Source organism: Ruegeria sp. THAF33 (assembly GCF_009363615.1).
Classification (GTDB): domain Bacteria; phylum Pseudomonadota; class Alphaproteobacteria; order Rhodobacterales; family Rhodobacteraceae; genus Ruegeria.
In genome coordinates, this window is the sequence record NZ_CP045384.1 from 1948765 (window position 1) to 2176158 (window position 227394).

Sequence of the window (227394 nt, forward strand, 5' to 3'; positions counted from 1 at the left end):
GATAGAATGAAAAGACTTTTACCGATCGCAGTCGCCGCATGGCTTGCACAAACCGCTGCGGCAGAAACGGTTACCTATCATTGCAAGATGACCAAACAGGACGCCCATGGCTGGATTGCGCCAGAGTATGCGTTCCGGATCGACCCCGCCGCATCTTCGGCGATGGCCGCAACGTCGTACCAGGATTGGGCCAAGGCAAAATTCAAAGACCGCGGCGCCAAAGGATATCGTATTATCTGGAATCTTGATCAAAAAATGGTTGCCGGCGGCAATGTCCGCGTTCGATATCAGGCGAACCTGAAAACAACCGACAATACAATCGCCGTTCGCATGGCGTTCGTTCAGGGAAATTTCGCCAACAAACCTTTCGGAGTCGGGACCTGTTCGACAGTCAAGTAAGAAAAAGCCCCGGATGAACCGGGGCTTTTTTGTTCAGTAGATCCCGACTTCACTGCCGGGCTGTGCTGCCACCTTGAGCAGTTTGAACACGTAATCCGCAGCGGAACGGAAGCAGACCACGCGGAAGGTCTGTTCATCATCCATCCAGAAAGCACCGGCCACCTGCGCCAGACGCGTGCGGCGGATCTGGCCGGGCAGGAATGCATCCGCCGACAGATCGACAGGTGCGACCTTGCCCAGTACCTCTCTTGCGCTGGCACCAGAGACGCTGAAGACGGCGCGGGCATCCGAGACATTGACCGCCAAAGCATGGGTGCCACTCAGGGCACCGACCATGTTGGCCAGTTTGGCTTCGACCTCGGCATAAGGCACCAGAACCAGCAACTCGTCTGTCGACATCCAAGCCACGCCGGTATCGCCAGTCACAAGCACCTGGCGCTGACCCGGCACTTTCTGACCGGTTGCATCCTTGACGGCCTTGGCCAGCACCTTGTCGGACAGGTCGCCGCGCAGGGTTATCATGCCTTGCAGGCCGCATTCCTGGACCTTGGCGATGCCGTCATAGCTGGCGTGGTTCAATGCGCTGATGGGTTCAGACATTCTGCTTCTCCCCGTCCTTGTCATAAAAGATCGGGTCCACGATCTTGGCTTTGTAGGTTTTGCCGTCCGTGCCCGGGAACTCGACGATCTCGCCCATGCGGTCGGGGCCGTGCTTGATCAGCCCCATGGCGATGCCTTTGCCCAGATTGGCCGAGTAATATGTCGACGTCACACGGCCGATCATGTTGCGCTGACCGTTGGCATTGACGCCCTCGCCCACCGCGTAAGCACCATCCGGCAGAACCGATCCGTCCACAGTCTCGAGACCGACCAGCTTCCAGCGCTCGGGATCCGCCATGTGGCTGCGGGAATGAGCACGTTTGCCCAGATAATCCTCTTTCTTCTTGGACAGCGCCCAGTGCAGCCCCAGATCCTGCGGGATCACGGTGCCGTCGGTCTCGTCCCCGATCATGATAAAGCCCTTCTCGGCCCGCAGGATGTGCAGACATTCGGTTCCATACGGCATCACGCCGAACTCTTTGCCTGCCTCCATCAAGGCATCCCAGAACGCCTGACCCTGGCTGGCGGGAACAGCGATTTCATAAGACAGCTCGCCCGAGAACGAAATGCGGTAGGCCCGGCAATCGAAGCCTCCGATCTTGCCATCGCGCCATTCCATGAAGGGCAGCGCCTCTTTGCTGACATCCATGCCGCCCAGCTTTTCAAGCAACTTGCGGGCGTTTGGGCCGACCACGGCGACCTGCGCGTATTGCTCGGTCACGTTGGCAACATAGACTTTCCAGTCCCACCATTCGGTCTGAAGCCATTCTTCCATGTGACCATGGATACGCTCGGCCCCGCCGGTGGTGGTGTGGCACAGCCATGTGTCCTCGTCGATGCGGGCGACGACGCCGTCGTCGATCAGGAAGCCGTTTTCCGAACACATCAGGCCATAGCGGCATTTGCCGACCTTCAGCGTGGACATCATGTTGGTGTACATCATGTCGAGGAACTTGCCTGCGTCCGGGCCTTTGACGATCAGCTTACCCAGCGTCGACGCGTCCAGCAGGCCGAGGTTTTCGCGGGTGTTTTTCACTTCGCGATTGACCGCGTCATGCACGGATTCGCCGGGGCGGACATAGGCATAGGCCCGGCGCCAGTGACCGACCGGCTCCCAGTCGGCGCCGTTCCTGTCGTGCCAGTTGTGCATCGGTGTCCGACGGATCGGCTGAAAGACCTCACCCCGGGCCTCACCGCCAATCGCACCCATCGAGATGGGCGTATAAGGCGGGCGGAAGGTGGTTGTGCCAACCTTGGGAATCTCGGATTCCAGCGCATCAGCAAGGATCGCCAATCCGTTGATGTTACTCAACTTACCCTGATCGGTCGCCATGCCCAGCGTGGTATAGCGCTTGGTGTGTTCGACGCTTTCATACCCTTCGCGCGCGGCCAGTTGGACGTCAGAAACCTTGACGTCGTTCTGGAAATCCAGCCAGGATTTCATGCGCAATTGGACTTCTGCATTTGCCGGCATCAGCCAGACTGCTTCCATCGGCGCTTCAGCGGTTGTTTCCCCTGCGGGCGCCTTGGTGTTCTTGGGCTTGAAGCCAGCCGCCTTGGCGGCCGCCTTACCGGCCGCATGGGCGTCTGTCAGAACATCTTGCAACGCCAGAGGACCGTTGGACGCGCCAGCAGCAACAACGAACCCTTTGCCGTCGGCCCCCAGCGGCGGACGCTGAGGATCCGGCCGGAAATGCGCGTTCGCCTCATCCCAGATCAGCTTGCCCCCGCAATGGGACCACATGTGCACGACCGGAGACCAGCCGCCGGACATGGCGACTGCATCCGCCTCAACCTCTTCACGCGCGCCACCAACGCCTTCCTGGTTGCAGATGGCGACTTTCTTGACGCGCTTGCCGCCCTTGACCTTGGCAATGGCCTTGCCCGGATCAACGCGGATACCCAACTGGCGAGCTTCCTCTGCCAAAGGTCCGGCCGTTGCGCGTGCGTCAACAATGCGCAAAACATCCACACCTGCCTGTTTCAGTATAATCGCGGTGCGGTAAGCGTCATCATTGTTGGTGGCGACGATGACCCGATCGCCCGGAGTAACCCCCCAGTTCACAACATAGTCGCGCATGGCCGATGCCAGCATCACACCTGGAACATCGTTGCCAGCAAAGGACAATGGTCTTTCAATTGCACCCGTTGCAGTTACAATTTGCTTGGCGCGAATACGCCACAAACGGTGGCGCGGGCCCTGCACGCCCGGCGTGTGGTCCGTCAGGCGCTCGTATCCCAACACATAACCATGGTCGTAAACACCCGCTCCCATGCAGCGCGTGCGCATGATGACGTTGTCCATTGTTTCGAGTTCGGAAACCAATTGTTCCACGAACTTATCCACAGGCTCACCATCCACAGCGCCGCCGTCAACCGGAGCGCGACCGCCCCAATGCGCAGTCTGCTCGATCAGCAGGACCTTGCCACCGGATTGTGCCGCCGCCTTGGCCGCCTGCAAACCAGCCACACCGCCGCCGATCACCAGAACATCGGTAAAGGCGTAGAAATGTTCATAGGTGTCGGCATCCCGGTTGTCTTTGTCGGGCGCCTTGCCCAATCCCGCCGACTGCCGGATGAACGGTTCGTAGACGTGTTTCCAGAAAGGTTTGGGGTGGATGAACGTCTTGTAGTAGAAGCCGGCCGGCAGAAACCGGGCAAAGGCCGTGTTCACCGCACCGATGTCATATTCAAGACTTGGCCAATGGTTCTGTGAAATCGCGGTCAAGCCGTTGAACACCTCGGTCGTCGTGGCACGCTGGTTCGGCTCGAACCGGTTGCCCTGCCCCAGGCCGACAAGCGCGTTTGGCTCTTCCGCGCCGCTGGCGACAACGCCGCGGGGACGGTGGTATTTGAACGACCGGCCAACCATCATCTGGTCATTGGCCAGCAGAGCCGAGGCAAGCGTATCCCCCTCATATGCCTGCATCGAGGTTCCGTTGAAGGTGAATGTGACCTTTTTCGACCGGTCAATCAGCCGGCCTTGTTTTGCGAGACGGGTGCTCATTGTGCGGGCCTTTCGCATGTGGAGGCGTCAAAGCCTCCGGCGGGAGTATTATTGAAAAGATGAAGCATCAGGAGAACTCTCTCCACGTCCAGCCGGGCCGTTTGGCAGTGATGGCATCCTTGATGTCTTGCGGCGGCTCGGTGACCTGCGCGGAATAGGTGCCGAACACTTCGAGTGTCTGCGTGCAGCGCGCGGCGTGGAACCATTTGCCGCAGCCATTGGCGTGCCGCCAGCGCTCGAAATGAACACCTTTCGGGTTTTCACGCATGAACAGATAGTCGTGGAATTCGTCATCGGACGAGCCCGGACCGAAACGCTTCAGATGCGCTTCGCCGCCGGCGGCCAGTTCGGTTTCTTCGGCGTCTACGCCGCAATAGGGGCAATTCAGGATTAGCATCTTGTCATCCTTTTGGCGGTCGGTCGGCGCGGGGGCCGACCTGAATTCTGTTTTCTGGCACCTTCGGGAATCCCCCTAGTGCGCCACCCCGGCGGCGACGCTTTCGTCGATGAAGCGGCCTTCCTTGAAGCGGTCCATCGAGAAGGCTTCGGTCAGCGGTGAATGACCCGTCGCCATCAACTGTGCCATCCCCCAGCCGGAACCCGGAATCGCCTTGAAACCACCTGTGCCCCAGCCGCCATTGATAAAGCAGCCCTGCAACGGTGTTTTCGACAAGATGGGCGAGCGGTCACCTGTCATGTCCACGATCCCGCCCCACTGGCGCAGCATCTTCAGGCGCGAAATCATCGGGAAGGTTTCGACCAGCGCCCGCACTGTTTCCTCGATATGATGGAAAGACCCGCGCTGAGTGAAGTTGTTGAACCCGTCGGTGCCCCCGCCGATCACCATTTCGCCCTTGTCGGATTGCGACATGTAGCCGTGCACGGTGTTGGCCATCACGACAACATCCATGCAGGGTTTGATGGGTTCGGACACCAGCGCCTGCAAAGCAACGGCTTCCAGCGGCAGGCGGAAGCCCGCCATCTCGGCCAACTGACCCGAATGGCCCGCGACGACGATGCCCAGCTTGTCACAATCGATGGCACCCTTGGTGGTATCGACCCCGACAACGCGACCGTTTTCCGAGCGCACACCGGTGACTTCGCATTGCTGGATGATATCCATCCCCATCGCCGAACAGGCACGCGCATAGCCCCAAGCCACCGCATCATGGCGCGCAGTGCCCCCGCGTTCCTGCCAAAGGCCGCCCAGAACCGGATACCGGGGGCCGTCCAGATTGATGATTGGCACCAGTTGCTTGACGCGCTCGGGGCCGATCCATTCCGTCTTGACACCTTGCAGCGCGTTGGCATGGGCCGTGCGCTGGTAGCCGCGGATCTCGTGCTGGGTCTGCGCCAGCATGATGACGCCGCGCGGGCTGAACATGATGTTGTAGTTCAGTTCCTGGCTCAGGTCCTCGTAAAGGCTGCGCGCTTTCTCGTAGATCGCCGCCGACGGGTCTTGCAGATAGTTCGAACGGATGATCGTCGTGTTGCGACCGGTATTGCCTCCGCCCAGCCAGCCTTTTTCGATAACCGCGACATTCTGGATGCCATAGTTCTTGCCAAGGTAATACGCGGTCGCCAGACCATGACCGCCAGCACCAACGATGATGACGTCATAGCGCTTCTTGGGTTCGGGTGAGCGCCAGGCGCGCTCCCATCCGGTGTGATAGCGCAGAGCTTCCCGCGCCACAGCAAAGGCTGAATAGTGTTTCATGTGCGAATCCATCCGGTTCGGTGATTGGGCGCAGATATGCCGTGTGACGGCATTTTAACCCTGCCGTGCAACGCCGCAATATCGCACTATTGCGACATGTCGCTCATTCGCGGCCATTTGTCCCTTTTGTCGGACGCCTCACAGGTCTAAGTCAGGGCAGCATCCTCGGAGGGACCATGACGTTCTGGGTTCTGATTTTTCTTGTCGCGCTGCTGATCGCAGCTTTTCTCAGCTTTACCCTGCTGCGCAAACGCCGTGGGGATGAACCCGCGGCGGCATACGATCTGCGGGTTTATCGCGAACAGTTGGCCGGTGTGGACCGGGATCTGGCGCGCGGGGTCATTGGCGAGGCCGACGCTGAACGGGTGCGCACGGAAATTTCCCGTCGCATTCTGGCCGCAGATGATCAAATGAAGAAAGAGGGTGCCGGCGCCGGGCCATCTCGTGCGGTCTCGGTGTTGTCGATCCTGGCAATTTCGTTGCTTCTGATCGGCGGAGCATTGGCGATGTATCATCGCACCGGGGCCGTGGGTTTGCCTGACATGCCGCTGACCGCACGGCTTGAACTGGCCAAGGAAGTGCGCGCCAATCGGCCATCCCAAAGCGCTGCGGAAGAACTGGCGACCCCGCCTCGACCTGCGCAGCTGGAAGAAAGCTATGCCTCGCTGCTGAAGCAGTTGCGGGAAACCGTTGCGAGCCGGCCGGATGATTTGCAGGGTCAGATGTTGCTGGCGCAGCACGAGACGAATGCGGGCAACTTCAAGGATGGGTACACCGCGCAGCAAAAGGTGATCGAGCTGTCCGGCGACAGCGCCACGGCTGATACCTATGCGGATCTGGCTGAAATGATGATTCTGGCCGCAGGGGGGTATGTCTCACCCGAAGCGGAACAGGCGCTGATCGAAGCGCTGAACCGTGACCCCCGTCACGGCCCGGCGCGCTATTATTGGGGGCAGATGCTGGCCCAGATCGGGCGGCCGGACCTTGCCTATCGCATGTGGGTCGAAACGTTGCAGGATTCCCCCGCGGGTGCGCCTTGGGCCGAAGCAATTCGGGCTCAGATCGACGAACTGGCCTTTCGGGCCGGCGTTTTCAATGCACCGGATCTGAGCACAGCACCCGGCCCCAGCCAGGAAGACATGGCCGCCGCCGCAGAGCTGAGCCCCGAAGAACGGCAGCAGATGATTCAGGGTATGGTGGACCAGCTGTCTGATCGGCTGGCGACAGAAGGCGGATCCCCCGAGGAATGGGCCCGCCTGATCGCGGCCTTGGGCGTTCTTGGCCAGGGCCAGCGCGCCATCGATATCCGCGATGAGGCCATGGAAGTCTTTGCCGGCAATTCAGAGGCGTTGCAGATCATCGATGCGGCGGCCCTTCAAGCCGGGATCGCTCAATGATCCATGACGCTTTCGAAGAATTTGCAGCCGCGCTGCAACCGATGAGTGCCCTGATGGGACTGGATCTTGGGGAAAAGACAATCGGCGTCGCCGTGTCCGACCGCATGCGCGGTGTCGCCAGCCCGCTGGAAACGGTACGGCGCAAGAAATTCACACTCGATTCCGCGCGCCTGATCGAAATTGTGACCGATCGCGAGATCGGGGGCATCTTGCTGGGCCTGCCCAAGAACATGGATGGCAGCGAAGGGCCAAGATGCCAGTCAACGCGGGCATTTGCGCGCAATTTGTCCCGCCTGACCGAATTGCCCATCGGATTTTGGGACGAGCGGCTCAGCACGGTTGCGGCAGAAAAAGCACTACTTGAGGCGGATACGACACGAAAACGTCGCGGACAGGTTATTGATCACGTTGCGGCCAGTTATATCTTGCAAGGGGCGTTGGACAGGCTGCGCTTTTTGTAACGGGTCGGAGACCAGTGATGACGAATATGGTTTGGAAAAGGAATGAGGTCGAAAGCCCTTGTGTCCAGATCTGTGTCGTTCACCCGACTGAACGCATCTGTACCGGCTGCTATCGCACGATTGACGAAATCACCCGTTGGTCCAAGATGGACAGCAGCGAACGCGCCGAAATCATGGAAGATCTACCAACCAGAAAGCCGCGCCTCAGCAAACGTCGTGGCGGGCGTGCAGCGCGCATAAACGGTTCCTGAAGTCAGCCAGCCTGCTTTGGGGACGTATCCCTGTGGTCATTGGATTCGTCGCGGACCGACCCGTTTGTGTGTTGTCCGCGCAGCTCTGACTCGAACAGTGCCGCGATTTCGGATCTGCTTGTTTTTGCAGTCCCGTATTTTTTCGCTGCACGTTGGACATGCTTCGTGCTGGTCTTGTCCGCCTTGAAAACTGGCGTCTTGCGTGCCGCAAATCTTTCCATCAATAACCTAAGTGTCATCGCAAACTTCCCGCTTCCAATAACTGTGCCGCCGCGGGCCGAGTTCGAGCTCCTAAAAGGGGCCAGCTCATGAACGCATCTGTTCAACGTGAGTGGAGGCCCGCAGCGACACGGCGTAGGTAAGGGCATTTCCGGTCAAATTTAGGGGGAAAACACACGGTTTTTGGTCCGTGTTGACCTTAAGGTCAGAAATTCCACGGAAAAACCCACCAGTTCCCTTACGTCACAATTCTGGACCGGTACGGCATCAAGACCGGTTTCAAGACATGTGGTGCGTGTCGTTCCGCGAAAAAAGCCAATCAGATTTGGTCAATTCGCGCTCAAAGGTGCTTTGTTCTGACCAGAGAACAAAGCACGCAAGCCGCCTGTTGGCTGCAATATCACAGGATGCAGGTTGAGGCGCAGAGCAGGGCCTTATCCCGCGGCCAGCCAGGTTTTAGCGTTTTCGATTTCCTCGGACGGAAAGAACTGAGTCCGTGTGCCCAATACATGACTGGCGACACGTTGTGCCATGTGCTGCCAGCTTTTGTCCCCGACGATGGCCGCGCGATCCAGTTGTCCGATGTGGCGACTGGCCAGACGAAAATGCGCTGCAAGAGCGGACAACCCCTGCCAGCCGTCAAATTCCCGCAGGTCGATCAGCAACCGAAACCCGGAGCGGTCATGCAACAAAGCGTCCAGGTCGCGCTCGGCCTGCTTGTACTCCTCGGGGTCCAGTTTTCCCAAAAGGCTGATCTGCACACATGGGCCCTCAAGATCGGTCACGTGAATGGATCCCAGCGACTCGCGCATCCAGCGCCGGGCGGCTTCAAGCTCGGCCAGTTCAAAGACCTGAACGGGGCATGGCAGGATCGGGGCGGCCAATCGGATGCTGGTTTGCACCCAGCCCTGATCGGCAACAACCGCGATCCGGTCAAACCCCCGCCAGTGGCTGAGCCCCAGCTTGGTGTCGGACCAGGCCGCGCCCAAATCATACCCCTTGAACTCTGGCTGCACGATGGTCAAAAGCCGAACGGAATCGTGTTCTGTCAGCGCTGCTTCGATTGCAGGAACCAGGACATCGGCATAGTCGGCGCTGGTGACTTGCCCCGACAACTCTACTTTTATCAATGCACCATCAGAATTCGTATGGACCGTAATCATCGGTCAAATCCTCCAAAGCCAAACAATGACAGGAGGTTAAGTGGATTCGATCCATTCCGCCACACCCCCGGCGCATTCCGGACGGAAATAGGCGATCATCCGTCCATCCGGCCCTGCGCTTGCCGTTTCCGCCCAGGGGGCAACCCCGTGCAGGCAGTGGCGGTGCAGCACGTAAGCCTCGCCCGGCTTGGCCGGCAGTTCGATTCGCGGGCAGGTTTCGAAAACCTCGCGACGGGCGGATTGGTAGATATCCGTAATATCGACTTCATGCAGACGCTCTGGTGGCGTCCCCGCAAGTGCGCGCCTGAACGCCGCACCCAGGATATGATGACTGCGTTCCCACAACACCATGGGCGATGCATCCGGGCTGGCCTCGGTCAGCGGTATGCCAAAAATCCAGGCGTGCGGCTCATTCACCCGGCGGCGACGATCCGGCCCCATCGGGCGCAAACCGTCCACATGGGCCGCATCCCGATTTCTGCGATACCGCGCGGCGGCTTCGTTTTCCCCCCGGCGCGGGCGTGGATATCCCGGATGCGTGACCGAGACTTGGCCTTTGTGAAGCGGCAACTGCCCGTAACGCCCTGCAATGAATGACATGGCGGTTCCGGCCAAAGGCCCCGATTGACCGACCCTGCCCTGCGCGTCATTGGGCAAGGCGTCAACACCGATGAACCACGTCCCGTCACAATCCAGCCAGTCAGCATGGGCCGGGTCCGTTACCGCGGCCCGTGCGGCAGGCAGCGCATGGCCTACCCAGGTCGCAAGCACTGGATCATACGGGAATTTCACCCAGCCCCTGGCGCCAAAATCCTTCACAAACCCACCGCTTTGCGCAGCATATTGAGCGCCACCAGCGTAAGGAAAACGGCGAAAACGCGCTTCAAAGGTTTCGGATCCATCGCATGGGCCAGCTTCACCCCCCAGGGCGCGGTGATCATCGTCATAGCCACGACGATACAGAAGGCCACCAGATTGACCGCCCCAATGGTCAGCGGAGGCCGGTGTTCCGGTGCGATATCCAGAAACAAAAACCCGATGACCGAGGGCACGGCGATGATCACACCAAACCCGGCGGCGGTTGCGACGGCGCGGTGGATCGGCGTGTTGTACAGGCTCATCAGCGGTACACCAAAACTGCCGCCGCCGATTCCCATCAGAACAGAAAGAAACCCGACCGCGGGGGATAGGATGGCCCGCTTTACCCCACCGGGCATAACATCACCCAGCCGCCATTCCGAACGACCCAGCCCCAGATAGGCCCCGATCACCATTCCCAATATGCCGAACAGCGCCTGCAAAGCTTCGGTCCGCAGGGCCGAGGCAACCAGAACTCCGATGATCGCACCGACGACTATTCCCGGCCCCCAGCCGCGCAGGATATCCCAATCCACCGCACCCTTTTTATTGTGCGCAAGAACGGATCGGACCGATGTCACGATGATCGTGGCCAGCGACGTGGCCAGACACAGTTGCATCAACTGCGGGCCGCCATAGCCAAGAGTTTGAAACGCATAGAAAAAGGCAGGCACCAAGACGATTCCACCGCCGACCCCCAGCAATCCGGCAAGCACGCCGGCCAGCGCTCCGATCGCAAGCAAAAGGCCCAGCATCTGGGCCAGCAACATCGTCTCGGGCATCGTTCCCCCTGCCGCTTAAACTTCTGCCATGGGCGCCACATGATCCAGCGCCCGCAGCATCACCTCGGGTCCGGCCCCATCCCGCACAGCCCCTTCAGACAAGGCGCGCCGCCATGCGCGGGCTCCGGGACGACCTGCGAAAAGGCCCAACATATGACGCGTGATCTGGTGCAAACGCCCGCCATTGGCAAGGTGTCGTTCCACATAAGGCACCATATGTTGAACGATCGCGAACGGATCACGCGTCGTTCCGGTACCAAAGATGCGTCGGTCAGCATCCGACAGGACATCGCCCGGCTGATGGTACGCAGCCCGGCCGATCATCACCCCATCCAGACCGGCTTCCAGATGTGCGGCTGCCTCGTCCAGCGTGTTGATGCCGCCATTGATCGATATGTGAAGATCCGAAAACTCATCCTTCATCCGATGCACAAGGTCATAGTCCAAAGGCGGGATATCCCGGTTTTCCTTGGGGCTCAGCCCTTGCAGCCACGCCTTGCGGGCATGGATTGTCACCCTTTGGCAACCTGCCGCGCTGATGTGCTCAAGAAACGCGGGCAATACATCTTCGGGCTCCTGGTCATCGACTCCTATGCGGCATTTCACGGTGACATCCACATTCACCGCTTCGCGCATGGCAGTCACGCAGTCGGCAACGCGGGCCGGGTCTTTCATCAAGACCGCGCCGAAAGTGCCGGATTGCACCCGATCCGACGGGCAGCCGCAGTTCAGATTGATCTCATCATACCCGGCCTCAGCCCCCAGTCTCGCGGCCTGCGCCAATTCTTCCGGGTCAGAGCCGCCGAGTTGCAACGCAACCGGGTGTTCCTCGGGAGAGTAGTCCAACAGATGCAACGCCCCGCCCCGCACGAGCGCCGGCGCCGTCACCATTTCGGTATACAGCAATGTTTCCGCGCTGAGCAGCCGATGGAAATAGCGGCAGTGTCGGTCTGTCCAGTCCATCATGGGCGCCACGCTTAAACGCGCTGCTTTTTGTGCGTTATTTTTCAGAGCGTTAACTCCATTCATCTCTAAACTTCGCGAAGCACGATTTCCCCTGATTTCACCGTATTTCCGGGGATTTTCGCAGGTTCTCGATTCGAGCGTGCTACGGTGTAGCACATCCAAAGCATACAAACAGCGGCCCAAATGCAGCTGATTTCTGGCCCGGGCGCCGCCGGTTCCATCTTCTGTGTTTCCCTCGGAATTCGGCTATCAAACCTCGGAATCTTTTTCGTGTGACCGAACCGAATTCCCTATCATCGAAAGCAAGATGGGACGAATTCCATGACCACTATCAACAAAAGCACGACGGATGTGCTCGCAGCGATTACTGCCCAGAACCTCTTCCACCGCTCCCCTTCTCAAGCAACCGCTGTGACTGCTGCCGGGGTTGCAGAAAGCACCATACCGATCTCGTCGGCCGAGCAGAAAGAAAAGAAACCTCGCAAGGAGATCCTAGGGAAAAAATTCGAGGAGCAGAACATTACCCGATTTGAGGACAAGAATGGATAGTTCTCCTACCGGGTACAAATCCGAAAGCGTGTGGATGGCAAACAGCACAGCCTCACGAAAACTTTCAGACACCTGCCAAACGCAAAAAAGTGGCGAAACAACCAACTCCGAGAAATCGAAGCAAACGGGTTTCCAATTCAAATCGTAACGGAGACAACAATCTCAGATGTCATCGACGACCGTTTGAAGCGAGGGAAAGCCTTCGGCCGATCGGCTCTCCAAGTTCTGACCTTTATCAAAGCCGACGAGTTCGGAAAGACAAAGGTCTCAACGCTGACGCAGCAACAGTTATATGACTATGCAGACCTGTTGCCGGCTGGTGAAAGAATGCCACAGACAGTCGCAAGCTACATGACTCACCTGGCGAGAACGCTCTCCTGGTCCAAGGACCGGGGTGCTTTGATCCCCATCGAAGTGGTCAACCTCGCCATGCGAACTCTTTGGGAGGATGAAGTCCCGGCTCGATCGGAAGAGCGAGATCGCCGTCCGGAACTCTGTGAGCTAAACAATATTCTGACTGCAATCTCGGAAAAAACCCGGCAGAAGATCCCGGTCGCAATCCTGGTCGTCTTTGCGATTTATTCCGCGCGTCGTCTGAGTGAAATCTGCAATCTGAGGTGGGATGATCTGCGCGAAAATAGTGGCAGAATCCTCGTGCGCAATATGAAACACCCCAGGCAAAAGAAGGGAAACAACGTTTGGTGTACGCTACCGTGCCAAGCGTTGGAGATCATTTTGGCGATGCCCAAGACGTCAGAGTTCATCTTCCCTTACAATCCGCGCTCGGTTGGGACAGCGTACCGTCGCCACCGGGACAAGGTCGGAGTCGTCGACCTGCGCTTCCATGACCTTCGGCACGAAGCAATCAGTCGGCTTTTCGAGATGGGTAAGTCTGCCTCGTTCGTCAGAAAGATCTCAGATCACAAGAATGGTGGATGCCTTTACCGCTACGAACACGTCGAAGAAGAAGGTGACAAATTCGCTAACTGGGACTGGCATCAGCTGATCCTGGAGAAATGCAAGGCACTTCACTGAGTGCCCCGATGGCCGGGCTAAATGCATCGGCCATCAAACTCCCATCAAACCAGTTTTCCGCCTTTTGAAGCCGAAACGCATTTCCTCTCCACAAGCAAGGGAGGCCAAGATGAAAACCATCGACATGCTGCTCGCCCACTTCGGTGGAAACGTACGAAATCTTCTGAAACACTGCGGGCGGTACCGCTTGAATGATCCTGAACTCGTGAAACAGTTCAGGGACACCGCGCCGTATCATCGATTGGAAGATTTGTATGCAAGCAAGAAGTGAGCACCCACATTGTAGTTCGCAAAAAACTCTTCGCGTCCATCAGTGACTTCTGGGTTTGTACGCGATTTGGCTGATGTATGAAATATTGCAAAACAAACAATGCGCTAAGGCGCGTACACGTGCCTCAGCTTTAATGGCTACGGCAGTTTCGCGAAGCAGCCTACCTTGTGCAACGAATTGATCTGCTCCGGCTTCAATGATTGTCAGAAAAAAATTCGCGTCATGCTCAGATACTGGTTTGTGCAAGGTCTGATGCCCGAGCTTGAAGCCTGTCTCGGTGAGGACTTCTGGCAACTGACGCATGACCCAAAGGTTCGTTACATTACTTGTCAAAATCCGGAGAATGAGCTGGTCCAAAAGGTCGTGGTCAGGGATTGGCGCACTCATGTTGTCGAACTCGCCATCACAAATTGCCAGGACGCCTCCCGGTTTCAGAAGACGATGTGCTTCACGAACTACATTCTGAAAATCATGCACGTGACACAAAACAGAGTGCAGCAGGATCAAGTCGTAGGACTGACTCTCTAAACCGGTTTTTCTGGCATCTCCGACTTCGAAGCTGAGGTGGGGATTGGGCGAAAAAGCCTCTGTCGCCTTCGCCACTAAAAGCGGAGAAGCCTCAATACCATGCGCACGTGTTGCTCCTGCGGTTTCAATCAGATCCAAGGTAACGTGACCGGTGCCGGATCCAAGTTCCAGCGCTGTTGCGTGCGGTGGGAGGTTCAGGTCTTTCAAGAAGGCTTTGCGCATCTCTTTGTGCGCCGGGTCTTGACCGCGCGCAGTCAGGATGTCTCCGACTCTTTCTTGAAGAGCAATGTCAAGGGACGCCACGTCTGCGTAAGGATCAATCATTTTTGCCCCCCTTAAGCACCCGAGATTCGTCTGCCGCAAGCAGACCCAGAAATCCCAAAAGCCCTAACCACGACCCATCGTCACCGTTAGCTCGAAAAAGCAGGCATTGACGGAGCCTTGCGCGCAGCAGCTCGTTTCAACACAGTTAACTTCCGGATGAACCAATTCCCGGTATAGATATTCAAAGACGGCTGCATGCCAAAGACACAACGGCGTTTGGCTTGTTTCGCCTCGAACGATTGGGTTGTCGGTAATTTTGAACGTCCACGAGTCCTGCAACTGGAACTTACCAGAGCCTGCGAAAGTCCAAGCGTGATGCGCGATGGCCTTTGACAGTAGCCGGGCAGACATAAAGGCTGGCAGCGCTTTGAGAATTCGCTGAATGGGTTTCGGAATACGATGTTGCAGAATATACCGGGCGGTCCCCTTCCCGGCCGCAGCGGCCATGGCGCCGCTGCGCTCCGGTTCCTCCCGTCGTAGCATTTGATGCAGGCGCACGGCGTGGATTTCCGGGATCATATCTCGACCGTCTGGTGTTCGCGTCAGCCCCGCTTCGGCAAGCATGTGCGAGAGACGCGAAGCACCACAGATTTTTTCAATCTGCGGCAGAAGCTGAAGGACTGCATTCGGTCCTATCAGCGCCTCGACTGTTGCCGCACGCTCAGACATCTTCCATCTGCTGATCGCCACCGCCGCAGGCGCGCGCATCGACACCATTTGTCATTTTGAGAGCCTCGGATCGGTGGGTCGCTCGTTCCTTCATCTGGGCTTTCACGGCTTCGCGCCGCTCGGCTGCTCGGGCGGCTCTGTCCGCGGCGGCCTCCCAGTCTTCAAGCTGAGCTTCGGCCAGTTGACGAGTTTCGTCGAAATGGAAATCCACCTTGGACTTGGTTTGCGGGCCCCAATAGCCGGCTTTGCCCAAATCATAAAACGTTCGCTGGAAACCGGCTTTCAGAAAGGCATAGAGGCAGCCCAAGAGATAGCGTCGCCGAAAGCCTGTGCCTCGCCATGGATAGTGGAACAGAGCCTTCTTCATGTAGAAGCGACGGTAGTTATTCATCACGCCGTCCAGTAGTTCACCGCGCTCCATGGCGGCGGGTTTCATGATTGGGGTGACGAAGTTGTATTTCGAAAAATCGAAGACCTGCACCTGATCCTTTAGATCCTGAAACAGCGGGGTGAACGGCCATGGTGTATACATCGACCAGTTTGCCAGATCAGGCTGCCAGTCCCACGCCATCCGATAGGTCTCTTCCAGCGTTTCAGGGGTTTCATTGTCCAAGCCCACGATAAACTGAGCCTCGACCAGAATATCGGCCTCGCGCAAGAGACGGATGGCCGTCTTGTTTTCCTCGACCTTCGTTTCCTTGTTGAATTGGTCCAGTTTCATCTGCGCGGCGGCTTCGGTGCCCAATGACACGTGAACAAGGCCAGCCTTGCGATAGAATTTCAGGTTCTCCTTGTCCCGATAGATATCGGTGACGCGCGTGTTGATCCCCCATTTCACCCGGCGCGGCAGATCCCGGTCGATGAGTTCTTGGCAGAAGGCCAGGAATTTCTTTTTGTTGATGGTCGGTTCTTCGTCGGCAAGGATGAAAAAACCGACCCCGTGATTTTCAACGAGGTCTTCGATTTCGTCCACCACATCCTTTGGATCGCGCACCCGGTAGTCGCGCCAGAACTTCCACTGACTGCAGAAGGAACAGGTAAAAGGACAACCGCGCGCAAGATTGGGGATCGCAACACGGGTTCCGAGCGGGATGTAGATGTATTTCTCCCAATCCAAAACGGTCCAATCCGGTTTGATGGCAGATAGGTCTTTGACCGTCGGTGCCGCCGGGGTCGCTACGATCTCATCGTCGTCACAAAACGCCAGTCCTTTGATCTTGCGCCGGTCGTGCGGCCATCGGCCATCGCGGATGGCCTGCATCAATTCGGTGCAAATCTCTTCACCTTCTCCACGCACGATGACGTCAACCCAGGGCGCTTCGGACAAGACTTGCTTGTACATAAAGGTGGCATGCACTCCGCCCAACACACGGATCGCGTTCGGCGCGACGTCTCGGGCTATCCGCAACACGTCTTCGGCACGGTAAATCGATGGCGTAATTGCAGTGACACCCACCACATCCGGCCTGAGAGCGGCGATTCGAATTGACAAGTCCTCGTCCGACACATCGTCGGTCATCGCATCAATAAAGTGAATGTCTTCGAACCCGGATTGACGCAGATGCCCAGTAAGATACGCCACCCATGCCGGAGGCCAAGTGCCAGCGATCTCAGCTCCGCCAGACCGGTAATTTGGGTGAACAAACACAATTCTCATGGCAGCCTCCCAGTGTAACTTTTTATAGACACTTATGATGTCATTTTCAATTGACATAAATCAAAATGGGAATGTGATCACAGTTGAAAGGCAAGGTCTGCCCACAAAACGAGCCTCAAAAGTGTCTAATTGACCTGACAGTTTTTACTGTCATATAATACTGACACTCCGGTTTCTCTAAATGCGCTCCATATCGGCTGTGCGCACTCGACCGGAGAACTTGCCGTGCAGGATCCGTTCTGCGCGTTTTTGGCACGTTTTTTCAACAGCCGGTCAACGGGAGGCAATCATGTCTGACGACCCAGAAAAAGTATGGCCAACCGGTCTCAACCTACGTGAGGCTGAAGAGGTCCACAGCTACCTTATCGACGGGACTCGCGTGTTCGGCGTCATCGCCCTGCTTGCGCACATCCTTGTTGCGGTCGCAACACCTTGGCTCGGATGAAAGGAGCGATCAGATGAACAATTCAAAAATCTGGCTCGTCGTTAAACCCACCGTTGGTATTCCGCTGTTCCTGTCGGCGGTCGCGGTCGGATCCTTTGCGGTTCATGTTGCGGTTCTTAGCAACACGACATGGGTGTCAGACTTCCTGTCTGGCAAGCCTTTGGGTAGCGGTGCTGAAACCGCGATGTTGCCGCAGGAAGATAGCGAAGCGACCGCAAAAGCATCGTTTGTTTCGGCCAATACTGCGTCCAGCGGCGATCGGATCCTGGTAGAGATGCCGGACGGTACTCTGGCAGTGGCGACGGTAGAGGCACCAGCTGTTCTGGCATCTGCATCCGAGGCGGTTCCGCCTCCGGAGCACTGAGGCCAGCAAAAACAACGGAACGGGTCCGGTGCTAAGCAGCACCGGACAGACCAGTCGCCTGAAGATATCGGCTGGCAAGAGACGATTTGGGACAAGTACTGAGCAATGCTCGACTATCGATCATTTGCACTGAATAAGCTTTCGCGGCTTAGCACGCGGTATCTGCCTTTCGCAGATGTGGCGAGCGATGATGTTCCGATGACAAGGCTTCTTCGACTGTCTTTATTTCAAGTCACTGTTGGCATGGCCTTGGTCCTGCTCGTCGGCACATTGAATCGGGTGATGATTGTCGAGCTGGGTGTTTCCGCCGCATTGGTTTCGGTGATGATTGCTTTGCCCATATTGTTCGCACCTCTGCGCGCCCTAATCGGGTTCAAATCTGACACGCACAGCTCGGCTCTTGGCCTACGACGATTCCCTTACATCTACCGCGGCACGCTGCTGCAATTCGGTGGGTTTGCAATCATGCCTTTCGCCTTGCTGGTACTGTCGGGATATGGCGAGGCAATCAACGCTCCGCGTTGGATTGGCCTGTCTTCGGCAGCGTTGTCTTTCCTGCTGGTCGGTGCAGGAGTTCATATGGTTCAGACCGTTGGACTTGCGCTTGCAACCGACCTTGTTCCGCAAGAGGACCAGCCCAAGGTCGTTGGCTTGATGTATGTCATGCTGCTGGTTGGGATGATCGGATCAGCCTTCATCTTTGGCGCGCTACTTGAAAACTATAGCCCCGGGCGCCTGATCCAGGTCATCCAGGGCGCTGCTGTTCTCACGGTCCTTCTCAATGCATTTTCGGTTTGGAAACAGGAGGTCCGGGGTCGGCATGTTCAGGCCGTCGCTGCACCTCCGTTTTCCGTAGCCTGGGAAAGATTTGCCAATCGGGCCGGGGCTAAGCGTTTGTTGGCGGTGATCGCTTTGGGAACGTTCGCATTTGGGATCGCCGATGTGATCATCGAACCATACGGAGGCCAGGTTCTGCAAATGTCGGTCGCGGCGACAACCAAGCTGACCGCGACGCTGGCACTTGGCACCTTGTTTGGTTTGGCCGTCGCCTCGCGCGTGTTGGGCCGTGGGGGCTCGCCCACCCGTATGTGCTTGATGGGGGCGCTGGCCGGCATCCCGGGATACATTGCGATCATTCTGGCCTCGCCGCTGGATTGGTTGGCCTTGTTTGTTGTCGGAACCTTTGCGACTGGTGTTGGCGCCGGCCTGTTCGGCCATGGTACGCTGACCGCAACCATGCGATCCGCCCCTGAGTCCCAAACCGGGCTTGCGCTTGGCGCGTGGGGGGCTGTTCAAGCGACGGCCGCTGGTGCTGGTGTCGCATTGGGCGGCGTCATCCGCGATTTGATGCTTCAATTGCAGGGTGATCATCAGTTTGCACCCAGCATGGCCTATTTGCCCGTCTTTTCAATGCAGATCCTTTTCCTGGCTTTTGCGCTGATTACGGTACTGCCGCTGCTGCGGTTGTCTCCTACCCAGACCGACAATTCGGCCTACTTTCGGTAAAACAGCTATGAAGTGGACTGACTCAACGCACCGCCAACTGACCTCGAACTGAAGAACAGGAGCGATCATGACGACTGTAATTTCAAGAGTATACGCAGCAGAAGCCACAGCCCAAGGCGTGATGACAGCGCTGCGCGAGGCAGGACACCCCGAGGCGAATTTCGATATGTTCGAAGGGGGTGGGCGCGGCCTGACAGCAAAGATCGTCGCCGCCCGGGTCAGTGAAGAAAATGCAAAAACCTATGTCAAAATGCTCAAGGAGGACGGGTCGCGGCTGATCGTCATGCGTGCGCCGTTCACCCCTTTCGGAGCTGCCCGGAACGCCCTTTCAATCATGGACAGCGTCGAAAGCGTCCAGGCAAAGGTGGAAACCGAAACTCAGTACATTCGCGAAGAACCGGATATGGATCTGTTCATTCGCCAGAAGATCCTGATGGATCACCCACGTTTTCTGACCCCTGATATGAACCCCCGAGCCAATGCAGACAGAGGGTTGGTGTCTGCAGCGATGCATTGGAAAATACTTACCAAGCATCGCACAAAACGATCGGCCATGTCGGGAACACGCTTTATGTCCCAGCGCATACTGCCGTTCAAATTACTGTCGGACAAGCCGCGGAAAAACTCGGTGATTTCAGGCGGTCGGCGGATGCTTTACAATCCCTCAGCCGACTAAGTGCAAGCCGCTTAAACCATAAGGTCAGCCGCAAGCGCTGGCCCCAGGATACGGTGCGCGTGGTCGCGCATATAGATCCTCAACCAAGGCGTGAATAGTTCAGGCGAATGGTCGATTTCCTTGGTCAAATCGGCCAGGTGAACCCAACGCGTATCTGATACCTCGTCTGGGTTCGGGTGAAGCTTCATGTTCACGGTCGCTTCGGCGCGGAAAACATCAACCAATTCATGCTCAATCAGCCCCTGCCCCACATCCGCACGATATTCGAGAACGGTTGAAAAACGCGGAGATAGGCCGGTGATCCCCAACTCTTCGCGCAAGCGTCGGGTGGCACAATCCACCGGAGCCTCATTCCAATCTGGATGCGTACAACAGGTATTCGCCCAAAGGCCCGGCGTGTGGTATTTGCACGCGGCTCGCTTCTGCAATAACAGATTTGGGCCACTCAGCACAAAGGCCGAAACCGCTTTGTGCCGAAGACCCAGCTGATGCACTTTTAGTTTTTCGACAGGCTTCAACTCGCCATCGACCCAGGCTGGTATCATCATGTTCATACGAATTCTGCCCGGACGAGCCCTGTCAAATGCGCCAGGTTCTTCAGTCCGATGCGCACATGCGCCATCGGGCGCGCCTTGACCAGTTTCTTGTTCATATAGGCCTCGAACGTCAGGCGCTGCACATCGATGTCATGACATAGCGACACGAACCGCTCGCGTCGGTCGTCTGAGCGGTAATAGGCGTTTTGCATCGAAGCCAACACGCGGAAAACCGTCTTATGCTCTTTCAGGAACAGTCGCCGCGCCAGTTTGAGGTCGGAAACCTTGCCCGAGGCAAGGCAGGCTTGCGCAGCGGTTGCCGCAACCGTGCCACCTACCATCGCGTAGTAGATCCCCTCGCCCGAGCTTGGAGCCACCACGCCCGCAGCATCCCCAGCCAGAATGACGTCACGCCCGTTGTCCCAGCGATCCAATGGTTTCAGTGGAATTGGTGCGCCCTCGTGACGGATCGTGCGACACCCCTCCAAACCGGATGCGCTCCGCAGCTCCTTCGTCGCTTTCTTGAGGTCGAACCCGTTGATGCCGGTCCCCATACCTACGCTGGCGGTCTGGCCGTGAGGGAACACCCAGCCGTAGAAATCCGGAGAAATCGACCCGTCATAAACCACGTCACATCGGGTCGGATCATAGGCCTGCACCGCTTCCGGAGCTTCGATAATCTCATGATAAGCAATGACATAGGGGATCTTGTCACCACCGGGAACCTCGGCCCGCGCAACGTTTGACCGCGCTCCATCCGCACCGATGATCAGCCGCGTGGGCAGTTTCAACTCTTCCTTGCTCTGTTTTTCCCGATAGACAACCGACGGGCCGCACTCGTTGCGTTCAATTCGCAGGAATGTACCCGTACGGCGCTGCGCGCCAGCGGATTGTGCTCGCCGACGCAGGAACTCATCGAAATGCTCTCTGTCGACCATCCCGACAAATCCGTTTTCGATGGCAATATCCACCTGCCGCCCGGTCGGAGAGATCATGCGCGCCGTGTTGATCTTGGCCACCAGCTGTTCGTCAGGGATGTTGTAATCCTCGATCAAACGAGGCGGTATCGCCCCACCGCAAGGCTTGATCCGCCCGTCCCGGTCCAGCATGCAAACCTTATGCCCGGCGTTTGCAAGATCTTCGGCGGCTGTGGCTCCGGCTGGGCCGCCACCGACTACAACGACATCATACATGGCTATTCTCCCGCAACGACATGCGTATTACGCCGTGTTTCGTTAATGACTTGAGCGGCAAGGATTGCTGCCGCGACAAACAGGGCAGCTTCGGCGAGGAAGACCGCTCCGAACGCGTTTGCATCCGACATCGCAGACCGAAATACATCCGCCGCCGCTGCGCCCAGCAAACCTCCGACACCAGCGGCAATTGCTTGTGCTGCACCCCAAAGCCCCATGCGCGTGCCTTCTTGTCCACTGGCATGCTCACCGGCCAATTCCATCATGGCGCCGATCGCAGCCACAGCGAACATGCCATTGAAGAAGCCAAGCGCCACAACAGCCCATATCAGTGGGGCACCCGGCCCCATCTGGCCCATCGCGAAGATCACCCCCAGACTGACCGCCGAACCCAGGCAGCCTGCAACCACCCAACCACGCAGCGATCCGATCCTCAGCCCGGTTACAGCGATCCCGACTGAGAGCATCCCGAGGAATACCCCGCCGTTTTGTGCCCCAGACAGGGATGTGGATTCGCCCGGCGTATAGCCGAATACCAGTCCCGCATAGGGTTCTAAAATCAATTCCTGCATGAAGAAGGCGGTCATCGACAGGAAGACAAACACAGTGAACCTGCGTGCCGCATCATCCGCCCAGACGTCGCGCAGAGCGTCGCGGAATCGCAGCTTAGCTTTCGATGGCCGTGTCACGGCCTCTACGCCCGCCTCGATGCGCCATGTGGCCACAGACGTCAGAGCTACAGCGCCCAACCCGACACACGCGACGATGACAAGCAGTCTGGACGGGCTATACGGATCGAGCATCGCACCAACAGATGCGGCGGTAATCGCGATCCCGGCAATCATCATAAGCCATGTGATCGTTGCAGCAGCCGCGCGGCGGCGAGGCGCCGTGGCAGTAGCGAGTAAAGCCAGCAATGACGTGCCTGACGCGCCGACCCCCACGCCGATCGCTGTGTACGAGAGGACCGACAGGAACAGCGCTAACCAGAAGCTTTCGCCAAAGAGCGGAATGCAGAACGCCGCACCCAAAGCCCCAAAGGCAAGGATCGCCATGCCCCCGATAACCCATGGGGTCCTCCGCCCCGTCGCGTCCGACAGAAAGCCCCAATGGGGGCGAGAAATCTGAATACCGTAATGCAGGCCCACCAGCAGGCCCGGTAGGATCGCAGGCAGCGCCAGTTCGACCACCATCAGCCGGTTCAGGGTTGATGTGGTGAGAACTACGATGCTCCCCAAACACATCTGAACCAGACCCAGCCGGACAATTCCGATCCATGAGAGATATCCGGAGTTGCTCATACCAAAGCCTCCAATCCGCGCAGACCAAAGGCCGCGATCATCATGCCACTGACGTAAAGGGAAACACCAGTGCCGTTGTACCAAGGTGCCTTTGCTTTGGGGTCTTTCAGCAAGACGCGCATTGCCATCAGCTGACCGATCACTGCAGCCAGGATAGCCAAAGCAAAGATCGGTTGGCCCCAAAGCGTCAACAGAGCAATGACGGCCGTTTGCGGCACAATCATCATCCAACATGCCAAACGAGCAGCGCGCTCAGGTCCGAGTGTCACCGGAAGGGAGTTGATCCCCAATTGCCGATCACCCTCTAACGCCTTGAAATCATTTAGCGTCATGATCCCATGCGCGCCAAGCGCATAAAGCGCCGCGATGATCACGACTTGCAAGGAAGGTGCCCCAGCCGACAGAACCGCCGCGCCGGTGAACCAGGGCAGGCCTTCGTAACACAGGGCCACAAGGCCCGGACCCCACCAGCCTGAACGCTTCAGCCGTACGGGTTCAGCTGAATAGGCCCAGGCCGCAAGCACTCCAAACACGGTTGCGCCAAAGCCCCAGGGCCCCAACTGCCAACCGACCGCCAAGGCCAGAACGCTCATCGCGATGGCGATCCAAGCCCCCCACATACCGGGGATGCGACCCGACGGAATGGGGCGGTGGGGCTCGTTGATCTTGTCGACATGACGGTCGCACCAGTCATTCGCGGCCTGACTCATTCCGCAGACAATCGGACCGGCAAGGACGAGGCCCAATAGGATCAATCCGATCTGTCCAGATAACGCGCCGCCCGAGGAGACCACCCCGCACAAAAACGCCCACATCGGCGGGAACCAGGTGATGGGCTTGATCAACTCCAACGCCGCCAGTGGCTGCGGCCAGGAGGATGAGTGTAAATCTGTATTTGCGCTCATGTGTCAATCTTGATTGACAACTTGAGTCGATGCAAGAAAAACGCGCGCTACTCGCCGTCTTGTTTTTCCTGAATTCCCAGCTTGTGCAATTTGACGTATAGACTTTGGCGCGACAGGCCCAACATTTCGGCTGCGGCAGCCCGGTTATTGCCGGTTAACTCAATCGCCGTCTCAATGCACATGCGCTCGATCACATCCGTGGTCTGGGACACGATTTCCTTGAGATGTGCCGAACCTACCAGATCCACCACGTCCCCACCCGCCAGATTCTGACGATTGTTGACCGGCGCCCGCATCGCCTCGGACCGCGTTGCGTCCCGGATCACAAATGCGACGGATGGATTAGAGCGGCTGTTCAGATAGGAAACCGAGACCTCAGCAGCTGTCCAAACACCCACGTCGTTGCAAAACTTGGTCGCATATACGGACATGCGACCTGATTTCATTGCATTATCAAGCAGTACATTCAGGTCAATCTGACCGCGCGCCATGTATTCAGCTAGACTGGTTCCCCGCACATCTACGTGATGGGCAAAATCGACGAGCCTGAGAAATGCTTCATTTGCCGACTGAATGACACCCTTGCTATCCGTAAAAACAATCGCCTCAGCCCCCGTCCGGAACAGCCGAGCCAGATTGTCCGACAGCTGATCGCTGGCGTGTTCTTCAGTTGTACCAGATTCCAGACGACAGATCAGCATACGCTCCCCGCCGGCCCGGAAACTAATCGGCGTTATCGTTATGTCACTGCGCGTACGCTTGGCCTGAATGGTTACCTCAGCGTCGACCTCTGAAAGAGCCAGAGCCAAAATGTTCTGAACAAACTCGGAACGTCCGCGATCCTTGAATTCATTTGCAAAGGGCTGGCCCTGAAGCTGGTCTTTAGCGGCCCCTAACAGATGCGCGGCCGCGTCGTTCAAATCGCGAATACGCCCATCTGTGACCGACACCAACGCAAAAGCGTCACGCGTGACCGACATCAGCATGCGGTAGCGCGCGTCAAACTCACGCCGCTCCTCGTAGCCTTGCTCCAACGCCAGTTGAGCCTGAACCAATTGCTGCTGAGTTTCAGCGACTTGTCGCAAATCACGCCCAAGCATCAGGATGGCAGGCTCGCTATGTCCGACCGGATGTATCGAATATCGAACCGGATATTGCCAAGCCATTTTGTCCCGATGGTTCAATTCGACCTGCTGAATACTGGCGCTTTCGGCAGACTGCTTGAGTATGCGGTCCAGCTTGGGAAGGCACTCCTCGGTCAAATAGTCTGTCAGATTGTTGCCAACCCAATGATCCAGATCGCCGTAAGGGGCTCCGTTCTCGCTGACCAACGCGGCCATGACCACGCCCTCAGCATCTATGATCAATGCGATATCTGACGCTTCAGAAAGAACGCCCGCTAAGAACTCTGGTTCGATCATTGGCAGTGCGGCGATCTGCCAAGGGTTCGGCTTGCCCGACGTCATGTCATTGAGCCGCGAGAGGACCCGCACGATCCTTGGCGTTCGCCAGTCCGGCAAGCGCAACTTCGAAATTGGATGTGGTAATATCCGCGCCTGTTCCTGTTGAAGTCAACTTCACCTGCTTCTCTATTGCCCCGCCAATAACCAACCTTGGCGGCCGGTTTATTTCTGACCGAATACGTGTGATCAAACGTACCGCATTGTCAAGAGCCTGGGTTCCAGCACAGGAGATCAGCGCAGCATCAAACCGCCCCCGCCGAATGCATGATACCACTTCCTTTTGTTTGGCTCCGGCGATCAACTGAACGGAACATCCCATGCGGCGCAACTGCGACGTCATCACGACTGATCCGATCATGTGCTGCTCACCAGGTGCTATAGCGACAAGGATCGTGGGCTGCCCAGTATGACGCGGGCGCATGTCCCAGTTATCTGACAAGGCCTTGCACAGTGCATAGAGACGCGAAGACGCAAATGTCACCGTCGCGAAACTCGCTTCATCATCCACCCACATCTGACCAGCGCGACGAGCGGCTTCAGGGATGCATACGTCAATAATTTCGGACGATGACACACCAGTTTCCCTCAAGAAATCAATTGCCGTTTCTTGAGAAAAGCCTCCGTCGTACATCACCTCGGCAAACAGCCAATCTGTCACCTCATTGAGATCCAGCAACGACGGGTTCCGTGATTTCGAGTCAAGGGAACTCAAGACCTGCTTCGCAAACGCTTCAAGCTGGTTTTGATCCAGTGGTCGATTGCCTTGAAATGGATCGACAGGTGGCATCGGAGTATCCAATCCTTGCTAAAGGGCTGCGACTGGAATCGTTATTGGGGTGGTTAACTGACCTCGGATCAGTCTGGTTCAAGTGGACGGATTTGTCAAACTTAGTAGACATATTGTGGATATCTCCATCCGGAATGAATGCGGAATTTCATATTATCTCTTAATTTCAATGATATAATTCAGTATCCGAGTTGCAAATCCAGAAAGTCGTAGATTCTCTTCAACTTTTCCAGAGTGTAAGTTTTAATTGACACTTTCCAATCCAACCCTCTACGCTGGTGTAGAAGTTCAGGAGGGAGGCCACCATGGCGCGACCAGCCATGAGTACGCCTGGAACGCACCAGCTTTACACACCGGATCAACTGGCGCGTCGGGACAGCACATATTGGACGACCGTTCAGGGCATTCTGGCACCGCTGCAATTTGCGGTGTTTGTTGTCTCGCTTGGGTTGGTGCTGCGCTACCTTGCGACCGGTGAGGGATACGCGATCGCCACCGTTTCGATTGTCCTGAAAACGCTCGTTCTCTACCTCATTATGGTGACCGGCGCGATCTGGGAAAAAGTCGTGTTCGGACAGTATTTGCTGGCCCCTGCCTTCTTCTGGGAAGACGTTTTCAGCTTTCTGGTCATCGCCCTGCACACGACGTATTTAATTGCCCTTTCAACAGGTTGGCTAACACCGACGCAATTGATGCTGCTGACCTTGGCCGCGTATCTGGCCTATGTGATCAACGCCGGGCAGTTCCTGTGGAAGCTCCGCCGCGCGCGACTGCAGATGCAGGCCAGCGCATGAATACAGCAGCACCCATATCTTCGGGTTGCACCCAGACGCCAGTCCTGCGCGAACGCGGACAGCACGAGGTTTTCTGCGGCCTGACATCGATCATCTGGCTGCACCGGATGATGCCGGATTCCTTCTTTCTTGTGGTCGGCTCGCGCACCTGCGCGCATCTGCTGCAAAGCGCCGCTGGCGTCATGATCTTCGCCGAGCCGCGCTTTGGCACAGCGATTCTTGAAGAGACCGATCTGGCCGGCATGGCCGACGCGCAGCAAGAGATCGACCGCGAAGTTGACCGTTTACTGTCAAGACGGGCTGACATTCGCCGATTGTTCCTTGTCGGATCCTGCCCCTCCGAGGTGATTAAGCTGGATCTTGCCAAAGCGGCGGAACGCTTGAACGCGCGGTATGCGCCGAAGATCCGGGTACTGAATTTCTCCGGGTCGGGGATCGAGACCACTTTCACGCAGGGCGAAGACAGTTGCCTGGCCGCGATGGTTGCAGCGATGCCAAACAGCGACACCACGCAACTGGTTATCGCCGGTGGGTTGCCCGACGTTGTTCAGGATCAAATGCTGGACCTGCTGTCGAAGATCGGTGTGCCTCGTGTTCGGCTTCTCCCCAATCGATCCAGCGACCAAGAGTTTGGGATCGGTCCAAATACTCAGGTCGCTTTTGTGCAACCATTCCTGGGTGAGACCCATGACGTTCTGGTGCGCCGGGGCGCCCACCAAATCCGCGCGCCTTTCCCGTTGGGTGAGCAGGGTACAACTGCATGGCTGCATGCCGTTGCCGCCCGTTTCGGTATTTCGGCAGATCATGTGGACGCGGTTACTCAGTCCGCGCGCCTGCGAGCACAAAAAGCGATTGCGCAAGCCTCGGAACCGCTCAATGGGAAGCGCGTTTTTCTGATGCCTGACAGCCAGTTAGAGGTTCCGCTGGCACGTTTCCTTACGCGTGAATGCGGCATGGAACTGGTTGAGGTCGGCACGCCTTACCTGCACCGCGATCTGGTCGGCGAGGACCTTGCTGAAATCCAAAGCGACCCAACCCTGTCCGAAGGCCAAGATGTCGAAAAACAACTGGACCGGGTGCGCGCTGCGCAGCCCGATCTGACGGTTTGCGGATTAGGACTTGCCAACCCGCTCGAGGCCGAAGGGCTGGCGACCAAATGGGCCATCGAGTTGGTCTTCTCGCCCATCCATTTCTACGAACAAGCCGGTGATCTGGCTGGTCTGTTTGCCCGCCCGCTGCGTCGGCGCGGCCTTTTGGGGGTGGCTGCAGAATGAAGCTTTCGGTGTGGACATATGAAGGCCCGCCCCATGTGGGGGCTATGCGCGTCGCGACCGCGATGACCGGGCTACACTATGTTCTGCACGCGCCGCAAGGTGATACTTACGCTGATCTGCTGTTCACTATGATCGAACGTCGCAATCACCGCCCGCCGGTGACCTATACGACGTTCCAGGCGCGTGATTTGGGGTCTGACACTGCCAAGTTGTTCCGCGACGCCTGTCAGGCTGCGTATGACAGATTCCAACCACAGGCCATGATCGTTGGCGCCTCCTGCACCGCCGAGTTGATCCAGGACGATCCAGGTGGGCTGGGCGAAGCCTTGGGACTGCCCGTTCCGGTGATCCCGCTTGAACTGCCCAGCTATCAGCGGAAAGAGAATTTCGGTGCGGATGAGACCTTTCTGCAAATCGTGCGCTGCCTCGCCAAACCGACCGAGCGCACGAAACGCGTGTCATGCAACCTGATCGGTGCCACCGCGCTGGGGTTCCGACATCGCGATGACATCACCGAAATCACAGCCCTACTGAACGAAATGGGCGTCGAAGTTAATGTTACTGCCCCTTTTGGCGCGACACCGTCCGACATTACGCGCTTGGGGGCCGCACATTTCAACGTGCTGATGTATCCCGAAACCGGTGAAAGCGCCTGTCGCTGGATGGAACGGAACCTCGGCCAACCCTATACACGCATTATTCCCATCGGCGTCGGTGCGACGAGGGAGTTCGTCAATGAAGTGGCCGCGCTCGCCGGATGCGCACCGCGTCTGGATACCGACCGGCTGCGCCTGCCGTGGTACTCGGCCAGCGTCGACAGCACCTATCTGACCGGCAAACGCGTTTTTCTTTTTGGCGATGGAACCCATGTCGCTGCCGCCACCCGCATCGCTCGCGAGGAAATGGGATTCGAGGTCGTTGGCATCGGCTGTTTCAACCGCGAAATGGCCCGCCCGATCCGCGCGCTGGCCAAGGAGATCGGTGTCGAAGCGCTGATCACCGATGATTACCTTGAGGTCGAGGCGCAGATTTCGGACCTCGCGCCTGAACTGATCCTCGGCACGCAGATGGAACGCCACATCGGCAAGCGTCTGGGCATTCCCTGTGCCGTCATCTCAGCTCCGGTTCATGTACAGGACTTCCCCGCCCGCTATTCGCCGCAAATGGGTATCGAAGGCGCCAACGTGATCTTTGACACTTGGGTACATCCGCTGGTCATGGGGCTGGAGGAACACCTGCTGCACATGTTCCGCGAAGACCCCGAATTCAACGACGCCGCCGGCCCCTCGCATCATGCCCATGGGGCCAAGCAGGTTGCAGAAATAGCTGAATCCACCGGCGCCCAGATCATCTGGCTGGATGACGCCGAGCGTGAGCTGCGCAAAGTCCCCTTCTTCGTGCGCGGCAAGGCGCGGCGCAATACGGAAGCGTTTGCCGAGGCGCGGGGCGAGTCCGAAATCTCCGTTGAAACTCTTTACGAAGCCAAGGCCCACTATGCGCGATGACAGCCAGACATATCGGCCCTATCGCATCGCGATCGTGACGCTGGACAGCCACGCCGCCGGTCCGTGTGATCGGGTTCTGGCGCGACTGCAATCCGATTTTCCCGGCTTGGAACTTGAAGTGTTTGCCGCTGCGGAATGGGGCGAAGACCCGACTGCGCTTGAAGCCGCCCGACAAGGTGTCGCCAAGGCCGATCTCGTCATCGCCAATCTTCTGTTCCTTGAAGAACATATCAACGCAATCCTGCCCGCGCTTCAGGCCCGGCGCGACGATTGCGACGCGATGATCGGCATCATCGCAGACGCGCAGATCGTCAAGCTGACCCGCATGGGTGCACTGGATATGGCCGCGCCAACCTCAGGCGCTCTGAAACTGCTGCGTAGGCTGCGGGGCTCGTCCAAGCCATCCTCCGATACCGGCCAGCGCAAGATGAAAATCCTGCGCCGTTTGCCGCAGATCCTGAAGTTCATCCCCGGCAAGGCTCAGGACTTGCGCGCTTGGTTCATCACCATGCAGTACTGGCTTGGCAGTTCTGACGACAATATGGAGGCGATGGTCCGCTTTCTGATCAGCCGCTATGCTGATCGATCGGAATGGAAGAATGCTGAGGCTCCGGAACCACGCGAGTATCCCGATGCGGGGCTATACCACCCAGACCTGTCGCACCGAATCACCACCAACGTGCAAGACTTGCCAGGTCCCCGCAGACCGCGTGCGACCGTGGGCGTTCTTATGATGCGGTCATATGTGCTCAGTTCTGACACGGCGCACTATGACGCGGTGATCCGCGCGCTTGAGGCAAAAGGCTTGCGGGTGATCCCGGCTTTTGCAGGCGGGTTGGATGCGCGGCCCGCCGTAGACCAGTTCTTTCAAAAGGATGGTGCGCGCAAGATCGATGCCCTGTTGTCGCTGACCGGATTCTCGCTTGTGGGCGGCCCGGCTTACAATGATAATGAGAACGCGATCAAGGTTCTTGAAAACCTTGATATACCTTACGTTTCCGCACACCCGCTCGAGTTCCAAACGCTCGATCAATGGGCCGCCTCGCCGCAAGGGCTTGGGCCGATTGAAACCACTATGCTGATCGCCCTGCCCGAGTTGGATGGCGCAACCGTGCCGACCGTCTTTGCCGGGCGTCATGGGCCAAAGGGCTGCACCGGTTGTTCTCGGGCCTGCAAACCCATCGTCAGCAAAGCCATGGCCCCCTGCCCCGAGCGGATTGAGGTTTTGGCCGCCCGTATGGCTCGGTTAGCTGCTCTGCGCAAATCCCGCGCAGCCGAGCGCAAACTGGCGATTGTTCTCTTCGGCTTCCCACCCAATGCCGGGGCCGCTGGAACCGCCGCCCATCTGGATGTCTTCACGTCCCTGCTGAACACGATGCGGGCGTTGAGGGCGGATGGCTATGATCTCGACCCACCCGAAACGGTCGAAGATCTACGAGACGCCGTACTGGGTGGTAGCGCCGAAATTTACGGGCAGGAGGCCAACGTCGCTGCCAAGATCAGCGCCGATGACATCGTGCGCGATACGCCATGGCTGGATGAGATCGAGGCAAGTTGGGGACCCGCCCCCGGTCGGGTTCAGACGGATGGGCGCGACGTTTTTGTTCTGGGCCGTCAGTTCGGCAATATCTTCGTCGGTCTGCAACCGGGCTTCGGATACGAGGGCGACCCAATGCGCCTGCTGTTCGAACACGGCTTTGCCCCGACCCACGCCTTTGCTCAGTTCTACCTATGGCTCCGCAACAGCTTCGGCGCGGATGCCGTACTGCACTTTGGTATGCACGGCGCGTTGGAATTCATGCCGGGCAAACAAACTGGCCTCAGCGGGTCGGACTGGCCGGATCGCCTGATCGGAGACCTGCCGAACATCTACCTATACGCAGCGAACAACCCGTCCGAGGCCACTCTGGCCAAGCGCCGGTCGGGCGCGGTGACTGTCAGCCACTTGACGCCAGCGCTTTCCAGCGCGGGGCTGTACAAAGGGTTGGCCGAACTGAAAGACAGCCTGAGCCGCTGGCGTGCCCTGCCCCCCAACGCAACCGACCGCGCCGATCTTGAAACGTTGATTGTGGATCAAGCCGAGGCCGTGGATCTGGACGGAAAAGACCCAGCGGCCTTGTGGCACACGCTGCTGGATACAGAAGGTGCGCTGATCCCCGAAGGTCTGCATGTGGTCGGCCAACCGATGGCTGAGCACCAGCGCTCAGAATATCTGGACCTGCTCGATCTGGACACGACAGGTCGCGCCGAAATGGACACCGCTCTGGCCCGCGAAACCGAACTCCCCGCCCTGCTGCGCGCGCTGGAGGGTCGGTTCACATCGCCCGTCCCCGGCGGCGATCTGCTGCGCAACCCCGAAATTCTGCCCACAGGCCGCAACATCCATGCCTTCGATCCGTTCCGCATGCCCACAGCCTATGCCTGTCAGGACGGAGCGAAACAGGCGGAACTGCTGCTGAAAACCCATGATACCCTGCCGCGCAGCGTGGCCCTCGTGCTTTGGGGCAGCGACAACATCAAATCCGATGGCGGCCCCATTGGACAGGCTCTGGCCCTGATGGGTGCGCAACCCCGGTTCGACAGCTTTGGCCGTCTCTCCGGGGCGGACTTGATCCCTCTATCGGAGCTGGGCCGTCCACGGATCGACGTGGTGATGACCCTTTCGGGTATTTTCCGCGACCTGCTGCCCCTTCAAACCCGTCTGCTGGCCGAAGCCGCGCTGAAGGCCGCGCAAGCTGATGAACCGCTGGATCAGAACTTCATCCGCGCGCATTCGCTTGCCTATGCCGAGCGCATGAATGTGCCGTTGGAAGAGGCTGCCCTGCGCGTCTTCTCGAATGCCGAAGGAGCCTATGGTTCGAACGTCAATCAACTGGTCGACAGTCTGGCCTTCGTGGACGAGGACGAATTGGCCGACGCCTACGAGGCCCGCAAGGGTTTCGCCTATGACACCAACGGCAAAGCGAAAAAGAACACCAATCTGCTGCAACAAACGATGAAAGATGTCGAGGTCGCCTATCAGAACCTCGAATCAGTCGAGTTGGGTGTCACTACTGTTGACCACTATTTCGATACTCTGGGCGGTATCTCTCGCGCGGTGCGCCGGGCGCGGGGCTCGGACGTTGCGGTCTATATCAGTGACCAGACACGTGGCGACGGCAAGGTGCGCACGCTGGCCGATCAGGTGGCGCTGGAGACACGGTCCCGCTCGCTGAACCCGAAATTCTACGAAGGATTATTGAAGCACGGCGCCGAGGGCGTTCGCCAGATCGAGGCGCATGTGACCAACACACTGGGCTGGTCGGCCACCACCGGTCAGGTGGAACCTTGGGTGTATCAGCGCATCTCGGAAACATTCGTGCTGGATGAAGACATGCGCAACCGGCTGGCCGACCTGAACCCGGTCGCCTCCAGCCGCATGGCCAACCGCCTGCTCGAGGCCAGCGATCGCGCTTATTGGCAACCCGATGCGGAAACCCTCGACGCGCTGCAACGTGCGGCAGACGCGTTGGAAGACCGGATGGAAGGGATTGCCGCGGAATGAGGAACACATCATGAGCCCATTGGACAAAAACCCTCCGAACCTGACTGGCCTTGATGGTGAAGGCTCAGTTCAGGTGCACCAGGACCCCACAGCGCGGATCGAAGGGGCCAAGGTGTTCTCGGTCTACGGCAAGGGCGGAATCGGGAAATCCACTACAAGTTCCAACCTGTCAGCCGCGTTCTCGACCTTGGGCAAACGAGTGCTGCAGATCGGGTGCGACCCGAAACATGACAGCACCTTTACCCTGACCGGGTCCCTGGTGCCGACCGTGATCGACATTTTGAAAGAGGTTGATTTCCACCCCGAAGAGTTGCGCCCCGAGGATTTCGTGTTCGAAGGCTGGGGCGGCGTGCAATGTGTCGAGGCCGGTGGCCCTCCGGCAGGCACAGGTTGCGGTGGGTACGTGGTTGGGCAGACCGTGAAGCTGCTGAAACAGCATCACATGCTGGACGAGACCGATGTCGTGATCTTTGACGTTTTGGGCGATGTAGTCTGCGGTGGGTTCGCAGCACCTCTGCAACATGCCGACCGGGCGGTAATTGTCACTGCGAACGACTTTGATTCGATCTATGCGATGAACCGGATCATCGCTGCTGTTCAGGCGAAATCCGCCAATTACAAAGTCCGTCTGGCCGGGTGCGTCGCCAATCGCAGCCGCGACACGGATGAGGTAGACCGCTTCTGCGATCAGGTCGGCTTCAAGCGCATCGCGCATATGCCCGATGTCGACGCCATCCGCCGTTCGCGCCTGAAGAAGAAAACCCTGTTCGAGATGGATGATGACGAGGACATCGTCCGCTGCCGTGCTGAATATGTCCGGCTGGCTGAGACGCTTTGGAACGGGACTGAGGCATTGGCGCCTGAACCTCTGCCAGACCGGGAAATCTTTGAGCTGTTGGGGTTTGACTGATGACCTATGAAGCCACACGCGCTCGGGTCGAAACCTATTTCGACCGTACCGCCACCCGCACGTGGGAGCGGCTGACCAGCGATGCGCCTGTTTCAAAGATCCGCCAGACTGTGCGCGAAGGCCGCGATCAGATGCGCAACCGCCTGTTGGAGGGGTTGCCCGCAGATCTGACGGGACGTCGTGTTCTGGATGCGGGCTGTGGTACTGGCCAATTGACCGAAATCCTTGCTGCACGTGGGGCCGAGGTGGTGGCCATCGACATTTCCCCTGCCCTGATCGACATCGCCCGCGCGCGCTTGCCCGCGGCGCTGCAGGACCAAGTCGATTTCCACGCGGGCGACATGCTGCATGAGCCCAACGGCCCGTTTGATCAAGTCTTCGCCATGGACAGCCTGATCTACTATGACGCCGACCATATCCGTGACGCGGTGGATCGCTTCGCAGGTCACGGCGCAAACGTCCGGTTTACCGTGGCTCCGCGCACGCCTCTGCTGGCCGCCATGTGGTACGCAGGCAAGGTTTTTCCGAAAAGCGACCGCTCTCCAACTATGGTGCCCCACAATACCAAGGTGCTGACCCGTAGGCTCGATGATGCCGGAACGGTCCGCGATCTGGGTCGCGTTAATTGTGGCTTTTACATCTCTCACGCGCTGGAGGTTGCTTTATGAGCCAGCGCCCCTCGCCCTTCACCCGGATACCGGCCGAGTTCCTGCCCTTCGCAGATGCCGCCAGTGCGGACCTGCCGATGGGCCAGTTGCTGCGGCTGTCGCTATTCCAAGTGTCGGTCGGGATGGCCTCGGTCATGTTGCTGGGCACGCTGAACCGCGTGATGATTGTCGAGTTGGGCGTGGCCGCCACGGTCGTTGCCATCATGATCGCCTTGCCGGTCCTGATTGCGCCCTTCCGCGCTCTTCTGGGCTTCCGCAGTGACACCCATCGCAGCGCGATTGGTTGGAAGCGCATCCCGTACCTGTGGTTCGGCTCGATCTGGCAGATGGGCGGGCTGGCTGTGATGCCGTTCGCACTGCTGGTCTTGGGCGGCCATTCCACGCTGCATGTCCCTTACGCCGGTGAGGCGCTGGCGGCGATTTCTTTCCTAATGGCCGGCCTCGGGATCCATATGACGCAAACCGCCGGTCTGGCGTTGGCCTGTGACCGGGCCACGCCCGAAACGCGGCCCAAGGTCGTCGCCCTGCTTTACGTGATGTTCCTGATTGGCATGGGGGCTTCGGCCCTGATCGTCGGCTGGCTGCTGCGCGATTTCTCAGACCTGCGCCTGATCCGCGTGGTTCAGGGCGCGGCAGTGGTTGGCATGGTATTGAACCTGATCGCCCTCTGGCGGCAGGAAAAAGTCCGCCCCATGAGCGCCGAAGAACGTGCAGCGCCTCGACCCCGGTTCAGCGATGCCTGGTCCGATCTGCTAAGCGGAGGTCAAGCTGGGCGCCTGCTGGCGGTCGTCTTCCTGGGCACCATGGCTTTCAACATGCAGGACGTGCTGCTTGAGCCTTATGGCGGTGAAATTCTTGGCCTTTCGGTCTCGTCCACGACCGTTCTGACGGCCATGTGGGCCACCGGAGCACTCGCAGGGTATGGGCTGTCCGCGCGCCTCCTCGGGCTGGGTCGCGATCCGATCCGCCTCTCCTGCGGTGGCATCCTGGTCGGGATCGCCGCGTTCAGCGCTGTGATCTTCTCGGCCCCGATGCAGGCCCCGCTGTTGTTCTTCACCGGCGCCGGACTGATCGGCTTTGGCGGGGGTATCTTCGCCGTTTGCACTCTGATCTCAACCATGTCCCTGCCAGAACAGGGCTTTGCCGGGCGTGGCTTGGCCTTGGGGGCATGGGGTGCTGCGCAAGCAACCGCCTCGGGGCTTGCTATCGCCCTTGGCGGCGCACTGCGTGACATCGTCAACATACAAGCGCTGCAGGGCAACCTCGGCACCGCACTGAATTCGAACGCGACGGGTTATTCCGTCGTCTACCACACTGAAATCGCTTTGCTTTTCATCACACTCATCGTGCTTGGGCCGCTGGCGACGCGCAAACGTCGGGCGACTGGCCCAACCGGTCTGCCGGAGTTCCCGACATGATGCGCAAAACACTGAATGAAAGGATCACGGCATGACCCAGACCTTTTTCGGAGAATTCGACCTCGCCAGCCTGTCGATCTGGCTTTTCTGGGTCTTTTTCGCCCTTCTGATCTTCTACATCCAGCGGGAAAACATGCGCGAGGGCTTTCCTCTGGTCGATGACGACGGTGAGGAAGCGCCCAATCAGGGTCTGTTCCCGGTCCCGGATGACAAGACCTTCAAACTGCCCCACGGGCGCGGAGAGTTGACTGTTCCCAGCGGCCAACGCGGTGATCGCGATAATCTGGCACTGGAACGCACAAACGCCGCTGGAGGGTATCCGTTCGAGCCCACCGGCAACCCGATGGTCGACGGTGTGGGGCCCGCCGCCTGGGCTCCGCGACGCGATATTCCGGAGCTGGACGGCCATGGACACCTCAAACTGCAGCCAATGCGCAAACTTGAGGCATTCTCGCACGCCGCAGGCCGAGACCCGCGCGGCAAACCCGTTGTGACCGGCGACAATCAGGCCGTCGGCACCGTCACCGACATGTGGGTCGACGTACCTGAGCAACTGGTCCGCTATCTCGAATACGAACTGGACGCGGAACATGGCGGCGGCACCCGGTTGGTGCCTTTGACCATGGCGCGCATCTGGTCGAACCGGGTCAAGGTCCGCTCGATCTTTGCCGAGCATGTCAAGGACGTGCCGCAGATCGCGGACCCCGATCAGGTCACCCTGCTCGAGGAAGAGAAAATCAGCGCCTACTACGCCGGCGGCACGCTTTACGCCAGCGAAGCCCGGCAAGAGCCGCAGATCTAAGGACAGGAGCCACCCGCATGTCACATGACGATTTCGCAGTCGAACCGGTGCCGGGCCTACCGGAACGCCCGCCCGAGGGTGAGGTGATCCTTTGGCAGGGTCGCCCGCACTGGTGGGCGCTTGCGAAATCCTCTGTCAGTGTCTTGTGGGTTGCGGGCTATTTTGCGGTCCTGACGCTCTGGCGCTTTGTCTCGGTGGTGGACCTGATGCCACTGGATCTGGCCATTGCTGCGTCGCTGCCCTTCGTGATCCTTGGGGCCGTAACCTGCGCGCTTCTCGTCCTGTTTTCGGTCATTCAGGCCCGGTGCACGATGTACACGCTAACCAACCGTCGCGTAGCCATGCGGATCGGCGCCGCGCTGACCATCACGCTGAACCTGCCATACTCGAAAATCGCCAGCGCAGATCTGGACCTGCGCAAGGATGGCACCGGCACGATTGCCCTTACGCTGCAAGGCCCGACACGATTCAGCTATCTGCTCTGCTGGCCACATGTCCGGCCGTGGCGCTTCAACACCCAGCCTGCACTGCGCTGCATCCCTGATGCCGAAAACGTTGCGCGCATCTTCGCAGATGCCGCCGAGGCGCAGGTCAGCATCCCGCGCGTCGAGCGCACCATGAACCCAATCGCGGCGGAATAGGAGAACGGCATGACCGATACCCAAACCCATAGCCAAGACCGCGAGTTGATCCCGCGCGCGCTGCTTCGGGCAATGGGGCTGTTGGTTTGTGCTGTTCTGGCCATTGTCACCTATGCGCGTATCGCCGATGTGCCACTTTCGGCGACGCCTCCGGCGGCGGAAATCACGCATGAGCGCGCGATGATCCTGATCAGCGATGGCGTCAGCGGTGCCGTCAGCGTGATGTCGCCCGAAGGCGTGGTCATCGCCCGGCTGGACGCCACCCAGGGCGGCTTTGTTGCGGGTGTCGCCCGGGTCATCGACCGCAACCGCGCGCAGGCCAATCTGCCTGCGCACACCCCCGTCATCGTAACGCGCCGCGCCAATGGCCGTCTCGATATCACCGATCCCGTAACGGGATGGAGCGCCGACCTCATGGGGTTTGGTGCCGATAATGCCAGTCGTTTCGCCAGACTTCTGGATCAACCTTGAAAGGAAGCCAACATGGGACTTTTGACGAAAGACTTTGAACGCGCGCCCTGCACAATCGAGGTGAGCCACAAATTCGAGAGCCTGCACGCCCATGTCAGGTTCGACAACGGTGCCGTGATCTATCCCGGCGACGAGGTGCAGGTGAAGGGTCCTGAAATCATGGCCCCGTTCGGTGAGATCGTCATTGAACAGCGCGAAGCAACAATCATCCGCGCCAGCCTGCTCGAACGTCTCTGGACCCGCCTTACGGGCGATTTCGAAGTGATGGAGCTGTGCGAATTCTCCTTCTCTGAGGAGGTCACGCTATGAATATGCAATCCAAACACACCGCCGACGCCACCACGGTCGAAGAGGGCCTGGCCATCGCTGCCGAACAGGACGCAATCTACGACGACGAGATGGCGACCGAGACGGCGATGCAGAACACTCTGCTGACGCCGCGCTTTTACACCACCGACTTTGATGAGCTGGATGCCATTGATGTCTCCTCGGTGCGCGAGGACTGGGACGGGCTGATCGCTCAGATGCTCTCAGACCCGAACAAGGGACACTTCAAGAAGAACGAAGATTGGGACCAGATCGACTGGGACGGCATGGATCCGCAGCTCAAGAAGGAATTCATCGACTTCCTGATCTCGTCCTGCACCGCCGAATTCTCGGGCTGTGTGCTGTACAAAGAAATGAAGCGGCGTGGGAACAACAAGGACATCACCCAGCTGTTCCAACTGATGGCTCGGGATGAGGCGCGCCATGCGGGTTTCATCAACGATGCGCTGCGCGAGGCCGGGTTACGGGTGAATCTGGGCTTCCTGACCCAGAAGAAGAAATACACCTATTTCCGGCCCAAGTTCATCTACTACGCCACCTACCTGTCGGAAAAAATCGGCTACGCCCGCTACATAACTATCTTCCGCCACCTTCAGGCTAACCCCGAACATCGGTTCCACCCGATCTTCAAGTGGTTCGAAGAGTGGTGCAATGACGAGTTCAGCCATGGCGAGGCGTTTGCTTTGCTGATGAAGACCGACCCAAAGCTGACCTCGGGCGTCAATGTGCTGTGGATCAAGTTCTTCCTGACCGCCGTCTACGCGACCATGTTCGTGCGCGACCATCAGCGGCCAGCCTTCCACGAGGCATTGGGCGTCGATCCGGATTGGTATGCCCACGCGGTGTTCGAGAAGACCAGCGAGCTCAGCAAGCAGATCTTCCCGATCACGCTGGATATCGACGATCCACGCTGGCTCAAGAACTGCCGTGCGCTGTATCGGGCCAACGCAGACATTGCCAAGGCGAAGGAGCGCGGTGGCATCGCGGGTAAAATCGCTCAGCTTTGGGGTTCGCTCCGCGCCGGACGCGCCTTTGTCGCGCTGTATTTCATCCCGGCGAAAAAGCATCAGGTTCCGACCAAAACAAGATTGGAGCCCTGCTACTGATGACCCTCGCCCCCTGGATCGCCGCGCCCATTGCGCTTTTCCTCTGGTGGTTCTCCACCGGGGCGATCCTGTGGGTGGTCCGCCGCAGCGTGGGAGGGCGCAGCCGCGCGGCGCTGTGGTCCCTGCCCGTGCTCATCGCCGGGCTGGCCGGGTTCTGGCTGTCGCTGGGCGATGACAGCACCGGCTCGATCTATCTGGGTTTCACAAGCGCTTTGGCAATTTGGGGCTGGATCGAACTGGCCTTCCTCTGCGGTATGATCACCGGACCCAACGCCTATCCCTGCCCCGCCGACGCGCCGTTTTGGGAGCGTTTTATCCGCGCCTGGGGCACCATTGCTTATCACGAGATGCTATTGGTCCTGATCACTATCGTGCTGGCGCTGATCAGTTGGAGCCAGCCCAACACCGCCGGCGCTTGGTGCTTCGGCATCCTCTTCGCCGCACGCATCTCAGCCAAGCTGAACCTGTTTTTTGGCGTGCCGAAATTCAATGCCGAGTTTCTGCCAGATCACCTGTCTCATCTGCCCAGCCACTTCCGCATCGCACGGATGAATTGGTTTTTCCCGATTTCCGTATCGCTGCTTTCCGTCGCCGTCGCCCTGTTCATGGCGCGCGCCGGACATGCTGCGACCGACCCTATCAAGACAACGCAAATCTTGTTGGCCAGCCTCACCGGTTTGGCCTTGCTGGAACATTGGTTGCTGGTTCTGCCGTTGCCCGACGCCAAGCTTTGGCGCTGGATGCTGCCGGACCCGAAACCGCTCACCATGAATACCGAAAGGGAGGGACGTCATGGAATTTGACAAGATGTTCAACACACAGCTGGATCAGCTGAAAGAGGAAGGCAATTACCGGATCTTTGCCGAGCTTGAACGGCTCTGCGGTGCGTTCCCGACCGCGAAATCTCATGTCGAAGACAGCCCCGACAAGGTCACTGTCTGGTGTTCGAACGACTATCTGGGCATGGGTCAGAACCCGAAAGTGCGCAAGGTGATGAAAGATGTCATCGACTCTTGCGGTGTGGGTGCCGGGGGCACCCGCAATATCTCTGGCACGAACCACCATCACGTCCGGCTCGAGGCCGAGCTAGCCGATCTGCATGGTAAAGAGGCCGCGCTGGTCTTTACCTCGGGCTACGTGTCGAACTGGGCGTCGCTGTCGACCCTTGGCAGTCGTCTGCCCGACGCGGTGATCCTGAGCGATGAGCTGAACCACGCCTCGATGATCGAGGGCATTCGCCATTCGCGGGCCAAAAAGGTCATCTGGAAGCACAATGATCCCGAAGACCTCGATCGCAAGCTGGCGGCCCTCCCTGTCAACAGCACCAAGATCGTGGCGTTCGAGTCGGTCTATTCGATGGATGGCGACATCTGTCCGATGAAAGAGATCGTCGAAGTGGCCGAAAAGCACGGCGCTCTGACCTATCTGGATGAGGTTCACGCCGTTGGCCTCTACGGTCCGCGCGGCGGAGGCATTAGCGAACAGGAAGGTCTGGCAGATCGCATCACCCTGATCGAAGGCACCTTGGGCAAGGCTTACGGCTGCGTCGGTGGCTATGTCACCGGGTCCGAGGCGCTGTGCGATTTCCTGCGCAGCTTTTCAAGCGGGTTTATCTTCACAACCGCCCTGCCTCCGGCGGTTGCAGCAGCAGCGACCACCAGCATCCGGCACCTGAAGACCAGCAATACCGAACGCATGGCCCAACGGCGTCAGGTAAAACGTCTGCGTGACAAGCTGGACGCCTATGGCATCCCGCATATGGACAACCCCAGCCACATTATCCCGGTGTTGATCAAGGACCCGGTCAAATGCCGGATGCTGTCCGATATCCTGATGCGCGACTACGGCATCTACGTGCAACCGATCAACTATCCGACTGTCCCGAAAGGAACTGAGCGGTTGCGATTTACACCGTCGCCCTTGCACAGCGATGACGATATCGACCGCCTGGTCGAGGCGTTGATGGTGCTTTGGAAGCAGTGTGCTTTGGCGCACGCGGTTGCCTGATCTCATTGTGCGCAAAATTGACTTTGAGACTGATGCTCTAACTTAAGAGAACTTCGGAGGAGGAAATACAGATGAAAAGAATCCTGTCTGCCGGCGCAGCACTGGCAGCTTTCGCGGGTCCCGTTTTTGCCGAGGGGGACGCTGAGAAAGGCGCAAAGAATTTCAATAAATGCAAAGCCTGCCATGTCATTGTCGATGACGCTGGCGAAGAAATTGTAAAAGGCGGCAAGACCGGGCCCAACCTGTATGGTGTCGTGGGCCGGACTGCCGGGACATATGAAGGCTTCAACTACTCGGACTCGATGGTCGCGGCAGGAGAAGCCGGTCTGGTCTGGGAAGAGGCAGACTTTACCGCTTATGTGGCTGATCCGTCCAAATTCCTGAAGGAATACCTCGACGACACCAGCGCGCGTGGAAAAATGACATTTAAACTGCGCAAAGAAGATGAGGCCGCCAACATCTGGGCTTATCTGAACTCGGTCGGCCCTCAGACCTAACGGGCAGCAGGGAAAGAGATGACCTTTGTCTCGCGAGCGTAAAGCCCGCGGACAACATCTGCGATATCCCGCGCGGTCATTCCCGCATCTTCATACATCTCACTCGGCGCGGCCTGCTCGATAAACCTGTCGGGCAGCGTGACCGTACGCATCTTCAGGCCACGATCCAAAGCGCCCGAATTCGCCAGATGTGACAGGACATGAGCGCTGAACCCGCCCTGCGCGCCCTGTTCCACTGTGACGATTGCGCTGTGGCGGGCAGCCAGTTCCGCCAGCAACTCTGTATCGATTGGCTTGGCGAATCTTGCATCTGCAATCGTTGGTTGGTGCCCCTGATCAGCCAGCATACCTGCCGCCGCCATACACTCGGCAAGATGTGCGCCCAGTGAGAGGATGGCCACGTCTTCGCCCTCGCGAACGATCCGCCCTTTGCCAATGGGAAGGATCTCTCCGCGTTCGGGAAGCTCTACGCCCACCCCTGCCCCACGCGGGAAGCGAACAGCCGACGGCCCTTCATCACGGGATAGCGAGGTTGCAATCATGTGGCGCAGCTCAGCTTCATCCGATGGGGCCATCACAACAAATCCGGGCAGGCTGCACAGATAGGTCAGATCGAAAGCCCCCGCATGGGTTGCCCCATCGGCCCCAACAAGGCCCGCGCGGTCAATCGCAAAGCGGACTGGCAACCCCTGTAAAGCAACGTCATGTACGACTTGGTCATACCCGCGCTGCAGGAAGGTCGAATAAATGGCGCAGACGGGCTTTAGACCACTGGCCGCCATCCCGGCCGCAAAAGTGACGGCGTGTTGTTCGGCGATGCCAACATCGAACACACGACCAGGGAACCGGTCAGCCATCGTTTTGACCCCGGTCCCGGCCGGCATTGCAGCGGTCACCGCAACGATAGACGGATCTCGGCTGGCTTCGTCTGTCAGGGTGTCGCCGAACACCGAGGTATAACTGGGCGCGTTGGCCTTAGCTTTATTCATTGCCCCTGTTGAGACGTCGAACTTGGACACGCCATGATACTTATCTGCGCTATTCTCGGCGGGGGCATAGCCTTTGCCTTTGACAGTCACGCAGTGGATAAGGACCGGCCCGGTCGCGCGCGCCCTCGCGGCGCGCAACACGGGCAAGAGCTGTTCCATGTCATGCCCATCGATGGGACCGATATAGTCGAAACCCAATTCCTCGAACAGCGTACCTGCGCCCGGCAGCCCCGACACCAGCTGTCGCGCCCGGCGCATTCCGGCACGCACCGGTGGAGGCATGGCGGCCTCGAACCCTTCGGACAGGGATTGCATCCGTGCCAGAGGTTCCGAGGCATAGAGCCGCGACAGATAGGTCGACATTGCACCGACTGGCGGAGCGATGCTCATCTCGTTGTCATTCAGGATTACGAATAACCTCCGCCCTTCACAACCCGCGTTGTTCAGCGCTTCATAAGCCATACCCGCGCTAATCGAGCCATCACCTATCACCGCAATCGCATCCCCTGTTGGCATGCCCATATCGCGACCAATCGTGAACCCTAACGCTGCGCTGATCGAAGTAGAACTATGCGCTGCTCCGAATGGATCGAACACGGACTCTGAGCGTTTGGTAAAACCGCTTAGCCCGTTTTTTTGGCGCAAGGTCCGCATCCGGTCCCGCCGCCCAGTCAGCACCTTATGCGGATAACACTGGTGACCTACATCCCAGATCAGCTTGTCCATTGGCGTATTAAACACAGCATGCAATGCAACAGTCAGCTCAACCACGCCCAGCGAAGACCCCAGATGCCCGCCGGTTTCCGAGACAATGTCGATCACCTCATCTCTTAATTCTCCGGCAATCCCCGCCAATTCCGCATCGCTCAGCATCCGCAGATCAGCAGGGCCGGCAACGCGATCCAAAAGGGGTGTGTCTGGGTGTGTCATGGCCTTACTCCGGTCAGTCGACCGGCGATCTGCGCAGGATGGAACGCACGCCCGTGCAGATCACCGGCCAAGGTTCTGTCGCCACAGAACAGTTGCGAGGCACTTTACGCCCCTTGCGCGGACCGAGGAAGCCACGGGGTCCGTGCTGCGTCAGGGCCTTGCCGGTCATGGGGAGACGGCTGGCCCTATTCGTATTCTGGCGCCTCTGACGTTGTCAGTTCCGGCCAGTCCGCGATCATATTCATGCCTTGTAGCGGCTGCTGATAGCCCTTGTGACAGGTCCGGCACGCCGCTTTGGGCGCGTCCTGATGGATCGGCCCCAGTCGCTCTTCCGGGTAAAGCTCGCCCAGCGGCACCAGGTAATCATTGTTCAACTCCTGCACCATTGCGATGCCAAGGCTGGCGGTAGCCCATTGCGGGGTGACCTCGGCCGTGTCGTAGAAGGCGCGGCTGTTGTGGCAAAACACGCAATTCACGCCCAAGGAGTTGTCGATATAGTTCATCAGGGAATAGGTGCGTTCGGTATCCTGAATGGACCGGAAGCCTTCGTCTGCGGGCGATCCTGCAACGCGGGATTCCAAGTCATGTACACCAATGATCCCGTAATCCAGAAGGTAGGTTTCCAGCGCATCTGACGGCAGCGATGTTGACTGGCTTTGCACCGTGGCACGGTTCTGTACCGCACCCCATCCCGTCATCGCATCGACGACTGGAGTGATGCGGAACCAGATGTCGCTGGGCACGTTCTGACCTCGGTGGCAGGTATAGCAGTTCACGCCGACTTCTTTGTTGGCGTTGACATGCCCGTCCCAGTTTTCATTGATGTTCTGGGTCATCTGGATCATGCGTCGGGAAACCAGTTTGGTGTAGAGATTATCCTCGCCATAGGTTTCCAGATCCCCATCGCCATGACAGTAAGCGCAGCCTTGCTCAGGCGAGACCCAGAAGGTCATCGCCGTCATCAGGCGATTAAAGTTGTCTTCAGTCAGATCACCGAGCACCTGCACGTTTTCGTAGACATCCCGGGCCAGAACGTCTCCAGGCTGCGGGGGATAGGGTTCTTCGGTCAGGTATTCCTCGATTGTTGGATCGGGACGTTCGGCATCCCTGATGAATTCTGTCACCGACATACCGGTCCCACGCGGGCCGGTCTGGATGCTTTTGGTAGCAAAGGGCTGGCCGAAGGCCACCAGCATCGCAGCGATGAAGATCGCGCCGCCCAGCGCGCCGACAAGAATGGCAGGGCCAAAGACGTCCGTTGGGTTGTTTTTGTTCCACTCATCGAACCACTTAGGAAACATCTCAGTTCTCCTGCCCTAGGAAGCCTTCGTACGTGCCAAAGGCTTCGTATCCGTATGATCCGTCATAAGCGGGGGCGAAGTTGTGTTCCTGAGCCCAGATGAACCAGTTGTCGACCACCGTGCCGGTCAGCAGGATGCCAATTCCACCGGTGATCGGGGTAAGCACCGCAAACCACCAGGCCCAGCGGTGGATACCCTCCATCGTGGCATTGAATCCCATCGTCCAGCGCCAAAACAGCGCCGCACGTTCCGAGGCGGTACCGCGATCCACGATCTGCTCCAACTCGCGGTCGCCGCCAAAGCGTGTAACCGCCAAGATCGTCGCCCCGTGCATGGCAAACAGCAGGGCCGAGCCATAAAGGAACACGATCGAGAGGCAGTGGAACGGGTTGTAATACAGGTTGCCGTATCGGATCGAGAACGCGGTGGTCCAATCCAGATGCGGGAAGATGCCATAGGGTACCGCTTCGGACCAAGACCCCATCAGGATTGGACGGAACAGCCCCAGCACCAGGAACAGCCAGATGGCTGACGCAAAGGCCCAGGCCACGTGCTTACCCATCTTGTGTTCCGCCGCCAGCGCATAGGTGCGCAACCACCAGGACAAGACCGAGACCAGTAGGAAAAAACTGGCGATGATATACCAGCCGCCGTCACTCAACGGCGGGATTGTAAGACCATACTCCGGGCTGGGCGGCTCAAGCGCCAACCAGAAGCCTTGGCGCAGAAACTCTGAAATAGACCAGTTGACCTGCGCCAGCATATTCAGACCGATGATATTGAGCCACAGGATGCCCGTCGCAATGCTGACAACACCGAAGGTGCCCAGGTAAATCGGCCCAAGTTGCGCGTTGCCAAGCCAGCCCACGAGTTTCGAGAAGAACGGTTTGCCGATACGCTCACGGCCCATCCGGCGGTTGTCATCCATGCCCCATTCGGGCTCGCCCTGGACCTGCACTTGGGTAAAAATGTTCTGATACTCAATCATGGATCACATCCCCGCCTGCGAGGGCCAGATCGGCAGTTCAAGCCACCAGTTCCACCATTCGGGCCAGCCCTTCGTCCATACGGGCCCCGAGATGATGATGCACACGGCCGAGAAGAAAACCGCGTTGATGGCCAACAGAAATCCGAGACGGTGAATGCCCAGCGTCCCGATCGAGTACCCGATGAAATCGCGAAAGAACGTGTCTTCATGATCGGGCGTTTTCATCTCTTCACCCTTTTCCGGATTGGCCGCCGACAAGATCAGCGCGCCGTGTAGGGCAAGGGCAAAGGTGGTGGTAAAAAACAGCGTCACGGCCAGCATATGGGCCGGGTTGTAGTGAAAATGCAGATAGGCGTAGCCGGTGTTCGAAACCCAATCGAGATGGCTAAAGATGCCGTAGGGGAACCCATGCCCCCACGCGCCCATCAGCAGCGGGCGGAACACAACCAACGTGACATAAGCCAGAATGGCAAAGCTGAAAGCGAAAGGCACATGATAACCCATCCCCAGTTTGCGACTGATTTCGACCTCGCGCAGAGCCCAACTGACGAACGCGCCCACCGCGCAGAAGGTTATGATCTGCCACAACCCGCCTTCCATTAACGGGGCCATACCAAGCCCATAGCTCAGGTCAGGTGGGGCGATGTTGATGAGCCAAGGGTTGAACGTGCCCTGCATCGCTGCGCCCCAGAAGATCAGGATCGTGCCGAGTGCAGAAAAGAAAACGGTCGTAACGCCGAAGAAGCCCACGTAGAACGGGCCGAACCAGAAATCAAACAAATCTCCGCCGATCAACGTCCCACCCCGGACACGGTATTTCTTTTCAAAACTCAGCATCGCCATTGTCTTGCTCCGACATTTTCGGTCCGTGCCGGGTGCCAGTGTCCCGGTCTGCGCCGCGGGCGAGTCATGCCGCCCGCGGCAGTCTCTCAGTCCATCACGCGATGCCGCCGATCGGGTTCAGAACCCGGCGGTTGATGCCGCGTTCTCAAACCAGTTGAGACCGCTGCTAAGCACTACGAGATGGATCATGACGGCGAGCAGGAAGAGGAATACGCCTTGCGCCACAAAGACGCGACGCGGATCGAAGATCAGCCAAATCTTGTAAAATTTTGCCATTGTCGATCCCTCCTCAGAACCACGGAGCCCAGATGTAGGTTGCGATATGTGCAACCAGCGCAACGATCGCGAACAGCCATAGGCCGCTCATGTAGACCGAATGCAGCTCCTGAGCTTGCTCGTCGGTAAGACCTGTGAAGGACAGGTCGTCATTATCAGCCATAAAGAACCTCCGGATCATTATGCTGACGCCGCTTACCCAGCGGCTGGGCCCCGTCCCGCGTGGTGCGGGCCGGATCTCGGGTCGCCGTCATCTGGAAAAGATGATTGGCGTGATCCTGTCGGCCTCGGACCAGGCCCGCGCCAAAGGTCCACGCAGGTTCAGCGTGCGGCGGCGCAGGGACAGCCTGATCCATTCGATCATCGCGAAGGGGATCGAAATCAGGAACAGGATCGTGAAGTAGAAAATGAACTCGGGCGGGCGCTGTGTCCGCTTTTTGTCCGTGTCACTGTGTGAATTCAGGGTTGCTGCTGGCACAGGTCTCCTCCTTCGGTTGGATCAGTTTTGGAACGCGCGGGGTCCAACGCCTGAACGGTGCTGGCAAAGACGCGCGCGTCCCCGTTGGATAGGGCCGCCTTCTCTGCGGCGTCGCGCAGGGATTTCGCGGCGGAAATGCGGGTGAGAACGGGGTGAGTTTCCAGAATGCGTTCCAGCGCTGCGCTGGCACCCTCGTCCCACGGCAATTCGGTGCGTTGCGTGGCCGGTGTAGCTGGCCCCGCATCCATTTCGGTGCCAAGCGGCAGGATGTGGAACAGGGCGTCGAACAGCCCGTTGCAGACCTCTTGCAGAACATAGGTCGCGCCCGCGTAGCCCATGAAGGGTGTACCGGTCGCCCGACGGATCGCGGCACCCGGAAAACTGGCTGGGATGAAGGCCGGGGATGGCCCGAACCCGCCCTTTTGTTCCGCGAGGTAGATCTTTTCGTTGATGCTGCCGAACACGACCAGAGGCTTCTTCTGCGCCACCAGCGCCCGCACCTGATCATTGTCGGTCTTGGTCCCGGCGCAGCGCGCGACCGAGAAACCGCAAGGCAGGCCCAGATCCTCTTCCAAGAACAGCCTCAGGCCGCGCGCGTAAGTTTCATTGGCGACAACTCCGAACGAAGCCGTGGCAAAGAAATCCTGCGTGACCGAACGCCACAGATCCCAGACCGGTTTGATGGTGGAATGCTTTTCGCGCGTTATGAACGGTTCCGGATCCAATCCAGTAAGCTCACCCAATTTGCGCAGGAATTTGGTGGTCGAGTCCACGCCGATCGGGGCTTGCAGATAGGGTTTGCCCAACAGCTCGGCCAGGCCCCGACCGAATTCGCGGTACATGACGACATTGACGTCGGCATTCACCAGATTGCGCATCTCGGCCAGATGCGCGCCCAAAGGCATGACCATATTGACCTCGGCCCCGATGCCTTCGACCAGACGCCGGATCTCGGCCAGATCGCTGGGCATATTGAACGTGCCGTACATGGGCCCAAGAATGTTGACACGCGGCTTTGCGCCCTCGTCCCGTTTCTTCTCGGGCGGCATGCGGCCCTTGGTCATTGCGAATTCTGTGAAAATCCACGTCATCGCACGGTCGGCGGCTTCCCATTGATCCTCGTCAATCGTGCGCGGCAGGAAGCGCTGGATGTTAGTGCCCTGAGGAGTCACGCCGCCGCCGATCATCTCGGCAATCGACCCGGTGACAACCACCGCTGGCAGCGCGGGATCAAGCGTTCCCCAAGCGCGTTTCATCGCCTCTTCGGTCCCGTCGCGGCCCAGTTCCTCTTCGCCCAAACCAGTCACAACGATGGGCAATTCATGCGGCGGCAGAGCGTCGGTGTAGTGCAGGACGGACGTAACAGGCAGGTTTTCACAACCAACCGGCCCGTCGATTACCACTTGCAGGCCCTTCACGGCGCAGAAAGCGTAGACAGCCCCCCAATAGCCCCCGGCGCGGTCATGATCTTGGATCAGCATCAGATCATCTCCTGCGCTTTGGCGGCCTTGGCCTGCCGTTCCAGTTTTTTCTGATTTATGGCGCGGAAATCGGGGCGCAGATTTGGGTCGCCTTCCCAGATCCCGGCGGTATCCTCAGTGCCGACCTCTTCGAAGAAGTCGCGCATGCGGTCCATCCTGTCCTTATTGGCGATCGCCGCGTTGATCACCTGCGCCAATGATCCCGCGCCCGCAGGTCCCATCAGTGGGCGGGCTGATATCAGGTTGGTGAAATAAAGCGCCGGGATGCCCAATTGCTTGGCCTTTTGCACCACCGGAGTTGTGCCGATGGCCAGATCGGGTTTGACTCCTTCCATCGCCGCGCAATCCTGCTCCAACGATGCGCGGAACTGCACCTTTGCACCATGCGCTTCCAACCACACTGCGTCCTGCGCGGACCATTGGCTTTTGGCGCAGGCGGTGCCGACATATGGCACGTTCGCGCCGCTTTCGATCAGCAGCCGCGCCACGAGCAATTCGCTGCCCTCATAGCCAGAGACAGTCACTGTTCCTGAAATCGGGGCGGCGGCCAATGCGCCCTTGATTGCGGGCAAGAACGCGTTCTGCGCTGTGCCTACCTTCTCCGCAGGAAGACCGAATGCGTCACCGATGGACGACAGCCAAGCAGCGGTGCCCTCCACCCCGACGGGCCCACTTCCCAGAACCGGACGGCCCGCGGCTTCAAATTCCCGAATGGCCGAGGTGTAGAACGGATGGATCGCCGCCACCGCACCACAATCCAGCGCGGCGTAGAGCTCGCGCCATTCGCGGCAGGGAACAACTGGCCCAGCGGCCAGACCCAGCGGCGCCAACATCTGGCCAATCATAACCGGATCGGCGGGGAACATTTCGCCCAACAAACTGACAGTAGGCCGGTCCTGCCGCGCACCATCCGGGGCGGAGACCGGCCCTGCCTCGGCTTCGGAGCGGGCATAGGCCAGCATGGCACCGGCCAGAACATCCTTTGCCTCAGCATGGGTTGGAATACCAAACCCGGGCACATCAATTCCGACGATCCTCACCCCATTGATTTCATTAGGCAAAAGGCGCAGCGGAACGCCGCTGGCGGTTGGCACGCAGAGGTTGGTGACGACGACGGCATCGTATTTCTCAGGGTCCGCCAGATCATAAACTGCCGCACGGATGTCTTCGAACAGCTTGCCGGTGACCAGCGTTTCCGAGTTGAACGGCACATAGCCGACCGACCGTCGTGCACCGTAGAAATGGCTGACAAAGGTCAGGCCATAGACGCAGCAGGCCGAGCCACTCAGCACCGTGGCCACCCGCTTCATCCGCAGCCCGACACGCAGCGAGCCAAAAGCGGGACACATGCTTTGCGGCTTGTCATGGGGGCCCTGCGGGTAATCGCGCGCATATTGGTCCAGCAACTCGGACTGGCCTGCGATGCGCGCGGCGTCTTCCATCTCGGACCCAGAATGACAGCCCAAGGCAGGCGGCTCACCGGCGGTTTCCACGCGGGGTTCGCCCTTGATCACCTGCGCCTCGGCGGACGCGTCATATGTGACTTCTTTGTTCATGCGTCGTCGTAAATCACTTCCAGGGATTTCTTGGGCGCTGCATTCTTGCCGCGCATGTCTTCGTCGGTGGCTGGAACCAGTTCGATCCCTGCACCGGTTTCCTTGCCGTCAAACAGCGCCAGCAGACCGTCCTGATCCAAAGGCGCGGGCCGGACCGGCGGCGCGTCGGCCACGTTCAAACCAAGGGCCGCAAAGAGAGGCCCCCACAGACCGGATTCCGTACCAACAATCTGATAATTCGCGGATTTCTTGCGCAGGTCGTCATCCTGCGGGATCGACGCGAGAACCGGGATGTTGACCGCCTCGGCAAAAGCATGCGCCTCGCCCGTTCCGTCATCCTTGTTGACGACCAAACCGGCGACGCCAACGTTACCGCCAAGCTTGCGGAAGTACTCCACCGCCGAGCAGACATTGTTCGCAACATACAGCGATTGCAGGTCATTCGAGCCAACCAGAATGACTTTTTGTGCCATGTCACGTGCAATCGGCAGTCCAAAGCCGCCGCAGACCACGTCGCCCAGGAAATCCAGCAGAACGAAGTCGAAATCCCAATCGTGGAAGCCCAGCTTCTCGAGCAGCTCGAACCCATGGATAATCCCGCGACCACCGCAGCCGCGCCCGACCTCGGGGCCGCCCAGCTCCATCGCGTAGACACCGCCACGCTTGAAACAAACATCGCCGATTTTAACCTCTTCGCCCGCCAGTTTCTTCTGGGTCGAAGTCTCGATGATCGTGGGACAAGCCTTGCCGCCAAACAGCAGCGAGGTGGTGTCAGATTTAGGATCACAGCCGATCAGCAGCACGCGTTTGCCTTGCTCGGCCATCATGTGGCTGAGATTGGCCAGCGTGAAGCTTTTGCCGATCCCGCCTTTGCCATAGATCGCGATGATCTGGGTTTTCTTGACCGCCTCGGTCGGCAACACGTCGGCCAAATCCTCATGGGCCTCGGCCTTGAGCCGGGCGTCGAACTCTTTCAGGTTGGGGGCGTCGTCTTTCATGTGGTCTCCCAATCAAGAACAAGTTTCAGGCAGTCGGGATCTTCGAAAGCTGTGGCATAGGCCGTTGCGGCATCCGACGCGGGCGCGATATGGCTGATCAGATTGTCCAGCGACAAAGCCCCGCTTTCGACCAGCGAGCGGGTCGCGCGCATATCCTCGGGCGTCCATTCCGCCGCGATGCGCATCCGGGCTTCTTTCATGAAGGCCGGCGGGAAAGCAAAGCTGAGCGGTTGGGTGTAGAACCCGGTCAGAACGATCTCGCCCGTGCGTTTCAGGCGCGAGACCAGAATGTTCAGGATCGCGCTATCGCCCGAGGCATCGTAGATGCAGCCATAGTCGCGGCGCGGGTCTTCCTCTGGGGCGATGACTTGATAACCTTCGGCCCCGTCACGGCGGGCTGGATTGGTCTCCCACACCAGCGGCGCGGGTGCTCCAGCAGCGATGGTGAGACGTGCGAGCAGGCGGCCAACCACACCGTGGCCGACGATCAGTTCAGGCACTTGATGGCCCAAACCGGCCATCGAATGACGCGCTGTGGCGGCCAGCGCCAACAGTGTCATCTCACGTTGACAGCCCGAGTCGAGTGGCGTGACACGATCCGCATCCGTCACGATCAGGCGCGAGGACCCGCCGAACAACCCATGTGCATCCTCGTAGCAAGTGGCACCGGGTACAAACACCGCATCGCCCACACCGTACCGCGTATCGGATCCGACCTCGACCACTTCGCCTACGGCCTCATAGCCGGGAACCAGTGGGTAACCCATGCCGGGAAAGGGCGGCATCTCCCCGGACCAAAACAGTTTTTCTGTCCCAGTCGAGACCCCGGAATGACGGATTTCAACCACCAGATCCGATGCGGATGGCGGGGATAATGTCACAGACTCAACAGACAGATGCCCGGGTCCATGCAGTACTACGGCTGAAGATCTCACGGTCTTCCCTCCCCTCGCCGACTTGGGACACCCGATGGGTGAGTCCCTGGCGAGCTATTATGTCAGTTTAACTTTACGTATTTATCTGTCAATTAAAATTGACACTTTGAGAGATTTCCCGCTACTGCGGCTTCACAGCTGTGATAACCCCTGTGATGTAACTTCGAAGCGGCTTTGGATGACTGACATCCACAAACCCTGCCTCAGCCAGCAATTCAGTTATATGTGCTGCCGAACGGGTTTTCCCGGTGCCCATCGCAAGAGTGTATATTGCAAAATAGACATCTGTGATCCGGTCCGGTTTTTCTCCGCCGGACATCGGTTCGGAAATGACCAGACGCCCGCCGGGCGGCAGTGCCTTGAACACCTTATTCAAAAGATTACAAACCGTCGCATCGTCGTGGTCATAAAGCACTCGGATCAGGCTGATTGCATCCGCTCCGGTTGGCAATGGGTCCGATCGAAAGCTGCCTGCAATGCAGTTGATGCGATCCGTCAGCGCGACGGACGCAAGATAAGCATTTGCGGCTGCGCGTGTTTCCGGCAGATCAAACAGTGTCAACTGCATCTGCGAGTAGCGCCGCGCGACTTCGGCGAGAAAGGCACCGCTGCCGCCTCCGATGTCCATAAGATGGTCTGCACCGTGAAGTCGAACTTTGCGCAGGGTATCCTCGGCCACCAACCGCTGGCTGCGCGCCATCAAATGGGAATAGCGGTCTGCCTCTTCCCGGCCAACTTTGGATGCGTCGTGAACATAGGGCCAAAACTCGGCAAGCTCGGTGCTCGTGCTGTCGCGCAGGAATGCGCTTGGATCTTCAAGGTCGCGATACAAAGCGCGGTGATGCAGGATCATATCGGCAAGGCCGGGAACACCACGCAATGCCGCGCCCTTGCGAGCAAGGCCAAACTGACCCTTTCGCTGGCGTAGAAAACCCAAAGCCGCGCCAGCCTGCAAAAAGACTTGCAGACGTTCCGCGGTCACTCCGATTTCATGGGCCAGTTGCCGTACCGATTTTGGACCATCCGCCAAGCGGTCGAAAAGCTCAAACTCAACCAGTGCCATAAGCACCTGGCTTGAAACAAAGCCTTGAATAACCTCGAATATCTCGACCCCGTCCCGCTTGGCATACCGGCGTGCAATCGGAATGCGCATCGCAAAGGATTGCACATCACTCCGTCCCAAAAGACGTTCAAGCTTAGTGCTGATCGAAAAAGGGCGCGCAACATGAGGCGACCGTTCCATTGTCAGGCCTTCGCAACTGCCGGCGTAACTGGTGTCAACGCTTCTGCCTGTTTGCGCACCAGTTGGGCCAAGATGGCTTCGCCCGGACAGGACGGAATCGAGGCGATTGCGCCGCTTAAGATATCATTCAACCGCTGTATTGCGCCCTTTATGCCAAACTGCTCGACCGCACTTGGACGACCGTGAAGATCATCCTGCCCGGCAGGCTTGCCAAGTGTCTTTTCATCGTAAAGCGCATCCCGAAGATCATCTGCGACCTGATAGGCTTCGCCAATCCGTGCACCCAATTCATACCAAGGTTCAGCATCGTGCCCGGCGGCAACGGCTCCCATTTGAGTCGCTGCAACAAACAACGCACCGGTCTTTGACCGGTGATACGCGCCCAGATCAATGTTTTGCTCGCTCTCCCATCCTTGCCCGGCACAGATGCCATTCGGCATTCCCGTCTGCTGCGCTAACAAGGACAGTAGCCCCAGTGCGCGTTGCGGTTCATGCGTGGCGGCGCGTGTCAGAATGTCAAAGGCCAAGATGATCAAGCTGTCACCGGTCAAAACCGCCAAAGGTTCTGAGAACGAACGGTGAACAGATGGCTTGCCGCGACGGATGTCCGCGTTGTCGAAACAGGGCAAATCATCGTGAACAAGACTCGCACAATGGATAATCTCGAGCGCAGCCGCGGCAGCTTCTGCTACGGCGGGTCTATCGTCACCACAGGCCAGCGCGACAGACATCAAGATCGTCGGACGCACCCGCGCGCCGCCAGGAAAGCAAGCATAGTCCAAGGCCCTTGCAAGCTGATCCGGTGCTGGGGCAACCCTTGCGCGAGCAATGTTCTGCTGTATCGCACTATCGATCCTTGCCTTCAGTTCCATGCGCATCCCTTTGCTCTGACAACCCAGTGTGAAAGTTTAAATTGACACAATGGTGTAAATTACACTGGACAGTTATCCGTTCGGAGTCAACAATTCCTTATGAGCGCGAAACAAACGCATATGCGCCACGCGGTGGTCATCGGCGCGGGCATTGGCGGCCTGTGCAGCGCCGCGCGGATGTGTGCGTCCGGGTTCAGTGTGACTGTTCTCGAACGACAGGCCGATCCGGGCGGAAAGGTCAGGACTCTTCCCTCTGAAAGTGGCGCTGTTGATGCGGGCCCGACTGTTTTGACCCTCAGGCATATATTCGACGACGTTTTCGAAAGTTTGGGTGAGCGGCTGGATGATCATCTGGGGTTGGAAAAGCTGCCAACTATCGCTCGGCATTTCTGGCCCGATGGAACCCAGCTTGATCTGCACGACCGACTGGATGCGAACCGCAAAGCGATTGAAGAATTTGCCGGACCCAGGGCAGAGGCGGAATTCATGCACTTTAACGCTGAAACCAAAGCCCTATTCGTTGCCCTGAACCCGGCCATGATGGAGAAACCGCAGCCCTCGCCCGTAGAACTTGCGGCTACGTTTATTCGACACCCCGCTTTGCTTGCGGCAATGGCACCAACACAAAGCCTTCGCGGGAAGCTGGCGCACAGGTTCAGTGACCCGCGTCTTGCTCAATTGTTCAACCGGTATGCAACCTATGTTGGTGGTCTGCCGCACCAGTCTCCGGCATTGCTAAGCCTTATTTGGCAAGCCGAAGCAGCAGGCGTTTGGTCGGTTAAGAGCGGTATGCAGTCCCTGCCAAAGGCGCTGGAGGCGTTGTGCAAGAGGCACGGTACACGTTTTCAGTATGACACCGAGGTGACTTCGGTGTCTTGCGAAGACGGCCACGTTAAAGGTGTCGAATACAACGGCGGGGCTACAATCGAGACAGATCTCGTGATCTTCAACGGGGATCCCCGCGCGCTGGCTAAAGGGGCGCTGGGGCCGGATGTGACTGGTGTCGCTCAGCAGACACTGAACACCCCGCGCAGCCTGTCAGCGGTGGTGTGGAGTTTCGATGCAGTCCCGCGTGGTCTGGATCTGGAGCATCACAACGTTTTCTTCACCGATCCGAGCAGTCCGGAGTTTGAAGAATTGCAAGCCGGTCTCTTTCCCCGCCAGCAGTCGATTTATGTTTGCGCGCAAGACCGCGGACCGGTCATGCAAAAGTCCCCCGGGGTGCGCGAACGGTTCGAGATCATTCTGAACGCCCCGCCCCTTGGCACCGGCCCTGCACCCGATATGGAGTTCCAGATATGCCAAACGCGTACTTTCGACGTGCTTCGCCGCTTCGGCCTGACCTTCGATCCGCTACCGGGGCAAGCCAACCTGACTCGACCGGCGGATTTCGAGGCTCTGTTCCCCGAGAGCAGCGGATCACTCTACGGTCAGAGCCCGCATGGGCTGACGGCAGCGCTAAAGCGCCCGCGGGCGCGGACATCGATCAAGGGCCTGTATCTGGTGGGCGGCGGCACACATCCGGGTGCCGGTCTGCCGATGGCTGCGCTCTCCGCCCGGCACGCGGTCGAGACGATCATGCAAGACCAAACTTCGCCCTCAATGTCCCGTCCAACGGCTACGCCTGGTGGTATGTCGACGGGATCAGCGACGATCAGAGCCGGGCAATCTCGATCATAGCATTCATCGGTTCGGTTTTTTCGCCGTGGTACCGTTGGTCGGGTCGCAAAGACCCGGAAAACCATGTCTGTATCAACGTGGCCACTTACGGGCCGGGCGGGCGGTTTACCATGACGGACCGCGGCAGGTCGGCCTTGCGATTGACGCGCGACAGCATGACCGTTGGCCCCTCTTCGCTCAGGTGGGACGGTGACAAGCTGATCATCGACATCAATGAGATGGGGGCTCCACCAATAATCTCGCCTGTTCGGGGACAGGTGGTTCTGGAACCGACAGCCCTGACCGATGTGGAACTGCCGCTGACCCCTGATAATACCCATATCTGGCGACCGTTTGCCCCAACCGCACGGATCGATGTCGATCTGACAGCCACAGGCTGGCAGTGGACTGGGCATGGGTATTTCGACGCAAATTTCGGTACCCGCGCGCTGGAGGATGATTTCGCGTACTGGACATGGGGCCGCTTCCCGGCAGCCGACGGAAGCACCTGTTTTTATGATGCCCAACGGCTGGATGGCTCAACCTTGAGCCAGGCCATTACTTTCCATTCCGATGGCTCCGCTAAAAAGGCTCCGTTGCCACCCAAGGCGCAGTTGAACCGCAGCCTTTGGGCCGTCCGACGAGAAACGCGGGCAGACAAAGGATATCGCCCACAACAGGTGATGAACATGCTGGATGCACCATTCTACTCGCGTGCTATGGTCAGAACTCAACTGGGCGGAGTGGAAACAACCGGCGTGTATGAAGCGCTGGACTTACGCAGATTTCGGTCTCCGTTGTTGAAACCAATGTTGGCCTTGCGAGTCCCACGCCGCGCAAGCTGGACCTTTTAGGTTTCGATCGGAGGCGGGCTATTGGCAACTTCGGGGTTTAGTTGGAGCACCGACCAATTCAACGCTGCCGCGACACTGACCCAAGCCAGATAGGGAACGAAGAGTACACCTGCCCAAGTATCGACGGACCAAAGCGCAAGCATGGTCGCCGCCACCGCAACCCAAAGCGCGGACAGCACCACCATTCCAGCCCGCAAACGCCGCAAGCCAAAGAAGACCGGCGTCCAAAGCGTGTTGATCGCGATCTGCAACCCCCAAAGTGCCAGCGCGAGGCTTGCATCACCAGCCACCGCAGCACGGGCCCCTGCCCAGCTCATACAAACGTAAAGTGTCGTCCAGGCCACCGGGAATAACCAGTTCGGCGGTGTCCACGATGGCTTTCGCAGGTCACGATACCACTGGCCCGGCGGAAACATACCGCCAGTCGCACCGGCTGCAGCACAAGCCGCAAAGAAGATCAGAAAATACAGAATAAACATTATCTTGCATGCGTCCGTACTGAGGCCATTGTGTGCTGTCGCCGGGCGTTTTCCGACGTCTGCAACTGCGCAAAGGCTGTGTACAACGTATCGCTCCAATCCGTTTGAGCGGGACGGTTATGCGCCGCAGCGTCCACCAGAAAAGCGGTTTCAGGCAAGGGCCGAGCGTATAGGCGAGGTGACCGAGGCGCAACCGCGCTCAACGCAGTGCGGCACAGGGACCACATCAGCCAGCCGAGTTTTTGCCCCTGCCCCGTCCGTGCACGCTGCGACACGCTGTCAAAACCGGACTTGCGAATTTGCCCGCCGATACCGGCATAAACAAAACGCGCGGCATAAATTCCCGGGCGACATTGCAATGGCAGTTCCGCAATTCCCGTCTCTGACCGCACATACAAATCTTGCGCGTGTTTCAATAACCGAGAGACACAGATGCGTATGCCCGGCTCGGCGCGTGGATCTGCCATGAAAGCATCCGCGTCGACGCCTTCGTGCTTAAGCCAATTCAACGGCAGGTAAAGACGGTTTTCACGCGCATCCTCACCAACATCGCGGGCGATGTTGGTTAATTGCATGGCGACACCGAGATCACAGGCCCGCGCCAGGGCGTCGGCGTTGCGCTCGCCCATAAGCACAGACATCATCACACCCACGGCGCTCGCGACCCGTGCGGAATACGCGATCAGATCTGAGATATCATCGTAACGCCGCTCCATCGCGTCCCAAGCGAGGCCTTCCAGCAAGGCTTCGGGCAAGGCGCGGGGCATCTCATACCCCTGCACCAGCGCCGCAAACGCCCGGTCTGGTGCCGCGTTACGCGGGCGCCCGGCATAGACCAGCTCCAATCGTTCTTTCAGCATCAGAACGGCGGCGGCCTTTTCGGTTTTCAGATCAACCTCGTCATCCGCCAGCCTACAGAAAGCATAGAGCGCCAGCGCCGGATCGCGCACTGACTGTGGCAGCAGCTTGGAGGCCGCATGGAAAGACAAGGACCCGTGCCGGATCGCATCCCGGCAAAACTGCATATCCTGCGGGTCGATCATCGTACTCTCACCGGATCAGGGACGAGTTTCGCCAACACCTCGGCACTGCTGACCACGCCCGGCAAGCCCGCGCCTGGATGTGTACCTGCACCAACCAGATACAGCCCTTTTGCTTCTTCGCTGATGTTGTGCGGCCGAAACCATGCGCTTTGAAGGATGCGGGGCTCAATTGAAAACCCGCAGCCCAAAGGTGACAAGTAGCGGTCGCGGAACGTGTCCGGCGTGAATACCTCGGACGCTGTCAGGTGCTGGCCCAACCCCGGTAAAAGCTGATCCTCCAGCACCGCTTGCACGCGCAGGCGGTAGGTCTCGGCATGCGTGACCCAATCAACAGAACTGTCATGCCCCAGATGCGGCACGGGGCTGAGGGCATAAAAGGTGTCATCCCCCTCCGGCGCTGCGGTCGGATCGGTCAGCGACGGGCGATGGATATAAAGGCTCATATCCTCAGCCAGATAGCCCTTTTGGAAGATATCGTTTATCAGCCCGCGATAGCGCGGCCCGTTCATGATCGTGTGGTGCCCAACATCGGGCCACAGATTGCGGGTGCGTTTGGTTCCAAAATACCAAACGAACAGACCCATGGACCAACGGGTGCGCTTTAGCCGGGCATCGGTCCAGCGTTTGCGCCCGGTTTTACGCAGAAGCTTGGTGTAGGTATGGCCCGGGTCGGCGTTGGAGACGACGATGTCTGCGTTGATCACCTCTCCAGAGGTTAGCTTCACACCTTGCGCCGCGCCACCAGAGATCAGAATCTCATCCACCTCAGCATTCTGGCGCACAAGCCCGCCCTGATCGCGAACGACACTGCGCATGGCTTCGGCAATAGCCGCGACACCGCCAATGGCGTAATGCACGCCAAACGCCTTTTCCAAATGGCTGACCAGAATATACATCGAGGTCACCTGCGTCGGGTCTCCGCCAATGAACAGAGGATGAAAGCTGAACGCCATCCTCAGGCGCGGGTCCTTGAACCGCCGCGCTGCGTGGGCATAGACCGAGCGATCCGCGCGCATCCGGGCGAAGGTCGGCAGGACCTTGATCAGGTCCCAAAGACGGTTCATCGGACGACGTCCGAGATCTTCGAAGCCAAAGAGATAGCGCGCTTCGCTGTCCTTTAGGAACTTGCGCAAGCCCTTCACATCGCCAGGCGACAGGCGTGCGACTTCGGCCTCCATTTCATCAGCGCCCTGCCGCGCTGCAAACTTCGAGCCATCCGGCCAGCGGATTTCGTAGAACGGGTCCAGCGCGACCAAGTTCACGTCCTCGTCAAAGTCGCGCGCGCAATCGGCCCAAAGGTCGCGAAATACCTCGGGCACAGTTACAATCGTAGGACCCAGATCAAACCGATGTCCCTCGCGCCAGATAGCAGAGCCGCGTCCACCGGGCATATCCAGCCGGTCCAGAACGCTGACACGGTAGCCTTTCGCCCCCAGCCGCATCGCAGCCGCCAATCCCCCCAATCCCGCACCGATCACCACGGCATGAGACCGATCATCCCCAACAGGGATCGCGTCTTGGGTCAGTTGCGCGTCAAGGCGAGTCATGCGTTAGCAGTCCAATCTGTTCACTTAAATTGACACACTCCATCAAAAGTCTTCCGGTTTTGACGTTAATATGTCAATCTAAATTGACACCATGGAGGTTCGATCATTCAAGTCGCAACCCTGAGCCTGTTTCGTTTCGACGGCGTTTTCAGCCGTCTCGGTGCCTTTGCTATGATGGGCTTGGCACGCTGGCCGTTGTCGCGACTCAACGGACTGGAATTCTGGAAACTCTGCGGCTCTGGCACCGGCGAAGGGTTTACGCCGCGCCCCAATACCGCCGTTTGGGCTGTCTTATGTGTCTGGTCAGATGAGAAAACGGCGCAGAGCCTCCTGAAATCCGCCAGCCCGTTCAGATGGTATCGAAACCATGCTTGCGAACATTGGACCGTGTTCCTGCGCCCGATCTCATCCCGCGGCGCTTGGTCGGGGCAGAACCCGTTCCATGTCGACAGCCCGACGCCCACCGGGTCGCTCACCGCAGCACTCACGCGCGCGACGCTGAAGCCGAAGATTCTGATGCGGTTCTGGCGCAGGGTGCCAGATATCAGCCAGATGATCGGCGCGAACTCGGATGTGCTGATGAAAGTTGGGTTGGGAGAGGTACCGTTCCTCCATCAAATCACGTTCTCGATCTGGCCAGATACCGGATCGATGGCCGCTTTCGCCCGTCACCCCGGCCCACACTCCGAGGCCGTCAAAGCGGTGCGCGAAGGCAATTGGTTCCGCGAAGAGCTTTACGCAAGGTTCGACGTCATAAACGAAGCCGGCCACTGGGAAGGGAAGCACCCAGTGGTCTTGAAGGAGGGTCAGGACAACACATGACGCACGCGTTTCCATTCTCCGCAATTGTTGGTCAGGATCAGATGAAGCTTGCCATGATCCTGACGGCGATTGATCCGAAACTGGGCGGGGTCCTTGTTTTTGGCGACAGGGGCACCGGCAAATCTACTGCCGTCCGCGCGTTGGCCGCTTTGCTGCCACCGATCTCGGCGGTTGAGGGCTGCCCGGTGCAATCCGCAACACGGTCCGCTTGCCCGGATTGGGTCGAGGTGGCTGAGGACGCGCAGTTGCTGGACTATCCCACCCCCGTCATCGATCTGCCTTTGGGCGCGACCGAAGATCGGGTGACGGGCGCTTTGGACATCGAGCGCGCTTTGGTGAATGGCGAGAAAGCCTTTCAACCGGGCCTACTGGCGCAAGCGAACCGCGGGTATCTGTACATTGATGAGGTCAACTTGTTGGAAGATCACCTTGTCGATCTGCTTCTGGATGTGGCCCAGACCGGAGAGAATGTGGTCGAGCGCGAGGGGCTATCGATCCGCCATCCGGCTCGGTTCGTTTTGGTGGGGTCGGGCAACCCCGAAGAAGGCGAGCTGCGTCCGCAATTGCTGGACCGGTTTGGCCTGTCGGTCGAAGTACGGTCACCTGATGATATCGAACAAAGGGTCGAAGTGGTACAACGCCGGGATGCGTTTGAGTTGCAGCCCGACAAGTTTCTGAAGAAGTGGCACCGCGAGGATACCCGTGTGCGCAAAGCCATCCTGACCGCGCGCGAAACCCAGCCAGACATCAAAATCCGCAAGCGCGAACTACGCGACTGCGCGGAACTGTGCATTGCGCTCGGCTCGGACGGGTTGCGTGGAGAACTGACCCTTGTTCGCGCCTGCCGTGCATTGGCGGCTTACGAAGGCGCGGCCTCGGTCACGCGTCGGCACATCCGTCGTATTGCGCCAATCGCGCTGGCCCACCGCCTGCGCCGCGACCCGATGGACGAGGCCGGTTCGGTCGCTCGTGTCCGCCGTGCCTTGGATGAGGTTTTGGGATGAAACCCTCGCCCTATCCTTGGGCGCATGTGCGGCGCAGCCTGCGCCTGTTCGCCGTCGACCCGGTTGGATTGGGCGGCATTGTTTTGCGTGCCCGCGCTGGACCCGCCCGCGATGTTTGTGTGGCGACACTGCCTGATCTGGGCTTACCACACCAGCGGCTACATCCTTCTCTGACGGATGCCGAACTATTTGCCTCGATGGATTTTGCGGCAACCCTTGCAAAAGGACAGCAAATCTATCGCCAAGGTCTTTTGCACCGACCCGCGGCTTATCACTTGTGCATGGCGGAACGCTGTCATTCTCAACTGGCCGCCAAACTCACGCGCAGTTTGGATGAAGGTCATTCCTGCCTGATTGCCTTCGATGAAGGCGCCGAGCCTGAGGAAACTCTGGCCCCAGCCTTGGCCGACCGCCTTGCCTTGCGCATTGATCTGACTGATCTGCGCGCGTGCGATCCACCTGCCATAGACACCGAAGATCTGAATTACGCGCGTGCTTTGCTACCAGCCGTTCAGACAAAGGCAACGGATATTTCCACCCTTGTGCATCTTTCTGCACGGCTGGGCATCCCCAGCCTGCGCGCGCCATCTTTTGCATTGAAAGCCGCTCGATGTAATGCAGCGCTGAGTGGGCGAATGCTTGTGGAAACCGAAGACCTCGAAATCGCGGCCACGTTGGTTCTGGCGCATCGTGCGACCTGCCTGCCCGCCCCGGAACCCGAGGCCGAAGCGCCCACCCCCGAACAGCCAGTGCCCTCCTCGGCATTAGATAGTAACCCCGATCAAGACGTGCTGGTTGAAGCCGTGCGGATGGTCTTACCCGAAGGGATTCTGCCACACGCATCCCCACGCCGCGCCGGAGCCACAGGAACTGGCGCCGGGGACGCGCGGATAGCCAAACAACGCGGACGGCCAATCGCATCGCGCCGCCGCAGACCGGACGGGCGCAGCCGGGTTGATCTGATCGCCACGCTGCGCATGGCCGCGCCCTGGCAGAAACTGCGACGTGCCGCCGAGGGCCATGTCAGCGTGCTGCCCAGCGATATCTGCCTGAAACGGTTTGAGACCCAGACCGAACGGTTGCTGATCTTCCTTGTCGATGCCTCAGGATCTGCTGCACGTGCCCGCTTGAACGAAGCCAAGGGCGCGGTCGAGCACCTGCTGGCCCGCGCCTATTCCCATCGAGATCACGTGGCCCTGATTGGGTTCCGCAATGACTCGGCTGATGTCCTTCTGCCCCCGAACCGGTCTTTGGTATTGGCAAAGAGACGACTGGCCGCCCTGCCAGGAGGTGGCGCGACGCCATTGGCCGACGGGCTGCAATGCGCAGGCATCATGGCGGGCAGCGCCCATAAGCGGGGCATGACCCCAACCGTGATCCTGCTAACAGATGGCCGTGCGAACGTGGCGCTGGATGGCCAGAGAAACCGACAAAAGGCCACCGAAGATGCAGAACACACCGCTGATTGGCTGCGCGCCTCAAAAATCCGCAGCGTTGTTCTGGATACCGCCATCCGCCCCCAGAAGGCGCTTCAAAGTCTGGCACATCGAATGGGCGCCGACCATGTCGCCCTGCCCCGCGCAACCACGGTGGGGCTGACGCAGGCGATTGAAACCGCCGTCCACACCTGAGCGATGGACTGGCAGCGCGACTTACCAACCTGGCCGCACAATGCATGGTCTCGACGCGTAGTCTGCGCACCACATCGCTGGCATGTACAAGAACATGGCAAAGGACCAACGCTGCTCTTCCTACATGGTGCTGGCGCTTCAACGCATAGCTGGAACGCAATGATGACAGAGCTTTCGCGGGACCATCATGTGGTTGCAATCGATCTGCCCGGACATGGTTTCACGACCTTGGGCGCTTCAAACCGCAGCGGGCTGAACCCGATGACCGAAGATGTCGCCGCCCTTTGCAAACAGGAAGGGTGGCGGCCACAGAAAATAATTGCCCATTCCGCCGGGGCTGCAATCGCTCTGCAACTCTGTGAACATCACCTGACGCCAGACACTCAGCCTCAATCCGTTTTGGCGATAAACCCGGCCTTCACCGACTTTGACGGTTTAGCGGGAGTGCTCTTCCCGCTCATAGCCAAGTCTTTGGCGGTGAACCCTCTGACACCGTGGCTCTTTACACTTGGTCCCGACGCCATGTCTCGAGCAAAACGATTGATCGCTTCAACTGGGTCAACGATCCCTGCCGAGCAACTGTCGCTGTATGCAAGACTGTTGAAGGACCGCAAACATGTTCAGGGGGCTTTGTTCATGATGGCGCAATGGTCGTTGAGGGGTTTCAGAACAACCCTGTCCCAATCGCAGACCCCAATGGAAATCGTAGTTGGACTGAACGATCAGGCGGTGCCGCCGGACCGTACTGCTGAGGTGCAAAAATCGCTACCAAACTCGACGCTGACCGAACTGCCCAATCTTGGGCATCTCGCGCATGAAGAAGCGCCAGCGCTGTTCGTTTCGCTTGTCCGCTCAGCGATTCAAGACTCCCGTCAATCGGACCCAAGACCGTAACGGTCCAACTTGCTGTAGAGACCTTGCCTGCTGAGGCCCAACACCTTGGCCGTCGCGGCTCGGTTATTGCCAGTCAGTTTCAGCGCAGCAAGTATCAGGTTTTTCTCCAGACCCGACGTTTCTTCCTGAACCAATTCGCGCAGCGGAGCCTTTCCGATCCGACTGAGCATCGCCTCAATCGACGCGTCAGCGACGGAATTTGCGCTATCGTCGGTCAACCGGGTTGAAAGGTTCCGAAATACGAACCCGATCCTGCGAGGATCAGAGTCAGGGATTACGGTCCCGGAAAGCTCGACTTCAAGGGTTTGACCGTTGGGCCGTCTAACGCTGGCAGGTAGGGACCGAATGCGAGGGTTGTCCTTTAGAATGTTCAGAACGGAAGCGAAATCCAAGTCCGCAGGATCAAAGAACTCACCCAGACCCCGCTCGGAAATCGAAGGGGCGAGATGGACCAGTTCCTCAAACGCCGTGTTGTGCCAAATGACTTTACCCGCGTCGTCAGTGACGACAATGGCTTCAACTGCCGCCCGAACCCATTCGACGAGAACGTCTTCGGTCACCTTCTGCCTACCCGCCGTCCCTGCCGGGCGCAACCGCACAACGGCCGTTTCGCTACCGCCGAAACTCGGCGAAACGTCCACAATAAGCGGCTGCCCGTTTGAAAAGCGCGCTTGCATCGATGCCGGAGCCTGCGTACGCGCGACGGCATCAAGGAGCGCTTTCAGCTCTTTGTGATCCGATTTTCGAAACAGGGAAACAACTGGCCGTTTCGATAGCGATTCCAGTTCCTCCCCCAGAGTTTTGGCAACCGCCGGATTGGCGTCAATAATCTGCCCGGAGGCCACGTTCACAATCAAAAACGGCTCTGACCCAATGCTGAACAGGGTTCTGTATTCAGCCTCGACCCGTTTCTGAGCATCGAGCTTTTCTCCCATCATCCGATGCAATTCGACGACACGGTTTTGCAATTCCGAAAACGCGCTGATGTCCCTACCCAGTACGATACCAGGGTGCGCCTCAACCATAGGCGCGATCGAGTAGGCGATCGTTTTCGTACGGTCGTCGCCCGTCTCGTGCTGAACCACACATTCCCGCCGAAGTTGGTCATTTGCAGCGTCTGACAGGAACTCCCGGAACTGGGCACAAGCGTCGCCGGGCAGTGCATCACTGATGAATTGTCCTCCCCAACTGGAGGCCCCAATGCTGTCGAGCAACTTTGAGTCACCGATGATATCGTTGATCAGGCCATCCTCGCTAACGAAAAGAAGGACATCCGCCGCGTGCGTCAGCAAAGACTTCAGTGTCCCAGCATCAAGTTCGGAAAATTGGGTCAACAAACCCGTGTCTTGACTACTCACAACGCCGTCTCACCTTTTCCAGTGTAGAAAAGCCATACCGCAGAACTACCAGATTTTCAAATCGCTCACCCAGTGTCTCATTGATTTTGCACCAGATTTTTTTCACGATAGACCTAAGTTATGAGCGCACGGTCGTTTCGAAATGATCCTGCCGAGCTTGTGGAGGTCTCGTTCATCGCCTTGGTCCGTAGACTTGCCAATTGCGCAGATCGGAGGAAAACTTTTGAAAGCTCTGTCAAAAATGGACGGCCAGTCCTTGCGGGCGGTATTGCGGAACGAAACGGACGTCTTGCACAACAAACTGCACGCGCAATTCAGTTTCGCAGCGCTGCTCGACGGTACGCTACAACGGTCTGAATATCGGGCGTTAATTCAACGCTTGTATGGGTTTTATGCGCCATTGGATGACGCAGTCTTGAAGGCGCTTACTGTTGATGACGTTTCGGCACCAACGTTCTGGTACGAGAAGAGATCGCGCCTGATCGCGCAGGATATCCGCGATCTGGAAGGTGATCACGACAACGTTTCGACCGGCCCGACCTGCAGAGAAATTGCCCAGGTTGTGACACCGAAAACGGTCGGTGGTGTGCTCTACGTCGTTGAGGGTGCAACAATGGGCGGGGCTCTCATCAACAAGGCCGCGGAAAAACTGCTGAGCACAGAAAATATACTTGGCAGAAGATATTGGGACTGGTGCCGCGTAGAAGGCCGAAACCGGTGGCGCATGACCCTGCAATATCTGGACCACCTGCAGTCTTCCGCCAGTTCGCTTGATGATGTTGTTTCTGGCGCAAAGGACACGTTTCGTTTGCTGGACGACTGGCTTGCGCCACTGGATCCGAGACCCAAACAGGGAGCGGTTTGATGTCTAATGGTGTCGATCTCAGCACGTGCGACCGCGAACCGATCCATCTGATCGGGGCTGTTCAGCCTCATGGCGCGCTCGTTGCCCTATCGGAAGAAACCCTCGTGATCGAGTATGCCAGCCAGAACACGAACGCGTTCGTCGGTGTTTCCGCTGAAGCCATTCTGGGCAGGCATATCTCCGAGCTGATCGGCGACGAAAACACACGGCGATTGCTTGAATTGCCATTGGAGCCGTCCAATCCGGAACTCCTCAAGCCCTGGTTCTTCAGCATCGTAAGCCAAACGGGCGATACGCTTCGCGTCGAGTGCTTTCCGCACAGATATCGCGGCCACGTAATTCTGGAGTTCGTCGAACCCGAACCAAGCCCCACTGCCGTTTGGGAAGACGAAATTCTGCGGCAGGGCATCATTTCCGAACTCGTCAAACCCGGCGTTCTGGTCGAGATTGCCGAAGCCAGTGCCAAGATGATCCGGGACGTGACCGGTTTTGACCGCGTCATGATCTACAAATTCGCCGAAGACAAACACGGTGAAGTCATCGCCGAAAGCACAAACCGACCGGACAGCTTTCTGGGTCTGCACTACCCTGCGTCTGACATACCCGATCCAGCGCGCCGCCATTTTACGTTGAATGTCATCCGCACCATCCCCGACATAAACGGGACACGCATCCCGATCGTCTCCCGGTCAGGCGAGGTGGCCAGCGAAACGTCCTCTCGTCCACTTGATTTGACGTACTCGAAACTGCGCGCGGTGGCTCAGGTTCATGTCGAGTACTTGAACAATATGGGTGTTGGTGCCAGCCTTTCGATCTCGCTGGTGACAAACAATGAACTTTGGGGGCTGGTCGCCTGCCATCATTACGGCAAACGCCTCGTGTCCTCCAGCAGGCTGCGATTTGCAGAGCTTCTGGCCAGCACGACCTCTGCCCTGCTTCAAAGCATCGAAAACACAAACCAACTGAAAAAATGCATTACCGCGGAAAAGACCGCATTCCAAATCGAACAGCGCGCGCGAAGCGGAGCTGCTTTGAGTAATCTGGTCAGAGATCACGCCGAAGCCTTGATGGAGATGATAGACGCCCAAGGCTTGGTTCTGGTTCTGGGTCGCACAGTCACCACAGTCGGTTCGGTACCATCGCATCCAATCGAATTTCAGCCTTTACGCGCACATTCCAATGACGGTGTCGCAACGTCCTCGCATCTGTCCTCAATGACGCAACTGAATGATGAGCAAATCGAACAGGCAGCCGGCGCAGCGTTTCTGGAACTTTCGGAAGATGGGAAAGACTATCTGGTTCTCCTGCGTTCGGAATACGTCCAGACGATCAGCTGGGCCGGGAAACCCGAGAAGATTGAAACGCAAACAGATAAAGGTGCAACCCGCCTTTCGCCACGCGGCTCATTCGCGCTTTGGAGCGAGGAGCGACGCGGACAGAGCAAACCTTTTGACGCCATGGACCGGGACGCCTTGCGCATCCTACGGCGTGCGCTTTTTGCATTGAACAGTCTGGAACATGAACAGGCCGCGTTAGAGGCGCAGAAGAAAGCAGAAGCTGAGAAAATCAAGCTGCGTCATGCTCTGCTTGATGCCGCCCGGGCAAGTTCGATGGGGGAATTGGCCTCGGCCATCGCACATGAACTCAATCAACCCCTTACGGCGGTATCGAACTATGTAAACGCGTGCCGTCAAGAGTTGGTTCGGTCCGGCGTCGAAATTCCAGAGCCCGCCCAAAACCATATCGATATGGCCGTCAACGAGACAGCACGCGCAGGCGAATTGGTTCAACGCATCAGAAATTTCATTTCCAGCGGTGATCTTAACACTGACCTCATTGACATCAACAAAGTGATACAACAGGGGCTGGATCTGGCTTTGGTCGCAAGCGAGCTTCCTGACCTGCAAGTGACCACCCATCTTGATCACGGGTTGCCCAAGGTCGTCGGGGACCCGGTTCAACTATCGCAAGTGGTCCTCAATCTGGTGCGCAACAGTCTTCAGGCCATGGAAAACCGTGAAGACCACCGGCTGACCATAGAAAGCAAGAGGCTGGGAAACCAAGTTCAGGTCGTGGTTCGGGATTCCGGGCCCGGGATTCCTGATGAGATACAGGACTTTCTTTTCGAGCCACTACGCGCAACGACAACAATGGGCATGGGTATTGGCTTATCTTTGTGCCGTTCTATCCTTGAAGCACATGGCGGAAAAATCTGGGTTGAACCCGCGCCCACCGGTGCGACTATGGTCTTCGGCCTACCGCTGAATGAGGAAGCAAATGTCTACCAAGCTCAATGACATGCTGATCTACGTTGTAGAAGACGATACGGCAGTCTTGAACTCACTCTGCGCTGTCCTCGGAGCCTATGGATATCAAACAGAGCCTTTGACATCAGCTGAAGCTTTTCTTGATCAGTTCGACAGGCATGCAAATTCCTGTCTCATTATGGATCTTCGACTGCCGGGCATGAGTGGGATGGAACTACTTAAGCATCTGAGCGAAACAGGTGCGCGCTGCCCAGTCATCGTAATCACAGCGCATGGCGACGTACCTGCCGCTGTTCAGGCCATGCGGCTGGGCGCCGTTGACTTCATTGAAAAGCCACCGCCCGTTGAACAAATTCTTGAGGCAATCAAGTCGGCTGAAATCAGTATGGCCAACAAGCCGATTGCAACTGTGCCAAAGAAAATCGTAGAAGAGCGCCTGTCGAAACTGACGGATCGCGAACATCAGGTTTTGCAGTTGCTTCTTGAAGGCAAGCTCAACAAAGAGATTGCCGGTGAACTCGGGCTTAGCCGTCGCACGGTTGAAGTTCACCGATCCCGCATCCGTGAAAAAATGCAGGCACGCGGAATCGCAGACCTCATCAGGATGACGGAATAGAGCCGCGGCTACACTTATACGTATTACTACGTAGTGGATCACCACAACTACCGGGCGACCCGAAACCTACCTACCCTAGTACTCACCGCAACTTAGGGGAAAGAACGTGCCAACTGACGCAAGTCAGCCTTTTGACGGCAGCACGCAGCATGGTCCTGCACCCAACGGAGCATCAGGTGCTGCGACTTACCTGATTGAATTGGATGCTGAGCTCGCCGCCGCGGCCGAAGGATGGCGAAAAGCAAACAGGATTAAATCAACGAATGAAGCTCTGTCCGAGCTCGTTCGCCTTGGCTTGCTCAGCGAAATTTCTCAATTGCACGATCTGGTCGCCTCAATCAGAAACTCGATAAAGAAATGACCTTTCTTCCAATGCTTGGAAGCAGTTCCCAAGTTATTGTCAGTGGTTGATAGTACGACGCCTTTGCAGTGCTTTTTGCCCACTCCCGGATTTCATTCTGAGTTGAACCTCATTTTGTAGATGTCGGAAAGTTGCTGTGAACCAGATCAACTTAGGTTTTCTCACTCGAGGCTGTTGTCCGATCGACCCAGAGCAGTAACGAAAAAGCACCACCCAATGCCAATACAGCCGCGGCCAAGCCAAAAATCAGAATGCCCGAAACCTGATCCATTTCCATGACGATCAGTTTTCTGACTACGGCTAAAATACCGATCATCAACACGATTCTGACCTGCTCATAGCCCTTGCTGCCCATTACCATAAGATGCACGGAATGCGCCAACTCCAGCGCAATGATAGCCCCGAGAAGTAGTGCAAAAAGCTGTTGTAATTCCTCATATGACACCCCCGCACCTGATGAGGTGACGACATTTGCTATCTCCTTCAGGAAACTGCCGGTCGCAAGCAGGATAACAACCATGGTGCCAAGTAGCAGGACAACGGCCACTGCTGACGAAAAAATTCCATACGCTTGGTTAACAATATTGCGCATACCGAAGAAGTAACTCGGAATGCTTAAAAGTCATCCAAAGTGATCAGTGAACGGGAAGTGGAATCTTACATTAACGCTGATTGGACGTTTCGGGGATTATTGAAACAGAGATGCGAACAGCGAGCTGGGCCTTCACACTGGTTGTTGTGAACGGGCACTCAAAAGCCGACCTTCCAACAAAATGTATCAATTGGCACAATGCGCTCGAACCAGACCTTTGCTGCGGCTGACGCAAATGGTCGCTGTGGGCCGCTTGCTAATTTGGGATGCCAAGGACCTTCGCTGCGCTCAGTGCCAATGACCGCATTGCGGACAAAGCCGCCGTTCATTCTCTCCCTTGGACTGCGCCAATGGACTGCGCCAATTTTCAGTCCAAGGGGATGATTTGCGCGTTTAAATTCGACAGAACGTTGTCTTTGAATTCAAGATCACTGGCTTTCGTCAGAGCTATTGATTGCCGGCACGACTGGTGAGTTCCTCCATAACGTTGTCGAGGTTGAAGCTGCCGGGTTTTTGCCTTGGCGGAAATTCCTCGAAGCTTTGAAGCCATTGCCCAACGTAGGCGGAGGCCGGAGCTATCGCGAACATATGCTCGAGGAACCAGCGCTGGTAACCCATAGCGTTCTCTTCCTCGGCTCTCTCGAACGGATCGCTGCGCAAGTTTGAAAGCATCGGAGCGCGCAACACCTCGAAAGGTGAGAGCCAAACATCAAGTCCATGTGCGTTCTGTTTTAGGAATGTCACCTTGTACTGTTCATAGCGCAAGGCGGCTACGCTGCCATCGTCAGTCCAATAAATGAATTCACTGCGTGGCCAATCATCAGTTTCACCTGAGAGCGACGGAAGTAGATTGTAGCCGTCCAGATGTGCCTTGTATTGGCGACCGATCGCTTCAACGCTACCATCAAGTAGCCGCTCTTTGATGTCTGGCTCGCCGACAGAAGCCATAATGGTTGGCAACATGTCCGCATGTGAAGCTACGCCATTGATCTTCGATCCCGGCTCGATGACGCCCGGCCACTTGATGACAGTCGGGACACGATAGCCACCTTCCCATTGCGTGTTTTTCTCGCCGCGGAAAGGGGTAGTACCACCGTCCGGCCACGTGAAGGTCTCGGCTCCGTTGTCTGTTGAATACATTACGACAGTGTTTTCGGCGATCCCAAGCTCCTCAAGTTTATCAAGTAGTACACCGACGTGCCCATCATGCTCGACCATGCCGTCAGGATAAACACCAAGTCCCGTCACTCCGTCGGAGTCTTCCTTAAGATGCGTAAAAATGTGCATGCGAGTGGAATTCCACCAAAGGAAGAAAGGCTTGTCCTGTTCAACAGCTCTATCCATGAAGTCCAACGCACTTGCCGTGACTTCTTCGTCAACGGTTTCCATGCGTTTTTTTGTAAGCGGCCCGGTATCCTCGATCGAGCCATCTGCGGTCGATTTGATCACCCCGCGCGGGCCGAAATTCTCCCTAAAGGATTCATCCTTGGGATAATCTGGATTTTCAGGCTCTTCTTCTGCGTTGAGGTGGTAGAGATTCCCGAAAAATTCATCGAAACCGTGATTGGTGGGGAGGTGCTCGTCACGGTCACCTAGATGGTTTTTGCCAAACTGGCCTGTCATATACCCGTGGTTTTTGAGTAGTCCAGCGATGGTGGGGTCTTCCACGGGCATGCCCTCAGGTGCGCCAGGAAGGCCGACCTTCGTCAAACCCGTACGAATGGGAGATTGTCCAGTTATGAAAGCCGCTCGTCCTGCAGTACAGGACTGCTCTCCGTACCAGTCAGTAAATAGCGCGCCTTCTTTGGCTATACGGTCGATGTTGGGTGTCTGATAACCCATCATGCCATGGTTGTAGGCACTAATATTCCAAAACCCAATGTCATCTCCCCAAATAATCAGGAAGTTCATAGGAGGTTCATCTTGTGCGTAAACGGCCGTAGCGGTTGCGGCAAATAATGCCGCTACTATGGTGGATTTTGTTTTGTACTTCATATTCGTCCTCCCAAAATTTCTTGTTATCACCGAATAACCTACCACAAGTTCGAAATTTTTTGTTGGGACCCTTGTGGTTTCCAGGATTTCAGGCGGAAATGCGCAAGTTAATTAAAAAAATCCTGTCGACTTAAATGGCTTTACTAAACGAACTGACCGATACCTTTTTCCAGCGCTTCAAACACGTAATTGGTCACGACTGAATTCGCCGCATTTCGGAACCACGCCAAAGCGTTTGCTGGACCACTTTTTCTTCTGCTTCGGAATCGATGCTGACATTCGACTGAATATCGCGAGCGATCGCTATGCGGACAATGCTGCCACTCGCAGTCGCATTATTAAATCGGAAACAGACCTTTGTAACATCCGATCACTTGTGAACAGTTTATATAAAACACTGTGATGCAAAGATCATTTCAAAGGACGAAGCTGTACGAACTGGAGCTTCATGTTTTTTGCGCGACAATATAACGACTCTGGAGCATCGAGGCTTGATCAGAAGTACAAAGAACTTCAAAGCCTGCGGACGCAATTTTCCTCTCAAGTGCCGATCCAGACACGAAGTTCACAAATGGGGCTTTCCCAAAAGCCTGCATGATTGGGATTGCGATCCGACTGATCATCGCAAACTGGAAACCACCGCTCTCAGGCGCGCAGACGGTTTTGGATATGAAAAGCCCACCCGGTTTTGTCAGCGCAGCAATGTGCTCGAGCGCTTGGTCCAAATCGGGCAGAAGATGAAGCAAGTTATGCGCCAAAACCGCATCGAAAAAGCCTTCATCAAGACTGTGCTCAAGAACGTCGGCCACCTTGAAAGTGACATTCTCCAGCCCTTCTTTATCAAGCTTCTCATCGGCAATCTCGATCATGCCCGGAGCGAGATCCGTGGCAGTGACATGGGCGACATTCGGTGCAAGCAGCAGCGCAGTTGAACCTGTCCCGCACCCGATTTCGAGTACGTTGTCCTCCGCTTTCAGGTACGACTTGGTACGTTCCAGTGTTTCCAGGTACCCTTCCATGTTGCGGATTGGGTCTGCCGCATACTTTCGCGAGATTTTGCTCCAGAACGCGGCATCCTTGGATAAAGCAGCCATTTCATTACTCTCTTACAAGGTTGTTGCCGTATCCTTTACTTCCAAACAATCATTTATGAAATTGCCACAATCCGCAGAAGTGTTATGCATAAATGCATGAACTGGAAAGCCATCAATTTCGACTGGAATCAGGTACGGTCCTTTCTCGCGACAGCCGAAGAGGGCTCGTTTTCCGCAGCGGCGCGCGTTCTTGAGCAAACTCAACCCACTGTCGGCCGGCAAGTTGCCGCGCTGGAAATGGCACTTGGCATCACCCTGTTCGAAAGAGTCGGCAAGTCGCTTAATTTGACGACTGCTGGCGCCGAGCTTTTGTTGCATGTCAGAGAAATGGCGGATGTGGCGAACAGGATTTCACTTACTGCGACAAGTCAGTCGCAAGCTGTTGAAGGTCAAGTCAGGATCACTGCGTCCGATGTGATGTCTGCCTATCAGCTACCGCCTATACTGAAAAAGATCCGACTTGCAGCACCGCGACTGGAGATAGACATCGTTGCTGCAAATGACATACGAGACATACAGCGACGTGAGGCTGATATCGCCATCCGACATGTACGTCCGACGCAGCCGGATCTGACGGCAAAGCTTGTCGCCGAGGCCACGGCACATTTCTACGCGGCACCTTCGTACCTTGATCAGGTTGGACGGCCAAAAAATGAAGGCGAACTCGCTAAGTTGGACTTTGTCGGATTTGGTGACATTGACACGATGATCGGTTTTCTTGATCCGGCGGGCATTAAGGTCACCCGAAAAAGCTTCCGGGTCAGCTCACAAAGCGGGATTGTATCCTGGGAGCTGGTGCGCCAAGGGTTTGGCATATGTGTAATGTCGGATGACGTGGCTGCCCTAACACCCGGCGTCGAGCGCGTGCTCCCCGATCATGAGCCGTTTAAGTTCCCGATTTGGCTGGCGACGCACTCCGAGCTACATACCGCACGAAGGATCAGGTTGGTGTTTGATCAACTGGCGGACCAACTTAGCGCAGGGACCATCAGGTAATCCGGGAGTTCGCTCTATGTTAAAGGCTATTCCAATGCTCCACTTGTTATGCGGCAAAATTGCTTCAGGAAAATCAACTCTGGCAGCGAGACTTGCGAAAAGTGACGGGGCCGTGCTCATTTCAGAAGATGAATGGCTTGGCGCGCTGTTTGGGGATCAAATGAAGTCCCTGCAGGATTATGTAGACTGCGCTTTGAAACTGCGACTGCTCATGGGTCCTCACGTGGCTGCTCTGCTGAAGGCTGGCGTTTCGGTCGTTCTCGATTTTCCAGCGAACACAATTGAAAACAGGGCCTGGATGCGCGACCTGCTGGAAGACACTGCTGCGCAGCACCACCTTCACTTTTTGGATGTGTCAGATGAGGTTTGTCTGCACCGGCTGCACAAGCGCAACAAAGAAGGCGCGCATGCATTTGCAGCGACGGAAGATCAATATCGGCGTATTGCGCGGTATTTCGTGCCACCATCACCCGAAGAGGGTTTTAGCATCATAACTCACCGTCAGTAGCACCAGACTTTCGAAATGTCGCGGCGGAGCTAAATGTTTTTCGGCCGCCCGCTCTGAGTCGACGATTGGCCAAATGTTTACAGTCAGCTTTCACTGGGCCTCAGGTACGGAGATTGCGTGACAACAAAAGATGTATCCCGGTGCGTCCTTCTTAAGTCATGGCAACGGCAACGCGGGCAGCGTCGTTCACGTCGATTATCGGTAGTGTACGTCGCTGGCGGGCATGGGCAACACATCGGCAAATGCCGGCTCCAACAACCATCTCCAGAATAGTTTTGCGCCGACAATACAGCACGGGTGATGGGAAAAGGCACTGATTATTCTTCACATACGTTGTCAAACCAGTCCCGGCTTGGTTTCACCTGATCCAATCATTCAGCGACTTCACGGATCTGGCGCATGGCCTCGTCCATACCCCCTGAAATAAGTCTGCAAAATGTGTTAGAAGACACTGTCATAAGATCGTTATGCAATACCGGCAACTATTCTCATTGCCAGCCAACTCGAAAGGTGACCCATGTCTTTTTCCAACCGCTCGTCAATTTCGCGTCGCCAATTTCTTGCAACAACAGCCGGTGCAGCGGCCATCACCTTGCATCCTTTTTCAGTTTTGGCATCCAACATTCAAGCGCATCTGCGCATCATGGAAACAACGGACATCCATGTTCATGTGTTCCCCTATGACTACTATGCCGACAAACCCCGTGACACAGTGGGCTTGTCCCGTACGGCCTCAATCATCAACGAAATTCGCGCTGAGGCGACAAATTCGATCTTGGTCGACAACGGTGACTTTCTTCAAGGGAACCCAATGGGCGACTACATCGCCTATGAGCGTGGCATGAAAGAAGGGGACGCGCACCCCATCATCAACGCTTTCAACACGGTTGGCTATGATGCTGCAACTCTGGGCAATCACGAATTCAACTACGGGCTGGATTTCCTGGAAAAATCACTCGCGGGCGCAGAGTTCCCGGTCGTTTTGGCCAATGTTGCAAAGGCACAAGGCGCAACTCCGCGCGACGACAAAACGCTGATTAAACCATATACAATTATCGACCGTGAAATCGAAATGGGTGATGGGACCAAGCACTCAATCAAAATCGGTGTCATAGGTTTTACGCCGCCGCAGATCATGAACTGGGACCGAAAGCATCTGGAAGGCAATGTTCAGGCCCGCGATATTGTTGAAACCGCGCGGGCATACGTGCCAGAGATGAAGGAACAAGGATGTGACCTAATCATCGCCCTTTCACATTCTGGGATCGGCGACGCCAATCATGTGGACGGTATGGAAAACGCCTCAGTCGTTTTGGCGGGTGTTGACGGAATCGACGCTCTGGTCACGGGGCACAATCACCTTGTCTTTCCCTCGCCGACATTTGCGGACCGACCCGGCATTGACGTCGAAAAGGGCACCCTGATGGGTAAACCTGCTGTTATGGGCGGCTTCTGGGGCTCACATCTTGGGTTGTTGGACCTGCTGCTGGAACGGGAAGGAAATGAGTGGCGCGTGGTTACTACCACGTCCGAGGCCCGCGCGATTTCCAAACGCAATGAAGACCGCTCAATCACCGCTTTGGTCGGAGACGATCAGAAGGTTCTCGACTCGGTTGCGAAGGATCACGACGAAACGCTCGCCTATGTCCGTCGAGCCGTTGGCAAAACATCTGCCCCGTTGCACAGCTATTTTGCATTGGTTGCTGATGATCCGTCTGTACAGATCGTTTCGATCGCACAGAAATGGTATGTCGAAGAAATGCTGAAAGGCACCGAGCACGAAGGATTGCCGATCCTGTCAGCGGCGGCGCCGTTCAAGGCGGGTGGTCGCGGGGGCCCGGACTATTACACCGACGTCCCGGTCGGGGATGTTGCTATCAAAAATGTGGCTGATCTGTATCTCTATCCCAACACAGTGCGCGCGGTGCGAGTGAACGGTGTTCAACTGCGTGGTTGGCTGGAGCGTTCGGCCGGTATGTTCAACCAGATCGAGCGAGGCTCAGAGGATGCGGTTCTTCTGAATCCAGAGTTTCCATCCTACAATTTCGATGTGATGGATGGCGTAACATACCAGATCGACCTGTCGCAGCCGTCGCGCTTTGGGCCAAAGGGGGAAGAGGTGAATCCCGATGCGGCCCGAATTGTGAACTTGTCCTTCCAAGGCGAACCGGTCACCGATGACATGGAGTTCATCATCGCCACAAACAATTATCGTGCATCGGGTGGCGGTTCATTCCCCGGCGCATTGGGTGATACAATCGTGTTCGAAGCCCCGGACACTAATCGCGACGTTATCGTGCGCTATATTGTCGAACAGGGAACGATCAACCCAAAAGCGGACGGCAACTGGTCATTTGCTCCTTTAGAGAACACGACCGTGCTATTCGAGACCGGCCCTAAGGCCCGAGACTACATCGCCGATGTCAAAGGCGTTTTAATCGAAGACGCCGGAGATGGTGCAGATGGCTTCGCGGCATTCCGCATCAAGCTCTAGTGCAATCGCATGTGCGTACTTTGAGGAAGTCGGAAGTCAACGAAAGCAGCTACCATCAGGCTTAAGCTGAACGCCCGCATGCGACTTTCAAAGGCTATCAGCAGTTAGAAATGAACGTTTGATCTGGGCTCGGAGCAGTCCTCGTTGCGCAGTGCATCAGTGAAGGATCTGCGGACAAAGCCGCTGTTTGTTTCCGCAGTAAACGAGACTAAGACGCGGCGAGGGATTTGGGTAGTTACACACCAATTCAACCAAGTACAGACGCTCTTCGCGGAAACAAAAACGAGGTTGACAGCAAGCATATGAGAATGGTCGCATGAGCTATAATCTGATTTGCAGGGAATATAGCCATGAAAGTTCCTTTCAGTGCGACCTTATTCTTTTGTCTCTGTTTGTCCTCGACCTCTGCTTGGGCACAGGAAACCGCCGAGGGTGGACAAGTTGGTGAAATGACCATCTCGGGGGCCGACATGCATGCCCCTGCATCAGATGCGTTTTCGCCTTATGCAGGACGCGACTTTCCAACTAGACCTCTTTGGGGCGACACCCACTTGCATACATCGCTCTCACTCGACGCGCGTGCGTTTGGTGTACTTCTTTCGCCTTCAGACGCGTTTCGGTTTGCGCGTGGAGAAGAAGTAACTACTTCTCACGGCCTGCGGGCGAAGCTGTCTCGCCCGCTGGATTGGCTCGTTGTTTCAGACCATTCAGACGCGATGGGCGCGATGAACGAGATCGTCGCGGGGAACGCAACTTTGATGGGCGACCCAACGTTACGTGACTGGAACGACAGGTTGAACCAAGGAGGGAATGTTGCCCTTGGAGCGACAATGGAGGTTATCGAGACTTTCGCTGGAATTACCGGTGAAGCTTTGCCGGAGGCGATTGCTGACCGTCGTTTCGTACAGTCAGTTTGGGATGACTTTACGGAAACTGCGGATGCTTATGATCAACCGGGATCGTTTACCGCGTTTATCGGCTACGAATGGACCTCGACGGAAGGTGGCAACAACTTGCACCGCAATGTCATCTATAGGGACGACAGGATTCGGGCGCGGCAAATGTTGCCGTTTACGACTGCCGAGACATTCAATCCGGAAGATCTGTGGGATTGGATGGAAAGATACGAAGAAACGACAGGCGGGCGCGTCCTTGCATTGGCGCACAACGGAAATGTTTCTAATGGTTTGATGTTTCCTGTCGAGACAAACCCCGATACCGGCGAACCGCTCACAGGAGATTACGCGGAAAGACGCGCCAAATGGGAGCCACTGTACGAGATCACGCAGATCAAAGGCGACGGCGAGGCCCACCCGTTTCTGAGCCCAAATGACGAGTTTGCAGATTACGAAACATGGGACGTCGCAAACCTTGGCCCTGTCCCAAAAGAAGACTGGATGTTGCAGTACGAGTATGCTCGCGAGGCTTTGAAAAATGGCCTGAAGCTTGAGGCGCAGCTTGGGACCAACCCTTACAAGTTCGGTGTCGTGGGATCTACAGACAGTCACACGGCTTTGGCGACAGCCCAGGAAGATAACTTTTTTGGTAAGCACTCGGGCGTGGAACCTGAGCCTGGGCGTTGGCAGCATGTTGTCGGCGAGTTTGAAGCGACCAAAATTCTGGGCTGGCAGATGGCTGCCTCTGGTTACGCGGCGGTTTGGGCCGAGGAAAATACACGAGCATCTATTTTCGACGCGATGGAACGTAAGGAAGTATATGGGACAACAGGTAGTCGGATCACGGTACGTTTCTTCGGGGGATGGGATTTCGAAGAAAACGACGCTCAATCGCGGCTTCCTGCGAAGATTGGTTATGACAAAGGCGTACCCATGGGGGCAGATCTACCGGAAGCGCCCGGTGATGCCTTAGCGCCAAATTTTCTCGTCGCTGCACTCAAGGATCCGTACTCGGGTAATCTGGATCGTATTCAGATAGTCAAGGGCTGGGTAACAGAAGACGGTGAGACACAAGAGAAGGTTTTTGATGTCGTCTGGTCCGGCGATCGGGATCTCAGTGCGGAAGGCAAGCTGCCGCCTGTCGGCAACACCGTGGACGTCGAAACCGGTACGTTCACGAACTCAATCGGATCGCCAGAATTGATAACCGTCTGGTCTGATCCCGAATTTGATCCGGAACAAAAGGCTTTTTACTACGCGCGCGTGCTGGAAATCCCCACGCCGCGATGGACGGTTTACGAAGCTATTAGGTTCGGCGACGAACTACCCGAAGAAGTACCGACATCCACACAAGAACGGGCTTATACTTCGCCCATTTGGTACACTCCGGAGGGATAGAACTTCACCAAAAACGCGCTCATGTTTCATGGCGAAAATGGGTTCGTTGTAGTCGTTCGCCCAAATTCATTGGACGTCTACTTTCTGGACTTTGCAGACACTAGGCTCTCTAGTGCCCATGCCCGCTGTTGGGCTAGAAGCAGTCTTATTCTCAAACCAAGACTGCATGCACCAATCCGGGTCTACTCCTCCATCAGCTCCAAGCTGGTTGGCGTGAAGAGTTCCTCGACTGTTAGTTCGCGGCTCGCCAAGCCTTGTTCGAATGAATAGCGGAAAAGAGCTTCAAGGGTCTTCCGGTTGGGTTCAATGCCATATGGGAAAAAGTTTTCCCCCATCACCTCTGTTGTACTCGCCAGTTCGGCTGAGAACCAAGGCAGCGTCTCGTAGTACCATTTCTGTTTCAGGGCTTCGTACTCTTTGGACTTGGCTTCTGAATAAGCTTTGAAAATCGCGGTCGGAAGCTCTGGCATTTTTTCGACAAAGTCGTTTCGAACAGCGACAGCATGCATTATCGGGAAAATTCCAGTCTTCTCGAAATACGCCTGTTCAACTGACCGGACATCCGAGAAGAGCCGAGCGACCTTCGGGTTGCCCTCGACAAATGCTCTGGGTTCAAGCGCGTGAAACAACGCGTCAACATCACCATCAACCAAGAGATCAGATTCATCTTTTCCTTCTGGGCCAGTGCGGATGTTTAATCCCTCTGGAAACACGTTCTCATTCTTAGACACCGTTCCCGAAAGAGCTGCTCCCGAGTCTTGGGCTGAAACGATCCACTCAATGTCTTCAGGCCTCACCCCATACTCGTCTTGCATGATCCCTCTTATCCAAACCAAAGAAGTCTGGGAGAACCCCGGCGTAGCAACCCGACGCCCTTTCAAATCTGATGGGTGTTCGATGCCTGCTTCCGTGTTGATGAAGATGCTCTTGTGACGGAAGGTTCGAAGCGGAAACACAGGGATAAGAGAGTAGTCTCGAAAGCCATCATTCGCGTAGGCAAGCATGAATGGACCTAAGCCCACCTCAGAAAACACTCTGGTTTGCGGGCCTTCAAATATGTGGTTGTTCAAGTCGCCGATCTTGTCGAGCTCAAAATCGAGAGAATGTCCGGCAACTTCAACATTCCCATCGATCAACGCTTTTACGTGGTTGTAAGGGTACCCTGCGGCCAATAACTCGGGAGCGGAGGCCGATGCGAGCGTAGGTGCCAGCCCTCCGGTTGCTGTTAGCGTCGCTGCTGATCCGGCAAGAAATGCACGGCGGTCTAGTCTGATCATACTGAAACATCCCTTGGTTCTGGCTTTGACAGCCTAGCGACGCAATCAACGAAACTGAAGGGACATTGATCTGATCGTGGTTCTTTGGCGGACCTAGCACCTTACGAAGACCTTGGAGGTGGGCAAGCGGACGTTCATGCACAGCGCAGCAACAGGCAGTTTGTGGCTCGTTGCAGCCGTTCGCTGCACTTGGGATGAACGCCCCCTATGTGGACAAATTAGACGCGTGAACTCAGCCGCGAGAAAACTCCGCACACAACTGGCAAACTGGCTCAATGCTGTGATCAGAACCTGACCCTGAACGCCAGCCCAACCAATGGCGCTGTTTCATAACTCTGACGACTAATTTCCAATCCATTCGCATCATCTAGCGTCAGGCGGCCGTCAAATTCTGCGCCAGCAAAGACACTTAATGAAACCCCAGGGTTCGGGTTGTATCCAACAGATAGAACTACAGGGATACTTTTATCCTCACCCACCCCATTCGGGGCAAGGCCATCCCCATCCAACCTGAATCGAATTTTTTCCGATCGCGCGGTCAACGAAATGTCCAAGGTGTCATTCAACGCGTAACTCAGTGTCAGTCCGGGACCTTGCGTCGCTCCTACACCAGAGCCAGTATTCAAGTTCCAGCGATCGTTTATGTCCCAGTCGATCAGCAGGGCTGGAAAAAAATCTGTGCCGCTTTCGTCAAATTGAGAAAACGCGCCAAAGGCCGGACCTATCGTCAAGCGCTCGCTCAGTTGCCAAGCAATTCCTGCAAAAATACCATGGGTTCTTCCTTCAGATGAGGAGGCCCCGCTTTGATAGTCCCATCTGATCTGTGGCGACACAAAAACTGTTGCTGTATCACTCACTCGAAGCCGCACAGGAACGGCGACGCGGAGGTCACGGATGTTTTCCCATGGCTGGTTGTTCGATTGGCTGAAGCGATAATCCAGCTTGCCAAAGCTGGTGGAAAGCCCAACTGAATTTCCTCCGTCCAAGTTGTAGAGTGCGGTCGCACGAAGAAATGTTCGACTTGCAGAGAATTCGCCACCGCCGCTCAAATCCGCATCCCCTTGAAAAGCGGCAAGCCCATCAACCTGATACGCCCAACCTAGCCGCGGCTGTGCAGTCAACGGAAACGCTGTGAAACATAGGGAAATAGTTCCAAAGCAACACGTTAGAATAAGGTTTTTCATATGACGTTTCCTAAGTGACGCTGGTTCCCTTTCGGGTTGCCACTCCTGAACCATCGGTTCAAGTGCTTTCAAGTCTGTTATGCGGACAAAGCTGCTGTTCGAAGAGCGTGCATAATCGTCAAAGGTTCGAAAAAGTTAGCGGCGAACGGCTGATATGATGACAGACGGGGCCGGGACAAGAAAACCGCCATTGTGCATGTTGCCTAAAGAGCGAGTGCGTTCCGCCAGATCAGAGCGAATTGAATCTCGTTTCATAGCAGGTTGCGATCTTAATAGTGACGCCGCGCGAACGGCACCCTGGTCAAATGCATCAAACAAGTCCTCAGGGTGTTGTACGTGCAATTCAGAAGGCACATCGAACAACTGAAACTCTGCAAATCCCGCTTGAGTGACCATAGGCTCAGCAGAAGAACGGTCGGCAAGCATATGGGCATCCGGTCCTAAAGGCAGTTCTACAGACGGATCGCCCAGTCGCCCAACCGCATCGAACAACCAACCGAAAGCACCATCTGATCCTTTCCCCTTCCAGATTGAAAACGCGATTCGCCCTCCTGGTCTCAAAACCCTTGCCGCCTCCGCCAAACCGCGTTCAGGATCGGGAAAGTGCGGGACACCAAAACCAATAGTGACGGCGTCAAAGCTGCTATCAGCAAAGTCCATTGACATCGCATCTCCTTGAATGAAGGAAGCGTCTGGCACAGCTGATTGAGCAAGAGATATCATAACTCCCGAGAAGTCGAGCCCCGTTACGGATGCCCCTCTTGCCGACAGTTCTGCAGCAACAACACCATGCCCGGTGCATAAATCAAGAACCGTTGACTTGGGTCCTGCGGAAACCGCATCCGAGAGCCTCTGCGCAACAAGGCGCGTGGCTTGGTGAAATCCATCTGCATAACCTTTGGCGATAGCTGGATTGGCCCAGCCTTCGCGCTCCATCTTTTCAAAATCACTTAGGCCGTTCATGCACCCTCCAAGCCGGGCCAGAGTAGCATCAACGTTTTTTTACACCAACAGAAGCGTTCTTTGCGCCAAATGGTAGCCTCGCTAAAGCGTCCGCACTGATCTCGATGGCTGCGTTCGCCATAGTTTTGCGAACGACCGAAATACGGACAGAGTTGCCGTCCGCCTGGACAGCCCGATTGTCCGGTGATGAATGCTGATGATCAAAATGCAACAAAGCACCCATGTTTCCATGGGCGCTTTGGTTAGTATGAAGGCTCTTACCGTGCCAGTTGGTAGCGCTTCATCGACATTGTAGTTGCATCGATCATGCTCATAAACTTCTCAGCAGCCGGAGCAGAGACAAAGCTGTCCATGGATGCTTGCGCTGCCTCCGCGCTTTCCCAATTGACGACAACCGCCCATTTGTCGTCTGCGAAGGCGGCTTGCCGGGAGATGAAGCCAGGCTGTTTACTGACGTACTCGTCCTCAATGGCCTTGTCGACCGGCTCGAACGCTTGAGCTGAAACACCCTCGGCAAGGTTCATTGTCACAATCTCGATTACACCAGTTTCTTGAGCCATAGCTGTGCCTCCTAGCATCATCGTGAGGGTGATCAGGAATGCTCTCATGTTTGCCCCCGATCAAAACTTGCCGTTGTCATGAGCCATTTCCGCAGGGATATCTGCGATCACGTCCCAATGCTCAACGATTTTGCCGTTTTCGACGCGGAACAGATCATAGAACGCTGTCGGCTTGTCGGCGAATGTGCCCTCGGAGGCGGTGAAGACAAAGTTGCCCTCGGCCACAACAATGTGAACATCCGAGTATATCATCTGGATGCCTCGCTCGGCCATGCCAGCGAGTGCCGCACCCAAACCGTCCAGGCCGTCAGCAATGTTGCTGTTGTGCTGGATGTAGGTCTCGGTGGACAAGAAGTCCGTGATCCGGTCAACCTCGCCATTATTCAGGATGGTGTTCACAAAGTCCGTGACCAAGGCTTTGCTCTCGGCCGTCTTGTCCAGATCGGTAATCTCAGTCGGACCATCGGTTTGGGTGTGACCCGAGGGGTTCGGCGGTGTAACTGGTGTCAGATTGTCCCAATGTTCGGCAACCTTGCCGTCTTCGACACGGAAGACATCGAACCCAACCAGAGTTTCAGCACCGAACGCCTGAGCGTTGTTGTAGGTGGTGTGCAGGACAACCATATCGCCTTCAGCGATCACCCGGTGGATGTCCACCTCGATCCCGCTTTCTTTCAGACCAGGAATGAAGCCAAGGATCGGCGCAGCCCCTGTGGGGACGGCTGGGTTGTGCTGGATATAATCCTTTGCCAGCAGCTGTTCGGCGGCAGTTGCGTCGAAGTTGACAAAAATGGCGGCTACGGCCTCCATTACGAGTTCTTTAGGTGTCATTGTTGTAGTCCTCTCTTGGTTTGATTTGACGACATTCACGCGGCGCAAGCCTGCACTGAGGTGATCGTGAATTCTGTGCCCCAGGGGTCGACCGTCTGGCCGGGCGTGAGACTTGCGGGGTCAGCCAACAGCTCAACACTCGCGAGACCTGTGGTTTCGACAGAGCGCGGGCCTGCCCCCTTTGATTGCCAAGCATTCGCCGCAAGATGGTGATGGTAGCCACCGGACCCGAACCAGCGGGCTGAGGGCAGCTCAAATGTTTGAACCATACTCAGCTCGTCGGTAACGAACTTGGCTGCCTTGCTGACATCACCGACACGTAAATGAACGTGTCCGATGACTGTGCCTTGCGGTGCGCCTTGCCACTGTGTGGCATCTTCCGTTAGTGATTTCAGGTCGAGCGGGTGCGTTGTCATGTGGATGGTATCGCCTTGGCGTTTCCACGCTTCGCGAGGCAGATCACGATAGATTTCGATGCCGTTTCCTTCGGGATCGTTCAGATACAGCGCCTCGCTGACACCGTGGTGGGATGCGCCATCCAGGCGAACACCGCGCTCATCCGCGTAGATCAGCCATGCGCCGAGGTCTTGTTTGGACGGCAACAGAAATGCGGTGTGAAACAGCCCCGCCTCTTTAGGAAAGGGTCTAGCGTTTCGGTCCTGGCGCAACTCGATCAGCGTTCCGGCCTCGGTGCCGAGGAATGCGCTTTCACCGTTGCGTTCGATCAGGCCGAGGCCAATCACCTCTTCATAGAAGGTGGCGGTCTTATCCAGATCGCGCACCGTCAGGGCGACCTGACCTATTGAGATGGGGGCGTCTGACGTTGCCATGTTCTTTTCTCCTGCGATTCAGCTTGAGAGGAACTTAGCGATGGTCTTTTCTCCATGAAATGGCGATAAGAGCGAGTGTGTATCGCGTAAATGGAGACAATGCTATGGACCGGATCGACGGGATGCAGAGCTTCGTGGCTGTTGTGGAATCCGGTTCTTTTACCGCCGCTGGACAACGGCTTGGCATTTCAAACAAGCTGGTCAGCAAACGTGTGGCCCAGCTTGAAAACATGGTTGGGCTGAATCTTCTTCATCGCACCACCAGGTCTATGTCGTTGACCCACGAGGGGGAGCGATATCTGGAAGGAGCGCGACGGGTGCTGGCTGAATTGGAGCAGTTGGAGACTGAGTTTGACGCTTCAGAGGGCTTGAAGGGCATCGTTCGTGTGGCTGCGCCCCTTACCTATGGCGACACGGCGGTGGCTAAAGCAGCAAGCCGTTTCGTAGAGCAACACCCGAACGTCACGGTCGAATTGGACTTGTCGGATCATTATGCCGATCTGGCCAAGGGCGGTTTCGATATCGCAATACGGATCGGCGCGCTCAGTGACTCCAGTTTGGTCGTTCGCAAGCTCGGTGAAACGCATATGAAAGTCGTCGCGACTCCTTCCTACCTTGAAGAACATGGCGCACCTTCACATCCTGCGGAACTGTCTGACCACATCTGCATCCGTGATGCCAACAACCCCGATCCAAACCGCTGGCCGTTCCAGATCGAAGGGCAAACCGTGCAGGTGCCTGTCTCTGGCCCATTTCTGGCAAATAGTCCTCCCGCCTGCCTCGTACCAACGCGCGCCGGGCGTGGGATCTTCATATGCCCAGATGTGTTTTTGGGGGACGACCTTGAAACCGGACGTCTTGTGCAACTCTTTCCGGAGTTCCACTCCCGCACTTTGCCGATCCAAAGCGTGCAGTTACCTTCGGCCTTTCGAAAGCCGCGTGTAAGGGCCTTTGTGGAGTTTATGCGTGAAGAGATTCGGGCGTAGGTCGGCTCGAAAGTGGCCATTCGTGCAGTGTGCAGCATTTGGTAGGTATGGGCTCACAGCAGTCGTTAGCGAAGGCTTATCAGAATGGCCGCTTTGGGCCGGAATTCCCCTGACCTATCCCCGTGCCATGAGAGACCGAAGTCAGGTGTAGTCACGAGGACGCTGGAAAACCCTTGTTCTCTTCTCGAATTCCGATTGAACGTTGAAGAAGTGAAATCAGGCGCGACTTGCGGTATCAGATTTTTTCTCCTGGACTTCTTCATGAACCCCGAAGAAACACTCGCCCCCGCAGTGAGGCGAAAGACACCGGCCTCCGGCTGTGCAGCCAGAGCGTTTCAACAAGGTACGTCATTCTCAGAGTTCCCACCAAAGAAGAGGCCCGGCGTTCTCCTCTACGTTCGCTTGCCGAAAAACCGAGAATGCTGCATCATCAAGCGAGTGAAGCACGGCTTCAACATCAGGTAGGGACTATTGCTACATATGTGCTGCGCGCCAAATTCACCCTCAAAAAATACATATAAAACAATACCCTACGCTCAGTCGCACAAATCCATCATGAGTGCCACGCTTAAACGCGCAGCTTGTGTTGCCTTGCCTGTCACAGCAACGCCTCCGTCCTGCTATGCTTCGAAGTCCGATGGCCTGTCAGTGGCTTTGACCATCCGAATCAAGTCGAAAAGCCCTAACACATTCCTCTGACGACGTCCCGACGGCGACCATTATCAGTGAGTTGCTTCCGATCAGACACCATATCGGCTCATCACCATCTGGACACTGCTTTCGATCGTTTCAGTCATCTCGGCTTCGCTGAGCACCCCACCCGTAAACAGCAGCGGCCAGAAGGCGCGCGCCTTGATCAGGCCAATGAATTCGCGCCCGGCCCGTTCCGGATCATCGATCCGAAGCTGCCCATCCTCGGCCGCATCTTTGAGCATGGCAATGAATGTCGCCGTCTTGTCCAGCTTGCCCTGCGCTTCCGCCGCAAGCGTCGGGTTGCGCAAGGTTTCGCTGATCACCATCCGGGCCATTGCGATAACATCGGGCCGCATCAGAATGCGCCCTTCGGCCCAGGCCAGTTCAGTCAGTTGCGTACGAATATCGCGACCTTTTTCATACCGAATTTCCAGCACTTCAGCAAAGCGACTTGACAATTCGACCACGATGGAGCGGAACAGGTTTTCTTTACTTTCAAAGTACTTGTACAACGTACGCTTGGACACTTCGGCCCTTGCTGAAATGCGATCCATACTGGCCGCGGCAAAGCCCTTTTCCTGGAACTCGGCCACGGCAGCTTCGATGATCTGTGCGCGCTTGGACGCATTCTGTGCGCTGCATTCGTTCATGTCAGAGCTATAGACCTATTGACGTGCCCCGGTCAAACACTAGGTAAACGCAGGAGTTTACAAGGGCGAAATTATATGCCATGAGTAAACCCGCGAGTTTACCAATTGCGGAAACCAGCACCAACAGGAGACCCCCTCATCATGGCTCTTAAATTGAACCTGAACGGCACGACCCACGAGGTTGATGCCGAACCCGGAACGCCTCTTCTCTGGGTGATCCGAGACGAACTTAAACTGACCGGCACAAAATTCGGCTGCGGCGTGGCATCCTGCGGGGCCTGCACCGTGCACGTAAATGGTGAGCCCGTCCGTTCCTGTCAGACATTCATTGAAGACGTCGAAGACGCCGAAGTCACGACCATCGAAGCTGTCGGTGACGACAAGATCGGTGCCGCCGTACAACAGGCCTGGGTCGAACTGGATGTCGTCCAGTGCGGCTATTGCCAGTCGGGTCAGGTGATGTCGGCTGTCGGGCTGTTGTCCGAGAACCCGAAACCGTCAGTCCAGGAGATTGACGAGTACATGTCCGGCAACGCCTGCCGCTGCGCCACCTATCAACGCATTCGCGCCGGCATCCAGCGCGCGTCTGAAATTCTGGAGGCCTGATCCATGACCATCAACACTTCTCGCCGTGGGTTTCTGAAAAGCGCCGCCGCTGCCGGTGCCGTCCTCCTGGTCGGCACCCGTCCGGACGGTGCGCTGGCCGCGGCCTCGTCCGAGACCGCGCAGTTCAATCCATTTGTGAAGATCGATGCCGATGGCACCGTGACCGCCATCGTCAAACATTTTGAAAAAGGTCAGGGCCCGGCGACCGGACTGCCGACGCTGATTGCCGAAGAAATCGGCCTGACCATGGACCAGATCGAATACGAGTTCGCCCCCTCGGATCCGAATGTCTACAACAACCTGCTGTTCGGCCCATTCCAGGGCACCGGCGGTTCGACCGCGATGGCGAATTCGTGGCTGCAATACCGTCAGGCCGGTGCTGCCGCGCGCGAAATGCTGATCAACGCCGCCGCGCAAAGCTGGGGCGTGGATGCATCCGGCATCACCATCGAAGACGGCATCGTGAAGGCAGGCGACAAGTCGGCTCCGATCGCTGAATTCGTGTCCGCTGCGTCGCAACTGGACGCTCCGGCAGAGCCACGCCTGAAGGACCCATCCGAATTCCGTCTGATCGGAAATGAAACGGTGCGCCGCAAGGATACGGCAATCAAAAGCAACGGCCAGGCGATGTTTGCCATGGACGTTCACCTACCCAACCAGATGATCGCCATGATCAAACGCCCCGAAGCGAAGGGCGGCATCGCGCTGGGCTTTGATGACAGCGCATCGAAAGAGGTCAAAGGCTATATCAGCGCCGCGGTTCTGCCCAATCAGGCAGGCGTCGCGGTGTATGCCGAGAACACCTGGGCCGCGATTCAGGCACGCGATGCGCTTGAGGTCGAATGGGACATGTCCGGCGCGGAAACCCGCAACTCGGACCAGATCAAGGCCGAGATCATGGCCGCGCTGGAGGCGGAGCCCACGTATAACGTCAACAAGGCGGATTTTGCCGCTGTGGCAGCCGCCATCGACGGCGCGGACAAGGTCGTTGAAAAAACGTTCTACTTCCCACTGCTGGCCCATGCCCCGATGGAACCGTTGAACTGCACCATCGAGCAGACCGCAGACGGAGACATCGTTCTGCATGACGGGGCACAAATGCCGACGGGTCCTCATATGGCCTACCAGCAGATCTTTGGCCTGCCGGCCGAGAAGATCCACATCAAAACCATGCTAGCAGGCGGGTCGTTCGGGCGCCGCGCCACCCCGGATGCGGATTATCAGGTCGAGGCCGCCCTGGCCTTTGTCGTCACTGACCGCTCGCGCCCGGTGAAACTGGTCTGGACGCGCGAAGACGACATTCGCAGCGGATATTACCGACCGGCCTTTGGCCACAAGGTTCGTGTGGGTCTGGACGCCGAAGGCAACATCGTCGGGTGGCAGCACCAGATTGCCGGCCAATCCGTGATCAAGGGCACCCCGTTCGAGGCTGTTCTGGTTCATGACGGCATCGACCACAGCTCGGTCGAAGGCGTTTCGGACAGCCCCTACAGCATCCCCGGCATGGCGGTAGGTCTTACCGACACGCCAAAGGCGACGACGGTTCTGTGGTGGCGCTCGGTCGGGCACACTCACACCGCCTATGCGATGGAAACCATGATGGATCTGGTGGCCGAGGCCGCCGGTCGTGATCCGGTGGAGTTCCGTCTGGCCCATCTGTCCGACAGCAGCAACCCGGACCAGCAACGCAAGGCAGCTGTTTTGAAGCTGGCGGCCGAAAAGGCAAACTGGGGCAATGCGCCAGAGGGCCGATCGCAGGGGATTGCCGTTCACAAGTCCTTTGGGTCTTACGCGGCTGAAGTGGTCGAAATCTCGGGCGATCCGGAAAGTGGCATCAGGATTGAAAAGGTCACCTGTGCCGTGGATTGCGGTATCGCCGTGAACCCCGATATCGTGCGGGCCCAGATGGAAGGCGGCATCGGCTATGGCATTGGCCATGTGATGCGTGACCAGATCACTCTGACAAGCGGGGCCGTTGATCAATACAACTTCCCGGATTACGAACCGCTGCGCATCGGGGATATTGCTGCAATCGACGTGCACATCGTGCCATCGGCCGAAGCGCCGACCGGCGTCGGAGAACCCGGCACGCCACCGTCGGCACCGGCTTTGGCCAATGCGATCAAGGCCCTGTCAGGTTTGCATGTGGCGCAATTGCCCATGGAAGAACATGGCGTAAGCTTTGCCTGAAAACAGCTCTCCGCGCCGGTCAATACCGGCGCGGGCGTTCCTTGAATACCCAAGTCAGAATTTGATCAAATTTGGTGACAAAGCACATCCATTGAAGTAAATCACTGGGGAGTTTCACCGACGGAGCCCCCAATGGATCTGAGAGCCCTGCACAATTTTCGCGTTGCCGCATGTGACCTGAACGGTCAGATGCGGGGCAAACGCGTGCCCCCCGGCTATGCCGACAAACTGGGAAAAGGCGCCGTGCGAATGCCGTTTTCGGCACTGAACGTAGACCTGTGGGGCGCTGATATCGAAGGAAGCCCGCTGGTCTTTGAAACCGGCGACGCTGATGGGGTGCTGCGCCCGACCGAACGCGGCCCGGTCCCCGTGCCCTGGCTGGATACGGAAACAGCGCTGGTGCCGATGTGTCTGTATGATGATGACGGCGTACCCTTTCCGGGCGACCCGCGGCATGCCCTGTCCGCCACACTCGACCGCTATGCGCAACGCGGCTGGTCCGTTGTTGCCGCGACGGAGTTGGAGTTCACGCTCGTTGACGCTTCTGGCGCGCAGCCGCAACCGCCGGTGAATCCGATCACAGGGCGGCGCCTTGCGGATGAGGCCGTTCTGTCGGTTGCCGAAATGGACGCGTTCGAGGCGTTCTTTACCTACCTGTACGATGGCTGCGCCGCAATGGGCATCCCCGCGCAGACGGCCATTTCCGAAAGCGGCATCGGCCAGTTCGAAATCAACCTGAACCATCAGGACGCCATGCGCTGTGCCGATGATACGTGGCTTTTCAAGGCATTGACGCGTGGTTTGGCGCGTAGGCACGGATTTGCGGCCACCTTCATGTCCAAGCCTTATGCCGATGACGCGGGCAACGGAATGCATGTGCATTTCTCGGTGTTGGACCAGAACGGACACAATGTGTTCGACAACAACGGGCCGGAAGGCACCGAGATATTGCGGTCTGCCGTAGCGGGCTGTGTCGCGGCCATGCCGGGCAGTACGCTGATATTTGCACCTCACGGCAACTCCTACACACGGCTCATACCGGGTGCACATGCGCCCACGGGCGCCTGCTGGGCCTATGAAAACCGAACGGCCGCCATTCGCATCCCGGGGGGGGCGCCCGCCGCACGGCGCATCGAACACCGCGTCGCCGGCGGGGACATAAACCCGTATCTGATGCTGACCGCGGTTCTGGGCGCGGCACTTGTCGGCATCGAGGACAGCTTGACCCCACCTGCCCCGATCACGGGGAACGCCTATGACATCGCGGACCTGCCTCAACTGATGCCGGATTGGTCGAGCGCGATTGACAGGTTCGCCACGGACCCCCTGGTGGCCCGGCTGTTCCCCGCTGACCTGATCCGCTATCTGACCATGACCAAACGACAAGAGATCACCCGATTTGCGAACATCCCGCCCGAGGATCACTGGCTGAGCTATCTCGAGACGGTTTGACCCCCTTGCCGCGTCAACCAGTCTCGGTTAGGATTAATTTGATCAAATTTGGTGACACATGAAAATCGGTATTCTACAAACCGGCCACACCCCCGAAGTGCTACAGGACGAATTCGGGGATTATGACGAACTTTTCCCCGCGTTGCTGCGTGACAACGGGTTCGAGTTCGTGACCTTCGCCGTCGTGGACAGCACTTTCCCTGATGGTGCGGATGATGCGGATGGATGGATCATTACCGGATCGCGCCACGGGGTTTACGAGGACCTTCCCTGGATCGCCCCGCTGGAAGCGTTGGTGCGCGAGATCCGGGAAAGTGGAAAACCCCTGATCGGCGTTTGCTTTGGCCACCAGATCATTGCTCAGGCACTGGGTGGCAAGGTCGAGAAATTCTCGAAAGGATGGGCCATAGGTCGTACGGAATACGAATATGACGGCAACAGATTATGGCTGAATGCCTGGCATCAGGATCAGGTTGTCGAATTGCCGAAGGAAGCGCGGGTTCTGGGCCGGAATGCCTTCTGCGAAAACGCGATGCTGGCTTATGGAGACACAATCTGGACGGTTCAGGCCCACCCGGAATTCAGCAACGGATTCGTGGCAGGCCTGATGCGGACACGGGGCAAGGGCGTGGTGCCCGAAGACCTGATGCGCGAAGCCGCAAATCGCGAGACGGCCCCGGACGACAACGCCAAAATCGCGTGCCACATGGCCGAGTTTCTAAAGAAAGAGAGAGCCTGATGGCTGATTGGACCGATAAACTGCCGGAAGCCGCAAAGGCATATTTCCACGGGCAACGACTGGACGAAGTTGAATGCATCATTTCGGACCTGCCGGGCATTGCGCGCGGCAAGGCGGTGCCTGCATCAAAATTCGCAAAGCAATCCTATTTCCACCTGCCCGACAGCATTTTTTACCAGACCATCACGGGGGGCTGGGGCGAAGCGGCCGGCGATGACGGGTTCATCGAAAAGGATATGATCCTGAAGCCCGATTTCTCGACCACTTCCGCTGCGCCGTGGACGGGGGATTGGACATTGCAAGTGATCCACGACGCCTACGACCGGGATGACAATCCGATCCCCTACAGCCCGCGTAACGTGCTCAAGCGTGTTGTGCAGCTTTATCATGACAAGGGATGGAAGCCGGTTGTTGCACCAGAGATGGAGTTCTTTCTGGTTGCCCCCAACGTGGACCCGGCGCAGGGCATCAAACCCATGATGGGGCGTTCCGGCCGCCCGGCCGCGGCGCGGCAGGCCTATTCCATGACGGCCGTGGACGAGTTTGGCCCGGTGATCGACGACATCTATGATTTCGCCGAGCATCAGGGGTTCGAGATCGACGGCATCACGCAGGAAGGCGGCGCCGGGCAGTTGGAAATCAACCTGCGTCACGGCAATCCGGTGAAGCTGGCCGATGAAGTCTTCTATTTCAAACGCCTGATCCGCGAGGCCGCGCTGCGCCACAATTGTTTTGCCACCTTCATGGCCAAACCGATCGAGGAAGAGCCGGGCTCGGCCATGCATATCCATCACTCGATCATCGATATGGAAACCGGTCAGAACATCTTTTCTGGTCCTCAAGGGGGTGAGACGGACGCGTTTTACCACTTCATCGCCGGTCTGCAGAACCACCTGCCCGCTGGTCTGGCGGTCATGGCACCTTATGTGAATTCCTACCGGCGCTATGTGAAGGATCACGCGGCACCGATCAATCTGGAATGGGCCCGTGACAACCGCACCACCGGTATTCGCGTGCCCCTGTCCGGCCCGGAATCGCGGCGCGTCGAGAACCGCATCGCCGGGATGGACTGCAACCCGTATCTGGGCATCGCGCTGTCGCTTGCCTGCGGCTATCTTGGCCTGGTCGAGCAGGAACGCCCACGTCGTCAGTTCTATGGCGACGCTTATGAAGGCGAGGGCGATATCCCGCAGGTCATGGGCGAAGCGCTGGACCTGTTCGACGAGGCCACTGCCCTGCACGAAGTTCTGGGCCCCGAATTCGCCCGCGTTTACGGCATCGTCAAACGGGCCGAGTACGAGGAGTTCCTACAGGTCATCTCTCCGTGGGAACGTGAACATCTGCTGATCAACGTCTGAGACCTTCCGTGAACCTGCTCTATTCCAATGACCGCAAGGGCCAGTACCCTGACAGCTGGTATGCCGCGACGGCACATCCGATGGATCGCTTTCCCGCGTTGTCAGAAGACACCAAGGCGGATGTATGCGTTGTCGGTGGCGGTTATACGGGGCTGTCCGCGGCCCTTCATCTGGCCGAAGCCGGATTCGACGTCGTGCTGCTTGAAGCGCACCGCGTCGGCTTTGGCGCGTCGGGCCGAAACGGCGGCCAGTTGGGCAGCGCGCAGCGGATGGACCAGGAAGACCTCGAGCGTCTTGTAGGCGATGCCGACGCCGCCAAGCTGTGGGAACTGGCTGAAGACGCCAAGGATCTGGTCAAATCCCTGATTGCAAAACACAAGATCGCCTGTGACCTGAAACCCGGTGTCGCCGTTCTGGGCCTGAGCAAATCCGAGCAAAAAGAACTGCATGACCACGCCCGCCATCTTTCCGAGCGGTACGGATACGACCAGATCGAGCTGTTGGACGAAAACGCGGGTCATTCGCTGTGCCCGTCGCCAGCTTATCACGGGGGGTATCTGGATATGGGTGCGGCGCATCTGCACCCTCTGAACTTTGCATTGGGATTGGCGCAAGCCGCGGCCAAAGCGGGCGTTCGCATCCATGAAAGCACCGAAGTGACCGGTATTGACGAGGGCCAGACGGCTGTGATCCGAACTGCTCACGGCAACGTTCGGGCCGAGCACGTCATTCTGGCCTGCAACGGGTATCTGGGCGACCTCAATCGTTCCGTCGCCGCCAGGGTCATGCCCATCAACAATTTCATTGCGGCCACCGAACCCCTTGGAGAGGACACCGCCCAGGTTTTGACCCGGGATGTGGCGGTTGCGGATACGAAATTCGTGGTGAACTATTTTCGCCTCAGCGCCGATGGCCGCCTCTTGTTCGGAGGCGGCGAAAGCTATGGCTATCGCTTTCCATCAGATGTCGCCGCCAAGGTCCGCAAACCGATGACCGAGATTTTCCCGCATTTGCGGGATGTGAAGATCGACTATGCCTGGGGCGGAACGCTGGCCATCACAATGCGGCGGATGCCGTATCTGGCCCGTGTCGCACCCAATATTCTTTCGGCTTCGGGATATTCCGGTCACGGTGTCGGCACTGCGACCCATGCCGGACAACTCATGGCGATGGCGATTCAGGGTCAGGCCGAAGGGTTTGACACGATGGCACGCGTGCCCGCGCTGTCTTTTCCAGGCGGCCCTGCCCTGCGCAGCCCGCTTCTGGTGCTGGCCATGACTTGGTTCGCACTGCGCGACCGGCTTGGGGTCTGATCCACGTAAATTGCGACAGATTGGTGAATTTTCGCCTGCCCGGCGATTGAGGGCTTGGATTACCTTCCGATTATCTTTATCTTTCCCAAAGATAGAATTCGGGAATTCCAAATATGACGCTGCCCCCCAACGTTCACGACGCCGAACCCATCCCTGCCGCCGCCAAGGACGCGATCGAGGCCCTGATGCAGTCAGGTGACCTGTTCCGCTATACCGCACCGCAGGATGCCCCGGTGGCCCTGCTGGAAGCCGAGTTCGCGGAACTGTTGGGCACGAAATACGCCTTGGCGGTGTCGTCCTGTTCGGCCGCGTTGTTTCTGTCGCTCAAAGCACTGGGCCTGCCCCGCGATGCGCGTGTTCTGATCCCCGGCTTCACCTTCGCGGCCGTGCCGTCGTCGGTCGTCCACGCCGACTGCATTCCGGTTCTGTGCGAAGTGGGTGAAAACTATCGCATCGACATGGCCGATTTCGAGGCCAAGCTGGACAACGTTCAGGCAGTCATCATCAGCCACATGCGCGGGCATACATCCGACATGGATGCGATCATGGCCTTGTGCGACACACGAAACATTCCGGTGATCGAGGATGCCGCGCATTCGCTGGGCACCACATGGCATGGCCGCAATATCGGTACGATCGGAAAGGTCGGATGTTTCTCGTTCCAATCCTACAAGATGATCAATGCCGGCGAAGGTGGCATCCTGATCACGAATGATGCAGATCTTGTAGCGCGGGCCGTCATCATGTCGGGCGCGTATGAGCACAATTGGAAGAAGCACAAAGGTCCTCAGGGTGACAATTCACCCGAACTGGAAGAGGCCTTTGCCCGCTGGCAGAACAAGCTGCCGCTGTACAATCTTCGCCTGAGCAACCTCAGCGCGGCGGTGATCCGTCCGCAACTTCCGGAACTGGCGCGCCGCGTCCGCGATGGCCTGGCGAACCACGATTACGTGGCCGGTCGCCTGAACACCTCGTCTCATATCGAGGTTCCCGCCCCGCTGCCCCCCGAGCAGCGTGCGCCGGATTCAATCCAGTTCAATCTTGTCGGAATGCAGGAACATGAGATCCGCGCCTTTGCCGCAGCGTCCGAGGCACGCGGCGTCAAGGTTCAGGTTTTTGGTCTGAGCGAAGACAACGCCCGCGCCTTCTGGAACTGGCAATTCCTTCCGGAAACTTTCGACCTGCCCAAGACGCGCGACATGCTGATGAAGGCCTGTGACGTGCGCCTGCCCGTCCGCCTGACCCGCGAAGAGCTGGACGTGATTGCAGACATCCTGCTGGCATCGGTTGGCGAAGTGACCGGCCCGATGCCGGTTTATGGCACGTAGGACGAAGGCATTTTGAACAAGAAAGGCCCGCACAATGCGGACCTGTTTCTTGGTTCGGAACGGATCAGTTCAGCTTGGACAGTTTTTGCTGCAACTCGGCCAGCTGTTTCTTGATGTCGTCCAGATCCTCTTTTGGTTCGGACTTGTCCTCTTCCTTTTCCGGGCTGGACCATCCGCTGGACAGCCCACTGGTCATCGCCTTCAGGAAAGCCTGTTGCTGCGCCTGCAACGCGTCAAAACCCGGCATCTGAGACATCGGATTCATCGCGCTCATGTTTTCCATCATCTTGTTTTGGCTTTCGCGCAGCATCTCGAACGAGCTTTGCAGAAACTGGGGCATCATCCCCCCGCCCGGCAGCATGTAACTGCGCACCAGATCATTCAGTACATTCACCGGCAGCACGTTTTCACCCCGGCTTTCATGTTCGGCAATGATTTGCAGAAGATACTGGCGCGTCAGGTCATCGCCGGTTTTCAGATCAATGATCTGTACTTCGCGCCCGTCACGGATGAACCCCGCGATGTCTTCGAGCGTCACGTAATCGCTGGTCTCGGTGTTATACAGCCGACGGCTGGCGTAGCGCTTGATCAGCAGCGGTTTTTCTTGGTCCGACACCGGGTTCCCTCCCCAAGGATGATGCGTTGCAGCACAGGTTATGCGAGTGCAGCACAAAAAGAAAGGGCAGGTCAATGGACCTGCCCAACGCGATTGCACCTAATGGGAGGGTTGGGTGCGCTTCGCGGACGTTTCTTACTTTGCAGCTGCAGCTTTCTTGGCTGCGGTGGTGACCTCGTTGGTCGCCTTTTTGACGGCAGCGGTTGCTTCTTCCGCGGCGTCTTTGCCGGCAGCCATCAGCAGCTCGACGGTTTCGGTCTGAACTTTTTTCGCGATTTCAGCGAAAGCGGCCAGGTTTTCAGCTGCAACTTCAGCCGACGCGCTTGCGAAGTCGGTTGCGGCTTTTGCGTAGTCAGCAGGCTCTGCCTTGGCTTTCGACATCTCGCTCAGCTTGGCCAGGGTGTCCTTGGTCCATTTGTTCGAGATCTCGGCCGATTTCTCAGCAGCGTCCAGGGCAACGCCCGACAGCTTCTCGTTCAGCGAAGCGGTCGATTTGAATGCGCCTTCCATTGCGGTGGTGTCCACCGGAAATGCACCCATCATGTCTTTCATGATCGCGGTAAAGTCTTGGGTCTTTGCCATTGTCCTAATCCTTTTAGCCTGTCCGGGCCCACCCCGGGTTTCATCAGCTTAAGGACAATATGATTGCTGCACCGCAGCATTGCAAGTTTTTTCTTGCTGCGACGCAGAATTTTTAAGTTTCAAAATGAAATCAGGCGTTTGGTTTCGCCACAACATAAGTCCCGGGTGCGGATGCAAGGCTCGGGTGCTTCGAATCACCCGGCTCACGGGCCGGAACCTGCTTGCCGGAGCGCTTCTTCAACCACGCGTCCCACATGGGCCACCAGGACCCCTCGTGAAAATCAGCTTCTTTCAGCCAGGTGCTGGCGTCCGACTTCATATCCGGGTTGGTGTAGTGGCCATATTTCTTCTTGCTGGGCGGGTTCACGATGCCCGCAATATGACCCGATTCTGAAACCACGAAGGTTTTGGACCGCGAGCCCATTTTCTGCACGCCGCGGTAACAGTCTTTCCATGCCGCGATGTGGTCGGTTTCGCAGGTTATGGCCATCAGCGGCACATCCACGTCTTCGAGTTTCAGCTTGTGCCCCATCAACTCGAAACCGTCGGTTGCGAACTCGTTGCGCTGGCAGAGGCCTCGCAGATATTCCACGGCCATTTTTGCTGGCAGGTTTGCACCATCGCCGTTCCAGTAGAGCAGATCAAAGGCCGGAGGCACTTCCCCCATCATGTAGCTGCGAATGGCCGGACCATAAATCAGGTCGCGTGATCGCAGGAACGACATGGTGCGCGCCATGATCCACGACCGCAGAACGCCCTCCTTTTTTACTTCCTCTTCGATTCCGTCGATAAAGTCGTTTTGCAGGAATGGCGTAAACTCACCCTGATCGGAAAAATCCGTCAGTGCCGTGAACAGCGTTGCGGATTTGACCGATTTGTCGCCACGCTGTTTCAGCAAGGACAAGGTCAGGCTCAGCGTCGTGCCCGCGATGCAATAACCCACAGCGTTGACTTGTTTGACCTTGCAGATCTTCTTGGCCGTTTCGATTGCGGTCAGGAAACCGTCCTGAATATAGTCTTCCATGCCGGTTTCGGCGTAGCTTTCATCCGGGTTCACCCAGCTTACGACAAACAGGGTATAGCCCTGTTCGGTGATCCATTTGATCATGCTGTTCTGGGCTTTCAGATCTAGAATATAGAACTTGTTGATCCAGGGCGGGAACAGAACGATGGGCGTCTCGTAAACCGTTTCAGTCACCGGCTTGTATTGGATCAGCTCCATCATCCGGTTGCGATATATGACCTCGCCCGGCGTTGTCGCCAGGTTTCCACCAACCTCGAACGCGCTTTCATCCGCCAGTTTGACGACCAACTCGCCATCATTGGCTTCGAGGTCTGAAACAAGGTTCTCCAACCCTTTTATCAGCGACTGACCTTCGGTCTCGACCGCCTTTTGCAGAGCATCCGGGTTAGTCGCCAGAAAATTCGTGGGCGCCATCATGTCGATGATCTGCTGCGAGAAATACTGTAGGCGTCGTTTGTCCTTGGCATCCAGATCATCGACCGACGAGACAGCCTGCGCAATCGCTTCCGCGTTCGTCAGGTATTGCTGCCGGATCAGTCGGAAATAAGGGTTTGTCTCCCAAAGGGGATTGGAAAACCGTTTGTCACCGGGCTTGGTTTCCTCGGTTTCCACCTCACCCGTTGTCAGCGCTTTCTGCGCTTCGGCAAAGTTGAGAACCGACTTGCCCCAGAATTCTATTTGTTGCTCCAACAGTTTGGCGGGATTTTGCCATGCATCGGCCCAATACGCTGTTGCTGCTCGTGCGAAAAGCTCTTGATTCGGGCCGTCCAGCGCTGGGGTGTGCGACTTTTTTGACGCCATAATTTCAATCAGGCGCTTCGAGAGCTGCTCGACCTTTTCCATATTTTCTTTAATGCGTTCAATATGTTCTTCGGACACGTCCGGCATTTGGTCTTCACTTGTTGTCATTTTAACAATTCCACCCTAACCTCGCTGCCATGCAGAATAACGTCGTGGGTGCTGGGGGGCAAAGCGACGAATGGTCCGAACTCTCAGGATGACACTCAGGAGGCCCCATTTATGCGCTATATGATGACCTACGACCTTATGGAGTCCATGCGTAACACCAACCAGTGGCTTGGTGCAACCGCAAGCGCGATGGCGTCCTACCCGCTGTTTTCCATGACACCCAACCCGGCGTTCAGTTGGATGGCTGCCTGGGGCGAAGTCACCGAACGAACCTTCCAGCGAATGATCGTCAAACCTGACTGGGGCATTCGTACCTTCACCTGCGAGGATGGAAAGGACCATCTGGTCGAGATCACGACCGTTCTGGAACGCCCCTTCGGCGATCTGGTTCACTTCCGTGTCAACGGCCGGGAAGAACAACCGCGCAAGGTCCTGCTGGTTGCGCCCATGTCCGGCCACTACGCCACGCTGCTGCGCTCGACCGTCAAAAGCCTGCTGGTTAATTGCGAAGTTTACATCACCGATTGGCATAATGCGCGCGATATTCCTGTGTCTGCCGGCAAGTTCGATGTCGAAGACTACACGCTCTACCTTGTAGATTTCATGAAGGAACTGGGGCCGGACACGCATGTCGTCGCGGTTTGTCAGCCCGCCCCGCTGACACTGGCGGCCACCGCCTATCTGGCCGAGGTCGAACCCAAGGCTCAACCCAGTACCCTGACACTGATTGGCGGGCCGGTGGACCCGGACGCGACCCCGACCGACGTCACCGACTTTGGACGCCGTGTGACGATGGGTCAGCTGGAAGAAACCATGATTCAACGAGTCGGGTTCAAGTACAAAGGTGTCGGGCGTATGGTTTACCCCGGCCTGCTGCAACTGGCGTCGTTCATGTCGATGAACGCCGATCGCCACTCCAAAGCGTTTTCCGATCAGATTCAGCGTGTTATCCGCAACGAAGCCTCGGACCTGGATGCCCATAACCGTTTCTATGACGAATATCTTGCGGTGATGGACATGACGGCCGAGTTCTATCTGTCGACGGTCGAACGCGTGTTCAAAAACCGCGAGATCGCACGCAACGAATTTGTTGTCGCCGGCCACAAGGTGGATATCGGCAAGATCACCGATGTTGCCGTGAAATCGGTCGAAGGTGCGAATGACGATATCTCGGCGCCCGGTCAATGTATTGCTGCCCTGGACCTGTGCACCGGCTTGCCAGACAGCAAAAAGGCCAGCCACGTAGAACCCGGAGCGGGCCACTATGGCATTTTCGCGGGCCGCAGCTGGCGCGACAACATTCGCCCGCTTGTGATTGATTTCATGAACGAAAACAGCCGCAAGAAACCTCGCCGCGCAGCGAACACCAACAAGGTCGCCTGATGAACATGGGCGGGCCGGCACATGGTGGCCTCGCCTTTTCGTGCAGTTGCGGCCAGTTGAAGGGTCAAATCTCGGACCGGGGCGTTCGGCTTGGAACCCATGTCGAGTGTTTTTGTCATGACTGCCGCGCGGCGCAGCTGTATTTCGGGCAGCCCGACCCGGCCCCAGGCCCGGTGGACATCTTCCAGATGGCACCGGATGAAATCGAAATCACCGCCGGAGGCCAATTCCTTTCGGCCATGAAACTCAGCCCAAATGGCATGCTGCGATGGTATGCCAGCTGCTGCAACGCCCCGCTGGCGACGACGCCACGGACTGCCCGTTTGCCCTTTGCAGGGTTTATCGTCGGCAGGATTACCGGTGACGTTTCTGCATTGGGGCCGGTCACGACCCGTGGGTTTGTCGCTCGACCCGATGGAAAACAAAAACACGAAAAGGTCAGGTTTGCGGCTTTTGGCCTTTTGCGCCGCGCCCTGCTATCGCGCCTGTCAGGACGGTGGAAGAAAACGCCGTTTTTCGACCCCGAGACCGGCGATCCTGCGGTCGTACCGAATGTCATTTCGAAAGACGAACGCGCGGCGCTTTGCCCCTAGACAAACCTTTGCGGGATATTCAGCCAGGTTTCCAAGGCTTTGTTCACGGCATCGGGCGCTTCAAGCGGCAGAAGATGTCCGGCATTTTCAACGATCTCCAACGCGGCCTCTGGTATCAGGTCAGACATGAAAGAATGCCGTCTGACCGGGGTAAGCGTGTCATGGGCACCGCACATGATCAAAGTGGGGACATTGATGCGGCGCAACGATCCCTGTTGGTCGGGTCGGCGCTGCAAGGCACGCATTTGGCGCACGAATGTCTCGGCGCCCAGATCATTCGCCATTGCCAAAAGATCATTCAGAATGGGGATTCGCCTGGGCCCCGGCGCCAAAGTATCGGTGCCGACCAGTTGGCGCATGACCTCTTCCAGCCGCCCACCCAGGGCCCCGATGATCAGATCCTCGCGACTGGCCGCGATCTGAGGTGTGTCCGCCTGTGCGTCCGTCGACATCAGGCACAGGCGCGTCACCCGTTCCGGTGCCCGCCGGATCAGTTCCAGCCCCACAACACCACCCATGCTCAGGCCCGCCAATGCAAACCGATGTGGCAGCTGATCCAACAGCCCCGAGGCGATCTCTTCAATTCGCTCGCCTCCGGAAACAGGTGCAACAGTGACAGGCCGTGACCGTGACAACACCTCGATCTGAGGTCGAAACAGCCGGGCATCACACATCAACCCAGGCAACAACACCAGCGGTTCGTTCACGCGGGGGCTCCATCTGCTCGGTTTTCCGAGTCCGTCCAGTTGTTGTCAGGATGAGAGTTTTGCCGCAGCCGGGCAAGGAAAACTTCACGGGTAGGCGATGGCCCGAAATGCCGGGAAATCGGCGTAACGGGATTGCCGGGCCGCAAGGTCTTCACCGGGTTCAGCGCCGGGCCTCAACAGACACCCACGCGGAGCAATATAGCTGTCGATCCGGCGATGCGGCCTGGGCCGCCAGACAAGGTTGAACGCGCAGAGCTTGGGGAAGAACCAGATTTCGGAATACTCCAGATGATCGTGCATCCACCACGCCAGATCTCGCCAGTCCCTGCCCTGCGCGTATTGATCCGCGAACCACGGGATAACGATGGATGCCCCGGCAATCCGCGCATCCCCTTCCCCGCGATCCCAGATGTGGCATTCCAGCGGGTGATCGTTTCGGGCGCAGTTCAGCTTGTTTTCATTGCCAAACCGGTTCAAGGACGATGAACGATAACCCGACCTGACCGCGACCCGGCCAAATGTCTCTTCCAAAGGGTCAAGAAGGGTTTCGCAAAAAGCGCGGCCTGTTTCGATCGCCAGATCCGGGTTGTCCGGAATATTCTGCTTTTGGTGGAAGTTGCCGATTTCCGAATACAGAAAATCGCGCATGAAGAAGTGCCGGGACAAGCGGACACGACCCAGGGTCTCAAGGCTCCACATGCTGCCCGGCTTACGCATCTTGCATCCTTTTATCCGATCAGGGTTTATTCCACCCCCAAGCCCTTCAGCCACTCCAGAATACCAGCAACGGCGGCATCGGTTTGACCCGGCGACATCAATCGCCCCGCGATAACATGTGAAGACGGATCGTCACCCGGCCCCATCGTCACCAGCCTGACCGTTGCCGGAGCGCCCCAGGCCTCGGCAACCTTGTGCGTCCGGTCCGGCCGCACAACCTGATCATCATCCGAAAACCAGAACAAGGCGGGTATCAGGGCCTCAGAGAAATCCAGCGCATAGACCGTATCCACCAGCACGGACATCGGCACGACGGCTTCCCACGGGTAGACCGACGTCCAGTACCTGTTCTTCTCTGGGTCCGGCCCTGACACATCGCGTTCTTGCCCCATCAAAACAGGCAACCAGCTTCTTGCCCATGGCAATGAAGGCACCCACGCCGCGACGGTATTCACACCAAAGTTCGGCGAGACAAAAACCATGCCGACCACATCCTGGCTGAGATCGGCATCCAACGCAGCGGCCGCCGCCAGCGTTCCTCCGGTCGAGGTGGAAATGACGATCACCTTTTCCCCGACCGCGCGCGCCGCTGCCAGCCCTTCTGCGGTATCCTGCATCCAGCCCGAGGCCGTACCCTCGGCCATTGCCGGCCCATCCCGACCGTGACCTTGCAGCCGGGTGTAGACCAGATTGGCGCCCAAAGCGTCAGCCACCAGATCAGGCACGGGGCGGATTTCCTCGGAACTTGCTGAAAAACCGTGGATGTACAGAACAGAATACGGCGTGCGCTGTTCCTTGTATCCGTCCTGCCAGATCACGCGCTTTTCGACACCCGGAACGATGTCATCATAGGCGGACTCGGTGCTTTCAAAATAAACCTGAACACCTTCACCAAATTTCCGAGCGTCAAAGGTCGGGTGCAGGTTCACTTCCTCGCGCGGGCCGAACCAGTAGACCAGGCCGCCAAGAACAACCAGCGCCAGAAGAGCGCGCCCCAGAAACCAACCAAAGCGCCGCATCAGGCTTCTCCCAACACGTCAAGTACCGCGGTCTCGATCAAACCCAGGCACTTCTCGTCCGAGAAGCGATGATCAGCCCCCTTGACCAACAGCAGCCGCATGTCAGGACCCGCAGCATGTTCCAGCAGCCGCACGGCTGTTTCGGTCGAAACCGCCGTGTCTGCGGTGCCTTGCAGAAACCGAACCGGGAACGGCAGATCCAGAGCGCCCCGCAGAACCAAATTCTGGCGTCCGTCTTCGATCATGCGCTTGGTGATGATATAGGGTTCCATATAGTCGGACGGCAGCTCGACATGGCCGACAGTGTCCAGCGCAGCCTTTTGTGCGTCGCTGAACGAAGCCCAATACCCGTCCTCGGTGAAATCCGGCGCGGCGGCGATTGTGACCATGCCTGCAATTCGCGCGGGCATGACCTTGGCCAGCAGCAATGCCTGCCATCCCCCCATTGATGAGCCAACCACGATCAAAGGTCCGTCCGTCAATGCCTTTACCGCAGCCAATGTGTCCTGATGCCAGTCACCGATACAGCCCTCGGTGAACGCGCCCGAGCTTTCGCCGTGGCCGGAATAATCGAACCGCAAGAACGATTGCCCCCGCGCCTGTGCCCAGGCTTCCAGATGCACGGCCTTGGTGCCTTCCATGTCCGATTTGAGCCCGCCCAGAAAAACGATGGTCGGTCCTGCCCCTTCGGTCTTGTGATAAGCCAGTCGCCGCCCCTGCGGCGTCTCCAGAAAATCCGTCGCTGCCATGAAACCCTCTTTCCTTTTCCTGCATCATGCACGCCCCACCCCCGAGTGCAATTCCGCCCACTTCATCTTTTTCCAAATACTCCGGGGAGCGCGAGGGGCTGGCCCCTCGCCCCCACTCTTGACACAGGCCCATCCACCTGCCACATGGGCCGAACACACATAACCCGCAACCGGGCGTTCAGTGGGCGCCAAACCGACGAGGAGAGCCGATATGGCCCTGGATTCTCAATCCGTCTCTCTCACCTTTCCCGATGGCAATGCACGCACCTACGCCGCAGGCGTCACGCCCGCGCAGGTGGCTGCCGACATCTCAACCTCGCTGGCCAAAAAGGCCATCTCGGCCACCGTTGACGGCCAGCACTGGGACCTGCAATGGCCCATCGAATCCGACGCGCAGATCGCCATCCACACCATGAAGGATGAGGCCCAGGCCAATGAGCTGATCCGCCACGATCTGGCCCATATCATGGCGCGCGCGGTTCAGGAAATCTGGCCCGCCACCAAGGTCACCATCGGACCCGTCATCGAAAACGGCTGGTATTATGACTTCGACCGCGAAGAGCCGTTCACGCCGGAAGATCTCGGCCTCATCGAGAAAAAGATGAAAGAGATCATCAACAAGCGTGATCCCGTCACCACCGAGGTCTGGGACCGCGAGCGCGCGATCGAGTTCTACAAGGCCAACAACGAGCCCTACAAGGTCGAGCTGATCGAGGCTATTCCCGGCGACGAGCCGCTGCGCATGTACTGGCACGGGCACTGGCAGGATCTGTGCCGAGGTCCGCACCTGCAACATACCGGGCAGGTTCCGGGGGATGCGTTCAAGCTGATGTCCATCGCCGGCGCCTATTGGCGTGGCGACAGCGACCGTGCGATGTTGCAGCGCATCTATGGTGTGGCCTTCACCGGAAAGGAGAAGCTGAAAGCGCACCTGCATATGCTGGAAGAGGCCGCCAAGCGCGACCACCGCAAGCTGGGCCGCGAGATGGACCTGTTCCACATGCAGGAAGAGGCCCCCGGCCAGATTTTCTGGCACCCCAACGGCTGGACGATCTACACCCAGTTGCAGGACTACATGCGCCGTCAGCAGCGCAACGGCGGCTATGTCGAGGTCAACACGCCGCAGGTTGTAGACCGCAAACTGTGGGAAGCATCGGGCCATTGGGACAAGTATCAGGAAAACATGTTCATCGTCGAAGTGGACGAGGAACATGCCCGCGAAAAGGCGATCAACGCGCTCAAGCCGATGAACTGCCCCTGCCATGTGCAGATTTTCAATCAGGGCCTGAAATCCTATCGCGACCTGCCGCTGCGCATGGCCGAATTCGGGTCTTGCAACCGCTATGAACCGTCAGGTGCGCTGCACGGTATCATGCGTGTGCGCGGCTTTACGCAGGATGATGGGCACATCTTCTGCACCGAAGACCAGATCGAGTCAGAAACCGCAGAGTTCATCCGGTTCCTGTCCCGGATCTACAAGGATCTGGGATTCGAGAACTTCTCGGTCAAATTCTCGGATCGCCCCGAGAAACGGTCGGGGTCGGATGAAGTCTGGGACAAGGCCGAAGCCGCGTTGCTCAGCGCGACACGTGCTGCCGGGATCGAGCCGGAGCTCAACCCCGGTGAAGGCGCCTTTTATGGTCCCAAGCTGGAATTTGTTCTGACGGATGCGATCGGTCGCGATTGGCAATGCGGCACGCACCAGGTTGACTTCGTGCTGCCCGAACGCCTTGAAGCCACCTATATCGGCGCTGACGGCGGCAAGCACCGCCCCGTCATGCTGCATCGCGCGACGCTGGGCTCGTTCGAGCGTTTCATCGGTATCCTGATCGAAGAACACGCCGGCAAGCTGCCCTTCTGGCTTGCGCCGCGTCAGGTCGTGGTTGCATCCATCACCTCAGATGCGGATGGCTATGTCGCCGAAGTGGTCGAAACGCTGCGCGCCGCCGGTGTGCGGGCCGAAGCCGACATTCGCAACGAAAAGATCAACTACAAGGTTCGTGAACACTCGGTCGGCAAAGTTCCGGTCATTCTGGCCGTCGGCCATCGCGAAGTTGAAGACCGTACCGTCAGTGTCCGGCGTCTGGGCGAAAAACAGACGCAGGTCCAACCGCTTGACGTTGTAACAAACGAGCTGTCGCAGGCAGCCACCCCGCCGGACTTGCTGTAACAATCGGCAGCATATTGCTGGGAATCTGGCCCCCGAATTGGGGCCAGATTGAAACAATTCACTCTTTCTTCATCAAAAACAATGCATTACGCTGCAAGAGGGCACGCCGCCCTTTGACGTGCTTGTGAGACACGGGCTCGTGAATTCAACTCTGTCTATCAAGCTACTACCTTTGTCATTGTCACAAGCAGACATACCCAGTCATCAAGAGGATTACCGAGATGTCGAACACAGCCAAGTCCCTGGTTATCGCAACCGCAGTCGCAGCCGCCGTATCGGGCGCCGCAACCACTGCATCCGCTCAGGCAAAGGAAAAATGCTATGGCGTATCGCTGGCCGGTCAGAATGACTGCGCCGCGGGCCCCGGTACCACCTGCGCGGGCACCTCGACCGTTGATTATCAGGGCAACGCATGGACCCTGGTTGACGCAGGCACCTGCGCGGATATCGAACTGCCCGCACAGGCAGACGGCACCCCGCGCAAAGGCTCGCTGGAAGCCCTGGATCGCGATCTGCCCGCATAAGAACGGCCTGACGAATTCAGGGGCGGGCACCATCGCCCGCCCCTTCCCTTTCGTGATCAAGGAACTGACCCATGCTGGATGATGCCCACCGGTCGAACCGTCTGCCCGCAGCGCCGGGCGTTGGTTACAAGCCGCAACACTTCGCTCAGATACTTGAACACGCACAGCCCGTCGCATGGTTGGAAATCCATGCCGAGAACTACATGGGCGACGGCGGGCGGCCTCTGGCGCAGCTGCGCCACCTTTCCGAACAATTCCCGATCTCGGTCCATGGCGTTGGCCTGTCCATCGGCGGCGAAGGCGCGCTGGACCCTGATCACCTGGCCCGGCTGAAATATCTGATGGGTTGGCTGAATCCCGCCAGCTTTTCCGAACACCTGGCCTGGTCCACCCATGACACCCATTTCTACAACGACCTGCTGCCCCTGCCCTATACCGACGCAACACTGACACGCGTTTGCGATCATATCGATCAGGTTCAGGACACCGTCGGACGGCAGATGCTGTTGGAAAACCCCTCAAGCTATTTGGCTTTTGAAGAAAGCACCTGGTCCGAGCCCGACTTCCTGCGCGAAATTGCGCGTCGCACCGGTTGTGGCTTGTTGCTGGATGTCAATAACGTCTTTGTCTCTGCCACCAATCTGGACTTTTCTCCTCAGGGTTACATCGATGCCTACCCACTTGAAAAAGTGGGGGAAATTCACCTTGGCGGCCATGACGAGGATGAAGACGATCACGGCCATCCGCTGCTGATCGACAGCCACGGGCGTGAAGTGGTCGACCCGGTTTGGGCGCTGTTGGATTACGTGCTGGAACGCACGGGACCGAAACCCGTCCTGATCGAGTGGGACACCGACGTACCGGACTGGTCCATTTTGCGGGAAGAGGCCGTTCGCGCGCAGACCGCCCTTGAACGGATCCCGGCATGAGCGTTTCGCAATCCGAATTTCGCGCGGCCATGATGGATGCGTCAGCCCCTGTCCCCGAAGGTTTGCTTGACGCCCAGGCGCAGCCAGCCGGTCGTCGGTTCAGCGTCTATCGCAACAATGTCGCCGTGTCCTTAACCGAGGCGATGCATCAGGCGTTTCCAGTCATCACCAAGTTGCTGGGGCCACAGAACATGGACGGGCTGGCCGGGATATTTCTGCGCCAGCACCCGCCATCATCACCGCTGATGATGTTCTACGGTGAAGCCTTTCCCGAATTTCTGGCCGGAATGCAGCAGCTTTCCCATCTTGGTTACCTACCGGATGTGGCGCGGCTGGAACTTGCGTTGCGCAAGTCGTACCACGCCGCCGACAGCCAACCCGCCCCGGCAGACGCGCTGGCCGCAGACCCCGAACAGGTCATGCGAACCCGGCTGCGTTTTGCCCCGGCCATGCGGGTGGTACGGTCGGACTGGCCCATTCACGCGATCTGGCGTTTCAACACCGAAACCGACGCGCCGAAACCCGATGCGCGCGCCGAGGATGTTTTGATCACGCGCCCGGAATTCGACCCGGTTGCCCAGTTGCTGCCCGTCGGCGGCGCCGATTGGATCGCCCATATGCAAGGCGGCGACATGATCGGCGAAGCGTTTGAAAAAACCGCTGCGGCGCAGCCGGAATTTGACCTTGGAACCACTCTGGCACTGCTTTTGCAGGGCGGTGCAATAACTTCTGTGACTATCGAAAGGCTGGAGACATGACTGCCCTGATCTCACTTCACAACAATGTTCTGGGAAAAGTGGACCTGGCGTCCAACTGGCTTACACCCACGCTGGCGCGACTGGTCTTTGTCGCGGTTCTTCTGGTCTATTACTGGAACTCGGCGATGCTGAAGATCGACGGCTCGATCTTTTCACCTTCGGCCGGTGCCTTCGGTCAGATTTTCCCCAAAGCCGCCGAAGCCGTCCTTTACGACGTATCCCAAATGACGTTCTTTCAACGGGTCGTCATTTTCTTTGGCACGGTTGCAGAATTCGTCCTTCCCGCGCTGCTGCTGGTCGGTCTGTTCACCCGCTTGGCGGCCTTGGGTATGATCGGTTTCATCTGGGTGCAGACCCTGGTCGACGTCACCGGCCATGGCGTGAAACTGGGCAGCCTGTTCGACGCGGCGCCATCCATTATGGATCAGCGCACGATGTGGACGTTCCTGATGCTGGTGATCGTGATCAACGGTGCAGGCCCCATCTCACTTGATCGGATCCTGCGTCTGAAATGACCTAGAAATGCGCTTTGGGCTGGTCCGGCTTACCTGCCGCCAGCCCAAGCACCCCCGCAACCCCGGCAAACGCGATCGGGAACATGGTGAACACACCAAATCCGAAGGCGTAGTACATCGCCGCCGCTGAAATCAGCAGCAGGATTCCTGCAACAAGGGCGCGCGCGGGCGCCATCGCGCCCCCGGCAATGGCCAACAAAGGTGCAATGATCGAAACAGCCTGAATCAGGTCAGGGTTGTCCACCTGCCTCAGAACGCCGTCTATCTCGCCGACGTGATCGATGACGACCACCTTCGCATACCCGAAAAACCCGACGATCATCCCGATCAGCCCGGCAATAACGCCCAAGATCATGGCGGCATTACGCATTTAACGTCCTCACTGTTGCTTGCAGGCACATAAGCATTCCTTAAGAAATACCAAGCTGCGTGCGTGTTTCCGCAGTCCAGCCGAGAAACAGCTCTCCGCCTTTCTCGATCAACGGGCGCTTCATCAGGGTGGGATGCTGTTTCAAAAGCTCCAAAGGTGCTTTCGCGCGCTGGTTGTCATCCAATCCGCGCCATGTCGCTGACCTGGTGTTGAGCAAAGCGTCGCCGAAGTCAGCAAGAGCCTGCGACAGCACAGCATCCGGCACGCCGTCGCTGCGGACATCCACGAACTCTGCGTCTGGCAATGTTTTCAATGCTTTGCGACAGGTGTCACAGGTTTTCAATCCATAAAGGCGCATGTTTTTACTGCTCCTGCATTTGATTGCATTTTAAGCAAACTTGCCAGTTTCCGGCGGTTATTCTTGATTTTTTACTTCACCGTGCAATGTTGAAAAAGGCGAAACACACGAAACGGACTGTTCAGAAAGTGCCAAACAGTCTTTTTTTGTGGTGACGCTGACCACAGCCCCCACCAATTTGTGGGACAATGCGCAAGTAGAAGGAGACACGGGACATGCCAACCGGCACCGTGAAATGGTTCAACACCACTAAAGGTTATGGTTTTATTGCCCCTGATGAAGGGGGCAAAGATGTGTTTGTACATATCTCGGCCGTAGAACGGTCCGGCCTCACCGGACTCGCAGACAATCAGAAAGTCTCGTACGAGTTGCAGGACGGACGCGACGGCCGACAAATGGCTGCGGAATTGAAGCCGTTGTAACGACATCCCCGCTGATCGCGGGACGGATCCATTAAGGATGGCGGCCAATTTCCGGCCGTCAACCACCCCCTACCGGGCCTGTTCCATTACCCGCGCGCGGATTGTTCATTTGTGCGGCGTCGATGGTGTATATCCGTTGCAGTGGTGTCGGATACCCCGGGTTCCTGCGAACAGATCCCAGCCCCGCCCGCAAACCGGATTTCCCAGGCTTCATTGTGTGCTCGGGGCGACGCTGGCACGTTGCGACGCCCTTCGTTCCGGTTTCAGGTCATCGTGCATGCGTCGCAAAAGCCCACACACTGCTTAGGCGATGGGCCGCTTGGCACGACAATCCAAAGAAATTAGCGCCCGGCAATTCGAATACTATTTGCGAATGATCTCTTCGAATTCGCGCCACTCCCGAGCCGTCATGCCCGAGCTTTCCTGCGTGACGTCCTCACCCGCCAGCATGCGGCGCAGGCTTTCAACCATCTGAGCCGACAGGTTGACGGCCCCAAGACGGTAGTCCTCGAATGCTTTATAGGCAAAGGGCACCCAGTCGGCGACGATCTTGCACATCGTATCAGCGTAGACGCGGATTTCATATTGAGCATGAGGGTCAGCGCGCAGTCGCAGAAAATGGAACAGGTTGTGCAGGTCGACCTTCCAATACCACTGCGTATAGATGTTTGCGGGCAGGTTCATCCGCGCCAATTCTCGTGCCAGCCCCTGCTGCCCGTCCTGGCTGATCATCGACTCGTAATTGTCATAGCACCGGGCGCTGTCGGCCTTGAGGATGTCCAGAACACGCGCGGCCTCTTCACCTTCCAGAGCAGAGCCACGGCCCTGATTGTTCACCTCTGATTGGGCGGCCACATGTTCGGGTGCGGGAATATAGAATTCACGATCCAGAATTGAATATCGCGCCGAATACTCATTTACATTGGCCGTACGGTGCCGAATCCACTGCCGCGCCACGAAGACCGGCAGCTTCACATGCAGTTTGACCTCGCACATTTCGAAAGGGGTCGAATGCCAGTGCCGCATAAGGTACCGGATCAGACCTTCGTCGTTTTGAACCGATTTGGTTCCCTTGCCATAAGACACACGCGCGGCCTGACAGATGGCCGCATCATCGCCCATATAATCAATCACGCGGACAAAGCCGTGATCCAGAACCTGATGCGCGGTGTAAAGGTGATCTTCCATTCCCGCTGAAACGACGCGACGAGTGGGATGCGATTGGGCACGTTGCGCTTCGATCTCGGCCTGTTGGTCAGCGGACAGCGGCATCAAGTTTTCCTTTCTGGCAATGAGTCGCCCCCTACTATATCTCGCCAGATGCAACATCGAAACCGCGATATATGCCGCAACCCACGCAAAATTCAGTTCGCCAGACCCAGCGGTCTCGACACCCTAGGTCGGCGCGCTAAGCTCTTTGCAAACTGAGTCGAAAAGGATGAGCAAAATGGCGCTGAAATATCTTCACACCATGGTCCGCGTGAAGGATCTGGAAAAATCCATGGCGTTTTACAAGCTTCTGGGCCTGAAGGAAACGCGCCGCTATGACAGCGAAGCCGGGCGGTTTTCGCTGATTTTCATGGCCCCTCCGGAGCAGGAGGATGCGCCCATCGAGCTGACCTACAACTGGGACGGTGATGATGGCCTTCCCAGCGACAGCCGCCATTTCGGTCACCTCGCATACGGCGTCGACAATATCTACGAGGTTTGCCAGCACCTTCAGGACAATGGCGTCACGATCAATCGCCCTCCGCGTGACGGTCGCATGGCCTTTGTACGCTCACCCGACAATATCTCGATCGAGCTTTTGCAGAACGGCGATGCTCTGGAGCCGAAGGAACCCTGGGCCAGCATGGAAAGCGTTGGCCACTGGTGATCCGGTGGGCCATAACACTTGGGTTGGCCGTGCTGGCCAGCCCGATCAAGGCCGAGACGTGTCGTCTGGCCCTTGCACTGGCCATGGACATTTCGGTTTCGGTCGATGAGGCCGAGGACGTGCTGCAACGGCAGGGTTTGGCCGCTGCGCTGATCGCACCCGAAGTGCAGGAGGCCTTTTTTTCCTCTCCTATGCCGGTTGCTTTGGCTGTTTACGAATGGAGCGGTCGGTCCACCCAGCACGTCATTTTGAATTGGTTGCTGATAGAAGATGTTGCCGACCTGCTTTTCGCCTCCGGTCAGATAAGTGCCTCTGTGAGATCAGATTCCGGATCAGCGACCGCCATGGGCTATGCCCTGGCTTACGGGTCTACCTTGATGAACCAGGCACCCGACTGCTTGTTTCAAACGATTGACCTGTCCGGAGATGGTTCAAACAACGATGGCTATGGGCCGCAAATAGCCTATCGTCACTTCGCGTTCCAGAATGTGGTGGTCAATGGCCTCGTGATCAACGCGGCGGATTTTGAAGGCGAACTTTTTCTGATCCCGTTTTTTGAAAACAACGTCCTGCATGGTCCCGGTGCCTTTTTGGAAGTCGCTCAGGGGTTCGAAGATTTCGAACGGGCCATGCGGAAAAAGCTGAAACGGGAATTGAGCGGTTTGCAGATTGGTGCGCTTGATGAAAACCCGCAATAAGTCCGCGCCTGAGCGCTGCATTTACGGGCCTGTTCTCTGGACCAGCATTTGAACAAGGCCGCCAGGCCTGTGCATCATTGCAGGACGGGTTTGGTTCTGCGCGACGCACAGCCGCGGTCAGTAGATGTATCGGATCTGGTCGGTCCAATATCGCTCCACGCGGCGCAGCGACGTGGTGATGTCTTCGATACCTTCCAACTCCAACACGCCTCTGCTTTGCAATCCTTCGGCGTGACGCGCAAACAGGTCGGACACGATATTGCGGATTTCACTGCCTCGTGGTGTCAGACGCACGCGGACAGAGCGGCGGTCAATCTCGCATCTCTGGTGGTGCATATACCCCATCTCAACCAGTTTCTTGAGGTTGTAGCTGACATTGCTGCCCTGATAGTAGCCGCGGCTTTTCAGCTCGCCCGCCGTCACTTCGTGATCGCCGATATTGAACAGCAGCAACGCCTGAACCGCGTTGATTTCCAGCACGCCGACGCGCTCGAATTCATCCTTGATGACATCCAGCAGCAACCGGTGCAGCCGCTCCACCAGGGCCAGCGCCTCAAGATAGCTGGTCATGAACCCCTTGGCTTCCAGCCCGGAGACCTGCATTTCCATACTCATCCGACCCTCCGATTCAGTCGTGCTGTTTGAGACACGATGACCTGAAAGTCCGAAAAATCGGTTAAGCCGGTTTTTTTCTTATTTCTGAAAGGTCTGCGCGATGTTTGAAATCAAACTGGCAAACTGCTCCGGCGGCTGCACCTGACCTGTGACCCATTGATAAAGGTCCTGATCGTTTTCGTGCAGCAGCGCGTCAAAGACATCCAGCCCGGCCGCATCCATATCTGCCAGGTTGCGATCGGCATAAGCGGACAGGATGATGTCCATCTCTTTGATCCCGCGCCGCATGGATCGCATTTTCATTCGCTTGATGCGTACGTCCCGGGGTTCACTCAATTCTTCTGCTCCAGCATCAGACGCATTTTCTTTTCCAGACGCGCCGCACGTTCAGCGCAAACCCGCATCTCTCCTCGGATGGCGCGCAGTTCAGCCACCGCGGTCGACAGTTCCATTCCACCTTCGCCCTCTTCCACCGGGGCATCCATCCCTTCGCCCTCACCGGTCAGCAGCCACATGATCGAGACATTGACCAGCCCCGCCATCATCGACAACCGGTTCGCACGCGGTTCGGACAGATCGTTTTCCCAATCGACAATCGTCGTCTTCTTGACGCCAAGGCGGCGCGCCAGCTCTGCCTGGGTCATTCCGGCCGCTTCGCGCGCGCCTGCCAGACGGTCCCCGAATGTCGCAGACTCAGGTCCATACCAGTCTTTTTCATCATTCATCGGGGTCTCCAATTCACATTGTCCATTCGGCTTGATCGTCATTCCGGCGCACCCTATGACAGTCGGGTTGAACATACAAACCGAGGCCATCCATGAGTTTCCTGTCTGCGACACTGTCACGCGTTAAACCATCGCCCACGATCGCCATGACAGCCAAGGCCGCCGAGTTGAAAGCCGCCGGGCGCGACGTGATCGGCCTGAGCGCGGGTGAGCCGGATTTCGACACCCCGCAAAACATCAAGGACGCCGCCGTTGCAGCGATTGCAGCCGGAAAAACCAAGTACACCGCACCGGACGGCATTCCGGAACTGAAGCAGGCGGTTTGCGCCAAGATGAAGCGCGATCACGGGCTGGACTACACGCCCGCGCAGATCTCGGTTGGAACGGGCGGAAAGCAGACGCTGTACAACGCCTTGATGGCAACAATGAATGACGGTGACGAGGTGATCATCCCCGCGCCATATTGGGTAAGCTACCCCGATATGGTTTTGCTGGCAGGTGGAACGCCGGTTGTTGTTGAAACGACGCTGGCCAACAGCTTCAAGCTGACGGCAGAACAACTGGAAGCCGCCATCACCCCAAGGACAAAGTGGTTCATCTTCAACTCGCCCTCGAACCCGACAGGCGCAGGGTACAGCCGGGATGAGCTCAGGGCCCTCACCGATGTTCTGATGCGCCATCCGCATGTCTGGATCCTGTCGGACGACATGTATGAACACCTGGCCTATGACGGGTTTGAATTCTGCACGCCTGCCGAGGTGGAGCCCGGCCTGTATGACAGGACGCTCACCTGCAACGGTGTTTCGAAAGCCTACGCCATGACCGGCTGGCGCATCGGTTATGCGGCCGGTCCGGTCGAACTCATCTCGGCGATGCGCAAGATCCAGTCGCAATCCACCTCGAACCCCTGCTCGATCAGCCAGTGGGCGGCGGTGGAAGCGCTGAACGGAACACAGGATTTTCTGGCTCCGAACAATGAAACGTTCAAACGCCGCCGTGATCTGGTGGTGCGCATGTTGGACGAGATTGACGGCATAACCTGCCCGACACCCGAGGGCGCGTTTTATGTCTACCCCTCGATCGCCGGGCTGATTGGCAAAACGACACCCGCCGGAACCGTCATCGAAAACGATGAAGCCTTTGCCACGGCCCTGCTGGAAGAGGCGGATGTCGCCGTCGTGTTCGGCGCGGCCTTCGGCCTGTCACCCAACTTCCGGGTCAGCTATGCGACGTCCGATGCAGCCCTGACCGAAGCCTGCGCTCGCATACAGCGCTTTTGTGCGTCTCTGAGGTAAACATGTCTGCCGACCTGCCCGAATATTATTTTCGCATCCGTGAAAACGGGGCCGCGGTGTTTCGGATCGATACGGAAAACCGCCAGCGCCGGATCGAGATGGACCAGATCGCCGTCATCAACATCCGCAACGGTGAGGTCAAGCCGCACGGCCAACGGGTTTTGTCCGAACGGGATCAGGCAGAGATCGCCCAATGGATGGACGAGCGCCGGGCCGTACTGGCCCAGCGCGACATCGACGACATTCACCGCGCTGTCGACTATCTGAATCTGACAACGCAATGGGCGCAGTCCAAGGCAAGCGACGAACAGCTTGAGGATGTAACCGACAGGTTGCTGATGGCGATGCACGATCTGCGCACGGTTCTGGTTCGGAAAAAGGCCTACCGGTTGAGCAAAGACTAGGCAGGTTCTGCCGGCGCCTGCATCTGCCGCACCGAATGCATCCAGAACCGGGCCATCAGCAGCACCGCCGCGAAAGCCAGGCCAAGCACCAGCCCCAGCCAGACACCGATGCCATCCATCTGACGGACGAAGCCGAAATAGTAGGACGCCGGAATTCCCACCACCCAATAGCTGAGCGCCGCCATAACCATCGGTATCTTGGCATCCTGCAAACCACGCAGCAGTCCCAGCGCAATCACCTGCGCCCCGTCGACCAGTTGGAACAGGGCAGCCATGGCCAGCAATCCTGTCCCGATTGCCAGAATTTGTCCGCGCTGCGGATCATCGGCCTCCATGAACAGGGAAATCAGCGGCTCGGCATATGTCAGGAACAGGATGACGGTCACGACGGACATGACCAGCGACATGCCCGTCACGGCAATCGCACCTTTTTCCAGATGCGCTTTGTCCCGGCGGCCCAACGCGTTGCCGGCCCGGATGGTGGCCGCATTTGACAGCCCCAGGTGCACCATGAATGTGGCCGACGCCAGATTCAGGGCGATCCCGTGCGCGGCCAGCGGGACCTGACCCAGCCAGCCCATCATCACGGCGGATGTTGCAAACAGCGACACCTCGGCCAGGGTGGTCAGGCCAATGGGCACGCCCAGTTTCCAAACGCTGATGAACATTTCCCAATCCGGACGCCAGAAGCGTTGGAAGAGGCTGTGTTCCGGCAAGGTCCGGACCACATAGACGACAACCGCGACCAGTGAAACGACCTGCGTCGCAATCGAAGCGATCGCAGCGCCCATCACGCCCAGTTCCGGCGCGCCCCAGTTGCCAAAAATCAGCGCATAGTTGGTAAGCCCGTTCACAACCGCCGCCGTAACCGTGATCCACAGCACGATCTGAGTTCGCTCCAGAGCCGCAAGGTAGGACTTCAACACCATCACGATGAGCGCCGGAAACAACCCCCAACCGGCAATGCGCAAATATTCCGACGCGGTTTCAGCGATATGCGGCTCTTGTTTCATGGCGATCAGGATCGGATAGGACCACCACAACAACGGCATGACCACCGCAGCGTATAGCAGTGACAACCACAGCCCCATGCGGGTCGAGCGGCGAATGCTGGTTTCGTCCCCTTCTGCCGCGGCGGTGGCAACCATCGGCATGACGGCCCAGCCAAACCCCGCACCAAACAAAAACAGAACGAAATAATAGCTGCTGGCCAGGGTAACCGCCGCCAGCGCCTCGACCCCGTACCAGCCCAGCATGATCGTGTCGGTCAGGCCGATGGCAAACTGCGCCAGATGGCCACCGATCAACGGCAGGCCAAGCACGGCAATTGCCCGAAAGTGGGCCGGATATGTCATCACTTTTGTCATTGCCCCAGCCATATGCGCGGGCTTGGCGCGAGACAAGAGATGATCGCTAAAATGTCAACATGATACTTCGGTGCTCGCTTGCGCAGTCCAGGCGGGCACCGGCGTGATTAACGAGCGTCCGGATGCAGTGCTGTACCCAGAATATGCTCGGAGCGGTGAATCACGTGATGCGCCTGCCCCACGATCAACGGATCGGGCTCACCCACAATGTCGTGATCCTTGCCCGGATAGTCCAGCGTCGACAGGAAATGGCGCATACAATTCAGCCGCGCGCGTTTCTTGTCATTCGACTTGATGATCGTCCACGGTGCGTCCGCGGTATCGGTGTAAAAGAACATGGCCTCTTTAGCTTCGGTATAATCGTCCCACTTGCTGAGGCTGGCCTTGTCAATCGGTGACAATTTCCACTGTTTCAGAGGATCCGTCTCGCGACTTTTGAAACGACGCTGCTGTTCTTCCTGCGTGACCGAGAACCAGTATTTGTAAAGCTGGATGCCCGAACGTACCAGCATCCGCTCCAACTCTGGCGTCTGCCGCATGAATTCCAGATATTCATTGGGAGAGCAGAAGCCCATCACCCGCTCGACACCGGCGCGGTTGTACCAGGACCGGTCGTAGAACACCATTTCGCCAACTGTTGGCAGTTCCTGAATATAGCGCTGGTAATACCACTGCCCCTTTTCTTCCCAAGTGGGTTTATTCAAGGCCACGACTCGGGCCTGACGCGGATTGAGGTGCTCCATGAAGCGCTTTATCGTACCGCCCTTGCCGGCAGCATCGCGCCCTTCGAACAGCAGAACGAAACGCTGCCCGGTTTCCTGCGCCCACAACTGAACCTTCAGCAACTCTGCCTGAAGCTTGGCCTTCTGTTCTTCGTACACCGACCGCGCCATCTTGCGGCCATAGGGGTACTTGCCGCTTTCAAACGCCTGCCGGATCTTTTCAGGGCTGGGCTCTGCGACGTCTGCAACCGGCGTCGGCCCGGTCTTGACCTGAGTTGAATTTGTTTCGACCCGAGCAATGGCTTCCATGAAATCTTTCCTTTTCTGTTGTCCCGGAAAGGAGCTAGCAGAAAGGCCAAGGATGCGCTTTGATTGGGGTCAAATTGATGCCTCAAAAACCCATGAATTCCGCACTGGATGCAAGGTTCCGATACAAACGCCGTTTTTCAAGCTGTGCCCGAGCGGCCATTGCCTGAATCCTCAATAGGATCGTCTAATCGACCTCGGCCAACATGGCCAAGGCTGGCGCCCGTTTGGCGCACCGGATCGCTGATCCCCTTGTTTCACGCTTCATCTATGCCCCCAATCGTCAGGGTTGTCAGAGTTGTTGGGCGACAGACCCAATTCGTCGCCTTCCGTCGAACATCCCAGCCCCAGAACCGTGCGGTTCGCATAAGAGAAGTAAGAACAGACCTGATTGATCTCGAGGATTTCTCCATCATCCCACCCTGCCGTGCGCAGCGCCGTCACATCCGCTTCGACCAGATCGCCCGGATCCTCGGTCAGCTTGCGCGCATAGGCCATGGCCGCCACCTGCGCTGCATCCAATGGCGCGGCGGCCGGATCGCGGGCTTCGATCGCCGCCCGGATCGCGTTTCCCCGTTCTTCGTTGGCCAGCAACCGCTGCAACCCTGCGAAATGGTGTTCGACGCAATACCCGCATCGGTTCAGAGAGCTGACCCACACGCCCTGCACCTCGAGAAACCATTTCGGTATCTTGTTGCCCGAGTGATGCAGCACCGCCTTGTAGATCGCCATGTGCCCTTCCATCGAATGCGGACGCAACGAATGCGCCATCATGATATTGTCCACATTGTTGCCCGGGCCCGTGACGCGGTCATAGAGTTTCTTCAGCCTGCCTGTGGCCTGCTCGAATGGGATGGTTCTGATCCAGCTCATTTGGCTTCCTGTTGACGTGATTGCCTGTCCTTCAGAGACTAGAAGCGCTTTGAGCCCGAGGCGAGACGAATTCGACACCCCGTTAGAAAGAACCCGGACCAGCACAAACCGCAATTCGAACGTCGGCCCGGTTTCCCCAAGCACCAACACGGCATGTCCAATTTAAGCCCTGCGAGCATCCGCCCTAAACCATCAGCCGTTCGGCACCCCGGTCAGATTGGGCTAGACACCCTCGATCTCCATGGTGCGGAACTCATTCTTCAGCCAATTGTGCCGGGCACACATCGGTCTTGTGAAATGCTGACGTATCAATTTGCTCATGGCCTTCTGGATCAGCACCGACGTCGTTGCTGGGTATACTTCAGTTGTAAACAGCGACACTGTGCGAACGAAGTTGCTACCGGGAAATGGCATAGCCTTTACGCTGTTGTGAAACCTCTGCGTTCGGTGGAAACACGCGGCGGTCGTGATTGCCCACCCGCTGCCCTGCGCAACCAAGCCGATGATGGATTGATTACACTCCAGCTCAAACCGGTTGGGCAGGCTGTATTTGCTCCGGGCCAACTGCGTTTCAATCTGCTTGCCGATCACATAGTCACGCGAATACCTCAACAATGGCAGGTCGGCATCCGGGTTGAACAGCTCGTCCGGGGACCCTTCGAACTTGTTGGGAACCACGACGATGAAGGGATCTCTCATCAACGGGTATTCGATCAGCCCCTCGGTACGGCCCAGCGGTCGTGTGGCGACGCCCACGTCAAGCTTGTGTTCCTGAAGTTTGGCAAGAATTTCGTGGCTCGGGCGCGTGAAATGGCGGAAATTGCACCGCGGCAGAGCCTGCGCCAGAAAACGAACAAGGTCGGGCGCGATCTGGTTGTCGAAATCATCGATCAAAGCCAGCCGCAGATCAGTCGCATGCTGCCAGTTTCCCGTTCGTATCTCGGCCTCACCGCGTTTCAACACAGTCAGACCCTCACGCACATAGCGGGCAAACACCTCGCCCGCCGGCGTCAGGCCCATCGGGCGGCGCCCATGGTCGACCAATTCAATTCCCAACGCGCGTTCGAGGCTGCGCAGGTGGTTCGAAACCGTGCTGATCGACAAGTCTGTTTCTGATGCGACTTGCTGAATCGATCCGGATTTGGCGATCAACTGAAACACTTCCAGCCATCGAAGACTCAGAGATTTGGACACGGCAACCGACCATTGTTTCGATTTGTTCGAAACTAGTGAAGCAAAGTTTTGCCCATGCGGCAATGAAGAAGTTGATCGAAACGGTCGATTCTAGGCTTTCATCCGCACAAAATCCGGGTCGTACGGGCTTGGGCTGATAACCGTCGCACCAATCCGTTTCCCGCAGCTATCCAATTCCATTTCGCGGCCAACCTCTGCCAGAGACGGATGAACGAAGGCATGCGCCAGGTTCATTTCCGTGCGATGCCCCCATTCGCCCGACGTGACAGTACCAACGACAGAATCATCCTGCATCAGAGAAGCCCCAGGATGCGCCGGACCGAGAGTTGACTCAATGCGTAGAGGGACCAGCTTGCGCCGTGGTCCTTCTGACTTTCGTTTCAACAAGGCATCACGCCCCACGAATGCGCCCTTGTCCAACCGGACGAACCGATCCAGACCGGTTTCAAAGGGATCAAATTCCGTGATCAGATCGGCTTTCCAATGCAAAAAACTCTTCTCCATGCGCATGGACTCGACAGCCCTGGCACCGAACAGTTTCAGCCCGTGCGTTTCGCCCGCCTCGCGCAAGGCAAGATAGGCCGCATAGAGCGAGGCGTTGGGAACATGGATTTCATAGGCCAACTCGCCCGAGAAACTGAGGTTCATAACCGTTGCAGAAGCAATACCAACAAAGCACTCGCGCACACTGAGCCAAGGGAACGCATCTGCCGACCAATCTCCTCTGGCGCAGGCTGACAAGACAGAACGCGACTTCGGGCCGGCCAGAACCAGAATGGTCTGATCGTTCGTCAGGCTGCGCAACTGAACGTCTTCATTGCTGCGCAGATGCTGCCGCAACCAATCCATGTCGTGAAATTCGCTCGCTGCGGCAGAGCCATACCAAACGCGGGCCGGTCCCCGGTCGCTGGCGGGCAGATTAGCAATCGTCGCTTCTGCCTTGATCATACCGTGGTCGTTCAACAGGTATCCCAACCCGACACGCCCGTCACGCCGAGAGACCAATCCACAAAACAACCGGTCCAGAAATGCGTGCCTGTCGGATCCTGTGATCTCGATGCGGTTGAACCCGTTGACCTCTGCAAGCCCGACGCCGGTTCGAATACTTTCGACTTCGGCAGCTACCAAGTCGAAGGTTTCGTCAAAATCGAAACCAAGCGTCGGCGAAAATCCGGGATCGGGTTTGATATAGTCCACCCTCTCCCACCCGTTGACCACAGTGAACTCGGCCCCTTCGGATGCCAGAACAGGCGTCAGAGGGGTCGTCTTGGCGGGTCGGCCCGCAGGGCGATGTTCATGCGGAAAGTGGAACCTGAATTCGTTCTGGTAATCTTCAATCGCCTTTAGTGCCGTGAGTTCCACATTTGCATGTCCGGCGAACCTTCGGGGATCGAGGCACCACGTGTCATAGCATGCCTCGCCATGCACGATCTGCTGTGCCAGCAACCATCCGTGACCGCCACCTTCACCCAGCCCGGCCCGCAGGCCAATGATACAAAACGCGTTGCGTTTTCCCGGGATCGGACCGACCAGAGGCGCCCCGTCAATTGTGTAGGTGATTGGCCCGTTGACCACGGTGTGAATACCAACCTCCATCAAGGCAGGCATGCGCGCGAAGGCCCCTTCCAGCACATCGGTCACACGGTCCAGATCATCCGGGCACAAAGCGTTCACGAAGTTCGGATCGATCCCGTCCATACCCCAGGTCTTACATCCCTGCTCGTAGAACCCGAGTAGCAGCCCGTTCTTTTCGTGTCGGCAATAATAGTCGCTGATCGGGCAGCGCAGCAGCGGCATCCGGTGTCCGGCATCCCGGATGGCCTCGATTTCTTCGGTCAGGAAATACTGATGTTCCATGGACGACACGGGATGATGAACACCCATCATGGCGCCGACTTCGTTGACCCTGTAGCCGCAGGCGTTGACGACGACATCACAGTCGATATCCCCGTGCTCGGTATGCACGGTCCAGGTGTCATCGTTGTGCTGTGTCAGCGCGGTCACCGGCGTATTTCGATACACCTCGGCGCCCGCCTTGCGTGCCCGGCGCGCAAGGGCCTGGCACAATTGCGCCGGATCGATGTCTCCGTCCAGCGGATCCCAAAGCCCACCGATGAGATTGTCGGTCGAAATCAACGGGTGTCTCCGGGCACATTCATCCGCGTCTATCACCTCGAAATGCACGTCCATCCCCCGCGCCATGGACGCAAAGTGACGATAGCCCTGCATCTGCCCTTCGGTGTTCGCCAGACGGATGCCACCGTCTGCGTGGTGATAATTGATAGGGTAATCCGGATCGTCGGCCAGTTCCTTGTACAGACGGATCGAATGAGATTTCAGGCCGACCATCGTCTGGTTCATGCCGAAATTGGTGACCTGCGCCGCCGAATGCCATGTCGTGCCCGAGGTCAGTTCATTCCGTTCGACCAAAACCACATCGGTCCACCCTTCCCGGGTCAGGTGGTAGAGCGTCGAACATCCGGCGATCCCGCCCCCTATCACAACGGCTCTGGTACGCGACTTCATGGCATTGCTCCTTCAACTTCGGCACCAGTCTTGCTGAATAACGGGATGGGCAGACAACAGGGCAGATGCGGGTGCCGGAAAATCGAAACCGCGATTTCGGATTCTGAAAACGGCACTTCTTCTTTGATACCGGGACAACTTGGGTCCTACGGTGCAGGAAATCGCAAGGTGACGAAAACACATGCCATCCGACATCATCAAACGAAGCGGACGCAAAGCACGGCATGCACAGCGTGCGGCCAAACCCGTCATTGATCCTTGCCCGCCCGGTCAGAAAGGCGGGGCATTCAAGCCCTTGAGCCTATCGGAAATCGAGAAAATCTATGACACGGCGCTGCGTTTGCTGGAAGAGCTGGGGATGGGAGACGTGCCGGACAGGCTGGCCTTCGACCTCAGGGCGGCGGGTGCTCAGGATAGGGAACAGAACCGGCTGGTTTTTCCCCGTTCAATGGTCGAACAGGCCATCGCCTCGGCCGCGAAGAGCTTTACCTTTCATGGCCGGGATGAAAAACGATCCATCGAAGTTGGTGGCGACCGCGTGTATTTTGGCACCGGCGGTGCTGCGGTTCAGACCCTTGATATCAACAGTGGGCTTTATCGCCCCTCCACCCTGGCCGATCTGCATGATTTCACCCGGCTACAGGACACGCTGGCCAACGTCAGTTGGTTCACCCGGTGCTGCGTGGCAACCGACGTCCCGGATGTGTTCGATCTGGACGTGAACACCGTTTATGCTTTAGTACGCAACACAACCAAGCCAATGGCAACGTCTTTCACGTTGGCGGAACATGTCGGCCCGATCGTCGAGATGCTGGACATCGTCGCCGGAGGGGTCGGGGAATTCGCCAAACGCCCCTTCCTGAAAGCGCATATAAGTCCGATCATTTCGCCAATGCGATACGGCGAGGATGCCGTGGATGTGGTTTATGAATGCATCTCCCATAACATACCGATGTCCTGCATCACGGCCGCGCAGGCGGGCGCAACCGCCCCGGCAACTCTGGCCGGATTTCTGGCGCAGTCACTGGCCGAAACGCTGGCCAGTCTCGTGATGGTCAATGCGATCAAACCCGGCTTTCCGATGGTCTTTTCCAACTGGCCTTTCATCGTGGATCTCAGGACCGGCTCTTTCGCAGGGGGCAGCGGCGAGACCGCAATCCTGAATGCGGCGTCGGCGCAAATCACGAACTGGCTGGGTTTGCCGTCGGGTGTGGCCGCCTCGATGGCCGATGCCAAGGCCATCGACGCCCAGCATGGGGCTGAAAAAGGCATCACTTCGCTGGCGGCGGCGCTGGCAGGAGGCAATCTGATCTATGAAAGCTCGGGGATGACGGCATCTCTGCTCGGGGTCAGCTTCGAGGCCTTCGTTCTGGACAACGAAATGCACTCGCACACCTATCGTGTCTTGCGCGGGATCGAGGTCACCGAAGCGAATCTTGGCTTTGACGCTATATGCCATTCGGTTCTGGGCGATGGGCATTTTCTGGGCAGCGAGCAAACCTATGAAGCCATGGAACGAGACTATTTCTATCCGAAACTCGCCGATCGTCAGGAGCCCCGCACCTGGCAAACCGATGGTGCGATGGATGCGTGGTCATCCGCACGGCGCGTCGCTCAAGAGGTGTTGAGCACGCATTACCCCAAATACCTCACCCCTGAACAAGACGCCGAAATCCGCCAGCGTTTTCATATCCTGTCTTGAAGAGCGGCGGGCATTTCCAGCCCGGTCCTGAACCGTTAGGGTCACTGAGGAAACTTGCAGAGGATGGGGCATCATGGCCGATTCATTTTTTCAACCGGTGTCCGCCATGGAACTGGCCCGATTTGCCGGCATTCCCGCATTCATGCGCCTGCCCATGCTGGATCTGGCGCACGAACGGATCTCGGAGGTCGAACTGGGCATCGTCGGTATCCCTTGGGACGGCGGAACCACCAATCGCCCCGGCGCCCGGCATGGTCCGCGGCAATTAAGAGATTATTCCACCATGATCAGGGCGATGAACCCGGTTACGGGTGTGGCACCGTTTTCAATGGTGAACTGCGCAGATCTAGGAGACGTCGCCCCCAACCCCGTCGACATAGAAGACACGCTGGATCGGGTCACGCGTTTCTACACTGATCTTCGAAGCCGCAACATCACACCATTGACCGCCGGAGGAGATCACCTGACCACCCTGCCCGTCCTGCGAGCCCTGGCCGCTTCGGGTCCGGTTGGCCTGATCCAGTTCGACAGTCACACGGACTTGTTCGACACTTATTTCGGAGGTCACAAATTCACCCACGGCACCCCGTTCCGCCGCGCGGTCGAGGAAGGGTTGGTGGACCCGAAGCGTTTTGTACAAGTCGGGATTCGCGGCACGGCCTACAACACTGAAGATATCGAATGGGGCGAGGCGCAGGGCATCCGCATCATCCGCATCGAAGAGCTGTTCGACCGCGGCATCGACGATGTCATGACCGAGGTACGCGATATCGTTGGCATGCGGCCGACCTATTGCACCTATGACATCGACTTTGTTGATCCAACTTACGCCCCAGGAACCGGCACACCCGAAATCGGCGGGCCCAACAGCTTTCAGGCCCAACAGGTCATTCGCAGGATGTCCGGGCTGAACCTTGTCGGCGCCGATCTTGTCGAAGTGTCACCGCCATTCGACCCCCAAGGTGGAACGGCGTGGCTTGGCATCTCGCTGATGTTCGAGTTGCTTTGCGTTCTGGCACAGGCGATCGACGCGCGGCGCTAGGCCCGCGCGACGTTCTCGGCGATCATCGAAATCATCTCGAACATCACGGCCGCCGCCGTCAGCGCGGTGATGTTGTTGGGGCTGTCCTTGGTGGGCATCATGCAGACCACATCGCCGCCGATGATGTTCAATCCGCGCGCCGCGCGCAGGATGCCGACCGCCTCATCGATGTCAAACCCCTTCTCACCCGGTTCCAGATTGGACACGGCCGGCGCGACGGTTGGGTCCAGACAGTCCAGATCGAAGGTGATGTAAACCGGGCGGTCACCCAAAACCTCTTTGGTCTGCGCGACCACATCGGCCAACCCGCGCTGTCGGAACTCTCGCATTGTGACGATATTGTACCCGTAGTCATAAGACGGTTGCAGCCAGTCCAGGCTGCGTGGATGCCCCCGCAGACCGATCTGCATCGACCGGGTTGGATCCACCTGCCCCTGATCGGCCAGATAGGCCCCCCAGTGAGCCGCTGATTTCTTGGCACCAAGAAAGTGATCAACCTTGGTGAAGACATCCGTATGCGCGTCCAGATGCAGAAAGCTGACCGGCTGCCCGCCTGCAAGCTTGCCGCCACCCAGGGCCTGAACAATGCCACCGGTGATGGAATGGTCACCTCCGACGGAAACGGGGCGCGCTCCGGCCGCGTCTATGGTCTTATAGAATTCAGTGATGCGTTCGATGCAGTCTTCGTTGTCGTTGGCCTTTGGAAAAGGCACATCACCAACATCGGCGATCCGCGCACTCTGCCAAGGATCAATTTCAAAGACCGAATGCACCCTGCGTTGTACGGCCGAGACATGCCGCAACGCGCGTGGTCCCAGGTGCTGGTCCCTTTCGGTCGTGCCGTTGCCCGTCGAATGCGGCACGCCCGCCAGTGCGATATCCTGCCCTTCGGGCCCGACATTGGGACACCGGAACAGTGTGGGCACGCCCCACCAATACAGGTTGTCCATCATCGATTGTTCATACGGGTCGGTCATGATTTCCTCGGATCAAAGAAAAGCGCCCCCGATCAGAACCGGGGGCGTTTGCGTTCAGAGTTTTTCGTCTTCTCGTCGGAACGCGCCCTGCACGATCCGGTCCATGACCATGGCAAGGAACAGGATCGCAAAGCCCCCCAGCAGGCCCGGCCCCTTGGCCGCGTATTGCAGCGCCTCGAGGATTTCCTTGCCCAAACCGCCCCCGCCGATCAGTGAGATGATCACGACCATGGACAGGCACATCAGGATCGTCTGGTTCACACCGGTCATGATCGATGGCAGCGCCAGCGGGATTTCAACATCCTTCAACAATTGCCATTTCGACGCGCCAAAGGCGACGGCAGCTTCTTTGATGCTTTCAGGCACCCCCCGCATTCCCAGTGCCGTCAGGCGGATCACCGGCGGCATGCCAAAGATGATGGTGGCCAGAATCCCCGGCGGGTTGCCGGTGCCGAAGAAGGCGATGATCGGGATCAGGTAGACGAAGGCGGGAAGCGTCTGCATCAGGTCCAGAACCGGTTCCGCCGCGCGATAAGCGCGCTGCGACTTTCCGAACCAGATACCCAGCGGAATGCCGAAGACGACGCACAGCAACACCGCCGCACCGACCAGAGCAACCGTTTCCATCGCCACGTCCCAATACCCCAGCAACGCGATATAGGCCAGGGAAGACGCGGTGAAGATGGCAACCCTTGGTCCCGCCGCACGCCAGGCCGTCACACAGATGACCAGCATGACCACCGGCCAGGGCGACCCGATCAGTGCAATTGTCAGCGCATCAAGCACCGAACGCACGCCCGCCACGATCCCGTCAAAGATATCGCCGCCCGCCGCAGCGGCCGCATCAATCCTGGCCTCCATCCAGTTTGCCAGGCTCGAGAACAGCGTGCCGTTGCCTTCCCCAAGAAACATCGCAGACACTTGCTGTTCCGGGAACGCGTCCAACAATGGAAGAGATGCGTTCACTGTGAACTTGTACACAATCAATGGTCCGATTGCCGCAACAAGGATCGCGCCCATGACGATGTTACGGGTCGAACGCCCACTTTCAGTGCTGTCGGGATCGATGCGCCAGTTCGAATACTGTTTTTCGTAGACGCGGTCGGCATAGAACCCTTGAACCAACTTGAACACCAGCAACATCAACAACCCGGTAATCAGGATTCCTGCCGCCTCAGACTGCGCAGCGGCAGCCCTTTCCAGACTTGTGGCCGCTGCTTTCTGTATGTTCTCGGCCAGTTTGGTGAAACGGTCGATGTCGGCCTGTTCCGTGGCATCCGCTGCGCGCGCCAACAGTTCGGCCGCACGTTCCTGCTGACGCGCAGCGCGCTCGGCGAAATCCGCGCCGGGATTGCCCCACGCGCCCCTGCCGATCTGGACCCACGCGATGATCTCAAGGATCAGAAAGGTCCAGAACATGCCCCAAATGGCGCGTGACGCAGACCAGAATGGCCCCAGCACCGCGGCCCACTTGTTGAACGTGTTTGGAATCGCGCTGGTCGCATCATGAATCTTGTGGAACGCATTGACATAGTAGTCACCGTTCGGACCCGCGAACTCTTTGATGGAAAGGTCCAAGGCCTCGCGATCGACCTCGATATCAGAGGCGGCGGTTACTTTCATCTCTGTTGCAGCATCAGTCATTTTTGCCCCCCTGGATACCGCGCAACAGGCGCGGCTTGGTCACGACACCCACATCGATACCCGCATCCGTGATGACGACCGGCAGATCAGAATTCACGGCCAGGTCGATCAATTGATCCAGATCCGCGCCCTCGTCGGCTCGGGGCGCACCGTCAAGTGGCCCTGAGTAACTGTCCACCGGCTCCATGATGGAATGCGCCTTGACCAGTTTGAGTTTTGAGATGCCCTGAACGAATTCGCGCACGTAATCGTCGGACGGGTTCATGACGATGTCTTCGGGGGTTCCGATCTGTACGATGACGCCATCCTTCATGATCGCAATCCGGTGGCCGATCCGAATGGCTTCGTCCAGATCGTGGGTGATGAACAGAGTGGTTTTTTTGAGCTGCGCCACAAGTGCTTTGAACTGGTCCTGCAACTGCAGGCGGATCAGCGGATCCAGGGCAGAAAATGGTTCATCCATCAACAGGATTTCCGGGTCCGAGGCCAGCGCCCGCGCGATCCCCACGCGTTGCTGCATCCCGCCCGAAAGCTCTTTGGGCAGGCGGTCCTCGTAACCTGTCAGATTCACCAGGCTCAGCGCGTGATCCGAGACGGCCCAGCGCTTAGACTTGGACACCTTTCGGATCTCCAACGGATAGGCCACATTATCGCGTACGGAACGATGCGGCATCAGCGCCATGTGCTGAAAGACCATCCCGATTTGCTGGGCGCGAATGCGGCGCAACTCGGATTCCGACAGTTTCGAAACGTCGTGACCCAGAATCTCGATCCGACCCGCCGTGGGTTCGATCAATCGATTCACATGTCGCACCAATGTGGACTTGCCCGAGCCGGACAGCCCCATGATACAGAAAATCTCACCCCTCGGCACTTCGAACGTGGCGCCCTGAACGCCGACAACACAGTTGAACCGCTCCAGAACCTCCGGCTTGCCTATGCCTTCGTTTCTGACCGCTTCCATTGCCTCTTCCGCACGCGAGCCGAAGATCTTCCAAACGTTTTCTAATTTTACGACAGGTTCGTCCATTTATCCCCCACAGGGCGATGCCCTGCCCGACAGAAAAAGGCCGCCGCGGTTTTGCGCGACGGCCCGAAGAGTGGTGATTTAGTTGGTCAGCCAGCCGATGACGGTGTCTTCATTCGCAGCCACCCATTCCTTGGCGAAATCCGCAGCTTCGATGTTGTCGACGGCCAGCGCCTTACCCATCGCGCTAAGATCGTCGCCTGTCATCTGGTAGTTGCTGAACAGGGCGGCCACTTCGGGATAGCTCTCTTCCAGTTCCTTGGCGTAGTGCAAGTGAAGCGTTGCTCCGTTCCAGGCCGAGGACGCCTCGGACTTGGACAACCAATCCGGATCATCCGTGGGCTGAACGATTGTCCAGGTGGCCGGATCATGAGGCGGTTCTTCCAGAACCGTCAGATCCTGTGTCACGAAGATATAGTGGGGGCTGTAGCAAAACCCGATCCACGGGTCGCCCGCTTTGGTTGCATTTGCCAGATTGGCATAGGCAATGGTTTCTTCGTATTCCGTCAGCTCGAAGATCTGGTCATAGCCATAGGACTTGGCCCGGATCTTCTCGACAACGGTCGACGCCCAACCCGGCGCACCGATCCATACCTCGGGTGTTCCGTTGCCATCAGTATCAAAGATCGCAACCTTGTCGGGGTCGCTCAGGTCATCGATCGATTTGATGTCATATTGTTCCGCGATATAGGTCGGCACGCACATGCCCTGTTCGGCCTGAACCGGGTTTTGGTTCATGACGACGGTGCCGTTTTCCTTGACATAGGTATCGTGCAGGTTCTGCTGATTGGGCATCCACACTTCCGGATGGACATGCATCGAACCGCTGTCCATCGCCTCGAAGACAATCGGGTTGGTGCCGTTTTGCAATTCCACGTCCAAGCCGAGGTTTTCTTCGATCACGACCTCAAGAATATGTGCCGTGGCGTTCACCGAGGCCCAGTTGGGCACACCGATCACGATATCCGCGGCCATGGCCGGCCCGGCAATCGCGAAAGACGCGCTTCCAAGTAGCGTTGCAATTTTTTTCATCTGATATCTCCGTGTTGGGTAGCTTCCGCGCTTGTTTTTCTCACCCTCTCGGGCGGCGGTGCGCTCAGGTTTTTGGTGTGGAAAGGTAGTGCCTTTCGGTTTTTTGGGGCCAGCCAAATCAAATGCTGACATAGCCTCGAAAGTGAAGCATGCGGATGCGTTGCCCATCAAGGGTTACGTCTTTCTACCTCATGAATGCGATATTATCGTAAGTTTGTTTTGACTTCTTGCAATTCAATGCGGTACTTCCGAAACCTCCGAAACGGAAGATATCCGCTGTTTTCATGAGCACTGAATTGCCTCGCGCGAAAACCACAGCCAGTTTTAAAACGGCTTTTGAAGCTTTCCTTTTGCAGGAAGCAATTGATATCAAGCAGATATTGCTGTACCTGATATAGCGTGTCGCGCACGCCCCGCCCTCAAAACGAGGCGTGAAACCTCTCCGTGGCGGTTGCGCCACCTAACCGTACGACCAAGCCCCCCTGACAAGAAACCGTTCAACACTCTGTGAAACGTGTCGAGTATTCTAGTTTTGCAGCTGGCGCTTACCTACCTACTAGTAGATAATATCATGCGTCGTAACCAAGGAAGAGACCTGACCCCATGGAAATCAATTCGGACTTCTCTGACCGCGTTGTCGTTCACTCAGACCAGCTGGAATGGCAGGCCTCTCCTATGAAGGGTGTGGATCGCAGGATGTTGGACCGGATCGGAGGCGAGGTCGCACGGGCCACCACTATCGTGCGTTATGCGCCGGGCAGTCATTTCTCTGCCCACACCCATACCGGCGGCGAGGAATTCATTGTCCTTGACGGTGTATTTCAGGATGAACACGGCGACTATCCGGCGGGGACCTATGTGCGCAATCCGCCAACCTCGCAACACACACCGGGGTCGGAACCGGGATGCACGATCTTCGTCAAGCTCTGGCAGTTCGACATGAACGACCGAACCCAGTTTCGCAAAAATATGGTGGATGAGCTGCGCGCACCCGCGAACGGCATCGCCAACGCAGTCCTGCATGAGGATGCGCGCGAGATAGTGACCTACTCCGATCTGGACGCAGGCGCGACGCTGCGCTCGGACGCCCCTGGCGGGATCGAGGTTCTGATCATCGACGGGTCGGTCACCGAAGGCGGGGAACAACTGGTCAAAAACGATTGGCTGCGCCTGCCTGAAGGCCACAGCCTGACGGCCGTTGCGGGGGCGGACGGGGCCAAAATCTGGATGAAGACTGGCCACCTGCCTTACGCCCAACCGCCGGCGGTGTAACCGATGTCTGAACAAAAACCCTTGGCGCTCGTCGCCGGAGCGGGGGCTGGGCTTGGCCAGGCGTTGGTGTCGCGTTTCCAGGCCGAAGGCATGGTGACCGTGGGTCTGGGCCGAACCCAACCCGACAACCCAATCGGTTCCTTTCATCAGGTCGATCTGTCCGACCCCGACGAAACGGCACCGGTCATAGCCGATTTGATTGCCACTTTCGGGCCGCCCAAGATCGTGGTGCACAACACCGCAGAACTGGTGATCTCACCCTTCCTGAAAACAACGCTCAACGATTACCAGCGCAGCTGGACGTCGATGGTGCAAACGCTGATCGTGCTGGCGCAATCGGTGATGCAGCCGATGGTCCGTGGCGGTGGCGGAACCTTGATCGTGTCGGGTGCAACCGCCTCTCTGCGCGGTGGTGCACAGTTTTCAGCATTTGCTTCGGCCAAGTTTGCCCTGCGCGGGCTGACACAATCGCTTGCACGAGAGTTTCAACCGGCGGGCGTGCATATCACGCATGTCATACTGGACGGCATAATCGACACGGCCCGGTCGCGCGACCGGCACAGTCTGGACCCAGCCAAAATGATGAAGCCCGAAGATATTGCCGAGGTGTATTGGCAACTGGCGCAACAATCCAGGTCGACTTGGACCCAAGAGCTGGACCTGCGTCCTTCAACTGAGGGGTTCTGATCCATGCGCACCGATACGCTCATCATCGGCGGCGGGCTTTCAGGGCTCAGCCTGGCGACACAGCTTGTAGATCAGGGCCAGGAAGTGCTGGTTGTTGAGGCGCGCAGCCGTCTGGGCGGACGCATTCTGACCGAGGTTCAGGGGAACGCCCATCTGGACATGGGTCCGGCTTGGTTCTGGCCCGGGCAGCCACGTATCGCAGCGCTGACAGACCGGCTGGGCCTGCACCGGTTTGACCAATTCAGTTCCGGCGCGCTGAGTTTCGAAGATGAACAGGGCCGTGTTGAGCGGGGCCGCGGGTTTTCATCCATGGAAGGGTCATATCGTCTGGTCGGGGGGCTCGCTGCTTTGACAGATGCGCTGTCGGCACGGTTGCCGGATGGGGCAATTCACCTGTCCACGCAGATCACCGCCTTGGCCCGCACCGAAGGCGGGGTTCGGGTCACCACGCAATCTGGGCAGCATATTTTGGCAAACCGTGTGGTACTTGCCGTGCCCCCACGCATCGCGGCCGAGTTGATCTATGAGCCCGCCCTGCCCGATGGCACGTTGTCAGCCATGCGGCACATCGCGACCTGGATGGCCGGGCAGGCCAAAGCGGTTGCGGTCTATGACACTCCGTTCTGGCGCGAAGACGGACTGTCAGGGGATGCTATGAGCCGGCACGGTCCCATGGTGGAAATCCACGACGCGTCGCCTGCCAGCGGTGGTCCCTTCGCGCTGTTCGGTTTCATCGGCATCCCCGCGCAAGCTCGCCGGGATGAAGGGGATTTGCGGCAGCAGGTTCTGGCTCAGCTGGGGCGATTGTTCGGGCGCAAGGCGACCAGCCCCGGCGCGCTTTTGCAAAAAGACTGGGCGTTTGATCGCTTCACAGCGACCGACCTGGACCTTCAGCCCGTATATGCCCATCCGCAGTACGGCATGCCGAAGGCCATGACACGGATCTGGGAAGACCGGATCATTTTCAGTGGCACCGAAACAGCCGCGCAATTTGGGGGATATCTGGAAGGTGCATTGGAAGCAGCAGAAAACACCGCGGCATTGTTGAGCGCAAATAGGATGAACGTGGTATGGAAATAGATACAAAAACCGCTTTGCTGAATTCTGCCGAATTTGCCGTACGCAGCAAAGGCTTCGACGGCTTCAGCTATGCCGACCTCGCCAATGATGTGGGCATCCGCAAGGCATCGATCCACTATCACTTCCCGACCAAAGCCGCGCTGTCAGCCGCTTTAATGACACGCTACCATACCGAGTCTACGGGACGCTGCGACGAGATCGAGGAAACTTGTGACACGGCGGGCGGGCGTATGCGTGCGCTGATCGCGCTGTATCGCGCGGCTTTGAACGACGGAAAAACCCTGTGCTTATGTGTGTCGCTGATCATCAGCCGGGAAAGCTTGTCGAATGAGGTCACCGACAAAATCCGCGAGTTCCGGCGCATGATGACCCGGTGGATCGAGAATGTCTTTGCGCTTGGCAAAACCGATCATTCGATCACTGGCGTTGAAGATCCGAAAGCAGAAGCACGCGCGGCATTGGCCTTGCTGGAAGGCGCTCATCTGACGGCGCGGGCCGAGAATAGCGCCCAAACCTTTGATGACGCCGTGGAAGTGCTAGCAGCACGTTGTTTGTGACACGGCCTAAGTTAGCTTATACAAAATGGCCGCGTCGATTGTTGAGGCGCCTGCCCGCCTCAACCCGGTTTTTCATACGAGGCCGGCAATTCAACCCGCAAAGCAGAAAGCCTCACTCCAGCTTTACCCAGGCCGAATTTCTGGCAGAGCTTTGCACGCATGCGGCCACAAACCTGACGCCTTCAAGCCCATCCCGGACCGTTGGATAGACAACGGATGCGTCAGGTGAACTTCCGTTTCTGAACGCCAGTATGGCTTCGGCTGCTTCGCCATAGATATTGGCGAACCCTTCCAGGTAACCTTCGGGGTGTCCCGGGGGCACTCTGCTGAGCCGATTGGCCGCATCCCCTGCCGCAGCCCCATTTCGGGTGATCAGACGCTTTGGCTCTCCGTAAGGAGTAAACCAAAGATAGTTCGGGTCTTCCTGAGCCCACTCGATGCCGCCCTTTTCGCCGTACACACGCAATCGCAGAGCGTTTTCGTTGCCGGGCGCAACCTGCGAAGACCACAGCATGCCGCGGGCTCCGCCTTGGAACCTCAGCAACACATGCGCGTTATCGTCGACCTGACGCCCCGGCACAAAAGCCTGCAAATCCGCCGCAAGGCTTTCTGCCCTCAATCCAGTTACAAAGCAGGCAATATTATACGCATGAGTTCCAATATCACCGGTTGATCCTCCGGCACCGGAGCGTTCCGGATCAGTCCTCCACTCGGCCTGCTTGAAATCCTGCGGCTCTGTCAGCCAGTCTTGCGAATACTCAACCTGAACCACGCGGATTTTGCCGATATCCCCGTTGGCAACCATCTCACGCGCTTGCCGAACCATTGGATAGCCCGTGTAGTTGTGGGTAAGGATGAACAGCGCATTTGAGTTTTCAGCGGTTTTGACCAGTTTCTTCGCATCACCAAGGGTCGACGTAAGCGGCTTATCGCAAATCACGTGAATGCCGCGTTTCAGAAACTCACGCGCGGCAGCATAGTGAACGTGATTTGGCGTGACGATCGAAACCGCTTCGATCCCGGATTTCAAACGCGCTTCTCGCATCGCCATCTGCTTGAAGTCATCGTAAACCCGCTCGAGGCCCAGCGCCTCGCCACTATCCCGGGATTTTTCGGGCGTCGAGGACAACGCGCCTGCAACCAGCTCGAACTTGTCATCCAGTCGCGCGGCTATGCGGTGGACACCGCCGATGAAAGCATCGTTTCCGCCGCCGACCATACCAAGGCGAATGCGCCCCGCTCTTTCTTCGTTGCGTCCTGTTACCATCAGCCTATCCCCAGCATTTTCCGATTGGCCGCTTCGTCGGTGCCGCCGTCGGCAAAATCGTCAAAGGCCTTCTCGGTCACGCGAATAATGTGATCGGAAACGAACTGCGCACCTTCACGCGCGCCATCCTCGGGATGTTTCAGGCAGCATTCCCATTCGACCACGGCCCAGCCATCAAAGTCGTTTGCCGCCATCTTGGAAAAGACAGCCCCGAAATCCACCTGTCCATCACCAAGTGACCTGAACCGCCCTGCGCGATCGACCCAGCTTTGATAGCCGGAATAGACACCTTGCCTTCCGGTCGGATTGAACTCGGCATCCTTTACGTGAAACATCCGGATGCGGTCTTTATATATGTCGATATTGTCAAGGTAATCGAGGCATTGCAGGACATAATGCGACGGGTCGTACAGCATGCACGCCCGCGCATGGTTGCCTGTTCGTTCAAGGAACATTTCGTATGTCACCCCGTCATGAAGATCCTCGCCGGGGTGGATTTCATAGCAAACATCAACGCCACAGTCTTCGGCGTGGTCCAAGATCGGCACCCAACGACGGGCAAGCTCATCAAATGCGGTTTCAATCAGACCAGCAGGACGTTGGGGCCAAGGATACACGTAAGGCCAGGCCAGCGCGCCAGAGAATGTTGCATGAGCCGAGATTCCCAAATTCAGAGAGGCTGAAAGCGCTTTCTTGACCTGATCAACGGCCCATTCCTGCCGGGCTTTGGGATCTCCCCTCACGCTTTCGGCCGCAAAACCATCAAACGCCGTATCATAGGCCGGGTGAACAGCGACAAGTTGGCCTTGCAGGTGCGTCGATAATTCTGTGACTTCAACGCCGTTCTCTTGGGCTTTGCCCTTGAAGTCATCGCAATAGTCTTTGCTTGTCGCGGCCGTTTCAAGGTCGAACAACCGCCCGTCCCAACTGGGCACTTGAACGCCCCTGTATCCGCAATCCGCCGCCCATTTGGTTATGGCGTCCCATGAATTGAACGGCGCTTCGTCACCGGCAAATTGTGCAAGAAATAATGCAGGCCCTTTGATCGTCTTCATTCAGTTTCCTCCCCGAAACCAATGCCTCTATGGCGGCAAGTTTTCCTTCAGATAGATGTCGATGCGAATGCGTTCCTGTGATTTGTTGAAAGGGACTTTGTCCGATGTTGCACGCAACAGACGCACCGCGGACCGCACCAGATGCCCAGAGTCCTGCGAGATCAGCGCGTCAAATGTGCCACGGCGAAGCGCATCACGACTAAGCGGCGTGAGTTCATGCGCGATAATGACCAGATCCTTGCTGATCCTGCTCTCTGACAGAAATTGAACCAAACCCGCATTGCCCGCGGCGGAAGAGTATATTCCGACCAGGTCGGGGTAGGTCTCAAATATCCCAGGCATCATCTTGTAGATCAGATCCGGGTCATCCCTGCCCTCGACAGACGCCACGACTTCCAGATGAGGGAACTCTTCAGCGACAACAAGATCAAATCCCTGGCGCCGCTCCAGATGATCACGTGCCAAACGTGAGCCCGTCAGAACCAAAACCTTACCCGGACGATGCACAAAGCGCCCCATCAACTGAGCTGCGGTTCGCCCGGCCGAAACGTTATCGATCCCGACAAAATGATCTCTGTCCGAGCTTGGCAAGTCCGACACCAATGCAACCACTGGAATGCCTTTATCCCTGACCCTCTTCACAGCGTCGCGGACCGAAGGCGTTTCCGGCCCGAATACGGCCACCCCGTCGACGCTCATGTGGTCGACCCCATCCAGAATGTTAACTATGTCCTGAGGCTCGAACGGAGCGACCTTTTTTATCGTGACCCGTGTTCTTTCGATGAACTGATCGCGCGATTGTTCAGCTATCTGATCGCATATCGCCTCGACAAATTCATTACCGGCATCCGGCAGAATAAAGACGAAATTGTAGACACGGTTCCGCGCGAGGTTGGCAGCAGCGGTGTCGCGCACATACCCAAGTTCATCAATCGCCTTTTGCACTTTCTGCACGGTCACCGCCCGCACACCGGGACGCCTGTTCAAGACCCGGTCAACAGTCGCCAGACTGACACCCGCAACGCGCGCGATGTCGTTTACGGTTGGCTTTTTCACCAATTCTAGTTTTTGCTTTTGGTCTTCCACGTGTCTTTCAGCCCTCAATCTCCCGTGCCAAGCCTTCGAACAACAATGCAACAGCTTCTGCACCCGGGTCGTTATGTCCGATCAGGTTTTCTTCGGGAACATAGGCTGCACGGCCTGCTTTGGCACGGTGAATATTTGCGGTTTTGTCAGCACCTTCGCGCGCGGCTTTCGCGGCTTGCACCAGCCCTGAAGGCAGCGCCTCAAGCGCAGGTGCCAGAGCATCAATCATTGTCCTGTCGCCAACTTTGGCCCCACCTACCTGGCTGACCCGGTTCAGGCCTTCGACCAAAGACTTTGATATGGAAGCGCCACTGGCACAGGCATCTCCGGCGGCATTGAAAAAGATCGCCAGGATCACACCGGAAGATCCCCCCATGGTCTGGCTCAGCTCATTGCCCAGCGCGGGAAACAATTGCGTCAGGTCCGCAAGAGGCATTCGATCCAGGCTTCCCTGTAAAGACCTGGCTGCTGTCGCCAAGGTACTGCCTGTATCTCCATCTCCGGATTTCGCGTCCAATTCGTTCAAGTCTTTCTCGGCTTGGATCAGCAGTTCGGCCAAGCGATTTATTGTTTCCTTGGTCGCCGGATTGTTCGACGGGATGGGGTCAATCGGGGTCAAACCATCAGGCAAAGGGGCAATTCGAACCGGCTTTATCGTTTTGACCCCTGGCCATGCCACCAACTCGACCGGTTCTTCCAGCGCCAACAAGTCACTCGGATCAACCGGCAGAATCGAAACAGAGAATCCATGCATGTCCAGCGAAGTCATCAGCGGTGCCGGACCGATAATATGTCCCGCGATACCGGTTTCGGACAAGGCGTGCGTCAAAACAGACATCTCAAGCGGTGTTGTAGACCCCAAGTTGTTTACCAGCGCCACGCAGTCACCCGCCCCCACTCGCTGCTGCAACTTTTCCACGACGGTGGACATTGCGGTCACGGCATTTGCGAACTCCACCTGCTCAACACCTGGCTCGCCGTGAATACCCAACCCGAGCTCTGCTTTGCCGGGGGCAATCCTGTCTTCTTTCGGGGAACCCGGAACGGTGCAGGTGTCCAAACTCATCCCGATACTGACTACTTTCTCGACTACGTTCTTAGCGGCCTTGGTTACAGTTTCCAGATCTGCCCCACGTTCTGCCAATGCTCCGGCAATCTTGTGCACGAACAAGGTCCCTGCCACGCCACGCGGTTGCGGCAGGTCAGGAAGGGCGATGTCATCATCGACCACCACCATTTCCACCTTGCGCCCCAATGCGCGGGCGCGCTCGGCCGCCAGTCCAAAATTCAGCCGGTCGCCAGTATAATTCTTGACGATCAGCAAACACCCCGCCTCACCGGTCACGGCCAGAATGCCCGCCAGGACAGCTTCTACCGATGGGGAAGCGAAAACCTCTCCGCATACGGCCGCAGTTAACATTCCGGCGCCCACAAACCCGGCATGGGCAGGTTCGTGGCCGGAACCTCCGCCCGAAACCAGGGCGACTTTCGATTTGTCCCAGTCCGATCTGTAGACAACCTTGATATGAGGGTACCCATCCAATCTGGTCAGTGCCCCACCTGAAGATGCAAGAAGACCATCTATCGCCTCGGTCACGAGGGTTTCTTTTGTGTTGAGGAACTGGGCCATGCTTTTGCTCCTTAATTCACGCGCGCGCCGGACGCGTCAAAATACAACGGGTTTCGTGGGCTAATTTTGATAGTCTTACCTGCGGGGTAATCTTGATGGACATCGATCAGCGTCACGACCGGATGGCCATTCAAGTCCAGATGAAGTCGGGTTTGGTCACCCAGGTGTTCGGCACGTATCACGCGCGCGTCACTGCCTTCGCCTTCAATGATGTTTTCCGGGCGAAGACCAATCTGCGGGCCCTTGTGATCTCCTCCGAACAACTCCGACGGAAGGATATTTATCCGCGGCAGACCCAATCGACTGGCAACATAAACACTGCACGGGTTTTCATAGATGTCCCTTGGCGTACCGTACTGAACCAGCCTGCCCTCTTCCAGAACTCCGATATGCGTTGCCATTGTCATGGCCTCAACCTGATCATGAGTCACATACAAAAGCGTAGACCCAAGGTCGGCCTGAATTCTCTTGAGCTCGACGCGCAGATCCGCTCTCAGCTTGGCATCCAGTGAACTAAGCGGCTCGTCCATCAAGAAAATTTGGGGATCCCGCACCAATGCGCGGCCAATCGAAACACGCTGCATCTCTCCGCCGGACAATTCCGTGGCCTTGTTGTCCAGCTTGTTCGGGATTTGCAGGATTTCCGCGACTTCGTTCACCTTTTTCTTGATCTGATCCTCAGGGGTTTTCAGGATCGGCGAACGCAGTGGAAACGACAGATTCTCGCGTACCGTCATATGCGGGTACAGCGAATATTGCTGAAAAACCATCGCCACATCGCGTTGGGCAGGCGTTTCCAGGCCAACATCTCGGCCGGCGATGCGTACCGATCCCGAATCCATCTTCTCGAGTCCGGAAATCAATCGAAGCGTTGTCGTTTTTCCCGCACCTGTCGGACCTAAAAGCACGACGAAGGCACCATCGGGAATTGTCATCGAGATACCGTCGACGGCTTGAACAGTTCCGAATGACTTCGAGATGTTCTGCAAAATGACTTCAGCCATTGCTCAGCACCTCTTCGTTCAGGGCGGACTTCAGCGCCCGGCCCGTGGAGCGCTCAAAAAGAGTCACCGTTGTCGAACGGAAATCCAATCCCACGGTTTCACCCGGCGCAACCTTTTCACCTGCGCCGATGCGGGCCTTCAACTCACCGTTCGGGCTTTGCAATGTCACGATCTGGGTTGTCCCCAGGTATTCAGCTGCCAGAACTTTGGCCCGATAGTCACTGTCGTCGGACAAAAATACATGTTCCGGCCGGACACCGAAGACCAGTTCCCCTTCCGCCCCCTCCATCAGCTTCGGGACCGCTTCGTCATGGCCGTTCAGCCTGACCCTTTCAGAGCCGGGTGCCACTTTTCCCTGAAACGGCAAGAAGTTCATTGACGGAGATCCTATGAAATCCGCCACAAACATGGTCGCAGGTTTGTCGTAGATTTCTTGCGGCGTTCCGAATTGTTCGATCACTGCGTTATTCATGACAACAATCTTGTCGCCCATCTGCATGGCCTCTAGCTGATCGTGTGTGACGTAAACCGTTGTCGCTCCCATTCGATCGTGAAGCGCGCGCAACTCTTCGGCCATATGCTCGCGAAATTCGGCGTCCAAAGCGCCAAGAGGTTCGTCCATCATGAACGCCTTGGGCTCGCGAACGATCGCCCGCCCAAGTGCAACGCGCTGCCTGTCGCCACCCGAAAGCCCCCCCACCGGGCTTTCCAGAATGTCAGTTATCCCCAAAATCCCGGCGACTTCCTCGACTTTGGCTTTGACGGCTGCACGTGACATGCCTTGTGAAATCAGTGGATAGCTGATGTTCTTGCGAACATTCATGTGCGGATACAGCGCGAACATCTGGAAAACGAACGCTATGTCACGTTCTGAAGGCGGCTTTTGGCTGATTTCCTCACCATCCAGATAGATTTCGCCGGAAGTCGGAAGTTCCAGCCCCGCAATCATCCTGAGCGTTGTCGTCTTTCCACATCCCGACGGCCCAAGCAGCATGAAAAACTCACCATCCTCAATTGTAAAAGAGCTCTCGCGCACAGCAGTGAAATCGCCGAACATCTTCTTTACGTTTTTGACTATGATCTGGGCCATTTCTACTCCGGAAAATGGCTGACGATGATGAACATGACGGTTCCGATCAGCGTGACGATGAAGGAATAGGTGAACGCCCAAAGGACAAAGGGCTGCATCAGCATGAAGACACCTAGTGCGATCAGGATGGTGGCGACCATCTCCCACGGGCCGCGGCGGAGCCGCATCAATCCGGTAAGAAACTCGCTCATTTGCGTACGGCTCCGAATGTGATCCCGCGCAGCAGGTGTTTGCGCATCAGGATGGTGAAAATCATGACGGGGATCAGGAAGATCGTCGCACCGGCCGCAACCGCAGGCCAATCCAGACCGCCAATACCGATGATGGTGGGGATGAACGGGGGCGCTGTCTGCGCGTTGGCCGAAGTCAGCAGCACGGCGAAAGCATATTCATTCCATGCGAAGATCAGGCAGAAGATCGCAGTTGACGCAATGCCTGTGGCGGCTTGCGGCAGCACCACTTTGTAGAAGGCCTGAAACCTCGTGTAGCCATCTATGAGGGCGGCTTCCTCGTACTCTCTTGGAATTTCGTCGATGAAACCCTTCAGCAACCAAACCGCCAGGGAGATATTCACGCCCGTATACAGGAGGATCATTCCCAGATGCGTGTCGCTCAACCCAAGGTTTCTGAACATCAGGAAGATCGGGATGGCGACAGCGACCGGAGGCATCATCCTTGTACTAAGAATGAAGAACAGAAGGTCGTCTTTGAGCGGTACCTTGAACCTGCTGAACGCATAGGCGGCCAGCGTGCCGAGGAAGATACTCAAGAACGTGGAGCCAAATCCGATGATGACCGAATTCATGAAACGCTCGCCGAACTTGGAGGGCCCAACGATCACCATGTCATATTGGCGGACGATCTCATCGGCCCAGTTCTGCGGCGGGTTGGCTTCCAGAAACTCCTGCGTCTGCCTGGTGCGCGTGGTGAAAAGATTGACGTAACCTTCGAGCGTTGGGTCAAAGACCACTTTGGGCGGGTAGCTGATCGCGTCGGCGGGGGATTTGAACCCGGTCAGCAAAATCCACACCAGCGGGATCATCGTGATCAGCGCATAAGTGATGACCAGGATTCCTGCGATCCATTTGGACCGGTTCGAAGGTTCAGTGACGGAAAAGCTACTCATCTCTGTTTCACCTTGTTCAGGGCTTTGACGTAGATCGACGCAAGGCCGAACACGGTGACGAAAAGGATGATCGCATAGGCTGACGCGTAGCCCGTACGCCACTTTTCAAAAGCCTCCCGCTTGAGATTGATCGAAGTGAGTTCCGTAACGGACCCCGGCCCACCGCCAGTCAATTGCACCACCAGATCAAACATTTTGAAGTTCTCGATCCCTCGAAACAGCACCGCCAGCATCAGGAAAGGCAGCACCATCGGGATCGTAATCGTAAAGAACTGCCGCAGCTTGCTGGCCCTGTCGATCTCGGCCGCCTCGTAGATGTAATCGGGAATACTGCGCAGCCCGGCCAAGCAGATCAGCATCACAAACGGCGTCCACATCCATGTGTCGACGATGACGATGGCCCAGGGCGCCAACGTCACCGAACCCAGCATCTCAAAACTTGACGGGTCTTTGCCGGTGAACCACGAAACGATATAGTTGAACAGTCCGATCTGAGGCTGATAGAGAAACTTCCAAAAGTTCCCGACGACAGCAGGGGACAGCATCATTGGCAAGACAATAATCGTGGTCCACAGGTCGTTTCCCTTAAACTTCTTGTTGATTAGCCACGCCAAGGTGAACCCGATCAGAACCTGAAAAAAGATCGTCCAGAACAGAAAATGCGCCGTCGCCTGCATATTCAACCAGGTGTCGGAATCCGTCAGGATACGCTCGTAATTCCTTAACCCGACATCCTTGACCTCGCGCCCTATCCGATTGGCTTTGTAGTTGGTAAAGCTAAGCTGGATTGTCCAAATCAACGGAAAAATGTTGATTGCAAGCAGCAGGAAGATCGTCGGGGAAATGAATATCCAAGCAATTGCTCGATCGGATAACCCTCTGATTTTGCGCGCAACTCGCGTGGGCGTTGCCTGCGCAACGCGATCTATGGTCCGGTCAGACATTTCTTTGCCAGTTCTTGTCGGTTTGGGACACACGGGTCATGGTGGAGCGGGCTTGAACCCGCTCCTGCCCTGCTTCCGGATTAAAGCTTGCCTTCGTCTTCGAAGACTTCGGTCCAATCCTCGATCAAAAGATCAAGCGCTTCCTGGGCGGTGCCTTGATCGGCGACAACGTAGTCATGGATACGTTTCTGCATGGCCAACAACAATTCCGCATAAGCAGGCTCCTGCCAGAAGTCCTGCACACCTGCCATGGCTTCCAGAAAGTCACCGGCAAAGGGTTGGCTGTCCACGAAGCCGGGGTCTTCCAGCACGGAATTATGTGCTGAATAACCGCCCAGCTCCCACCATTTGGCCTGAACTTCGGGTTGCGCGAACCACTTGATGTACTCAAGCGCGGCATCCTGTTTGTCAGAATAGCTGACGACTGAAATCCCTTGCCCGCCCAACGTTGAACCTGCCTGATTTTGCGGCGGGTTCACGAAGAAGTCGATCTTGTCGCCACCGGTATTGGGATCTGCATAGAGGCCCGGGAAGAAAGCAAACCAATTCATGGCCATGGCGACCTGACCTGACTTAAAGGCGTCCAAGCTTTCACCCATGTAAGAGTTTGTGTACCCCGGAGGTGTCGCTGTTTTGTAGAACTCTTTGTAGAATTCCAGCGCTTCGACGGCTTCGGGTGAATTCACGGCGCCTTCCATGTCATACGAGCCCGGCGTATTTTCATACTTGAACCCCCATGGGTAAAGCGCACTCGTCACACCCATTGTTATCCCTTCCGAACCGCGCTCGGTAAAGATCGCAGCGCCGTACACGGTTTTTCCATCGATCTCGCGACCTTGGAAAAATTGCGCAATCTGCAACAGCTCTTTCTGGGATTCCGGTTCACGCAAATCTTGACCGGTAGCTTCTTTATAGGCGGCTTGGATATCGGGATCTTCGAACCAGTCCTTGCGATAGAACCAACCGTTCGCATCACCCATTGCAGGCAGCGCATAGTAATTTGGCGTGCCCTTTGGCCAAGTCGAATAAGCGTACACAGTTGCCGGCGCGAAATCATCCATACTGATGCCTTCAGCATCAAAGAAGTCATTCAGCTTTACATAGTGACCGTTCTCGGCTCCGCCGCCAATCCATTGGCTGTCCCCGATCAGCAGGTCACAAAGCTTCCCTCCGGAATTCAGCTCATTCAGCATGCGGTCCGCAAAGTTCGGCCAGGGCACAAACTCGAAGTTCATTGTGTGGCCAGACTCGGCCTCGAATTCTTTGGATAGCTCAACCAGCGCGTTGGCCGGGTCCCATGCCGCCCAACACAGTGTCAGGTCTTCAGCATTTGCCTTGGTAGAAAGAGTAGTAGCGGCAAGGACTATTGCGCTGGCAGACGCCAGTTTTGAGTAAGTCATCCATTCCTCCCTTTTTAACGCCGTCAATCGAGGATGTGCGAATCGCGGCATAGTTCCAAGGCTATTTGAGGTACGCACCTCAAGTCTAGATAATTTTGAGGTTCGTACCTCAAAATGCCCCATTTAACTTAAATTTACGCTACTAATTCATTGTTTTTGAACAATTTACGCTGCACCATTTCCTTCCGCATACTTTCCAACAATCCACAGGAAAAACCGATAGTCTCAAAACAGTTCTTTGAAACTGACCTGCTGTCAGCTTTGGATAGCCAGTTCTCACAGGCCCTGCATTGCTGGATTTCCGGCTTTACGCCCCCCGCCCGAACGCGTGGAAATCGATGGCCCAGAAGACGCAAGACGAGCCAAATTCGGCTATACACGACGGATCGGAAACCAACGCATGAGCGAACTCACCATTGTCAGAATGAAGCGTTACCCTATCAAGGGTCTGAGTCCGGAGCCGCTGAACACAGTCAACCTGAGCGCGGGTGAGGGTGTACCTGGTGATCGCCTTTTCGGCTTTGCTCGCTACAATTCCGGCTTTGACCCGACTGACCCAAAGCCACTTCCTAAAGACCGCTTTGTTGTTTTGCTGAAAGAAGCTGGGCTTGCGGATCTCAGGACACGTTTCGACGCAACAACTCAGCAGTTGGAAATTGATGTGGACGGCCGCACCCACTGCTTCCGCATGAGCGAGCCCCAAGGAAAAACGGATGCCGCCAGACTCCTCTACGATACGCTGGAACTACAGGATCCTGAACCGCCTAGATTCGTGTCTTCGCACCCGCATCGTTTCACGGATGTTTCAGTCGTTTCACCGAAGATGATGAATGCGGTATCGGTACTCAACTTAAGCTCTGTTGATGCGTTAAGCAGAAAGTTGCGCACAGACATTCACCCGGCCAGATTTCGGGCGAATATCGAAATTGACGGATTGCCACCGTTTTCCGAGCTGAGCTCTGTCGGTTCCAGCTTTGTGTTCGGCGATGTCAGGCTGCGGATACTCTCGCGGACGAAACGATGCGCCGCTACCGAGGTGAATCCTGTGACGGCCCTTCGAGACTTGAACATTCCGTTCTTACTTCGAACCCATCTGGGCCATATGGATATGGGGGTTTACGTAGAAGTGCTGGATGGCGGCTCCCTCTTTGCTGGCCAAAAAGGAAAATGCCCGCAGGAATAAGTGGCCCAATTGATCTGACACTTACACGTCGCCGGAGTTCTTTTGGCATTCATCGGACGTGATCAGATCAACCTGTGCTCGGACTCACGCAATGCAACTCGCGAAAATTGCAGCATGAATCCAGATCGTCGAATGGAAATGATGCGAAACGGATACAAATGGCGGTGCTGTAAGACAAATTGGAACCAGTCTCTGCTAAGCCAGTACAGCTGCCCTTTTTGTCGCACCAAGTTCGCGCGGCCCGGCAAGAGCGAAGGTGCGTGTTCGCTTGAAGGTATCTCTGCTGGCTAACGATCTTTTATGGTTGAAGTGGTTGTGGACGGAGGAGTGGACTACAGCGAACTTCTGCAAACTTCGCATGCGCCTGAAACGTAGCATGGCGCGTTCGCGTCGTTGAAACGGCAGGTGCGAATTCTCGACACGGTTTTTAGGCATCTGCCAGCTTGCTGGTTTTCTGTAGCACCCAAATCTCTGATTGCCGCCACAGATTATCGGGCTGGCCGTTGATCTTAAAAAAAACCTCATCCACATGCCACTTCCATTTTTGAGTACGCCCGCTGCTGCTGGACCCGTTTTCTAAGGATTTCCGTGGCGAACATTGGGCCGAACCAAGTCCACCAGTATCGGACCGTCTCTTGGCTCACATCTATCCTACGCTCATCCATCAGGTCTTCGACATTGTAAAAGGCACAGGAAACCGAAGGTACAATATCACGGCCCGACGAATGATCCTGGGGTTGGCCTAGAATTCCTTGAATGGCCCTGGGTTGGTCACAGGTGGAGGCTTCGAAAGCCCCTACCCGTTTCAACCCGAGTTCTTCTGACAAGACCCTTTTAGATGTTCACCTGTTTTCGCAATTCAGGTCTGCTTTGGGGTTGGTGCAGTAATGGTTCAGAGCTTGCGAAGGAAATCATTGCACTCCGGCGAAAAGTATTTGTTTCTTGCGGTCTGCATCCCTTTGACACAAATCGAAATCGCACTCATGCAAAAAGCCCCGAGGGGAAGGCGCAACTAAGAAATGCCCAAAATCATCTTGCCCCGCGACAAGCGCAACCAGAGTTTTCACGCCGTTTTTCTGTTTCATCGAGGGTTTTATGAAACGCAACGCCGCGCCAATGCGTCTGTCGTCAGTGTTATTGGGTCCCGATGCGTGAAAGAGATGCCCGTGATGCATGGATGCCTGCCCCGCACGCAATTCCGCAGCCACTGCATCTTGTTCGTTCACATCGACTGCGATTTCCTGCCCGCGTGATAACAGATTGTTTTTGCTGAAGGTGTCTACGTGAGGCGCGATACGGTTTTTATGACTGCCGGGAACAAACTTCATACACCCGCTTTGCTCAGACGCTTCTGAAATCGCAACCCAACAAGTAACCTCTTCTGCATCATCCAATCCCCAATAGGTCAAGTCCTGGTGCCACGAGACGATTTTCGATGATCGCGCCTCTTTTACGAAAAGTGCACCGCTCCAAACCATGAGGTCCGGCCCCAACACCGTTGAAGCAGCCTCAATCAGCTTCGGATGGCGGAGAAGTGCATCGAATGATGGTATCAGCCTGTCCGGATACGAGTATAGAAGCTTGAGTTTCTCTGGGTCATCTCTGAGGGTGCGCTCTGCTTTCTCAAAATCATCGCGCAGCGTTTGAACCTCGGAAACTGTCAGGATATCCAGCGGAGCCACGAAACCATCTCTTTCATAAGTCGTCGCTATATCAGGCATTCGTTTAACCATTGTCATTATCCGGAAATGTTAACTGCACCTTCATTGATCGGCTTCGATCAGACGCAACCTCGAAAGCAGTGACAGCCTCCCCAACTTCGAAGGAATGCGTCACCAGATGGTCGACGTTTAGTAGTCCGTTTCGCATCATTTCGACAGCGACCGCGAACTCGGAATGGAAACGGAAAGATCCGCGAAGTGCAATCTCTTTTGCAGTCAACGCCTGCATCGGCACTGTCATGTCTCCGCCCAGGCCAAGCTGAACCAAAGTTCCACGCGGGCGCAAGCATGCGACGCCAGAAGCCAGGGCCGATTGAGCCCCGGAACATTCCAGTTGGACGTCAATCTGGCCCTTGTCCTTTTCAAACCGTTCCAACATTTGCGGATCAGTGTAGGTGTTGATGACATCGTCTGCCCCGCATTCACGCGCTATGGCTAGGGTCTGGTCCGAGATATCTGTCGCGACTATTCTGGCCGCCCCAGAACGACGTGCCACCAAGATCGTAAGGCAGCCGATCGGGCCGCATCCGGTGATAAGCACCGTTTTACCCACCAGGCTTCCAGCTTGTTTAACCGCGTGCAAACAAACCGCCAGCGGTTCTGCCATAGCGGCCTGTGCAGGGCTCAACCCGTCTGCCGGAACACATTGACTGGCTTTCGCCACGAGTTTGCTCCGAAAAGCGCCTTGGATATGCGGGAACGGCATTGCGCTGCCATAGAACTTCATATCAAGACAGTGGTTTTGCTGCCCGTTCAGACAATAGTAGCAGGCTTGGCAGGGGCGGGATGGAGAAACTGCAACCAATTGACCTAGGTTCAGCCCCTGCACACTTGACCCGAATTCTACGATTTCCCCGGACACTTCGTGTCCAAGCACCATCGGTTGAAGCAACTTGATGGCGCCGAAGCCACCGTGGTTGTAATAATGCAGGTCAGAGCCGCAAATCCCACCCACACGCAATGCAATTAAAACTTCGTCTTGTCCCAGGTCGCGCACATCCCGGTTTTCCAACCTCAGATCTTTCGCAGCATGGATAACAACAGCAACACTGGCCGAAGACATTGCGCAGACTCCCTATACACATCGCCAAAAGATACGGATAGTCGGTGCCGACAACCAAGGGATTTTTGCATGACGCTTGAAATGTTCAGCCTAAGTGGAACTCGGGCGCTGATAACAGGCTCCAGTCAGGGAATTGGACTTGCACTGGCGCGAGGTTTGGCTTCTGCCGGTGCGCAGGTCGTTTTGAACGGGCGCGACACCACAAAACTGGCGGCAGCAGCCTCCGAACTCAGTGAAACAGGCGCCTCGGTACGGGAACTTGCGTTCGATGCGACCGATCATGAAGGCGTCCGATCTGCTGTGGACGACTTTGAAGAAAAGGTTGGCCCGATAGACATCCTGATAAACAACGCCGGAATGCAACACAGGACGGAGTTACAGGATTTCCCCGCTGATGCCTTTGAACGCCTACTACAGACAAATGTCGCGTCCGTCTTTCACGTCGGTCAGGCAGTGGCACGACACATGATTGAAAGAAAGTCTGGCAAGATCATTAACATTGCGTCGGTTCAATCCGCATTGGCAAGACCGGGCATTGCGCCTTACACGGCGACAAAAGGTGCCGTGACCAACCTTACAAAAGGAATGGCAACTGATTGGGCCAAGTATGGTCTGAACTGCAATGCCATTGCGCCCGGATATTTCGATACACCTTTGAACGCCGCTTTGGTTGCCGACCCAGCGTTTAGTGCATGGCTCGAGAAACGTACCCCGGCCGGTCGCTGGGGCAATGTAGAAGAACTTGTCGGTGCCGCCATATTCCTTGCGTCCCCTGCATCCAGTTTCGTCAATGGACATACTCTCTATGTCGATGGTGGAATAACGACGTCACTTTGATTTGTGGCTTTCCATCCTCTGTTAAATGCGACTGACAGTAGATACCGTTTACAGCGCCGACGCCAAAGCAATCACCACAACAACAATCAAGGAAGCCGCCATCGCAAAGTTGATCCTTCGATGCGATCTTTGGCTTATATCAAGTCTGCCCAGTTTTGCGCCAGCACCCAGCCAGATCATGTGAACTGGCACCCATATCATATTGAAAACAAGGATTTTTATGACGACCTCCCAAACGGGCGCATCGGGCAAAAAGGCAAACCCTGAGAACAATGCTGTGCTGACCACGTAAGCCTTGGGATTAATGAACTGAAGTGTCAGCCCATTCGCAAAACCAAGTGGCGAAACCGCTGGAGAAAACCCGACCTTTGAGCCAGCGCTGGCAATTCGCCAGGCCAGAAATACCAAATACCCGACTGAGGCGAATAGCAGCAAAGTTCTGAGCGCCGGTATAGCCAAAGCTACCGCAGCGACTCCAGAGACAACCAACATCATGTTGATGAACCCGCCCAGCATCAAACCAGCCACGAAGGCGAGACCAGCTCGAAAACCAAATGCTGATCCAATACCCGCAGTTGTTAGAACACCTGGGCCCGGCGTAATCAGCAGAAAGAAAACCGCGACAGCAAACTCAAACACTCTTCAGATTGGCCTTTTACAGATCTCTGCATTCTGGCACAGCTGTGATCACCGATCCGTCCTTAAGGTGTTGCAGAAGATTGTCGACGGTTAGGTCACCCATAGCTGCACGCGTCTCAATAGTCGCGCTACCAGCGTGAGGGAGCAGAACGACATTGGACATCTCGCGCAACGCTTTTGGAACACGCGGTTCGTCCTCGAAAACATCAAGCCCCGCCCACCCAAGCTCGCCGTTTTGCAATGCGTTGATAAGGGCAGTTTCGTCGACGACCGAACCTCGACTAACGTTTATCAGAGTGCCGCCCGCCCCCAACGCGCGAAGCACCTCAGCGTTGACCAGCCTATTGGTCGACGGACCGCCGGGCGTGATGCATATGAGGACGTCAACATGTTCTGCCATTTCAACCAAATTGTCGAAATAGCGGTACGGGACATCCTTTTGATTGCGGGTGTGATAAGAGATTTCGGGGGCCCACGGCTCTAACTTATCAACGATCGCCTGACCAATGCGACCAAGACCAAGAATGCCTATCTTTTGATTGTCTGCTGATCGGGTCAAAGGGGCATTGCCTTCAACCTCCCACCGTCCGGACCGAACGTAATTGTCGTCACGTAAAAGCTCTCGGTAACATGACAGCAATAGCAGAACGGCGGTGGTTGCGACTTCTTTGTTCAAAACATCAGGTGTGTGTGTCACAACAATTCCGCGCTCAGCCGCAGCACTAGCGTCGACGGCGTCGTAACCGACCCCATAGACACTGATCATCTTCAGATTACTGAGTGATGTCATCAGGTCATGCGGAACACCATCGTGCCCGTTCGTTACGATATGCGTAATACTATCCGCGTTGAAATCGTCCAATTGATGAATGTCGAACGCTGCGGACAGGCGTTCTCGCATCCGTTCAGTGATCCCGCCGATTTGCAATAAGTCAGTCATCTTGGCCGACCGTTTGCCGCTGAACACCAAGCCCATCGATGCGAAGCTCCATGACGTCGCCTTTTTTCAGGTAAACTGGTTCCGGTTTAATCCCCATTCCAACACCGGGCGGTGTTCCAGTTGAAATGACGTCGCCGGGGTGCAGTGTGAAAAGTTGGCTTAGATGTTCAATGATCTCGGCAACGGAAAAGATCATCGTAGAAGTATTCCCGGTTTGCATGCGCTGACCGTTTACATCCAGTGACATACCAAGACATTGAGGATCCGGCACCTCATCCCGGGTCACCAACCAAGGACCTGTGGGGCCAAATGTGTCGCAAGACTTGCCTTTGGTCCATTGACCGGTCAGTTGAGTTTGAAAATGCCGTTCTGACACGTCGTTTACGATGCAATAGCCGGCAACGTATTCGAGCGCGTCGGCCTTGGACACGTATTTGGCCGTTTTGCCGATGACGACGCCCAGTTCGCATTCCCAGTCGGTGTGAGTAGATCCGCGCGGCATGACGACATCGTCATAGGCACCAATGACGGCTGAGTTTGCCTTGAAAAAAAGTATCGGATGCTCTGGAATATCTGCGCCGGTTTCTGCGGCATGGTCCGAGTAATTCAAACCGATGCAAAGAAATTTTCCGATGCCACCGACACACGGTGCGATACGAGGATCCCCCTCGACAATTGGCAGGTTATTCGGATCCAATGAGCGCAGATTATCAAGCGTTCCGTCATCCAGAACATCGCCCGTAACATCATTGATGTGGGCGGACAAATCCCGCAATTGACCCTGGGAATCGACCAAAGCAGGCTTTTCCGAGCCCTCGGCTCCGTAACGAACAAGTTTCATTTCTGTTCCTTTTAGTGATTGTCGCGTGGCATGAAGTCTCGCGCGATATCGCGGTAGTTTTCGGCACCCTTGAGCGTCATACCGCGATCCAACCGATCTACTTTTTCGCGGAATATTTCCTGCCATGGGGATTGATTGGGCGGCATTGTATACCCACCCTTTGCCTCCAGATCGCGGGCGCGTTCATGCAGTTCTTCAAGCGAAACCAGCATATCTGCTGTGCCTTTGCCAAGATCGATGCGCAGTCGGTCGCCAGTTCGCACCAAGGCCAACCCACCGCCCTCTGCAGCTTCTGGTGAAGCATTCAGGATAGACGGGCTTCCTGATGTGCCGGATTGCCGGCCATCACCGATGCAAGGAAGGGCTTCGATGCCTTGTTTCAACAAATATGCAGGCGGACGCATGTTCACGACTTCTGCGGCACCCGGGTACCCTTTTGGTCCTGCTCCGCGCATAATCAGAATACAGTTTGCATCGATTTTTTCGGCGGGATCATCGATCCGATGGTGAAAATCCTCGGGCCCATCAAACACAACCGCCCTGCCCTCAAATGCATTAGGATCATCCGGGTTCGACAAGTAGGTCTCTCGAAATGCCTGCGAGATCACAGATGTCTTCATAATCGCACTCTCGAACAAGTTGCCCGAGAGATTGATGAACCCCGCCTGAGGCTTAACCGGGCTACTGACAGGCTTGATTACGTCGCAATTCTGAGATCGGCGCGTCGAGCAATTTTTGCCTATCGTCTTACCGTTCACCGTTATCGCATCGGGATGCGGCAGCAATCCTGCATCAAGAAGCTCTCCGACAACGGCGGGAATGCCCCCGGCCTGTTGGTAATCTTCGCCCAGATATTTACCCGCAGGCTGCATGTTAACCAACAGAGGAACGTCGTGGCCAAGTTTCTGCCAATCACCGTTGTTCAATGGAACACCAAGATGCCGGGCGATCGCATTCAGGTGTATCGGCGCGTTCGTCGATCCACCGATCGCCGAGTTTATGACAATCGAATTCTCAAAAGCCTGACGTGTCATCACATCACTGGGGCGTAAATCCTCCCAGACCATGTCCACAATGCGTTTACCCGTTTCATAGCTGATTTGACCGCGCTCTCTGTACGGGGCTGGTATGGCTGCTGATCCTGGCAATTGCATACCCAAGGCTTCAGCAAGCGAATTCATGGTCGTTGCTGTTCCCATCGTATTGCAATACCCCACCGAAGGTGCCGCGGCGGCTGCGATCTCCATGAACTCATCGGTGTCGATTTCATCAGCCGCAAGGTCTTCGCGCGCTTTCCAAATAACCGTTCCTGATCCTGCGCGCTCACCTTTCCACCAGCCGTTGAGCATTGGGCCGACCGACAGGGCAATCGCTGGGATGTTGACGGTCGCAGCGGCCATAAGAAGTGCGGGCGTGGTCTTGTCGCAACCAATGTTCAGAACAACGCCATCAATCGGATACCCGAATAGACTCTCAACCAGGGACAGATAAGCCAGATTGCGGTCGAGAGAGGCCGTTGGCCGTTTACCGGTCTCTTGTATCGGGTGGACCGGTATTTCGATGCACGTTCCCCCGGCGGCGATGATCCCGTCGCGAACGCGTTTGGACAACTCGATATGATGCCGGTTGCAGGGGCTCAAATCACTCCCGGTCTGAGCAATCCCAATGATCGGCTTGCCCGATTGCAGTTCTGCGCGGGTCAATCCGTAATTCAGGTATCTCTCAAGATACAATGCCGTCATCTCAAGGTTCTCAGAATTCATGAACCACTTGCGAGATCGCAGATCATTTTTTGATATTTTAGTCATTGGCCTGACCACCCCCCATCAATTATGTGCGTGTGTCCCGTGGTGAATGCACTTTCATCGCTCGCCAGATAGACGACCAATGCAGCAATCTCTTCTGCCTTCGCTACACGCCCCATGGGCTGACGCGCCACAAATTGTGCAAGGGCTTCTTCTCTGCTGCCCAGTTGCTCGCCCAACGCATCTACACGGTCACGCCAACTGGGACTGTCGACTGTTCCCGGGCAAATGCAATTGCACCGAATTCCTTGTGTTATGAAGTCCACGGCTACCGATTTCGTCAGCCCAACAACGGCAGCCTTAGTCGTTCCATATACAAAACGATTTGGCGCACCGATTATGGAACCCAGTGCGGAAGACATGTTGATAATCGAGCCTCCTCCGCGCTCTAGCATCCCCGGCAATACAGCCTTTGTTGTGCGCACCATTGAGCGCACATTCAGGTCCATGGCGAAGTCCCATTCTTCGTCGGTTGCATCCAGAATAGTTCCGTGATGCACGAACCCGGCGCAGTTGAACAAAACATCCGGCTTCGCTCGCGCGACCCCATGATGAATACTGTCATTATTTGTCACATCCATCTCGAAAATTTCGAGATTTTCGAGATTCCGATCGCGAATCAAATTTAGTTTTTCAGGGTCAATATCCGTCGCATAGACTTTCGCACCCTCTCTTGCCATCGCAATTGCGCTTGCAAGTCCGATCCCTTGTGCGGCGGCTGTAACCAGGACGTTTTTTCCCTTAAGTCTCTCTGACATATATATTTTCCGACCCTAAAAGTGGCGACTGGACACGTGTTGCTTCGTCCCACAGATCAACCGAGAAGCAAAGAAACCTTGGTGGATTTGCAACGACTTCTGGCATGTGGGCCCAGAGCCGTTAGCGTATGACAGAGATTTTGGTTTGGCCATAACCATGCGTGGCGCACCTTCGGAAGGACAGAGGATTATGAGCAAGCAGTTCAAAGTAGCTCTATTGGGAACCGGCCTGATGGGCGCTCCTATGGCGAGGAGTATTTTGCGCGCCGAATTTCCGTTAACTGTATGGAACCGCAGCTTGGATAAGGCAAAACCGTTGACGGCGGAAGGCGCGACATTGGCGGAAACTGCCCCGCTGGCGGTTTCGGGTGCAGACGTAATTGTAACGATGCTGTCGGACGGATACGCGACCGGCGCGCTACTTTCTGACGAGGCTTTCCGCAAACAACTCAAACCCGGAATGATCTGGATTGATATGTCCAGCGCCAAACCCGAACACGCCCGAGAACAATCCGCGCAATTGTCTTCGATGGGGTTGCAGCATCTGGATGCCCCGGTTTCCGGCGGCACCAAAGGTGCCGAAGCTGCCACGCTTGCGATCATGGTCGGTGGTGATCAGGACGTTATGGAGCGCGTGCGACCGGTTCTGTCAGCAATGGGCCGCCCTGTGCATGTAGGCCCAAGTGGTTCTGGTCAATTGTGCAAATTGGCCAATCAGACGATTGTCGCTGTGACTATATCGGCTGTCGCCGAAGCGACTTTACTGGCTCAGCGAGGCGGGGCTCACCCTGCCGCGTTGAGGGCCGCACTGAAAGGGGGATTTGCTGATAGCATTATCTTGCAACAACATGGCGAACGCATGTCTGACGGAAATTTTGTGCCCGGAGGATTGTCCAAGTTTCAACTAAAGGATTTGGACAACACGCTGGAGGAAGCGCGAAGCCTTGGCGTTGAGCTACCTAGCACCCGATCTGTGCGCGACCGTTTCGAATATCTGATAGACGAAATGGATGGGGCCGAACTGGATCATTCGGCTTTGTATCTAGAACTCAAAAAACGGAACGGAATGCTGTGACGCGGATCCTGATTATAGGCGGCGGAGGAATGCTGGGCCAGAAACTGGCCCATCGCGTGTCGACCCAAGAAACCTTTGGAGCCGATGCCCAAGTCTCACTGTTCGATCTCTCGTTCCCGCCCGACAGTGCGGCAGGTAGTCAAATTGTGGGGGACTTGACTGCGTCAGGCATAGCTAAGTCTTTTGCTAAGCAGCGACCAGACGTCATTTTCCATCTTGCAGCTATCGTTTCAGGCCAAGCTGAAACAGACTTTGCGTTGGGTTGGGATGTAAACCTTATGGCAACGTGGGCACTGCTGAACGAACTTAAGGATAAACACGAGGCATCAGGAAGGGAGTACACTCCTCGCCTGGTTTTCGCCTCATCCATAGCGGTGTTCGGGTCACCGTTCCCTGAAAAGATAAGCGATGAGTTCCTTTCGGCACCTTTGACCAGTTACGGAGCGCAGAAAGCGGCGTCTGAACTGATGATCATGGATTTCAGCAGGAAAGGATACATCGACGGTGTTTCCTTGCGCTTACCCACATTGTGTGTCCGCCCGGGCAAGGCCAACGCTGCCGCTTCGTCCTTCTTTTCAGGAATAATCCGCGAGCCATTGAATGGGGATGAGGCTGTCTTGCCAGTTGCCGAAACTGTTCGACACTGGCACGCTAGCCCCCGCGCCGCTGCGACTTTTTTGACCCACGCCGCAACATTGGACACGCAGCTTTTGAATGACCGACGCGCCTTGAACATGCCAGGTGTCAGTTGCACCGTCGCCGAACAAATCGAAGCTCTGCGCAATGTCGCCGGTCAAGACGCTGTTGGCCTAATCAGGCGAAAACCGGACAAGGCAATTGAAGGAATAGTCAAGAATTGGCCGCGCGAATTTCAAACAGATCGCGCTCTGAAGTTGGGGTTCAAAGCGGAATCAAGTTTTGATGAAATCATTCAAGTGTATTTGGAAGACGATTTTCGGCCTTAGTCGCCCATCGTCTTTCCGGTTAGATGGCGTTTCAGATGATTGTGGATTTTCTCCCGTGTTAACTGCTCATCCCCCGACAATGCCGCTTCAAGTATATCTGCATGATGCCTTATGTTCTGAGAAATGAACTCAAAGTTCCGGTCTGCCACCATCAACTGCTGTCTGAATTGCGCGTAAACCCGGCTATGCAATTGTTTTAAGGTTTCCGAGCCACAGGCAGAAATAAGCGTCTGGTGAAACTCCTTCTCCGAGGCAAACCAGATCTCGACAAGGTCGCTTGGGTCGTCCGTGGCGTGAATGCGTTTTTCGATATGGCTGAGTTTGTGATGTGCAGCCGTAAGTCTTGCTTCCCAATCCACCCCGCCATTTCGGATCGACATTGCGGTGCCTTCGGCCTCCAACAGAACACGGACATGCGTCAATTCGATAAGCTTCTGCGGCGATCGCATTGGCACGCGGAAACCTTTTTGTTCCTGAAAGTCCACCAAACCAACAGCAGCCAAACGAAAAAGGACTTCACGAACGGCGCTCGCAGAACAGCCATACACTTTACGAAGTTCTTCAGCCCGCACCTTCGCTCCATGCTCGAATCCATTAGAGATCAGGCGCATCTTAAGATCTTGATAAATATCTATTTCTTCGTTCATCCCGGCATGCACCTTAAAGTTTTGTCCAAGTAGCGTCCTAACCTTATTTTCGAATTATCGCAAGAATCTCGAAATTTTTAGAAATTTCAATTTTTTCTTGTTGCATTCGATTCGTCGGCTTAACGTTTACCTGCGTGACAGCAAAGGAGGCGGCAAGATCTTCCACACCGCGCAACGCACAACGTCTGGGAGGACAATATGAAAATAGTCAAGACAGCGGCCGTGGCGGCCGTAGCCACGACAATGGCAGCCGGTTTCGCGATGGCCGAAACAACGAAGCTTAGAATTCAAACCCATTTTTCGCCCGAAACTCTGTCTGGCCAGATGGCTGCAAAATTTGTTGAAGACATTCAGGAAATGTCGAACGGCGAAATCGAAGTTGAAATGTTCTATTCCTCTTCGGTGGTCAAATCAGTTGAAACCTTCGATGCCGCAGCTACGGGAATTCTGGATTGCGACATGACGGGCGGCGGCTATCAGACCGGGAAAAACCCGGCCTTCCAGTTTGCGGGTGACCTGCTCGGCGGATATCAGAACCCATACCAGCAAATGGCTTGGCTTCTTCATGGCGGCGGAAGAGAAGCTGTAAACGATCTATACAACGGCTACGACATGGAGTTCATCGGATGGTGGATTCCCGGGCCGGAGTCGCTTTCTTCGACCAAGCCGATTGCAAAAGTGGAAGACTTCAAGGATTGGAAATTCCGCTCGCCTCCGGGCCTTGCAACCAAAGTGTTCGCGGAACTTGGGGCTTCTCCGATCGTGATGGACTTCAACGAAATCTTTACGGCTTTGGAAACCGGCATCATTGATGGTGCGGATGCTGCGAACCTGACTAACAACGTGGGCCTCGGTCTGTACGAGATCGCAGGTCATACAAACTATCCCGGTTTCCACTCGATGCCCGCAGATCATCTGGCCTGTCGCAAAGACGTCTGGGAAGCGATGCCTGCGCACCACAAGAAGATCATGGAAGTCGCAATGGATAGCCTGGCATTGCACAATGCGACAATCAATGAAGTGCAGAACGCTCAGACTGCAAAAGACCTGAAGGCAAAAGGTGTTCAGTTGTACGAATGGTCGCCTGAAGACCTGGCAGCGTATCGCGCGGCCGTTCAGGTTGGTTGGACTGAATTCGCAACGACTCCTGAGGCACAGGCGCTTTTGGAAAGCCACATCAACTTCCTGCGTGACCTGGGCGCAATGCAGTAATCAGGCTTCGACCGAATTAGGACACTCGGAAAGGCCGCACCAGCGGCCTCTCCGCATCTGCGCCAGGGTTCAGAACTTCATGAAAATTACCAGAATTATAAGTCATGTACTGCAGTACGACATGCCGGAAGTTCTGGGCTACTCGCAACAGTATTATGACAGGCGCACAACCCATCTGGTCGAGATTCAGACAGATGAAGGGGTAACCGGTTGGGGCGAGTGCTTTGGTCCCGGAAACGTAGCCATAGCCAACAAGTCCATCGTGGAAAACGTCATCCAACCAATGGTCCTCGGCTTGGACCCTTTGGACAAAGACGTGATTTGGCACAAGGTGTACAACCTTTTGCGAGACCATGGCCAAGGCGGAATGCCAATACAGGCTTTGTCCGGGGTGGACATCGCACTTTGGGACATCACCGGAAAAATCTCTGGCCTCCCCCTCCATAAACTTGTCGGGGGCGCGCATCGCACAAGCGTTCCTTGCTACGGCTACGGCATGATGCTCCGGGATGAACCGATTTCTCATCTGGCCAGCCGTTTTGAGGATGAAGCCGCAAAGATCAAGGCAATGGGATTTACCGCCACCAAAATGAAAACGGGCTTTGGCCCGAAGCCTGATGTGAAGCTGTGCGAAGCAGTTCGACGCGGAGTTGGTGACGACTTTCCTTTTATGGTCGATGCGAACCATGCCTATACGACTTCGGACGCGTTTTTTGTCGGTCGGGCGCTGGAAGAGCTGGACGCATATTGGTTCGAAGAACCGGTCGCGCCAGAAGACATTGACGGGTACCGCGAACTGCGCAGTTCGCTCAAAGTCAACATCTCGGGCGGAGAGGCGGTTTTCAATCGCTGGGCCTGGCGCAATCTTCTTGAAAATCGCGGCATTGATATAGCGCAGCCAGAAGTATGCGCTTTGGGCGGTGTTTCAGAGTATCTCAGGGTACTGGCCCTATGCCACGCACATTTCACTCCGGTCGTAAATCACGTCTGGGGTAGCGCCATCGCCGTCGCAACTAATCTGCACCTTCTGGCGGCCATGCCAGCAATTCCGGGCGGTTTGCATCCATGGGAGCCGATGCTGGAGTTCGACACAACGGACAACAAGTTTCGGGACGATCTGCTGACCGTACCGCTGGAAATTCAAAATCAGGTCAAGGCCAATAATGGCCGTGTCATGATCCCGACTGGCTCTGGACTGGGTGTCGAGCCGGATCGAGACTTTATCGATCACTACAGGATCGAAGGATAGGGACGAGGGTTACGCGATGCACAAGAATTCAGGCGGACCAATTGAATGGCTCATACCGTTGGCCTTCGTCGCGACTGCCAGTTGGCTTGTTTGGCATCTTCCAGCATTCCTGTTGGATTGGCTGCCTTACACCTCTGAATCCCTCAAAAGTCAGGTAACGGAAATATATCTACGCAGCGACGTCACGCCCGAATTGCCTGGTGTGTTCGGGGGGTTTGTCGACATCATCGACGTGGCTGCGCTCGTCCTTCTGCCGTTTCTTGCAGTGATTGGTACAAAGACCGTGCGCCCGGCGACGATGGAGTTCGAAGGCTCGACGGTTATGGATCGTTTCGCCCTGTTCATCGGCCGAGTTACGATGATGATGATCGCAATCATGACTGTCGTCATGCTCTACGAAGTCTTCATGCGCTATATCCTTGAGAAGCCGACCGAGTGGGCCAACGAAATGACACTGTGGTTCGCCAGCTTTGTGTTTTTGATGTCTGGCTACTATGCCATGCAGCAACGCAGTCACATACGAATATTCCTGCTTTACGACGCAGTTCCACGTTGGCTTCAGCGCGTTTTTGACACGGTTTCAACAATACTGATCGTCCTGTTTGCCTTCTTTCTGGTCTACGGCAGTTACAAACAGGTGTTCGTCAACAAGCTCTATAAATGGGAGCTTTACGGCTCCGCCTTCAATCCTCCGATCCCGGCGACGTTGCAGCCGATGGTACTGATCGTGATTACGCTCGTCGCAATGCAGGCAATTTTGAACTTGGTCGCGGATTGGAACAAAGAACCGGAAATCCACACAGATGAACCGGACGAGGACGAAATTGAAATGATCAAACGGGCGGTGGGACAAGACTGATGGATATTGGAACAATCTCACTCATTCTGATGGTCGCCCTGATCATTCTCCTGGCGATCGGGATGCCCCTGGGTCTGGCCTCGGCTTCGCTTGCGGTTCTGGTTCTTGTCCTGAAGTTCGAACCGACACTTCTTTTGAACCCGTTTTCATTCGGCGACGGGATTCTCACCGGGCGGCCAGGCACTGGGCCACTCTATATTCTGGCGCAAAAGATATACGGGCTCTTAACGGACTACGTGCTTATTTCCGTGCCTTTGTTCATCTTCATGGCGTCGCTGCTAGAGCGGTCCGGGATCGCGCGCGACATGTATTCGTCGCTGAATGTCTGGCTGTCCAGAACGCGTGGCGGTATCGCGATCGTGACCTCGATCATGGCAGTGATCATGGCGGCCATGTCCGGCATCATCGGCGGTGAGGTTGTCCTGCTGGGCCTGATCGCCCTGCCCCAGATGCTGCGCCTCGGCTATGATCAGAACCTCGCGATCGGCGTCATCTGCGCCTCGGGGTCGCTGGGTACCATGATTCCGCCCTCGATCGTTCTGATCATCTATGGGCTGATCACCGAAACCTCGATCAAGTCGCTGTTCACCGCGTCTTTCATTCCCGGCTTCATGCTGGCCTCGATGATCATTCTGTACATCATCATTCGCACGCGGCTAAATCCTCACCACGCGCCGCTGCCGGAACCGGATCCGAGCGACCCCGAACCGGCCGAAAAGCGCAAACTGTTTGCGGCCTTCATGAGCATCGTCGTCGCCGGATTTTCTACCGTTCTGTTTATCCGGGCTGCGTTTTTCGAGCTTTCCGGCTCGAACGCTGCCAGCCAGGGCGAGCCCGCACGGCTGGGTACGGCTGACTACCTGCCTTGGTTTGCCAGCATCACCATCGTCGCCCTACTGCTGATCTTCTTTGTCTTTGGGAGACAGCGCGCAAAAATCGGCTGGGAAATGGGCAAAGGTCTCGTCGCGCCGCTGGTCGTCATCGGCGTCGTGCTCGGCTCGATCTATGGCGGGATCACGGGCATCACCGAGGCTGCAGGCATGGGTGCCTTCGCTGTTCTGATCATCGCCATTCTGCGGGGCGAAGGATCATTCGAGCTGGTTTGGGACAGCTTGATGCGGACGCTCAAATCCACAGGCACCATCATATGGGTAACCATCGGGGCCGCCGCGCTGGCGGGTGCCTACACCATTGCCGGCGGACCTCAATACGTGGCCGACCTGATCGTCGGGCAAGACCTGCCGACCATGCTGGTCATTCTGGTAATGATGCTGATCCTGCTGTTCATGGGCGCGTTCATGGATTGGGTCGGCATCGTGCTGTTAATCATTCCGGTCTTTCTGCCGATCGTCCTGCGCCTTCCTATCGAGGAAATCGGTCTCATTGGCGAGTTGCAACCGAGTCATGTCGCGATCTGGTTTGGCGTCGTGTTCTGTATGAACATGCAGGTCAGCTTCCTGTCGCCCCCGTTCGGCCCGGCTGCGTTCTATCTGAAATCTGTGGCTCCGCCGCATATCAGCCTGACGGATATCTTCCGCGGCTTCCTGCCATTCATCGGGATCCAGTTGCTGGCACTTTCCGTTCTTCTGATCTGGCCGGGCATCATCGCGCTGCTTTTGTGAGGTTGCACACATGCTGACACAGAAACAGATTGGCAAGTTCCAGACCGATGGATACCTCGTGGTCAAGGATGTAATTCCCGGTGATGTCCTGGATCGGGTGCAGTCCGAATACTCGGATGTCCTGAACCGGCTCTATGACGGTTGGTACGAAAAAGGGCTGGTCAAGGACGAGCCGTCCGGAATGTCTTTCTGGGACAAACTCCTGTCCGCCTATCAGGCCGGTTGCGACTATTTCCAGCCGCTGGACATCTCATTGCCCGGCGACCGGATCATGGCGGACACACCTTTCCATATTGGGCCCGCCGTGTTCGACTTGCTGACGGCCCAACCCATGCTGGACATCGTCGAGCAGTTGATCGGGCCAGAGTTGGTCAGCAATCCGATCCAGCATGTTCGGCTGAAGCCCCCTGCCCTCAAGCTGTCCAAGGACGAGGTGCGGGCGCATATCACCGCAACGGACTGGCATCAGGACCGGGCAGTTGCGTTGGAAGATGCGGACCAGACCGACATGGTCACGGTCTGGATTGCCGTCAACGATGCAACGGTCGAAAACGGCTGCCTGCAAGTGCTGCCTAAGGCAAAGGACCAATCCATCCTGCCGCATTGTGCGCGGACGCAGACAGGCATTGCCGACGGGTTCATTGACGAAGACCGCGCCCTGCCCCTGCCTGTCAAGGCGGGCGGGATCATCCTGTTTCACCCTCTGACACCACATGCGTCGCTGGTCAATGAAACGGACCGGTTCCGCTGGTCGTTCGACATCCGCTTCAGTGCAGCAGGCCAACCCACCGGTCGAGACCATTTCCCAAGCTTCATCGCGAGGTCCAGATCGCGCCCCGAAACCGAGCTGCGGGATTGGCGTGTCTGCAAGTCAAATTGGGAGGCGGCGCGGGCAAGGCTGTCCGGGCAACCGCACATAGATATTCACCGGTGGACATCGGACTCGCCCTTTTGCGCTTAGATTCGGCTGCCAGGAAAGCTGATTATGACTTTTGTACGTTTAGATCGAATGGATAGCGTGGTGGTTGCAACTCGGCCCCTGGAGGTCGGCAGTTTGGTCGAGGATGTCACGACCAATGCGCGCATCCCCTCGGGCCACAAGGTCGCCACGCAGATGATTGTACCGGGCGATCCGGTAAGAAAATATGCCCAGATCATCGGTTACGCGACCCAAATGATCCACCCCGGCGATCATGTGCACACCCACAATGTCGAGTTCCGCAACACCAGCGTGGACTATGAGTTTGCGACGGATCACAGGCCTATGAGACCCGCCGCTTCGGTCGATACGTTCATGGGCTACCACCGGGACAACGGTCGGGTCGGTACGCGCAATTACATCGCGGTTCTGACCACCGTGAACTGTTCGGCGACGGCGGCTCGCATGATCGCCAATCACTTCACGCCGGACAAGCTGGCCGAGTATCCAAATGTCGACGGCGTGGTGGCTTTTGTCCACGGAACAGGCTGCGGAATGGCCGATTCAGGCGACGGTTTCGAAGCTCTTCAACGGGTCATGTGGGGGTTTGCCAAACATCCCAATCACGCTGCCGTTCTGATGGTCGGTCTGGGCTGCGAGATGAACCAGATCGACTGGCTGCTGGACGCGTATGGGCTGAAGCAGAACCCCACTTTCCAGACGATGAACATCCAGAACATCGCCGGACTGCGCCGGACCGTGGAAATGGGCATCACCAAGATTAATCAGATGCTTCCCATTGCCAATGAGGCGCGGCGCAGCGAAGCCCCTGCGTCCGAATTGATGGTTGCGCTACAATGCGGTGGATCGGACGCCTGGTCCGGCGTGACCGCGAACCCGGCGCTTGGACGCGCCTGCGATCTGTTGGTCGCCCAAGGCGGCACGGGTGTCTTGGCGGAGACGCCGGAGATTTACGGAGCCGAACACCTTTTGACCCGCCGTGCCCTTGATCGCGCAACCGGGGAAAGGCTGATCGGACTGATCGATTGGTGGCAGGACTACACCGCCCGCAATCACGGTTCGATGGACAACAACCCAAGCCCCGGCAACAAACAAGGGGGTCTGACGACCATCCTTGAGAAATCGCTGGGGGCGGCGGCGAAGGGCGGAACCAGCCCTTTGACCGGTGTGTTCAAATACGCCGAACCCATCACCGCCAAGGGCTTCACCTTTATGGACAGCCCCGGATATGACCCAGCCTCGGTGACAGGGCAGATCGCGGCCGGATGCAACCTTGTGTGCTTCACCACGGGGCGCGGCTCTGCATTTGGATCGAAACCGGCGCCCACGCTCAAAATCGCCACCAATTCGGAATTGGCAGCGCGCATGCCTGAAGACATGGACGTTGATGCGGGCGACATCCTGACCAAAGGCGTCAGCGTCGAAGAAAAAGGACAGGAAATATACCGACGACTGCTCCAAGTCGCCTCGGGCGCGCGAACCAAGTCCGAGGCGCAGGGCTTGGGTGATTACGAATTCGTTCCCTGGCAGATCGGAGCGGTGATGTGAAACGGATCCTTGTAGCCGGCGGCGGGTTGATAGGTATCCGCCACGTGCGCGCCGTGATTGAGCATCCCGGCTGCACGTTGGTCGGGTTGGCCGATCCAGACGGCTCGATCCAGATCGACGCGCCGCGTTTTGCCAGTATGGACGAGGTGTGGGACCCGGTGGATGGCGTCATCATTGCAACGCCGACCCGCCTGCATGCCGAACATGGCATTCTGGCCGCATCCCGCGGTTGGCACATGCTGATCGAAAAGCCGGTTGCCGCGTCGGTCGATGATGCCCTGCGCCTGAAGAGGGCCGTTCGTCAAGCCGAAGTCCGCAGTCTGGTGGGGCACCACCGGCGGTATCACAGCACCTTGCAGCACCTGAAAAAAGTGATCGAGAAAGGTACGATCGGACAAGTCATCAACGTCTCGTTGTTGTGGGCCATGCGCAAGCCCGAAAGCTATTTTGAACAGAACTGGCGGACTTCGGATGGCAGCCCGGTCATGATCAACCTGGTGCATGATATCGATGTCCTGCGCTTTGTGATCGGAGAAATCTCGGATGTCGTCGCCCTGCCCGGCGCGTCGATCCGCGGATCGGATCGGATAGAAAGCGGCGCGGTCGCGATTGCGTTCGAAAACGGCGCGACGGGCGCCATCAGCTTTGCTGACACCGCGCCCAGTCCCTGGGGGTTTGAAGCCGGAACCGGCGAAAATCCGAACATCGGCACGACCCACCAGGACATGATGTGGATCACGGGAACCAGCGGCGCTGTCAGTTTTCCCTCTATGACCCTGTGGCGCGGAAATGATTGGAGTACTGCGGCCCAAAAAAGCCAACTTACACGACCGGAACAGCAACGCGCACCGCTGGAGGCGCAACTGGATCACTTTCTTGACGTGATCGACGGCGCGTCTCCACTGATCGACGTCGAGGATGCGGCCCGGACGCTCGAAGTCACATCAAGGATCGAAATGGGGCTTAAGGCGCGATCAGCTCGAGTGCGGGCGCCGGCCTGATGTACATGCGGTCCGGCAATATACCTGCCACTCAAGAACCAGCGATTGTCCTCCGGGCGAATTAGCATCCAAACCGCGAAACCGCACACACCAGACACAAGAATGAAAACCAGACACATTCACGGAAAGGGAAACCAATGAGCAAACCATCAATCGGGTTTATCGGCCTGGGTCTCATGGGCGGAGCCATGGTGAGCCGGCTGTTGGACCAGGGATACTCGGTCACGGTCTTGGGGAACCGCGACCGCACACATCTGGACACCGCCATTGACCGAGGAGCTCGCGAGGCGCAAAACGCCCGGGAACTGGCTCAGGCCAGCGACATCGTGATGCTGTGCATGGGAACCTCTGAACAGGTCGAGGGCCGTATGCGTGGTGCTGATGGAGTAATCGCGGGACTGAAACCCGGGGCGATCGTCATCGACTTTGGCACCTCGCTTCCGGGCAGCACGCGCGCCCTGGCCAAGGAGGTTGCCGCAGCCGGCGGAAGCTATCTTGATGCGCCGCTTGGCCGGACGCCCTCGCACGCGCTGGAAGGCAAGCTCAACATCATGACTTCCGGCGACAAGGCGGCCTTTGACAAGGCCGAGCCGACACTTAAGGATCTGGGCGAGAACGTCTTTTACCTTGGCCCGGTCGGATCGGGACACACCATCAAACTGATCAACAACTTCTTCGGAATGACCGTTGCGAACGCGATGGCCGAAGCCTTTGCCATTGCCGACATCACCGGTGTTGACCGCAAGCAGCTGTACGAGGTGATGGCCGCAGGGCCGCTGCATTCCGGAATGATGGATTTCGTCAAGGCCTACGGTGTCGAGAATGACCCAAACCAGCTGGCCTTTGCCATCAAGAACGCTGCAAAAGACCTTGGTTACTACGATCGAATGGCGCGCGAGGCAGGCGTTAAAAGTGTGATGTCGCAGGGTGCGCTTTCAGCGCTGAACGACGCGCGCGACCACGGTCAGGCGGATGACATGGTCAGCCAGATGGTTGACTACTACGTCAAGCGTTTCAACACCTGATCGATGGGCGTCACCGCCAACCCCACTGCGGACCTGCCGCGCCTTGGCATCGTGCTGATGCTGATGGCGTGGCTGTTCTTTTCGCTGGTGGACCTTGGGGCCAAGTGGCTGGCGTTGGCCGGCGTGCCGGCATTTCAGTTGGCGTTCATGCGCTATGCGGGGCACTTCGTGATCTCGGTGGTTGTGATCGCCAAAGGTGGGATTGAGGCCGGCCGGTTCAAAACGGACCATCCATGGCAAGTCATAAGCCGGGCCTTGTTGCTGATCTCGGCGACCGTTTTCAATTTCTATGCCCTGCGGTTTTTGCCTCTGACCGTCGTATCGGCAATCATGTTTTCCAGCCCGGTCATCGTGTGCTTCCTGTCCGTCTTCGTGTTGAAAGAAAGCGTGGGCCCATGGCGTTGGGCGGCCATCATCCTGGGATTTCTGGGGGTGTTGGTTGTCGTGCGGCCGTTTGGTTCGGCCTTTCATCCAACCATGTTGCTGATCGTCTACAACGCCACGGCGTTGGCCCTGTACTCGATCATGACTCGCAGGCTGTCCGGAGTTGTTGCGGTGGACACCATGCAATTCTACCTCGGGCTTACCGGGACTGTGGTTCTGTTACCCTTCGCCCTCTGGTTCTGGGTCCAGCCGGAAAACACCTGGAGCCTGATTGTCCTGATCGGCCTTGGCGTCTTTGGCTGGGGCGGGCATCAACTGCTGACGAACGCGCATCGGTTCGGAACGGCCAACCAGTTGATGCCATTCACCTATTCGTTCCTAGTCTATGTTGCGATTTGGGGCTATCTGTTCTTTAACACGGTACCGGATGCATTCACGTTGGCAGGAGCTGCGCTGATCATGGTCGCCGGGCTAATCATCTGGAAAAGAGAAAAGAAATGACGCGAATTGCCTGCATCGGCGAAGCAATGATCGAATTGTCCATGCTGGAAACCGGCGCACAGGTAGGCGTCGCGGGGGATACGCTGAACACAGCCATCTACATGCGCCGCGCAGCGCCTGACCTGCAGGTGGAGTATGTGACATGTTTGGGTGACGACCCGTTTTCGGGGCGCATCGCGGACTTCATCGACAGCCATCGCATCGGGACATCCGGCATCCGTATCATTCCGAACGCCTCTCCTGGATTATACGCAATCACGACATCCGCGGACGGTGAACGCAGCTTTACCTATTGGCGCAGTGAGGCGGCCGCCCGCCAGCTTTTTGCCGATCACAATTTCAGCCCGCTAAATGGTTACGACGTGCTCTACTTGTCAGGTATTTCCGTGGCCATTCTTCCGCATGCGGTTCGGCTTGCACTTCTGGACTGGCTCGAAGGCTCTTCCGTCCGGTTGGTCTATGACAGCAACTTTCGTCCGCGTCTTTGGGACAGCGTTGAACACGCCCGGCAGATCAACCAGCGGCTTTGGCGGCGTGCTGACATTGCCCTGCCATCCATCGACGACGAGATGGCACTGTTCGGGGAAAGCGCGGATCAGGTGGCAGCACGCTTTGCCGTCCATCACGGCATCGGTGCGTTGAAACGCGGAGAGAATGGCCCTCTGTCCATCGGTCAGAACATTGAACAAACCTATGAACCTGCCAAGAGCGTACTGGATACCACAGCAGCGGGCGACAGTTTCAACGGTGGGTACCTCGCGGCCTTGCTGACCGGGAAATCACAGGCCGAGGCCCTGATGGCTGGACACAATCTGGCATCCACCGTTGTTCAGTTCCGCGGCGCCATCATTCCCGGATAAGTGGCGCGAGGTCTTCGGCGCCGACAAGACGCAAAAGCGGCACTAGCGGATCTGGCTGCTTGGCAGCCAAAGCGATTTCCGACGCGCAAGGATCGTTCAGCGCCCTGCCTTTGGCGGTCTCAGACGTGCAATAGGAAATCCAGGCCCGCACCCCCGTGATCACCGCCTGAGACCCGGTTTCACGGAGTGTGGGAATAAACCGATAGGGCAGCTTTTGGCTGCCATCCATCGCTATTTGGTCCAAACGGTGCGCCAGCTCGGGGTTTTCAAACCGGCGCAACAGAGCCTCGGCATAGTCCATGACCTGCGCTTGCAGCGCAGCGGGCAGCGTTGCACCCGCATCCTTCATCAACCCGGAAACCAGCGGGCGCAAGACCGGGTCTCGAACCGCTTCGTGAACGTAGGTCAGGCCCCGCTCCAAACCTGCATAAGCCAACAGGGAATGGGCACCGTTCAACATGCGCAGCTTTCGCATCTCGTGCGGTGCCACATCATCGACCAGTTGCACGCCAGGCCATTCCGGGTGCGGACCGGCGAAATTGTCTTCAATCACCCACTCCGAGAACGCTTCGGTCGGTACGGCCATAGGATCGCCGCAGATTGCGCGAACGGCGTCCGTAGTGGCCGGGGTGATCCGGTCGACCATCGCGTTGGGAAAGCGAACGGCATCCCAATTGACGTCCAGACCGGCTGCATTCGCAAAATCGGAAACGGCCATCTCGAGCGTTTTTCCGTTTTCCATGCGGTTGTCGCAACTCAGCACCGTCACTGGCTTGCGCCGTTCCGCAAGGCCAAAAGCCAGAAACCCGATCAGCGTCGCAGGCCCTTGCCCCGCCAGATCGGCGGCAATCGCCGAGTCCTGAAGGTTCAGCTTGCCCGCGGCATCCAAATGATAACCTTTCTCGGTCACGGTCACCGAGATAATCTCGGCATCCGCCATCGCGTCTAATACCGCTGCACGATCCTCGGGCGCGACCAGAACGTCCCGCAGAGCCTTGATGCGCCGGACGCCCTGCCCCTGTACGCACAGGTCGTACTCGAAACCCTGACGGGCCAATCCATCTCGAACCGAGGATGAACGCAGGCTGACGCCGACAACGTCCCATCCGCCCGCTTGATCGGTGTAGTCCAGCAAATGCGCCCGGGCAAAGTTTCCAAGGCCGAAATGAAGAATTGTACCCATCTAGCTTTGCAACCCGTAAACCTGTTTCGCCAGATCAACCGCCAGCAACCGCGCAAGATGCTCGGCACTGTCCCGACTGAAGCAACCGCGCGCAACCTGCTCGGCCAGATGAATCGCCACTCCCCGCCGCCAAAGGTCGTGTCGTGCAGGAATGGACAGAAAGGCTCGCGTGTCGTCATTGAATCCGGCCAGGTTGAAATATCCGGCCGTTTCAACAACCTGATCGAAATACCGCGCAATCCCGGCTGGGCTGTCATGGAACCACCAAGGCGGCCCGATCCGAAGGCACGGCCAATGTCCCGCCATCGGGGCCAGTTCACGGGCATAGGTGCTTTCGTCCAGTGTAAACAGAATGATGCGCAGTTCCGCCGTGTTTCCGACCCGGTTCAACAGTGCCTCAAGGCCCGTGACCCAGTCCATCGCTATTGGAATGTCGGCCCCCTTATCCCGTCCGAAGTCCCGCATTACAGCGGGGTTCGTGTTGCGCTTGCTCCCAGCATGTATCTGCATGGTAAGACCATCATCGACAGACATCTGTGCCATTTCGATCAGCATATGCCCATAGAACCGGCGAGCATCCTGTTCGGTCCCTTCCCTCCGTCTCAGCCGCTGGTACATCGCATCCGGATCTTCCAGCCACTCGGTCTGCACGCGTTCGATACCGTGGTCGGTGGCTGTACAGCCCAGCTGGATGAAATAAGCCCGCCGCATCCGCAGCGCATCGAGATAGCCATCATAGCTGCCCAGATCGCAACCTGTCAGTTCGGCCAACTTGTTCAGGTTCTGTACGAACTCCGGATCCGCCCCATCCAAAACCCCGTCTGGGCGGAACGTCGGAACAACCCGCCCGCCCCAACCGCTTGCACGGATCTCCTGATGCTCCACGAGGTCGTCGAGAGCGGAATCCGTGGTAGCCAGAACCTCGATCCCGAACCTGTCGAACAAAGCCCTCGGGCGAAATTCGGGTTGCGCGAGCTTTTCTGAGATCTTTTCATAGATCAGGTCTGCCGTGCGCGAAGACAACTCGTCAGACACGCCCAGCGTTTCATGCAGCACGTAGTTCATCCAGATCCGGGATGGCGTTCCCAGAAACAGATGCCAGTGCTCGGCAAAGGTGCGGAACACGGCGCGAGGATCCTTTTTTCGCCCCTCTTCCCCAACGCCGAGTTCTGACAAGGGAACGCCCTGCGAATAGAGCATACGGAACACGTAGTGGTCGGGAACCACCAACAGCTCTGCCGGGTTGGGAAACGGCGCATCGGTTGCAAACCACCCCGGATCGCAGTGACCATGCGGAGACACGATCGGCAGGTCCTTGATGCACAGATACAGGTCTTCTGCCATCCCATTCAAATTGCCAGTCAATTCTGCCTCCGATACTGCCGCCCGCAATTGTTAACACAGTTTTTAATGGTTGCATCTTTCCCGTTCGAACCCGCAGACTGACCGGGTGATCCGGGGGATTGAATGAATATAGCGTTGATTGGTTTGGGGATGGTTTCTGGCACGCATGTCGCCGCCATTCGGGCATCGGATCAAGGCCTCTGTCTTGCCGGCGTCCTCGGGCGCCATCCTGAAAAAACAGCTGAGTTCGCGCGGCGAAACGATACCCGTGCATTCGGCTCGGTCGAGGAAATTGCAAACGACCCAAACGTTGACTTTGCGATCATCGCAACCCCGCCCGATCAGCGCACAGAGTTGGTGCGGGTTCTTTCGACCGCTTCGAAACCGATCCTGATGGAAAAACCCATCGAAAGAACGCTGGACGCCGCGACAGCCATTGTCGAGCAGTGCCAGATGTCTGGCGTGCCGCTGGGCATCGTCTTTCAGCACCGCGCCCGCGCCGCCTCGCAGGCGCTGAAATCAGCCATCGAACAGGACGAGTTGGGCGCGATCGCCACGGTCGAGATCCGTGTCCCCTGGTGGCGCGATCAAAGCTACTATGACGAGCCTGGTCGCGGCACTTATGCACGCGACGGTGGCGGCGTCATGATCTCGCAGGCAATCCACACGCTTGACTTAGCGATGTGGATGCTTGGGCCGATCTCGGACATTCAGGCCGTGATGAGGAAAACTCCACTACACGATCTCGAGGCCGAGGATTGGGCAGGTGCAGTCTTTGAAATGGGTAACGGCGCGGTGGGCACGTTGATGGCAACCACCGCCGAATTCCCCGGGGCCGCTGAATCAATCACCATCCAGGGCACGCGCGCCAAGGCGCATCTGGAGTCAGGTGTCCTGACCGTGACCACTCTCGATGGCCGGAAATCCACGGTCGGCGAAACCGCCGCCACAGGCGGAGGAGCCGATCCCATGGCGTTCACACATGCCTGGCACCAGGCGGTCATCGAGGACTTCGCCAAGGCCGTTTCCAGTGGAACGCAGCCCATGGCCACCGGACGCAGTGCCCTTTTGACACACGCCGTCATAGACGCGATGCAGATCGCCAATCGAACCGGCCAGAAAACACGAGTCATCTCATGAGCCTGACCTGCGTCGCCCTTGGCCTGGACCACCGCCATATCTATGGCATGACGGAAAACATGCGCAAAATCGGCGTGGACTGCGTTGGCTATTGGACACAAGGCGATCCGGAAACGCTGGCGGGCTACGTCAAAAGGTTTCCCGATATTCCGCGGCTGGCCCGACTGGAAGACGCCCTGACCTGCGGGGCGGATCTCGCGCTGATTTCGGCAATACCGGCAGATAGGGCCGCGTTGACGATCCGCGCCATGCAAAACGGCATGGATGTCATGAGCGACAAGCCTGGCTGCACGACGTTCGAACAACTCGAGCAAATCAAGCAAACGGTCGCGGACACCGGTCGCATCTGGTCGGTGAACTTCTCCGAACGGTTCGAAACGCCCGTCAGCACCCGGGCGACCGAGCTGGTCGAGGCCGGTGCCATCGGGCGCGTGGTCCAGACGGTCGGACTTGGCCCGCACCGATTGAACCGGGCAACCCGGCCGGAATGGTTCTTCCGGCGTGACCGCTATGGCGGCATTCTGACCGACATCGCCTCACATCAGATCGATCAGTTCCTGCATTACACAGGTTCAAAAAGCGCAGAAATCACGAACGCCTATGTGGCGAACTATGCAAATCCCAACGATCCCGGATTGCAGGATTTCGGCGAGGTCAATCTGCGCAGCGAGGATGGCACCGGGTACATCCGGGTTGACTGGTTCACGCCGGATGCCCTGCCAAATTGGGGGGATGGTCGTCTGACGATCCTGGGCACGGAAGGATATATCGAGTTGCGGAAATATGTCGATGTGGGTGGAGCCCCGGGGACAGATCATCTGATCCTCGTCAATGGTGAAACCTGCCAAAGGATCGACGCATCCGACGCCGGCCTTCCCTACTTTGCGCGCCTGGCCGATGACATTCGCAACCGGACTGAAACCGCAATGACGCAGACCCACTGCTTTACGGTCATGGAACTGGCACTGCGCGCGCAGGAAATGGCGGAACGCAGATGATCAACGTTGCGATCCTTGGCGCAGGTATCGGTGCGCAACATCTGAGCGCACTGGAACGGCTTGACCGTACTTTCCGGGTAACCGCCGTGGTCGACCAGAATATCGACCGGATCGAACAGATACGGCAGAACTCGGGTTTTCGAGCATTGATCAACATTCAGGACGCTCTGGATGATCCGACGATTGATGTCATCGACATCTGCCTGCCGCCCCATCTGCATGTACCGACTACCCTTGCAGCACTGGCCGCAGGAAAAAACGTTGTCTGCGAAAAGCCTCTTGCGACTTCGATGCAGGATGTGGATCGGATCACAGCAGCCGCACGCAACGCGGGCAAGCATGTGTTTCCAGTCTTTCAATACCGGTGGGGTCCGTCGCTGTCTCAATTGCGCCACTTACAACGCACAGGCCTGACCGGAGCGGTCCAAACTGCCGCGCTTGAAACCCATTGGTCCCGAGGGGCAGACTATTACGCGGTGCCGTGGCGCGGAACATGGGCCGGTGAACGCGGCGGCGCAGTGCTGGGCCACGCCATCCACAACCATGATCTGCTGACTCATATCGCAGGCGATATCGCCTGGGTGTCTGCAATGACCACAACGCGGGTCAACCCGATCGAGACCGAAGACTGCGCCGCAATCTGCTTTGGCATGAATTCCGGCGCTTTGTGCACAAGCAATATCACCTTGGGCGCCGCCACGGACGAAACCCGCCTGCGGCTCGTCTTTGAAAAGGTGACCGCCACCTCTGGCACCGAACCCTATGCCCCAGGTCAAACGCCCTGGACATTCGTCGCGCGGGACCCTGTGAATCAAGCCGCTATCGACGAGGCCCTTGCAGCCGCCACTGACGAGCCAATAGGTTTCGAAGGGTTCTTTACCGAAGTCGGCAGGGCGCTGCGGTCCGAGGCAAATTCGGCCGTTACGCTGCAGGACGGCGCAGCGTCCATCGGCCTTGTGACGGCGATTTATCACGCGGCGCGTACGGGGCAGCGCGTTGCCCTTCCCATCAGGCCCGATCACCCGCTGTATGAAGGATGGCTGCCATGAAACAATGCTGGCGTTGGTTCGGACCCGATGATCCGATCGCCCTGGCCGATCTCCATCAGGTCGGGGTTCAGGGCATCGTCACCGCGCTGCATCACATCCCTCCGGGACAGCCCTGGGATGAACCAAGCATAGCCGATCGGCAGGCAGTTCTGGCTACTGCCGGGTACAGTTGGGACGTTGTCGAAAGCCTGCCCGTCTCCGAGGCGATCAAAACACAGTCCGCAGACATGGCTGAACATCTGCAGGCGTATAAGTCCAGCCTCAGGGCCCTGTCCGCCCGTGGCCTCAAAGTCGTTTGCTACAACTTCATGCCAATCCTGGATTGGACGCGCACCGCCCTTCGCGCCCCGCAGCCGCACGGCGGAACGGCCATGCTGTTCGACCTGACCGATTTTGCTGTTTTCGACATACATATTCTCAAGCGGCCGGGCGCGTCCGAAGACTATTCCAACGACGTCCAGCAAACGGCCAAGGATCGCTTCTTGCGCATGTCGGATAAATCCATGGCCCAGTTGCAGCATAATGTCACTGCGGGGTTGCCCGGCGCCAACGATCAGTGGAGCGTGCAGGACGTGCGCGCTTTGTTGCAGACATATGCGCATATCGACCGTGACCGGCTGCGCGCAAACCTTGTCGATTTCCTGTCCGAGGTCGCTCCGGTGGCCCAAGAACTGGGGCTGCGCTTGTGCTGTCATCCTGATGACCCGCCATTCTCGTTGCTTGGCCTGCCGCGGATCATGTCCAGCTCCGATGACTACGGCGCCGTTTTGGATGCCGTTGATATACCGTCGAATGGCGCAACGTTGTGTACCGGGTCCCTGGGTGTTTCCCCGGAATTCGATGGGCCGGATTTCGTGCGCCGGCATGGCGGCCGGATTCACTTTGTTCACTTGCGAAATACCCGACGCATCGCGGGGTCGGACGGACAGAAGCCGGATTTCTATGAGGCTCCGCATCTGGAGGGCGACACCGACATGGTCGGCACCATTCGCGAGCTGATGAACGAACAACGCCGCCGCAAATCTCAAGGACGCAGCGACTGGCAAATTCCGATGCGGCCTGACCACGGACAAGAACTGCTGAGCGATCTGGGCGGACACAGCACTCCGGGCTATCCGCTGATCGGGCGTATGCGTGGGCTGGCGGAACTGCGCGGCATTATGGCGGCGTTCTCATAACGCGTCCGGTCAGACGGTTTCTTCCCGCCCGGAACACTTCTTTGCTTGCCTGAACGCCACATTCTTCGTTTACTTACGGCACGTAAACGGGCAGCGGGGTGTCTTCCGGACTCGCCCGACGTCTGTTCAAGACGCGTGAAACTCCCGCGAAAACCGATGCGATTGGGCATCATTTTTCGAAACGTCTGCCATACGGAAATGGCGGAAAGACGGGAGGACTCCAAATGAAAACTGCAGGCGTAATCGGTCTTGGCGACATGGGCAGCGGCCTTGCCAAGAACCTGATCAAGAATGGCTTTGAAACATCAGGTTTCGACCTGAGCGAGACACGCATGACGGCATTTGCCGACATGGGCGGCCTGCCCAAGAACAGCGTTGGACAGGTTGGTCGTCACGCCGACAGCGTATTTGTCATGGTGATGAACGGAGATCAGGCCCGCGATGTCATTCTGGGTGAGGACGGGCTGGTTGCGAATATGGCCAAAGGCGGAACGGTCATCCTGTCGGCGACCATTACCCCCGCCGAAGCCCACGCTATCGGGCAAGACATGGAGGGCTCGGGCATTCATCTGATCGACACGCCGGTCTCGGGTGGGTTTCCCGGCGCGCAAAACGGCACATTGACGATGATGGCTGCCGCCGCAGCGGATGTGCTGGACCGAAACGCCGAAGTCATGCAGGCAGTGTCAGCAACCATTCATCGGGTCGGAGAAAACGCCGGCGACGGCCAAACCGTGAAAGCCTGCCTGCAGTCCCTTATCGGATCGATCTTTTCCGCGACGTTCGAGGCTGCGGCCCTGGCGGCCAAAGCCGGTGTCAGCGGTCAAGCATTGCTTGACGTGTTCTCATCCTCCAGCGCGGGGTGCGGTGTGGTGAATACCGCCCTTGAAAACATCATTGATCGCAAGTTCGAAGCTACCGGCAGCCACATCGCAACCATGCACAAGGACCTGACGATCTCTCTGGCACTGGCCGGTACGTTGGGCGTTCCGATGCATACAGCCTCGTCCGCAATGCAGATCTTTCACGCCGGAAAAACCAAATACCCGAACGGCGACAATTGGGTGTGTACCCGCGTCATCGAAGAGATCGTTGGCGCAGAATTGCATCGCTGAGGGGGCTGAACATGAAACTAGGTGTGATTTGCGACGGCATTTCCCGCGATTTGCGGCATGCCGTTGACGTGATGGACGAATTCGGTCTGGACTATGCAGAGCTTCAGTTCGTTGATGATACGGAGGTTGGGGACCATTCCCCGCAGCAAATTGCCGAGATCGACGCGCTCTTGCGTGACCGGGGCAAGCCTGTGTCCTGTCTGTCGCGCCATATCTTTGCCGGGATGACAGCTGCAAACAGGCCCGGTGACGACCTGCACACCGGGCACATGGACGCCTTGAAACGCGTAATCGATATGGCGCATGTTGTTGGGTCTCCGCTGGTTCGGATCATGACCCAACGAAAAGAGCAGATACTGTGGGGAAAAAACGGCGCCGAGAAGTGGAACGTCGCGCATGGGGTATGGGACTCGATGCCTCCGTTAATCGCGCCAGCGGTTGAACTGGCAAGGGCCGAGGGCGTGACGTTAGTCGTAGAAACCGGAAACGGCACCCTGGTCAACTCCAACTATACAGCCCGCAAGCTGATTGACGATTTGGACGCATTAGACACTTTGAAAGTGCTGTGGGACCCCGGAAACAACTGCTGGTGCCATGAACTGGCATATCCGGACGGTTATGAAGAATTGCGCGGTGGTTATCTGGGTCACATTCACATCAAGGACGTAAAGGTCGACACACCGAGGGCAACGCTGGAAGTGCGCCGCATGGGGGAAGGTCAGCTTGCGCCTCTGTTCCAACCCATCGCCGACGCGCTCCGATCCGACAGCTATGATGGCGTGATTTCATTCGAAAGCGTTTATCATCCCGGCAACGGAAATTTCGAAGATGGGTTTCGTCTGTGCATAGACAGGTTCAAAAGCCTGTTTGCATGAAAGAAAGCTATAGAGTGTAATTAATCAGATACTTAAGCCTCAAAGTTGAATGCCGTATGGGGTGCGGAAAGCTGGGCGCATTCCCGCAAGATCAAGGAAAGGGTCTGATGGATGAAGCAAGAGTTTTTTGAGCTGTCCATTGAAACGCCCGGCAAATCCCTCACCGACATCAGCGGGATTGTTCAGCGTGCGGTGTCCGAACATAGATTTGGCTCGGGTCTGCTGACCCTTTGGTGCGTCCACACAGGTGCCGCGCTGTTGGTACAGGCCAATGCCGATCCCGAAGTGGTCAAGGATATCGAGACGTTCTTCGAGAAACTCGTACCCAAGTCACCAGGCAAGTATCACCACCGCCCGACCGAAGACGACAACGCCCCGTCGCATCTGCGGGCGCTGTTGACGCAAACTCAGGTATCGATCCCGGTCGAACAGGGGCAGCTTCCGCTGGGCCGCGTGCAAAGCCTGTACCTGTTCGAACATCGCGAGGCACCTAAAACCCGCCGATTGAAGGTGCACTACATCGGGGATTGATGCCTTGGGTCCCGTGGCGCGTTGACGGTGCTACCGCCCCATCCAGCCCCCGTCGACAACAAGAATTTCACCGTTGACGTAGTCCGACGCGGCAGAAGCCAGAAAGATCACCGGTCCAGCAAAATCACCTGGCGTTCCCCAACGTCCCTGGGGTGTTCGTTCCAGGATCGACTTCGACCGAGCCGGATCGTCCTGCAGGGCTTGGGTATTGTCGGTCGCGATGTAGCCGGGGGCGATCGCATTCACGTTCACACCCTGCCCAGCCCATTCGTTGGCCAAAGCTTTGGTAAGCTGTCCAATCCCACCCTTCGAGGCCGCATATCCCGGCACGGTGATGCCACCCTGAAATGTCAGCAGCGATGCAGTGAAGATGATCTTCCCCGAGCCGCGCGCCAGCATGTCCTTGCCGATCTCTCGGGACAGAACGAACTGCGAGGACAGGTTCACCTCGATCACTTCGTCCCACCAGTCGTCCGGGTGTTCGGCGGCGGGTTTGCGTTTGATCGTGCCGGCATTGTTGACAAGGATATCAATAGTTTGTCCGTCTGCCCTCAACTGATCAATAAACGCATGCAGCGCAGCGCGATCCGAGAAGTCGCATTGGTAAGCCTGGAAACTGCGCCCCATCGCCGTCACGGCTTTTTCGACATCAGACCCGGACAGCTCAAGCGAGGCCGACACTCCGATGATATCAGCTCCGGCCGATGCCAATGCCTCGGCCATGCCGCGCCCGATGCCGCGTTTGCACCCGGTCACAAGTGCCGTTTTTCCCGTCAGGTCGAAACTTTGCAAAACACTCATGAACACGGTCCTACTTCGATCAGGCTTTTCATTGCGGTTGGGCTGCGATCCAGTGCTTCGAACGCAGCCTGAATGTCTGACAGAGGGCTGACGTCGGTAATCACAACATCCGCGTCCACTCCGCCCGAAGCGACAACTGCGATCGCCTTCTCGTAATCCTCAGGCTCATAGACCCGAGCACCGATCAGTTGCAGCTCTCTCCAGAAGAATTGGAACAGGTCGATCTGGGGCTTTTGGGCATGGATCGCGACCATCACGATCCGGGCCCGCGTCGCGGCAACGGCGGTCATCGCATCAACACCAGGCTGCGTTCCCGATACCTCAAAAACCACATCCGCCCCTTTGTCGCCCGTGCGCGCGTTGATCGTCGTCACCAGATCGGTTTCGATTGGGTTGATCGTGTCAAAACCAAGCTTTTCAGCAATCGCCAGACGGTTCGGATTCACTTCGGAGATCACGACATTGCCACCCGCGTCCCGCGCGACCATGGCAACCAGTATGCCGATCGGGCCGCCGCCGATGACGACAACGTCCTCGCCAGGTTGCAGGCCGGATAGCCGCACATCGTGGCAGGCAACGGCGACCGGCTCGATCAGCGCCGCGTGATCCATACGCAATTCATCCGGCAGAACGTGCAACGTGTGGGCTGGAACGGTCCAGATCTCTTGCATGGCGCCATCAGTGTCGAGGCCCAGGAACTTGAGATTCTGACAAATATGCTGATGCCCCCGTTTGCAGGCTGGGCATTCTCCGCAGTGATCAAGCGGTCGGACAACGACCTTCTGGCCGGGCGTTATCGTATCGACGCCCTCGCCCACCGCTTCGACGACACCGGACATCTCGTGCCCGATTACCCGGTTCAGACCGACACGGGCATCCATGTTACCGTGGTAGACGTGCATATCTGTCCCGCAAATCCCGCAATAGGCAACGCGAATGGCGACCTCGCCGGGGCCCGGAGCTGTCGCCGCGGCCTGTTCTACGGCAAAGCTCTTATTGCCCCGATAATACGCCGCAGAGATCGTCTGGGTCGTCATGTATGCATCTCCTTGTGTTCCTCATTCAGTTTGTCCCAGTCGAATTCCACTCCGGTCCCCGGTGTATCCGGGGCCACGGCCAGGCAGTTTTCCACAACCAGCGGACGGGTCGTGTACTGGTCTATCGGGAATGAGTGTACTTCCAGCCACCCCGCGTTGGGTTGCGCCGAAACGAGGCTGACGTGCAATTCCTGCATGCCATGGCTGCAAACCGGAATGCCATGCTGAGCGCTCAGCGCGGCCACGCGCAACCAGCCGGTGATCCCGCCGCAATTTGAGGCATCGGGCTGGATGAAACTCAGCTTCGCGTCATCAAAGGCGTACTCGAATTCGTGAATGGTGTGCAGGTTTTCACCCATGGCAAGGGGAACGCCCGTGGCTTCGGCAATTCGGCCATAACCTTTGTAATCATCTGGAATAGTCGGTTCCTCGAACCACAGGATATCGCAGTCGGCGAACCCTCGGGCGGCCTCGATGGCCTGTTCGATGCTCATGGAGTAATTCGCGTCGACCATGAAGAACCGGTCCGGTCCCAGCATCTCGCGCACTGCCCGGGCACGCGCCAGATCATCGGCCAGATCCGGTTGGCCGACCTTGATCTTGACCGCGTTGAACCCACGCGCAAGGTAGCCTTCGGTCTGGCGCAGCAGTTTCTCTAACGAGAAATTCAGGTCGATCCCGCCAGCATAGGCCTTGCACTGTTTGGACGCTCCGCCGGCCATTTGCCACAGCGGTGCATTCTGCGTTCTGCCGCGAATGTCCCAAAGTGCAATATCCACGGCCGAGATAGCGAACGAGGCGATCCCGCCCCGCGCCACATAGTGTACGTGCCATTGCATGGCATCGTACAGGCTTTCGATCTGTTCGGCGTCTTGCCCAACCAGGAACGGCGCTAGGTCATGCTGGATCATCGCCAGAATGGCATGACCGCCCTTGCCGCCCGTATAGGTGTACCCAACCCCATCAACCCCATCCGACGTTTGAATGGTGACGGTGATCAATTGAAAGAACGTGTGATCCCCATGTTTGGCGTCAACCAGGACTTCGGCGAGCGGGACGTTGAACAGCCGCGCTGAAACACTTTCTATGCGATTCACGAACCCAAGACCTTCTGCTGCCTGGCAATAACCCGAGACTGTAAAAGGATGACCGCAAAAAGAAAGCCTCCACGTATGACCATCTGCCAATAGGCACTGAAACTGATGGTCCCCTGACCGTTTTCAAAGTTCAGAACGTTGAAGACCAGACCCAGCAGCAGCGCGCCGGCCACCGTCGCGGGGATCGACCCCATTCCACCCGTCAACAGAGTGCCGCCCACAACGACGGATGCGATGGCCGACAATTCCCATCCGATGCCCTCAAGGGGTTGTCCGGCTCCAAAGCCCGAGGCCAGAAAGACGCCAGCCAGCCCAGCACAGCCACCCGATAGCAGGTAAACGAAAGCCTTGGCGCGATTGACTTTCAGGCCCATGAGGTTCGAGGCATCCTCGCTGCCCCCGATCGCCAACACGGTCCGCCCGATGGTTGTTCTTTCCAGCACCAGCCAAAGTGCCAGCGTCAGTCCGGCCACGATGACGATTGCCCATGGAAACAGACCGAACGCCTGCCCCATGCCAAGCTTAGTAAAGTTCGACCCCCAATCGACTGAAATTGTCTGGGCGCCCGAAATCACCAATGCGCCGCCTTTTGCGGCAAGCATCGTCGCCAGAGTGGCGATGAAGGGCGGAATCCGAAGGATGATAATGCAAAAGGCGTTGATCGCTCCGAAGCCCACCCCGGCAAGTACAGCCCCCGGCAGCGCAACCTGAATCCCGTATGGGCTGAGATAGGCCGCAACAACCGAGGTAAAGGCCGCCACGGATCCGACCGACAGATCAATCCCGCCGGTCATGATCACAAAACACATGCCAAGCGCAATCGCGATGAACATCGCGTTGTAATTCAGGAAAGACGAGAAGTTGTAGGCGCTGCCAAAGTTGTCATAGCGCATCAGCCCGAACAGGATCAAAGCCAGAAGTGCGATCCAAACCGTCACCGAGGCAGAATTGCGCCGAAGGTACTTTCGCAGGTCAAAAGCCGTTTCATCCAACATCGATCAAGCCCTCCGGAACTGCTGGACCCAAACGGCCAGGATAATGATGACGGCCTTGGCTATTAGCGCAACTTCGTCCTCTACCCCGTTGGCCAGTAACGTATATTTGACCAACTGGATTATGACGGCTCCCAGAATGGCGCCAAAGATCGGCGCCCGCCCGCCTTGTAAAAGCGCCCCGCCCACAACCGCGGCCGCGATGGCATCAAGTTCCATCAGATTGCCGTTGCGCGCAGCGTCCGAGGCCGAGTTGATCGCAACCACGATCAGACCCGCCAGGCCCGCAAGCACCGCGCAGATGACATAGGCCCCGATCTTGACCCGCCGGACAGGACCACCCGACAGATATGCCGCGCGTTCATTGCCGCCTATCGCCAGCAGGTAACGGCCCCATGTGGTTCTGGTGATCACCCAGAACAGCACACAGGCAATGGCCAGCGCCAGCCAGCCTTGAAACGGCAAGCCAAGCACTTTTCCGGTTCCAAGATAACTGAATGAAGGGTTTGAAAATGTCTGTAGGTTCCCGTTCGTCAAAACCTGGGCAATACCGCGACCAGAGATGAAGAGAATGAGCGTTGCCACAATGGGCTGAACGTTCAATATGGCAACCATCACTCCGTTGAACACCCCGCATAACCCTGCGATGAACAGCGGCAGGATAATGGCCAAAGTGACGCCGAGCATTGGATTAGCGGCTCCCAGATCCGACAGAAATATCAGCGGGGCCAGCGCCCCCGCCAGAGCCATGACCGCGCCAACCGACAGATCAATCCCACCCGTGGCGATGACCAGCGTCATACCCATGGCCACGATGGCGATCGTGGCAACCTGGCTGATATTTACGAACAAAGTTTGCAGTTGCAGGAAATTGGGGGTGAAAAACGCGTTGAACACCAGCAGGGCGACCAACGCGGCGATGCCGCCGTGAAAGCGGAAGGGCATCGATGCAACCCGTTGCGGCAACTTCATTGCGCGGTCCATGAACCAGTTCCTTCTTCATGATGCGCAAGCGCGCGCACCAGTATGTTCTCGGTAATCCCGGGGTTTGTCAGTTCCTTGACCGAGCGCCCCTCGTGCATGACAACGATGCGGTCAGCGCCTTCCACCAGTTCTTCGAACTCCGAACTGATGAGGACAACGCCGAACCCCTTTTCGACATAAGACCGAATGAACGACTGGATCTCTCGCTTGGCGCCGACATCCACGCCTCGGGTCGGCTCGTCCAGTATCAGGATGTCGGGCTGTGTCGCCAGCCAGCGGGCAAGCAGCACCTTTTGCTGGTTGCCGCCGGACAACTCGCGAATGGGCTGGTCCATATGCGCTGCCTTGATGCCCAGATCGTCGATGAACGCCTGAACGATCTCGCGCTCGCGGGCAAAGTCGATCTGACCACGGCTGGCCAGTTTCGGCAGCAGGGCCAGCGTCATGTTCTCGCGCACGGACATGTCTGGAATGATCCCTTCGGCCTTGCGATCTTCGGTCAGAAAGCCAACCCCGTTTGCGATTGCGTCACCCGGACCGGACGGTTGCCCGACCGCACCGTGCAGCTCGATTGCGCCGCTGCGTGCCCCGTCTACACCGAACAAAGCGCGCGCCGCCTCGGTCCGACCCGAGCCCAGAAGCCCGCCCAGCCCAACGATTTCTCCGCGGTGGAGCGTGAGGTCAAAATGCGTCAGCCGCGGGCCTGTCGAAACAGAGTCGGCCCGCAAGACGATATCGCCTTTCTTGGCCTTTGCGCCGGCGAAATCCGTCAGCCCGTCTGCCGCAATCTCGTCCTTGTTGCGGCCCAGCATGTCCGCGATCATTTCCAGTTTGGTCGTGTCCCGGACGTTGCGCGTGCTGACGGTGCGCCCGTCTCGCATCGTAGTGACCCGATCGCAGATCTGGAACAGCTCATCGAGGAAATGCGAGACATACAGGACGGAAACGCCCTGTTTCTTTAACTCGCGCACCACACCGAACAGAACTTCGACTTCGCTGGCATCCAGTGAAGACGTTGGTTCGTCCATGATGACCAGTTTCGCGTCCAGCGAAACGGCCCGCGCAATCGCAACCAACTGCTGGATCGCTGTCGAGAAATTTCCCAGCGGCTCGGTCACGTCGATATCTATGCCAAAGCGCGCAAGAACCTCGCGTGCGCGCCTGTTGCCCTCGCGCCAGTCGACCAGAAAGCCGAGACGTTTGGGCTCGTACCCCATGATGATGTTCTCGGTCACTGACCGCAGAGGCACCAGGTTGAGCTCTTGATAGATTGTGGCAATTCCGGATTCCTGTGCTTCGCGCGGGGTGGAAATGCGACTTGGCACACCGGCCAGATGGACGTCACCGACATCCCGGTCGTACACTCCGGTCAGAACCTTGATCATCGTCGATTTACCCGCACCGTTCTGGCCGATCAGCGCATGAACCTCGCCGGGTGCGATCTCAAGGCTGGCCTGGCTGAGTGCCGGTACACCGGCAAAGGACTTTTCAATTCCCGACATCGAGACGAGCGCATTCATGAGATGTCTTCCTCCGATTGCTTGCAGGCGGCGCCGACCACAGGCCAGCACCACCCACCAGGGAGAATCAATAGGCTTCGTCGATGTGATCGGCCGCATTGTCCTTGGTAAAGATGCGATCTTCGACCTTCACCCATTCCGGGATCGTCTCGCCAGCCGCGTATTTCTTCATGACTTCACAGGCCAATGGGCCAAAGAAGGGCGAGCTTTCCACCGTTACCCCCATCTTGCCATCGATAATGGCCTGAAGCGCGTCGCGTGTCCCGTCGATCGAAACGATGGTCACGTCCTCGCCGGGCTTGCGGCCAGCCAGTTCCAAAGCCTGAATCGCGCCGATCGCCATCTCGTCATTATGGGCGTAGACCACGTTCACGTCAGGATGCGCCTGAAGCAGGGTTTCCATCACCTGACGACCCAGGTCGCGTGCAAAGTCTCCGGTCTGAGAGGCCACGATCTCAAAGCGGTCATCCGCTGCAATCGCGTCGTCGAAACCCTTTTTGCGGTCATTTGCAGGTGAAGACCCTGTCGTGCCTTCCAACTGTACAATGATGCCTTTGTCGCCGTCGAAATTCTCCATCAGCCATTGTGCGGCCCGGCTGCCCTGATCAATGAAGTCGGACCCAAGGAATGCCACGAAATGCTCGCCCGGCTTGGCAACGGCCGGATCAACCGAGCGGTCCACCAGAAAGGTTGGGATTCCCGCAGCACGGGCCTTCATAACGGCAGGGATCAGCGGCTTTTCTTCCCGCGGGGGCAGGAACAGAACGTCGATACCTTGCGCGATCATGCTGTCCACATCCGCAACCTGCTTGGCAGCAGATCCAGCCGCATCCGTCGCGATCAGATCCCAGCCACAGGCCTCGGCCGTGTCATGGAACGATTTCGTCTCAGCAATGCGCCACGGGTTGTTCGACTCCATCTGCGCAAAGCCGACCTTGTAGCGATCCTTCTGCTCAAGCGGTGGTAGATCCTGTGCCATCGCCGTAGTGCCCAAGAGCGCACCCGCGACAACAGTCGAGATCAAAAGAGTTCTGCGTTTCATGGTTATTCCTCCTCCATTGGTGCGGTCGCCTCCGTTTTGACCGCAAGTTTTCAGGTCATGCCCAATTCATGTAAGTCGTCTGTTTCCTCAGATAGCCATCGAAGCCATAAGCGCCGTCTTCACCCCCAACACCGGACAGCCCCCAACCGGTGTGAAATCCCTGCACGGCTTCGCCATTCGAGCGGTTCAGGTACAATTCGCCGAACTTCAATCGGCTCGGGGCCTCCATCAATCGGCGGTGCGATGCCGTAAAGAGATAGGCAGACAGCCCGAATGAAGTGTCATTCGCAAAACTTATCGCCTGATCAAAACCCTCGACTCGCATGGCTGTCGCGACGGGGCCAAAGACCTCCTCTTGCATCGCGGCATTGCCGTTGTCGGAAACCTCAAGAACCGTCGGGGACATCCAGTGTCCCTTGCGATGCGCACCGTCCGTCAAGGGCCCACCTTCGAGATGGACCGTGGCACCTTCGGCGATGCTGCGTTGGATGATATTAGCGACCTTGGTCACCTCGACTTTACTGACTTTGGGACCCAGATCGCAGTCTTCCATGGGATCCCCGATCGACAAAGCACGGGCTGCGGACACGAATTTTTCAAGGAACTGATCCGCAATGTCGTGATGCAGATACATCCGCTCGTTGCAGGTGCAAATCTGGCCGCAATTGGCAAACCGGGCGCCAATGGCGGCCGAGACTGCGGCATCAATATCCGCATCCTCCATCACTATGAACGGAGCCTTGCCGCCAAGCTCGAGCCGGACGACCTTGATCCGGTCGGCCGCGGCGCGAAATATCTCTTTCCCGGCGCGTGTGCTGCCGGTCATCGTGATCAGTGACGTATCGGAGTGTTCGACCAGCCGCTGCCCCACCACCGGCCCCTTCCCCGTCAGAACATTCAGAACACCGGGCGGAAACCCGACCTTGTCGGCAAGCTCGGCGACCGCAAGACCGGACAACGGCGTGATTTCATGCCCCAACAGAACAACGGTGTTGCCCGCGACCAGCGCGGGTCCGACTTTCCTGGCGGCCAATGCCAAGGGGTAGTTCCAGGCTGTCAACGCAACGACAACCCCATAAGGATGACGCCGGATCTGGATTTCCTCGGACTTGTTGTCCGATGCCACTATGTCACCAGAAATCCTCCGGGCCTCTTCAGCTGCATGGCAAAGAAAAGTGACGGCGGCATCTACTTCACCTCGGGCTTGCGAGATCGGCTTGCCCTGCTCGGCCGTGATCAGGGCTGCCAGACGACCGGCGTCGGCCCGGATAGCCTCGGCGAGCTTCAGAACCAATCGCGCCCGCTCGATCGCCGGGCTCGAACACCACGCACCAAAAGCGCGGCGAGCCGCCTCGACCGCTGCATCCGCATGAGCGGCAGTGCCATCTGGAACTTGCGCAACGATCTCTTCATTTGCAGGGTTCTCGACATCAACCGTGCCCGTGTCAAAGTCGGCAAAGCGACCATCGACAAACATCGAATGGCGAATGACTTGACCCAACTCCCCCACTACAGATCGCAATTTCGCCTCCCGCGCTTGCTCGGCCAAACCACAGTGGCGACCGCACCGTCGATCAAAACACTAATAATATTATTTCGTCAACACTAATATTAATTATTAGAAGCTAATATTAGTTGCACACCTTCTGCATAGTCGATAAAAAGGATGCGAACAAAAAGGTTGAGCGATGAACAATCAAGCGAACAAAGCCGGGCAGCACAGGGGTGTGGGACGAGTCGCGGGCCGGCAGCGCGTAACGATGCACGACATTGCACGCGTCGCCGGATGCTCGCAGACGACAGTATCGCTGGTCCTCAACAAAAACGATTCCGTCAAAATCTCCGAGGACACCAAGCAACGAGTCCTGGATGCCGCCAACACGCTTGGATACGCCATGCCCTCTCAACTCAGGAAACCCCAGGACAGCGCGCGCCGGCCAGCGGCGTTGGACGGAACCATCGCTTTTGTCGTGGATGATCTGGCGTCGAGCCCCGAAATGGTAAACGCGTTCAACGGCGTGAAACAGGCCGTTCGGGACACCGGAAATCTTGTATTGCTGGCAGAAACCCAAAACGACCCCGAGGTCGAGCCCAGAACGCTTAGTTATTTCCTCGACCAACAGGTTGCGGGCATCATTTACGCAACCGTTTTCACCCGGCGGGTGGTTGTTCCGGAAATCCTCAGGCAGACCGCTACCCCGGTTCTGCTGCTGAACTGTTTTTGTGACGACCTCTCTTTTCCTGCGGTGATCCCCGGCGAAGTCGCTGCTGGACATACGGCGACCAACGCCCTGATCAAGGCTGGGCACAAGCGAATCGCCACCATCACCGGCGAGCCGTTCATGGAATGCGCCGCAGGACGAACGACCGGGTATAGAAACGCTTTGGCTTCTGCCGACATTCCATTTGACGAGGACTTGGTCATCGAGGGCAACTGGCTGCCCAGCGCAGGCTATGCTGCCACGCGTGAATTGATGGACCTGCACTCTCCGCCAACCGCCATTTTCTGCCAAAATGACCGCATGGCGATCGGCTGCTATGAAGCGCTCAAGGAACTTGGCCTGTCCATCCCCGAGGACATCTCGGTCATCGGATTTGACGATGACGAAACCGCGCGACACCTGTCGCCGCCCCTGACCTCGATGATCCTTCCTACTCGGGCGATGGGACGCTGGGTCGTCGAACAACTGTTCCACGGACCAACTGATGGTCAGCGGCACCCTCTCGTGAAGCTTGAATGCGAACTGGTCGAGCGCGACTCGATCAGCGAACCCAAACGCCGGACCTGAAGGCGAAATCATGACGGAAACCTTCGATCACATCGTCATCGGCGGCGGCTCTGCCGGCGCCGCAGCTGCAGCGCGACTGGTAAACCAAGGCAAGTGCAGGGTTCTGGTGTTAGAGGCCGGTCATTCGCATCGCCATCCGTTGCTGGACATGCCGCCGGGCATCTTCAAGATGATCAACGGGTCAAAGTTCATGACCTATCACAAAACTGAACCGCAAGACCATCTGGACGGTCGTGTGCATGACATTCCGCAGGCCAATGTGTTGGGCGGCGGGTCTTCCGTTAATGCGCAGGTCTATATGCGTGGTCGCCCTTCTGATTATGACGCGTGGGACGACCTGCTACGACAGACCAATGACGGGGTCGGCTGGGGATGGGACGATGTGCTGCCCTATTTCCGCAGGATGGAAGACAATAACAGGCTTCACAATGACCTGCATGGCAGCGACGGTCCGTTGCAGGTTTCGGATCCAGGGCATATCGATGACATGTCCCGTTGGTTCGTCCAGTCGGTTCAGGCCCTTGGCGAACCATTCAACACGGACTTCAACGGCGCAACGCAGCGTGGTGTCGGGTTCTATCAGTTCACCAATCGCACTGGAAAGCGCAGCTCGTCAGCCTATGCTTTCCTCGCCCCTCTAGAGATGAACCCGAACTTGACCATCCGGCTTGGCGCAACGGTCAGCAAAGTCATCATTGAGAACGACAGGGCGGTCGGGGTGCAGTACCGGGACAAACGCGGAGCAAACACCGTCCGGTGCGATGGTGAGGTTGTCCTTGCTGCGGGCGCTCTGGTCACGCCGAAAATCCTAATGCTGTCAGGTATCGGACCGGATGCACAACTTGCAGAACACGGTATTCCCGTCATCTGCCCATTGCCCGGGGTCGGACAGAACCTGATCGACCACCCCGAAGTTCCCATCACCGCCTTTGCCAATGGTCCTTACGGATATTTCAAACAAGGTGAAGGCTGGCGGATGCTGCGCAATGGCATCCAGTTCAAACTGTTCGGCAGCGGCCCGGTGACTTCCGCCGGGGTCGAAGCCGGCGCCTTTGTCAATCCGTCGAACCCCGACGGAGAACCGACCATTCAGGCCTTTTGCGTGCCCATCGTCTATCTGGATCGCGACGCGCTGGACGAGGTGCAGGATGACTTTGGCCTGACCGTTACGACCGTGGTGGTCAAACCGAAATCACGCGGAGAGGTTCGGCTTCGCTCGGCCGATCCTCACGCCCAGCCGGTGGTCTCGCCCAACCTTCTGAAGCATGAAGACGACATGCAGGAGATGATCCGGGGGCAGCAGTTCTTTCGCCGGGCATTCACGTCCGGCCCGCTTGCGCGAAGGATCCGCGAAATCGTCATTCCAACAGCGGATGACGATCAGACGCTGCGAGCACATTGCAAGCGGTTCGTGAAAACCAACTATCACCCGGCGGGCACCGCGAAAATGGGCCGGGACGGCGACGGAATGGCCGTGCTGGACGCCAGAATGCGCGTGCGCGGGATCGAGAGCTTGCGGGTGTGCGACATGTCCGCCGTGCCGGACATCAACGCCGGCAACACAAACGCACCTGCCATGATGCTGGGTGAACGATGCGCCGACCTGATCCTTGGCATCGGTTCGGCCCGCGAGATACGCATTTCCTGACCTGAGCTGCGACGTCACCATTGGTTGATCCAACTTCTGGCGCAATGATATGGCCCCCGCCCTGCCCGTTGCACCGAAAACAAAATACCCTGCCTCAAGCCGTCAGGACGTTCCCCGCCAAAGGTGCAGGAGCGTGTGGCATACGCCCTACAGAAAGTTGTCCCGCCTGGGCGTGAAACGATCGATCAACTCTCCGTCAGTAAGGCAAACACACCCATGGCTTGCACCGGACGGAATGATCAGGCTGTCAACAAGTCCCACACAAAGTGACGCCGCCAAAACGCGGCACTGAGCCCGGGGCCTGTCTCGTGCGCCGAAGGTACGGTCTGCTTCGCCTCTGATGGATAGCGCATGCGTCAAATCGCTGGAATTGCGGCTCAAATTCGGATCAGAAAACACAACTGAAATGAGACGGGTATGAGTGGCGGGGAGACAGGGATTCGAACCCTGGGGACGCTCTCACGCCCAACGGTTTTCAAGACCGCCGCATTCGACCACTCTGCCACCTCCCCGTCGAAAGCAGGGTCTAAGGCGAACTTCGCGCAGAGGCAAGTCGAAATCGGGAAATCTTGCCGAAGCCTGTGCAGCGGTCTTTCCATGACACTTCAGCCACGTTATGATCCGTACGAAAGACCGCAACAGGCTGGCACACAGAACCAGCAGATCGGCAGTGGGGTTCGGAAAACGAAACCCCTTCAGGCAAGGGAAAAGCAGATGAAGCGAGCGATCGAGACACGCCCGGGGCCTAAACGGCTGGCGTATCTGGCGTTGACTTTGACGATACTGGCCGGATGCGAAGAAGTTTTGTCAACTTCTGAATCGACTGAAAAATCGGAAGACAATTCGGGAAAAACAGAACTCCTGCCCGAGGTGACTTCCGGCTCTCAGCGTGATGTCGAGGCCCCTGAGGTTTTTCAGACAACCGAAGCAGGGCTTTGGGATGGACGGCCTTCTCTTGGCGGGATATGGGTTGCGCACCCGGATGCGTCCCAACCTGAGCGTGTCGTGATCAAAAACACGTCCAACAACAAATCGGTGACCGGCGCCCTATTCCGGCGCGAGCGCAACTTGCCCGGGCCTGCGCTTCAGGTGTCGTCCGCTGCCGCGAAAGAGCTGGGAATGCTCGCGGGTGCGCCGACAAAAGTCAGTGTCGTCGCACTGCGCCGGGAGAAGCTGGAAGAACCGTCGTCGGAGGATACGCCAGAGACAGAAGAATCGGCAGCCGAAACCACCGCTGCGGTTGCTGATGGAGCTTCCGACACGCAAGCGTCCGCAGAGCCGGAAAAACCGGTCAAACGGAAGTGGTGGCAGAAAAAGGAACCAGCCGCCGCCGCGGCTGGTACGACTGCGGTTGCAGCCGGTGCGGCCAGTTCATCCGATGAAACGGCTGAAGACGTCGAGCCCGCAAGCGAAGATGCCGAGACTGCCACATCAATCGTCGATCAGGCCGATGCACCTGCCGAAAAACCTGCAAAGCGGAAATGGTGGCAGAAGAAAGCCCCCGCCGCTGCGGCTGCGGGAACGGCCGTGGCCGCGGCAGACACAGCAACCGAAAGCGCAGAGGTAGCCGCCGAAGCCGCTGCGGCCGTGGCATCGCCCTCTTTGTCGGATGCAACGGTCACGCCCCCTGCCGAAAAACCTGCCAAGCGGAAATGGTGGCAAAAGAAAGACCCCGCCGCGATCACCGAAACACCGCTGGACCCGGTAGAGGGGGCCGCAGCAGCTATTGATGCGTCAGACGCCACGCCTGTCGCAGCTGCCACAACGTCGGCGACACCTTTGAGCAAACCGTATGTTCAGATTGGAACCTTCAGCGTTGAGGCAAACGCCAAGTCAGCAGCCCAAAAGGTGCGTCGCAACGGATTGCCCACAGTTGTTCGGGAACTGAAAACAGCGAATAGTACAGTCTGGCGCGTGCTGGTCGGCCCCGCCACAACCCGGGCCGAGCGCAAAGCCTTTCAAAAGGACGTGAAAGACCTTGGCTTCAAAGATGCGTTCACGGTAACCGACTAATTCAGGGAGGCGTAACATGCTGTCCTCAATACGAACATCTGTTCTGGCTCTTGGGCTTGCCGTTCTGGCGATACCAGCCCAGGCTTTTGATACATCCGCCCGCGCGGCTTACGTGATCGACCAAACCACCGGTACCGTGCTGCTGTCGAAAGAAGCCGACCAACCGTTGCCGCCTGCGTCGATGTCCAAGCTCATGACGCTTTATGTTGCGTTCGAAGCATTGCGGGACGGACGCTTGACGCTGGACGAAACTCTGCCTGTTTCGGAACACGCGATGAGCTATGGCGGCTCTACGATGTTCCTGAATACGCAGGATCGCGTTCGTGTCGAAGATCTGCTGCGCGGCATTATCGTTTTGTCGGGTAATGACGCCTGCGTCGTCATTGCCGAAGCGCTCAGCCCGGATGGCACCGAAGCGGGATTTGCGCGATACATGACCCAGCGGGCCAAGCAGATGGGTATGAACAATTCGAACTTCGCAAATTCGAACGGCTGGCCCGCCGCCGGGCATATGATGTCGGCTCATGATCTGGCCGTTCTTGCGGACCGGCTGATCACCGACTTTCCGGAATACTATCCCCTTTTCGCCGAAGAAGTTTTCGAATTCGATGGCCGCGCGCCCTCGAACGCACGCAACCGCAACCCGCTGCTGCGGCTGGATATCGGCGCAGATGGCCTGAAAACCGGCCATACACAAGAAGCGGGCTATGGCCTTGTCGGGTCCGCCAAACAAGGCGACAGGCGTGTGATCTTTGTGCTGACGGGTCTCGACAGCACCGGCCAACGGGCAGAGGAGGCTGAGGCCGTGGTTAACTGGTCGTTTCGAAATTTTGTCGAGAGGACAGTTGCCACCGCGGAAACGCCGATAGCCGAAGCCAAACTGTGGATGGGCGAGAAAAAGACCGTGGGACTTGTTCCCGAAGGTGATCTGAATGTGCTGTTCCCGGTTCTGGGCACTCAGAATGTCGAGGCCGAAGTGGTCTATGAGGGCCCGATCAACGCGCCCGTCAAAAAAGGTCAGCAACTGGCCGAACTGGTGATCAAGCCCGAAGGGTTGCCGGAAATCCGGCGCCCGCTTGTGGCAGCAGAAGATGTTGCGATTGGCGGGTTTGTGGTGCGTATGCTGACCGTCGGCGGTATCGTATTGAAGGACGTGATCAACAACCCGCTGGAGTCGATGTGACGAAAGCGGGGTTATTTCTGACCTTCGAAGGCATTGACGGTTCAGGCAAGTCAACACAGGCGCGGATGCTGGCGGAACATCTGCGCGCGCAGGGTCACGAGGTGGTACTGACGCGCGAACCCGGCGGTTCCGCGGGGGCCGAGGAAATTCGCAGCCTGGTTTTGGAGGGCGACCCGGATCGCTGGTCGGCCGAGACCGAGATCCTGCTGTTCACAGCAGCCCGCCGCGACCATCTGGAGCGTACAATCGAGCCCGCGCTGGCGGCAGGGAAGGTGGTGATCTGCGACCGCTTTGCTGACAGCACACGTATGTATCAGGGCTTGTCCCGGGGTGACCTGCGAAATCTGGTGGATCAGTTGCACAGCCTGATGATCGGGCGCGAACCGGACATGACGCTGCTGATCGATATGGACCCTGAAACGGGCCTGGCACGCGCCAAGGGGCGACAAGGCACCGAAGAACGGTTCGAGGATTTTGGCCCGGAATTGCAAAAGAAGATGCGCGCCGGCTTTCTGGCGCTGGCCGATGAGTTCCCCGACAGGTTTCACATCGTGGATGGCAACAGGGACATGGACAGCGTTGCGCAGGATGTGACAGAAATCGTCCAGGCAGCACTGCGGTAGACGATGAACGACGATATCCCTTCTCCGGATCAGGTGCCGGGCGCGCCACATCCGCGCGAAACCGTTCGGCTTTTTGGCCAGGATGCGGCTGAACAGGCATTCCTGACCGCCTACACCTCGGACCGTTTGCATCACGGTTGGCTGCTGACAGGGCCACGCGGTGTCGGCAAGGCGACCCTTGCCTGGCGAATTGCAAGATTTCTGCTGACCACTCCGCCGGCCGAGGATGGCGGGTTGTTCGGCGCGCCGCCTCCGCCCGAGACGCTCGATATCGATCCCGATCACCCGGTGGCCCATCGCATTCAGGCTGGGGCAGAACCGGGTTTGGCGGCGATAACCCGGTCGCTGAACGATCAGGGACGGCTGCGCGGTGAGATCGTCGTGGATGACATCCGCAAGCTTGGAAAGTTTTTTGGCCTGTCCTCTGCGGACGGCGGCCGCCGCGTCGTGATCGTGGATTCAGCAGACGAAATGAACGTCAGTGCCGCCAACGCGTTGCTGAAAATGCTGGAAGAGCCGCCTGCCCGTACCACCCTTTTGCTGGTATCGCATCAACCCTCACGCCTGTTGCCAACCATCCGTTCACGCTGTCGCACGCTGCGCTTAGGCCCGCTGAACGCGCAAGACATGCAAGCCGCCCTGTCACAAACGGAAACCGACATTCCCGCGCAGACAGAACACCTTGCCGCGCTTGCCGCAGGTTCAGTCGGAGACGCCGTGCGTTTGATCAATCTGGGTGGTCTGGACATCTATGCCGAACTGATCGCCATTCTGGGCACCTTGCCCCGCATGGATCGCCAGCGCGCGCTGGCCCTGGCCGAAGCGGCAGCACAGCGCGGCGCGGCGGACCGGTTCGAACTTTTGCTTACCCTGATCGACATCGCTCTGTCACGGCTGGCCCTGACCGGGGCAACGGGCACGCCCCCGCTTCCGGAAGCCGCCCCCAACGAGGGTGAAACACTGGCGCGTCTGTCAGCATCGCCAAATCAAGCCCGTCGCTGGGCCGAGGTCGCCGCAACGATCACAGCCAGAGCGCGACATGGTCAGGCAGTCAACCTTGACCCTGCCGCTCTGGTCCTAGATACGGTGTTCAAGATACAGGAAACTGCCGGTCAGAACAGATGAGCGACACCCCCCAGATTACCGACAGCCATTGCCATCTGGACTTCCCGGATTTCGAAGGCCAGTTGGACGACATCATCGCGCGTGCTGCCCAGGCTGGAGTGACCCGGATGGTGACGATCTGCACCAAACTGCGCAACGAACCGGCCGTCCGTGCGATTGCCGAAGCCCACGCGCCGGTCTTCTATGCCGCCGGCACACACCCGATGAGCGCCGCGGACGAGCCATTGGCCTCGGTCGATGATCTGGTCGCCCTGACACGGCATCCTAAATTCGTCGGTATCGGTGAAACCGGCTTGGACTACCACTATACCGCCGACAGTGCCGAAGTGCAGAAACAGTCACTTCGCATCCATATCGAAGCGGCCCAGCGCACCGGGTTGCCCCTGATCATTCACGCCCGCGCAGCTGATGAAGATATGGCTCGCATTCTGGCCGAAGAATATCGCAACGCACCCTATTCCTGCGTCATGCACTGCTTCTCATCGTCTGCTCAATTGGCCAAGGCCGCGCTGGAGCTGGGGTTTTATCTGTCCATGTCCGGCATCGCAGCCTTTCCCAAAAGTCAGGAGTTGCGCGATATCTTCGCAAACGCCCCGGTGGACAAGATTCTGGTGGAAACTGACGCGCCCTATCTGGCCCCGCCGCCCTATCGCGGCAAACGAAACGAGCCGGCCTATACTGTGCACACGGCCCAAAAGGGGGCCGAAATCTTTGGCATGGACTATGCCGCCTTTGCCGACCAGACACAGGCGAACTTCGACCGGCTGTTTACCAAAGCGGCATCATACAAGGCCGCTGCATGACCGGCTTCCGATTTACAATTCTGGGCTGCGGGTCCTCTGGCGGCGTGCCGCGGCTGGGCGGTCAGTGGGGCGATTGTGACCCTGCGAACCCCAAGAACATCCGGCGCCGCTGTTCGATGCTGGTCGAACGCGACGGGCCAGATGGGACAACCTCGGTTCTGATCGACACCACGCCAGATATGCGCAGCCAGTTGCTGGATACAGGTACAGGGCGGTTGGACGGGGTCGTCTATACGCACTCTCACGCAGACCATGTGCATGGAATCGATGATTTGCGCATGATCGTGTTCAACATGAAAACCCGCGTTCCCGTTTGGGCGGATGGCGACACCCAGAACGCCTTGTTGGGGCGGTTTGGATACGCGTTCATTCAGCCGGAAGGCTCTCCTTATCCTCCGATACTCGAGCTCAAGTCCATCGACGGTCCATTTGAAATCGACGGCCCCGGCGGCCCGATTCCGTTTCGTCCTTTCAAAGTGAATCACGGTTCGATCGATTCCCTGGGATTCCGCATTGGGCAACTCGCCTATCTTCCGGATGTCGCCGAGATCTACGACGATGCCTGGCCCGAAATGAAAGGGCTGGACTGCCTTGTCATCGATGCCCTGCGCCGTTCACCTCATCCAACGCATGCCCATCTGGAAAAGACGCTTGGGTGGATCGAAGATCTCCAACCGAAGCGCGCGGTTCTGACCAACATGCATATCGATCTCGACTATGCCACCGTCGATGCGGAAACCCCCGACCACATCACCCCCGCCTTCGACGGGATGGTGATCCATCAGTCGCAGTAGGCCGCTGCCCGTCGCCCGCATGATATCGCAGCAGGCCCGTCGCACGGGGGTCACATGCTGCAAAGCCTGATCGACGTCATTCTTCCGGTTTTCCTTGTAATCGGGGCCGGGTATACGGCAACACGCACAGGGTACTTCAAAGAAGCGCATGTCGATGGGTTGATGAAGTTCACCCAAGGCTTTGCGATTCCCTGCCTTTTGTTCCTGGCCATCGCGCATCTGGACCTCAGCGCCAGTTTCGACCCCCGGCTTTTGGCCAGTTTCTATTCCGCTGCCGCCCTGTGTTTCACAGCAGGCCTGTTCGGCGCACGCATCATTTTCGGGCGCGATTGGGAAGATTGCGTTGCCATCGGGTTTTGTTGCCTGTTCTCAAACTCTGTCCTGTTGGGTTTGCCGATAACCGAACGCGCATATGGGCCCGAGAACCTGACCGGCAACTACGCGATCATCGCCTTCCATTCTCCGTTTTGTTACGGCGTCGGGATCACGGTGATGGAGGTCGTGCGAAATCGCGGTCATGGTGGCGTGCGCATGGCACGGTCTGTTTTGTCCGCAATGTTCAAGAACGCGCTGATCCTTGGTATCGCCCTTGGGTTTCTGGTCAACCTGTCCGGCCTGGCGATCCCTGCCGTGGTCGACGAAGCGCTGGGGTTGATCACCCGTGCTGCCCTGCCCGGGGCGTTGTTTGCCTTGGGCGGTGTGCTGGTCAAATACAAGCCCGAGGGCGACCTGCGCACCATTGCTTATGTTTGCTGTATCTCTTTGATGCTGCATCCCAGCCTGGTGTGGGTGTTCGGCAAATCCACGGGCCTGCCGCAGGATCTGTTTCGGTCGGGGGTTTTGAATGCGGCCATGGCTCCGGGTTTCAACGCCTATATCTTCGCCAACATGTATGGTCGCGCAAAACGGGTCGCAGCGTCGGCGGTCCTTATCGGAACGGCCTCGTCCATTCTGACCGTGTGGCTATGGCTGACACTTCTGGGCTAACTGAGGTGTTGACTTCAGTTTGATGTGAAACACCTATCGCGCAACGCAGCAGGAGATCCGAATGTCACATGCCATAATTGTCGCTCATGGCCAACCGTCAGACCCGGAACCGGCCGAAGCTGCACTTGCGGCATTCGCCGCCAAGGTCAACGCGCTTACCGGGCATGTAGCGGTGGATTCGGCCACCCTGGCAGCGCCGGGTGCGTTGGAGGCGAAGCTGAACCGCGCGCCCGAAAACTCGGTCATCTATCCACTTTTCATGGCAAAAGGGTGGTTTGTCACCAGCGCTCTACCCAAACGGCTTGGGCACCATCCGGCACGGATTTTGGACCCGCTTGGAATTGACCCAGACCTGCCGGCCCTGACCGCAGAGGCCCTGCGATCGGAATTGTCCGACAAACACTGGGCCGCTCGGTCCACCGATCTGGTCATTGCCGCGCATGGTTCCGGGCGCAGCCGGAACCCGTCGACCGTGGCGTTGCAGTTTGCGAAACAGCTTGCAGAACTGATTGCGTTCAAATCCGTTCGCGTCGGTTTCGTCGAAGAGCCACCTTCCATATCTGACGCTGCAAACGGTACCGAAGGTCAGGCGCTGTGCCTTCCGTTCTTTGCCTGTGCCGGAGGGCATGTGCAGGAAGACGTCCCGCAAGAGCTGGATCGCGCAGGGTTTTCAGGCGTGGTCCTGCCGGTGGTGGGAGAGTTGCCTCCGATCCGGCAACAGATTGCGAAAAAGATAAATGCGGCATTCGGTTCAGCCTGAAGCCCCGATACGTGCCCATCGTGTTTTCAGAACGCATTCAGGTTTGCGCCTTGCTCAACGCTGAATACATGCGATGGCAAGACCGGCCGTCGCGCTTGGCCTGATAAAGGGCCAAATCTGCTGCGTGAAGAATGTCGGCGGCATTGGGGCAGTCGAACTGCGTGGACAAGGCAGTGCCAATACTGGCCGAGATCGAACAACTCTGATTCTGAAAGGTCATCGGTTCATTCAACCTTGATACCAGACGACCAGCAATGCAGGCCAGAGTATCTTCCCGAGTCAGATCTTTGAAAATAATGACGAATTCATCCCCCCCGACCCGGGCCACGGTGTCGTTGCTTCGTGTTTCCTCCTGCATGATGCGGGCGGCCTGCTGCAAGACAAAATCACCCGCCGCATGGCCCAGCTTGTCATTTACAGATTTGAAAAAGTCCAGATCCAGATGCATGAGCGCGAAGGTGGAATTCCCCGAAATCAAATGCTCGAGCAAGTGATCCATCGCCCTGCGGTTCTTCAGCCCGGTCAATGTGTCGGTAAAGGCCTGCTCTTCGGCTGCAAGCATCGCACCTTGTAGCCGAAGGTTGAGAGAGCGGGATGCCTCCATCGCGGCGGATTTGGCTTCGACCAGATACAACAGCTCAATCGCCAGATCCGTGCCCGAGAAATCCGCACTTGTCAGCGAATAGTCCCGCACCGCATCCAAAATCGAGATACCAAATGACAGATTGATGACCGCGCCACCGGAATGCGGCAAAGGAGCGACCAAGCCTTTGAGGGTTGTGCGCGGTTCATCATGAAACCTCAGATGCAGCTTCGCCCCCGCCATTGACATCAGGGCGGGAATGGTGGTGATCGTTCTGGGGCGGATCAGTTCAAACACATCCAGAAATCCCTGCCCCACCAGCGGCAGTTCAGGTCGCAACTTTTGCAGGGTCGGACCTGCTTGCTGAATATGCCCGTTTTGGTCCACCAACAGGAACATCGGGCAAAGCGTTTCCAGCAGACCTGCCAGTTCTTGGGTATCTGTCATCCGTTCCGAGCCCCCAGATCAAAATGCCGCCCCTCAGCAAAAGCGCTTTCAACCAACATGATGGAAATGACGTCACTGCCTTGCCGCTGCCCCTCGTGTGACAGCATCACCAGCGCACCATAGTCATCCGCCATTGCGCGCAGGACCCCAACCATGACATTGGAATACCCTGGCAGGCCCGGAGAGCAACTCAGCTGAAATTCCGTGGCTGACAGCTCTCTCAGTTCCAAGGCCGGCAGGGTCAAATCAGACACGGCCAGCCGCACGCGGTCCGCCAGATCGTCGAGCGAGTGAAGAAATTCCACGTAACTGACGCCGCCGAACCTGAGAAGTCGGCGCAGCCCTTCCATATTCGGATGAGACACGAGATACGTTCCCAGGTCCTCAAACACATCGGCTTGCGGCCGATCGAGGTCTGCGCTCAGCGCCTCCATTACCTTGGACGTCATGTCATCGTCATAGACGAGCATGGCTTCAAACTCGACAAACCCCAGAGGTGCGGCTTCGGTCACGCGCAACCAACAGGATCGCCCGTAGGTCGCACAGACAAAGGACTGTATCGCCCGATTGATCAGACCATGCATCAGATGCCCCAGTTTGGTGTCCTGTGCACTGTGGCCGGAAAAACCTTAACAAATAGCCAAAATCCACCCTGAGTTGTAGCGAATTCAACCGAGTATCAGCGCGATACCACCTGTCCGGTCAGAAATCCGTGGGCGCGCCGCCTTCCGCTTTGCGGCGTTCGACAAAAGCTGCCAGCTCCTCGCGAATGCCTTCATCGATCGGGGGGGCTTCAAAGCTCGAGATGATCTCCTTGAACATGTGATGCGCGCGTTCTGCCGTCCAGATACCGCCGGCGACCTCCCATCCTTCATAGTTTTTCCAATCACTCAGGAAGGGTTGATAGAAGGCCGTGGTATAGCGATCCTGCGTATGCTGAATGCCAAAGAAATGACCGTCATTGCCGACTGCCCGGATCGCATCCAGTGCAATCTCGTCCGGCCCTGTGGCGGTCAACTCGGGGTTCATATAGCGTTGAATTTGCTGTAGGATTTCGCAATCCATGATAAACTTTTCCGGGCTGGCGATCAGACCGCCCTCAAGCCAACCGGCTGCGTGGTAGACCATATTGGTGCCCGATTGCACGGCGGCCCAAAGCGAGTTCGAAGTCTCCCACACCGACTGCCCGTCCGGCACATTTGCCGCACAAACACCCGAAGACCGCATGGGCAAACCATAGAACCGCGCCATCTGGCCGGTCATCTGGGTCGAACGCATATATTCCGGTGTTCCAAAGGCCGGCGCGCCGGATTTCATATCCACATTCGACGTGAATGTACCGATCACACAGGGGATACCGGGGCGCACGTATTGGAACAGCGCAATGGCACACAGCGCCTCGGCCAAGGACTGCGCCACGGCACCCGCCATGGTTACGGGGGCCATCGCACCCGCCAGCGTAAAGGGCGTGACAACAATCGCCTGACCACGCCGCGCCAGGCGCAAACACCCGTCGATCATCGGGTGATCGTGTTTCAGCGGCGAGGTCGAGTTGATATTGGTATACATCCGCGGCGCGGCTTCGAACTCCTCGTGACTCAAACCGCCTGCGATGCGCACCATCTCCATGACATCTTCGACGCGTTCCTTGCCCAGCGAATAGGCGTGCATCGCCTTGTCGGTTAGGGTCAGCTTGTCGTACAGCACGTCCAGATGGCGCACGCTGGCGTGGATATCGACCGGCTCGACCGGGTATCCGCCGGCGAAATGGATGCAGTTGAAGTATTGGGTCAACTTCAGAAGGTTCCGGCACATCTCGCGATTGCCCGGTACTTTTTTCCCGATCTCCATGTCCCAGTAATTCGGCGGGGAAGAGACGTTGCCGAACAGGATGTTCTTCCCGCCGATTTCGATCTTGCGATCCGGATTGCGAGGGGTGATCGAAAAACGGCTGGGAGCCTTGGCGATCATCTCCATGACAAAGTCCCGCCCCATGCGGACATTGTCGCCGTCGATGGTGCAACCGGCTTCGCGCAGGATGCCTATTGCCTCTTCGTTGTAAAACTCGATTCCGATCTCTTCGAGGATGCGCATCGCCCCTTCATGGATCGCTTCGATACCGGCCTGATCCAAAGGTTCTATGGGTCGATCGATATTGACCGGCGGATCCCAGGGCATCTGGTCAATCGCTGCACTGCCCCTGCGCGCAGCCGCCCCTGCGCGCCCTCCTCCGCGGCGCTTGCGTGTCTTGGTCTCGGCCATCGGTGCCTCCTGTTCTTGCTTTCGTCAAGCAAGCCCCGAAGAGACGCCTATGGCCGCTCCGTCTGCGACAGAATATGTCGGTTTTTCATTCCGTTTTGTCGAATCCCGGATTTGAAAATCAAATTTTGGCTAACCATTCGGGAATATGTCCGATATCCGGCAAAATCACATCCGCCATCGGAGCCAATGCATCGGCCTCGGCCAAACCGGTCAAAACACCGATCGTGGTCATCCCCGCCGCGCGCCCGGCCTGCAAGTCATGAAGACTGTCACCCACCATCGCGATACGAGATGGCTCGACCCCAATATGGGCGGCAAAGGCCAGCAACTGGCCCGGTCCCGGCTTGAACCCGTGACCGCTGTCATACCCGGCGACGAAATCGAAATGCCCCCTTATCCCGACAGATTCGAGATGCTGCAAAGCAGGATGTTCACTGTCATTCGTCGCAACGCCCAGCTTGATTCCGGAGTTTTGCAGACCTTCCAGGAAAGGAACCAATGGCACGGCGGGCACCTGCGGGGCCGAGGCGGCTTCGGAGTTCATCAAATCGATGATCTCTTGCAAAGTCACGCCATCGACATGGGCAATCAAGACCTCTGCGATTTCCTCGACCGTGGCGGCGATTACAATACTGTCTTCGGTATATTTCCCTTGCTCGAAATCATATCCGATGACACGGCCAAGCTCGGTCGCGCGATCTTCGTCCCCGTTGGACAGGCGCAACAGCATCGAGCGTCCGAACCCTCCCCACGTATTGGCAAAGTCAAACAGCGTGCCATCTTTGTCAAAGATGATCGCATCTATCGGCATCCGGTGCTCCTGCGGAAAATATGGTTATGTCCAGTGTATCTCAGCGCCGCCGGACAATACCGCCCTTGCCTGGGCGGGAAGATCATAGGCGAGTGAATTGGCGTCACAAAACGCCATGACCCACGAATCGTCAAGCACCAGAAAATCAAGAACCGATGCCAGAAACTCGGTATCGCTTGCCCGATCGCGCACATCCTCGATCGATGCGCCCGTAGAGCCCAGAAAAACAGGCAAAAGCTCGTCATTGCTGACCAGCCAGGCCAGGGCCGTCAGCGCAAGAGTTTCGGCGGAATCAGAGGATATCGGCATAAACTTGGGTCAGATCCGGTCTTGGAAAGGGTTTGTTAACCAGAGTCATAAACACTTTGTTCACGCATGCAATCAACGGTGAACAACTATGTCTGTGCAGGGAACCATCCTTGTCCTCGACGGGGTATCGACCAATCGCATCATGCTGAAGGTACAGCTGACGGCGGCCTGGTATCACGTGGTGCAGGGGGAAAAGCTTGAAGGGTTGCCCGCACTCGTGCGGCGTACGCAACCGGATCTGGTTCTGACGGCCCAGACGTTGCCGGACGGAACAGCTGCGGATGTGAAGAAGGCGATCGTGAAGGAACCCGGCTTTGACGACGTTCCGGTCGTGGCGATTGCCGCGCAAAATGACCGGGACGCTCGGCTGCGGGCGTTGAAGGACGGGCTGGATGATGTTCTGACGCACCCGTTCAAAGACACTTTATTATTGGCGCGGGTTCGCAGCCTTCTGCGTGCCCGTGCGGCCACTCAGGATTTGCAGGTCGGCAACGGATCGCAACCGGTTGGCTTCGCAGAGCCGGCCCAACCTATGATCAGACCGTCCAAGGCGGCGCGGGTTGATATTCTGACCCACACGGCTCGAACCGGCGCGCTTTGGCAAAAGGCCCTGGACGATCAACGTCAATTTGATTTGAACTGGCATCTTCAGTCAAACCTGCGGGGTGTTTTGTCCGGCTCTGTTCCTGATGCGATCGTGGTTGAACTGGGCTCGAACCCGGCAGGTCTGAATATCCTTGCCGACCTGAGATCACGCGGCGTGACTCGGCACACGGTTTTGATCGGGGTGCTGAAAGACGAAGACGCCGGACAGGCTTCGGAAGCTCTGGACCGAGGGGCCGATGCTGTCTGTCTGGGCGGGTTCTGCGCGCAAGAGATCCTGCTGCGGCTTGAAAACCAGATTGCCCGCAAAGCGCGACTGGATCAGATGCGGGTCTCTCTCAAAAGAGGCATCGCGGAATCCTGGATCGACCCGTTGACCGGGCTGCACAATCGCCGCTACGCCATGCGCGCGCTGGATCAGATCGCGCGCCAATCGGCCAGAACGGGGCGCAGTTTTGCGATCATGCTGGCCGATCTGGATCACTTCAAGGCAATAAATGATGGCCATGGCCATGCAAGCGGCGATTACGTTTTGACGCAAGCGGCGGAACGTATGCAAAATGCCTTGGGATCCCGTGGCTTTGTCGCCCGCATCGGGGGAGAAGAGTTCATGATCGGCGTGCCCGATGTATCGCCCAAACAGGCGCTGAACCTGGCCGAAACCGTTTGTGACAGCATCTGTCAGTCCCCGTTCCTGTTGCCGGACCATGGGGCACAAGTTGATGTGACGGTCAGTATCGGGTTGAAGTTGTCTCAGGTCGGTTTCGCCCGGCAAGACTGTGCGGCTGAAAGCGTGGAAAACCTTATCAAATCCGCGGACAAAGCGCTGTATGCTGCGAAGAAGGCAGGGCGCAATCAGGTGAGTATCAGGCAAAGTGCCGCCTGATCTGTTCAGTCTCTTTTCTTGTGCCCATGCGGCCCGCGTTTGACGACCTCCTGCAATCGGTCTGCATAGGCCTGCCGCTCATCATCACTCATGGCGGTAACACGTGCCAGCCATTGCGTTTGCAAGGCCTGCTGCAAATCGGCGGTGGCCTGTGCTTGTTGTTGCAACAGAACCTGAACGGCCACCGGGTCAAAGGGCGTTGCACGCAACGCCTGACTGAGCGCTTCAAAATCCTGAGCGCGACCCTTGGATCCCTTTTTGTGCAGGCCCGTCAGCTCGCCCCGCATCGCCTTTCGATCATCCTTGGGCAGGGCCCGGTACAACGCGGGGCCGAAGCCGGGCGGTGATTTGGCATGATCCCCACCTTTGAGGCGCAATACGGTGCCCACAGCGATACCGACAACCAGCAGGTTCAGCGCCAGTGACAGGGCCAGGACGACAGGAACCCACCTGCGTTTGGGCTTGGGATCAGCGTTCATTCCGTGCTCTCCAGAAAACTCGAGTCAAATCCAAGGTCCGCGACGAGGAAGGGTGTCTTCTCTGACGTCAACAGGTTGGCCGGGTCCGGCAGAAAGGCCGGTGCGGAAAACCCGATCCAGACCCCGGCAGCGCTTGCGGCGACAAGCCCGCCAAGGCCCTGCCATCCTCCTACATTGCTTATCAACCTGTTCCATATCGAAGGCATCGGCTGCGGTGCGGGCGCAAGGCGACCGAGGCGAACAGTTTCAGCATCCGTCTGGATGCGCACGGCAAGATCGTCTGGCAGTACTGGTCGCTGCCGCTGTGCCTGTGCAAACAAGTGATCCAGTTCCAGGTCTTCATCCGCCATTGTCATACCCCAGTTCTTCGCGTCGTCCGGCCAAGATCGCGGTCAGGCTGCGCTTGCCTCTTGCGGTCAGGCTTTCAACTGCTTCTACCGAAATGCCCATTATCCCGGCAATCTCGGGGTTGGGCAGCTCTTCAATATGGCGCAGCACGACCGCTTGTCGCTGCCGCTCGGGCAGCTCTGCCAAAGCCGACTGCAAGGCATCCTTGCGCGCCTCGTCCTGCATGCGGTCAACAACGCTGGCCTTGCCATCTTCGGGCTCGGGAACGTCCGACAACCTGTCGGGTGTCTTCTTGCGCCTGATGTCCACGCACAGGTTCAGCGTCACCCGATACAGCCAGGTCGAAACCTTGGCCTGACCCGACACCCAATTCGGCGCCATCTGCCATAACCGCATCATCGCATCCTGCGTCACGTCTTCCGCCTCGGCCCGATTGCCCAACATGCGCAAAGCAACCGAGTAACAGCGTGGCCCCAAACGATCGGTCAGGATCCGTGCCGCCCCCGCCTCGCCGTCGGCGAATTGCCTCAGCAACGCATCGTCGCTGAGTGTGTTCGCGGCACAATCCGCACCGCGAACATCTTGTGGGTGGGAGGTCAGATCCTCCATCCTGCATCAGTTATCGCTTGCATTCGATTTTTGATGCTTTTTCTTAGGGTGCCGTCCCATCCGATCTTTGGCATCGGCAAATTCCTGTTCCGAGATTCCGCCACTGTTGTCCGCATCCATCCGATCAAACATCTTGTCAGCCCGGCGCGGTTTCGGCAACTCATCCTGGCTGAGGAAGCCATCTTTGTTCGCGTCGTTGTTTTCGAACATCCTGGCAACCCGATCGCTGGCTTTCTTCTGGGCGGCAGCCTGCATTTCTTCCTGGCTCAGCATTCCATCCCCATTGGTGTCCGCCTCAGTGAAACGAGCGGTGCGATGCGCCTCCATCTCTTGTTGCGTCACCTGACCATCGCCATCGGCGTCCAGTTCCTGAAAGGACACCGGCTCGCGGCCACCCGGGCCAGCGGCCAGAACAGAAGTACCGGTAATCGCAACAGCCGACATAACAATGGCCGAGATGAATGTAACGTTTTTCATTTCCGTTTCCTTTTGTTGACGCGGCCCGAGTGCCGCCGCTCATACCCATTCAAACGGGCCGCGCCAGGGATTCCGTCGCTAAAGTCGATATTATTTTTTGAAAGGTTCGGGACCGCCCCAAGACGAGGTGCTGGGCAGACGTTGCAAAGCGACGCACCCCCCTTTTATATTTCCACGATCAGGCCCATTATCCGCAAAAGATTACTGCGCGAGTTACATTATGACGGATCAGACGATCGAGACGACCTCTGAAGATGAGCGTGAGACATGGCCAGCCCTGGTCAAGGGGTTTCGCTGCAAATGCCCCAACTGCGGGGAAGGCAAGCTGTTGCACAGCTATCTCAAGGTCAATGACACCTGCTTGAACTGCGGGCAGGAGTTGTTTCACCATCGCGCAGATGATGGGCCCGCCTACCTGACAATCCTGCTGGTCGGCCATCTGCTGGCGCCTGCTCTGCACGTGTCCTATGTGCATTGGCGGCCCGATCCGTGGACCATGGCCATCGGCTTTTCCGTCGCCTGCGTCGCCCTGTCCCTGTACCTGTTGCCACGCCTGAAAGGTGCGGTGGTGGCATATCAGTGGGCACGCCGCATGCATGGCTTTGGAAAAACCGCGTGACCCGACCCAGTTGACCAGTTTGGACATGACACTCGACAAAACAGCCATCCGGGACGCAGCGACGGTTATCGTGCTGCGGGACAGATGGACAAACCCCTCGATCCTTATGGGGCAGCGCGGGTCCAAAGCGGCCTTCATGCCGAACAAGTTCGTCTTTCCCGGTGGCGCGGTTGATCCGGCTGACGCGGATGTTCCATTGGCAACGGATTTGCCGGATCTGTGCTTTGAACGTTTGGGCGAACAGGCCGAGCCGGGGATTCAACGCGCCCTCGCCGCTGCCGCCATACGCGAGCTTTGGGAAGAAACCGGTCTTGTTCTTGGCCAGCCGGGCACATGGCCCGGTCATGCACCTGACGATTGGCAAAGCTTTGCCGCGTTGGGTTACCTGCCAACTGCGGCTGCGCTTCAGTTCGTCTTTCGCGCGGTAACTCCACCGGGCCGTCCCCGCCGGTTCGATGCGCGGTTCTTTCTGGTCGACGCCGACGCTCTGCAAGGTGATGTGGATGATTTCAGTCACGCCTCGGATGAGCTGTCGCACCTGCAATGGGTGCCACTGGATCGGGCACGGGATCTGGATCTGCCGTTTATCACCGAGGTCGTTCTGGCGGAAATAGCGGCCCGGGTTACGTCCCCCGAGCCGCCATCGTCGGTTCCATTCTACAAAAACAACGAAGAAGCCAACCTGTTCCTGCGTCTCAGGGGCTATCAGATGCCAACCCACGACTGACGGATCGGTTTCACCGCATCCGGCTGACCACCACCGTCACTTCGGGCTTTTTGCCAATTTCGGCTTTGGCTGTCTGCCGCACGATGCGGCGCATTTCTTCTTCCAGCTTGTCGTCATCGCGCAGGGTCTTGGCGGCGGCCCGCATCAGGAACTGGTTCAGATCCTCTTCCAGCACTTCGACCAACGCGGCACGGGACGTGCCAGTTTCGGGCAGCCCCATGGTGTCGCACCACGGCTCGCCCAGCGGTTCGTCTTCTTCGTCCAGAACCACCGTCACCGTAACATGGCCGTTCAAAGCCATGCGGATACGATCCCGCACCACGCCGTCAAGGGCGCCGATCTTCACGGTGCCGTCCAGATATGTGCGACCGGTTTCAACATAATCGACGACCACAGGCGCATTGCCGCTGAGATCCAGCATGGTGCCGTTCACCGCCAGCACTCCGGTTCTGCCACCCTGCTCTGCCAGTTTGACATGCTCGCGCAGGTGCCGGTGTTCGCCATGCATCGGGATCACGAATTGCGGATCGGTCAGTGCGTGCACTTTCTCGAGGTCCGGCCGGTTCGCATGGCCCGAGACATGATAAAGGCCCGAACTGTCATCGACGACATCCACGCCCTTTTCGCTGAGCTGGTTCATGATAAAGATCACGCCCCGCTCGTTCCCGGGAATGGTTTTCGAGGAAAACAGGAACAGATCGCCCTCGGCCAGCTCCAGACCACGGTACTTGCCACGGGCCAGTTGGGCGCTTGCGGCCCGTCGTTCCCCCTGGCTGCCGGTCACGATCAGCATCAGGTTCTGGCGCGGAAGGTCCAGAGCCTCTTCGGCGCTGATCACCTTGGGAAAATCCGCAAGAATACCGGTTTCGGTCGCGGCTTCGATCATCCGACGCATCGCGCGCCCAAGCAGGACGACGGAACGCCCGGCCCGCGCACCCGCCTCGGCCAGCGTTTTGACCCGCGCAACGTTCGACGCAAAGGTGGTCGCCACAACCATACCTTCCGCGCCTTCGACCAGCTTGACGATCTCGGGGCCAACTTCGGATTCTGAACGCCCCGGATGGGTCGAAAACACATTCGTACTGTCACAGACCAGCGCCTTGATGCCGGGCTTGGCGACCTCGGCCCACAGGTCAGGGTCAAAGGCCTCTCCAACGACCGGAGCAGCATCCAGCTTGAAGTCGCCCGAATGCACGACACGCCCTGCGGGGGTGTCGATGACCAATGCGGCACTTTCGGGAATCGAGTGCGAAACAGGAAGGAAGCCAACCGTGAACGGCCCGACGGACACCTGTTCAGGCCAGGCGGAAACGGTCGTGACCGCCTCGGTCGGGTGTGCGTGTTCTTCCATCTTGCGGCGCGCGATATTGGCCGTGAAGGCACGCGCATAGACCGGCGCACCCAAGGCTTCATAACAATGGGCCACGGCGCCGACATGGTCTTCATGGGCGTGCGTGATGAAAACACCATCCAGCCGGTCGGCACGCTCTTTCAGCCAAGAGATATCGGCATAGATGAGGTCAACGCCCGGCGTTGTGTCCATATCAGGAAAAGTGACGCCCAGATCCACCAGAATCAGGCGTTCCTTTCCCGGTTCACCGTAGCCGTACACATAGGCGTTCATGCCAATTTCGCCCGCGCCACCCAGCGGCAGGTAGATCAATCTTTCACTGCTCATACGGAGCCATTATCCTTGTTGTAGCGATGGATCACGGTCAGGCCGTGCATCGTCAGATCATCCTCGATTGCGTCGAACCCCACGTCGGCCTGATCGAACAAGGGGGCCAGCCCTCCGGTTCCAACGACTTTCATCGGCATTCCATACTCGGCCTTGATCCGGGCGATCAGCCCCTCGATCAAACCGGAATATCCCCAATACACGCCCGATTGAATACAACCAACCGTATTCGTACCGATCACCTTGTCAGGTCGGGAGACATCGATATGCGGCAGCGCCGCGGCGCCCTGATGCAGGGCCTCAAGGCTCAGGTTCACACCGGGGGCGATAATGCCCCCCACATATGCGCCGTCGGCGGCGACAACATCGAAATTCGTTGCGGTTCCGAAATCCACGACAACCACATTGCCACCATGGCGGTCAAAAGCGCCCACGGCATTGGCCAGTCGATCCGGGCCAGGCACCGTGCCTTCATCCACACGCGGCGGGACAGGCAACAGGCAATCGGGCTTGCCCACAACCAATGGTCTGCACCCAAAAAAGCGATCGGCGAAGATGCGCAGGTTGAACACGACGCGCGGCACGGTCGAGGCGATGATCACATCGGTGATGTCCGCCTCGATCCCATAATGCTTTACCAGCGTCGAATACCAGGTGAAATAAGCGTCTGCCGTGCGCGCATGGTGGGTCGAGGTGCGCAGGGTACACAAAAACTCCTCACCGTCCCAGATCGAAAAGACGGTATTGGTATTGCCGCAATCGATGGCCAGAAGCATCCGCGCCCCTCTCAGAAATAGACATCCGCCGCAGGAATGCTCACGCGGCCTTTGGCGGTGTTTAAGACAAGGTTACCGCTTGCGTCCACCGTTTCGAAGGTTCCAACCGTTTCTGACGTACCGGTCCGCGCGGTGATGACCTCGCCCAACCGGGCCGCCCGGGACAGCCAGGCGGTGCGGATCGGTTCGAACCCATAGGTGACGAACTGGGTTTCATACGCGGCGTAGGCCGCGGCCAGTTCGGTCAGAAAATCCTCGGGCGAGACATGTGCCCCGGTTTCCGAAAGAAGTGACACGGGACGAACCGCGCCGGGCTCCACCGCGTCGGCATCCGGGGCATTGGCCAGATTCACTCCGATGCCGATGGACAGATGCCCCACGCCATGCCCCTGCCCCGTGCTTTCCAGCAGGATACCGGCAAGCTTGCCGCCGTTCAGCAGCACGTCATTGGGCCATTTCAGCGACAGTCCGGCAGCCCGCCCGGTAACGGCGACACACGCGTCAAAAAGGGCCAGCGCCGCCACGAAACTGCGCAAAGCCGCCTGTTCCGGCGCGCCCTGAGGACGCATCAGCAAGGTCGCCGCCAGGTTGCCCATCGGGTTGGCCCAGCTTCGTCCGCGCCGCCCGCGCGCCGCCGTCTGGTGATGCGCCATGATCCAGACGGGACCACGCGCATTCGGAGCAATCCGCGCCGCTTCATTCAGCGTGCTGTCGACTTCCTGCACCTCGTGCAGGCCATAGCCTTGGGGCCATTTTGTCATATCAAAAAGGCTCGGTCGCGCAACCGAGCCCCTCTTTCCGGTTGTGCAAAACGATCAGTTGACAAGCGTGGCCGCCGCGGCTGCTGCCGCGCCCTCGACGCCGAACTGATAGAAGATACCGACCAGCATCAGGGCCGCAGACCCCATCAATGCCACCCACAGAACAGGGGTCGACCGGGTTTGGATCGGCTCTTCGTTCTCGGCCCCGAAATACATGTAGAACACGATCCGCAGGTAATAGAAGGCACCGATGACCGAAGCGATGGCCGAGACGACGACCAGACTGGTCAGACCCGCACTGACGCCCGCCTGCCAGACGCCGAATTTCGCAAAGAAACCAAGCATCGGAGGCACGCCCGCAAGGCTGAACATCAGGATCAGCACCGCCAGCGCCTTGCCCGGATCACGCTTGGAGTATTGCCGCAGAGCGTCAATGTCGGTGATGGGTTTGCCGTCACGCTCCATCATCAGAATGAAGGCGAAGGTGCCGATATTCATGGTCACGTAGATGGCCAGATACATCAGCATCGCCTTGATACCCAGCTCGGTACCGGCGGCCAGACCAATCAGCGCATAGCCCATATGGGCAATCGACGAAAACGCCATCAGACGCTTGATGTCGCGCTGCCCGATCGCGGCCACGGCCCCCAGCAACATCGACAATACAGACAGCAGGACAATCACTTGCTGCCAGTCTTCGACAACACCGCCGAACGCGTCATGCAACAGGCGCGCGAACAACGCCATCGCCGCAACCTTCGGCGCCGTGGCAAAGAAGGCCGTGATCGGCGTGGGAGACCCCTCGTAAACGTCCGGCGTCCACATATGGAACGGAACGGCCGAGACCTTGAAGGCCAGACCCGAGATCAGGAAGATCAGGCCAAACAGCAGCCCCAACGAAACATCGCCATGGTGAACTGTCTGGATGATGCCCGAGAACAACGTGGTGCCGGTAAAGCCATAAACCAGCGACGCGCCATAAAGCAGCAGCCCCGAGCTCAGCGCACCCAGCACGAAATACTTCAGACCTGCCTCGGTCGATTTCGCGCTGTCACGACGCAGAGCAGCCACGACATAAAGCGACAGCGATTGCAGCTCGAGCCCCATGTAAAGCGACATCAGATCGCCTGCGCTGACCATCATCATCATCCCCACGGCGGCCAGTGCCACCAGCAACGGGTATTCAAATCGCAGCAGATCACGGCGCGCCATGTATTCCTGGCTCATGATCAGTACGGCACCCGCCGACAGCAGGATGGCAACCTTGGCATAGCGGGCAAAGCCGTCATCGACGAACATGCCGTTGAAGGCCACGTTTGTACCCCCGCCCTGAGTTGCAATCCAGATTGCCAGAAGGGCCATAAGACCTGCCGTGGTCCAGACCAGCAGAGGCGCCAGCCCGTCCTTTGTCGTGTAGACAGCACCCAGCAGCGCCGCCATCGCATAAAGCGCCAGAACGATTTCCGGCAGGATGATTGTCAGATCAGCCTGGATCATGTCTCCAAAGCTCCCTTAATGCGAAGCGGCTGTCTGGGTCGCAGCCTCAGCCGCGGCCAGAGCCGTGTCATAGTTCGAAATCAGAGCCGCTGTGGATTGCCCGATCACATCGGTTACCAGCGACGGGTAGACACCCAGCAGGATGATCATCACGATCAGAGGGGCGAAGATCAACCGCTCGCGCGAGCTCATGTCGGTCATCGCCTTGAGGCTTTCCTTGATCAGATCGCCAAACACGACTCGGCGGTAGAGCCACAGCGCATAAGCCGCCGAGAAGATCACACCGGTTGCAGCCACCGCCGTTACCCAGGTGTTGACCTGGAACGCGCCCATCAGGGTCAGGAATTCGCCGATGAAGCCCGATGTGCCCGGCAGGCCGACATTGGCCATGGTAAACAGCATGAAGACCAGCGCGTATGCGGGCATCCGGATCACCAGACCGCCATAAGCCTCGATATCGCGGGTATGCATCCGGTCATAGATCACGCCGACACACAAGAAGAGCGCTGCCGAGATGAACCCGTGGCTGAGCATCTGGAAGATCGCGCCATCGATGCCCTGCTGGTTTGCCGCGAAAATACCCATGGTCACAAAGCCCATATGCGCGACCGAGGAATAGGCGATCAGCTTCTTCATATCCTCCTGTACCAGCGCCACCAGCGAGGTATAGACAACCGCGATGGCAGACATCCACAGCACCAGATCGGTCATCACGGCCGAACCCACCGGGAACATCGGCAGGCTGAACCGCAGGAAGCCATAGCCGCCCATCTTCAGCAGGATCGCCGCCAGTACGACCGATCCCGCCGTGGGCGCCTGAACGTGGGCGTCCGGCAACCAGGTGTGCACCGGCCACATCGGCATTTTCACCGCGAACGAAGCAAAGAAGGCCAGGAACATCAGGGTCTGCATGCCACCGACAACATAAATGCCCAGCACGCTGAAGCCCTCGGACGAGAACTGGTGCGTCATCAGCGCGGCAATGTCCGTGGTGCCTGCGTCAGCATACATTGCAACCATGGCGACCAGCATCAAGACCGAGCCGAGGAAGGTATAGAGGAAGAACTTGAAGCTGGCGTAGATCCGATCCTTGCCGCCCCATATCCCGATGATCAGGAACATCGGAATAAGACCTGCCTCGAAGAACAGGTAGAACAGTACAAGATCAAGCGCCATGAAGACGCCCAGCATCAGCGTTTCCAGCAGCAGGAAGGCAACCATGTATTCCTTGACGCGGTCCGTGACATTCCAGCTGGCCAGAATGGTCAGCGGCATGATGAAGGTCGTCAGCAGAACGAACAGGACACTGATGCCATCAACACCCATCTTGTATTTGAGGCCCATCAGCCACTCACCCTCTTCCACCATCTGGAAACCGGGGTTCGACGGGTCAAAGCCGGTATAGATGCCGATGGAAACCAGGAAGGTTACCGTGGTGGCCAGCAGAGCAATCCACTTGGCGTTCCGCTGTGCCGCCGCATCGTCACCCTGCAGGAACAAGGCCAGAATGCCTGCGGCGATGGCGGGGATAAACGTGACGATCGAAAGGATATAATCCATTACTGGGCCCCTCCGCCGATCGACATCCAGGTCACAAGGGCCGCGATGCCCAGCACCATCCAGAAGGCATAGGTAAAGATGTACCCGGTCTGCGCCTTGCCGGCGAGGCGGGTGAAGAAGGGAACGACGCCCATTGCTACTCCGTTCAGGAAGCCATCGATTGTATTGCCGTCACCGCGTTTCCACAGGAAGCGGCCAAGCGCCACAGTGGGTTTTACGAAGACCGCATCGTAGATTTCGTCGAAATACCACTTGTTCAGAAGGAACAGGTACAGCGGACGCTGATTTGCAGCCAGACGTGCCGGCAGCGACGTGTTCACGATGTAGAACCAGTAGGCCACGACAAAGCCCAGCAACATGGCGACGAAGGGTGAAACCTTGACCCATTTCGGAGCCGCGTGCGCATCGTCCAGAACATGGTTGTCCGGCGCCATGTAAAGCGCGCCCTCGCCGGGCTGGCCCGCAAAGACATAGTGATGATCGCCACCCTTGGCATCCTTCTCACCATGACCTTCATCGGCATGGCCGTCAGCAGCGTGGCTTTCATCCGCATGGCTGTCTTCACCGTGCGAAGCATCCGCCGCCGCATGGTCACCGGCCTCGGCATGTTCTGACGCTTCGGCAACCGGAATACCGTAGAACTTGCCGACCTTGTCCGCATGGCCAAAGAAATTGCCATACCAGATCATCCCGGCAAACACCGCACCCAGCGACAGAACGCCCAGCGGCACCAGCATGGTCATCGGGCTTTCATGTGCGTGGTCATGCGTATGCTTGTCCCCACGTGGTGTGCCATAGAAGGTCAGGAAGATCAGACGCCAGCTGTAGAACGAGGTGAACATCGCCGCGATCACCAGCATCCAGAAGGCGTACCCGGTTCCACCCGCATAGGCGCTTTCGATAATGGCGTCTTTAGACAGGAACCCGGCAAAACCGATTGTGGTAAGCGGAATGCCGACACCTGTGATGGCCAGCGTTCCGATCATCATCGCCCAGAAGGTATAGGGGATCTTTTTGCGCAGACCACCGTATTCCGTCATCTCCTGCTCGTGATGCATGGCGTGGATCACGGACCCCGCACCAAGGAACAACAGCGCCTTGAAGAAAGCGTGCGTCAGCAGGTGGAACATCGCCGCCGAATACATGCCCACGCCCGCGGCCACGAACATGTAGCCCAGCTGCGAACAGGTCGAATAGGCAATGACGCGCTTGATATCGGTCTGCACCAGACCCACGGTCGCCGCGAAGAACGCTGTCGAGGCCCCAAGGAAGGTGATGAACCCGGTCGCGCCCGGCGCGAACTCCATCAGCGGAGACATGCGGCAGACCAGGAACACGCCCGCTGTCACCATGGTGGCCGCGTGGATCAGGGCCGACACCGGCGTCGGGCCTTCCATCGCGTCGGGCAACCAGGTGTGCAGGATCAGCTGCGCGGATTTACCCATCGCGCCGATGAACAGCAGAACACAGATCACCTCGACCGCGGTCCATTCGCCCCACAGGAAATGCAGCTTTTCATCTGCAAGCGCGGGTGCCGATGCGAAAATGTCCGAAAAGTTGATGCTGTCGGTCAGGAAGAACAGCGCGAAGATGCCCAGCGCAAAGCCAAAGTCACCCACACGGTTCACGATGAAGGCCTTCATCGCCGCCGCATTTGCCGACGGCTTGCGATAGTAGAAGCCGATCAGCAGGTAGGATGCGACACCCACGCCCTCCCAGCCAAAGAACATCTGCACCAGGTTGTCCGCCGTCACCAGCATCAGCATGGCGAAGGTAAAGAAGGACAGATAGGCAAAGAAGCGCGGCTTATAGCTTTCGCCTTCGCGCCATTGCGGGTCGTGATCCATGTAGCCAAAGCTGTAGAGATGCACGAGCGCCGAAACCGTGGTGACCACGATCAGCATGATGGCGGTCAGCCGATCCAGACGAATGGCCCACGAGGTCGAGAGCGACCCGCTTTCGATCCAGCGCATGATCTCGATCTGTTGTGTGTGCCCGTCGAACGAGAAGAACACGAGCCATGACAGCAGACAGGCGAGGAACAGAAGGCCTGTGGCGGTCCACATGGCGGCTTTCTCGCCAATGAACTTCCAGCCAAAGCCGCAGATCAGCGCGCCCACCAGCGGGGCAAAGAGGATTGTGGTTTCCATGATCCCTTACCCCTTCATCATGTTGACGTCTTCAACCGCGATGGTGCCGCGGTTGCGGAAGAAGCAGACCAGAATGGCCAACCCGATCGCCGCCTCGGCCGCCGCAACGGTCAGCACGAACAGCGTGAAGACCTGCCCGACCAGATCGCCGAGGAAACTGGAAAACGCCACGAGGTTGATATTCACCGCCAACAGCATCAGTTCGATGCTCATCAGCAGGATGATAACGTTCTTGCGGTTCAGGAAGAGACCGAAGATGCCAATAACGAACAGCGTCGCCGCGACCGTAAGATAGTGTTCAAGTCCGATCATGGTCTCAAAGTCCCTGCCCCGGTTTCACGTCCTTCAACTCCATCGCTTTTGCCGGGTCGCGCATCATCTGGCCGATGATGTCCTGACGCTTGATGTCCTGACGGTGGCGCAAGGTCAGCACGATGGCACCGATCATGGCCACCAGCAGGATCAGGCCCGCCAGCTGGAACAGAAGGAAGTATTGATCGTAAAGAATGACGCCAAGCGCCTCGGTGTTGTGACGGTCCGCCGGGACCGGCTGCGCCAGATTGGCCGCTGCGCCCTGCGCGCTGTCCCAGGCTCCGAAGGCCATGACGAACTGCATCAGGATGACCAGACCGATCAACAGGGCCAGCGGCATATAGCGCGCCATCTCGGCCTTGAGCTCGGCAAAGTCCACGTCCAGCATCATCACCACGAACAGGAACAGCACCGCGACCGCGCCTACGTAGACGATGATCAGCAGCATCGCCACGAACTCGGCCCCAAGCAGCACGAACAGCCCCGCCGAGGACAGGAAGGACAGGATCAGCCAAAGCACCGAGTGCACCGGTTGACGACTGATCACCGTGAACAGTCCGCCGGTGATGGCGCTGATGGCAAACAGGTAGAAGGCAAAGACGGTCATTGATCCTCATCCTCGTTGTCGCCCATGACCTCTTGCGCCAGATCCAGCGCGCGGGTCATGGCCGGGATGCCGGCAAAGACCGACATCTGACCGATCGTTTCCACGATCTCTTGTTTCTTGGCACCAGCCTCAAGCGCGTGGCGCACGGTCTGGCGCACCGCCGAGTCCGCCTGAGCGCCCTGACAGGTCAGCCCGGCCAGCGTCAGCAACAGGCGAGTCTTGGCATCCAGCCCGTCCTTGTTGACGGTGTTGCCGAACATCATCTCCATGACCTCTTTCGGCATGGTCGGCCACAGCGCCTCGAACCCCTTGGGCGAGAAGCTTTCCATCGCCGGGTTCATCGCCTTGGCCATGTCCTGAGCCTGCTTCATCATCAGCTCGAACGGATTTGTCGGGCTGTCAGTCATCGGTAAGGCGCGTCCAATTCCAGATTGCGGGCGATCTCGGCTTCCCAGCGTTCGCCGTTGTCCAGCAGTTTCTGCTTGTCATAGAACAGCTCTTCTCGGGTTTCCGTCGCGAATTCGAAATTCGGGCCTTCGACGATGGCATCGACCGGGCAGGCCTCCTGACAGAAACCGCAATAGATGCACTTGGTCATGTCGATGTCATAGCGCGTGGTGCGGCGGCTGCCGTCTTCGCGCGGTTCGGCGTCGATGGTGATGGCCTGTGCCGGGCAGATCGCCTCGCACAGTTTGCAGGCGATACAGCGTTCCTCGCCATTGGGATAACGGCGCAGGGCGTGTTCGCCGCGGAAACGTGGGGACAGAGGCCCCTTTTCGTGCGGATAGTTCACCGTGGCCTTGGGGGCGAAGAAATACTTCAGCCCCAGCTTCATGCCGACCCAGAAGTCTTGCAGCAAGAAGTATTTGGCAGCGCGGGTATAGTCGATTTGGGTCATGATCAGCCTCCTACGCTCCAACGGGCAAACGCGCCCCAGAACCAGTCGAATTTCGCCGCGAAGGCCACGAAAACCACCCAAGCCAGCGAGAATGGCAGGAACACTTTCCAGCCTAGCCGCATCAGCTGGTCATAGCGGTAGCGGGGCGTGATCGCCTTGACCATCGCGAAGATGAAGAAGAAGAACGCCATCTTGGCGACCATCCACAGCACGCCATCGGGCAGGCCCGGGATCGGCGAAAGCCAGCCGCCGAAGAACAGCAGAGAGGTCAGCGCGCACATCAGGAAGATCGCGATGTATTCGCCTGCCATGAACAGCAGGAAAGGCGTGGCCGAGTATTCGACCTGATAACCGGCGACCAGTTCAGATTCCGCCTCGGGCAGGTCGAAGGGCGGGCGGTTGGTTTCGGCCAGGGCCGAGATGAAGAACAGGAACACCATCGGGAAATGCGGCAGCCAGTACCAGCTGAAGAAGCCGAACGAGCCGTCCTGAGCGCGCACGATGTCGCCAAAATTCATCGAGCCGGTCGAGATGATCACACCGATGATGATCAGGCCGATCGAAACCTCGTAGGAAATCATCTGCGCGGCCGAGCGCAGCGAGCCCAGGAACGGGTACTTTGAGTTCGACGCCCAACCGCCCATGATCACGCCATAAACCTCAAGCGAGGACACGGCGAATACATAGAGGATGGCCACGTTGATATCCGACAGAACCCAGCCATCGTTGAACGGGATCACCGCCCAGGCGATCATGGCCAGAACGAAGGATGTCAACGGTGCGAGGATAAAGACCGTCCGGTCGGCGCCCGCAGGAATGACGACCTCTTTCACCACATATTTCAGGGCATCCGCCACCGATTGCAGCAGGCCATAGACGCCCACCACGTTGGGGCCGCGGCGCATCTGGACAGCAGCCCAGATCTTGCGGTCCCCGTAAACAAGGAACAACAGTGAAATCATCACAAAGGCAACAACGGCAAGCACTTGCGCCAGAATGATGATGGCTATTCCGCCTGGGGTGTTAAAGAATTCAGCCATTGGTCCTCACACCGTGGGTATTCCGTTTTCCGCGCGCGATGCAAAGGCCAGAAGCCTGCGCAAATTGCGGCTGGGTCGGCGCGTTGGTGTAAACAGCATCTGCCGCCATTGCGCCACCCTTAATATTCGGTTTCACATGCAAATCTGGCGCGGCGAACTGCCACCCGGCAGCCGCTTTTGCCTGCGATATGAAACAGGTCTGGGTCATTCCGCCGCGATCTTCTCGGATTTGCGGGCCTGCGCCTGTGCCGACAGCTCGGCCATCAGCTGTGAAGCCCGTGCAATCGGGTTGGTCAGGTAGAAGTCCTTGATCGCATAGCGGAAAGTTGCGTTGCCCAGAGTACCGGTGTCGAGAGCTTTCACTTCGTTCTCGATCACTTCGTCGATGCGGGCCAGATGCGGAACCGCCTCGATCAAGGCCGTGCGCAACTGCGCCAGAGAGTCGTAGGGCAGTGTTGCGCCCAGTTCGGCCGACAAGGCGCGCAGGATGGCCCAGTTCTCCTTCGCCTCACCCGGCGCAAAACCGGCCCGCATCGCCAGTTGAGGGCGACCTTCGGTGTTTACGAACACGCCGTTTTCCTCGGTATAGGCCGCGCCTGGCAGGATCACATCGGCGCGGTGTGCGCCCCGGTCACCATGGCTGCCCTGATAGATCACAAAGGCGCCTTCGCCGATCTCGACCTCGTCCGCGCCAAGGTTGTAGATTACATCGGCGGCGCTGATCGCGTCCATTCCGCCTTCGTTCGTGGCACCCACGTCCATCGCACCGACGCGCGACGCCGCAGTGTGCAAAACGATCAGACCACTTTCCGTATTGGCCGCGATGGCTTGCGCAGCAGCCAGCACGGCGGCGCCGTCCGCTTCCTGCAAAGCGCCCTGTCCGATGATGACCAACGAACGTTTGCTCTTGATCTCATCATCTCCGCCCATGTCGACAACTTTTTGCAGCGCTGTTCGATCATCGCCAACGTGGTGATACTCATATGTCAGATCGACCGCAGGACCGACCAAAGCGACTTCGGCCCCATGCGCCCATGCCTTGCGGATACGCGCGTTCAGGACAGGCGCTTCGTCACGTGGGTTGGTACCGATCAGCAGGATGCGTTCCGTGGTGTCGATGTCTTCAATCGCGGCGGTACCGGCGTAAGCGCCACGATTGCCCGCCGGAAGCTTTGTGCCATCGGTACGGCATTCGACAACACCACCCTGCCCTTCGATCATCTGTTTCAGCGCAAACGCCGCCTCGACCGGAGCCAGATCGCCCACGATACCGGCAGGTTTCTCGGCGCCCTTCAGCGCCTCTGCGGCCCTGGTCAGCGCCTCGGACCATGAGGCCGGGCGCAGCTTTCCGTTTTCACGGACATAGGGCTTGTCCAAACGCTGACGGCGCAGGCCATCCCAGACGAAACGTGTCTTGTCGCTGATCCACTCCTCGTTCACGCCGTCATGATTGCGCGGTAGGAAACGCATGACTTCACGACCTTTGGTATCGACGCGTATGTTCGATCCCAACGCATCCATCACATCGATGCTTTCGGTTTTGGTCAATTCCCACGGACGCGCGGTAAAGGCGTAGGGCTTGGAGGTCAGCGCCCCAACCGGGCACAGGTCGATGATGTTGCCCTGCAAATTCGAATCCAGCGTCTGGTTCAGATACGAGGTGATCTCGGCATCCTCACCGCGCCCGGTCTGACCCATCTGAGTTATCCCGGCAACTTCGGTGGTGAAGCGCACGCAGCGCGTGCAGCTGATGCAGCGGGTCATTGCGGTGCCAACCAGCGGGCCAAGATCCAGGTCATCGACCGCCCGCTTTGCTTCCTTGAAGCGGGATCCCGACATGCCATAGGCCATCGCCTGATCCTGAAGGTCGCATTCGCCACCCTGATCGCAGATCGGGCAATCCAGCGGATGGTTGATCAGCAGGAACTCCATCACACCTTCGCGGGCCTTTTTGACCATGGGCGAGTTCGTCTTGACCACCGGGGGCTGGCCTTCAGGCCCCGGGCGCAGGTCGCGCACCTGCATCGCGCAGGAGGCCGCAGGTTTCGGCGGCCCGCCGACGACCTCGACCAGGCACATCCGGCAATTGCCAGCGATCGACAGACGCTCGTGATAACAAAAGCGCGGCACTTCGACCCCGGCTTGTTCACAAGCCTGGATCAGGGTCATCGCGCCATCGACTTCGATTTCCTGTCCGTCGATATTGATCTTGCGGAGGTCAGACATGGCTTTCAATTCGCCCTCAAATAAACGCCAATGGCGCTGTTTCTTTGGATTTCCTTCTGCCCCAGAGTGCAGAATGTGTTGGGGTTGTCATAGGTCACGCCATTCGAAGCCAGATACGCCTCGCCCTTGGCGCGCATCCGGTCTTTTTCAGCATCCGATTCGACGTAAGAGCGGATTTCGGTGTCCGAATACCCCAGTTTGTTCGCCTTGGACCGCAGCCCCCACATCACACTGATCGCTTTCAATCGACGCCCGCTGATCGAGGGGCAATATTCCGAAATTTCATTTGCGATGGCGATGTAATAGAGTTCGTTGTCGATCTCTTTGACATCCCTCAAGGGCGGCTTCGCATTTGCGACGGCAGGCAATGTGATCAAGACAGCCAGGGTGAGTGTTTTGGCAAAAGACATGGATCTTCCCTTCGTTTTGGGCGCACCAAAACGAACCGGTCCGGTCTTGCTAGGCAATAGCGGCCGGCAATCCGTGTCGTGATATGCAAAACCGCGCGTCATGGCCGTTGGCATTTTCCCGCAAAGGTCAATTGATCATCACTGATGCGCAGGTTTTGCGGTTCAGTATCCGGCCCCACTTTCCAATCGATCCGCGAAGACCCGAAATTCTGCACGCAAAACTTGGTTCCTTCATGACGGCCGGCCTCACGCGCGCCGTCCAGCGATGCGGACGCACCCTTTACCACAACGGTAAAGTCCGTTGGTGATGCTTTCTTGTCGACCGCCTTCGCCTTTGCCTTGAACGCCTTTCCATCGAACAGAATACGATCTTCCGACGGCTTGATGATGCCGCAGGCGGACACGCTTGCCAGTGCCAGCAGGACTACAAGGGTTTTTGGGGCCTTCATACTATCCCTCTTCGTGTTCTCATCTGCCGGGACGCCATCAGAACGCCGCCACCAATGCCATAAGCCCAATCACAAACATGCAGGCCCAGCCCAACACATACAGCACGGACCGAAGGCCACTGTTCGGCTTGCCTATGCCTTTGATGTGCACCACCAGCATCACCAACCGCGCAACCAAAGCGACAGACGCCAGCAGATTGACCCAGAACGGGCTGGCGCCCAGCAATACCGCCGCGGTCACAACAGCCACAAACGCCGGAAGCGTTTCCGTTCCGTTCAGATAGGCCCGGTTCAGTCGATAGGCCTGGTCGGAATAGTCCTGCTCAGGGGTTGCCCCCGGCGCGAGGCCCTTGCCCTGCTTGGCCAGTGCTGAAAACGGGGCCAGGAACAGAACCACCAGCGTGAAAAGCACAACCGATGAAATCGCGTGGCTGTATTGCGCAAACATGTCCATCCCGATCACTCCGCCGCCATCGCACCCATACGGCCCGATTTCTGAGCCTTGATGCGGTCTTCGATTTCTTCGCGGAAATTCCGGATCAGGCCCTGGATCGGCCAAGCGGCCGCATCGCCTAGAGCACAGATCGTGTGACCTTCCACCTGTTTGGTCACATCAAACAGCATGTCGATCTCTTCCAGCTCGGCCTCGCCGCGCACCAGGCGGTCCATGACCCGCATCATCCAGCCGGTGCCTTCGCGGCAGGGCGTGCACTGGCCGCAGCTTTCGTGTTTGTAGAATTTCGACAGGCGCCAGATCGCCTTGATGATGTCGGTGGACTTGTCCATCACGATCACCGCCGCCGTTCCAAGCCCCGAGCCCAGATCGTTGCGCAGATAATCGAAATCCATGATCGCGTCGCGCATGTTCTCACCGCGCACACACGGAACCGAGGATCCTCCGGGGATCACGGCCAGCAGATTGTCCCAGCCACCGCGAATGCCGCCGCAATGGGTCTCGATCAGTTCCTCGAAGGAAATCGACATCGCCTCTTCGACCACGCAGGGGTTGTTGACGTGACCCGAGATTGCAAACAGCTTGGTGCCCGCGTTGTTCTGGCGGCCGAAACCTGCGAACCAATCCGCCCCACGGCGCAGGATCGTAGGCACGACAGCGATGGATTCGACGTTGTTCACGGTCGTCGGGCAGCCATACAAGCCCGCACCTGCGGGGAACGGCGGCTTCATCCGCGGCATGCCCTTTTTACCTTCGAGGCTTTCAATCAGCGCGGTTTCCTCGCCACAGATATAGGCGCCTGCCCCGTGGTGCAGAAACAGGTCGAAATCCCAGCCCGAGCCGGCGGCGTTCTTGCCCAGAAGACCCGCGTCATAGGCCTCGTCAATCGCGGCCTGCAACGCCTCGCGTTCGCGGATGTACTCACCACGCAGATAGATGTAGCAGGTGTGGGCGTTCATGGCGAAAGACGCGATCAGGCAGCCCTCGATCAGCGTATGCGGATCATGGCGCATGATCTCGCGGTCTTTGCAGGTGCCGGGTTCGGATTCGTCCGCGTTGACAACCAGATAGGAAGGGCGTCCGTCGCTTTCCTTGGGCATGAACGACCATTTGAGACCAGTCGGGAAACCCGCGCCGCCGCGTCCGCGCAGCCCGGAATCCTTCATCGTCTGGATGATCCAGTCGCGCCCTTTTTCAATCAGGCCAGCAGTGCCGTCCCAATGCCCGCGGGCCTGCGCACCTTTCAGCGTGCGTTCATGCATCCCGTAGATGTTGGTAAAGATCCGGTCCTGATCCTTCAGCATCGCGTGTTACCTTCAGCTGTCCTGACGCATGCGCCAGAGTTGAAAAATGTTGACGCCCGCATAGATGAAACCCGCCAGAGCGGCGAAATCAAACAGCAGCGCATGCCGGGCTGTCAAACCCAGCGCGGGGCCAATGAACAGGTTCATCGCAAGCCAGATCAGCATGGTCACGGCGATGACCACCCCGATATGTCGGCCCTTGCGGGCTATGGCCTGTTCCTTGTCCTTGTCCATCTTCCCCCGAAGCCCGGAACGGGCATCCGTCTAGTCTTCGTATGTGCCCTCGGATTTGGCACGTTTGGCGAATTCGGTTTCCTCACCGGCAGCAAGCTTGGCGGCCTGCTCGATCCAGCCATCGCGTTCGATCCGGCCTTTGAATTTCAAACGCGCATCGACCCAGGCCACCTGTTCGGGCGTCCAGGCCGCTATCTGGTCGTAGTGATAGAAACCCAGCTCGTTCAGCGTTTCTTCCAGCTTGGGGCCGACGCCTTTCAACAGTTTCAGGTCATCGGCCTTGCCGTCGCGTGCCGCGGTTAGAGTGTTAGGCTGGGTCTCCTGAACTTCCGGGCTATCCGACTTTGCTGCAGCGCCCTCGGGAGATGCCGGTTCGGTATGGGTCGATTTTTTGGTTCCACTCTGTTGTGCCGCCGTCTTGCCGGGCTCCGGCTTTTTCGGCGGTTGAGGAGCGGAACCGGAAGCTTCGGCTTTGCCATCCTTGCCAAGCCACGGTGTCAGTATCGGAACTTCGGTTCCGTCGATACGCTTGACCGTGTCCCCAAGCTCTGTCGCCAGCTCAACGCTTGCGTTGTATTTCGGCTTGCCAGCTTCATATTCGGACAGGCTGGAAAGTCCTTTCAACGGCTCGGCCGCGTAACGCCCGTTCTGAGGACCGGGCGTCGGCACCTTGCCCGCCACCAGATCGTCGAGGATTTTGCCAAAGCTCTCGGCGGTCAGATCCTCGTAGTAATCTTTGCCGATCTGCGCCATTGGCGCGTTGGTGCAGGAACCGAGACATTCGACCTCTTCCCAGCTCAGCTTGCCATCGGCAGAAAGTTCATGCGGTTTCGCGGCGATCTTTCCCTTGCAGACCGCGATCAGATCTTCGGCCCCGCAGATCATGCAGGACGTCGTGCCGCAGACCTGAATATGCGCCACAGATCCAACTGGTTGCAGCTGGAACATGAAGTAGAAGGACGCCACTTCGAGTACGCGGATATAGGCCATGCCCAGCATGTCGGCGATGGATTCAATCGCCGGGCGGCTCAGCCAGCCCTCCTGCTCTTGCGCGCGCCACAGCAGCGGAATGACCGCGCTGGCCTGGCGGCCTTCGGGGTATTTGGTGATCTGCGCTTCGGCCCATTGCTGGTTGGCAGCGGTGAAGGCAAAGCTTTCGGGTTGTTCGGGATGAAGACGGCGGAGCATTAGCGGTCAATCTCTCCAAATACGACATCCATGGTGCCGATGATGGCGGCGACGTCGGCCAGCTGGTGGCCTTTGGCGACGTGGTCCATGGCTTGCAGGTGCAGGAAACCGGGCGCGCGCAGCTTGGCGCGGTAGGGCTTGTTGGTGCCGTCGGCGACCAGATAGACGCCGAACTCGCCCTTGGGGGCTTCGACCGCGGCATAGACCTCGCCTGCGGGAACGTGGAAGCCTTCGGTATACAGCTTGAAGTGGTGGATCAGGCTTTCCATCGAGGTCTTCATGTCCGAGCGTTTCGGCGGGGTGATCTTGCCGCGCGCGAGCACGTCACCTGGGCATTCGCGGATTTTGACGATGGCCTGCTGGATGATCGACAGCGACTGGCGCATCTCTTCCATGCGCACCAAATAGCGGTCATAACAGTCGCCGTTTTTGCCGACGGGGATCTGGAATTCAAACTCGTCATAGCATTCATAGGGCTGAGCGCGGCGCAAGTCCCATGCAAGGCCCGACCCGCGCACCATCACGCCCGAGAAACCGTATTTCTGAATGTCATCTTCAGTCACGACACCAATATCGGCGTTGCGCTGTTTGAAGATGCGGTTTTCGGTCAGCAGACCGTCAATGTCGTCCAGAACGGCGGGGAATTCGTGGCTCCAGGCCTCGATATCGTCCAGCAGTTCCGGCGGCAGGTCCTGATGCACACCACCGGGGCGGAAATAGGCCGCGTGTAGGCGAGCCCCGCAGGCACGCTCGTAGAACACCATCAGCTTTTCACGCTCTTCAAAACCCCAGAGCGGCGGGGTCAGCGCGCCCACATCCATCGCCTGCGTGGTCACGTTCAGCAGGTGGTTCAGGATGCGGCCGATCTCGGAATACAGAACCCGGATCAGCGAACCCCGGCGCGGCACCTCGACCCCGGTCAGCTTTTCGATGGCCAGACACCAGGCATGTTCCTGGTTCATCGGCGCCACGTAATCCAGACGATCGAAATACGGCAGGTTTTGCAGATAGGTCCGGCTTTCCATCAGCTTTTCGGTGCCGCGGTGCAGCAGGCCGATATGCGGATCGCAGCGTTCGACGATCTCACCGTCGAGCTCGAGCACAAGGCGCAGAACCCCGTGCGCCGCAGGGTGTTGCGGGCCGAAGTTAATGTTGAAATTGCGGATCTTCTGTTCTCCGCTCAGCGCGTCCGTGCTGCCGTCATCGTATCTTGAGCCGTCCATCAACGCCCTCGTTTCTTTTTCGCATCGGCCCGAACCCGAACCTTTTCCGCCTCGGCCGCTTTGGCTGCGGCCCCGGCCAGAAGAACCCCCAACGCGCCCAGAATGATCAACTCACCCATCATCTCAGCGGCGCTCCAACTCTTGCAGTTTCAGCCCGACCCACCACAGCAAGGCGATCGTGCCAAAGGGAACCAGACACAGCAGGCACCAGTATTTGTTGATCCCGAAGAACGGCAATATCTTCACCATCGGAATGATGGTCAGCGCAGACAGGATCAGCCACCAGATGCCACCCATTATTCTGTCCCCTGTTTCTCATCCCCCGGCAGAATGTAGTTCGCACCCTCCCAAGGGGACATAAAATCGAACTGACGGTATTCCTGCACCAGGCTGACGG

226 protein-coding genes, 1 tRNA gene and 1 pseudogene (1 of these 228 only partly in view) are annotated in these 227394 nt (G+C 57.6%); 100 read left to right on the plus strand and 128 right to left on the minus strand.

The genetic code is table 11. The features are described 5' to 3' along the window. Nucleotides 1-6: 6 nt before the first annotated feature. The gene (locus FIU92_RS09775) at nt 7-399 is read left to right on the plus strand and encodes a hypothetical protein (RefSeq protein ID WP_152458386.1); all 393 of its coding nucleotides are present in this window, start codon (nt 7-9) and stop codon (nt 397-399) included. A gap of 33 nt (nt 400-432) precedes the next feature. Here FIU92_RS09775 and FIU92_RS09780 read toward each other — a convergent pair whose 3' ends face one another. From FIU92_RS09780 to FIU92_RS09795, 4 genes are all read right to left on the minus strand, one after another. Beyond that, complete coding sequence (locus FIU92_RS09780) at nt 433-999, minus strand: sarcosine oxidase subunit gamma (RefSeq protein WP_152458387.1); 567 nt, start codon at nt 997-999, stop codon at nt 433-435. Further along, a complete protein-coding gene (locus FIU92_RS09785; RefSeq protein ID WP_152458388.1) occupies nt 992-4006 on the minus strand; it encodes a sarcosine oxidase subunit alpha family protein in 3015 nt (1004 codons plus the stop codon). Before FIU92_RS09785 ends, FIU92_RS09780 begins: the two co-directional genes overlap by 8 nt. Before the next feature lie 67 nt (nt 4007-4073). Next, a complete protein-coding gene (locus FIU92_RS09790; protein ID WP_152458389.1) occupies nt 4074-4403 on the minus strand; it encodes a sarcosine oxidase subunit delta in 330 nt (109 codons plus the stop codon). A 75-nt stretch (nt 4404-4478) separates the two neighbouring features. After that, nucleotides 4479-5723 (minus strand): sarcosine oxidase subunit beta family protein, encoded by a 1245-nt coding sequence (locus tag FIU92_RS09795; protein ID WP_152458390.1) that lies wholly within the window; start codon nt 5721-5723, stop codon nt 4479-4481. A 176-nt stretch (nt 5724-5899) separates the two neighbouring features. On the opposite strand from FIU92_RS09795, the gene ccmI reads away from it, so the two are divergent. From ccmI to FIU92_RS09810, 3 genes are read left to right on the plus strand one after another with little or no spacing between them, the layout of a single operon-like run. Continuing rightward, nucleotides 5900-7120 (plus strand): c-type cytochrome biogenesis protein CcmI, encoded by a 1221-nt coding sequence (gene ccmI, locus FIU92_RS09800; RefSeq protein WP_152458391.1) that lies wholly within the window; start codon nt 5900-5902, stop codon nt 7118-7120. Continuing rightward, the gene (gene ruvX / locus FIU92_RS09805; RefSeq protein WP_152458392.1) at nt 7117-7581 is read left to right on the plus strand and encodes a Holliday junction resolvase RuvX; all 465 of its coding nucleotides are present in this window, start codon (nt 7117-7119) and stop codon (nt 7579-7581) included. The genes ccmI and ruvX overlap by 4 nt, the downstream gene beginning before the upstream one ends. A 17-nt stretch (nt 7582-7598) precedes the next feature. Then, nucleotides 7599-7832, plus strand: a complete 234-nt coding sequence (locus FIU92_RS09810; protein WP_152458393.1) for a DUF1289 domain-containing protein — start codon at nt 7599-7601, stop codon at nt 7830-7832. A gap of 653 nt (nt 7833-8485) precedes the next feature. On the opposite strand, the gene FIU92_RS09815 is transcribed toward FIU92_RS09810, so the two are convergent. Genes FIU92_RS09815 through dusA form a run of 4 tightly spaced genes read right to left on the minus strand, consistent with a single transcriptional unit; the run spans nt 8486 to nt 11820 of the window. Then, on the minus strand, nt 8486-9214 hold the full coding sequence (locus FIU92_RS09815; RefSeq protein ID WP_152458394.1) for an STAS/SEC14 domain-containing protein: 729 nt from the start codon (nt 9212-9214) through the stop codon (nt 8486-8488). 36 nt (nt 9215-9250) lie between these two features. Then, the gene (locus tag FIU92_RS09820; protein ID WP_152458395.1) at nt 9251-10033 is read right to left on the minus strand and encodes a hypothetical protein; all 783 of its coding nucleotides are present in this window, start codon (nt 10031-10033) and stop codon (nt 9251-9253) included. Then, nucleotides 10030-10854: a sulfite exporter TauE/SafE family protein gene (locus FIU92_RS09825; RefSeq protein ID WP_152458396.1), complete on the minus strand. Its 825-nt coding sequence runs from the start codon at nt 10852-10854 to the stop codon at nt 10030-10032. Before FIU92_RS09825 ends, FIU92_RS09820 begins: the two co-directional genes overlap by 4 nt. A gap of 15 nt (nt 10855-10869) precedes the next feature. Next, nucleotides 10870-11820 (minus strand): tRNA dihydrouridine(20/20a) synthase DusA, encoded by a 951-nt coding sequence (gene dusA, locus FIU92_RS09830; RefSeq protein ID WP_371419713.1) that lies wholly within the window; start codon nt 11818-11820, stop codon nt 10870-10872. A 321-nt stretch (nt 11821-12141) separates the two neighbouring features. Between dusA and FIU92_RS09835 the strand changes: the two genes are divergently transcribed. The 3 genes from FIU92_RS09835 (at nt 12142) to FIU92_RS22765 (ending at nt 13675) form a co-directional block, all read left to right on the plus strand. Further along, nucleotides 12142-12369, plus strand: a complete 228-nt coding sequence (locus FIU92_RS09835; protein ID WP_152458398.1) for a hypothetical protein — start codon at nt 12142-12144, stop codon at nt 12367-12369. Between the two features lie 30 nt (nt 12370-12399). Beyond that, complete coding sequence (locus FIU92_RS09840) at nt 12400-13404, plus strand: site-specific integrase (RefSeq protein ID WP_152458399.1); 1005 nt, start codon at nt 12400-12402, stop codon at nt 13402-13404. Between the two features lie 109 nt (nt 13405-13513). Further along, nucleotides 13514-13675: a hypothetical protein gene (locus FIU92_RS22765; RefSeq protein WP_172978482.1), complete on the plus strand. Its 162-nt coding sequence runs from the start codon at nt 13514-13516 to the stop codon at nt 13673-13675. Between the two features lie 39 nt (nt 13676-13714). Here FIU92_RS22765 and FIU92_RS09845 read toward each other — a convergent pair whose 3' ends face one another. The 3 genes from FIU92_RS09845 to bchE all read right to left on the minus strand — a co-directional run bounded on the left by FIU92_RS09845 (nt 13715) and on the right by bchE (nt 16853). Next, nucleotides 13715-14527 (minus strand): class I SAM-dependent methyltransferase, encoded by an 813-nt coding sequence (locus FIU92_RS09845; protein WP_152458400.1) that lies wholly within the window; start codon nt 14525-14527, stop codon nt 13715-13717. A 63-nt stretch (nt 14528-14590) separates the two neighbouring features. After that, entirely contained in the window at nt 14591-15196 is a 606-nt protein-coding gene (bchJ, locus tag FIU92_RS09850) for a bacteriochlorophyll 4-vinyl reductase (RefSeq protein ID WP_152458401.1), read from the minus strand. Further along, entirely contained in the window at nt 15189-16853 is a 1665-nt protein-coding gene (bchE, locus tag FIU92_RS09855) for a magnesium-protoporphyrin IX monomethyl ester anaerobic oxidative cyclase (protein ID WP_152458402.1), read from the minus strand. Before bchE ends, bchJ begins: the two co-directional genes overlap by 8 nt. A gap of 289 nt (nt 16854-17142) precedes the next feature. Between bchE and pufB (FIU92_RS09860) the strand changes: the two genes are divergently transcribed. The 4 genes from pufB (FIU92_RS09860) to FIU92_RS09875 all read left to right on the plus strand — a co-directional run bounded on the left by pufB (FIU92_RS09860) (nt 17143) and on the right by FIU92_RS09875 (nt 19844). Further along, nucleotides 17143-17298 (plus strand): light-harvesting antenna LH1, beta subunit, encoded by a 156-nt coding sequence (gene pufB / locus FIU92_RS09860; RefSeq protein ID WP_152458403.1) that lies wholly within the window; start codon nt 17143-17145, stop codon nt 17296-17298. A 13-nt stretch (nt 17299-17311) separates the two neighbouring features. Then, on the plus strand, nt 17312-17662 hold the full coding sequence (locus FIU92_RS09865; protein WP_152458404.1) for a light-harvesting protein: 351 nt from the start codon (nt 17312-17314) through the stop codon (nt 17660-17662). 105 nt (nt 17663-17767) lie between these two features. Further along, the gene (locus FIU92_RS09870) at nt 17768-19168 is read left to right on the plus strand and encodes a PucC family protein (RefSeq protein WP_152458405.1); all 1401 of its coding nucleotides are present in this window, start codon (nt 17768-17770) and stop codon (nt 19166-19168) included. Between the two features lie 67 nt (nt 19169-19235). Beyond that, nucleotides 19236-19844 carry a hypothetical protein gene (locus FIU92_RS09875; protein WP_152458406.1) on the plus strand — a complete coding sequence of 203 codons (609 nt, stop codon included), beginning with the start codon at nt 19236-19238 and terminating at the stop codon, nt 19842-19844. An 11-nt stretch (nt 19845-19855) separates the two neighbouring features. Here FIU92_RS09875 and idi read toward each other — a convergent pair whose 3' ends face one another. From idi to FIU92_RS09905, 6 genes are read right to left on the minus strand one after another with little or no spacing between them, the layout of a single operon-like run. Further along, nucleotides 19856-20398 carry an isopentenyl-diphosphate Delta-isomerase gene (gene idi / locus FIU92_RS09880; RefSeq protein ID WP_152458407.1) on the minus strand — a complete coding sequence of 181 codons (543 nt, stop codon included), beginning with the start codon at nt 20396-20398 and terminating at the stop codon, nt 19856-19858. Further along, a complete protein-coding gene (locus FIU92_RS09885; protein ID WP_152458408.1) occupies nt 20395-21573 on the minus strand; it encodes a geranylgeranyl diphosphate reductase in 1179 nt (392 codons plus the stop codon). Before FIU92_RS09885 ends, idi begins: the two co-directional genes overlap by 4 nt. A gap of 2 nt (nt 21574-21575) precedes the next feature. After that, complete coding sequence (locus tag FIU92_RS09890; RefSeq protein ID WP_152458409.1) at nt 21576-22874, minus strand: BCD family MFS transporter; 1299 nt, start codon at nt 22872-22874, stop codon at nt 21576-21578. Further along, nucleotides 22871-23779 (minus strand): chlorophyll synthase ChlG, encoded by a 909-nt coding sequence (gene chlG / locus FIU92_RS09895; protein WP_152458410.1) that lies wholly within the window; start codon nt 23777-23779, stop codon nt 22871-22873. Before chlG ends, FIU92_RS09890 begins: the two co-directional genes overlap by 4 nt. Before the next feature lie 47 nt (nt 23780-23826). Then, nucleotides 23827-25272, minus strand: a complete 1446-nt coding sequence (gene ppsR, locus FIU92_RS09900; protein ID WP_254705287.1) for a transcriptional regulator PpsR — start codon at nt 25270-25272, stop codon at nt 23827-23829. After that, complete coding sequence (locus tag FIU92_RS09905) at nt 25247-26029, minus strand: B12-binding domain-containing protein (protein WP_152458412.1); 783 nt, start codon at nt 26027-26029, stop codon at nt 25247-25249. Before FIU92_RS09905 ends, ppsR begins: the two co-directional genes overlap by 26 nt. Before the next feature lie 305 nt (nt 26030-26334). Here FIU92_RS09905 and bchF point away from each other — a divergent pair, with 305 nt between their 5' ends. From bchF to FIU92_RS09980, 15 genes are all read left to right on the plus strand, one after another. After that, nucleotides 26335-26823 carry a 2-vinyl bacteriochlorophyllide hydratase gene (gene bchF, locus FIU92_RS09910; RefSeq protein WP_152458413.1) on the plus strand — a complete coding sequence of 163 codons (489 nt, stop codon included), beginning with the start codon at nt 26335-26337 and terminating at the stop codon, nt 26821-26823. Further along, on the plus strand, nt 26820-28097 hold the full coding sequence (locus tag FIU92_RS09915; RefSeq protein ID WP_152458414.1) for a ferredoxin:protochlorophyllide reductase (ATP-dependent) subunit N: 1278 nt from the start codon (nt 26820-26822) through the stop codon (nt 28095-28097). The genes bchF and FIU92_RS09915 overlap by 4 nt, the downstream gene beginning before the upstream one ends. Beyond that, complete coding sequence (gene bchB, locus FIU92_RS09920; protein WP_152458415.1) at nt 28094-29602, plus strand: ferredoxin:protochlorophyllide reductase (ATP-dependent) subunit B; 1509 nt, start codon at nt 28094-28096, stop codon at nt 29600-29602. The genes FIU92_RS09915 and bchB overlap by 4 nt, the downstream gene beginning before the upstream one ends. Further along, the gene (locus tag FIU92_RS09925; protein WP_152458416.1) at nt 29592-33146 is read left to right on the plus strand and encodes a magnesium chelatase subunit H; all 3555 of its coding nucleotides are present in this window, start codon (nt 29592-29594) and stop codon (nt 33144-33146) included. Before bchB ends, FIU92_RS09925 begins: the two co-directional genes overlap by 11 nt. 10 nt (nt 33147-33156) lie before the next feature. Continuing rightward, the gene (bchL, locus tag FIU92_RS09930) at nt 33157-34056 is read left to right on the plus strand and encodes a ferredoxin:protochlorophyllide reductase (ATP-dependent) iron-sulfur ATP-binding protein (RefSeq protein WP_152458417.1); all 900 of its coding nucleotides are present in this window, start codon (nt 33157-33159) and stop codon (nt 34054-34056) included. Then, on the plus strand, nt 34056-34724 hold the full coding sequence (gene bchM, locus FIU92_RS09935; protein WP_152458418.1) for a magnesium protoporphyrin IX methyltransferase: 669 nt from the start codon (nt 34056-34058) through the stop codon (nt 34722-34724). The genes bchL and bchM overlap by 1 nt, the downstream gene beginning before the upstream one ends. Continuing rightward, on the plus strand, nt 34721-36142 hold the full coding sequence (locus FIU92_RS09940; protein ID WP_152458419.1) for a PucC family protein: 1422 nt from the start codon (nt 34721-34723) through the stop codon (nt 36140-36142). Before bchM ends, FIU92_RS09940 begins: the two co-directional genes overlap by 4 nt. 31 nt (nt 36143-36173) lie before the next feature. After that, nucleotides 36174-36944 (plus strand): photosynthetic reaction center subunit H, encoded by a 771-nt coding sequence (gene puhA / locus FIU92_RS09945; RefSeq protein ID WP_152458420.1) that lies wholly within the window; start codon nt 36174-36176, stop codon nt 36942-36944. Between the two features lie 17 nt (nt 36945-36961). After that, entirely contained in the window at nt 36962-37585 is a 624-nt protein-coding gene (gene puhB, locus FIU92_RS09950) for a photosynthetic complex putative assembly protein PuhB (protein WP_152458421.1), read from the plus strand. A 9-nt stretch (nt 37586-37594) separates the two neighbouring features. Then, nucleotides 37595-38056, plus strand: a complete 462-nt coding sequence (gene puhC / locus FIU92_RS09955) for a photosynthetic complex assembly protein PuhC (RefSeq protein ID WP_152458422.1) — start codon at nt 37595-37597, stop codon at nt 38054-38056. Between the two features lie 12 nt (nt 38057-38068). Beyond that, nucleotides 38069-38365, plus strand: a complete 297-nt coding sequence (locus tag FIU92_RS09960) for a hypothetical protein (RefSeq protein ID WP_152458423.1) — start codon at nt 38069-38071, stop codon at nt 38363-38365. Further along, nucleotides 38362-39489 carry a magnesium-protoporphyrin IX monomethyl ester (oxidative) cyclase gene (gene acsF / locus FIU92_RS09965; RefSeq protein ID WP_152458424.1) on the plus strand — a complete coding sequence of 376 codons (1128 nt, stop codon included), beginning with the start codon at nt 38362-38364 and terminating at the stop codon, nt 39487-39489. The genes FIU92_RS09960 and acsF overlap by 4 nt, the downstream gene beginning before the upstream one ends. Next, nucleotides 39489-40292 carry a putative photosynthetic complex assembly protein PuhE gene (gene puhE, locus FIU92_RS09970; RefSeq protein ID WP_152458425.1) on the plus strand — a complete coding sequence of 268 codons (804 nt, stop codon included), beginning with the start codon at nt 39489-39491 and terminating at the stop codon, nt 40290-40292. The genes acsF and puhE overlap by 1 nt, the downstream gene beginning before the upstream one ends. Beyond that, a complete protein-coding gene (hemA, locus tag FIU92_RS09975; protein ID WP_152458426.1) occupies nt 40282-41496 on the plus strand; it encodes a 5-aminolevulinate synthase in 1215 nt (404 codons plus the stop codon). The genes puhE and hemA overlap by 11 nt, the downstream gene beginning before the upstream one ends. 71 nt (nt 41497-41567) lie before the next feature. Next, entirely contained in the window at nt 41568-41993 is a 426-nt protein-coding gene (locus FIU92_RS09980; protein ID WP_152458427.1) for a cytochrome c family protein, read from the plus strand. Here the strand turns inward: FIU92_RS09980 and dxs are convergent. The 13 genes from dxs to FIU92_RS10045 form a co-directional block, all read right to left on the minus strand. Then, the gene (dxs, locus tag FIU92_RS09985) at nt 41990-43912 is read right to left on the minus strand and encodes a 1-deoxy-D-xylulose-5-phosphate synthase (protein ID WP_152458428.1); all 1923 of its coding nucleotides are present in this window, start codon (nt 43910-43912) and stop codon (nt 41990-41992) included. The genes FIU92_RS09980 and dxs overlap by 4 nt on opposite strands. A gap of 185 nt (nt 43913-44097) precedes the next feature. Continuing rightward, complete coding sequence (gene pufC / locus FIU92_RS09990; RefSeq protein ID WP_152458429.1) at nt 44098-45213, minus strand: photosynthetic reaction center cytochrome PufC; 1116 nt, start codon at nt 45211-45213, stop codon at nt 44098-44100. 1 nt (nt 45214) lies between these two features. Beyond that, complete coding sequence (gene pufM, locus FIU92_RS09995; protein WP_152458430.1) at nt 45215-46201, minus strand: photosynthetic reaction center subunit M; 987 nt, start codon at nt 46199-46201, stop codon at nt 45215-45217. Nucleotides 46202-46204: 3 nt separating this feature from the next. Continuing rightward, entirely contained in the window at nt 46205-47044 is an 840-nt protein-coding gene (gene pufL / locus FIU92_RS10000) for a photosynthetic reaction center subunit L (RefSeq protein ID WP_152458431.1), read from the minus strand. A gap of 117 nt (nt 47045-47161) precedes the next feature. Next, a complete protein-coding gene (gene pufA / locus FIU92_RS10005) occupies nt 47162-47320 on the minus strand; it encodes a light-harvesting antenna LH1, alpha subunit (RefSeq protein WP_152458432.1) in 159 nt (52 codons plus the stop codon). A 13-nt stretch (nt 47321-47333) separates the two neighbouring features. Next, nucleotides 47334-47483, minus strand: a complete 150-nt coding sequence (gene pufB / locus FIU92_RS10010) for a light-harvesting antenna LH1, beta subunit (RefSeq protein ID WP_152458433.1) — start codon at nt 47481-47483, stop codon at nt 47334-47336. Between the two features lie 87 nt (nt 47484-47570). Then, nucleotides 47571-47798, minus strand: coding sequence for a cytochrome PufQ (gene pufQ, locus FIU92_RS10015; protein WP_152458434.1), 228 nt, complete (start codon nt 47796-47798; stop codon nt 47571-47573). After that, complete coding sequence (gene bchZ / locus FIU92_RS10020; RefSeq protein ID WP_152458435.1) at nt 47780-49279, minus strand: chlorophyllide a reductase subunit Z; 1500 nt, start codon at nt 49277-49279, stop codon at nt 47780-47782. The genes pufQ and bchZ overlap by 19 nt, the downstream gene beginning before the upstream one ends. Then, nucleotides 49279-50835, minus strand: a complete 1557-nt coding sequence (gene bchY / locus FIU92_RS10025) for a chlorophyllide a reductase subunit Y (protein WP_152458436.1) — start codon at nt 50833-50835, stop codon at nt 49279-49281. The genes bchZ and bchY overlap by 1 nt, the downstream gene beginning before the upstream one ends. Continuing rightward, the gene (locus tag FIU92_RS10030; RefSeq protein ID WP_152458437.1) at nt 50832-51833 is read right to left on the minus strand and encodes a chlorophyllide a reductase iron protein subunit X; all 1002 of its coding nucleotides are present in this window, start codon (nt 51831-51833) and stop codon (nt 50832-50834) included. Before FIU92_RS10030 ends, bchY begins: the two co-directional genes overlap by 4 nt. Next, a complete protein-coding gene (gene bchC, locus FIU92_RS10035; RefSeq protein WP_152458438.1) occupies nt 51830-52768 on the minus strand; it encodes a chlorophyll synthesis pathway protein BchC in 939 nt (312 codons plus the stop codon). The genes FIU92_RS10030 and bchC overlap by 4 nt, the downstream gene beginning before the upstream one ends. A 121-nt stretch (nt 52769-52889) precedes the next feature. Then, the gene (locus tag FIU92_RS10040) at nt 52890-54011 is read right to left on the minus strand and encodes a methyltransferase (protein WP_152458439.1); all 1122 of its coding nucleotides are present in this window, start codon (nt 54009-54011) and stop codon (nt 52890-52892) included. Between the two features lie 2 nt (nt 54012-54013). Continuing rightward, on the minus strand, nt 54014-54883 hold the full coding sequence (locus FIU92_RS10045; RefSeq protein WP_152458440.1) for a polyprenyl synthetase family protein: 870 nt from the start codon (nt 54881-54883) through the stop codon (nt 54014-54016). Nucleotides 54884-54982: 99 nt separating this feature from the next. Between FIU92_RS10045 and crtD the strand changes: the two genes are divergently transcribed. Both crtD and crtC read left to right on the plus strand, forming a co-directional pair. Further along, complete coding sequence (crtD, locus tag FIU92_RS10050; protein ID WP_152458441.1) at nt 54983-56563, plus strand: 1-hydroxycarotenoid 3,4-desaturase CrtD; 1581 nt, start codon at nt 54983-54985, stop codon at nt 56561-56563. Beyond that, on the plus strand, nt 56527-57396 hold the full coding sequence (gene crtC, locus FIU92_RS10055) for a carotenoid 1,2-hydratase (RefSeq protein ID WP_305794669.1): 870 nt from the start codon (nt 56527-56529) through the stop codon (nt 57394-57396). Before crtD ends, crtC begins: the two co-directional genes overlap by 37 nt. Here the strand turns inward: crtC and FIU92_RS10060 are convergent. From FIU92_RS10060 to FIU92_RS10070, 3 genes are read right to left on the minus strand one after another with little or no spacing between them, the layout of a single operon-like run. Then, nucleotides 57393-57875 carry a TspO/MBR family protein gene (locus tag FIU92_RS10060; RefSeq protein WP_152458442.1) on the minus strand — a complete coding sequence of 161 codons (483 nt, stop codon included), beginning with the start codon at nt 57873-57875 and terminating at the stop codon, nt 57393-57395. The two genes, crtC and FIU92_RS10060, sit on opposite strands and share 4 nt — an antisense overlap. After that, on the minus strand, nt 57875-58918 hold the full coding sequence (gene crtB, locus FIU92_RS10065; protein WP_152458443.1) for a 15-cis-phytoene synthase: 1044 nt from the start codon (nt 58916-58918) through the stop codon (nt 57875-57877). The genes FIU92_RS10060 and crtB overlap by 1 nt, the downstream gene beginning before the upstream one ends. Then, nucleotides 58915-60465 (minus strand): phytoene desaturase, encoded by a 1551-nt coding sequence (locus FIU92_RS10070; protein WP_152458444.1) that lies wholly within the window; start codon nt 60463-60465, stop codon nt 58915-58917. Before FIU92_RS10070 ends, crtB begins: the two co-directional genes overlap by 4 nt. Before the next feature lie 126 nt (nt 60466-60591). Between FIU92_RS10070 and crtA the strand changes: the two genes are divergently transcribed. From crtA to bchO, 4 genes are read left to right on the plus strand one after another with little or no spacing between them, the layout of a single operon-like run. Then, a complete protein-coding gene (crtA, locus tag FIU92_RS10075; protein WP_371419749.1) occupies nt 60592-61287 on the plus strand; it encodes a spheroidene monooxygenase in 696 nt (231 codons plus the stop codon). Continuing rightward, nucleotides 61284-62291, plus strand: coding sequence for a magnesium chelatase ATPase subunit I (gene bchI / locus FIU92_RS10080; protein WP_152458446.1), 1008 nt, complete (start codon nt 61284-61286; stop codon nt 62289-62291). The genes crtA and bchI overlap by 4 nt, the downstream gene beginning before the upstream one ends. Continuing rightward, nucleotides 62288-63922 (plus strand): magnesium chelatase subunit D, encoded by a 1635-nt coding sequence (locus tag FIU92_RS10085; protein ID WP_152458447.1) that lies wholly within the window; start codon nt 62288-62290, stop codon nt 63920-63922. Before bchI ends, FIU92_RS10085 begins: the two co-directional genes overlap by 4 nt. 3 nt (nt 63923-63925) lie before the next feature. Next, complete coding sequence (bchO, locus tag FIU92_RS10090) at nt 63926-64816, plus strand: alpha/beta fold hydrolase BchO (protein WP_152458448.1); 891 nt, start codon at nt 63926-63928, stop codon at nt 64814-64816. Here bchO and FIU92_RS10095 read toward each other — a convergent pair. Then, nucleotides 64795-66150 carry a PAS domain-containing protein gene (locus FIU92_RS10095; protein WP_152458449.1) on the minus strand — a complete coding sequence of 452 codons (1356 nt, stop codon included), beginning with the start codon at nt 66148-66150 and terminating at the stop codon, nt 64795-64797. The genes bchO and FIU92_RS10095 overlap by 22 nt on opposite strands. A 313-nt stretch (nt 66151-66463) precedes the next feature. On the opposite strand from FIU92_RS10095, the gene FIU92_RS10100 reads away from it, so the two are divergent. The 4 genes from FIU92_RS10100 (at nt 66464) to FIU92_RS10115 (ending at nt 70283) form a co-directional block, all read left to right on the plus strand. Continuing rightward, nucleotides 66464-67039, plus strand: a complete 576-nt coding sequence (locus tag FIU92_RS10100) for a biliverdin-producing heme oxygenase (protein ID WP_171327825.1) — start codon at nt 66464-66466, stop codon at nt 67037-67039. Continuing rightward, nucleotides 67039-69336 (plus strand): ATP-binding protein, encoded by a 2298-nt coding sequence (locus tag FIU92_RS10105; RefSeq protein WP_152458451.1) that lies wholly within the window; start codon nt 67039-67041, stop codon nt 69334-69336. The genes FIU92_RS10100 and FIU92_RS10105 overlap by 1 nt, the downstream gene beginning before the upstream one ends. Continuing rightward, entirely contained in the window at nt 69317-69922 is a 606-nt protein-coding gene (locus FIU92_RS10110) for a response regulator transcription factor (RefSeq protein ID WP_152458452.1), read from the plus strand. Before FIU92_RS10105 ends, FIU92_RS10110 begins: the two co-directional genes overlap by 20 nt. Before the next feature lie 106 nt (nt 69923-70028). Beyond that, nucleotides 70029-70283 (plus strand): hypothetical protein, encoded by a 255-nt coding sequence (locus FIU92_RS10115; protein WP_152458453.1) that lies wholly within the window; start codon nt 70029-70031, stop codon nt 70281-70283. A 151-nt stretch (nt 70284-70434) separates the two neighbouring features. On the opposite strand, the gene FIU92_RS10120 is transcribed toward FIU92_RS10115, so the two are convergent. From FIU92_RS10120 to FIU92_RS10130, 3 genes are all read right to left on the minus strand, one after another. Then, the gene (locus FIU92_RS10120; protein ID WP_152458454.1) at nt 70435-70875 is read right to left on the minus strand and encodes a phosphate-starvation-inducible PsiE family protein; all 441 of its coding nucleotides are present in this window, start codon (nt 70873-70875) and stop codon (nt 70435-70437) included. Between the two features lie 447 nt (nt 70876-71322). Beyond that, the gene (locus FIU92_RS10125) at nt 71323-72870 is read right to left on the minus strand and encodes an arylsulfatase (RefSeq protein ID WP_152458455.1); all 1548 of its coding nucleotides are present in this window, start codon (nt 72868-72870) and stop codon (nt 71323-71325) included. Nucleotides 72871-73316: 446 nt separating this feature from the next. Continuing rightward, nucleotides 73317-73964 carry a class I SAM-dependent methyltransferase gene (locus FIU92_RS10130; RefSeq protein WP_152458456.1) on the minus strand — a complete coding sequence of 216 codons (648 nt, stop codon included), beginning with the start codon at nt 73962-73964 and terminating at the stop codon, nt 73317-73319. 96 nt (nt 73965-74060) lie between these two features. Between FIU92_RS10130 and FIU92_RS10135 the strand changes: the two genes are divergently transcribed. Beyond that, nucleotides 74061-74960, plus strand: coding sequence for a LysR family transcriptional regulator (locus tag FIU92_RS10135; RefSeq protein ID WP_172978483.1), 900 nt, complete (start codon nt 74061-74063; stop codon nt 74958-74960). A 16-nt stretch (nt 74961-74976) separates the two neighbouring features. Next, complete coding sequence (locus FIU92_RS10140; protein WP_152458458.1) at nt 74977-75468, plus strand: ATP-binding protein; 492 nt, start codon at nt 74977-74979, stop codon at nt 75466-75468. 465 nt (nt 75469-75933) lie between these two features. On the opposite strand, the gene FIU92_RS23010 is transcribed toward FIU92_RS10140, so the two are convergent. Further along, nucleotides 75934-76092 carry a hypothetical protein gene (locus tag FIU92_RS23010; protein ID WP_254430193.1) on the minus strand — a complete coding sequence of 53 codons (159 nt, stop codon included), beginning with the start codon at nt 76090-76092 and terminating at the stop codon, nt 75934-75936. A gap of 19 nt (nt 76093-76111) precedes the next feature. Here FIU92_RS23010 and FIU92_RS10145 point away from each other — a divergent pair, with 19 nt between their 5' ends. Further along, complete coding sequence (locus FIU92_RS10145) at nt 76112-77962, plus strand: bifunctional 2',3'-cyclic-nucleotide 2'-phosphodiesterase/3'-nucleotidase (protein ID WP_254705289.1); 1851 nt, start codon at nt 76112-76114, stop codon at nt 77960-77962. 350 nt (nt 77963-78312) lie between these two features. Beyond that, a complete protein-coding gene (locus tag FIU92_RS10150; protein WP_152458460.1) occupies nt 78313-80256 on the plus strand; it encodes a DUF3604 domain-containing protein in 1944 nt (647 codons plus the stop codon). Nucleotides 80257-80438: 182 nt separating this feature from the next. Here FIU92_RS10150 and FIU92_RS10155 read toward each other — a convergent pair whose 3' ends face one another. The 6 genes from FIU92_RS10155 to FIU92_RS10180 all read right to left on the minus strand — a co-directional run bounded on the left by FIU92_RS10155 (nt 80439) and on the right by FIU92_RS10180 (nt 85901). Then, on the minus strand, nt 80439-81533 hold the full coding sequence (locus FIU92_RS10155; protein WP_152458461.1) for an ABC transporter substrate-binding protein: 1095 nt from the start codon (nt 81531-81533) through the stop codon (nt 80439-80441). 284 nt (nt 81534-81817) lie between these two features. After that, the gene (locus FIU92_RS10160; RefSeq protein WP_254705290.1) at nt 81818-82717 is read right to left on the minus strand and encodes a hypothetical protein; all 900 of its coding nucleotides are present in this window, start codon (nt 82715-82717) and stop codon (nt 81818-81820) included. A gap of 135 nt (nt 82718-82852) precedes the next feature. Beyond that, nucleotides 82853-83680, minus strand: coding sequence for a class I SAM-dependent methyltransferase (locus FIU92_RS10165; RefSeq protein WP_254705291.1), 828 nt, complete (start codon nt 83678-83680; stop codon nt 82853-82855). A 257-nt stretch (nt 83681-83937) separates the two neighbouring features. Further along, complete coding sequence (locus tag FIU92_RS10170; protein ID WP_152458462.1) at nt 83938-84288, minus strand: antibiotic biosynthesis monooxygenase; 351 nt, start codon at nt 84286-84288, stop codon at nt 83938-83940. A gap of 12 nt (nt 84289-84300) precedes the next feature. Beyond that, on the minus strand, nt 84301-85071 hold the full coding sequence (locus FIU92_RS10175) for a nuclear transport factor 2 family protein (RefSeq protein WP_152458463.1): 771 nt from the start codon (nt 85069-85071) through the stop codon (nt 84301-84303). Between the two features lie 35 nt (nt 85072-85106). Continuing rightward, nucleotides 85107-85901 carry a VOC family protein gene (locus FIU92_RS10180; RefSeq protein ID WP_152458464.1) on the minus strand — a complete coding sequence of 265 codons (795 nt, stop codon included), beginning with the start codon at nt 85899-85901 and terminating at the stop codon, nt 85107-85109. A gap of 104 nt (nt 85902-86005) precedes the next feature. Between FIU92_RS10180 and FIU92_RS10185 the strand changes: the two genes are divergently transcribed. Next, on the plus strand, nt 86006-86887 hold the full coding sequence (locus FIU92_RS10185; RefSeq protein ID WP_172978484.1) for a LysR family transcriptional regulator: 882 nt from the start codon (nt 86006-86008) through the stop codon (nt 86885-86887). 740 nt (nt 86888-87627) lie between these two features. Here the strand turns inward: FIU92_RS10185 and FIU92_RS10190 are convergent. Then, nucleotides 87628-88230, minus strand: coding sequence for a TetR/AcrR family transcriptional regulator (locus FIU92_RS10190; RefSeq protein WP_152458466.1), 603 nt, complete (start codon nt 88228-88230; stop codon nt 87628-87630). 141 nt (nt 88231-88371) lie between these two features. On the opposite strand from FIU92_RS10190, the gene FIU92_RS10195 reads away from it, so the two are divergent. The 7 genes from FIU92_RS10195 to FIU92_RS10225 all read left to right on the plus strand — a co-directional run bounded on the left by FIU92_RS10195 (nt 88372) and on the right by FIU92_RS10225 (nt 97216). Next, nucleotides 88372-88836, plus strand: a complete 465-nt coding sequence (locus tag FIU92_RS10195) for a (2Fe-2S)-binding protein (protein WP_152458467.1) — start codon at nt 88372-88374, stop codon at nt 88834-88836. 3 nt (nt 88837-88839) lie between these two features. Then, the gene (locus FIU92_RS10200) at nt 88840-91026 is read left to right on the plus strand and encodes a xanthine dehydrogenase family protein molybdopterin-binding subunit (protein WP_152458468.1); all 2187 of its coding nucleotides are present in this window, start codon (nt 88840-88842) and stop codon (nt 91024-91026) included. A gap of 132 nt (nt 91027-91158) precedes the next feature. After that, complete coding sequence (locus FIU92_RS10205) at nt 91159-92478, plus strand: glutamine synthetase family protein (protein WP_152458469.1); 1320 nt, start codon at nt 91159-91161, stop codon at nt 92476-92478. Nucleotides 92479-92536: 58 nt separating this feature from the next. Further along, entirely contained in the window at nt 92537-93217 is a 681-nt protein-coding gene (locus FIU92_RS10210; RefSeq protein WP_152458470.1) for a type 1 glutamine amidotransferase, read from the plus strand. Then, on the plus strand, nt 93217-94575 hold the full coding sequence (locus tag FIU92_RS10215) for a glutamine synthetase family protein (protein WP_152458471.1): 1359 nt from the start codon (nt 93217-93219) through the stop codon (nt 94573-94575). Before FIU92_RS10210 ends, FIU92_RS10215 begins: the two co-directional genes overlap by 1 nt. A gap of 8 nt (nt 94576-94583) precedes the next feature. Next, a complete protein-coding gene (locus tag FIU92_RS10220; protein WP_152458472.1) occupies nt 94584-95888 on the plus strand; it encodes an FAD-binding oxidoreductase in 1305 nt (434 codons plus the stop codon). Nucleotides 95889-96001: 113 nt separating this feature from the next. Continuing rightward, complete coding sequence (locus tag FIU92_RS10225) at nt 96002-97216, plus strand: DegT/DnrJ/EryC1/StrS aminotransferase family protein (protein ID WP_152458473.1); 1215 nt, start codon at nt 96002-96004, stop codon at nt 97214-97216. A gap of 64 nt (nt 97217-97280) precedes the next feature. On the opposite strand, the gene phaR is transcribed toward FIU92_RS10225, so the two are convergent. From phaR to FIU92_RS10240, 3 genes are all read right to left on the minus strand, one after another. Then, nucleotides 97281-97832 carry a polyhydroxyalkanoate synthesis repressor PhaR gene (gene phaR / locus FIU92_RS10230; RefSeq protein WP_152458474.1) on the minus strand — a complete coding sequence of 184 codons (552 nt, stop codon included), beginning with the start codon at nt 97830-97832 and terminating at the stop codon, nt 97281-97283. Nucleotides 97833-97967: 135 nt separating this feature from the next. Then, nucleotides 97968-98414 (minus strand): phasin family protein, encoded by a 447-nt coding sequence (locus FIU92_RS10235; protein WP_152458475.1) that lies wholly within the window; start codon nt 98412-98414, stop codon nt 97968-97970. 130 nt (nt 98415-98544) lie between these two features. Then, nucleotides 98545-100347, minus strand: a complete 1803-nt coding sequence (locus FIU92_RS10240) for an alpha/beta hydrolase (protein WP_152458476.1) — start codon at nt 100345-100347, stop codon at nt 98545-98547. A gap of 111 nt (nt 100348-100458) precedes the next feature. Between FIU92_RS10240 and phaZ the strand changes: the two genes are divergently transcribed. Both phaZ and FIU92_RS10250 read left to right on the plus strand, forming a co-directional pair. Further along, nucleotides 100459-101730 carry a polyhydroxyalkanoate depolymerase gene (phaZ, locus tag FIU92_RS10245; RefSeq protein WP_152458477.1) on the plus strand — a complete coding sequence of 424 codons (1272 nt, stop codon included), beginning with the start codon at nt 100459-100461 and terminating at the stop codon, nt 101728-101730. Then, nucleotides 101730-102323 carry a DUF6151 family protein gene (locus FIU92_RS10250; RefSeq protein ID WP_254705292.1) on the plus strand — a complete coding sequence of 198 codons (594 nt, stop codon included), beginning with the start codon at nt 101730-101732 and terminating at the stop codon, nt 102321-102323. Before phaZ ends, FIU92_RS10250 begins: the two co-directional genes overlap by 1 nt. Here the strand turns inward: FIU92_RS10250 and FIU92_RS10255 are convergent. From FIU92_RS10255 to FIU92_RS10270, 4 genes are all read right to left on the minus strand, one after another. Then, nucleotides 102320-103030 carry an alpha/beta fold hydrolase gene (locus FIU92_RS10255; RefSeq protein ID WP_152458478.1) on the minus strand — a complete coding sequence of 237 codons (711 nt, stop codon included), beginning with the start codon at nt 103028-103030 and terminating at the stop codon, nt 102320-102322. The two genes, FIU92_RS10250 and FIU92_RS10255, sit on opposite strands and share 4 nt — an antisense overlap. A gap of 84 nt (nt 103031-103114) precedes the next feature. After that, nucleotides 103115-103729: a hypothetical protein gene (locus FIU92_RS10260; protein ID WP_152459886.1), complete on the minus strand. Its 615-nt coding sequence runs from the start codon at nt 103727-103729 to the stop codon at nt 103115-103117. Between the two features lie 44 nt (nt 103730-103773). Continuing rightward, nucleotides 103774-104766 carry a carboxylesterase gene (locus FIU92_RS10265; protein ID WP_152458479.1) on the minus strand — a complete coding sequence of 331 codons (993 nt, stop codon included), beginning with the start codon at nt 104764-104766 and terminating at the stop codon, nt 103774-103776. Next, nucleotides 104766-105515, minus strand: coding sequence for an alpha/beta fold hydrolase (locus FIU92_RS10270; protein WP_152458480.1), 750 nt, complete (start codon nt 105513-105515; stop codon nt 104766-104768). Before FIU92_RS10270 ends, FIU92_RS10265 begins: the two co-directional genes overlap by 1 nt. 211 nt (nt 105516-105726) lie before the next feature. Between FIU92_RS10270 and thrS the strand changes: the two genes are divergently transcribed. The 5 genes from thrS (at nt 105727) to FIU92_RS10295 (ending at nt 110411) form a co-directional block, all read left to right on the plus strand. Continuing rightward, nucleotides 105727-107685: a threonine--tRNA ligase gene (gene thrS / locus FIU92_RS10275; RefSeq protein WP_152458481.1), complete on the plus strand. Its 1959-nt coding sequence runs from the start codon at nt 105727-105729 to the stop codon at nt 107683-107685. A gap of 221 nt (nt 107686-107906) precedes the next feature. Beyond that, nucleotides 107907-108209: a DUF2282 domain-containing protein gene (locus FIU92_RS10280; protein ID WP_152458482.1), complete on the plus strand. Its 303-nt coding sequence runs from the start codon at nt 107907-107909 to the stop codon at nt 108207-108209. 71 nt (nt 108210-108280) lie between these two features. Beyond that, on the plus strand, nt 108281-109138 hold the full coding sequence (locus FIU92_RS10285; protein ID WP_152458483.1) for a DUF692 family multinuclear iron-containing protein: 858 nt from the start codon (nt 108281-108283) through the stop codon (nt 109136-109138). Continuing rightward, nucleotides 109135-109896 carry a DNA-binding domain-containing protein gene (locus tag FIU92_RS10290; RefSeq protein ID WP_152458484.1) on the plus strand — a complete coding sequence of 254 codons (762 nt, stop codon included), beginning with the start codon at nt 109135-109137 and terminating at the stop codon, nt 109894-109896. The genes FIU92_RS10285 and FIU92_RS10290 overlap by 4 nt, the downstream gene beginning before the upstream one ends. Continuing rightward, nucleotides 109893-110411 carry a DoxX family protein gene (locus tag FIU92_RS10295; RefSeq protein WP_152458485.1) on the plus strand — a complete coding sequence of 173 codons (519 nt, stop codon included), beginning with the start codon at nt 109893-109895 and terminating at the stop codon, nt 110409-110411. The genes FIU92_RS10290 and FIU92_RS10295 overlap by 4 nt, the downstream gene beginning before the upstream one ends. A gap of 1 nt (nt 110412) precedes the next feature. Here FIU92_RS10295 and FIU92_RS10300 read toward each other — a convergent pair whose 3' ends face one another. Then, complete coding sequence (locus tag FIU92_RS10300; protein WP_152458486.1) at nt 110413-110781, minus strand: hypothetical protein; 369 nt, start codon at nt 110779-110781, stop codon at nt 110413-110415. A 40-nt stretch (nt 110782-110821) separates the two neighbouring features. Further along, nucleotides 110822-111139: an ArsC/Spx/MgsR family protein gene (locus tag FIU92_RS10305; protein WP_152458487.1), complete on the minus strand. Its 318-nt coding sequence runs from the start codon at nt 111137-111139 to the stop codon at nt 110822-110824. A 215-nt stretch (nt 111140-111354) separates the two neighbouring features. Between FIU92_RS10305 and FIU92_RS10310 the strand changes: the two genes are divergently transcribed. Beyond that, complete coding sequence (locus FIU92_RS10310; RefSeq protein ID WP_152458488.1) at nt 111355-111561, plus strand: cold-shock protein; 207 nt, start codon at nt 111355-111357, stop codon at nt 111559-111561. 363 nt (nt 111562-111924) lie between these two features. On the opposite strand, the gene thyX is transcribed toward FIU92_RS10310, so the two are convergent. Continuing rightward, nucleotides 111925-112833: an FAD-dependent thymidylate synthase gene (gene thyX, locus FIU92_RS10315; protein ID WP_152458489.1), complete on the minus strand. Its 909-nt coding sequence runs from the start codon at nt 112831-112833 to the stop codon at nt 111925-111927. 175 nt (nt 112834-113008) lie between these two features. Here thyX and FIU92_RS10320 point away from each other — a divergent pair, with 175 nt between their 5' ends. Then, nucleotides 113009-113437 (plus strand): VOC family protein, encoded by a 429-nt coding sequence (locus FIU92_RS10320; protein ID WP_152458490.1) that lies wholly within the window; start codon nt 113009-113011, stop codon nt 113435-113437. Then, nucleotides 113434-114135, plus strand: a complete 702-nt coding sequence (locus FIU92_RS10325; RefSeq protein ID WP_152458491.1) for a DUF1194 domain-containing protein — start codon at nt 113434-113436, stop codon at nt 114133-114135. Before FIU92_RS10320 ends, FIU92_RS10325 begins: the two co-directional genes overlap by 4 nt. 117 nt (nt 114136-114252) lie before the next feature. Here FIU92_RS10325 and FIU92_RS10330 read toward each other — a convergent pair whose 3' ends face one another. The 3 genes from FIU92_RS10330 to FIU92_RS10340 all read right to left on the minus strand — a co-directional run bounded on the left by FIU92_RS10330 (nt 114253) and on the right by FIU92_RS10340 (nt 115475). Next, a complete protein-coding gene (locus FIU92_RS10330) occupies nt 114253-114750 on the minus strand; it encodes a MarR family winged helix-turn-helix transcriptional regulator (protein ID WP_371419714.1) in 498 nt (165 codons plus the stop codon). Between the two features lie 78 nt (nt 114751-114828). After that, a complete protein-coding gene (locus FIU92_RS10335) occupies nt 114829-115053 on the minus strand; it encodes a succinate dehydrogenase assembly factor 2 (RefSeq protein ID WP_152459888.1) in 225 nt (74 codons plus the stop codon). Nucleotides 115054-115082: 29 nt separating this feature from the next. Continuing rightward, nucleotides 115083-115475: a helix-turn-helix domain-containing protein gene (locus tag FIU92_RS10340; RefSeq protein ID WP_152458492.1), complete on the minus strand. Its 393-nt coding sequence runs from the start codon at nt 115473-115475 to the stop codon at nt 115083-115085. Between the two features lie 92 nt (nt 115476-115567). On the opposite strand from FIU92_RS10340, the gene FIU92_RS10345 reads away from it, so the two are divergent. Both FIU92_RS10345 and FIU92_RS10350 read left to right on the plus strand, forming a co-directional pair. Beyond that, the gene (locus FIU92_RS10345; protein WP_152458493.1) at nt 115568-116770 is read left to right on the plus strand and encodes a pyridoxal phosphate-dependent aminotransferase; all 1203 of its coding nucleotides are present in this window, start codon (nt 115568-115570) and stop codon (nt 116768-116770) included. A 2-nt stretch (nt 116771-116772) separates the two neighbouring features. Next, nucleotides 116773-117174, plus strand: coding sequence for a hypothetical protein (locus FIU92_RS10350; protein ID WP_152458494.1), 402 nt, complete (start codon nt 116773-116775; stop codon nt 117172-117174). Here FIU92_RS10350 and FIU92_RS10355 read toward each other — a convergent pair. The 5 genes from FIU92_RS10355 to FIU92_RS10375 all read right to left on the minus strand — a co-directional run bounded on the left by FIU92_RS10355 (nt 117171) and on the right by FIU92_RS10375 (nt 124162). Next, entirely contained in the window at nt 117171-118541 is a 1371-nt protein-coding gene (locus FIU92_RS10355) for an MATE family efflux transporter (RefSeq protein ID WP_152458495.1), read from the minus strand. The genes FIU92_RS10350 and FIU92_RS10355 overlap by 4 nt on opposite strands. A gap of 107 nt (nt 118542-118648) precedes the next feature. After that, entirely contained in the window at nt 118649-119572 is a 924-nt protein-coding gene (gene ppk2 / locus FIU92_RS10360) for a polyphosphate kinase 2 (protein ID WP_152458496.1), read from the minus strand. 261 nt (nt 119573-119833) lie between these two features. After that, on the minus strand, nt 119834-120442 hold the full coding sequence (locus FIU92_RS10365) for a carboxymuconolactone decarboxylase family protein (RefSeq protein ID WP_152458497.1): 609 nt from the start codon (nt 120440-120442) through the stop codon (nt 119834-119836). Nucleotides 120443-120664: 222 nt separating this feature from the next. Continuing rightward, nucleotides 120665-121636 (minus strand): LysR family transcriptional regulator, encoded by a 972-nt coding sequence (locus tag FIU92_RS10370; RefSeq protein WP_152458498.1) that lies wholly within the window; start codon nt 121634-121636, stop codon nt 120665-120667. A gap of 90 nt (nt 121637-121726) precedes the next feature. Beyond that, on the minus strand, nt 121727-124162 hold the full coding sequence (locus FIU92_RS10375) for an FAD-dependent oxidoreductase (protein ID WP_152458499.1): 2436 nt from the start codon (nt 124160-124162) through the stop codon (nt 121727-121729). 181 nt (nt 124163-124343) lie between these two features. Between FIU92_RS10375 and FIU92_RS10380 the strand changes: the two genes are divergently transcribed. Beyond that, nucleotides 124344-125864 (plus strand): trimethylamine methyltransferase family protein, encoded by a 1521-nt coding sequence (locus FIU92_RS10380; protein WP_152458500.1) that lies wholly within the window; start codon nt 124344-124346, stop codon nt 125862-125864. A gap of 73 nt (nt 125865-125937) precedes the next feature. After that, nucleotides 125938-126906, plus strand: coding sequence for an agmatinase (locus tag FIU92_RS10385; RefSeq protein WP_152458501.1), 969 nt, complete (start codon nt 125938-125940; stop codon nt 126904-126906). Here the strand turns inward: FIU92_RS10385 and FIU92_RS10390 are convergent. The 4 genes from FIU92_RS10390 to FIU92_RS10405 form a co-directional block, all read right to left on the minus strand. After that, nucleotides 126903-127883 carry an arginase family protein gene (locus tag FIU92_RS10390; RefSeq protein ID WP_152458502.1) on the minus strand — a complete coding sequence of 327 codons (981 nt, stop codon included), beginning with the start codon at nt 127881-127883 and terminating at the stop codon, nt 126903-126905. The two genes, FIU92_RS10385 and FIU92_RS10390, sit on opposite strands and share 4 nt — an antisense overlap. Before the next feature lie 54 nt (nt 127884-127937). Then, a complete protein-coding gene (locus FIU92_RS10395) occupies nt 127938-129527 on the minus strand; it encodes a proline/glycine betaine ABC transporter permease (protein ID WP_152458503.1) in 1590 nt (529 codons plus the stop codon). Then, nucleotides 129520-130557 carry a glycine betaine/L-proline ABC transporter ATP-binding protein gene (locus FIU92_RS10400; RefSeq protein ID WP_152458504.1) on the minus strand — a complete coding sequence of 346 codons (1038 nt, stop codon included), beginning with the start codon at nt 130555-130557 and terminating at the stop codon, nt 129520-129522. Before FIU92_RS10400 ends, FIU92_RS10395 begins: the two co-directional genes overlap by 8 nt. 78 nt (nt 130558-130635) lie before the next feature. Then, nucleotides 130636-131586, minus strand: coding sequence for a glycine betaine ABC transporter substrate-binding protein (locus tag FIU92_RS10405; protein ID WP_152458505.1), 951 nt, complete (start codon nt 131584-131586; stop codon nt 130636-130638). A gap of 603 nt (nt 131587-132189) precedes the next feature. On the opposite strand from FIU92_RS10405, the gene FIU92_RS10410 reads away from it, so the two are divergent. The 4 genes from FIU92_RS10410 to FIU92_RS10425 are packed head-to-tail and all read left to right on the plus strand — an operon-like array spanning nt 132190 to nt 135182. Then, complete coding sequence (locus FIU92_RS10410) at nt 132190-132858, plus strand: cupin domain-containing protein (protein WP_152458506.1); 669 nt, start codon at nt 132190-132192, stop codon at nt 132856-132858. 3 nt (nt 132859-132861) lie between these two features. Beyond that, nucleotides 132862-133545, plus strand: a complete 684-nt coding sequence (locus tag FIU92_RS10415) for an SDR family NAD(P)-dependent oxidoreductase (RefSeq protein WP_152458507.1) — start codon at nt 132862-132864, stop codon at nt 133543-133545. A 3-nt stretch (nt 133546-133548) separates the two neighbouring features. Then, complete coding sequence (locus tag FIU92_RS10420; RefSeq protein WP_152458508.1) at nt 133549-134625, plus strand: NAD(P)/FAD-dependent oxidoreductase; 1077 nt, start codon at nt 133549-133551, stop codon at nt 134623-134625. Further along, entirely contained in the window at nt 134616-135182 is a 567-nt protein-coding gene (locus FIU92_RS10425) for a TetR/AcrR family transcriptional regulator (protein ID WP_152458509.1), read from the plus strand. The genes FIU92_RS10420 and FIU92_RS10425 overlap by 10 nt, the downstream gene beginning before the upstream one ends. A gap of 112 nt (nt 135183-135294) precedes the next feature. Here the strand turns inward: FIU92_RS10425 and FIU92_RS10430 are convergent, their stop codons facing one another. From FIU92_RS10430 to FIU92_RS10475, 10 genes are all read right to left on the minus strand, one after another. Next, nucleotides 135295-136449 (minus strand): Gfo/Idh/MocA family protein, encoded by a 1155-nt coding sequence (locus tag FIU92_RS10430; protein ID WP_152458510.1) that lies wholly within the window; start codon nt 136447-136449, stop codon nt 135295-135297. After that, nucleotides 136449-137504, minus strand: a complete 1056-nt coding sequence (locus FIU92_RS10435) for a sugar phosphate isomerase/epimerase (protein WP_152458511.1) — start codon at nt 137502-137504, stop codon at nt 136449-136451. Before FIU92_RS10435 ends, FIU92_RS10430 begins: the two co-directional genes overlap by 1 nt. 27 nt (nt 137505-137531) lie before the next feature. Continuing rightward, nucleotides 137532-138560 carry a LacI family DNA-binding transcriptional regulator gene (locus tag FIU92_RS10440; RefSeq protein ID WP_254705294.1) on the minus strand — a complete coding sequence of 343 codons (1029 nt, stop codon included), beginning with the start codon at nt 138558-138560 and terminating at the stop codon, nt 137532-137534. A 37-nt stretch (nt 138561-138597) separates the two neighbouring features. Next, complete coding sequence (locus tag FIU92_RS10445) at nt 138598-140220, minus strand: dihydroxyacetone kinase subunit DhaK (protein WP_152458513.1); 1623 nt, start codon at nt 140218-140220, stop codon at nt 138598-138600. A gap of 11 nt (nt 140221-140231) precedes the next feature. Then, a complete protein-coding gene (locus FIU92_RS10450) occupies nt 140232-141224 on the minus strand; it encodes an ABC transporter ATP-binding protein (protein WP_152458514.1) in 993 nt (330 codons plus the stop codon). Beyond that, nucleotides 141217-142314 carry an ABC transporter ATP-binding protein gene (locus FIU92_RS10455; protein WP_152458515.1) on the minus strand — a complete coding sequence of 366 codons (1098 nt, stop codon included), beginning with the start codon at nt 142312-142314 and terminating at the stop codon, nt 141217-141219. Before FIU92_RS10455 ends, FIU92_RS10450 begins: the two co-directional genes overlap by 8 nt. A 2-nt stretch (nt 142315-142316) precedes the next feature. Continuing rightward, nucleotides 142317-142505, minus strand: coding sequence for a hypothetical protein (locus FIU92_RS10460; RefSeq protein WP_058274732.1), 189 nt, complete (start codon nt 142503-142505; stop codon nt 142317-142319). Beyond that, the gene (locus FIU92_RS10465) at nt 142502-143440 is read right to left on the minus strand and encodes a carbohydrate ABC transporter permease (protein ID WP_152458516.1); all 939 of its coding nucleotides are present in this window, start codon (nt 143438-143440) and stop codon (nt 142502-142504) included. The genes FIU92_RS10460 and FIU92_RS10465 overlap by 4 nt, the downstream gene beginning before the upstream one ends. Then, entirely contained in the window at nt 143437-144384 is a 948-nt protein-coding gene (locus FIU92_RS10470; RefSeq protein WP_152458517.1) for a carbohydrate ABC transporter permease, read from the minus strand. Before FIU92_RS10470 ends, FIU92_RS10465 begins: the two co-directional genes overlap by 4 nt. An 80-nt stretch (nt 144385-144464) precedes the next feature. Continuing rightward, nucleotides 144465-145784 (minus strand): ABC transporter substrate-binding protein, encoded by a 1320-nt coding sequence (locus FIU92_RS10475; RefSeq protein ID WP_152458518.1) that lies wholly within the window; start codon nt 145782-145784, stop codon nt 144465-144467. A 400-nt stretch (nt 145785-146184) separates the two neighbouring features. On the opposite strand from FIU92_RS10475, the gene FIU92_RS10480 reads away from it, so the two are divergent. After that, nucleotides 146185-146967, plus strand: coding sequence for an MOSC domain-containing protein (locus FIU92_RS10480; RefSeq protein WP_172978485.1), 783 nt, complete (start codon nt 146185-146187; stop codon nt 146965-146967). A gap of 195 nt (nt 146968-147162) precedes the next feature. Here FIU92_RS10480 and FIU92_RS23195 read toward each other — a convergent pair. The 3 genes and pseudogenes from FIU92_RS23195 to FIU92_RS10495 all read right to left on the minus strand — a co-directional run bounded on the left by FIU92_RS23195 (nt 147163) and on the right by FIU92_RS10495 (nt 149751). Beyond that, a pseudogene (locus FIU92_RS23195) lies at nt 147163-147697 on the minus strand (DDE-type integrase/transposase/recombinase). Between the two features lie 181 nt (nt 147698-147878). Continuing rightward, nucleotides 147879-148688, minus strand: coding sequence for a phytanoyl-CoA dioxygenase family protein (locus FIU92_RS10490; RefSeq protein ID WP_254705295.1), 810 nt, complete (start codon nt 148686-148688; stop codon nt 147879-147881). Between the two features lie 4 nt (nt 148689-148692). Continuing rightward, nucleotides 148693-149751, minus strand: a complete 1059-nt coding sequence (locus tag FIU92_RS10495; protein ID WP_152458520.1) for an L-idonate 5-dehydrogenase — start codon at nt 149749-149751, stop codon at nt 148693-148695. 69 nt (nt 149752-149820) lie between these two features. Between FIU92_RS10495 and FIU92_RS10500 the strand changes: the two genes are divergently transcribed. Beyond that, the gene (locus tag FIU92_RS10500; RefSeq protein ID WP_152459890.1) at nt 149821-150588 is read left to right on the plus strand and encodes an SDR family oxidoreductase; all 768 of its coding nucleotides are present in this window, start codon (nt 149821-149823) and stop codon (nt 150586-150588) included. Nucleotides 150589-150636: 48 nt separating this feature from the next. On the opposite strand, the gene FIU92_RS10505 is transcribed toward FIU92_RS10500, so the two are convergent. Genes FIU92_RS10505 through FIU92_RS10525 form a run of 5 tightly spaced genes read right to left on the minus strand, consistent with a single transcriptional unit; the run spans nt 150637 to nt 155571 of the window. Next, on the minus strand, nt 150637-151227 hold the full coding sequence (locus FIU92_RS10505) for a LysE family translocator (RefSeq protein WP_152458521.1): 591 nt from the start codon (nt 151225-151227) through the stop codon (nt 150637-150639). 16 nt (nt 151228-151243) lie between these two features. Continuing rightward, entirely contained in the window at nt 151244-152167 is a 924-nt protein-coding gene (locus FIU92_RS10510) for a 2-hydroxyacid dehydrogenase (RefSeq protein ID WP_152458522.1), read from the minus strand. Beyond that, the gene (locus FIU92_RS10515; RefSeq protein ID WP_152458523.1) at nt 152160-153008 is read right to left on the minus strand and encodes a fumarylacetoacetate hydrolase family protein; all 849 of its coding nucleotides are present in this window, start codon (nt 153006-153008) and stop codon (nt 152160-152162) included. Before FIU92_RS10515 ends, FIU92_RS10510 begins: the two co-directional genes overlap by 8 nt. An 11-nt stretch (nt 153009-153019) precedes the next feature. Further along, nucleotides 153020-154816: an IlvD/Edd family dehydratase gene (locus FIU92_RS10520; RefSeq protein ID WP_152458524.1), complete on the minus strand. Its 1797-nt coding sequence runs from the start codon at nt 154814-154816 to the stop codon at nt 153020-153022. Continuing rightward, nucleotides 154813-155571 (minus strand): SDR family oxidoreductase, encoded by a 759-nt coding sequence (locus FIU92_RS10525; protein ID WP_152458525.1) that lies wholly within the window; start codon nt 155569-155571, stop codon nt 154813-154815. The genes FIU92_RS10520 and FIU92_RS10525 overlap by 4 nt, the downstream gene beginning before the upstream one ends. 244 nt (nt 155572-155815) lie before the next feature. Here FIU92_RS10525 and FIU92_RS10530 point away from each other — a divergent pair, with 244 nt between their 5' ends. Together FIU92_RS10530 and denD are read left to right on the plus strand one after the other, a co-directional pair. Beyond that, entirely contained in the window at nt 155816-156646 is an 831-nt protein-coding gene (locus FIU92_RS10530; RefSeq protein WP_254705375.1) for an NAD(P)-dependent oxidoreductase, read from the plus strand. Further along, nucleotides 156643-157611: a D-erythronate dehydrogenase gene (denD, locus tag FIU92_RS10535; RefSeq protein ID WP_152458527.1), complete on the plus strand. Its 969-nt coding sequence runs from the start codon at nt 156643-156645 to the stop codon at nt 157609-157611. Before FIU92_RS10530 ends, denD begins: the two co-directional genes overlap by 4 nt. Here the strand turns inward: denD and FIU92_RS10540 are convergent. After that, entirely contained in the window at nt 157608-158258 is a 651-nt protein-coding gene (locus tag FIU92_RS10540) for a GntR family transcriptional regulator (protein ID WP_152458528.1), read from the minus strand. The genes denD and FIU92_RS10540 overlap by 4 nt on opposite strands. A gap of 198 nt (nt 158259-158456) precedes the next feature. Between FIU92_RS10540 and FIU92_RS10545 the strand changes: the two genes are divergently transcribed. From FIU92_RS10545 to FIU92_RS10590, 10 genes are all read left to right on the plus strand, one after another. Further along, entirely contained in the window at nt 158457-159470 is a 1014-nt protein-coding gene (locus FIU92_RS10545; protein WP_152458529.1) for a TRAP transporter substrate-binding protein, read from the plus strand. 79 nt (nt 159471-159549) lie between these two features. Continuing rightward, a complete protein-coding gene (locus tag FIU92_RS10550; RefSeq protein WP_152458530.1) occupies nt 159550-160719 on the plus strand; it encodes a mandelate racemase/muconate lactonizing enzyme family protein in 1170 nt (389 codons plus the stop codon). A 16-nt stretch (nt 160720-160735) separates the two neighbouring features. After that, nucleotides 160736-161578, plus strand: coding sequence for a TRAP transporter small permease subunit (locus FIU92_RS10555; RefSeq protein WP_174829330.1), 843 nt, complete (start codon nt 160736-160738; stop codon nt 161576-161578). After that, nucleotides 161578-163200, plus strand: a complete 1623-nt coding sequence (locus FIU92_RS10560) for a TRAP transporter large permease subunit (protein WP_152458531.1) — start codon at nt 161578-161580, stop codon at nt 163198-163200. The genes FIU92_RS10555 and FIU92_RS10560 overlap by 1 nt, the downstream gene beginning before the upstream one ends. A gap of 10 nt (nt 163201-163210) precedes the next feature. Continuing rightward, nucleotides 163211-164161, plus strand: coding sequence for a phytanoyl-CoA dioxygenase family protein (locus FIU92_RS10565; RefSeq protein WP_152458532.1), 951 nt, complete (start codon nt 163211-163213; stop codon nt 164159-164161). A gap of 24 nt (nt 164162-164185) precedes the next feature. Beyond that, on the plus strand, nt 164186-165688 hold the full coding sequence (locus tag FIU92_RS10570; RefSeq protein ID WP_152458533.1) for a UxaA family hydrolase: 1503 nt from the start codon (nt 164186-164188) through the stop codon (nt 165686-165688). After that, nucleotides 165685-166689 carry a Gfo/Idh/MocA family protein gene (locus FIU92_RS10575; RefSeq protein WP_152458534.1) on the plus strand — a complete coding sequence of 335 codons (1005 nt, stop codon included), beginning with the start codon at nt 165685-165687 and terminating at the stop codon, nt 166687-166689. The genes FIU92_RS10570 and FIU92_RS10575 overlap by 4 nt, the downstream gene beginning before the upstream one ends. A 137-nt stretch (nt 166690-166826) precedes the next feature. Continuing rightward, nucleotides 166827-167714: an NAD(P)-dependent oxidoreductase gene (locus FIU92_RS10580; protein ID WP_152458535.1), complete on the plus strand. Its 888-nt coding sequence runs from the start codon at nt 166827-166829 to the stop codon at nt 167712-167714. Nucleotides 167715-167717: 3 nt separating this feature from the next. Continuing rightward, nucleotides 167718-168599: a DMT family transporter gene (locus FIU92_RS10585; protein WP_152458536.1), complete on the plus strand. Its 882-nt coding sequence runs from the start codon at nt 167718-167720 to the stop codon at nt 168597-168599. Further along, a complete protein-coding gene (locus FIU92_RS10590; protein WP_152458537.1) occupies nt 168596-169459 on the plus strand; it encodes a sugar kinase in 864 nt (287 codons plus the stop codon). The genes FIU92_RS10585 and FIU92_RS10590 overlap by 4 nt, the downstream gene beginning before the upstream one ends. Here the strand turns inward: FIU92_RS10590 and FIU92_RS10595 are convergent. Both FIU92_RS10595 and uxaC read right to left on the minus strand, forming a co-directional pair. After that, nucleotides 169446-170642 (minus strand): mannitol dehydrogenase family protein, encoded by a 1197-nt coding sequence (locus FIU92_RS10595; protein ID WP_152458538.1) that lies wholly within the window; start codon nt 170640-170642, stop codon nt 169446-169448. The genes FIU92_RS10590 and FIU92_RS10595 overlap by 14 nt on opposite strands. Continuing rightward, nucleotides 170643-171986 carry a glucuronate isomerase gene (gene uxaC / locus FIU92_RS10600; RefSeq protein ID WP_152459892.1) on the minus strand — a complete coding sequence of 448 codons (1344 nt, stop codon included), beginning with the start codon at nt 171984-171986 and terminating at the stop codon, nt 170643-170645. 123 nt (nt 171987-172109) lie between these two features. On the opposite strand from uxaC, the gene FIU92_RS10605 reads away from it, so the two are divergent. The 7 genes from FIU92_RS10605 (at nt 172110) to FIU92_RS10635 (ending at nt 178872) form a co-directional block, all read left to right on the plus strand. Then, nucleotides 172110-173126 carry a Gfo/Idh/MocA family protein gene (locus FIU92_RS10605; protein WP_152458539.1) on the plus strand — a complete coding sequence of 339 codons (1017 nt, stop codon included), beginning with the start codon at nt 172110-172112 and terminating at the stop codon, nt 173124-173126. After that, nucleotides 173123-174124, plus strand: coding sequence for a Gfo/Idh/MocA family protein (locus FIU92_RS10610; RefSeq protein WP_152458540.1), 1002 nt, complete (start codon nt 173123-173125; stop codon nt 174122-174124). Before FIU92_RS10605 ends, FIU92_RS10610 begins: the two co-directional genes overlap by 4 nt. Further along, nucleotides 174121-175173, plus strand: coding sequence for a Gfo/Idh/MocA family protein (locus tag FIU92_RS10615; protein WP_152458541.1), 1053 nt, complete (start codon nt 174121-174123; stop codon nt 175171-175173). Before FIU92_RS10610 ends, FIU92_RS10615 begins: the two co-directional genes overlap by 4 nt. Next, complete coding sequence (gene uxuA, locus FIU92_RS10620; protein WP_152458542.1) at nt 175170-176351, plus strand: mannonate dehydratase; 1182 nt, start codon at nt 175170-175172, stop codon at nt 176349-176351. Before FIU92_RS10615 ends, uxuA begins: the two co-directional genes overlap by 4 nt. 224 nt (nt 176352-176575) lie before the next feature. After that, nucleotides 176576-177466, plus strand: coding sequence for an NAD(P)-dependent oxidoreductase (locus FIU92_RS10625; RefSeq protein ID WP_152458543.1), 891 nt, complete (start codon nt 176576-176578; stop codon nt 177464-177466). Nucleotides 177467-177477: 11 nt separating this feature from the next. Beyond that, complete coding sequence (locus tag FIU92_RS10630) at nt 177478-178341, plus strand: sugar phosphate isomerase/epimerase (protein ID WP_152458544.1); 864 nt, start codon at nt 177478-177480, stop codon at nt 178339-178341. A gap of 111 nt (nt 178342-178452) precedes the next feature. Then, nucleotides 178453-178872 carry a secondary thiamine-phosphate synthase enzyme YjbQ gene (locus FIU92_RS10635; RefSeq protein WP_152458545.1) on the plus strand — a complete coding sequence of 140 codons (420 nt, stop codon included), beginning with the start codon at nt 178453-178455 and terminating at the stop codon, nt 178870-178872. A 30-nt stretch (nt 178873-178902) separates the two neighbouring features. On the opposite strand, the gene FIU92_RS10640 is transcribed toward FIU92_RS10635, so the two are convergent. The 8 genes from FIU92_RS10640 to FIU92_RS10675 all read right to left on the minus strand — a co-directional run bounded on the left by FIU92_RS10640 (nt 178903) and on the right by FIU92_RS10675 (nt 187867). Further along, the gene (locus tag FIU92_RS10640) at nt 178903-179673 is read right to left on the minus strand and encodes an SDR family oxidoreductase (protein WP_152458546.1); all 771 of its coding nucleotides are present in this window, start codon (nt 179671-179673) and stop codon (nt 178903-178905) included. Continuing rightward, on the minus strand, nt 179670-180710 hold the full coding sequence (locus FIU92_RS10645; RefSeq protein ID WP_152458547.1) for a zinc-binding dehydrogenase: 1041 nt from the start codon (nt 180708-180710) through the stop codon (nt 179670-179672). The genes FIU92_RS10640 and FIU92_RS10645 overlap by 4 nt, the downstream gene beginning before the upstream one ends. Beyond that, a complete protein-coding gene (locus tag FIU92_RS10650) occupies nt 180707-181807 on the minus strand; it encodes a mandelate racemase/muconate lactonizing enzyme family protein (protein WP_152458548.1) in 1101 nt (366 codons plus the stop codon). Before FIU92_RS10650 ends, FIU92_RS10645 begins: the two co-directional genes overlap by 4 nt. After that, nucleotides 181804-182802, minus strand: coding sequence for an ABC transporter permease (locus FIU92_RS10655; RefSeq protein WP_152458549.1), 999 nt, complete (start codon nt 182800-182802; stop codon nt 181804-181806). Before FIU92_RS10655 ends, FIU92_RS10650 begins: the two co-directional genes overlap by 4 nt. A 3-nt stretch (nt 182803-182805) precedes the next feature. Next, nucleotides 182806-183783 carry an ABC transporter permease gene (locus FIU92_RS10660; protein WP_152458550.1) on the minus strand — a complete coding sequence of 326 codons (978 nt, stop codon included), beginning with the start codon at nt 183781-183783 and terminating at the stop codon, nt 182806-182808. Continuing rightward, nucleotides 183768-185303, minus strand: coding sequence for a sugar ABC transporter ATP-binding protein (locus tag FIU92_RS10665; protein WP_254705297.1), 1536 nt, complete (start codon nt 185301-185303; stop codon nt 183768-183770). The genes FIU92_RS10660 and FIU92_RS10665 overlap by 16 nt, the downstream gene beginning before the upstream one ends. Before the next feature lie 67 nt (nt 185304-185370). Then, nucleotides 185371-186345 carry an ABC transporter substrate-binding protein gene (locus tag FIU92_RS10670; RefSeq protein ID WP_152458551.1) on the minus strand — a complete coding sequence of 325 codons (975 nt, stop codon included), beginning with the start codon at nt 186343-186345 and terminating at the stop codon, nt 185371-185373. 55 nt (nt 186346-186400) lie between these two features. After that, complete coding sequence (locus FIU92_RS10675) at nt 186401-187867, minus strand: aldehyde dehydrogenase family protein (protein WP_216646544.1); 1467 nt, start codon at nt 187865-187867, stop codon at nt 186401-186403. A 166-nt stretch (nt 187868-188033) separates the two neighbouring features. Here FIU92_RS10675 and FIU92_RS10680 point away from each other — a divergent pair, with 166 nt between their 5' ends. Together FIU92_RS10680 and FIU92_RS10685 are read left to right on the plus strand one after the other, a co-directional pair. Then, on the plus strand, nt 188034-189134 hold the full coding sequence (locus tag FIU92_RS10680) for a LacI family DNA-binding transcriptional regulator (protein WP_254430044.1): 1101 nt from the start codon (nt 188034-188036) through the stop codon (nt 189132-189134). A gap of 10 nt (nt 189135-189144) precedes the next feature. Continuing rightward, nucleotides 189145-190782, plus strand: a complete 1638-nt coding sequence (locus tag FIU92_RS10685) for a GMC family oxidoreductase (protein WP_152458552.1) — start codon at nt 189145-189147, stop codon at nt 190780-190782. 422 nt (nt 190783-191204) lie between these two features. Here FIU92_RS10685 and FIU92_RS10695 read toward each other — a convergent pair. Continuing rightward, nucleotides 191205-191294 (minus strand) — tRNA-Ser (locus FIU92_RS10695). 202 nt (nt 191295-191496) lie between these two features. On the opposite strand from FIU92_RS10695, the gene FIU92_RS10700 reads away from it, so the two are divergent. The 8 genes from FIU92_RS10700 to FIU92_RS10735 all read left to right on the plus strand — a co-directional run bounded on the left by FIU92_RS10700 (nt 191497) and on the right by FIU92_RS10735 (nt 199070). Continuing rightward, nucleotides 191497-192795, plus strand: a complete 1299-nt coding sequence (locus FIU92_RS10700; RefSeq protein ID WP_152458553.1) for an SPOR domain-containing protein — start codon at nt 191497-191499, stop codon at nt 192793-192795. Nucleotides 192796-192811: 16 nt separating this feature from the next. Beyond that, nucleotides 192812-193978 carry a D-alanyl-D-alanine carboxypeptidase family protein gene (locus tag FIU92_RS10705; protein WP_152458554.1) on the plus strand — a complete coding sequence of 389 codons (1167 nt, stop codon included), beginning with the start codon at nt 192812-192814 and terminating at the stop codon, nt 193976-193978. Then, nucleotides 193975-194601, plus strand: coding sequence for a dTMP kinase (tmk, locus tag FIU92_RS10710; RefSeq protein WP_152458555.1), 627 nt, complete (start codon nt 193975-193977; stop codon nt 194599-194601). The genes FIU92_RS10705 and tmk overlap by 4 nt, the downstream gene beginning before the upstream one ends. A 3-nt stretch (nt 194602-194604) precedes the next feature. Beyond that, on the plus strand, nt 194605-195726 hold the full coding sequence (locus FIU92_RS10715) for a DNA polymerase III subunit delta' (protein WP_152458556.1): 1122 nt from the start codon (nt 194605-194607) through the stop codon (nt 195724-195726). Beyond that, nucleotides 195723-196529, plus strand: a complete 807-nt coding sequence (locus tag FIU92_RS10720; RefSeq protein ID WP_152458557.1) for a TatD family hydrolase — start codon at nt 195723-195725, stop codon at nt 196527-196529. Before FIU92_RS10715 ends, FIU92_RS10720 begins: the two co-directional genes overlap by 4 nt. Then, entirely contained in the window at nt 196526-197323 is a 798-nt protein-coding gene (locus tag FIU92_RS10725; protein WP_152458558.1) for an MBL fold metallo-hydrolase, read from the plus strand. The genes FIU92_RS10720 and FIU92_RS10725 overlap by 4 nt, the downstream gene beginning before the upstream one ends. Before the next feature lie 54 nt (nt 197324-197377). Continuing rightward, a complete protein-coding gene (locus FIU92_RS10730; protein WP_152458559.1) occupies nt 197378-198310 on the plus strand; it encodes an AEC family transporter in 933 nt (310 codons plus the stop codon). A gap of 61 nt (nt 198311-198371) precedes the next feature. Then, nucleotides 198372-199070: a CbiX/SirB N-terminal domain-containing protein gene (locus tag FIU92_RS10735; RefSeq protein ID WP_152458560.1), complete on the plus strand. Its 699-nt coding sequence runs from the start codon at nt 198372-198374 to the stop codon at nt 199068-199070. A gap of 37 nt (nt 199071-199107) precedes the next feature. Here FIU92_RS10735 and FIU92_RS10740 read toward each other — a convergent pair whose 3' ends face one another. The 5 genes from FIU92_RS10740 to FIU92_RS10760 all read right to left on the minus strand — a co-directional run bounded on the left by FIU92_RS10740 (nt 199108) and on the right by FIU92_RS10760 (nt 203482). Continuing rightward, nucleotides 199108-200100 (minus strand): GGDEF domain-containing protein, encoded by a 993-nt coding sequence (locus FIU92_RS10740; protein ID WP_152458561.1) that lies wholly within the window; start codon nt 200098-200100, stop codon nt 199108-199110. Beyond that, on the minus strand, nt 200097-200684 hold the full coding sequence (locus tag FIU92_RS10745) for a heme NO-binding domain-containing protein (protein ID WP_152458562.1): 588 nt from the start codon (nt 200682-200684) through the stop codon (nt 200097-200099). Before FIU92_RS10745 ends, FIU92_RS10740 begins: the two co-directional genes overlap by 4 nt. Before the next feature lie 118 nt (nt 200685-200802). Next, nucleotides 200803-202362 (minus strand): trimethylamine methyltransferase family protein, encoded by a 1560-nt coding sequence (locus tag FIU92_RS10750; protein WP_152458563.1) that lies wholly within the window; start codon nt 202360-202362, stop codon nt 200803-200805. Nucleotides 202363-202480: 118 nt separating this feature from the next. Beyond that, nucleotides 202481-203173 (minus strand): HAD family hydrolase, encoded by a 693-nt coding sequence (locus FIU92_RS10755; protein WP_152458564.1) that lies wholly within the window; start codon nt 203171-203173, stop codon nt 202481-202483. Between the two features lie 24 nt (nt 203174-203197). Next, entirely contained in the window at nt 203198-203482 is a 285-nt protein-coding gene (locus FIU92_RS10760; protein ID WP_152458565.1) for a DUF3572 domain-containing protein, read from the minus strand. Nucleotides 203483-203570: 88 nt separating this feature from the next. Between FIU92_RS10760 and FIU92_RS10765 the strand changes: the two genes are divergently transcribed. Then, nucleotides 203571-204971, plus strand: a complete 1401-nt coding sequence (locus tag FIU92_RS10765) for a diguanylate cyclase (RefSeq protein WP_152458566.1) — start codon at nt 203571-203573, stop codon at nt 204969-204971. Nucleotides 204972-204976: 5 nt separating this feature from the next. Here FIU92_RS10765 and FIU92_RS10770 read toward each other — a convergent pair whose 3' ends face one another. The 4 genes from FIU92_RS10770 to FIU92_RS10785 are packed head-to-tail and all read right to left on the minus strand — an operon-like array spanning nt 204977 to nt 206884. Continuing rightward, nucleotides 204977-205450, minus strand: coding sequence for a periplasmic heavy metal sensor (locus FIU92_RS10770; protein ID WP_152458567.1), 474 nt, complete (start codon nt 205448-205450; stop codon nt 204977-204979). Next, nucleotides 205447-205800, minus strand: a complete 354-nt coding sequence (locus FIU92_RS10775) for a hypothetical protein (RefSeq protein ID WP_152458568.1) — start codon at nt 205798-205800, stop codon at nt 205447-205449. The genes FIU92_RS10770 and FIU92_RS10775 overlap by 4 nt, the downstream gene beginning before the upstream one ends. Further along, complete coding sequence (locus tag FIU92_RS10780) at nt 205790-206407, minus strand: RNA polymerase sigma factor (RefSeq protein WP_152458569.1); 618 nt, start codon at nt 206405-206407, stop codon at nt 205790-205792. Before FIU92_RS10780 ends, FIU92_RS10775 begins: the two co-directional genes overlap by 11 nt. Before the next feature lie 6 nt (nt 206408-206413). After that, nucleotides 206414-206884, minus strand: a complete 471-nt coding sequence (locus FIU92_RS10785) for an EF-hand domain-containing protein (protein WP_152458570.1) — start codon at nt 206882-206884, stop codon at nt 206414-206416. 220 nt (nt 206885-207104) lie between these two features. On the opposite strand from FIU92_RS10785, the gene FIU92_RS10790 reads away from it, so the two are divergent. Next, nucleotides 207105-207503 (plus strand): DUF983 domain-containing protein, encoded by a 399-nt coding sequence (locus FIU92_RS10790; protein ID WP_152458571.1) that lies wholly within the window; start codon nt 207105-207107, stop codon nt 207501-207503. A gap of 25 nt (nt 207504-207528) precedes the next feature. Next, nucleotides 207529-208230 carry an NUDIX hydrolase gene (locus FIU92_RS10795; protein WP_152459896.1) on the plus strand — a complete coding sequence of 234 codons (702 nt, stop codon included), beginning with the start codon at nt 207529-207531 and terminating at the stop codon, nt 208228-208230. Between the two features lie 10 nt (nt 208231-208240). On the opposite strand, the gene FIU92_RS10800 is transcribed toward FIU92_RS10795, so the two are convergent. The 22 genes from FIU92_RS10800 to FIU92_RS10900 all read right to left on the minus strand — a co-directional run. After that, the gene (locus FIU92_RS10800) at nt 208241-209908 is read right to left on the minus strand and encodes a ribonuclease J (RefSeq protein ID WP_152458572.1); all 1668 of its coding nucleotides are present in this window, start codon (nt 209906-209908) and stop codon (nt 208241-208243) included. Further along, entirely contained in the window at nt 209905-210684 is a 780-nt protein-coding gene (locus FIU92_RS10805) for a type III pantothenate kinase (protein ID WP_152458573.1), read from the minus strand. Before FIU92_RS10805 ends, FIU92_RS10800 begins: the two co-directional genes overlap by 4 nt. 11 nt (nt 210685-210695) lie before the next feature. Then, entirely contained in the window at nt 210696-211445 is a 750-nt protein-coding gene (locus FIU92_RS10810) for a biotin--[acetyl-CoA-carboxylase] ligase (RefSeq protein ID WP_152458574.1), read from the minus strand. A 54-nt stretch (nt 211446-211499) separates the two neighbouring features. After that, the gene (gene nuoN, locus FIU92_RS10815) at nt 211500-212942 is read right to left on the minus strand and encodes an NADH-quinone oxidoreductase subunit NuoN (protein ID WP_152458575.1); all 1443 of its coding nucleotides are present in this window, start codon (nt 212940-212942) and stop codon (nt 211500-211502) included. A 15-nt stretch (nt 212943-212957) separates the two neighbouring features. Then, nucleotides 212958-214502 carry an NADH-quinone oxidoreductase subunit M gene (locus FIU92_RS10820; RefSeq protein ID WP_152458576.1) on the minus strand — a complete coding sequence of 515 codons (1545 nt, stop codon included), beginning with the start codon at nt 214500-214502 and terminating at the stop codon, nt 212958-212960. Further along, on the minus strand, nt 214502-216652 hold the full coding sequence (nuoL, locus tag FIU92_RS10825) for an NADH-quinone oxidoreductase subunit L (RefSeq protein ID WP_152458577.1): 2151 nt from the start codon (nt 216650-216652) through the stop codon (nt 214502-214504). The genes FIU92_RS10820 and nuoL overlap by 1 nt, the downstream gene beginning before the upstream one ends. 6 nt (nt 216653-216658) lie before the next feature. Next, nucleotides 216659-216964 (minus strand): NADH-quinone oxidoreductase subunit NuoK, encoded by a 306-nt coding sequence (gene nuoK, locus FIU92_RS10830; RefSeq protein ID WP_005984024.1) that lies wholly within the window; start codon nt 216962-216964, stop codon nt 216659-216661. 4 nt (nt 216965-216968) lie between these two features. Next, a complete protein-coding gene (locus FIU92_RS10835; RefSeq protein WP_152458578.1) occupies nt 216969-217571 on the minus strand; it encodes an NADH-quinone oxidoreductase subunit J in 603 nt (200 codons plus the stop codon). Beyond that, entirely contained in the window at nt 217568-217978 is a 411-nt protein-coding gene (locus tag FIU92_RS10840) for a carboxymuconolactone decarboxylase family protein (RefSeq protein ID WP_152458579.1), read from the minus strand. Before FIU92_RS10840 ends, FIU92_RS10835 begins: the two co-directional genes overlap by 4 nt. Then, on the minus strand, nt 217975-218469 hold the full coding sequence (gene nuoI / locus FIU92_RS10845) for an NADH-quinone oxidoreductase subunit NuoI (RefSeq protein ID WP_152458580.1): 495 nt from the start codon (nt 218467-218469) through the stop codon (nt 217975-217977). Before nuoI ends, FIU92_RS10840 begins: the two co-directional genes overlap by 4 nt. Nucleotides 218470-218471: 2 nt before the next feature. Continuing rightward, on the minus strand, nt 218472-219509 hold the full coding sequence (gene nuoH, locus FIU92_RS10850) for an NADH-quinone oxidoreductase subunit NuoH (RefSeq protein WP_152458581.1): 1038 nt from the start codon (nt 219507-219509) through the stop codon (nt 218472-218474). After that, the gene (locus tag FIU92_RS22945; protein ID WP_152458582.1) at nt 219502-219717 is read right to left on the minus strand and encodes a hypothetical protein; all 216 of its coding nucleotides are present in this window, start codon (nt 219715-219717) and stop codon (nt 219502-219504) included. Before FIU92_RS22945 ends, nuoH begins: the two co-directional genes overlap by 8 nt. Then, nucleotides 219714-221735 carry an NADH-quinone oxidoreductase subunit NuoG gene (gene nuoG / locus FIU92_RS10860; RefSeq protein ID WP_152458583.1) on the minus strand — a complete coding sequence of 674 codons (2022 nt, stop codon included), beginning with the start codon at nt 221733-221735 and terminating at the stop codon, nt 219714-219716. The genes FIU92_RS22945 and nuoG overlap by 4 nt, the downstream gene beginning before the upstream one ends. Nucleotides 221736-221740: 5 nt before the next feature. After that, nucleotides 221741-222145, minus strand: coding sequence for a DUF5333 domain-containing protein (locus tag FIU92_RS10865; protein ID WP_152458584.1), 405 nt, complete (start codon nt 222143-222145; stop codon nt 221741-221743). Between the two features lie 98 nt (nt 222146-222243). Next, nucleotides 222244-222594, minus strand: a complete 351-nt coding sequence (locus FIU92_RS10870; protein WP_152458585.1) for a hypothetical protein — start codon at nt 222592-222594, stop codon at nt 222244-222246. Between the two features lie 37 nt (nt 222595-222631). Beyond that, nucleotides 222632-223048, minus strand: coding sequence for an MAPEG family protein (locus FIU92_RS10875; RefSeq protein ID WP_152458586.1), 417 nt, complete (start codon nt 223046-223048; stop codon nt 222632-222634). A 5-nt stretch (nt 223049-223053) separates the two neighbouring features. Next, a complete protein-coding gene (nuoF, locus tag FIU92_RS10880; RefSeq protein ID WP_152458587.1) occupies nt 223054-224352 on the minus strand; it encodes an NADH-quinone oxidoreductase subunit NuoF in 1299 nt (432 codons plus the stop codon). Between the two features lie 12 nt (nt 224353-224364). Then, complete coding sequence (locus tag FIU92_RS10885) at nt 224365-224586, minus strand: DUF5337 domain-containing protein (protein WP_152458588.1); 222 nt, start codon at nt 224584-224586, stop codon at nt 224365-224367. Nucleotides 224587-224616: 30 nt separating this feature from the next. Beyond that, a complete protein-coding gene (locus tag FIU92_RS10890; RefSeq protein WP_152458589.1) occupies nt 224617-225774 on the minus strand; it encodes an NADH-quinone oxidoreductase subunit E in 1158 nt (385 codons plus the stop codon). Then, nucleotides 225774-226997, minus strand: coding sequence for an NADH-quinone oxidoreductase subunit D (locus FIU92_RS10895; RefSeq protein ID WP_171115034.1), 1224 nt, complete (start codon nt 226995-226997; stop codon nt 225774-225776). The genes FIU92_RS10890 and FIU92_RS10895 overlap by 1 nt, the downstream gene beginning before the upstream one ends. A 123-nt stretch (nt 226998-227120) precedes the next feature. Continuing rightward, on the minus strand, nt 227121-227294 hold the full coding sequence (locus tag FIU92_RS22770; protein WP_010442775.1) for a hypothetical protein: 174 nt from the start codon (nt 227292-227294) through the stop codon (nt 227121-227123). Further along, nucleotides 227294-227394, minus strand: the 3' portion of a protein-coding gene (locus FIU92_RS10900) for an NADH-quinone oxidoreductase subunit C (protein ID WP_152458591.1). The gene runs 505 nt beyond the window's last position; the window shows 101 of its 606 coding nt (coding positions 506-606); its start codon lies beyond the right edge, outside the window; it ends in the stop codon at nt 227294-227296. The genes FIU92_RS22770 and FIU92_RS10900 overlap by 1 nt, the downstream gene beginning before the upstream one ends.

What these genes read in the sequence shown, in the direction of transcription:
- FIU92_RS09775 (WP_152458386.1), top strand. Translation starts at nt 7, where the DNA reads ATGAAAAGACTTTTACCGATCGCAGTCGCCGCATGGCTTGCACAAACC.
- FIU92_RS09780 (WP_152458387.1), bottom strand. Translation starts at nt 999, where the DNA reads ATGTCTGAACCCATCAGCGCATTGAACCACGCCAGCTATGACGGCATC.
- FIU92_RS09785 (WP_152458388.1), bottom strand. Translation starts at nt 4,006, where the DNA reads ATGAGCACCCGTCTCGCAAAACAAGGCCGGCTGATTGACCGGTCGAAA.
- FIU92_RS09790 (WP_152458389.1), bottom strand. Translation starts at nt 4,403, where the DNA reads ATGCTAATCCTGAATTGCCCCTATTGCGGCGTAGACGCCGAAGAAACC.
- FIU92_RS09795 (WP_152458390.1), bottom strand. Translation starts at nt 5,723, where the DNA reads ATGAAACACTATTCAGCCTTTGCTGTGGCGCGGGAAGCTCTGCGCTAT.
- ccmI (WP_152458391.1), top strand. Translation starts at nt 5,900, where the DNA reads ATGACGTTCTGGGTTCTGATTTTTCTTGTCGCGCTGCTGATCGCAGCT.
- ruvX (WP_152458392.1), top strand. Translation starts at nt 7,117, where the DNA reads ATGATCCATGACGCTTTCGAAGAATTTGCAGCCGCGCTGCAACCGATG.
- FIU92_RS09810 (WP_152458393.1), top strand. Translation starts at nt 7,599, where the DNA reads ATGACGAATATGGTTTGGAAAAGGAATGAGGTCGAAAGCCCTTGTGTC.
- FIU92_RS09815 (WP_152458394.1), bottom strand. Translation starts at nt 9,214, where the DNA reads ATGATTACGGTCCATACGAATTCTGATGGTGCATTGATAAAAGTAGAG.
- FIU92_RS09825 (WP_152458396.1), bottom strand. Translation starts at nt 10,854, where the DNA reads ATGCCCGAGACGATGTTGCTGGCCCAGATGCTGGGCCTTTTGCTTGCG.
- dusA (WP_371419713.1), bottom strand. Translation starts at nt 11,820, where the DNA reads ATGATGGACTGGACAGACCGACACTGCCGCTATTTCCATCGGCTGCTC.
- FIU92_RS09835 (WP_152458398.1), top strand. Translation starts at nt 12,142, where the DNA reads ATGACCACTATCAACAAAAGCACGACGGATGTGCTCGCAGCGATTACT.
- FIU92_RS22765 (WP_172978482.1), top strand. Translation starts at nt 13,514, where the DNA reads ATGAAAACCATCGACATGCTGCTCGCCCACTTCGGTGGAAACGTACGA.
- FIU92_RS09845 (WP_152458400.1), bottom strand. Translation starts at nt 14,527, where the DNA reads ATGATTGATCCTTACGCAGACGTGGCGTCCCTTGACATTGCTCTTCAA.
- bchJ (WP_152458401.1), bottom strand. Translation starts at nt 15,196, where the DNA reads ATGTCTGAGCGTGCGGCAACAGTCGAGGCGCTGATAGGACCGAATGCA.
- bchE (WP_152458402.1), bottom strand. Translation starts at nt 16,853, where the DNA reads ATGAGAATTGTGTTTGTTCACCCAAATTACCGGTCTGGCGGAGCTGAG.
- pufB (WP_152458403.1), top strand. Translation starts at nt 17,143, where the DNA reads ATGTCTGACGACCCAGAAAAAGTATGGCCAACCGGTCTCAACCTACGT.
- FIU92_RS09865 (WP_152458404.1), top strand. Translation starts at nt 17,312, where the DNA reads ATGAACAATTCAAAAATCTGGCTCGTCGTTAAACCCACCGTTGGTATT.
- FIU92_RS09870 (WP_152458405.1), top strand. Translation starts at nt 17,768, where the DNA reads ATGCTCGACTATCGATCATTTGCACTGAATAAGCTTTCGCGGCTTAGC.
- FIU92_RS09875 (WP_152458406.1), top strand. Translation starts at nt 19,236, where the DNA reads ATGACGACTGTAATTTCAAGAGTATACGCAGCAGAAGCCACAGCCCAA.
- idi (WP_152458407.1), bottom strand. Translation starts at nt 20,398, where the DNA reads ATGAACATGATGATACCAGCCTGGGTCGATGGCGAGTTGAAGCCTGTC.
- FIU92_RS09885 (WP_152458408.1), bottom strand. Translation starts at nt 21,573, where the DNA reads ATGTATGATGTCGTTGTAGTCGGTGGCGGCCCAGCCGGAGCCACAGCC.
- FIU92_RS09890 (WP_152458409.1), bottom strand. Translation starts at nt 22,874, where the DNA reads ATGAGCAACTCCGGATATCTCTCATGGATCGGAATTGTCCGGCTGGGT.
- chlG (WP_152458410.1), bottom strand. Translation starts at nt 23,779, where the DNA reads ATGAGCGCAAATACAGATTTACACTCATCCTCCTGGCCGCAGCCACTG.
- FIU92_RS09905 (WP_152458412.1), bottom strand. Translation starts at nt 26,029, where the DNA reads ATGCCACCTGTCGATCCATTTCAAGGCAATCGACCACTGGATCAAAAC.
- bchF (WP_152458413.1), top strand. Translation starts at nt 26,335, where the DNA reads ATGGCGCGACCAGCCATGAGTACGCCTGGAACGCACCAGCTTTACACA.
- FIU92_RS09915 (WP_152458414.1), top strand. Translation starts at nt 26,820, where the DNA reads ATGAATACAGCAGCACCCATATCTTCGGGTTGCACCCAGACGCCAGTC.
- bchB (WP_152458415.1), top strand. Translation starts at nt 28,094, where the DNA reads ATGAAGCTTTCGGTGTGGACATATGAAGGCCCGCCCCATGTGGGGGCT.
- FIU92_RS09925 (WP_152458416.1), top strand. Translation starts at nt 29,592, where the DNA reads ATGCGCGATGACAGCCAGACATATCGGCCCTATCGCATCGCGATCGTG.
- bchL (WP_152458417.1), top strand. Translation starts at nt 33,157, where the DNA reads ATGAGCCCATTGGACAAAAACCCTCCGAACCTGACTGGCCTTGATGGT.
- bchM (WP_152458418.1), top strand. Translation starts at nt 34,056, where the DNA reads ATGACCTATGAAGCCACACGCGCTCGGGTCGAAACCTATTTCGACCGT.
- FIU92_RS09940 (WP_152458419.1), top strand. Translation starts at nt 34,721, where the DNA reads ATGAGCCAGCGCCCCTCGCCCTTCACCCGGATACCGGCCGAGTTCCTG.
- puhA (WP_152458420.1), top strand. Translation starts at nt 36,174, where the DNA reads ATGACCCAGACCTTTTTCGGAGAATTCGACCTCGCCAGCCTGTCGATC.
- puhB (WP_152458421.1), top strand. Translation starts at nt 36,962, where the DNA reads ATGTCACATGACGATTTCGCAGTCGAACCGGTGCCGGGCCTACCGGAA.
- puhC (WP_152458422.1), top strand. Translation starts at nt 37,595, where the DNA reads ATGACCGATACCCAAACCCATAGCCAAGACCGCGAGTTGATCCCGCGC.
- FIU92_RS09960 (WP_152458423.1), top strand. Translation starts at nt 38,069, where the DNA reads ATGGGACTTTTGACGAAAGACTTTGAACGCGCGCCCTGCACAATCGAG.
- acsF (WP_152458424.1), top strand. Translation starts at nt 38,362, where the DNA reads ATGAATATGCAATCCAAACACACCGCCGACGCCACCACGGTCGAAGAG.
- puhE (WP_152458425.1), top strand. Translation starts at nt 39,489, where the DNA reads ATGACCCTCGCCCCCTGGATCGCCGCGCCCATTGCGCTTTTCCTCTGG.
- hemA (WP_152458426.1), top strand. Translation starts at nt 40,282, where the DNA reads ATGGAATTTGACAAGATGTTCAACACACAGCTGGATCAGCTGAAAGAG.
- FIU92_RS09980 (WP_152458427.1), top strand. Translation starts at nt 41,568, where the DNA reads ATGAAAAGAATCCTGTCTGCCGGCGCAGCACTGGCAGCTTTCGCGGGT.
- dxs (WP_152458428.1), bottom strand. Translation starts at nt 43,912, where the DNA reads ATGACACACCCAGACACACCCCTTTTGGATCGCGTTGCCGGCCCTGCT.
- pufC (WP_152458429.1), bottom strand. Translation starts at nt 45,213, where the DNA reads ATGTTTCCTAAGTGGTTCGATGAGTGGAACAAAAACAACCCAACGGAC.
- pufM (WP_152458430.1), bottom strand. Translation starts at nt 46,201, where the DNA reads ATGATTGAGTATCAGAACATTTTTACCCAAGTGCAGGTCCAGGGCGAG.
- pufL (WP_152458431.1), bottom strand. Translation starts at nt 47,044, where the DNA reads ATGGCGATGCTGAGTTTTGAAAAGAAATACCGTGTCCGGGGTGGGACG.
- pufA (WP_152458432.1), bottom strand. Translation starts at nt 47,320, where the DNA reads ATGGCAAAATTTTACAAGATTTGGCTGATCTTCGATCCGCGTCGCGTC.
- pufB (WP_152458433.1), bottom strand. Translation starts at nt 47,483, where the DNA reads ATGGCTGATAATGACGACCTGTCCTTCACAGGTCTTACCGACGAGCAA.
- bchZ (WP_152458435.1), bottom strand. Translation starts at nt 49,279, where the DNA reads ATGCTGATCCAAGATCATGACCGCGCCGGGGGCTATTGGGGGGCTGTC.
- bchY (WP_152458436.1), bottom strand. Translation starts at nt 50,835, where the DNA reads ATGAACAAAGAAGTCACATATGACGCGTCCGCCGAGGCGCAGGTGATC.
- FIU92_RS10030 (WP_152458437.1), bottom strand. Translation starts at nt 51,833, where the DNA reads ATGAAAGACGACGCCCCCAACCTGAAAGAGTTCGACGCCCGGCTCAAG.
- FIU92_RS10040 (WP_152458439.1), bottom strand. Translation starts at nt 54,011, where the DNA reads ATGGAACGGTCGCCTCATGTTGCGCGCCCTTTTTCGATCAGCACTAAG.
- FIU92_RS10045 (WP_152458440.1), bottom strand. Translation starts at nt 54,883, where the DNA reads ATGGAACTGAAGGCAAGGATCGATAGTGCGATACAGCAGAACATTGCT.
- crtD (WP_152458441.1), top strand. Translation starts at nt 54,983, where the DNA reads ATGAGCGCGAAACAAACGCATATGCGCCACGCGGTGGTCATCGGCGCG.
- FIU92_RS10060 (WP_152458442.1), bottom strand. Translation starts at nt 57,875, where the DNA reads ATGTTTATTCTGTATTTTCTGATCTTCTTTGCGGCTTGTGCTGCAGCC.
- crtB (WP_152458443.1), bottom strand. Translation starts at nt 58,918, where the DNA reads ATGATCGACCCGCAGGATATGCAGTTTTGCCGGGATGCGATCCGGCAC.
- FIU92_RS10070 (WP_152458444.1), bottom strand. Translation starts at nt 60,465, where the DNA reads ATGACTCGCCTTGACGCGCAACTGACCCAAGACGCGATCCCTGTTGGG.
- bchI (WP_152458446.1), top strand. Translation starts at nt 61,284, where the DNA reads ATGACGCACGCGTTTCCATTCTCCGCAATTGTTGGTCAGGATCAGATG.
- FIU92_RS10085 (WP_152458447.1), top strand. Translation starts at nt 62,288, where the DNA reads ATGAAACCCTCGCCCTATCCTTGGGCGCATGTGCGGCGCAGCCTGCGC.
- bchO (WP_152458448.1), top strand. Translation starts at nt 63,926, where the DNA reads ATGGACTGGCAGCGCGACTTACCAACCTGGCCGCACAATGCATGGTCT.
- FIU92_RS10105 (WP_152458451.1), top strand. Translation starts at nt 67,039, where the DNA reads ATGTCTAATGGTGTCGATCTCAGCACGTGCGACCGCGAACCGATCCAT.
- FIU92_RS10110 (WP_152458452.1), top strand. Translation starts at nt 69,317, where the DNA reads ATGTCTACCAAGCTCAATGACATGCTGATCTACGTTGTAGAAGACGAT.
- FIU92_RS10120 (WP_152458454.1), bottom strand. Translation starts at nt 70,875, where the DNA reads ATGCGCAATATTGTTAACCAAGCGTATGGAATTTTTTCGTCAGCAGTG.
- FIU92_RS10125 (WP_152458455.1), bottom strand. Translation starts at nt 72,870, where the DNA reads ATGAAGTACAAAACAAAATCCACCATAGTAGCGGCATTATTTGCCGCA.
- FIU92_RS10130 (WP_152458456.1), bottom strand. Translation starts at nt 73,964, where the DNA reads ATGGCTGCTTTATCCAAGGATGCCGCGTTCTGGAGCAAAATCTCGCGA.
- FIU92_RS10135 (WP_172978483.1), top strand. Translation starts at nt 74,061, where the DNA reads ATGAACTGGAAAGCCATCAATTTCGACTGGAATCAGGTACGGTCCTTT.
- FIU92_RS10140 (WP_152458458.1), top strand. Translation starts at nt 74,977, where the DNA reads ATGTTAAAGGCTATTCCAATGCTCCACTTGTTATGCGGCAAAATTGCT.
- FIU92_RS23010 (WP_254430193.1), bottom strand. Translation starts at nt 76,092, where the DNA reads ATGTTGGATGCCAAAACTGAAAAAGGATGCAAGGTGATGGCCGCTGCA.
- FIU92_RS10145 (WP_254705289.1), top strand. Translation starts at nt 76,112, where the DNA reads ATGGAAACAACGGACATCCATGTTCATGTGTTCCCCTATGACTACTAT.
- FIU92_RS10150 (WP_152458460.1), top strand. Translation starts at nt 78,313, where the DNA reads ATGAAAGTTCCTTTCAGTGCGACCTTATTCTTTTGTCTCTGTTTGTCC.
- FIU92_RS10155 (WP_152458461.1), bottom strand. Translation starts at nt 81,533, where the DNA reads ATGATCAGACTAGACCGCCGTGCATTTCTTGCCGGATCAGCAGCGACG.
- FIU92_RS10160 (WP_254705290.1), bottom strand. Translation starts at nt 82,717, where the DNA reads ATGAAAAACCTTATTCTAACGTGTTGCTTTGGAACTATTTCCCTATGT.
- FIU92_RS10165 (WP_254705291.1), bottom strand. Translation starts at nt 83,680, where the DNA reads ATGAACGGCCTAAGTGATTTTGAAAAGATGGAGCGCGAAGGCTGGGCC.
- FIU92_RS10170 (WP_152458462.1), bottom strand. Translation starts at nt 84,288, where the DNA reads ATGAGAGCATTCCTGATCACCCTCACGATGATGCTAGGAGGCACAGCT.
- FIU92_RS10175 (WP_152458463.1), bottom strand. Translation starts at nt 85,071, where the DNA reads ATGACACCTAAAGAACTCGTAATGGAGGCCGTAGCCGCCATTTTTGTC.
- FIU92_RS10180 (WP_152458464.1), bottom strand. Translation starts at nt 85,901, where the DNA reads ATGGCAACGTCAGACGCCCCCATCTCAATAGGTCAGGTCGCCCTGACG.
- FIU92_RS10185 (WP_172978484.1), top strand. Translation starts at nt 86,006, where the DNA reads ATGGACCGGATCGACGGGATGCAGAGCTTCGTGGCTGTTGTGGAATCC.
- FIU92_RS10190 (WP_152458466.1), bottom strand. Translation starts at nt 88,230, where the DNA reads ATGAACGAATGCAGCGCACAGAATGCGTCCAAGCGCGCACAGATCATC.
- FIU92_RS10195 (WP_152458467.1), top strand. Translation starts at nt 88,372, where the DNA reads ATGGCTCTTAAATTGAACCTGAACGGCACGACCCACGAGGTTGATGCC.
- FIU92_RS10200 (WP_152458468.1), top strand. Translation starts at nt 88,840, where the DNA reads ATGACCATCAACACTTCTCGCCGTGGGTTTCTGAAAAGCGCCGCCGCT.
- FIU92_RS10205 (WP_152458469.1), top strand. Translation starts at nt 91,159, where the DNA reads ATGGATCTGAGAGCCCTGCACAATTTTCGCGTTGCCGCATGTGACCTG.
- FIU92_RS10210 (WP_152458470.1), top strand. Translation starts at nt 92,537, where the DNA reads ATGAAAATCGGTATTCTACAAACCGGCCACACCCCCGAAGTGCTACAG.
- FIU92_RS10215 (WP_152458471.1), top strand. Translation starts at nt 93,217, where the DNA reads ATGGCTGATTGGACCGATAAACTGCCGGAAGCCGCAAAGGCATATTTC.
- FIU92_RS10225 (WP_152458473.1), top strand. Translation starts at nt 96,002, where the DNA reads ATGACGCTGCCCCCCAACGTTCACGACGCCGAACCCATCCCTGCCGCC.
- FIU92_RS10235 (WP_152458475.1), bottom strand. Translation starts at nt 98,414, where the DNA reads ATGGCAAAGACCCAAGACTTTACCGCGATCATGAAAGACATGATGGGT.
- FIU92_RS10240 (WP_152458476.1), bottom strand. Translation starts at nt 100,347, where the DNA reads ATGACAACAAGTGAAGACCAAATGCCGGACGTGTCCGAAGAACATATT.
- phaZ (WP_152458477.1), top strand. Translation starts at nt 100,459, where the DNA reads ATGCGCTATATGATGACCTACGACCTTATGGAGTCCATGCGTAACACC.
- FIU92_RS10250 (WP_254705292.1), top strand. Translation starts at nt 101,730, where the DNA reads ATGAACATGGGCGGGCCGGCACATGGTGGCCTCGCCTTTTCGTGCAGT.
- FIU92_RS10260 (WP_152459886.1), bottom strand. Translation starts at nt 103,729, where the DNA reads ATGTGGAGCCTTGAGACCCTGGGTCGTGTCCGCTTGTCCCGGCACTTC.
- FIU92_RS10265 (WP_152458479.1), bottom strand. Translation starts at nt 104,766, where the DNA reads ATGCGGCGCTTTGGTTGGTTTCTGGGGCGCGCTCTTCTGGCGCTGGTT.
- FIU92_RS10270 (WP_152458480.1), bottom strand. Translation starts at nt 105,515, where the DNA reads ATGGCAGCGACGGATTTTCTGGAGACGCCGCAGGGGCGGCGACTGGCT.
- thrS (WP_152458481.1), top strand. Translation starts at nt 105,727, where the DNA reads ATGGCCCTGGATTCTCAATCCGTCTCTCTCACCTTTCCCGATGGCAAT.
- FIU92_RS10280 (WP_152458482.1), top strand. Translation starts at nt 107,907, where the DNA reads ATGTCGAACACAGCCAAGTCCCTGGTTATCGCAACCGCAGTCGCAGCC.
- FIU92_RS10285 (WP_152458483.1), top strand. Translation starts at nt 108,281, where the DNA reads ATGCTGGATGATGCCCACCGGTCGAACCGTCTGCCCGCAGCGCCGGGC.
- FIU92_RS10290 (WP_152458484.1), top strand. Translation starts at nt 109,135, where the DNA reads ATGAGCGTTTCGCAATCCGAATTTCGCGCGGCCATGATGGATGCGTCA.
- FIU92_RS10295 (WP_152458485.1), top strand. Translation starts at nt 109,893, where the DNA reads ATGACTGCCCTGATCTCACTTCACAACAATGTTCTGGGAAAAGTGGAC.
- FIU92_RS10300 (WP_152458486.1), bottom strand. Translation starts at nt 110,781, where the DNA reads ATGCGTAATGCCGCCATGATCTTGGGCGTTATTGCCGGGCTGATCGGG.
- FIU92_RS10305 (WP_152458487.1), bottom strand. Translation starts at nt 111,139, where the DNA reads ATGCGCCTTTATGGATTGAAAACCTGTGACACCTGTCGCAAAGCATTG.
- FIU92_RS10310 (WP_152458488.1), top strand. Translation starts at nt 111,355, where the DNA reads ATGCCAACCGGCACCGTGAAATGGTTCAACACCACTAAAGGTTATGGT.
- thyX (WP_152458489.1), bottom strand. Translation starts at nt 112,833, where the DNA reads ATGCCGCTGTCCGCTGACCAACAGGCCGAGATCGAAGCGCAACGTGCC.
- FIU92_RS10320 (WP_152458490.1), top strand. Translation starts at nt 113,009, where the DNA reads ATGGCGCTGAAATATCTTCACACCATGGTCCGCGTGAAGGATCTGGAA.
- FIU92_RS10330 (WP_371419714.1), bottom strand. Translation starts at nt 114,750, where the DNA reads ATGAGTATGGAAATGCAGGTCTCCGGGCTGGAAGCCAAGGGGTTCATG.
- FIU92_RS10335 (WP_152459888.1), bottom strand. Translation starts at nt 115,053, where the DNA reads ATGAAAATGCGATCCATGCGGCGCGGGATCAAAGAGATGGACATCATC.
- FIU92_RS10340 (WP_152458492.1), bottom strand. Translation starts at nt 115,475, where the DNA reads ATGAATGATGAAAAAGACTGGTATGGACCTGAGTCTGCGACATTCGGG.
- FIU92_RS10345 (WP_152458493.1), top strand. Translation starts at nt 115,568, where the DNA reads ATGAGTTTCCTGTCTGCGACACTGTCACGCGTTAAACCATCGCCCACG.
- FIU92_RS10350 (WP_152458494.1), top strand. Translation starts at nt 116,773, where the DNA reads ATGTCTGCCGACCTGCCCGAATATTATTTTCGCATCCGTGAAAACGGG.
- FIU92_RS10355 (WP_152458495.1), bottom strand. Translation starts at nt 118,541, where the DNA reads ATGACAAAAGTGATGACATATCCGGCCCACTTTCGGGCAATTGCCGTG.
- ppk2 (WP_152458496.1), bottom strand. Translation starts at nt 119,572, where the DNA reads ATGGAAGCCATTGCTCGGGTCGAAACAAATTCAACTCAGGTCAAGACC.
- FIU92_RS10365 (WP_152458497.1), bottom strand. Translation starts at nt 120,442, where the DNA reads ATGAGCTGGATCAGAACCATCCCATTCGAGCAGGCCACAGGCAGGCTG.
- FIU92_RS10375 (WP_152458499.1), bottom strand. Translation starts at nt 124,162, where the DNA reads ATGAAGTCGCGTACCAGAGCCGTTGTGATAGGGGGCGGGATCGCCGGA.
- FIU92_RS10380 (WP_152458500.1), top strand. Translation starts at nt 124,344, where the DNA reads ATGCCATCCGACATCATCAAACGAAGCGGACGCAAAGCACGGCATGCA.
- FIU92_RS10385 (WP_152458501.1), top strand. Translation starts at nt 125,938, where the DNA reads ATGGCCGATTCATTTTTTCAACCGGTGTCCGCCATGGAACTGGCCCGA.
- FIU92_RS10390 (WP_152458502.1), bottom strand. Translation starts at nt 127,883, where the DNA reads ATGACCGACCCGTATGAACAATCGATGATGGACAACCTGTATTGGTGG.
- FIU92_RS10395 (WP_152458503.1), bottom strand. Translation starts at nt 129,527, where the DNA reads ATGACTGATGCTGCAACAGAGATGAAAGTAACCGCCGCCTCTGATATC.
- FIU92_RS10400 (WP_152458504.1), bottom strand. Translation starts at nt 130,557, where the DNA reads ATGGACGAACCTGTCGTAAAATTAGAAAACGTTTGGAAGATCTTCGGC.
- FIU92_RS10405 (WP_152458505.1), bottom strand. Translation starts at nt 131,586, where the DNA reads ATGAAAAAAATTGCAACGCTACTTGGAAGCGCGTCTTTCGCGATTGCC.
- FIU92_RS10410 (WP_152458506.1), top strand. Translation starts at nt 132,190, where the DNA reads ATGGAAATCAATTCGGACTTCTCTGACCGCGTTGTCGTTCACTCAGAC.
- FIU92_RS10415 (WP_152458507.1), top strand. Translation starts at nt 132,862, where the DNA reads ATGTCTGAACAAAAACCCTTGGCGCTCGTCGCCGGAGCGGGGGCTGGG.
- FIU92_RS10420 (WP_152458508.1), top strand. Translation starts at nt 133,549, where the DNA reads ATGCGCACCGATACGCTCATCATCGGCGGCGGGCTTTCAGGGCTCAGC.
- FIU92_RS10425 (WP_152458509.1), top strand. Translation starts at nt 134,616, where the DNA reads ATGGAAATAGATACAAAAACCGCTTTGCTGAATTCTGCCGAATTTGCC.
- FIU92_RS10430 (WP_152458510.1), bottom strand. Translation starts at nt 136,449, where the DNA reads ATGGTAACAGGACGCAACGAAGAAAGAGCGGGGCGCATTCGCCTTGGT.
- FIU92_RS10435 (WP_152458511.1), bottom strand. Translation starts at nt 137,504, where the DNA reads ATGAAGACGATCAAAGGGCCTGCATTATTTCTTGCACAATTTGCCGGT.
- FIU92_RS10445 (WP_152458513.1), bottom strand. Translation starts at nt 140,220, where the DNA reads ATGGCCCAGTTCCTCAACACAAAAGAAACCCTCGTGACCGAGGCGATA.
- FIU92_RS10450 (WP_152458514.1), bottom strand. Translation starts at nt 141,224, where the DNA reads ATGGCTGAAGTCATTTTGCAGAACATCTCGAAGTCATTCGGAACTGTT.
- FIU92_RS10455 (WP_152458515.1), bottom strand. Translation starts at nt 142,314, where the DNA reads ATGGCCCAGATCATAGTCAAAAACGTAAAGAAGATGTTCGGCGATTTC.
- FIU92_RS10460 (WP_058274732.1), bottom strand. Translation starts at nt 142,505, where the DNA reads ATGAGCGAGTTTCTTACCGGATTGATGCGGCTCCGCCGCGGCCCGTGG.
- FIU92_RS10465 (WP_152458516.1), bottom strand. Translation starts at nt 143,440, where the DNA reads ATGAGTAGCTTTTCCGTCACTGAACCTTCGAACCGGTCCAAATGGATC.
- FIU92_RS10470 (WP_152458517.1), bottom strand. Translation starts at nt 144,384, where the DNA reads ATGTCTGACCGGACCATAGATCGCGTTGCGCAGGCAACGCCCACGCGA.
- FIU92_RS10475 (WP_152458518.1), bottom strand. Translation starts at nt 145,784, where the DNA reads ATGACTTACTCAAAACTGGCGTCTGCCAGCGCAATAGTCCTTGCCGCT.
- FIU92_RS10480 (WP_172978485.1), top strand. Translation starts at nt 146,185, where the DNA reads ATGAGCGAACTCACCATTGTCAGAATGAAGCGTTACCCTATCAAGGGT.
- FIU92_RS10490 (WP_254705295.1), bottom strand. Translation starts at nt 148,688, where the DNA reads ATGCCTGATATAGCGACGACTTATGAAAGAGATGGTTTCGTGGCTCCG.
- FIU92_RS10495 (WP_152458520.1), bottom strand. Translation starts at nt 149,751, where the DNA reads ATGTCTTCGGCCAGTGTTGCTGTTGTTATCCATGCTGCGAAAGATCTG.
- FIU92_RS10500 (WP_152459890.1), top strand. Translation starts at nt 149,821, where the DNA reads ATGACGCTTGAAATGTTCAGCCTAAGTGGAACTCGGGCGCTGATAACA.
- FIU92_RS10510 (WP_152458522.1), bottom strand. Translation starts at nt 152,167, where the DNA reads ATGACTGACTTATTGCAAATCGGCGGGATCACTGAACGGATGCGAGAA.
- FIU92_RS10515 (WP_152458523.1), bottom strand. Translation starts at nt 153,008, where the DNA reads ATGAAACTTGTTCGTTACGGAGCCGAGGGCTCGGAAAAGCCTGCTTTG.
- FIU92_RS10520 (WP_152458524.1), bottom strand. Translation starts at nt 154,816, where the DNA reads ATGACTAAAATATCAAAAAATGATCTGCGATCTCGCAAGTGGTTCATG.
- FIU92_RS10525 (WP_152458525.1), bottom strand. Translation starts at nt 155,571, where the DNA reads ATGTCAGAGAGACTTAAGGGAAAAAACGTCCTGGTTACAGCCGCCGCA.
- FIU92_RS10530 (WP_254705375.1), top strand. Translation starts at nt 155,816, where the DNA reads ATGGCGAGGAGTATTTTGCGCGCCGAATTTCCGTTAACTGTATGGAAC.
- FIU92_RS10540 (WP_152458528.1), bottom strand. Translation starts at nt 158,258, where the DNA reads ATGAACGAAGAAATAGATATTTATCAAGATCTTAAGATGCGCCTGATC.
- FIU92_RS10545 (WP_152458529.1), top strand. Translation starts at nt 158,457, where the DNA reads ATGAAAATAGTCAAGACAGCGGCCGTGGCGGCCGTAGCCACGACAATG.
- FIU92_RS10550 (WP_152458530.1), top strand. Translation starts at nt 159,550, where the DNA reads ATGAAAATTACCAGAATTATAAGTCATGTACTGCAGTACGACATGCCG.
- FIU92_RS10555 (WP_174829330.1), top strand. Translation starts at nt 160,736, where the DNA reads ATGCACAAGAATTCAGGCGGACCAATTGAATGGCTCATACCGTTGGCC.
- FIU92_RS10560 (WP_152458531.1), top strand. Translation starts at nt 161,578, where the DNA reads ATGGATATTGGAACAATCTCACTCATTCTGATGGTCGCCCTGATCATT.
- FIU92_RS10565 (WP_152458532.1), top strand. Translation starts at nt 163,211, where the DNA reads ATGCTGACACAGAAACAGATTGGCAAGTTCCAGACCGATGGATACCTC.
- FIU92_RS10570 (WP_152458533.1), top strand. Translation starts at nt 164,186, where the DNA reads ATGACTTTTGTACGTTTAGATCGAATGGATAGCGTGGTGGTTGCAACT.
- FIU92_RS10580 (WP_152458535.1), top strand. Translation starts at nt 166,827, where the DNA reads ATGAGCAAACCATCAATCGGGTTTATCGGCCTGGGTCTCATGGGCGGA.
- FIU92_RS10585 (WP_152458536.1), top strand. Translation starts at nt 167,718, where the DNA reads ATGGGCGTCACCGCCAACCCCACTGCGGACCTGCCGCGCCTTGGCATC.
- FIU92_RS10590 (WP_152458537.1), top strand. Translation starts at nt 168,596, where the DNA reads ATGACGCGAATTGCCTGCATCGGCGAAGCAATGATCGAATTGTCCATG.
- FIU92_RS10595 (WP_152458538.1), bottom strand. Translation starts at nt 170,642, where the DNA reads ATGGGTACAATTCTTCATTTCGGCCTTGGAAACTTTGCCCGGGCGCAT.
- uxaC (WP_152459892.1), bottom strand. Translation starts at nt 171,986, where the DNA reads ATGGCAGAAGACCTGTATCTGTGCATCAAGGACCTGCCGATCGTGTCT.
- FIU92_RS10605 (WP_152458539.1), top strand. Translation starts at nt 172,110, where the DNA reads ATGAATATAGCGTTGATTGGTTTGGGGATGGTTTCTGGCACGCATGTC.
- FIU92_RS10610 (WP_152458540.1), top strand. Translation starts at nt 173,123, where the DNA reads ATGAGCCTGACCTGCGTCGCCCTTGGCCTGGACCACCGCCATATCTAT.
- FIU92_RS10615 (WP_152458541.1), top strand. Translation starts at nt 174,121, where the DNA reads ATGATCAACGTTGCGATCCTTGGCGCAGGTATCGGTGCGCAACATCTG.
- uxuA (WP_152458542.1), top strand. Translation starts at nt 175,170, where the DNA reads ATGAAACAATGCTGGCGTTGGTTCGGACCCGATGATCCGATCGCCCTG.
- FIU92_RS10625 (WP_152458543.1), top strand. Translation starts at nt 176,576, where the DNA reads ATGAAAACTGCAGGCGTAATCGGTCTTGGCGACATGGGCAGCGGCCTT.
- FIU92_RS10630 (WP_152458544.1), top strand. Translation starts at nt 177,478, where the DNA reads ATGAAACTAGGTGTGATTTGCGACGGCATTTCCCGCGATTTGCGGCAT.
- FIU92_RS10635 (WP_152458545.1), top strand. Translation starts at nt 178,453, where the DNA reads ATGAAGCAAGAGTTTTTTGAGCTGTCCATTGAAACGCCCGGCAAATCC.
- FIU92_RS10640 (WP_152458546.1), bottom strand. Translation starts at nt 179,673, where the DNA reads ATGAGTGTTTTGCAAAGTTTCGACCTGACGGGAAAAACGGCACTTGTG.
- FIU92_RS10645 (WP_152458547.1), bottom strand. Translation starts at nt 180,710, where the DNA reads ATGACGACCCAGACGATCTCTGCGGCGTATTATCGGGGCAATAAGAGC.
- FIU92_RS10655 (WP_152458549.1), bottom strand. Translation starts at nt 182,802, where the DNA reads ATGTTGGATGAAACGGCTTTTGACCTGCGAAAGTACCTTCGGCGCAAT.
- FIU92_RS10660 (WP_152458550.1), bottom strand. Translation starts at nt 183,783, where the DNA reads ATGGACCGCGCAATGAAGTTGCCGCAACGGGTTGCATCGATGCCCTTC.
- FIU92_RS10665 (WP_254705297.1), bottom strand. Translation starts at nt 185,303, where the DNA reads ATGAATGCGCTCGTCTCGATGTCGGGAATTGAAAAGTCCTTTGCCGGT.
- FIU92_RS10670 (WP_152458551.1), bottom strand. Translation starts at nt 186,345, where the DNA reads ATGAAACGCAGAACTCTTTTGATCTCGACTGTTGTCGCGGGTGCGCTC.
- FIU92_RS10680 (WP_254430044.1), top strand. Translation starts at nt 188,034, where the DNA reads ATGAACAATCAAGCGAACAAAGCCGGGCAGCACAGGGGTGTGGGACGA.
- FIU92_RS10685 (WP_152458552.1), top strand. Translation starts at nt 189,145, where the DNA reads ATGACGGAAACCTTCGATCACATCGTCATCGGCGGCGGCTCTGCCGGC.
- FIU92_RS10700 (WP_152458553.1), top strand. Translation starts at nt 191,497, where the DNA reads ATGAAGCGAGCGATCGAGACACGCCCGGGGCCTAAACGGCTGGCGTAT.
- FIU92_RS10705 (WP_152458554.1), top strand. Translation starts at nt 192,812, where the DNA reads ATGCTGTCCTCAATACGAACATCTGTTCTGGCTCTTGGGCTTGCCGTT.
- FIU92_RS10715 (WP_152458556.1), top strand. Translation starts at nt 194,605, where the DNA reads ATGAACGACGATATCCCTTCTCCGGATCAGGTGCCGGGCGCGCCACAT.
- FIU92_RS10720 (WP_152458557.1), top strand. Translation starts at nt 195,723, where the DNA reads ATGAGCGACACCCCCCAGATTACCGACAGCCATTGCCATCTGGACTTC.
- FIU92_RS10725 (WP_152458558.1), top strand. Translation starts at nt 196,526, where the DNA reads ATGACCGGCTTCCGATTTACAATTCTGGGCTGCGGGTCCTCTGGCGGC.
- FIU92_RS10730 (WP_152458559.1), top strand. Translation starts at nt 197,378, where the DNA reads ATGCTGCAAAGCCTGATCGACGTCATTCTTCCGGTTTTCCTTGTAATC.
- FIU92_RS10735 (WP_152458560.1), top strand. Translation starts at nt 198,372, where the DNA reads ATGTCACATGCCATAATTGTCGCTCATGGCCAACCGTCAGACCCGGAA.
- FIU92_RS10740 (WP_152458561.1), bottom strand. Translation starts at nt 200,100, where the DNA reads ATGACAGATACCCAAGAACTGGCAGGTCTGCTGGAAACGCTTTGCCCG.
- FIU92_RS10745 (WP_152458562.1), bottom strand. Translation starts at nt 200,684, where the DNA reads ATGCATGGTCTGATCAATCGGGCGATACAGTCCTTTGTCTGTGCGACC.
- FIU92_RS10750 (WP_152458563.1), bottom strand. Translation starts at nt 202,362, where the DNA reads ATGGCCGAGACCAAGACACGCAAGCGCCGCGGAGGAGGGCGCGCAGGG.
- FIU92_RS10755 (WP_152458564.1), bottom strand. Translation starts at nt 203,173, where the DNA reads ATGCCGATAGATGCGATCATCTTTGACAAAGATGGCACGCTGTTTGAC.
- FIU92_RS10760 (WP_152458565.1), bottom strand. Translation starts at nt 203,482, where the DNA reads ATGCCGATATCCTCTGATTCCGCCGAAACTCTTGCGCTGACGGCCCTG.
- FIU92_RS10765 (WP_152458566.1), top strand. Translation starts at nt 203,571, where the DNA reads ATGTCTGTGCAGGGAACCATCCTTGTCCTCGACGGGGTATCGACCAAT.
- FIU92_RS10770 (WP_152458567.1), bottom strand. Translation starts at nt 205,450, where the DNA reads ATGAACGCTGATCCCAAGCCCAAACGCAGGTGGGTTCCTGTCGTCCTG.
- FIU92_RS10775 (WP_152458568.1), bottom strand. Translation starts at nt 205,800, where the DNA reads ATGGCGGATGAAGACCTGGAACTGGATCACTTGTTTGCACAGGCACAG.
- FIU92_RS10780 (WP_152458569.1), bottom strand. Translation starts at nt 206,407, where the DNA reads ATGGAGGATCTGACCTCCCACCCACAAGATGTTCGCGGTGCGGATTGT.
- FIU92_RS10785 (WP_152458570.1), bottom strand. Translation starts at nt 206,884, where the DNA reads ATGAAAAACGTTACATTCATCTCGGCCATTGTTATGTCGGCTGTTGCG.
- FIU92_RS10790 (WP_152458571.1), top strand. Translation starts at nt 207,105, where the DNA reads ATGACGGATCAGACGATCGAGACGACCTCTGAAGATGAGCGTGAGACA.
- FIU92_RS10795 (WP_152459896.1), top strand. Translation starts at nt 207,529, where the DNA reads ATGACACTCGACAAAACAGCCATCCGGGACGCAGCGACGGTTATCGTG.
- FIU92_RS10800 (WP_152458572.1), bottom strand. Translation starts at nt 209,908, where the DNA reads ATGAGCAGTGAAAGATTGATCTACCTGCCGCTGGGTGGCGCGGGCGAA.
- FIU92_RS10805 (WP_152458573.1), bottom strand. Translation starts at nt 210,684, where the DNA reads ATGCTTCTGGCCATCGATTGCGGCAATACCAATACCGTCTTTTCGATC.
- FIU92_RS10810 (WP_152458574.1), bottom strand. Translation starts at nt 211,445, where the DNA reads ATGACAAAATGGCCCCAAGGCTATGGCCTGCACGAGGTGCAGGAAGTC.
- nuoN (WP_152458575.1), bottom strand. Translation starts at nt 212,942, where the DNA reads ATGATCCAGGCTGATCTGACAATCATCCTGCCGGAAATCGTTCTGGCG.
- FIU92_RS10820 (WP_152458576.1), bottom strand. Translation starts at nt 214,502, where the DNA reads ATGGATTATATCCTTTCGATCGTCACGTTTATCCCCGCCATCGCCGCA.
- nuoL (WP_152458577.1), bottom strand. Translation starts at nt 216,652, where the DNA reads ATGGAAACCACAATCCTCTTTGCCCCGCTGGTGGGCGCGCTGATCTGC.
- nuoK (WP_005984024.1), bottom strand. Translation starts at nt 216,964, where the DNA reads ATGATCGGACTTGAACACTATCTTACGGTCGCGGCGACGCTGTTCGTT.
- FIU92_RS10835 (WP_152458578.1), bottom strand. Translation starts at nt 217,571, where the DNA reads ATGACCGTCTTTGCCTTCTACCTGTTTGCCATCAGCGCCATCACCGGC.
- FIU92_RS10840 (WP_152458579.1), bottom strand. Translation starts at nt 217,978, where the DNA reads ATGACTGACAGCCCGACAAATCCGTTCGAGCTGATGATGAAGCAGGCT.
- nuoI (WP_152458580.1), bottom strand. Translation starts at nt 218,469, where the DNA reads ATGACCCAAATCGACTATACCCGCGCTGCCAAATACTTCTTGCTGCAA.
- nuoH (WP_152458581.1), bottom strand. Translation starts at nt 219,509, where the DNA reads ATGGCTGAATTCTTTAACACCCCAGGCGGAATAGCCATCATCATTCTG.
- FIU92_RS22945 (WP_152458582.1), bottom strand. Translation starts at nt 219,717, where the DNA reads ATGACCCAGACCTGTTTCATATCGCAGGCAAAAGCGGCTGCCGGGTGG.
- nuoG (WP_152458583.1), bottom strand. Translation starts at nt 221,735, where the DNA reads ATGTCTGACCTCCGCAAGATCAATATCGACGGACAGGAAATCGAAGTC.
- FIU92_RS10865 (WP_152458584.1), bottom strand. Translation starts at nt 222,145, where the DNA reads ATGTCTTTTGCCAAAACACTCACCCTGGCTGTCTTGATCACATTGCCT.
- FIU92_RS10870 (WP_152458585.1), bottom strand. Translation starts at nt 222,594, where the DNA reads ATGAAGGCCCCAAAAACCCTTGTAGTCCTGCTGGCACTGGCAAGCGTG.
- FIU92_RS10875 (WP_152458586.1), bottom strand. Translation starts at nt 223,048, where the DNA reads ATGGACATGTTTGCGCAATACAGCCACGCGATTTCATCGGTTGTGCTT.
- nuoF (WP_152458587.1), bottom strand. Translation starts at nt 224,352, where the DNA reads ATGCTGAAGGATCAGGACCGGATCTTTACCAACATCTACGGGATGCAT.
- FIU92_RS10885 (WP_152458588.1), bottom strand. Translation starts at nt 224,586, where the DNA reads ATGGACAAGGACAAGGAACAGGCCATAGCCCGCAAGGGCCGACATATC.
- FIU92_RS10890 (WP_152458589.1), bottom strand. Translation starts at nt 225,774, where the DNA reads ATGCTCCGCCGTCTTCATCCCGAACAACCCGAAAGCTTTGCCTTCACC.
- FIU92_RS10895 (WP_171115034.1), bottom strand. Translation starts at nt 226,997, where the DNA reads ATGGACGGCTCAAGATACGATGACGGCAGCACGGACGCGCTGAGCGGA.
- FIU92_RS22770 (WP_010442775.1), bottom strand. Translation starts at nt 227,294, where the DNA reads ATGGGTGGCATCTGGTGGCTGATCCTGTCTGCGCTGACCATCATTCCG.